Source organism: Acinetobacter sp. WCHAc060025 (genome assembly GCF_004209355.1).
GTDB lineage: Bacteria > Pseudomonadota > Gammaproteobacteria > Pseudomonadales > Moraxellaceae > Acinetobacter > Acinetobacter wuhouensis.
This window is the reverse complement of sequence record NZ_SGSX01000005.1, coordinates 1-202089: the sequence shown is the minus strand read 5'-3', so window position 1 is coordinate 202089 and position 202089 is coordinate 1. Positions and strand designations below refer to the sequence as shown.

At 37.7% G+C, this 202089-nt stretch carries 187 protein-coding genes, 3 tRNA genes and 2 pseudogenes; 105 read left to right on the top strand and 87 right to left on the bottom strand.

Annotated elements, in window-relative coordinates:
* Window positions 1-218 precede the first annotated feature (218 nt).
* The 6 genes from EXE09_RS06160 to tssH are packed head-to-tail and all read right to left on the bottom strand — an operon-like array spanning window position 219 to window position 7774.
* Entirely contained in the window at window positions 219-1202 is a 984-nt protein-coding gene (locus EXE09_RS06160; protein ID WP_130116679.1) for a M15 family metallopeptidase, read from the bottom strand.
* A complete protein-coding gene (locus tag EXE09_RS06155) occupies window positions 1199-1771 on the bottom strand; it encodes a hypothetical protein (protein WP_087553882.1) in 573 nt (190 codons plus the stop codon). The genes EXE09_RS06160 and EXE09_RS06155 overlap by 4 nt, the downstream gene beginning before the upstream one ends.
* 15 nt (window positions 1772-1786) lie before the next feature.
* The gene (locus tag EXE09_RS06150; protein ID WP_130112620.1) at window positions 1787-2587 is read right to left on the bottom strand and encodes a DotU family type IV/VI secretion system protein; all 801 of its coding nucleotides are present in this window, start codon (window positions 2585-2587) and stop codon (window positions 1787-1789) included.
* Between the two features lie 13 nt (window positions 2588-2600).
* Complete coding sequence (tssK, locus tag EXE09_RS06145; protein ID WP_068975199.1) at window positions 2601-3965, bottom strand: type VI secretion system baseplate subunit TssK; 1365 nt, start codon at window positions 3963-3965, stop codon at window positions 2601-2603.
* Between the two features lie 6 nt (window positions 3966-3971).
* Window positions 3972-5078: a type VI secretion system protein TssA gene (tssA, locus tag EXE09_RS06140; protein WP_130116678.1), complete on the bottom strand. Its 1107-nt coding sequence runs from the start codon at window positions 5076-5078 to the stop codon at window positions 3972-3974.
* Between the two features lie 17 nt (window positions 5079-5095).
* Window positions 5096-7774 carry a type VI secretion system ATPase TssH gene (tssH, locus tag EXE09_RS06135; RefSeq protein WP_130116677.1) on the bottom strand — a complete coding sequence of 893 codons (2679 nt, stop codon included), beginning with the start codon at window positions 7772-7774 and terminating at the stop codon, window positions 5096-5098.
* 421 nt (window positions 7775-8195) lie between these two features.
* Here tssH and EXE09_RS06130 point away from each other — a divergent pair, with 421 nt between their 5' ends.
* The 12 genes from EXE09_RS06130 to EXE09_RS06075 all read left to right on the top strand — a co-directional run bounded on the left by EXE09_RS06130 (window position 8196) and on the right by EXE09_RS06075 (window position 22094).
* Window positions 8196-8795 carry a hypothetical protein gene (locus tag EXE09_RS06130; RefSeq protein ID WP_228257170.1) on the top strand — a complete coding sequence of 200 codons (600 nt, stop codon included), beginning with the start codon at window positions 8196-8198 and terminating at the stop codon, window positions 8793-8795.
* Window positions 8796-8828: 33 nt separating this feature from the next.
* A complete protein-coding gene (gene tssB, locus EXE09_RS06125) occupies window positions 8829-9338 on the top strand; it encodes a type VI secretion system contractile sheath small subunit (RefSeq protein ID WP_068975195.1) in 510 nt (169 codons plus the stop codon).
* Window positions 9331-10815, top strand: coding sequence for a type VI secretion system contractile sheath large subunit (gene tssC, locus EXE09_RS06120; protein ID WP_068975194.1), 1485 nt, complete (start codon window positions 9331-9333; stop codon window positions 10813-10815). Before tssB ends, tssC begins: the two co-directional genes overlap by 8 nt.
* A gap of 47 nt (window positions 10816-10862) precedes the next feature.
* The gene (locus tag EXE09_RS06115; RefSeq protein WP_068975193.1) at window positions 10863-11366 is read left to right on the top strand and encodes an Hcp family type VI secretion system effector; all 504 of its coding nucleotides are present in this window, start codon (window positions 10863-10865) and stop codon (window positions 11364-11366) included.
* A gap of 62 nt (window positions 11367-11428) precedes the next feature.
* The gene (gene tssE, locus EXE09_RS06110; protein WP_068975192.1) at window positions 11429-11902 is read left to right on the top strand and encodes a type VI secretion system baseplate subunit TssE; all 474 of its coding nucleotides are present in this window, start codon (window positions 11429-11431) and stop codon (window positions 11900-11902) included.
* Between the two features lie 20 nt (window positions 11903-11922).
* A complete protein-coding gene (gene tssF, locus EXE09_RS06105) occupies window positions 11923-13731 on the top strand; it encodes a type VI secretion system baseplate subunit TssF (RefSeq protein ID WP_130116675.1) in 1809 nt (602 codons plus the stop codon).
* Window positions 13695-14687 carry a type VI secretion system baseplate subunit TssG gene (gene tssG, locus EXE09_RS06100; protein ID WP_130116674.1) on the top strand — a complete coding sequence of 331 codons (993 nt, stop codon included), beginning with the start codon at window positions 13695-13697 and terminating at the stop codon, window positions 14685-14687. The genes tssF and tssG overlap by 37 nt, the downstream gene beginning before the upstream one ends.
* The gene (locus EXE09_RS06095; protein ID WP_130116673.1) at window positions 14688-16079 is read left to right on the top strand and encodes a hypothetical protein; all 1392 of its coding nucleotides are present in this window, start codon (window positions 14688-14690) and stop codon (window positions 16077-16079) included.
* 36 nt (window positions 16080-16115) lie between these two features.
* A complete protein-coding gene (tssM, locus tag EXE09_RS06090) occupies window positions 16116-20027 on the top strand; it encodes a type VI secretion system membrane subunit TssM (protein WP_228257172.1) in 3912 nt (1303 codons plus the stop codon).
* 34 nt (window positions 20028-20061) lie between these two features.
* On the top strand, window positions 20062-21024 hold the full coding sequence (tagF, locus tag EXE09_RS06085) for a type VI secretion system-associated protein TagF (RefSeq protein WP_130116671.1): 963 nt from the start codon (window positions 20062-20064) through the stop codon (window positions 21022-21024).
* On the top strand, window positions 21014-21781 hold the full coding sequence (locus EXE09_RS06080) for an OmpA family protein (protein WP_130112629.1): 768 nt from the start codon (window positions 21014-21016) through the stop codon (window positions 21779-21781). Before tagF ends, EXE09_RS06080 begins: the two co-directional genes overlap by 11 nt.
* Window positions 21782-21827: 46 nt before the next feature.
* Window positions 21828-22094, top strand: coding sequence for a PAAR domain-containing protein (locus EXE09_RS06075; RefSeq protein ID WP_068975185.1), 267 nt, complete (start codon window positions 21828-21830; stop codon window positions 22092-22094).
* Window positions 22095-22355: 261 nt separating this feature from the next.
* Here the strand turns inward: EXE09_RS06075 and EXE09_RS06070 are convergent, their stop codons facing one another.
* A complete protein-coding gene (locus EXE09_RS06070) occupies window positions 22356-22898 on the bottom strand; it encodes an NADPH-dependent FMN reductase (protein ID WP_130116670.1) in 543 nt (180 codons plus the stop codon).
* Between the two features lie 163 nt (window positions 22899-23061).
* Here EXE09_RS06070 and EXE09_RS06065 point away from each other — a divergent pair, with 163 nt between their 5' ends.
* Window positions 23062-23625: a 5'-nucleosidase gene (locus EXE09_RS06065; protein ID WP_068975685.1), complete on the top strand. Its 564-nt coding sequence runs from the start codon at window positions 23062-23064 to the stop codon at window positions 23623-23625.
* A 70-nt stretch (window positions 23626-23695) separates the two neighbouring features.
* On the opposite strand, the gene EXE09_RS06060 is transcribed toward EXE09_RS06065, so the two are convergent.
* The 14 genes from EXE09_RS06060 to ubiG all read right to left on the bottom strand — a co-directional run bounded on the left by EXE09_RS06060 (window position 23696) and on the right by ubiG (window position 36186).
* Complete coding sequence (locus EXE09_RS06060) at window positions 23696-24313, bottom strand: TetR/AcrR family transcriptional regulator (protein WP_130116669.1); 618 nt, start codon at window positions 24311-24313, stop codon at window positions 23696-23698.
* Between the two features lie 369 nt (window positions 24314-24682).
* Window positions 24683-25480 carry an ATP-binding cassette domain-containing protein gene (locus EXE09_RS06055; RefSeq protein WP_130116668.1) on the bottom strand — a complete coding sequence of 266 codons (798 nt, stop codon included), beginning with the start codon at window positions 25478-25480 and terminating at the stop codon, window positions 24683-24685.
* Between the two features lie 9 nt (window positions 25481-25489).
* Window positions 25490-26311: an aliphatic sulfonate ABC transporter permease SsuC gene (ssuC, locus tag EXE09_RS06050; RefSeq protein ID WP_130116667.1), complete on the bottom strand. Its 822-nt coding sequence runs from the start codon at window positions 26309-26311 to the stop codon at window positions 25490-25492.
* On the bottom strand, window positions 26308-27477 hold the full coding sequence (ssuD, locus tag EXE09_RS06045) for an FMNH2-dependent alkanesulfonate monooxygenase (protein WP_068975689.1): 1170 nt from the start codon (window positions 27475-27477) through the stop codon (window positions 26308-26310). The genes ssuC and ssuD overlap by 4 nt, the downstream gene beginning before the upstream one ends.
* 46 nt (window positions 27478-27523) lie before the next feature.
* Complete coding sequence (locus EXE09_RS06040; protein WP_228257171.1) at window positions 27524-28456, bottom strand: sulfonate ABC transporter substrate-binding protein; 933 nt, start codon at window positions 28454-28456, stop codon at window positions 27524-27526.
* 91 nt (window positions 28457-28547) lie between these two features.
* On the bottom strand, window positions 28548-29510 hold the full coding sequence (locus EXE09_RS06035) for a sulfonate ABC transporter substrate-binding protein (protein WP_130116665.1): 963 nt from the start codon (window positions 29508-29510) through the stop codon (window positions 28548-28550).
* Between the two features lie 334 nt (window positions 29511-29844).
* Entirely contained in the window at window positions 29845-31197 is a 1353-nt protein-coding gene (gene argA / locus EXE09_RS06030) for an amino-acid N-acetyltransferase (RefSeq protein ID WP_130112633.1), read from the bottom strand.
* A 146-nt stretch (window positions 31198-31343) separates the two neighbouring features.
* On the bottom strand, window positions 31344-31721 hold the full coding sequence (locus tag EXE09_RS06025; RefSeq protein ID WP_130116664.1) for an RcnB family protein: 378 nt from the start codon (window positions 31719-31721) through the stop codon (window positions 31344-31346).
* A gap of 379 nt (window positions 31722-32100) precedes the next feature.
* Window positions 32101-32484: an RcnB family protein gene (locus EXE09_RS06020; protein ID WP_068975533.1), complete on the bottom strand. Its 384-nt coding sequence runs from the start codon at window positions 32482-32484 to the stop codon at window positions 32101-32103.
* 420 nt (window positions 32485-32904) lie between these two features.
* Window positions 32905-33303: an RcnB family protein gene (locus EXE09_RS06015; protein WP_130116663.1), complete on the bottom strand. Its 399-nt coding sequence runs from the start codon at window positions 33301-33303 to the stop codon at window positions 32905-32907.
* A gap of 287 nt (window positions 33304-33590) precedes the next feature.
* Entirely contained in the window at window positions 33591-33746 is a 156-nt protein-coding gene (locus tag EXE09_RS18730; protein ID WP_165382038.1) for a hypothetical protein, read from the bottom strand.
* A 182-nt stretch (window positions 33747-33928) separates the two neighbouring features.
* Window positions 33929-34675 carry a YciK family oxidoreductase gene (locus EXE09_RS06010; protein ID WP_068975535.1) on the bottom strand — a complete coding sequence of 249 codons (747 nt, stop codon included), beginning with the start codon at window positions 34673-34675 and terminating at the stop codon, window positions 33929-33931.
* 126 nt (window positions 34676-34801) lie between these two features.
* Window positions 34802-35473 carry an HAD family hydrolase gene (locus EXE09_RS06005; protein WP_130116662.1) on the bottom strand — a complete coding sequence of 224 codons (672 nt, stop codon included), beginning with the start codon at window positions 35471-35473 and terminating at the stop codon, window positions 34802-34804.
* The gene (ubiG, locus tag EXE09_RS06000; protein WP_130116661.1) at window positions 35470-36186 is read right to left on the bottom strand and encodes a bifunctional 2-polyprenyl-6-hydroxyphenol methylase/3-demethylubiquinol 3-O-methyltransferase UbiG; all 717 of its coding nucleotides are present in this window, start codon (window positions 36184-36186) and stop codon (window positions 35470-35472) included. Before ubiG ends, EXE09_RS06005 begins: the two co-directional genes overlap by 4 nt.
* A 184-nt stretch (window positions 36187-36370) precedes the next feature.
* Here ubiG and EXE09_RS05995 point away from each other — a divergent pair, with 184 nt between their 5' ends.
* Window positions 36371-36988: a thiol:disulfide interchange protein DsbA/DsbL gene (locus tag EXE09_RS05995; RefSeq protein WP_068975538.1), complete on the top strand. Its 618-nt coding sequence runs from the start codon at window positions 36371-36373 to the stop codon at window positions 36986-36988.
* Between the two features lie 140 nt (window positions 36989-37128).
* On the opposite strand, the gene EXE09_RS05990 is transcribed toward EXE09_RS05995, so the two are convergent.
* The 3 genes from EXE09_RS05990 to EXE09_RS05980 form a co-directional block, all read right to left on the bottom strand.
* Window positions 37129-38301, bottom strand: a complete 1173-nt coding sequence (locus tag EXE09_RS05990; RefSeq protein WP_130116660.1) for an MFS transporter — start codon at window positions 38299-38301, stop codon at window positions 37129-37131.
* Window positions 38302-38403: 102 nt separating this feature from the next.
* Window positions 38404-38985 (bottom strand): TetR/AcrR family transcriptional regulator, encoded by a 582-nt coding sequence (locus EXE09_RS05985; RefSeq protein WP_130116659.1) that lies wholly within the window; start codon window positions 38983-38985, stop codon window positions 38404-38406.
* Window positions 38986-39114: 129 nt separating this feature from the next.
* Window positions 39115-39771, bottom strand: coding sequence for a TetR family transcriptional regulator (locus tag EXE09_RS05980; protein ID WP_130116658.1), 657 nt, complete (start codon window positions 39769-39771; stop codon window positions 39115-39117).
* Between the two features lie 205 nt (window positions 39772-39976).
* Between EXE09_RS05980 and EXE09_RS05975 the strand changes: the two genes are divergently transcribed.
* Both EXE09_RS05975 and EXE09_RS05970 read left to right on the top strand, forming a co-directional pair.
* Window positions 39977-40996 carry a ferredoxin reductase gene (locus EXE09_RS05975; RefSeq protein WP_130116683.1) on the top strand — a complete coding sequence of 340 codons (1020 nt, stop codon included), beginning with the start codon at window positions 39977-39979 and terminating at the stop codon, window positions 40994-40996.
* 116 nt (window positions 40997-41112) lie between these two features.
* Window positions 41113-42252 carry a fatty acid desaturase family protein gene (locus tag EXE09_RS05970; RefSeq protein ID WP_130116657.1) on the top strand — a complete coding sequence of 380 codons (1140 nt, stop codon included), beginning with the start codon at window positions 41113-41115 and terminating at the stop codon, window positions 42250-42252.
* 80 nt (window positions 42253-42332) lie between these two features.
* Here EXE09_RS05970 and EXE09_RS05965 read toward each other — a convergent pair whose 3' ends face one another.
* From EXE09_RS05965 to dapA, 5 genes and pseudogenes are all read right to left on the bottom strand, one after another.
* A complete protein-coding gene (locus EXE09_RS05965; RefSeq protein ID WP_165382039.1) occupies window positions 42333-43139 on the bottom strand; it encodes a GIY-YIG nuclease family protein in 807 nt (268 codons plus the stop codon).
* A 27-nt stretch (window positions 43140-43166) separates the two neighbouring features.
* Window positions 43167-43355, bottom strand: a pseudogene (locus tag EXE09_RS19005) (DUF6508 domain-containing protein); the annotation flags it as partial.
* 615 nt (window positions 43356-43970) lie between these two features.
* Window positions 43971-44690 (bottom strand): phosphoribosylaminoimidazolesuccinocarboxamide synthase, encoded by a 720-nt coding sequence (gene purC / locus EXE09_RS05960; protein WP_068975543.1) that lies wholly within the window; start codon window positions 44688-44690, stop codon window positions 43971-43973.
* A gap of 37 nt (window positions 44691-44727) precedes the next feature.
* On the bottom strand, window positions 44728-45336 hold the full coding sequence (locus EXE09_RS05955; RefSeq protein WP_130116655.1) for a lipoprotein-34 precursor (NlpB): 609 nt from the start codon (window positions 45334-45336) through the stop codon (window positions 44728-44730).
* Between the two features lie 16 nt (window positions 45337-45352).
* Window positions 45353-46249: a 4-hydroxy-tetrahydrodipicolinate synthase gene (dapA, locus tag EXE09_RS05950; protein ID WP_130112642.1), complete on the bottom strand. Its 897-nt coding sequence runs from the start codon at window positions 46247-46249 to the stop codon at window positions 45353-45355.
* 634 nt (window positions 46250-46883) lie between these two features.
* Here dapA and mhpT point away from each other — a divergent pair.
* The 3 genes from mhpT (at window position 46884) to EXE09_RS05935 (ending at window position 49978) form a co-directional block, all read left to right on the top strand.
* Window positions 46884-48107 carry a 3-(3-hydroxy-phenyl)propionate transporter MhpT gene (gene mhpT / locus EXE09_RS05945; protein ID WP_130116682.1) on the top strand — a complete coding sequence of 408 codons (1224 nt, stop codon included), beginning with the start codon at window positions 46884-46886 and terminating at the stop codon, window positions 48105-48107.
* A 191-nt stretch (window positions 48108-48298) separates the two neighbouring features.
* On the top strand, window positions 48299-48943 hold the full coding sequence (gene pncA / locus EXE09_RS05940; protein ID WP_087552133.1) for a bifunctional nicotinamidase/pyrazinamidase: 645 nt from the start codon (window positions 48299-48301) through the stop codon (window positions 48941-48943).
* Between the two features lie 81 nt (window positions 48944-49024).
* A complete protein-coding gene (locus EXE09_RS05935) occupies window positions 49025-49978 on the top strand; it encodes a bile acid:sodium symporter family protein (protein WP_087552132.1) in 954 nt (317 codons plus the stop codon).
* Window positions 49979-50027: 49 nt separating this feature from the next.
* On the opposite strand, the gene EXE09_RS05930 is transcribed toward EXE09_RS05935, so the two are convergent.
* The gene (locus EXE09_RS05930) at window positions 50028-50498 is read right to left on the bottom strand and encodes a DUF523 domain-containing protein (RefSeq protein WP_087552131.1); all 471 of its coding nucleotides are present in this window, start codon (window positions 50496-50498) and stop codon (window positions 50028-50030) included.
* A gap of 100 nt (window positions 50499-50598) precedes the next feature.
* On the opposite strand from EXE09_RS05930, the gene EXE09_RS05925 reads away from it, so the two are divergent.
* From EXE09_RS05925 to EXE09_RS05905, 5 genes are all read left to right on the top strand, one after another.
* Window positions 50599-50862: a DUF4031 domain-containing protein gene (locus EXE09_RS05925; RefSeq protein ID WP_068975549.1), complete on the top strand. Its 264-nt coding sequence runs from the start codon at window positions 50599-50601 to the stop codon at window positions 50860-50862.
* 200 nt (window positions 50863-51062) lie between these two features.
* Window positions 51063-51779, top strand: a complete 717-nt coding sequence (rph, locus tag EXE09_RS05920) for a ribonuclease PH (RefSeq protein ID WP_068975550.1) — start codon at window positions 51063-51065, stop codon at window positions 51777-51779.
* Window positions 51780-52127: 348 nt separating this feature from the next.
* The gene (locus tag EXE09_RS05915) at window positions 52128-52643 is read left to right on the top strand and encodes a Panacea domain-containing protein (protein ID WP_087552129.1); all 516 of its coding nucleotides are present in this window, start codon (window positions 52128-52130) and stop codon (window positions 52641-52643) included.
* Between the two features lie 30 nt (window positions 52644-52673).
* A complete protein-coding gene (locus tag EXE09_RS05910) occupies window positions 52674-53492 on the top strand; it encodes a hypothetical protein (RefSeq protein ID WP_087552128.1) in 819 nt (272 codons plus the stop codon).
* A gap of 282 nt (window positions 53493-53774) precedes the next feature.
* Window positions 53775-55970: a phosphocholine-specific phospholipase C gene (locus EXE09_RS05905; RefSeq protein ID WP_130116654.1), complete on the top strand. Its 2196-nt coding sequence runs from the start codon at window positions 53775-53777 to the stop codon at window positions 55968-55970.
* Window positions 55971-56377: 407 nt separating this feature from the next.
* Here EXE09_RS05905 and EXE09_RS05900 read toward each other — a convergent pair whose 3' ends face one another.
* From EXE09_RS05900 to nadC, 3 genes are all read right to left on the bottom strand, one after another.
* Window positions 56378-58246, bottom strand: a complete 1869-nt coding sequence (locus EXE09_RS05900) for an LTA synthase family protein (protein WP_130116653.1) — start codon at window positions 58244-58246, stop codon at window positions 56378-56380.
* Window positions 58247-58397: 151 nt separating this feature from the next.
* Complete coding sequence (locus EXE09_RS05895) at window positions 58398-59561, bottom strand: YfaP family protein (RefSeq protein WP_130116652.1); 1164 nt, start codon at window positions 59559-59561, stop codon at window positions 58398-58400.
* A 180-nt stretch (window positions 59562-59741) separates the two neighbouring features.
* The gene (gene nadC / locus EXE09_RS05890) at window positions 59742-60587 is read right to left on the bottom strand and encodes a carboxylating nicotinate-nucleotide diphosphorylase (RefSeq protein WP_130116651.1); all 846 of its coding nucleotides are present in this window, start codon (window positions 60585-60587) and stop codon (window positions 59742-59744) included.
* Between the two features lie 137 nt (window positions 60588-60724).
* Between nadC and ampD the strand changes: the two genes are divergently transcribed.
* Together ampD and murJ are read left to right on the top strand one after the other, a co-directional pair.
* A complete protein-coding gene (ampD, locus tag EXE09_RS05885; protein WP_130116650.1) occupies window positions 60725-61303 on the top strand; it encodes a 1,6-anhydro-N-acetylmuramyl-L-alanine amidase AmpD in 579 nt (192 codons plus the stop codon).
* A gap of 455 nt (window positions 61304-61758) precedes the next feature.
* Window positions 61759-63309 carry a murein biosynthesis integral membrane protein MurJ gene (gene murJ / locus EXE09_RS05880; RefSeq protein ID WP_171478614.1) on the top strand — a complete coding sequence of 517 codons (1551 nt, stop codon included), beginning with the start codon at window positions 61759-61761 and terminating at the stop codon, window positions 63307-63309.
* Window positions 63310-63406: 97 nt separating this feature from the next.
* Here murJ and EXE09_RS05875 read toward each other — a convergent pair whose 3' ends face one another.
* The 5 genes from EXE09_RS05875 to EXE09_RS05855 form a co-directional block, all read right to left on the bottom strand.
* Window positions 63407-64096: an FKBP-type peptidyl-prolyl cis-trans isomerase gene (locus EXE09_RS05875; protein WP_130116648.1), complete on the bottom strand. Its 690-nt coding sequence runs from the start codon at window positions 64094-64096 to the stop codon at window positions 63407-63409.
* Between the two features lie 43 nt (window positions 64097-64139).
* Window positions 64140-64847 (bottom strand): FKBP-type peptidyl-prolyl cis-trans isomerase, encoded by a 708-nt coding sequence (locus EXE09_RS05870; RefSeq protein ID WP_130116647.1) that lies wholly within the window; start codon window positions 64845-64847, stop codon window positions 64140-64142.
* 189 nt (window positions 64848-65036) lie between these two features.
* A complete protein-coding gene (locus EXE09_RS05865) occupies window positions 65037-67232 on the bottom strand; it encodes a polysaccharide biosynthesis tyrosine autokinase (protein ID WP_130116646.1) in 2196 nt (731 codons plus the stop codon).
* Window positions 67233-67253: 21 nt separating this feature from the next.
* Window positions 67254-67682: a low molecular weight protein-tyrosine-phosphatase gene (locus tag EXE09_RS05860; RefSeq protein WP_130112652.1), complete on the bottom strand. Its 429-nt coding sequence runs from the start codon at window positions 67680-67682 to the stop codon at window positions 67254-67256.
* Window positions 67683-67684: 2 nt separating this feature from the next.
* Window positions 67685-68755, bottom strand: coding sequence for a polysaccharide biosynthesis/export family protein (locus tag EXE09_RS05855; RefSeq protein WP_227542636.1), 1071 nt, complete (start codon window positions 68753-68755; stop codon window positions 67685-67687).
* Window positions 68756-69153: 398 nt separating this feature from the next.
* On the opposite strand from EXE09_RS05855, the gene rfbB reads away from it, so the two are divergent.
* Genes rfbB through galE form a run of 22 tightly spaced genes read left to right on the top strand, consistent with a single transcriptional unit; the run spans window position 69154 to window position 91627 of the window.
* A complete protein-coding gene (gene rfbB / locus EXE09_RS05850) occupies window positions 69154-70212 on the top strand; it encodes a dTDP-glucose 4,6-dehydratase (protein ID WP_130116645.1) in 1059 nt (352 codons plus the stop codon).
* The gene (gene rfbA / locus EXE09_RS05845; protein ID WP_130116644.1) at window positions 70212-71090 is read left to right on the top strand and encodes a glucose-1-phosphate thymidylyltransferase RfbA; all 879 of its coding nucleotides are present in this window, start codon (window positions 70212-70214) and stop codon (window positions 71088-71090) included. Before rfbB ends, rfbA begins: the two co-directional genes overlap by 1 nt.
* 1 nt (window position 71091) lies before the next feature.
* Window positions 71092-71502 carry a sugar 3,4-ketoisomerase gene (locus EXE09_RS05840; RefSeq protein ID WP_130116643.1) on the top strand — a complete coding sequence of 137 codons (411 nt, stop codon included), beginning with the start codon at window positions 71092-71094 and terminating at the stop codon, window positions 71500-71502.
* The gene (locus tag EXE09_RS05835) at window positions 71495-72556 is read left to right on the top strand and encodes a carboxylate--amine ligase (protein WP_130116642.1); all 1062 of its coding nucleotides are present in this window, start codon (window positions 71495-71497) and stop codon (window positions 72554-72556) included. The genes EXE09_RS05840 and EXE09_RS05835 overlap by 8 nt, the downstream gene beginning before the upstream one ends.
* On the top strand, window positions 72556-73461 hold the full coding sequence (locus EXE09_RS05830) for an NAD-dependent epimerase/dehydratase family protein (protein WP_130116641.1): 906 nt from the start codon (window positions 72556-72558) through the stop codon (window positions 73459-73461). The genes EXE09_RS05835 and EXE09_RS05830 overlap by 1 nt, the downstream gene beginning before the upstream one ends.
* A complete protein-coding gene (locus EXE09_RS05825) occupies window positions 73445-74053 on the top strand; it encodes an HAD family hydrolase (protein WP_130116640.1) in 609 nt (202 codons plus the stop codon). The genes EXE09_RS05830 and EXE09_RS05825 overlap by 17 nt, the downstream gene beginning before the upstream one ends.
* Window positions 74054-74056: 3 nt before the next feature.
* The gene (locus EXE09_RS05820) at window positions 74057-74647 is read left to right on the top strand and encodes an acyltransferase (protein ID WP_130116639.1); all 591 of its coding nucleotides are present in this window, start codon (window positions 74057-74059) and stop codon (window positions 74645-74647) included.
* Window positions 74648-74668: 21 nt separating this feature from the next.
* Window positions 74669-75787 (top strand): DegT/DnrJ/EryC1/StrS family aminotransferase, encoded by a 1119-nt coding sequence (locus EXE09_RS05815; protein WP_130116638.1) that lies wholly within the window; start codon window positions 74669-74671, stop codon window positions 75785-75787.
* Window positions 75787-77043, top strand: coding sequence for an O-antigen translocase (locus EXE09_RS05810; protein WP_130116637.1), 1257 nt, complete (start codon window positions 75787-75789; stop codon window positions 77041-77043). The genes EXE09_RS05815 and EXE09_RS05810 overlap by 1 nt, the downstream gene beginning before the upstream one ends.
* On the top strand, window positions 77044-77955 hold the full coding sequence (locus EXE09_RS05805) for a glycosyltransferase family 2 protein (RefSeq protein WP_130116636.1): 912 nt from the start codon (window positions 77044-77046) through the stop codon (window positions 77953-77955).
* A 4-nt stretch (window positions 77956-77959) separates the two neighbouring features.
* Window positions 77960-79207, top strand: coding sequence for a hypothetical protein (locus tag EXE09_RS05800; RefSeq protein WP_130116635.1), 1248 nt, complete (start codon window positions 77960-77962; stop codon window positions 79205-79207).
* A 43-nt stretch (window positions 79208-79250) separates the two neighbouring features.
* Complete coding sequence (locus EXE09_RS05795; RefSeq protein WP_130116634.1) at window positions 79251-80486, top strand: glycosyltransferase; 1236 nt, start codon at window positions 79251-79253, stop codon at window positions 80484-80486.
* 2 nt (window positions 80487-80488) lie between these two features.
* On the top strand, window positions 80489-81625 hold the full coding sequence (locus EXE09_RS05790; RefSeq protein ID WP_130116633.1) for a glycosyltransferase: 1137 nt from the start codon (window positions 80489-80491) through the stop codon (window positions 81623-81625).
* Window positions 81626-82660, top strand: a complete 1035-nt coding sequence (locus EXE09_RS05785) for a nucleoside-diphosphate sugar epimerase/dehydratase (RefSeq protein WP_130116632.1) — start codon at window positions 81626-81628, stop codon at window positions 82658-82660. It abuts the gene before it with no gap.
* A 1-nt stretch (window position 82661) separates the two neighbouring features.
* Window positions 82662-83774, top strand: coding sequence for a UDP-2-acetamido-2,6-beta-L-arabino-hexul-4-ose reductase (gene wbjC, locus EXE09_RS05780; protein WP_130116631.1), 1113 nt, complete (start codon window positions 82662-82664; stop codon window positions 83772-83774).
* A gap of 12 nt (window positions 83775-83786) precedes the next feature.
* On the top strand, window positions 83787-84917 hold the full coding sequence (gene wecB / locus EXE09_RS05775; protein ID WP_130116630.1) for a non-hydrolyzing UDP-N-acetylglucosamine 2-epimerase: 1131 nt from the start codon (window positions 83787-83789) through the stop codon (window positions 84915-84917).
* 12 nt (window positions 84918-84929) lie between these two features.
* On the top strand, window positions 84930-86120 hold the full coding sequence (locus EXE09_RS05770) for a glycosyltransferase family 4 protein (protein ID WP_228257169.1): 1191 nt from the start codon (window positions 84930-84932) through the stop codon (window positions 86118-86120).
* Between the two features lie 20 nt (window positions 86121-86140).
* Complete coding sequence (locus tag EXE09_RS05765) at window positions 86141-86761, top strand: sugar transferase (protein ID WP_130116629.1); 621 nt, start codon at window positions 86141-86143, stop codon at window positions 86759-86761.
* A gap of 21 nt (window positions 86762-86782) precedes the next feature.
* Window positions 86783-87658, top strand: coding sequence for a UTP--glucose-1-phosphate uridylyltransferase GalU (galU, locus tag EXE09_RS05760; RefSeq protein ID WP_130116628.1), 876 nt, complete (start codon window positions 86783-86785; stop codon window positions 87656-87658).
* 15 nt (window positions 87659-87673) lie between these two features.
* Window positions 87674-88933 carry a UDP binding domain-containing protein gene (locus tag EXE09_RS05755; protein ID WP_130116627.1) on the top strand — a complete coding sequence of 420 codons (1260 nt, stop codon included), beginning with the start codon at window positions 87674-87676 and terminating at the stop codon, window positions 88931-88933.
* On the top strand, window positions 88930-90591 hold the full coding sequence (pgi, locus tag EXE09_RS05750; protein ID WP_130116626.1) for a glucose-6-phosphate isomerase: 1662 nt from the start codon (window positions 88930-88932) through the stop codon (window positions 90589-90591). The genes EXE09_RS05755 and pgi overlap by 4 nt, the downstream gene beginning before the upstream one ends.
* A 16-nt stretch (window positions 90592-90607) precedes the next feature.
* Complete coding sequence (gene galE / locus EXE09_RS05745; protein WP_130116625.1) at window positions 90608-91627, top strand: UDP-glucose 4-epimerase GalE; 1020 nt, start codon at window positions 90608-90610, stop codon at window positions 91625-91627.
* Between the two features lie 62 nt (window positions 91628-91689).
* On the opposite strand, the gene EXE09_RS05740 is transcribed toward galE, so the two are convergent.
* Window positions 91690-93060, bottom strand: coding sequence for a phosphomannomutase CpsG (locus EXE09_RS05740; RefSeq protein ID WP_130116624.1), 1371 nt, complete (start codon window positions 93058-93060; stop codon window positions 91690-91692).
* A 344-nt stretch (window positions 93061-93404) separates the two neighbouring features.
* Between EXE09_RS05740 and EXE09_RS05735 the strand changes: the two genes are divergently transcribed.
* The 5 genes and pseudogenes from EXE09_RS05735 to EXE09_RS05715 all read left to right on the top strand — a co-directional run bounded on the left by EXE09_RS05735 (window position 93405) and on the right by EXE09_RS05715 (window position 102463).
* Window positions 93405-95690, top strand: a complete 2286-nt coding sequence (locus EXE09_RS05735) for an Ig-like domain-containing protein (protein WP_165382037.1) — start codon at window positions 93405-93407, stop codon at window positions 95688-95690.
* 2 nt (window positions 95691-95692) lie between these two features.
* The gene (locus EXE09_RS05730) at window positions 95693-97249 is read left to right on the top strand and encodes a BapA/Bap/LapF family large adhesin (protein WP_130116622.1); all 1557 of its coding nucleotides are present in this window, start codon (window positions 95693-95695) and stop codon (window positions 97247-97249) included.
* Window positions 97250-97527: 278 nt separating this feature from the next.
* Window positions 97528-99081 (top strand): annotated as a pseudogene (locus tag EXE09_RS19165) (TolC family protein).
* A complete protein-coding gene (locus tag EXE09_RS05720; protein ID WP_068975581.1) occupies window positions 99078-101210 on the top strand; it encodes a type I secretion system permease/ATPase in 2133 nt (710 codons plus the stop codon). The pseudogene EXE09_RS19165 and the gene EXE09_RS05720 overlap by 4 nt, the downstream one beginning before the upstream one ends.
* Complete coding sequence (locus EXE09_RS05715; protein ID WP_228255429.1) at window positions 101207-102463, top strand: HlyD family type I secretion periplasmic adaptor subunit; 1257 nt, start codon at window positions 101207-101209, stop codon at window positions 102461-102463. Before EXE09_RS05720 ends, EXE09_RS05715 begins: the two co-directional genes overlap by 4 nt.
* Window positions 102464-102546: 83 nt before the next feature.
* Here EXE09_RS05715 and EXE09_RS05710 read toward each other — a convergent pair whose 3' ends face one another.
* The gene (locus EXE09_RS05710) at window positions 102547-102987 is read right to left on the bottom strand and encodes a MarR family winged helix-turn-helix transcriptional regulator (RefSeq protein WP_068975582.1); all 441 of its coding nucleotides are present in this window, start codon (window positions 102985-102987) and stop codon (window positions 102547-102549) included.
* A 107-nt stretch (window positions 102988-103094) separates the two neighbouring features.
* Window positions 103095-104132 (bottom strand): 2,5-dihydroxypyridine 5,6-dioxygenase, encoded by a 1038-nt coding sequence (locus tag EXE09_RS05705; protein ID WP_130116621.1) that lies wholly within the window; start codon window positions 104130-104132, stop codon window positions 103095-103097.
* A gap of 231 nt (window positions 104133-104363) precedes the next feature.
* Between EXE09_RS05705 and EXE09_RS05700 the strand changes: the two genes are divergently transcribed.
* From EXE09_RS05700 to EXE09_RS05675, 6 genes are all read left to right on the top strand, one after another.
* Window positions 104364-105506, top strand: a complete 1143-nt coding sequence (locus tag EXE09_RS05700) for an FAD-dependent oxidoreductase (RefSeq protein WP_130116620.1) — start codon at window positions 104364-104366, stop codon at window positions 105504-105506.
* Window positions 105503-106309, top strand: a complete 807-nt coding sequence (locus EXE09_RS05695; protein ID WP_130116619.1) for an alpha/beta fold hydrolase — start codon at window positions 105503-105505, stop codon at window positions 106307-106309. Before EXE09_RS05700 ends, EXE09_RS05695 begins: the two co-directional genes overlap by 4 nt.
* 14 nt (window positions 106310-106323) lie before the next feature.
* Window positions 106324-107079 (top strand): Asp/Glu racemase, encoded by a 756-nt coding sequence (locus EXE09_RS05690; RefSeq protein WP_068975586.1) that lies wholly within the window; start codon window positions 106324-106326, stop codon window positions 107077-107079.
* A gap of 12 nt (window positions 107080-107091) precedes the next feature.
* Entirely contained in the window at window positions 107092-107745 is a 654-nt protein-coding gene (locus tag EXE09_RS05685) for an isochorismatase family protein (protein ID WP_130116618.1), read from the top strand.
* Window positions 107746-107921: 176 nt separating this feature from the next.
* Complete coding sequence (locus EXE09_RS05680) at window positions 107922-109250, top strand: MFS transporter (protein WP_130116617.1); 1329 nt, start codon at window positions 107922-107924, stop codon at window positions 109248-109250.
* 55 nt (window positions 109251-109305) lie between these two features.
* Complete coding sequence (locus EXE09_RS05675) at window positions 109306-110496, top strand: hypothetical protein (protein ID WP_130116616.1); 1191 nt, start codon at window positions 109306-109308, stop codon at window positions 110494-110496.
* Between the two features lie 396 nt (window positions 110497-110892).
* Here EXE09_RS05675 and nhaA read toward each other — a convergent pair whose 3' ends face one another.
* Genes nhaA through madL form a run of 10 tightly spaced genes read right to left on the bottom strand, consistent with a single transcriptional unit; the run spans window position 110893 to window position 119536 of the window.
* On the bottom strand, window positions 110893-112227 hold the full coding sequence (nhaA, locus tag EXE09_RS05670; protein WP_130116615.1) for a Na+/H+ antiporter NhaA: 1335 nt from the start codon (window positions 112225-112227) through the stop codon (window positions 110893-110895).
* 31 nt (window positions 112228-112258) lie between these two features.
* Window positions 112259-113185, bottom strand: a complete 927-nt coding sequence (gene mdcH, locus EXE09_RS05665; RefSeq protein ID WP_130116614.1) for a malonate decarboxylase subunit epsilon — start codon at window positions 113183-113185, stop codon at window positions 112259-112261.
* Window positions 113163-114050: a triphosphoribosyl-dephospho-CoA synthase MdcB gene (gene mdcB / locus EXE09_RS05660; protein ID WP_130116613.1), complete on the bottom strand. Its 888-nt coding sequence runs from the start codon at window positions 114048-114050 to the stop codon at window positions 113163-113165. The genes mdcH and mdcB overlap by 23 nt, the downstream gene beginning before the upstream one ends.
* Window positions 114016-114693, bottom strand: a complete 678-nt coding sequence (mdcG, locus tag EXE09_RS05655; RefSeq protein ID WP_130116612.1) for a malonate decarboxylase holo-[acyl-carrier-protein] synthase — start codon at window positions 114691-114693, stop codon at window positions 114016-114018. The genes mdcB and mdcG overlap by 35 nt, the downstream gene beginning before the upstream one ends.
* 12 nt (window positions 114694-114705) lie before the next feature.
* Window positions 114706-115422, bottom strand: a complete 717-nt coding sequence (gene mdcE / locus EXE09_RS05650) for a biotin-independent malonate decarboxylase subunit gamma (RefSeq protein WP_130112682.1) — start codon at window positions 115420-115422, stop codon at window positions 114706-114708.
* A gap of 1 nt (window position 115423) precedes the next feature.
* Window positions 115424-116326, bottom strand: coding sequence for a biotin-independent malonate decarboxylase subunit beta (locus tag EXE09_RS05645; protein ID WP_130116611.1), 903 nt, complete (start codon window positions 116324-116326; stop codon window positions 115424-115426).
* Window positions 116319-116636: a malonate decarboxylase acyl carrier protein gene (mdcC, locus tag EXE09_RS05640; protein WP_068975596.1), complete on the bottom strand. Its 318-nt coding sequence runs from the start codon at window positions 116634-116636 to the stop codon at window positions 116319-116321. The genes EXE09_RS05645 and mdcC overlap by 8 nt, the downstream gene beginning before the upstream one ends.
* 16 nt (window positions 116637-116652) lie before the next feature.
* Entirely contained in the window at window positions 116653-118308 is a 1656-nt protein-coding gene (gene mdcA, locus EXE09_RS05635; protein WP_130116610.1) for a malonate decarboxylase subunit alpha, read from the bottom strand.
* Between the two features lie 15 nt (window positions 118309-118323).
* Entirely contained in the window at window positions 118324-119085 is a 762-nt protein-coding gene (madM, locus tag EXE09_RS05630; RefSeq protein WP_130116609.1) for a malonate transporter subunit MadM, read from the bottom strand.
* Window positions 119086-119128: 43 nt separating this feature from the next.
* Complete coding sequence (gene madL / locus EXE09_RS05625; protein ID WP_068975599.1) at window positions 119129-119536, bottom strand: malonate transporter subunit MadL; 408 nt, start codon at window positions 119534-119536, stop codon at window positions 119129-119131.
* A gap of 133 nt (window positions 119537-119669) precedes the next feature.
* Between madL and EXE09_RS05620 the strand changes: the two genes are divergently transcribed.
* Window positions 119670-120338: a GntR family transcriptional regulator gene (locus EXE09_RS05620; RefSeq protein ID WP_130112685.1), complete on the top strand. Its 669-nt coding sequence runs from the start codon at window positions 119670-119672 to the stop codon at window positions 120336-120338.
* A 320-nt stretch (window positions 120339-120658) separates the two neighbouring features.
* On the opposite strand, the gene EXE09_RS05615 is transcribed toward EXE09_RS05620, so the two are convergent.
* The 3 genes from EXE09_RS05615 to EXE09_RS05605 form a co-directional block, all read right to left on the bottom strand.
* Window positions 120659-120734 (bottom strand) — tRNA-Gly (locus EXE09_RS05615).
* 45 nt (window positions 120735-120779) lie between these two features.
* Window positions 120780-120855, bottom strand: a tRNA-Gly gene (locus EXE09_RS05610).
* Between the two features lie 47 nt (window positions 120856-120902).
* Window positions 120903-120975: transfer RNA gene (locus tag EXE09_RS05605), tRNA-Gly, on the bottom strand.
* 233 nt (window positions 120976-121208) lie between these two features.
* On the opposite strand from EXE09_RS05605, the gene EXE09_RS05600 reads away from it, so the two are divergent.
* The 4 genes from EXE09_RS05600 to EXE09_RS05585 all read left to right on the top strand — a co-directional run bounded on the left by EXE09_RS05600 (window position 121209) and on the right by EXE09_RS05585 (window position 123275).
* Window positions 121209-121517, top strand: a complete 309-nt coding sequence (locus EXE09_RS05600) for a BolA family protein (protein ID WP_068975601.1) — start codon at window positions 121209-121211, stop codon at window positions 121515-121517.
* 17 nt (window positions 121518-121534) lie between these two features.
* Window positions 121535-121927, top strand: coding sequence for a SirB2 family protein (locus EXE09_RS05595; RefSeq protein ID WP_130116608.1), 393 nt, complete (start codon window positions 121535-121537; stop codon window positions 121925-121927).
* 84 nt (window positions 121928-122011) lie between these two features.
* A complete protein-coding gene (locus EXE09_RS05590) occupies window positions 122012-122848 on the top strand; it encodes a ParA family protein (protein ID WP_130116607.1) in 837 nt (278 codons plus the stop codon).
* A gap of 13 nt (window positions 122849-122861) precedes the next feature.
* Window positions 122862-123275: a hypothetical protein gene (locus EXE09_RS05585; protein WP_086322704.1), complete on the top strand. Its 414-nt coding sequence runs from the start codon at window positions 122862-122864 to the stop codon at window positions 123273-123275.
* Window positions 123276-123367: 92 nt separating this feature from the next.
* Here EXE09_RS05585 and EXE09_RS05580 read toward each other — a convergent pair whose 3' ends face one another.
* Window positions 123368-124030 (bottom strand): DedA family protein, encoded by a 663-nt coding sequence (locus EXE09_RS05580; protein WP_068975603.1) that lies wholly within the window; start codon window positions 124028-124030, stop codon window positions 123368-123370.
* 198 nt (window positions 124031-124228) lie between these two features.
* On the opposite strand from EXE09_RS05580, the gene EXE09_RS05575 reads away from it, so the two are divergent.
* From EXE09_RS05575 to guaA, 3 genes are all read left to right on the top strand, one after another.
* The gene (locus tag EXE09_RS05575) at window positions 124229-124645 is read left to right on the top strand and encodes a DoxX family protein (protein ID WP_068975675.1); all 417 of its coding nucleotides are present in this window, start codon (window positions 124229-124231) and stop codon (window positions 124643-124645) included.
* A gap of 139 nt (window positions 124646-124784) precedes the next feature.
* Entirely contained in the window at window positions 124785-125423 is a 639-nt protein-coding gene (locus tag EXE09_RS05570) for a hypothetical protein (RefSeq protein WP_130116606.1), read from the top strand.
* A gap of 110 nt (window positions 125424-125533) precedes the next feature.
* Window positions 125534-127102, top strand: a complete 1569-nt coding sequence (guaA, locus tag EXE09_RS05565) for a glutamine-hydrolyzing GMP synthase (RefSeq protein ID WP_068975605.1) — start codon at window positions 125534-125536, stop codon at window positions 127100-127102.
* 293 nt (window positions 127103-127395) lie between these two features.
* Here the strand turns inward: guaA and EXE09_RS05560 are convergent, their stop codons facing one another.
* The 3 genes from EXE09_RS05560 to EXE09_RS05550 form a co-directional block, all read right to left on the bottom strand.
* Complete coding sequence (locus EXE09_RS05560) at window positions 127396-129681, bottom strand: AAA family ATPase (protein ID WP_228257165.1); 2286 nt, start codon at window positions 129679-129681, stop codon at window positions 127396-127398.
* A gap of 133 nt (window positions 129682-129814) precedes the next feature.
* Window positions 129815-130582 carry a putative porin gene (locus EXE09_RS05555; protein ID WP_068975607.1) on the bottom strand — a complete coding sequence of 256 codons (768 nt, stop codon included), beginning with the start codon at window positions 130580-130582 and terminating at the stop codon, window positions 129815-129817.
* Between the two features lie 300 nt (window positions 130583-130882).
* Window positions 130883-131740 (bottom strand): putative porin, encoded by an 858-nt coding sequence (locus tag EXE09_RS05550; protein WP_130116605.1) that lies wholly within the window; start codon window positions 131738-131740, stop codon window positions 130883-130885.
* A 189-nt stretch (window positions 131741-131929) separates the two neighbouring features.
* Between EXE09_RS05550 and prfB the strand changes: the two genes are divergently transcribed.
* The 5 genes from prfB to EXE09_RS05525 all read left to right on the top strand — a co-directional run bounded on the left by prfB (window position 131930) and on the right by EXE09_RS05525 (window position 136833).
* A protein-coding gene (gene prfB / locus EXE09_RS05545) for a peptide chain release factor 2 (protein ID WP_100249700.1) occupies window positions 131930-133025 on the top strand; the annotation gives its coding sequence in 2 pieces (ribosomal slippage) (window positions 131930-132001 and window positions 132003-133025; 1095 coding nt in all).
* Between the two features lie 182 nt (window positions 133026-133207).
* Window positions 133208-133507 (top strand): ArsR/SmtB family transcription factor, encoded by a 300-nt coding sequence (locus EXE09_RS05540; protein ID WP_087512036.1) that lies wholly within the window; start codon window positions 133208-133210, stop codon window positions 133505-133507.
* 38 nt (window positions 133508-133545) lie between these two features.
* Window positions 133546-134604: an alkene reductase gene (locus EXE09_RS05535; RefSeq protein ID WP_130116604.1), complete on the top strand. Its 1059-nt coding sequence runs from the start codon at window positions 133546-133548 to the stop codon at window positions 134602-134604.
* A gap of 238 nt (window positions 134605-134842) precedes the next feature.
* Complete coding sequence (locus EXE09_RS05530) at window positions 134843-136123, top strand: 3-deoxy-D-manno-octulosonic acid transferase (protein ID WP_130116603.1); 1281 nt, start codon at window positions 134843-134845, stop codon at window positions 136121-136123.
* On the top strand, window positions 136120-136833 hold the full coding sequence (locus EXE09_RS05525; RefSeq protein ID WP_130116602.1) for a 16S rRNA (uracil(1498)-N(3))-methyltransferase: 714 nt from the start codon (window positions 136120-136122) through the stop codon (window positions 136831-136833). The genes EXE09_RS05530 and EXE09_RS05525 overlap by 4 nt, the downstream gene beginning before the upstream one ends.
* Here EXE09_RS05525 and EXE09_RS05520 read toward each other — a convergent pair.
* Entirely contained in the window at window positions 136816-137793 is a 978-nt protein-coding gene (locus EXE09_RS05520; protein WP_068975614.1) for a mechanosensitive ion channel family protein, read from the bottom strand. The two genes, EXE09_RS05525 and EXE09_RS05520, sit on opposite strands and share 18 nt — an antisense overlap.
* Before the next feature lie 159 nt (window positions 137794-137952).
* Window positions 137953-138534: a DUF805 domain-containing protein gene (locus EXE09_RS05515; protein WP_130116601.1), complete on the bottom strand. Its 582-nt coding sequence runs from the start codon at window positions 138532-138534 to the stop codon at window positions 137953-137955.
* A gap of 292 nt (window positions 138535-138826) precedes the next feature.
* Between EXE09_RS05515 and acs the strand changes: the two genes are divergently transcribed.
* Window positions 138827-140770: an acetate--CoA ligase gene (gene acs, locus EXE09_RS05510; protein ID WP_130116600.1), complete on the top strand. Its 1944-nt coding sequence runs from the start codon at window positions 138827-138829 to the stop codon at window positions 140768-140770.
* 616 nt (window positions 140771-141386) lie between these two features.
* The gene (locus EXE09_RS05505; RefSeq protein ID WP_130116599.1) at window positions 141387-142565 is read left to right on the top strand and encodes an acyl-CoA dehydrogenase family protein; all 1179 of its coding nucleotides are present in this window, start codon (window positions 141387-141389) and stop codon (window positions 142563-142565) included.
* A gap of 104 nt (window positions 142566-142669) precedes the next feature.
* Here the strand turns inward: EXE09_RS05505 and ampC are convergent, their stop codons facing one another.
* The 3 genes from ampC to msuE all read right to left on the bottom strand — a co-directional run bounded on the left by ampC (window position 142670) and on the right by msuE (window position 145883).
* A complete protein-coding gene (gene ampC, locus EXE09_RS05500) occupies window positions 142670-143833 on the bottom strand; it encodes a class C beta-lactamase (RefSeq protein ID WP_130116598.1) in 1164 nt (387 codons plus the stop codon).
* 145 nt (window positions 143834-143978) lie between these two features.
* A complete protein-coding gene (sfnG, locus tag EXE09_RS05495; protein WP_130113241.1) occupies window positions 143979-145103 on the bottom strand; it encodes a dimethylsulfone monooxygenase SfnG in 1125 nt (374 codons plus the stop codon).
* 42 nt (window positions 145104-145145) lie between these two features.
* A complete protein-coding gene (gene msuE / locus EXE09_RS05490; protein WP_130116597.1) occupies window positions 145146-145883 on the bottom strand; it encodes an FMN reductase in 738 nt (245 codons plus the stop codon).
* A 377-nt stretch (window positions 145884-146260) separates the two neighbouring features.
* Here msuE and EXE09_RS05485 point away from each other — a divergent pair, with 377 nt between their 5' ends.
* A complete protein-coding gene (locus tag EXE09_RS05485; protein WP_068975621.1) occupies window positions 146261-146914 on the top strand; it encodes a response regulator in 654 nt (217 codons plus the stop codon).
* Between the two features lie 175 nt (window positions 146915-147089).
* The gene (locus tag EXE09_RS05480; protein WP_130116596.1) at window positions 147090-148301 is read left to right on the top strand and encodes an MFS transporter; all 1212 of its coding nucleotides are present in this window, start codon (window positions 147090-147092) and stop codon (window positions 148299-148301) included.
* Between the two features lie 392 nt (window positions 148302-148693).
* Here the strand turns inward: EXE09_RS05480 and EXE09_RS05475 are convergent, their stop codons facing one another.
* Window positions 148694-149710, bottom strand: coding sequence for an alpha/beta hydrolase (locus EXE09_RS05475; protein WP_130116595.1), 1017 nt, complete (start codon window positions 149708-149710; stop codon window positions 148694-148696).
* Between the two features lie 290 nt (window positions 149711-150000).
* On the opposite strand from EXE09_RS05475, the gene EXE09_RS05470 reads away from it, so the two are divergent.
* Together EXE09_RS05470 and EXE09_RS05465 are read left to right on the top strand one after the other, a co-directional pair.
* Entirely contained in the window at window positions 150001-152415 is a 2415-nt protein-coding gene (locus tag EXE09_RS05470; protein WP_130116594.1) for a YgiQ family radical SAM protein, read from the top strand.
* A gap of 483 nt (window positions 152416-152898) precedes the next feature.
* Window positions 152899-153432 carry a DUF2726 domain-containing protein gene (locus EXE09_RS05465; RefSeq protein ID WP_068975624.1) on the top strand — a complete coding sequence of 178 codons (534 nt, stop codon included), beginning with the start codon at window positions 152899-152901 and terminating at the stop codon, window positions 153430-153432.
* Window positions 153433-153527: 95 nt separating this feature from the next.
* On the opposite strand, the gene EXE09_RS05460 is transcribed toward EXE09_RS05465, so the two are convergent.
* The 7 genes from EXE09_RS05460 to argS form a co-directional block, all read right to left on the bottom strand.
* Window positions 153528-153881, bottom strand: coding sequence for a RidA family protein (locus EXE09_RS05460; protein WP_068975625.1), 354 nt, complete (start codon window positions 153879-153881; stop codon window positions 153528-153530).
* A 79-nt stretch (window positions 153882-153960) separates the two neighbouring features.
* On the bottom strand, window positions 153961-154176 hold the full coding sequence (locus tag EXE09_RS18985; protein WP_087552068.1) for a hypothetical protein: 216 nt from the start codon (window positions 154174-154176) through the stop codon (window positions 153961-153963).
* Window positions 154177-154276: 100 nt separating this feature from the next.
* Complete coding sequence (gene creD / locus EXE09_RS05450) at window positions 154277-155686, bottom strand: cell envelope integrity protein CreD (RefSeq protein WP_130116593.1); 1410 nt, start codon at window positions 155684-155686, stop codon at window positions 154277-154279.
* A 141-nt stretch (window positions 155687-155827) separates the two neighbouring features.
* Entirely contained in the window at window positions 155828-157318 is a 1491-nt protein-coding gene (gene creC / locus EXE09_RS05445) for a two-component system sensor histidine kinase CreC (protein ID WP_130116592.1), read from the bottom strand.
* A 3-nt stretch (window positions 157319-157321) separates the two neighbouring features.
* On the bottom strand, window positions 157322-158059 hold the full coding sequence (gene creB / locus EXE09_RS05440; RefSeq protein ID WP_130116591.1) for a two-component system response regulator CreB: 738 nt from the start codon (window positions 158057-158059) through the stop codon (window positions 157322-157324).
* Between the two features lie 489 nt (window positions 158060-158548).
* Window positions 158549-159142 carry an SPOR domain-containing protein gene (locus tag EXE09_RS05435; protein ID WP_068975630.1) on the bottom strand — a complete coding sequence of 198 codons (594 nt, stop codon included), beginning with the start codon at window positions 159140-159142 and terminating at the stop codon, window positions 158549-158551.
* A gap of 242 nt (window positions 159143-159384) precedes the next feature.
* A complete protein-coding gene (gene argS, locus EXE09_RS05430; protein ID WP_130116590.1) occupies window positions 159385-161175 on the bottom strand; it encodes an arginine--tRNA ligase in 1791 nt (596 codons plus the stop codon).
* A gap of 282 nt (window positions 161176-161457) precedes the next feature.
* On the opposite strand from argS, the gene EXE09_RS05425 reads away from it, so the two are divergent.
* Window positions 161458-161730, top strand: a complete 273-nt coding sequence (locus tag EXE09_RS05425; protein ID WP_130116589.1) for a DUF2798 domain-containing protein — start codon at window positions 161458-161460, stop codon at window positions 161728-161730.
* Window positions 161731-161765: 35 nt separating this feature from the next.
* On the opposite strand, the gene EXE09_RS05420 is transcribed toward EXE09_RS05425, so the two are convergent.
* Entirely contained in the window at window positions 161766-162359 is a 594-nt protein-coding gene (locus EXE09_RS05420) for a hypothetical protein (RefSeq protein ID WP_068975633.1), read from the bottom strand.
* Window positions 162360-162673: 314 nt separating this feature from the next.
* On the opposite strand from EXE09_RS05420, the gene EXE09_RS05415 reads away from it, so the two are divergent.
* From EXE09_RS05415 to EXE09_RS05395, 5 genes are all read left to right on the top strand, one after another.
* Entirely contained in the window at window positions 162674-164371 is a 1698-nt protein-coding gene (locus EXE09_RS05415) for an NAD-dependent malic enzyme (protein ID WP_130116588.1), read from the top strand.
* Between the two features lie 158 nt (window positions 164372-164529).
* Window positions 164530-167808: a type VI secretion system Vgr family protein gene (locus tag EXE09_RS05410; protein ID WP_130116587.1), complete on the top strand. Its 3279-nt coding sequence runs from the start codon at window positions 164530-164532 to the stop codon at window positions 167806-167808.
* A 20-nt stretch (window positions 167809-167828) separates the two neighbouring features.
* Window positions 167829-169883, top strand: a complete 2055-nt coding sequence (locus EXE09_RS05405) for a LysM peptidoglycan-binding domain-containing protein (RefSeq protein ID WP_130116586.1) — start codon at window positions 167829-167831, stop codon at window positions 169881-169883.
* Window positions 169884-169887: 4 nt separating this feature from the next.
* Complete coding sequence (locus EXE09_RS05400; protein WP_227542633.1) at window positions 169888-170307, top strand: hypothetical protein; 420 nt, start codon at window positions 169888-169890, stop codon at window positions 170305-170307.
* Window positions 170304-170789: a hypothetical protein gene (locus EXE09_RS05395; protein ID WP_130113257.1), complete on the top strand. Its 486-nt coding sequence runs from the start codon at window positions 170304-170306 to the stop codon at window positions 170787-170789. The genes EXE09_RS05400 and EXE09_RS05395 overlap by 4 nt, the downstream gene beginning before the upstream one ends.
* 38 nt (window positions 170790-170827) lie before the next feature.
* Here EXE09_RS05395 and EXE09_RS05390 read toward each other — a convergent pair whose 3' ends face one another.
* Window positions 170828-171748: a Dyp-type peroxidase gene (locus tag EXE09_RS05390; RefSeq protein ID WP_130116585.1), complete on the bottom strand. Its 921-nt coding sequence runs from the start codon at window positions 171746-171748 to the stop codon at window positions 170828-170830.
* A gap of 161 nt (window positions 171749-171909) precedes the next feature.
* On the opposite strand from EXE09_RS05390, the gene EXE09_RS05385 reads away from it, so the two are divergent.
* Both EXE09_RS05385 and EXE09_RS05380 read left to right on the top strand, forming a co-directional pair.
* Complete coding sequence (locus EXE09_RS05385) at window positions 171910-172530, top strand: LysE family transporter (RefSeq protein ID WP_130116584.1); 621 nt, start codon at window positions 171910-171912, stop codon at window positions 172528-172530.
* Between the two features lie 27 nt (window positions 172531-172557).
* Window positions 172558-173178, top strand: a complete 621-nt coding sequence (locus tag EXE09_RS05380) for a LysE family translocator (RefSeq protein WP_130113259.1) — start codon at window positions 172558-172560, stop codon at window positions 173176-173178.
* 10 nt (window positions 173179-173188) lie between these two features.
* On the opposite strand, the gene znuB is transcribed toward EXE09_RS05380, so the two are convergent.
* From znuB to EXE09_RS05365, 3 genes are read right to left on the bottom strand one after another with little or no spacing between them, the layout of a single operon-like run.
* Window positions 173189-173989 (bottom strand): zinc ABC transporter permease subunit ZnuB, encoded by an 801-nt coding sequence (gene znuB / locus EXE09_RS05375; RefSeq protein WP_130116583.1) that lies wholly within the window; start codon window positions 173987-173989, stop codon window positions 173189-173191.
* 3 nt (window positions 173990-173992) lie between these two features.
* The gene (gene znuC, locus EXE09_RS05370) at window positions 173993-174781 is read right to left on the bottom strand and encodes a zinc ABC transporter ATP-binding protein ZnuC (protein WP_130116582.1); all 789 of its coding nucleotides are present in this window, start codon (window positions 174779-174781) and stop codon (window positions 173993-173995) included.
* Complete coding sequence (locus EXE09_RS05365) at window positions 174754-175251, bottom strand: transcriptional repressor (RefSeq protein WP_068975680.1); 498 nt, start codon at window positions 175249-175251, stop codon at window positions 174754-174756. The genes znuC and EXE09_RS05365 overlap by 28 nt, the downstream gene beginning before the upstream one ends.
* A 138-nt stretch (window positions 175252-175389) precedes the next feature.
* On the opposite strand from EXE09_RS05365, the gene EXE09_RS05360 reads away from it, so the two are divergent.
* The 10 genes from EXE09_RS05360 (at window position 175390) to EXE09_RS05315 (ending at window position 183600) form a co-directional block, all read left to right on the top strand.
* Entirely contained in the window at window positions 175390-176232 is an 843-nt protein-coding gene (locus EXE09_RS05360) for a metal ABC transporter solute-binding protein, Zn/Mn family (RefSeq protein ID WP_068975641.1), read from the top strand.
* Window positions 176233-176403: 171 nt separating this feature from the next.
* The gene (locus EXE09_RS05355; RefSeq protein ID WP_068975642.1) at window positions 176404-176796 is read left to right on the top strand and encodes an ATP synthase subunit I; all 393 of its coding nucleotides are present in this window, start codon (window positions 176404-176406) and stop codon (window positions 176794-176796) included.
* 110 nt (window positions 176797-176906) lie between these two features.
* A complete protein-coding gene (gene atpB / locus EXE09_RS05350) occupies window positions 176907-177782 on the top strand; it encodes a F0F1 ATP synthase subunit A (protein ID WP_068975643.1) in 876 nt (291 codons plus the stop codon).
* A gap of 84 nt (window positions 177783-177866) precedes the next feature.
* Window positions 177867-178112: a F0F1 ATP synthase subunit C gene (atpE, locus tag EXE09_RS05345; RefSeq protein WP_000424060.1), complete on the top strand. Its 246-nt coding sequence runs from the start codon at window positions 177867-177869 to the stop codon at window positions 178110-178112.
* A 39-nt stretch (window positions 178113-178151) separates the two neighbouring features.
* On the top strand, window positions 178152-178622 hold the full coding sequence (locus EXE09_RS05340; protein ID WP_068975644.1) for a F0F1 ATP synthase subunit B: 471 nt from the start codon (window positions 178152-178154) through the stop codon (window positions 178620-178622).
* Between the two features lie 11 nt (window positions 178623-178633).
* Window positions 178634-179170, top strand: coding sequence for a F0F1 ATP synthase subunit delta (locus tag EXE09_RS05335; RefSeq protein ID WP_068975645.1), 537 nt, complete (start codon window positions 178634-178636; stop codon window positions 179168-179170).
* Between the two features lie 59 nt (window positions 179171-179229).
* A complete protein-coding gene (atpA, locus tag EXE09_RS05330; protein ID WP_068975646.1) occupies window positions 179230-180774 on the top strand; it encodes a F0F1 ATP synthase subunit alpha in 1545 nt (514 codons plus the stop codon).
* An 88-nt stretch (window positions 180775-180862) separates the two neighbouring features.
* Window positions 180863-181732, top strand: a complete 870-nt coding sequence (gene atpG, locus EXE09_RS05325) for a F0F1 ATP synthase subunit gamma (RefSeq protein ID WP_068975647.1) — start codon at window positions 180863-180865, stop codon at window positions 181730-181732.
* Window positions 181733-181758: 26 nt separating this feature from the next.
* Window positions 181759-183153 carry a F0F1 ATP synthase subunit beta gene (atpD, locus tag EXE09_RS05320; protein ID WP_004831984.1) on the top strand — a complete coding sequence of 465 codons (1395 nt, stop codon included), beginning with the start codon at window positions 181759-181761 and terminating at the stop codon, window positions 183151-183153.
* 27 nt (window positions 183154-183180) lie between these two features.
* Window positions 183181-183600, top strand: a complete 420-nt coding sequence (locus EXE09_RS05315) for a F0F1 ATP synthase subunit epsilon (RefSeq protein ID WP_068975648.1) — start codon at window positions 183181-183183, stop codon at window positions 183598-183600.
* Between the two features lie 308 nt (window positions 183601-183908).
* Here the strand turns inward: EXE09_RS05315 and EXE09_RS05310 are convergent, their stop codons facing one another.
* Window positions 183909-185006, bottom strand: a complete 1098-nt coding sequence (locus EXE09_RS05310; protein WP_130116581.1) for a DNA cytosine methyltransferase — start codon at window positions 185004-185006, stop codon at window positions 183909-183911.
* 221 nt (window positions 185007-185227) lie between these two features.
* On the opposite strand from EXE09_RS05310, the gene EXE09_RS05305 reads away from it, so the two are divergent.
* The gene (locus EXE09_RS05305; RefSeq protein ID WP_130116580.1) at window positions 185228-185530 is read left to right on the top strand and encodes a hypothetical protein; all 303 of its coding nucleotides are present in this window, start codon (window positions 185228-185230) and stop codon (window positions 185528-185530) included.
* 3 nt (window positions 185531-185533) lie between these two features.
* Here EXE09_RS05305 and EXE09_RS05300 read toward each other — a convergent pair whose 3' ends face one another.
* Window positions 185534-185977 (bottom strand): ATP-binding protein, encoded by a 444-nt coding sequence (locus EXE09_RS05300; RefSeq protein WP_130116579.1) that lies wholly within the window; start codon window positions 185975-185977, stop codon window positions 185534-185536.
* Window positions 185978-186075: 98 nt separating this feature from the next.
* Between EXE09_RS05300 and EXE09_RS05295 the strand changes: the two genes are divergently transcribed.
* Window positions 186076-186540 carry a hypothetical protein gene (locus EXE09_RS05295; RefSeq protein ID WP_068975652.1) on the top strand — a complete coding sequence of 155 codons (465 nt, stop codon included), beginning with the start codon at window positions 186076-186078 and terminating at the stop codon, window positions 186538-186540.
* Window positions 186541-186569: 29 nt separating this feature from the next.
* Here the strand turns inward: EXE09_RS05295 and EXE09_RS05290 are convergent, their stop codons facing one another.
* From EXE09_RS05290 to EXE09_RS05270, 5 genes are all read right to left on the bottom strand, one after another.
* Window positions 186570-187223, bottom strand: a complete 654-nt coding sequence (locus EXE09_RS05290; protein ID WP_130116578.1) for a hypothetical protein — start codon at window positions 187221-187223, stop codon at window positions 186570-186572.
* A gap of 182 nt (window positions 187224-187405) precedes the next feature.
* Window positions 187406-187951 carry a glutathione peroxidase gene (locus EXE09_RS05285; RefSeq protein ID WP_087554109.1) on the bottom strand — a complete coding sequence of 182 codons (546 nt, stop codon included), beginning with the start codon at window positions 187949-187951 and terminating at the stop codon, window positions 187406-187408.
* 168 nt (window positions 187952-188119) lie between these two features.
* Window positions 188120-188647 carry a hypothetical protein gene (locus EXE09_RS05280; protein WP_130116577.1) on the bottom strand — a complete coding sequence of 176 codons (528 nt, stop codon included), beginning with the start codon at window positions 188645-188647 and terminating at the stop codon, window positions 188120-188122.
* 256 nt (window positions 188648-188903) lie between these two features.
* Window positions 188904-189650, bottom strand: coding sequence for an AraC family transcriptional regulator (locus tag EXE09_RS05275; RefSeq protein WP_068975682.1), 747 nt, complete (start codon window positions 189648-189650; stop codon window positions 188904-188906).
* 56 nt (window positions 189651-189706) lie between these two features.
* Window positions 189707-190951, bottom strand: coding sequence for an MFS transporter (locus tag EXE09_RS05270; RefSeq protein ID WP_130116576.1), 1245 nt, complete (start codon window positions 190949-190951; stop codon window positions 189707-189709).
* 139 nt (window positions 190952-191090) lie between these two features.
* On the opposite strand from EXE09_RS05270, the gene EXE09_RS05265 reads away from it, so the two are divergent.
* Together EXE09_RS05265 and EXE09_RS05260 are read left to right on the top strand one after the other, a co-directional pair.
* The gene (locus tag EXE09_RS05265) at window positions 191091-191747 is read left to right on the top strand and encodes a TetR/AcrR family transcriptional regulator (RefSeq protein WP_087554106.1); all 657 of its coding nucleotides are present in this window, start codon (window positions 191091-191093) and stop codon (window positions 191745-191747) included.
* Window positions 191748-191881: 134 nt separating this feature from the next.
* Entirely contained in the window at window positions 191882-192766 is an 885-nt protein-coding gene (locus tag EXE09_RS05260) for a DMT family transporter (RefSeq protein WP_130116680.1), read from the top strand.
* Window positions 192767-193189: 423 nt separating this feature from the next.
* On the opposite strand, the gene EXE09_RS05255 is transcribed toward EXE09_RS05260, so the two are convergent.
* Genes EXE09_RS05255 through EXE09_RS05245 form a run of 3 tightly spaced genes read right to left on the bottom strand, consistent with a single transcriptional unit; the run spans window position 193190 to window position 196142 of the window.
* Complete coding sequence (locus EXE09_RS05255) at window positions 193190-193759, bottom strand: L-threonylcarbamoyladenylate synthase (RefSeq protein WP_130116575.1); 570 nt, start codon at window positions 193757-193759, stop codon at window positions 193190-193192.
* Window positions 193760-193805: 46 nt separating this feature from the next.
* On the bottom strand, window positions 193806-194951 hold the full coding sequence (gene dprA / locus EXE09_RS05250) for a DNA-processing protein DprA (RefSeq protein ID WP_130116574.1): 1146 nt from the start codon (window positions 194949-194951) through the stop codon (window positions 193806-193808).
* Between the two features lie 39 nt (window positions 194952-194990).
* Window positions 194991-196142: a LysM peptidoglycan-binding domain-containing protein gene (locus tag EXE09_RS05245; RefSeq protein ID WP_130116573.1), complete on the bottom strand. Its 1152-nt coding sequence runs from the start codon at window positions 196140-196142 to the stop codon at window positions 194991-194993.
* Window positions 196143-196265: 123 nt separating this feature from the next.
* On the opposite strand from EXE09_RS05245, the gene def reads away from it, so the two are divergent.
* From def to EXE09_RS05225, 4 genes are all read left to right on the top strand, one after another.
* Window positions 196266-196796, top strand: coding sequence for a peptide deformylase (def, locus tag EXE09_RS05240; protein WP_068975662.1), 531 nt, complete (start codon window positions 196266-196268; stop codon window positions 196794-196796).
* 111 nt (window positions 196797-196907) lie between these two features.
* Window positions 196908-197420: a DUF2946 family protein gene (locus tag EXE09_RS05235; RefSeq protein ID WP_130116572.1), complete on the top strand. Its 513-nt coding sequence runs from the start codon at window positions 196908-196910 to the stop codon at window positions 197418-197420.
* 68 nt (window positions 197421-197488) lie between these two features.
* On the top strand, window positions 197489-199543 hold the full coding sequence (locus tag EXE09_RS05230) for a TonB-dependent copper receptor (protein WP_130116571.1): 2055 nt from the start codon (window positions 197489-197491) through the stop codon (window positions 199541-199543).
* Window positions 199544-199576: 33 nt separating this feature from the next.
* On the top strand, window positions 199577-199891 hold the full coding sequence (locus EXE09_RS05225) for a DUF4199 domain-containing protein (RefSeq protein WP_130116570.1): 315 nt from the start codon (window positions 199577-199579) through the stop codon (window positions 199889-199891).
* 70 nt (window positions 199892-199961) lie between these two features.
* Here EXE09_RS05225 and EXE09_RS05220 read toward each other — a convergent pair whose 3' ends face one another.
* Window positions 199962-201170: an oxygenase MpaB family protein gene (locus EXE09_RS05220; RefSeq protein WP_130116569.1), complete on the bottom strand. Its 1209-nt coding sequence runs from the start codon at window positions 201168-201170 to the stop codon at window positions 199962-199964.
* Between the two features lie 85 nt (window positions 201171-201255).
* Here EXE09_RS05220 and EXE09_RS05215 point away from each other — a divergent pair, with 85 nt between their 5' ends.
* Complete coding sequence (locus tag EXE09_RS05215) at window positions 201256-201861, top strand: TetR/AcrR family transcriptional regulator (protein ID WP_130113277.1); 606 nt, start codon at window positions 201256-201258, stop codon at window positions 201859-201861.
* Window positions 201862-202089 lie beyond the last annotated feature (228 nt).

The following is a 202089-nucleotide window of genomic DNA, read 5'->3' as shown; positions in this document are numbered from 1 at the left end:
GTAGAAATAGTTGGGGGTGTTTTTTTATTGGACGGAAAATATATGTACGAAGTGGCAGTATTTTTAGGTTTACATTTCCATCACTCAAAGCGCTGAAATATATAATTAAGAAAGCCTCGACATCCTGTCGAGGCTTTCTTATATTCATTATTGTAGTGAGTGGATTTCGTCGCATTGCGTAAGTTATAGCGTATATTAAAGCGCAATTAAATAGATAATCAATTCGAACTAATATTGTTCGCCATTAAACCTTGTCCTTGAGCTTCTGCTATCAATCTTTCCGCTGATTCACGGTTTTTACGAAGTCCTGGCATGCGGAATTCTGTATGACCATAGTCATGAATACGTGTCCAACGTCCTCCCCATGTTAAGCCAACAGATTCAGCAACAACACCATAAAGTTGATAGCCTTTCCATGCCCAAGGATCACGTTCAGAAATAACAACTTTTCCATCACGTTTAAATGCAACGTCAGCCGCTAAACCAAATTGATGATAACTTTGATAGGCTTTTGCTAATGTTGTTGCTGCATTTCCAGATAAACGTGTTTGGCGCTCAGGACTACGATAACCTTCGAGGAGAACCATTTCATAACCGTGTCGTTCTTTCATAATTTTAAAGACCATGAGTAATCGCTGTTTATAGCTTGGGTGCATTTTGTCCCATTTACGGTCAATCATTGTTGTATCAAAGCTACTACGTTGGTCCCCAAACTCTTCGTTGTCAATAACAGTTGGATTGCCAGCTGGGATTTGCAGACTTGGTATGGGATTTTGTCCCTCTAATATTTGAGCTTGTATAATTGCGGCATCAATTAAACCTTCATCTACTTCTGGCGGTGGACTCAAAATTTCACCGTTGAGTAAGGCGTAAATTTGTGGGTCAGTTTTTCTTAAATATTCAGCTTCCACTTTAGTTGGATCAATGGGGCGAGTAAATGCAAAAACTAGGATGCTTGATAATAAGAAAAAGCCAGCAATCAAGATCCACCACTGCTGTAGATGCCAATGTGTTTGCGTTTGATTTGCTGATGCAGCCTGATTCATTTGCTCAGCAAAACTTTTTGCTGAGTCAAACTTACTTTTTCCATGTGGTATTAAAGATTTAAAAAAGTCTATTGTTTTATGCCGTAGCTCATAAGACATTAAAAAGCTAAGGCAGAGTACAAGGAGAATAAAACAACAAACAACAAACAAAATCATGGTTTGTCTTCAACAACCTTTTTTTCAATCGACATTTTCACGGAACCTTCTGGTGAAATTTCTTCTGGTTCTGGCTTAATCTCTTTTGCAGCAACTTTGATATTAGCCTCAGGTTTTGGTTTTACCTGATTTGTAGTCGGCTTTATGGTTGTACTTTGTGGTTTATGAATTGTAGGGGGAAGTTGTTTAACTTCAGGTTTAATAATTTGTTCAAATGGAGAACCGCTCGGATTTTTTTGTTCTGTAGATTTATTTTCATGCTTAAACATTTTATTAAAATCTTTATCATCCATATGCTGTTTATAAGCGACAGAACTTTCATCATGATGTGATGCTGAATTCTCTTCATCACGAGATTCATTGGATTGTTGTATTTCTGATGAGGGATCCGTTATTGCTGTTGTATTTAAGTTTTTTGTCGAATTGATCTGCATAAAAGCTAAGAAAAAAATACTGGCGATGATAACACCAGTCAGTAATCCTAATAAAAAAATCGTCGATTGACCTAAAGTCTTCTTTGTAGGTTTACTTTGTAATATTCTAATCGATGTTTGTTTTTCTTGTGTCATGATATTACCCGATCATTAAGGCAAGTGAATCGTAATATTGGCTTGTTCCGCAGGTGCTGAAATCACATTATTAAATTTAGCGAGAGAGGCATTTTCATTTTTATTTAACATGAATCTTAATCCTGTAAATGCAAGTAAGGCAAAGATGAGTAAGAATATTAAGATCCAGGCAAAGGGCAATTCACGATGAATAATATTTTTGATCTGATCTGGCAATGCAGCAAATGGTGAGAAAGCAGTCTTTTTACCTTTAAGGTAATCAATTTCATCACCCACGCGTGCAACCAAATGATTCAAACTTTCAATGGATTCAATTCGATATTTACCTTGAAAACCAAGTAGTAAGCAATAATGAAATACTTCCATTGAAGCCAATCGTTCTTTACCTCGTCCTCGAATCAGTTCTAAAAACTCAAAAAAACGATAACCTGCAAGCTGTGAACCAAACAAAGTCAATTGTAGTGGGCTAATCAACCAATGGTTTTGCAGATTAAAAAATGCAGGATCTTGTTGTGTCACGATAGTTTCATCAAGTAGTGCACAATAGGCATACTTCGCATCATGAATATCTTCAGGTGAAAACTGTAGTTTTTTCGCTTGATGTTCAAAACGATTGAGTAAATCTAAAATCTTCTCTTTAAAACGATCTGCATTTTCAGGGACATACTGATTTTTAATCAGGAATACGATATAAAAACCATCATGAAGCAAGTCGACCAAATTTGTTGCTTGCGTATTTTTAGATTGTTGCGGTAAAGAACCGATACCAATTTGTCCATCATCGAATAGTGAAGGAGCTGCATTATTTTGATTCATTTAATTATTCTCCTTACCCATTCATCACAGCGATTAATTCAATACTAATGTCTTGGAATCCCGCAGGGACATAGATACAGATTGTTTCTGAATCAAGCATGCGTTGATACATTTCATGATGTGGTTCTATTTCAAAATAACTCACACCTGAACGTACTGGGATTGCGGTTGGAATCTGAACCAAATGATGAATTGGAATTGCTGGAAGAGCCGCGACCACACGTTGTTCAACATCGACGGTATTACCGACTTTAAAGCGCAATGGAACGATCTGAATCAGTTCATGGGTTTGCATCATACTGCTAGATACAGCAATATACAGCCTAGTTTCTTTGGTGATTTTATCTGTTTCAAGACTTCCAACCCAATAAGATGGACGAATTTCTTTTAGTGCAATGCTGATATAACGGCTCGAGATAATCGTATCTAAAAGTTCACGTAAAATTTTATCGAGCTGGGTAAAACTATCTTGTAAATTATGGTGTTGGTATTGAGGTAAATGTTCAACTTCATATGCCGTTGAAAATGTTAACAAAGAGCCTGTTAAACGTAATAATTCAAAGAATAATTTTTCTGGGTGAATTTGCGGATTCTGTAATAGATGGTTTAATGTTGCATGTGCTGTATTTAATGCATTGACCAACCAGAAAGAAACAATATCACCAGAACGAAATTCAATCAGCTTTTGTTCATTTTCACGATTATTGGTTTGAATCATTTTAATTTTTGCACGAACGACATTCAACGTACGTTTTAGATTCGACAGCAATGTTTCGTTAGATTGGATATGTAAAATCGGTGGAATATATTTCGTATCTAATTCAAAACTGCCAGAACTATGTCTTTTTATTTTACCAATCGCTAAATATAAAAAACCATCCAAGTCTTGATTCGGATCAGCTTGGACATCAAAAAGTTTGAATTCAGTACGACGTCTGAGGAATGTAATCTCAGCTGGTGTCGCATCAGTAAATAAATCATGCGTTTCATTGAGATAGGAATGATAACGTGCAGGTTGTTTATCTAGATCATCTGAAAGATTTTTCTTATTTGGCTGTAACAACGGTAAAGCCAAATAGATGACCATTTCACCACGTAAATTTAGCTCATCCAATAAGATTGGCTGTGGTAATAAATCTTTAGCAGGTGCTTGATAAATCTCACCATCTTGCCAAATCATGTCGATCTGTTCTAAAGCAAGGATATGTGTACCGAGCTGAGTTTCATCAAAGCGTAAATTTTTTATTCCGTAAGGATATGGAATTGTTGAGCGAATCGTATGATTTAAACGTTGTTCTTGATAGCTATCTTGTAATTGGAAATGCTGTGGTCTTAAAAATAAACCTTCACCCCAAAGTATTTTTTCTGCTTTAAACATAAATTATTACCACTCTGAAGATTCATTATTTTGGTTTACACCCAACAATTCTTGAATAGAATCAAGAGGGTTTTCATTTTTAATGACTTGAGTTAACCATTCATGCAAAGGCATTTGGCTCCACTTAATGGTTTTTTGTAGCATATAACTGACTGGGCTATGTGGTTCATTGGTTTGAAAATAATCTGCAATATCTTGTAAAACACGCATCGCTTGTTCACGATTTTGTAAATGGCTTTGCGGTTGAGGCTGAAAGCCTTGAGCTTGCTGAACAATAGGATGCGCAAGGTTTTCATTTGTTGCTACAGGATTAGCTTGTACGGGATTATCTTCAGTAGCCGCGACGTGAGTCGTACTTCCAAATGATTCTGCTTTATAGATTTTTTTCAGATTCATTTGAATATTTTCAAGTTGTGAATCAATACTCGCGAAACTAGGCGCTTCTAACTCCATTAAAGCGTCAAGGACTTGTTTAATAATATTCCAGTGCTGCAAAATTTCTTGAAATTGCTGATAACTTTGGTATTGAAAGGTACGAGAAGTATTAAAAAGTGCTTGATTGAATTGGTCCAATTCTACAGAAGCTTCTACACTATCTGAATCTTCAGCTTGTTTGCGTCGAGTATTTTGTAAGTGTAAAAAACTTTCATACTGCGCAAGAGAGTAGAATGGCTGAATATTAATCAGTGGAACATTCTTAATTAAGTTCGGAAGTTGGGTTGTAAACCCTTGTAATAAGCCAAGTCGTTGATCCAAATCGTCATCTTCAATTTCAGGATGAAGCTTGAGCCAATACTGTTCCAATACACGGTGACTAAGTTCAAGCCCTTTGATTAGACCTTCAAAACCATATAAATTTGCCCAAGCTTCCGTCAACCACGTAAGTAGGCGGATATCTTTGGTTTTTTCTGACAATAATTGAACGGTTTTGTCTGCTACAAATGACCAATCTGCTTGTTTCGGTTCGGCAACCCAATCACCTTGGTCAAGCAAAGGATCATCATGCGTGCGTGCTTTTTTAATGTCATGAAAATCATTGGAAAATGATAAATCATCACCACATGGATGTTCTTCTGATAGGGGTTCTAATAATGCGTCTAAATTAATATCCATTTTCTATACTCGTATATTTAAGCTTCCACACTCTTTGTCTTTTTACTGGTTTTTTTCTTAGCGACTTTGTCTTGTGGATCTAAAAGGTAAATGATTTCATCATCTTTCACATCGATATGAATTGTCTTTGGAAGTTTTTGCTCAGCCAATGCAACCAAGATTTCAGTGGCTAAAGCTGGTAGTACTGTAGAGTTTAAAATATTGTCTACATTGCGTGCACCACTATCGACTTCAGTGCAACGACTTAAAATCAATTCAATTAAATCATCACTATGCGTAACTTTTGTTTCATATTGTTTTTCTAAACGCGCAGTAATTTTGCCTAATTTATGCACGATAATACGGACTAAAAGATCATCATGAAGTGGGAAGTACGGCACAATTCGCATACGACCAAGGAAAGCAGGTTTGAATTGTTTGTATAAACTTGGTTTAAGCTGTTCGATCAGTTCGTCTGCATTTGGCCACTCTTCAACAGGCTGGTTAAGGCAAGCTTGCATAATGGCATTTGAGCCAGTATTTGAGGTGAGTAAAATCGTGGTATTTTTAAAATCAATCACACGACCTTCGCCATCTTCAAGTGTGCCTTTATCAAATACTTGATAGAAAAGCTCTTGCACGTCACTGTGAGATTTTTCGATTTCGTCCAATAGCACAACACTATACGGATTACGACGCACAGCTTCTGTCAGTACACCACCTTGACCATAACCGACATAGCCTGGAGGCGCACCTTTTAAGGATGAAACTGTATGTGCTTCTTGGTACTCAGACATATTGATGGTGATGAGGTGTGACTCACCACCATAGAGTTCATTTGCAAGTGCTAAAGCAGTCTCTGTTTTACCCACACCACTCGGACCGACAAGCATGAATACACCTTGTGGCTTATTCGGGTCTTCTAAACGCGCTTTTGAGGTCTTAATACCTTGAACCAGTTGATGAAGTGCATAGTCTTGTCCCATCACACGCTGTTCAAGCTTTTCTTCTAAACTTAAAATCTGTTTGATCTCATCATTGACCATTTTTCCGACAGGAATACCTGTCCAATCAGAAATAATTTCATTGATGATCTGTGCATTAACACGTTCAAAAACAAGAGGTTCTTGACCTTGGGATTCGTGTAGCTGCGAACGAATTTTTAGAATTTCATCCTTTGTCGTTTGTTGGTCAGCAGTTTCGCCTTGTTCTAAGCCTTGAATTTGTTGAATAAAATGAAGTTCGGTTTGCCACTGCTTTTCAGTATTTTCAATATCTTGATTGAGAACATCCAAAGATGCTTTGAGTTGAGTTAAGCGCTCGTCATGAATAGGATTATGCAAGTGCTCATTTTCAATAATGTTTAATTCAAGATTCAAATTATGCTGTTGTGCTTTAAGCTGATCTAGTTTCACCGGTTGAGCATTTTGAGTCAGTGCAACACGTGCAGCAGCTGTGTCAAGTACACTAATCGCTTTATCTGGTAGTTGGCGACCACTGATATAACGATGTGATGAATGAACTGCTGTTACGATCGCTTCATCATCAATACGTAAATTAAAATGATTTGCCATGACTGGGATCATGGCACGTAGCATATCAATTGCCACTTCTTCAGTAGGTTCTTCAACTTTAACCACTTGGAAGCGACGACTTAAAGCTGCATCTTTCTCAAAATACTGTTTATATTCAGCCCAAGTTGTTGCCGCGATTGTTCTTAACTCACCACGTGCAAGCGCAGGCTTTAATAAATTCGCTGCATCATTTTGCCCAGCTTGCCCACCAGCACCAATCATAGTGTGTGCTTCATCTATAAATAAGATAATCGGATGTGCTGATTGTTGGACTTCTTGAATGACTTGTTTTAAGCGATTTTCGAACTCACCCTTAACACTTGCACCTGCTTGTAACAGTCCCATATCCAAGGAATGTACTTGCACATTTTTTAATGCATCAGGGACTTGGTTTTGGGAAATTTTTAAAGCTAAGCCTTCAACAACAGCAGTCTTACCAACACCAGGTTCACCTGTCAAAATCGGGTTGTTTTGACGTCGACGCATTAAAATATCGAGCATTAAGCGAATTTCATATTCACGGCCAATGACAGGGTCAATGCCCCCTTTTTTGGCTTTTTCAGTTAAATTAATCGTGAATTGATCCAATGCTGGTGTTTTTTTAGTTACATTATCTGATTTAGTATTAACTGCTACTTCTTGAGCATCATTCTCCTGATTATTCACTTGAATATTTTCAGAACTGTTCAAGCAAATTTCTAGAAACTTATGCTTCATTGTATCGATCGGGAACAGATCAAATAAACTAGACGCCCGAATCGCAATTTGATAAAGATCAGATGCTGTAAGAAGGGCAATCAACAAATGACCACTTCGGATGACAGGATCTTGTTCAGCTGAAGCTAATAACCATGCTTGTTCTAACAGCCGAACTATAGATTTTGAAAAGATAGGAGTACGCGTATTTCCTTTTGGGAGTTGCGAAATACATTCAAGTAAATCGGCAACTAAACCATCTTTAGAGATTTTGTATTTGTTTAGTAATATTTCAATATCATTTTGTGGTTGTTCTAATAATTTGACAAAAAAATGCTCAATTTCGATTTCAAAATTTTGATGATTTACACATAAATTTGCAGATTGTTCTAATGAAGTACGAGATGAAGTTGATAGTTTTTTAATTAAAACTTTTAAATCTGTCATTTTTTTCTCTCATGAATACACTGTTTTCTAGTGACTAAATTATAAATTTTCTAACTGGCAATACTTTAAATTTATATTAGTATATAAAAATCAAAGACTTAATAATTTTCAAAATTCGTCTAAAAAATATTTTACATAAAAAATAATTTTTGTGAAGGTGTCATATTGTGTATATTATTTATTTTTCATAAAAAGTATTAAAAATTAATAATTTATATTTTTGATACGAAAATTAACTTGACGGGTTAGGTTTTTTTTAGTTTTATTTTGAAGAAATTTTAAAATAAACATAGCAGTTTTAAATATACAAACCTATAAAACATCTATAGTAAATCATTGAAAAACTGAAATTATGAGAATATTGAGGTTAGTTTTGAATAAGAATTTTATTTCATGCTTTTTAGTTCTTGGAGCATCACTTGTGACTAGTTTCACTTACGCAGATGATGAAATCAAACTAAAAAAATCGTGTATTAAAGATTATCCAGTCGTGGCAGGTGAAACGAGCCCAGAGCTCTTGTCGATCTATGCTCAAGTTTGTGATAAGAAAAATAAAGATAATAAGGACATGCTTTTGGTATCAGCTGCTGAAAAATTTCAGCAACTTGGGAAAAATGATAAAGCATTGCAACTCGTGAATTTTTTGGAAGGTCAAAATATACAAAGCACAACACTGACTGATGTTAAATTTCTTGCAGGCATTAGCCTTGCAAAGGATGCTTTGAATAAAATGATCAATACCGAAGTTAGATATTTGTCTGAAGAAAAAACCTATCCAGTTGCCAAGAGTTTCGTTGATGCTGTTAAAAGTGCAGCACCAGCAGCTGTTTTGGTTGAAAAACAGGAAAGTCAAGCATCTTCAGTAACCAAGACAACAAAACCAGCAAAAGTTAAGCCAGCTAAAACCTTGCGTCCAACTACACCAACGCGAGCTGTGACAACAGTTGCGCCGTCAGTTAAGCCACCCAAAGCACAGCCTGCTACATCTGCACCAAAAAACCCTTTTGGTGATTTGAAATAATATTAAAGTTTGGATTAGATAAGGATAATACACATGGCAAAACGTGAAAGTGTACAGAAGAAATTGCAAAGAATTAGACCACCTCGAGTTCAACTTACCTATGATGTAGAAGTTGGTGACGGCAAAGAAGTAAAAGAACTTCCTTTTGTTGTTGGTGTTTTAGGTGACTTTTCTGCAGCTTCAGAATTAGAGAAAACGAAATTAAAAGATAAAAAATTCGTCAATGTTGATTTAGAAAATATTGATGAAGTTATGGAATCATTGTCTCCACGAGCAGCTTATCAAGTCGAAAACACTTTGACTGAAGAAGGTGGCCGTATGTCAGTTGATTTGACATTTAAATCAATGGCAGATTTTAGACCTGAGAATGTTGTACAGCAGGTAGATCCTCTGAAAAAATTGGTTGAGGCACGTGAGCGTTTAACTGACTTGAGAAATAAAATTTCGAATAGTGAACGTTTAGAAGATTTGCTTGATGAAGTTTTACAAAACACTGATCAGATTCGTAAATTAAGTGCAGAGGCGGGTCCTGATCATGAGTAATTTACAAGCAAATAATGCACAACAAGATACAGCTGTAGAAGAGATTGGTTTACTTGATTCAATTGTAGAACGTAGTCGAATTGCACGTAATGATGAAGAGCATGATCGTGCCAAAAGCTTGATTGGTGAATTAGCCAAAGAGGTGATGGCGGGAACAATTACTGTTTCTGAGAATATGTCTTTGTCGATTGATAAACGTATCGCTGAAATTGATGCATTAATCTCAAAGCAACTCAGCCAAATCATGCATCACGAACAATTTCAGAAAATTGAATCGACTTGGCGCGGTTTATATTATTTCTGTCAAGAATCACCTTCGAATCCTTTAATTAAAATTCGTATGTTGAATACAACGAAAAAAGAGTTGGTGAAAGATTTCCAAGGTGCGACAGATTTCGATCAAAGTACGTTATTCAAAAAAGTCTATGAAGAAGAATATGGCTCATTTGGTGGAGCACCATATGCAACATTAATTGGTGATTTTGAATTTGACCGTACGCCTTCAGATATGTACCTATTGGAACAGATGTCACATGTTGCGGCGGCAGCTCATGCACCGTTTATCTCGGCTGCAAGTAGTAATATGTTGGGATTAGAGTCATTTACCGATATTGATCGTCCACGTGATGTTTCAAAAGTTTTTGAAACAGCAGAATACGTACAATGGCGTTCTTTCCGTGAAAGTGATGACTCTCGCTATGTTGCTTTGACAATGCCGAGAGTTTTAGGACGTTTGCCTTATGATCCTAAAGAAGGTTGGGCAACGGAAGGCTTTAATTTTGTAGAAGATGTTTCAGGTCAAAACCATGATGAATATCTATGGATGAATGCTGCATATGCTTTTGGTACACGCTTAACTAATGCATTTGATCAACATGGTTGGTGTGCTGCGATTCGTGGTGTTGAAGGTGGTGGCATGGTTGAAGGCTTACCAGTACATACGTTCAAAACTAATGATGGTGAAGTTGCATTTAAATGCCCAACTGAGATAGCGATTACTGATCGACGTGAAAAAGAATTAAGCGATCTAGGTTTTATTCCGTTAGTTCACTGTAAAAATACGGACTACGCTGCATTTTTTGGTGCGCAATCGACTCAAAAGCCGAAGAAATATGATAGTGATACAGCCAATGCGAATTCTTCGTTGTCGAGTCAGATTCAATACATTATGGCTGTTTCTCGTATTGCACATTATTTGAAAGCAATGATGCGCGATAAAGTCGGTAGTTTTGCATCTGCGGGAAATATTGAGGCTTTCCTGAATGAGTGGTTGTCACAATATGTACTCCTAGATGATGGAGCTTCACAGGAAGCTAAAGCGCAATATCCGCTTCGTGAGGCTTCTGTAAAAGTTGTAGAAAATCCTGCTGAGCCAGGCCACTACAAGTCTGTGGTTTTTTTAAGACCACATTTCCAGCTGGATGAGTTGTCGGTTTCATTGCGACTTGTTACTGAGTTACCTCAGTCCTCGAATTAAATTAGAGTGTAGCTAAATAATAACTTTAAAAAATAAGGGTAATTCCAATGAAAGATATATACGTTCGTTTTCAAGGTAAATACAAAGTAGATGGCGAGTCGCGTGATTCTGAGCACAAAAATTGGCTAGAAGTTAATTCTTGGTCTCATAATATTCGTCAACCAAAATCTGCTACTTCATCAAGCGTTGGTGGTCATACTGCTGAACGTGTAGAGCATTCAGATATGGTTTTCGTTAAAGATTTGGATGCAACAAGTCCAAAACTTTGGGAAGCTTCTTCTGCTGGTTATACATTTGATGAAGTACAAGTTGATTTTTATCGTGCAAATGGTGAAAAGCGTATCAAATATCTTCAAATCAAATTGAAACATGTACTGATTTCAAGTGTAACTCCTTCTGTAAATGAAGAAGGTGTACCAACTGAATCATTTGGTTTGAAATATGCAGCAGTAGAATGGACTTATTTACAACAAGATATTAGCGGAAATGCTAAAGGTACTGTTGTTTCTAAATGGTCTCTATCTACAAATACAGCAGCATTCAATGCGTAATTAGATGTAAGACAGAAGGGGCATCAATGTCCCTTCTGTTACTCTACATAAGAATTTAATCTATGAATTTAGATCAACTTTACCCCTATGGATTTCGATCTACATTATTTGATCGTTTAATCGTTGAAGATGAGTATAGCAAAGGGCTTTCATTAAAAGAGCTGAGAGATTCCGTTGCTCAAGATTTAGAAGACTTACTGAATACACGTATAGCCAAACTTGATACAGATTTTGATGATTATCCTCAGGCAAAAAAGTCAATTGTTCAATTTGGAATTATTGATTTTGTAGGACTTTCTACTGCAAATCCAACAGACCGAGATACGATTTGCCAATCAATAGAACAATCCATTGCCGCACATGAGCCTCGATTAAAGCAAATTAAAGTAGAAATGCAATTAGATGACCAAAATGTAGGGTCTTTATGTTTAAGTATTCAAGCTTACTTAAATATCCACCCACTGTATGAACCCGTAATTTTTGATGCCTTACTTAAACCAACAACACAACAATATGAAATTTCAGCAAAATCTTAAAAATATAAAGTGGGTATGTCGTGATCGAAGAACTTTTACCGTATTATGAAAAGCAACTACAAGAATTTGGACAGCAGTCCCGTTTATTTGCAGATAAATATCCTAAAATTGCACAGCGATTATCATTAAACCAAGAACAAATTGATGATCCTCATATCGAACGTTTGATTCAAGCCTTTTCCTTAATTGCTGCGCGTATCGATAAAAAATTAGCCGATAGTTATGATATTTTTACTCGTTCTTTATTTGAGGTGATGTTCCCTCAATATTTACGCCATTTTCCAGCTTGTTCTGTTGTCAGCTTTGAAGATATTAATAAACAAAAACAACTTACAGAAGCACATGTAATTGCTAAAGGAACGTCGTTAAAGTCTAGAAGTTTTAAAGGTGTGCAATGCGAGTTTACGACGAGTGCTGAAGTCCGCCTTTTACCGATCCAATTAGAAAGTTTAAGTTTTCAAACCAATCCGAGTGCGCATATTCACCTCAATCAAAATGCGACTTTAAATTTAAAATTTGATTTGTTAAATCCTGCTAAGAATTGGTTAAAGCTTGAGAAGCTCCCCATTTATTTAGATGCAATTTCAAATTTTCCGCTACAAGTTCTAGATCATATCTTTCATAAGGATACCAGTTTTAGTCTGCGGATAAATCAAAAAGTCATTTCAATTAAAAATCCATTTGAAGTCATGGGTTTTGATGAAAATGAAAGTATATTGCCTATCGATCAGCATACACATCATGCTTATCGTTTGTTGATTGAATATTTTTGCTTTCCTGAAAAATTCAGTTATTTAAATTTGAATTTAGATGTTCTTAAGCACTTAAAATCAGAACAGCAGAGTTTTGAAATTCAAATTCATTTAAAACTCAATTTAAATGATCAAGCAATTATTCGTAATTATTCAGAATTGAATGTGGCGAATTTTAAATTGTTTACGAGCCCAGTTGTCAATCTATTTGAAAAGCAAGCTGAACCACAAAAAATCAATCATAAAAATTTAGAATATCCTTTAATTACAGATGCACATCATCCTGAATTTTATCAAGTTTATTCGATTGTCGAGATGAATTTGATTCGTGAGAAAAGTAATCAAGATCAGGTGATTTATCCAATCTTGCCATTTTTTGCAATGAGTCATTATCATGGCGATGATGTTCAGTTTTTTTATGCACTGAATCCAACGATTTTACAAAATCAGTTCGTAGAAACGGGTTATTCAATTATCTCTAAAGATCTCGAGCCACAAAGCATTAAGTCTGATTTTGTGAGTTGTAAGCTATTGTGCTCAAATCGTGATCTGCCACATGAAGCATTGGGGCAGTCGAATAATGTCTTGAATTTGAATGACAGTACCATTGCTCGCCGCGCATTGGTTCTGAAAAGACCGACAGAACCATTTCAATTTGAAAAAAATAAAAATGAACAATGGCGCATTATTTCGCATCTTTCTTTAAATACTTTGGCGCTGATGAAAGGCGATGCAGTGAGTCATATTAAAGAATTATTAGAACTTTATAACTTACCAAAATCTAAAGAAAATCATTTAATTATTGATGCGATTAAAACCATTGAATTTGAGATTACCCATAAGTTAGTCGAAGCAAAACCGTTCCCGATGTTTGTTCGAGGCGTCAAAGTTCTAATCGATATTGATGCTCAAGTTTTCCGTGGGCATAGTTTGTATATTTTCAGCCAGTTGATCAGTCATATTTTCAATTTAAAAGTACAAATGAACAGTTTTGTGGATGTTTTTGTCCGAGATCATAATACTAAACAGGAGTTATACCAATGCGCACAGAACGTTGGTGGCAAGAAGCTTCTGTAGTAGATGAGCTTTTTAAAACACCTACAGCCTATGAATTTGTTCAAACCACGCGTTTGTTACGACATGCTCCTCAAGTTTCGACACTGAAAAATTGGTCTGATGACTTTCAATTTGAATGTTCACTGAACCTCAATTTTCCAAAGCATGAAGTTGAGTCTTTGCTACAAGATGATGAAAAGATCCAGATCACCAATCTGATTGTAGGTTTAACAGGTATGCAGGGTGCGATGCCTTATACCTATACCAATAAAGTTAAACAGGCACCACGTAAGCAGCGTGTTGAGATACAGAAATTTCTAGGTTTATTCAATCATAAGCTTACCGCTCAGTTTGTCGATGCTAGTCTGAGTTATAACTTGCCTGTGCGATATGAAGTAGAAAAAGAAAATCACTATTTAGATATTTTGCATGCGCTGAATGGCTATATTCGTAATCAGCATCAGCAAGATGATTTAGATGATTATTTCGCTGAATTTGCAGGCTTGATGCAAGGGCAAAATAATACAGCACATGCATTGAAAACGATGCTTGCCTGTGTTTTTAATGAGTCGGTAGAAGTCAAAGAATATATTCCTGAAAAATTTAAGTTAGGCGATGAGCAAAGAACAAAATTGGGTGGTCAGCAGCCTTTTTTACTGGGGGTAAATACTTTTTGTGGTGAAACTATTCGTCAAATTGACGGCAAGATTGAAATTCAAATCGGTCCTTTGAGTTATGCCCAGTATTTAGACTTTTTACCAAAGAAAAAACACAGTAAAAAATTAAAGAAAATTTTGCAAAGTTGGTGTAGCCCAACTTTATTGGTTGATCTTCGATTGATTCTGGCTAAAGAAGAAGTTCAGCCTTTGCAGTTGAGTTCTAAGACTCAAGTGGGTTTGGCGCAAGGTGCTTTTGTGATGCCTAAACTACAAAGTGATAATGATGAAACGTGCTATTCGCTCATTGGGGTGTCATAGATGATTAAATTAATTCTTGGAACCTTCATCAGCATGCTTGTGTTGGTTTCATTGGTTGTGGTGTTTTATTGGCGTGATACCAAATATGATCCAAGTGGGTCAGATTTTCTTATTTTTTTTGGTTTAATCCCGCTTGGTATCACGATGTTGGTTATGGCACCTGTCATCATCAAAAAATGGTATAGCGGTCGTCAAGAAAAGAAAGAGCAACAACAATTAGAAGAGCAAAAACGTTCAGAGCAACAACAAGAAGCTGAAGAGATCACTGAGGAAGAAATAGAATCGGTGAGTTTAAAAGTATATGCCGCTTCGAGTCTGAGTGCTTTGGGTGAAAATGAAATGCATTTGAACCAGTTAAAAGAGGGTATAAGTGCAGAGCTGGACCAAAAACTAGTAAACGGATATGGGCTACCTATTCTGTCTTATCGAATTCAAGAAATTGAAGATGATTTGGAAGATGTTGAATCCAGTATATCGAATCGCCAAAAGCGGATGACCACACTGATTCAGCAACAGTTAGAACAAAATACTGAAACCTTGTATCAAATCGCAGAACAACTCAAAAATTCAGCGATGTTTTATGATGCTAAATTGGCACTTGAATATCGTATGCATCCGGCTTGGATAAACCCAAATCAAGAATATGATGACGAAACTACAGAACAAGCTACAGTTGAAGCAGTTCCACGATTGAATCGTTTAAATGTCCATCTAATTTTGCCTGAAAATTTATTTCATGCGTGGAATGAAACAGAAGGATCAGAGCTGATCCATCATTACTTAACTGAACTGGGCATTATCGATCAACAGTTTGATACGGAATATCACTATTGGGGAGAGACAACAGCTTATCAAGATTGGATTAAATTATTGAAAAGAATTGAATTGCAGGATTCAGAAGTATCATTGTTGATTGCTGTAGATTCAGAAATTGACCAAGAAACGGTCGATGATCGTACTTGGATGAGTGAAAAATATATTCCGTCAGAATATATTAGTACCTGTTGTATTGGTAATTCAAAGGTTGAATTACAAAATATACAGGTCAGTAAATCGATTCGTATTACTTTAAATTCAAATCAAGCAGTAAAAACATTAAAACATTTAAATTTAGACCTGAGTGAACAGTTTGCTCAAGAGCAGCCATTTGTTTTGGTTTTGGATGATCAGACCGATTTTAAACAATTAAAGAAATTGGAACAAAACTTCGCGGATACAGCGATCGAAGCACATCATTATATTTATAGTAAAGAGAGTTTAGGGCATACCCAAGCATTATCTAAAATCTTCAGCTTTATGTTGAGTTTACAGTTAGATGAGGCTTTATTTGCTTATGTATATAGTGCAGATCATCAACAGACTCAAGTTGTGGTTGGGACTGAGTTTGCATAGACATTACAGATAATTTAGAAAGAAATAGAGAAAATGATATATACAATATTAGGTTTTGTTTGGCAGTACGTAACAAATCCGAAAGCGATTATTGCGCTGTCGATATTTGTTGCAATCGTATCTTCGTACAGTGCCGTACCACGTAAATATTTTGTGATGATGATGGCTGCCTATGTACTTGGGTTGATCATTTATGGGATCTATTGGTTATTTCAACGCCGTAAACATGCTGAACAAGGTGAAGCACTAGCTGAAGCGATTGAACAAGACAATACGGCTGAATACGGTAAGCAAAAAGATAAAGAAGAATTAACGCTGATTAATCAGCAAATGAAAGATTCCATCCAATTGATTCGTAAATCAAAATTGGGTGATAAAAGTGGTAATGCTGCGCTTTATGAGTTGCCATGGTATATGGTGATTGGTAACCCTGCGGCAGGGAAGAGTTCTGCGATTTACCATTCGGGCTTAAAGTTTCCATTCGAAGAAACACATCAAAAAGTGGTGTCTTCTGGTTTAAGTGGTACACGTAATTGTGATTGGTTCTTTTCAACAGAAGGGGTCTTGTTGGATACAGCTGGTCGTTATTCAGTCTATTCGGAAGATCATTCTGAATGGTTGGGTTTCCTCAGTATTCTCAAAAAGAATCGTTCTAAAGCTCCAATCAACGGCTTAATTGTGATTGTGAGTGTGGCTGAATTGGTCAGCCAAAGCCCTGAAAAATCAATTAAATTGGCAAAAAGCTTAAGAGCACGTATTCAAGATTTAACTGAACGTTTAGAAATTTTTGCACCTGTTTATTTAGTTTTTTCAAAAATGGATTTGATTGCTGGATTCACAGAATTTTTTGAATGTTATGAAGCTGCTGAGTTCGACCAAGTTTGGGGTGCAACACTGCCTTATGACCCTGAGTCATTGAATAATGCCGTGGAACATTTCGAGAAGCACTACAATATTTTATATGATGGTTTAAAAGGGGTGAGTACGACGCATTTAAGCCGTCGTCATGCGCAGAATATCTCTCCAAGTGTGATGACATTCCCACTGGAATTTAAGACTTTAAAGCCTGTTTTAAAAACTTTTATTGGGACATTATTTGAAGAAAATCCGTATCAATTTAAACCTGTATTCCGTGGTTTCTATTTCACCAGTGCCTTACAAGAAGGTGTGATTGAAAGCCCAATGACGGAACAGATTGTGGACGATTTTCAACTGTCTAAAATCCCAAATAGTGAACACGGTATTCCGCAAAATTCTATTTCTCAAAACCATGGTTATTTCTTAAAAGGTTTATTCTCAGAAGTGATTCTGAAAGATAAAAACTTGGTGAAACAACATATTAACCCTACGACGAAACGTAAGCGTTATTTAGGTTTTATTGCGGCGTTGTTAGGGGTGTCGATTATCCTTGGTTTATGGGTTTGGTCATATCGTAACAACCAACAGTTGATTGCAGATGTTCAAGCAGATTTAAACAAAGTTGTGCAAATGGAGCAAAGTTCAGGTCAAGAGCTGTCTACTCAAATAGATTCTTTATTGATCTTGCAACAACGTTTAGAGCAATTGGATGATTTCGATGCACATCGCCCATTGAAGTTTTCATTTGGTCTGTATCAGGGTAATGAGTTAAGAGAAAAGTTAAAAGCTGAATATCTAAAAGGTGTTAAACAAATTGTACTTACACCAAGTCAGCAGAATATAGCTCAGTTTTTACAGCGTGTTAAAAACAATGAACAAGTGCTCAAACAAAATCATGTCAATGTAGAAATTAAGCAAACTTCATCGAGTCAAATTGCTTCTGAACCTTTAGATACCAATCCACAAGATGCATACAATGCACTGAAAGCTTATTTGATGATGAGTAATCCACAATATATGGATGCAAGTCATTTAAGTGATCAAGTCACTCGCTTCTGGCGTTCATGGTTAGATGCCAACCGTGGTCAAATGCCACGTGGTGAAATGATGCAGAAAGCGGAAAAGATTTTAAGTTATTCAATGACTTTGGCGAATGATAAAAAATTCCCAGTATTGGAATCAGATGCTCAATTGGTAGATCAATCTCGCCAAGTGTTGCTTTCTGTTGTTCGTGGTATGCCTGCGCGTGATCGTGTCTATAACGAAATTAAAATGCGTGCTGCGGTACGTTATCCAGCGATCACTGTGGCGCAGATCGTGGGCGAAGCAAATCGTAATGTCATGTTAGGAGGATATGCCTTACCTGGTGTGTTCTCACAAAAAGCATGGGATGAATATGTTGATAAAGCGATCGAAGAAGCTGCAAACAAACCTACGGATACCAGAGATTGGGTATTAAATAGTACACAGTCTGATGACTTAACATTTAGTGGCAGTCCAGATCAAATCCGTAAACAACTGACAAAACTATATAAGCAAGAATATATTGCTGAATGGAAAAAATTTATCAATGCAACGCACTATGCCAAAGGCCCTGATTTTGCTCAGCAAACCAAGATCATGGATGTATTAGGTGAGCCACAAAACTCTCCAATTCGTACTTATATAGACCGTGTAGCTAAAGAAACCAGTTGGGACAATCCAGTGGTTCAAGCTGAATTGGCAGCACCACAAACAGGTTTTATTGCTTGGTTTAAACGTAAAGTTTTAGGGCAAGGTAAAACTGAGGATGTTCAACGTGCATCAAATCAACAACAAGGAGAAATTTCTCAACAGTTCCAAGTGTTTTATCAACTGATCCGTAAACGTGATGACTTACAAGACAAATCTTTGCTTGATGACTATTTACAAAATATGGCTCAGGTGAGAAGTAAGTTAAATGATTTACGCAGTGCAGGCGATTTTGGACCAAGTGCTTTGGCATTGGCGAAAGCAACCATTAATGATCAAAGTTCTGTATTTAATGCAACGCAAAAAGTGGTTGATGAAAAATTAACTGTTGGTTTGGGAGAATTAGATCAGCAGATGGTACAAAAGTTATTGGTAAGCCCATTGACTCAATCCTTTGATAGTTTGTTGGTTCCTGCACAGGATGAAATTAATAAACTATGGTCACTTCAAGCGTATCAACCATTTAATCAAACGCTTGCACAAAAAGTACCATTCAACTCATCAGGTACAATTCAAGCCACCAGTAATGAAATTGGTCAGATTTTTGGGGATAACGGAAGTATTTCTAGATTCGTCAAAGAAACGCTCGAACCATTTGTGATTCGCCGTGGTTATACCTTGTCTTCTAAAACATGGAAGAACATGGGAATCGGTTTAAATCCTGAGTTTGTTACTGCTTTTGAACAATATACGACACCTGTGAATGGTACTGCTACAGCAGGAGGTGGAGGTACTTCTGCACCGACCAATCAGTCAAACTTCCAGTTCTATCCTTTACCAAACAATAAATTATTGTCTTATACCATTGATATTGATGGACAACGTTTGGTTTATGAAAATGGTGTTCAACAATGGGTGAACTTTATTTGGCCAAATCCAAACTCTATTCCAGGCGCTCGAATTACTGCGATTGATTTGGACGGACAGACACACACTATTTTCGAAGAACCGGGTGAATATGGTATTAACAAGCTGATTGATAGTGCACAACGTAAGCCATTGAATGGCAGTTTTGAAATGACATGGGCAAGCAGACAAAATGCGGACTTATTTGTCAAACTTCAATTCCGTTTGATTAGTGGTAATGCATCAAATCCGATTGGTTCAAATCGTGGCTATGTCGGATTGAAGTTGGTTGATCGTGTCACCAGTCCAAAAGCACAACTTGTTGTTGCCGCACAACAAGCACCAGCAAGTGCAGTACCGAATCCAAAAGCAGCTTCACCATTTGGTGGTACAGCAACATCACCATCTGCACCTACACAACCGAGTACAGCAAAACCTCAAGCGACACCTGCATCACCATCCACAGCACCTGCTGCAAACACTACAGCAAATCATGGTGGGGTAACTCAATGATAAAAGGAAATTATTCAGAAAGAGGGATTCAAGTATGCAAATGATAAAGTCGACACCATTGTATTATGGAAAATGCCCTGCTCGCGGAGATTTCCTTAAAACCAAAGGGCAATATTCATTGATTCAGGTTTTGGATCAATGGATTACTGAGGCATTAGAAATTGCAATGCGTGAACCTAATTTTGATGAGGCTTATCAAACACTCGCACCATTAGATTTCTTTATTGCCAATCCTCGGGAAAGAATGTTTTTGGTTGCCAATATGGTGACCAGTGAAGACAGTTCAGGTCGTCAGTTTCCTATGGTGTTGAGTCATCTTTTAGAAGTTGACCAACCATTTCAAAACTTGTTATACGCTCCCTATAAATATAAGCCTGTGCTGATTGATTTATTTCAGAAAAACCGTGTATTTAGAACGATTAATGATCCTGAAATTTTACTCACAAAATTGGGTAATATTGATCATGAGATTCAAGTGCTTCCTGAAATAAAGACGCAGGATTTTTTCGAACATCATACGATGCATTCGTTTGCTCAAATGATGAAAGTGACGCCATACGAATTGGCTCAAAGTATGATGGGCTTAGGCTTATTACTTCAACCTGTACTCAAGCATGGTACTAGTAAGTTATCTAAGGTACTGATTTTACCGATTAATAATCCAAGTTATAGTTATGAGATAGCAGCGTTTTGGGTCAATCTGATTGGGCGATTCTTAGAAAAAAGTAATACTGAAATTTTAATGGGTATTTTGCATCAAGATTCTCCAGTTTTGTTGTTTGGTTTTCAGGGTGCGGATATCACGGCATTGAGCAATATTTTTAATCAAAATATGCAAAATGATCACTGGGTATCTCTACTTCAACCACACTGGATCGATGCCTATTTAGAGCAAAATGCTGGCTTGGCGGCACTTGAACAATCGTTGTGTGAGCGTCAGTTGAGTTTGACTCAGGGCATGAAAATCTTTAGGCAAACTTTTATAGATGAAAAATGATATGAAAATAAAACGATTAAAAAGCATCACGGTTATTTCAAGCTTATTTTTTTCTTTGCACGCATTTGCTGCCCCGATCATTGTTGAGGGTGCTGTGCCCAATGATATGACCAAACAAGCCATTCTTGCCAAATTAAGATCAGTGTATGGCAATGATCAAGTGGTCGATAAAATCCAAATCCGCCCTGTATCCGCACCAAATGGGTGGAGTGATTCAGTTACTCGAGTGATTACCCCTGATCTTAAAAAAATCAGTCAGGGTAAGTTGTCTGTTCGTGGTACACAGGTTGATTTGACAGGGAAAATGGGTGTTCAAGCGGATATTCAACCTACAACTACATTATTTCAATCCTTAGTCCAACCGCCATATCGTTTTAATCCTCAGATTTCAGTCAATGCAGCAGAGCAGTCAGTGATTGATAATGCACTGAAGAATCGTATTATTGAGTTTGAATCAGGTAAAGCAGTTTTGACGCCTGTCGGTACACAAATCTTAGACGAGATGGTGGTTGCTTTAAACAAGGTTCAAGGTAAAAATGTAAAAATTATCGGGCATACTGATAGCCAAGGTAATCCTGAAAAAAATCAGCCTTTGAGTTTGCAACGTGCGGAAGCAGTAAAGCAATATTTAGTTGCGAAAGGGATTGCACCCACGCGTTTAACAGCTGAAGGTTTAGGGTCAACCAAGCCTGTTGCAGACAATGCGACAGAAGAAGGTCGTAAGAAAAACCGCCGTATTGAATTTGATGTTTTATAACAGATTTTAACGGTCATTAATTGAATAAAAATAAGAGGAACGGCGCATGGCACTCCCATATATTACTTTGGGTTCCCCAACAACAGGTGGGGGTACTGTGATTTCAGCACAGTCGACTTTTACGATTGAAGGGAAGCCTGTGGCATGTGTGGGTGATAAGGCGACTTGTCCAAAGCATAAATGCGTTTCAACCATAGTGTCTGGTGATAATCATATGACTGTTATGGGCAAGCCTGCGGCGCAGCATAATTCGCCTTTATCATGTGGTTGTAAATGCATTGCAAATCAGTCTTTAAATGTTGGACAGAATTAGCTTTTGTCTAATTCAAAATCATGTATAAAAAAAGCCCCATCATCCTGACGGGGCTTTTTCGTATTGGTTAGCTAGGTAAACTCCTGTTCTACCTCACTTCCTGATGCTCAGACCGATTATTGTTGTTTTATGTCTGGGAAACTTCCTGTTCCCTATGACTAAAGAATAGAGAATTTTCTAAGGGTCACCAAGTCGCAAATTGAAGCATGTAATGTAAGCTAAAACGTACAAATTTACGTATTGAAAATTGAAGATTTAGATTTAAACATTGGCATATTGAATCAGTTTATTTACAACAGATTTAACGGCTTTATTGTCAAATTCATTGCCTTCAAAGGTTTCAGTTTTGCTGCGGCTAAAAATATCGCGTAATTCAATCACAGCATTGGAGTCGATCATGCCAATAAACGAGCAAACTTGTTTAATTTGGTCGATTGAACGAGAACCATTGGTTCCGCCATAGCTGACGAAAGCAGCAGGCTTGGCTTGCCATTCTTTGTATACAAAGTCGATCGCATTCTTCAAAACAGGGCTATAGCCATGATTATACTCAGGAGTAATGAAAATAAACGCATCGCCTGAATCTACTTTTTCTGCCCATTGCTGTTGTTTGGGTTGGTCATAGATTCCAGTCGCAGGTGAGTTTTTCCCCGCAAAGAATGGTAGATCCCACTCCTTCAAATCGACGATTTCAATATTTAAAGTACTAAATTCTAGCTTTTTAATTTCTCTAAATAGCCATTCTGCAACTTTGATCGCTACACGCCCTTCACGGATACTACCGACAATAATATGAATATTCATTTGTTGTTGCTCTCTTTTTTAATCGTTTAATACTGCATAAATCATAATGTAAAATGTTTATATCATGTGTATAGGATTTTAAATTTTTGATTCGACCTTGAGTTAAAGATGGATCTAAAATATAAATCCTATGTTTCCCCATAGATATTATCTTTGAGCTTATATGAAAAATGATATTGCCTTAATTATGGCTCTACCGAGTGAATCTAAAGATTTATTTGAACAAGCTGGTATTACAGTTCACTACAGTGGGATTGGTAAAATCAATGCGGCATTTACAGCATTTGATGTGATTCAAAAAACAGGCTGTAAAACCATTCTTAACCTCGGTAGTGCAGGGAGTTCATATTTCAATGCACATGAATTGGTTGAAGTTAAAACTTTTGTGCAGCGTGATATGGATGTGTCACCACTCGGCTTTGAAGTGGGTGTCACTCCGATGGATGAACATTATCCTGAAGCGATTGATTTAGACTCTTATTTCACACATCTTTCACAAGGGATTTGTGGAACAGGGGATAGTTTTGAAACGGGTCAACCTAAAGTATCGTGTAATTTGGTTGATATGGAAGGCTATGCTTTAGCCAAAGTATGTAAAAAACTCGATGTGCGCTTAATTTCGGTGAAATATATCAGTGATGGTGCAAATGACACTGCACATTTAGATTGGGAAGAAAATTTATTATTAGGTGCAAAAAAATTACTAAAACTGTATCAATCTATTTAATTTGATAAACGTTTTGGCGACCATAGACTTCTATGGTCGTTTGCCAAAATAATTCAATGCCATGATTGGATTATTCACTACGAGGTAATACACCATATAAAATCATATGAATGGTATGTTCAATGGCACGTTGGCACATACTTTTATTGCGTAAAGTTTTTCCAGTGACCATTTCGATTTGAGTACTAAAATCAGCGTAATTCTGGGTTAATCCCCAAATATTAATAATCAATAACTCTGGATCAATTTGATCTGAGATTTTACCTTGTTCTTGCCACAGAGAAATGACTTTGGCTTTGCGCTTAAATAGTTTCTTCAATGGACCTTTTAAAATCGCCAAAATATGCGGTGCACCTTGGATAATTTCTAAGGCAAAAAGTTTGGATGCTTTCGGCTGTGTTCTTGAAATTTCAATTTTTGTCATGATGTAATGTGACAAAGCTTCAGTGGGTTCAAGCTCTGATTCTAATGATTGCAAAGGCGCTAACCATTTCTGCATCACTGTGGTGAGTACTTCGACATAGAGCGCTTCTTTATTTTCATAATAATAGAAAATATTCGATTTATGCATATCTGCTAACTGCGCAATTTCATCAAGACTCGCACCATTGAATCCATAGAGAGAAAATACATCAAGTGCAGCATTGAGTAGCTGCTGCCGCTTCTGGGCACTCTTTTTTTGTTCCATCGCATCTTTAAATCAAAAAACTGATCATTAAATTGTACGGTAAAATGTTTGATTTGTGCACAGAAAGCAGCATTATTTTGGAATATTTCTGATAAATAATTATGAAGTTATATTATTAAATCAAATTGCGAACTTTATTATCTAATCATGCACTAAACTAGCGCAATTTTTATTTAAAAATCATGTCATTTATTACATTTGATTTAAACTTTGTGACATTTCTATTACATTATGATTTTAAATCTGAAGTTAAAAATAATGTTTTATTGATAATAAATCAAAATATATAGACTTCATTTAAAAAATTAATAGATATTGTGAATATATAAATTAACTCGCTAAAAGAAGTCACATTTTATTTGCTCTATTTTAGGTTGCCAATACTGCTTCAAGAACTTGTTGTTCAAGTTCTGCAAATTTAACCCCTTTTTGCCGAGGGCGTGCTAAGTCAATATTGAACTGTTGTGCAATATGTCCTTTATCTAAAAGGATAATGCGATCAGCCAGTTGTACTGCTTCACTGACATCATGTGTGACTAAAATCGTAGTGAAACCTTGTTCCAACCAAAGCTTTTCAATCAGGTTCTGCATATCCAGACGTGTGAGGGCATCTAAAGCGCCTAGAGGTTCATCCAATAAAAGCACGCGTGGTGTATGTGACAATGCGCGTGCTAGGGCAGTACGTTGACGCTGTCCACCTGAAAGTTGAGATGGCCAGAGTCCCGACTTTTCTTTGAGCCCTACTTTTTCCAGTAATTGTTCAGCTTTAGCATGTTGATCTTTTGCCAAACCTAATTGCACATTTTTTAAAATGCTTTTCCACGGCAATAAGCGCGGATCTTGGAACATGACTCGAATATCGTCAGCAATGACGCCTTCACGGAAGTTCAATAGAGATTTAAATTTAATCTCTCCATAGCTAGGCTGTTCGAGATCCGCAATTAAACGCAGTAGGGTACTTTTTCCGCAACCACTGCGACCTACAATGGCAATGAATTCACCCGCTGCAATATTTAAATCTAAATCTTCTAAAACCTTCACATCACCATAGTATTTGTGAAGTTGTTCAATAGAGATCTCTGCACCAATTTTTGCTTGCTCTTCTTCAACATTTTCAGTTGTTGGGAGAAGATCATTGGCATATTGGCTAATACTTAAATCGGTCATTTTAGGCTCCTATTTTTGATAACCTGCGTGCCAACGCAAAAGATATTTTTCTAAAAATTGTGCAAATACATCGGCAAGTTTACCTAAAAGGGCATAAAGTAAGATGCCGACTAAAACGATGTCTGTTTGTAAAAATTCTCGGGCATTCATGGTCATATAACCGATACCTGATTGTGCAGAAATGGTTTCAGCCACAATGAGCAATACCCATACTAAACCGAGTGAAAAGCGTAATCCGACAAGGATTGATGGCATTGCTCCAGGTAAAATGATGTCTTTATATAATTGCCATTGATTTAAGCCGTAGCTTTTACCCATTTCAATTAATTGGGGATCAACAGAACGAATGCCGTGATAGGTATTGATATAAATTGGAAAAAATACTCCAACCGCAACTAAGAAAAGTTTTGCAGACTCATCAATACCGAACCATAGAATCACCAGTGGAATTAAAGCCAAAGCTGGAATATTTCGAATCATTTGCAGCGTCGTGTCGAGTAGGTTAGATGCGACTTTTGATGAACCATTCAGTAATCCTAAAAGTAGACCGAGTCCACCTCCCACTAAAAGTCCAAGTAAGGCACGTCCAGCACTGACTTTAACATGTTGCCAAAGCTCACCACTAATGAGCAAAGTCCAAAATGCTGAAACCACGGCTGTTGGCGCTGGTAATACACGACTTTCCAATAAGCCAGTTTTTGATGCAATTTGCCAAATCACAATCAGTAACAGTGGAACAATCCAAGGCAGCAAACGCTGCCCAAGTTGTTGAGTTCCACGTGAAACAGCATTATTTTTTATAGCGGGAACGCTTTTAACTGTGGCATTCATGCAGACTCCTTCAAAGGATCTTTATGCTCCTCTGGGGTGTAGTTGTTTGCCACAATCTCACCAAATGGACCTGTTAAGTTTGGTTGAGTCAGCTTTTTACGAGTTTCTAAAGGCAATAATGGGAAGACCAGTTCGGCAAAACGAATAGACTCTTCTAAGTGAGGGTAGCCTGAGAAAATGAAGGTTCCAATTCCCAAATCTGCATATTCTTGGATACGATCTGCAACGGTTTGTGGATCACCGACCAATGCTGTACCTGCACCACCACGAACTAAGCCAACACCTGCCCAAAGGTTTGGGGAAACTTCGAGTTTGCTACGATCGCCGTTATGCAGTTCAGCCATGCGACGTTGACCAACTGAATCCATTTGTTTGAATTTTTTCTGTGCTGCTGCAATGGTGGCATCATCGACATATTGGATGAGCTCTTCGGCAGCTTGCCATGCTTGTTCATTGGTTTCTCGAACAATCACATGTAAACGGATACCATAATTTAACTGACGACCTTTGGCTTCCGCACGTGCTTTGACAACCGCAATTTTTTCTTTCACGGCAGCAGGTGGTTCACCCCAAGTGAGATAGGTATCGACTTGATCCGCAGCTAGTTCGATCGCATCTTCTGAAGAGCCACCGAACCAAAGTGGTGGATACGGTTCTTGTACAGGTGGATAAAGTAATTTGGCATTGTCCACGCTTAAACGCTCACCGTGAAATGTAAATGATTCCCCTGTATGTGAGCGCTTTAAAATTTCACGCCAAATGGTGGTGTATTCAGCCGCAGTTTTATAACGCGTTGCATGGTCTTCATATAAGCCATCACCTTTAAGCTCTTCTTCATCACCGCCTGTTACAAGATTAAGCAGTACACGACCATTAGAAAGACGGTCAAATGTTGCTGCCATACGCGCAGCCAAAGCAGGCGTGGTCACACCTGGGCGTAAAGCGACGAGGAATTTTAGATTTTTAGTTGCATCAATCAAACTTGCTGCCGTAATCCATGGATCTTCACAAGAACGACCAGTGGGGATGAGTACACCTTCATAGCCCAAATTGTCGACAGCAACAGCGATCTGTTTCATATAAGCATGATCTACTTGGCGTGCACCTTTGCTCGTGCCTAAATAGCGACTGTCACCATGAGTGGGAATAAACCAGAAGATTTTCATTTCATTCATCCTGTATAAAATTTTAAAACATCAAATATGTTCAAGGTTATTTCGCAGTCCAAACGGCTTGTTTAATGTCGATGCGGTTTGGAATAATTTTCAATTCAGTAAAACGGTTTGCCAGTTGTTGCTGATCGGAAATGACTTTTGCGGACAGTGGCGCGGCACCAGATGGCTTTGGACGTCGTTCAATGAAGACTTGGCTGACTTGGGGTTTTAAACCCGTACTTTGCCCAATGGCTTGTGCTGTTGCAGTGCGATTGGCTTGAACCCATTTATCGGCAACATTGATTTGTTGGATAATGCCTTTTACAGCATTTGGGTTTTTCTTCACGAAATCAGGTGAAGCCAAATAGAAGGTGTAGTTCGGGCTTAAACTTTGTCCAGACGCTAAAACACGGGCGTGATCTTCAACTTGTGCGGAAGCAAAGAACGGATCCCAAATTGCCCATGCATCTACAGCGCCTTTTTGAAATGCTGCACGAGCATCAGCAGGGGTGAGCCAAATGGGTTGAATATCTGTCCATTGCAAGCCTGCTTTGCGCACTGCTTGTACCAGTAAATAATGCGCACTAGAGCCCTTTTGTAAGGCAATACGTTTGCCTTTCAATTCACTGAGTTTGGTAATTTTGGAGTCTTTAGAAACTAAAATTGCCGATGCCAAAGGTTTTGCTGCTTCATAAGCAATGTAATACAGCGGTTTATTGGCAGCTTGTGCATAGACAGGTGGAGTATCTCCTGTGACACCAACATCGATTGAACCGACTGCTAAAGCTTCTAAAATTTGTGGACCTGCCGGAAATTCATTCCAAGAAATAGTGGCGTTTGGATATTCTTTCTCATAGAGCTTTTGTTGTTTGGCAATGGCGAAGTTAATTGAACTTTTTTGAAAGCCAATTCTGAGTTCTTTGACATTCGGATCAACTGCCCAAACAGAAGTTGCGCCCAACATTGCACTACAGATCAACATGGTGGTCATCGCATGATGAGGGAGTTTGAACCATGATGTTGCTTTTATTTTCGTGTGGTGTTGGGTCATTTTGATGTCCTCTGTATTGAGTGTTCTAGGCTTATGGATTGGCTAGAATTGCCGCTTGAATGTTGATTTTATTTGGAATGAGTTTTTGTTGATAAAAGGCATCTGCCACATATTGTTGTTGCTTGGCAACCTCACTTGAAATAGGGGTTACACCAAAGCCCATACGTGAAATAGAGGTATTCAATACATCTAAAGGCAAGCCTGTTGGTTTTTCTAAAAGTTTTGCTGCATCAGTCTGATGTTGAGATACCCATTGTGTGGTGGTGTTCAATTCATTCACCACTGCCTTTAGAACATCAGGATGCTGTTCTGCAAACTTGCGATCTGCCAAATAGAATTGGTGGTTATTCACCAAGTTCTGCCCAGTGGCTAGAACTTTTGCACCGAGTTGTTTTTCAGCAGAAGCAAAGAATGGATCCCAAATCACCCATGCATCCACAGCGCCTTTTTCAAAAGCGGCACGTGCATCGGCAGGGGGTAAGTACACCACTTGAATGTCATCAAGTTTGAGATGATTGGCTTCCAAAACTTTTAATAATAAGTAGTGAACGTTTGACCCTTTATTTAGGACGACACGTTTGCCTTTTAAATCTTGAATTGATTTGATTGTTGAATCTTTCGGTACAATCAATGCTTCAGCCAAAGGTGCAGCGGGTTGGTTGGCGATATAGACCAGATTTGAATTGGCTGCCTGTGCAAAAATTGGTGGTGCTTCACCTGCTTCACCAAAGGACACGCTGCCGACATTCAAACCTTCTAGGAGTTGAGGGCCCGCAGGGAATTCAACCCATTTCACCGTCACGCCCTTTTCTTTCAGTGCTTTATCTAAGTCACCACGTGCCTTAACGATTGGTAAGACACCGTATTTTTGAAAGCCAATGTTTAAGGTGGTGTTCTCTTGTTGTTTTGAACATCCAGAAAGCATCATGATCGTTGCAAGGCTTGCACTAAGAATTGTGATTTTTTTCCAAGACGGTTGAAATAAATGCGCCATGACGAACGATGCCCTAAAAGAGTTAAAAATGAATGAGCATCAGCTTAAAAGGCTTTTTATTTTCAAAAAAATAAGATTTATATGATTGCTAATGAAAAAAAAAGATAAAACATAAAGTGCTAAATTTATCTAAAAAATAGAAATAAGTAATTTATATTCTATAAAATTATAATTTTATAATTATATGAAAAACATGACTTTATTTTATATATCTGTCATGGAGATATAGATTGCAACACGGAGAATATAGAAAGTTCTCCATGTTATAACCTATGGCGATAAGTTTAGTGATAATTGTGATAATTCAAGCTTAATCAAGCAAAACCAAAGTCGATTAAATGAGTTTTTTAAAGACCATTGAGTTTCGTTGGTAATTATATAAAGCCTGACGTGCTTCAGGAAGAGCATCGACATTGGCAGTTTCGAAGCCATGTTCTAAGAACCAATGTGCAGTACGTGTGGTCAAAACAAACAATTGTTGAATACCCATTTGACGTGCTTTTTCTTCAAGGAAATGCAAAATTTGGCTACCGCGATTGGACTTACGATAACTTGGATGTACTGCAACGCAAGCAATTTCTGCAGATTGAATTTCTGTACCTGTGACAGGAATTGGGTACAACGCCGCGCAGGCGAGAATGGTGCCATCTCGTTCAATTACTGCAAATTGACCAATTTCATTTTCCAGAAGCTCACGTGAACGGTAGACCAAAATCCCTTCTTCTTCGAGTGGTCGTAAGAGATTGATCAAGCCACCGACATCGCCGATACTTGCCATACGCACTTCTTCATAATGCGCATCGGTAATCATCGTCCCATGACCATCACGTGTGAATAATTCTTCAATCAATGCGCCGTCATAGGCATAGGACAATAGATGTACACGATGTACGCCTTTGAGCGAAGCTTCTTTGGCATTGTGCAAATGCAGTGCGATTTCAAAATTTGAATCTTGGTATTTTTCGATATGTGTATCAAGTTGATGTGGGGTAATTTCACGGAGTAATTGCCCAAATTCATCCATCAAACCTTGCTGATTGCCTAAGAAAATCAGTTTATCAGCTTTGATATGAATCGCTGTTTTGGTGGCAACTTCTTCTGCCAACAAATTAAAAACTTCACCTGTAGTCGAATAACCTGTTGGACCCAATAGGACAATATTTTGATTGTCTAAATGACGTTGAATGGCTTCAGTATCAATGGTGCGTACTTCACCCGTCAGTTGAAAATCGACACCATCACGAATACCAAAAGGTTTCGCCGTGACAAAATTTCCTGAAACGACATCGATGCGTGCGCCAAACATTGGAGAATTGGCGAGACCCATTGATAATAAGGCTTCGATTTGCAAACGAATCGAACCTACAGCATTCATTACACAAGGTAGTGATTCACGTGTCGTGACACGACGATTGATATGAATTGGACTTTGAATCTTTTTTTCTTTTAAATTTTCAGTGATTTGCGGGCGAGCACCATGCACCAAAATTAAACGAATCCCCAGAGAATGTAGCAGCGCAATATCATGAATAATATGTTGAAAATTTTCATGTTCTACCGCTTCACCACCAAACATCAAAACAAAGGTTTTACCACGATGGGCATTGATATAAGGCGCAGAATGACGAAACCAATGCACATATTGTTGCGCTGTGCTTTGAGTTGTTTCTGGATAGTCATTTTGCATGCCGATCTCGGTATAGATGATTGCGATTACTGAGATTCTAAACAAAAAAACACAAGGGGAATAGTTTAAATAAAAAAAGCACTCGAACGTGGGAGGACGAGTGCGAAGAGGGTATTTCGAATTAACGGTTGAGTGACAGGCTTAAATTATAGACCTAGCACCTTGATGATTGCATAAGTGGCTGTATTGACAAGAATATAGTGACCATCTGCTTTGTACCATTGTTGATTTTTAGCAGGTTTACTCAAGTTTTTGTGGTGTTTGTAGTCTACTTTGTAACCTGCACCGCGGTATTGAGTTGGGTATTTATGCCCAGCTTTCCACTGATTTTGCGCAGCTTTATTGGGTGCTTTGTTATTAGTTGCAACATGTTTTACAGCATTGCCATGATTGTTGGGATGTTGTTGTACGTGTTGCTGTTGTGCAGGCTGGTGACCTTGAGCATGTTCTGGCGCTGCAAAAGCACTTGAAGCTGCCATGATTGCACTGACTGAGATTGCAATTGCTGAAAGTAATTTTTTCATGTTGAGCGCCTATGAATAAGGTATCTATATCTGATGTTTTTAATTTAATTGGAAAATGTAGAGAAATAATGAAGCTAACATGAAAATATGTGATTTATTTTGTTTAATAATTCATTTTAATTTTAATAAATTATCATAAAATGAAAAAAGCCCAATATATGTAATGCCAGTCAGTTCAGAGATTCTTGAATCCTCCCCTTGCGGAACATGTTCCTCACCTTTTTCAAAGGAGGGAGCTTTTCATTGCTGAAATCATTTTAGTTACAAGAAGTTCCCCTCTTTTTCAAAGAGGGGTTAGGGGAGATTTTAGGAGTTTATGCAATAATTTTGCTTAACTGATCAGCATTACCAATATATGGGCTTTTTATAATTAGATTGATTAACCAATCACACGGATCACACGGTTATTACGCTCATTCACCAATACATAGTCACCATTCACTTTATACCATTGCTGATATTTGCCTGGTTTTGGCAGTTGGCGATAATTTTTATAGTTCACATGATAGCGTGATGAGCTGAATTGGCTTGGTAAATACTGCCCTGAACGCCAGTCACGGCTTGGGTTTACACGATAGTTATGGTCATAGCGTTTATTGTCATAACGATCATAGCGGTCATTTTTGTTCCAACGATGGTCATTTTTATGATCCCAATGGCTTTGCTGATAACGATGATTGTTGTCATAACGTGAGTCAGCCATTGCTGAAGTTGCAACCAGTGCGCTCATCGCTAATGTAATTGCGGTTAATACTTTTTTCATCTGATTCACCTAAATTGTATTTTATCCTTCGATGAAATCAATTTACGCAACAATTGGAGATAAATGGTGAGGAGGATTTAGTTGAATTGTGAAATGTATGAAGACTTGATGGAGGACTGTAAATTTTGAATCTCTGAGATGTTTTGAGTAAAACCTTAAAATGATGTCTACTTTTGATACATAGACTAACCAAGTTAATGATTTTTTATAATTTACTCTATTGAATGAGTTCTGGAACAGGATGAAGTGGTGCTTTGTTTGAAGATTCATGCTCATAAGCTTCTATGAATTTCATGATTACATTTAAAAAACGGAAATTCTGAAATTTGAGCAAAAAAAAAAGCTCAAACTAAATAGGTGTTTGAGCTTATGAAACTTGAGTATAGCGATTTTAATTCAAAATAGCGATGTGGTCTTATATTACATACCACGAATGCTGAGAATACTGTTACTGTCTGAATCAACTAAGATGTAATCGTTATTGATTTTGTACCATTGTTGGTTACGCGATGGTTTAGGCAGGTTTCCATCTTTATAATCCACTTTGTAACTATTGCCACGGTAGTGTTGTGGCATCACATAACCTGTTTGCCATTTATGTTGCTGTAAACGTTTTACACCACGTTGTTCACGCTCTCGACGTTGTTCTTGAATGCCATCGCCATCATCATTGTCACGGAACTGACCACGATTACCGCGTTCGCCTCTATCTCCGCGATCATAACCTCGATCGTTGTCAAAATGAGGTCCTGCACTGGTGATCTGCATGGTCATCAGTGTTGATAAAGAGATCGCGATGATCGCTAAAATCTTTTTCATAGGAGCCCTCGCTTGCTAAGTGTTGTTTTTTACACCACTAATGTACCGTTAAAATGCAGAGAAACTGTGAAGAAAGTTCAGTTTTTCATTTAAAAATACAGACATAATGAGAACATATTTTTGATCAGGATGAAAGACTGTATCCAAAGTCTTATGCAAACAGATATAACAAACATCTATGTTCGACTCATTCACAGGTCACTCAAAGTGTAAGACATTAAAATACTCAGTCTATTCTTTGATGCGGAATGTAAAGCTATGGTACAAAAAATCGTTTGAACGGTCTGTCAATGCCATTGTTCAGTGAAATGCTTTAAGCAGTTGACTGCTGTTACGACCGTTTCAGCTTGTTGGGCATCATCTAAAGCATGAATGAGTTGATGCGAAAGTTGTAATTGTTCAATCGAACGAATCATTTCTACTTTCAGTTTTTGATCTGCCATGAGTGATGCCTTTTAGTAATGTCTAGCTGGTAGAACACACTATAAAGTTGATTCGATGATTTGAAAAACTGAATAAAATCATTATTTTTATTGAATAATACGATTTTATTTCCTGACTCTCTTGGATCTTATCTTGAAATTGTACTTCAATACTCGATCAAGAGAGGGGAAATGGGGAATGATTAGTCTTGGGCATCAATACTGGCACCATTCAGCGCCAAACTGTCTTCACCCATCAAGTACAGATATGCAGGCATGATCTGTTCAGGTGTTGGTAATGTTTTTGGATCTTCCGCAGGGTAGGCTTTGGCGCGCATCGCTGTACGAGTACCGCCTGGGTTGATACAGTTGTAACGAATATTTGGATAGGTATTTTCTTTGGCAAAAATTGTGCTGACTGCTTCAATCGCAATTTTTGAAACAGAATAAGCACCCCATTCAGCACGCGCTTCACGCCCTACACCAGAACTGGCAAAGACCACAGAAGCATGTTCAGATTTTTGTAGTAGGGGAAGAAGTTCTTGAGTGAGGACGAAAGGTGCTCGTAAATTCACAGCCATGACATCATCCCAAACTTCTTCTGGATAATGTGCCAATTCAACACGTTCACCTAAGATGCCTGCATTGTGCAAAATCCCATCGAGACGTCCAAACTGTTGTTCGAGTGTATTGACCAAAAGTTCATAGTCATGCGACGTTGCTGTAGACAGTTGTAAAGGTAGAATTGCAGGCTGTGGTGCGCCTAAAGCTTCGATTTCATCATAAATTACTTCAAGTTTATTGAGTGTACGACCATGTAAAACCACGGTTGCGCCGTGTAAGGCATAACTTAAAGCTGCCGCACGTCCAATACCGTCTCCCGCACCTGTGATCAGGATAATTTTATCCTTCAATAAATCTGGACGAGGTTGATATTCTGAATATTTCATGGGAGACCTCCTATCGTTGTTATGATGTTGTATAAGCTTCTATATAAAAACAGTGAAACACCTTATGCAAGATGTTTCATCATTTGTATCATACGATTCACACAGAATGAATGATTTTTTTGTGCTTTAAATATTGACCAACTTTCTAACAAGCTGATGTAATTCTGCAACATTATGGACAATACAATCTGCTTGCCAAGCCTTGAGATCATCTTTGTATTGCAAAGGTAAATAGCCATACGCTGCCAAAATGGTATACATCTGCGCATTGCGACCCGCATCAATATCACGTGGATGATCACCCACATAGATACATTGTTCAGCTGCAATATCAATTTGCTTGGCAGCCAAATACATTGGCTCAGGATCAGGCTTGGTATGTTTCACATCTTCAGGGCAGACCAAAACTGCACAACGCTCAGTGAGATTAAGTGCTTTGAGTAAAGACTCACTCAGCCAACGTGGTTTATTGGTCACAATACCCCAAGGAATATGGTGACTTTCTAAATCCTCTAAAAGTGGGTACATGCCGTCAAATAGATCTGTATCGATTGCAATATCATCACCATAAAGATCTAAAAAGCGTTGGCGATGGGCTAAAAAAATTGGATCATCGACTTCGAGTTCAGGATAAACCAGCTTCACCATCGCACGTGCACCCTCAGACACTTGAGTGCGAATCAAATCTGCATCCACAATCGCACGACCTTCTTCACGGCACATGTCTTGAATAATGCGAATAAAATCAGCTGCGGTATCGATTAAAGTTCCATCGAGGTCAAACAGTACAGCTTTCATTGTGCAGACTCATTGATGGTATAGACCATATAGTTCACATCCACATTGGGCGCTAACCAATAATGTTTAGTGAGCGGGTTGTAATGTAAACCTGTCATGTCTTTGAGTTTTAAACCTGAATTGCGAATGTCATGGGCAAGTTCAGACGGTTTAATAAATTTATGATAATCGTGTGTGCCTTTTTTCAATAAACGCAACACATATTCCGCACCAATAATCGCGAATAAATATGCTTTTGGATTACGGTTAATGGTTGAGAAAAACACATGACCATTCGGCTTCACCAGTTTTTGGCAAGCTTGGATAATCGAAGCAGGATCTGGCACATGTTCGAGCATTTCCATACAAGTGACGATATCGTATTGACCTGCTTGTTCTTCTGCCAGTTGTTCTGCAGGGATTTGTTTATATTCAATATTTTGAACATTTTCTTGCTCTGCATGTAAACGTGCAACATTGAGTGGTGCTGCACCCATGTCAATCCCAAGAACATTTGCACCACGACGTGCCATACTCTCTGCTAGGATTCCGCCACCACAGCCGACATCGAGAATTTTCTTACCCGTTAAGCCACCTGAATGTTCATCAATCCAGTTTAAACGCAGTGGGTTAATTTGATGTAATGGTCGGAACTCAGAGTGTTGATCCCACCATAAAGCGGCAAGCGCTTCAAATTTAGCAATTTCTTGTGGATCAACATTAAGTTGCGACATAACAGCCACCTCTAAATTAAATTGTTTTAATCAAAAATTAAGTTCATCTATGCTAGTGTAACCATAATTATGAAAAAAGCGATGAATCGTGTAAAAATCTTCACAGAAGGAAAACGATTTTCCCATATTTGTTTTATAGTTAGTGCATAAGCTATACAAAATGACTTCGAGGACAAAACAGTCAATGAAAAAATTTATTATTGGTGGCATGACCGCAATGGTCATGGCATTTTCTGCAAATACGATGGCTGCTGATTTTGTTGCAGGTAAAGACTATACCGTGGTGCAAAATCCTGGAAAAGTTGCAGTTCCTGGCAAAATTGAAGTACGTGAATTCTTTTGGTACGGCTGCCCACACTGTTTTGTACTTGAACCTCATATGCAAGCATGGTTGAAGAAAATTCCAAAGGATGTGAATTTCTTGCGTACACCTGCTGCGATGAATCCGCTTTGGGAACAAGGTGCGCGTGCTTATTATGTGTCTGAAGCGCTAGGTGTGCGTAAACGTGCGCATTTACCATTATTCCATGCCAATGGTAATGGTCAGCAAATTCTACAAAAAGACCAATTTGCAAAATTCTATACACGTTATGGTGTACCAGAAGCGAAATTTAACAGTATGTATAGTTCTTTTGCGATCACTGCAAAAGTCGCTGAATCAAACCAATTGGCTGCACAATACCAACTTTCAGGTGTTCCAGCGGTGGTTGTAAATGGTAAATATGTGGTGCAAGGTGAAGATGGTAAAGTGACTCAAGTGGTTGATTACCTGATCAATAAAGAGCGTAAAGGCGGAAAATAAGCCTTTAAGTTGTAGAAAACCCGCTAAATGCGGGTTTTTTTTATGCTTTGATGATTTTGCATTTTCGAATGGATCAAGGCATTTGATTTACACACCCAGAGCATCTCAGAATGATTTGAGTCAATGCTAAAAACGTTGACTCAACGTGCTCCAGCCTTGAAGCCAGAATGACTGAACCAAACTAAACACAGGGCGATTACAATAAAAGGCAACGTGCTAAAACTGAGCAGAGATGCTCCAAATGAATCTAGAATGATGCCACCCGTAAAACCACCACAAGCGATGGCAAAATTAAAGACAGTGACTAGAATAGATTGTGCAACATCGGCATCTTGACCTGCTGCATCAGCAAGCGCTGTTTGTAGTAAGGTTGGCGCACCACCGAATGTGATGCCCCAAATCGCAAGACTCAGAAAAATTAAAACAGGTGTTTGCACGCACAGTAGCAGAATCAGCATTGCCACGGCAAAAAAGAGCAAACTGATCAGGGTAAGTTTCCTGAGCCAACGATCAGTGAGTACACCTGTGATCCAAATCCCAACAATGGAAGCTACGCCGAAGATCATAAATGCTGTTCCGATCCATGTCGTCATCTCTGCATTCATCAGTACGGGTGCTAAATAGGTGTAGACAATATTATGCGCAAGAATCCACAAGAAAAGCGTCGCAAGAATGTAGGCGATACCAGGTAAATGTAGAACCTCGAAAAGAGATTTTTGTTGTTCAGCAGTTTGCCCTTTAAAATCAGGTACTAATAGCTGAATCCAACAGATTAACAAGAGTGCAAAGCCCGCCAAAATCAGGAAAATGTCTTGCCATGCCAACAGTTTGCCTAACCAGTTGCCTAAGGGAATTCCTAATGATAAAGCGAGGGGCTGTCCTACACATGCAATCGCAAGCGCCCGACCTTGTAAATGATCTGCAACCAAACGACGGGCATAGCCTGCAAATAGCCCCCAGATTAAGGCTGTAGATACCCCAGCAAGGAAGCGAAACAGTAGAATCCAGTAATAATTAGTCGAAAAAGCGGTACATAGATTAAAGATCAGCAGTCCAGCAATACCGCTAATAAAGACTGGACGACGATTTAGATTACGCGTCCACGTAATCAATGGAATAGCACTGACGACCGCTCCAAATGCAAAAATACTGATCATCTGTCCTGTTTGTGCTTCACTGATATGCAGTCCCTGACTGATTTGCGGTAACAAACCAGCAGGGATGGTTTCAGTCACAATGGCGAGAAAGCTTGCCATAGCAAAAGCAATCAGCTGTAGATAAGGCAGTGATTCTTTCTGAACGGTATGGGTCATATCGGGATGTCCTGTTACAGAAAATTATATTGGAATGATTGTTCCAGAAATAAGTAAAAAAATGCATCCATAATCTCAGTTTTTATGATTTGGATGATGTCCTTACAATAGATTGAGAGCCATCTGAATGACGCTTTGTAAGTGATGCTGACGCTCAGCTAATGCAGTCCCCTTGGCTAGAACTCGCATCCCTTGCATGGTGTTGACAAAAAATAGAGCCAAAGCCTCAGGATCTTGTTGGTTTGATATTTCACCTGTATCTTGTGCCCGAGAAATTAATTGAGCAAAGGCTTGGCAGAGTGACTGAAAGTTTTGCTGCAATACACTCGCAATTTGAGGATCTTGTGCGGATATTTCTAGACTTGCCTTGGCTGCAAAACATCCCCGGGAAGGGTTTGGGTTTAATTCATCATGCAGAATATTCATCAAAATCTGTTCAATCAGATCACGCGCCTGACCTTGTCCTGACAAAATGGCAATATTGGCTGCTGTCACTGAGGAATAGCATTTTAAAGCATCGAGGTACAAATGATGCTTACTTTCAAAGGTGTTGTATAAACTGCTTCGGGATAATCCAGTGCCTTCTACGAGATCTTGGATAGAGGTTGCTTCATAACCACGTTCCCAAAATACCTGCATGGCAGCTTGTACGATTTCATCAGGTTGAAATTCTTTTTTACGCATTTTAGTCGATATCTTTTTGAAAGATTATTTGAGGATGGTTGTTTTGGAATGAATGTTCCAGAAATAATAAACCAAGTTTATAGAGAGGTCAAATTGTATTGGAATGTATTGTAAAAAGAGTTGTTATATTTAATTTGTAGAAAGATCAGGCGAACTTTCCCAATGATTTATACCTTTAAAAATAAGTTGGATTTGCGTTACAGCTTGCTTTTTTAACACCATTTTTTGCAATTCAAGCTCGATACCTGAATATTGACGTGACAAGCTCATCCAAGACATTGCCCAAGTAAAACAGAGATTAATCAAAATATTGGTAATGGCTTTTAGGTCATTTTGATTCTGAAAATTTTTAATGACTTCAAACTTTTTAAGATCATTGGCGAGGTCATCATTTAAAAAGTCTATTTCAAGCGCAATCGCTCGACGAACCACCTCTGAACCGCCCCAACGTTCTGCAATCATAAAAATCCATTGTTGAGGGCTAGTATCTACAGCTTCAAAGAACAATTCCATACTGGTTTTGGTCTTGGCTTCAGGATGCGCCAAACCTTTACCGAGTTGATGTAAGACATTTTTTAAATACAGCGCAACTTGGTCAACCAGCTCTTTACCTAGCTCATCCATATCTTGGAAATGGCGATAAAAGGCAGTCGGTACTAAACCGACTTCACGGGCAACTTCACGCAAGCTAATACTCGAAAATGAACGACCTGATGTGCTTAAGCTTAAAGCAGCATCAAGTAAAGCCTGACGACTTTGTTGTTTACGTTCATCGCGTATCGACATATTGCTGTCCGAAAAAATTGTTGTGATGAGTCTATCAAAAATAGCGCAACAAAATCACATTAAATTAAGCGACGAATGTCAGTGTACAGGTGTTGACTGAGTTTATAAAAATAATTATAGTGCACGAGTGTTCACTAAAAGAACATTTGTTCACTCAATAAATAGCAAGCACAAAGAGGAACGTCACATGAGTCAAATTGCTGCCATGAGTAATATGCAATATCAGCCACAATGGGTACGTGAGGATTTTGTCGATTTTATCGCTGAAAAAATCAATCCTGTTTGGGCTTGGAAAAAAGTTAAAGCGGTTGTGATTAAAACACGCGCTTTAAGCGATGATTTTTATCAAATTCAACTTCGTCCAAATCGCAACTTTAAACATCAACAGTTTAAAGCAGGGCAAAGTATTCTGGTTACTGTAGAAATTGCAGGGGTATGCCAACAGCGTAGTTATTCTGTGGTGAAGTTTTTGGACAATGGTGACATCATCATTGCCGTGAAACAGCAGGGTAAAGTATCCAATGCTTTAACCCAGTTAAGCTTTGGTCATGTTGTCGAATTGTCTCAAGCTCAAGGCGAGTTTGTGTTAGAGCAAAGTACAGCACCATTATTATTGATTGCTTCAGGCAGTGGGATTACTGCGATTTATGCCTTGTTGCTAGAAGCATTGACCGATTCGAATCGTCCAGTAAATTTGATTTATTTCAGTCGTGATCATGCTTTTCACGCAGATTTGGAACAATTGCATCAACAAAATGCTCAGTTCCATTATCACTACATCAATACAGTTGAACAGAAACAGCATTTGACTTTGGAATTGATACAAAACTTAGTGCCTGATTTTGCACAAGCTCAAAGCTATGCTTGTGGTTCGTCTACGATGATGCAAAGTGCTCAGCAAATCTTTCAAGATTTGGGCATTGCAGATCGTTTAAAACAGGAATATTTCCAAATTGCTGTCGATGAAAATTTAGCAACACAACCCGTAGTGTTCTTACGTTCACAGCAAGAATTTGAAGCTAAATCCAGCTTGCTTGAAAGTGCTGAACAGGCGGGTTTAAAGCCAACACATGGTTGCCGTATGGGCATGTGCAATACCTGTACCTGTACCAAAGTCAGTGGTTCGACCAAAAACATGCTGACAGGTGAGATCAATCACGATAGCAATACTCAAATTAAATTGTGTATCAGTCAGGCAGTCAGCCCAGTCACCATTAATTTATAAACTAAAGTCTTTTTAACTACATTCAAACAACTTCTTGATCTATTGAGTCAAGAGAGGGAAGTTGTACCCAAAATTCAGCAAAGGCTTCTAAAAATGAAGTGCTGAGGAGTAAAACAATGAATATGTCAGTGAATTTTCCAAACAGTAAATCAAAACATTTAAATGCTGAACAAACAGCAGAATTTGGTCGCCGTGTCGATGAAATCCGTCGTGAAGTGATGGAAAGCATCGGCGAACAAGATGCTAAATACATTTATAAAATCCGTAATTTTGTGCGTTATAGCGAAATTGCCTCACGTGGTATGTTGATGTTTGGTGGTTGGATTCCACCTGTTTGGGTGGTTGGTACGAGTTTATTAGGTATTTCCAAAATCGTGGAAAATATGGAGCTTGGTCATAATGTGATGCACGGACAATTCGATTGGCTGAATGATCCAAGTTTGAATGGTGCGAATTATGACTGGGACACGATGTCGACTGGTGATGATTGGAAATATACCCATAATTATGTGCATCATACTTATACCAATATTGTCGGTATGGATCATGATGTGGGCTATGGTTTATTGCGTGTCAGTGAATCGCAAAAATGGGAACCTCGCTTCTTGTTCAATATTCCTTTGGCGATTCAGTTGATGGTGTTTTTTGAATGGTATGTCGGGGTGCAAAATCTACATTTGGAAGATGCGTTGGTATATAAAACCAAAACTTGGAAACAAGTCTGGGCGGATGCAAGCAAATTCCGCAAGAAAGCACGTCGTCAGATTGTAAAAGATTATGTATTTTTCCCATTGATTGCAGGACCGAATGCTTTACCCGTTTTGGCAGGCAATGCGATAGCCAATGTGATTCGTAGTTTATGGTCTTCAGCGGTGATTTTTAATGGTCATTTCACTGAAGACGCTGAAACTTTTGAAGTGGATAATGTTGAAAATGAAACCCGTGCTGAGTGGTTTCTACGTCAAATTCGTGGTTCGAGTAATTTTACAGGCACAGAGTGGCTACATATTTTAAGTGGTAATTTGAGTCATCAAATTGAGCATCATTTATTTCCTGATATGCCTGCCAATCGTTATGCGGAAGTTGCACCTAAAATCAAAGCTTTATGTGCAGAATATGGTATCAACTATAATGAAGCCAATTTCTTTCAGCAGTTTGGTAGTGTCTGGGTGCGTTTAGCGAAGTGTTCTTTGCCGAATAATATGACCGCTAAAATTATGCAGTCGGTACAGAAGGTGAAGGGGATTTTTGCTTAGCCATTCTTGGTGAAATTTGACTTTTGACGAGAGAAAGCCCAATTTGAATATTGGGCTTTTTGATTAACAATGGAAATTTTTTAGTTAGAGTTATAGCCAAATTTCCGTGTAAGTAATGTTTCTTTCCACCAACTTTCTCTACTTAATATTACTTTATCGTCTGTTGTTGATTTAAAAATGTCGAGTATTGAATATCTAAAATTATTTTCAATATGCTCCTGAGAGAGTTGTTTTAGTTGGACATTGCCACCATGCCTACTTTTAACATAATTTTGCCATCTGTTAAGCAACATATTTTCAGCATATGCTGAACCAACATACATCTTCCCATTGGAAATATCTGTGATTAAATATACGGCTTTTTGATTTTGTAATGCTGTTTTCCATGATTCTTTATCAATAACTCTTGAGAGTTCATTCCATGAAATATTGACATTTTCATAGCCTGGAAAAATATCATTATCAAAGACATCAGGGAGTATTTGATAGACTTCACACTGGTTAATCAAAGAGTTAGCATTTCGGACAACTGATTGTGATGTGTTTTTATATTTTACAATTACACGACCTACGAATTTGTTATATTCAGTTAGAGTTTCAAACTCATATCCCATTGCTTCTAGTAGATTTAAATCTTTAGTGACTTTCCCAATATGAAATAACAACCATAGATCTTCTTTAGGTTTAATTCTAAGTAGCCCAATTGTTGTCTGATCTTGTTTGTAGGACTTTTTCCCTTTGTAATTCCAATAATGCCCATTAAGAAGACCAGCCATATCCCCATTTTTAAAAGCTTCTATAACATTCCAATTTGCTGGACCATAATCGAAATTAAGTCTGATCTTCACATTTTCTAGTTCTTTAATTTGTAATATGTCATTTAGCATGACTTTATTTTCAGTGTCCAAAATTTCACTTATTTTTTCTAAAGCAAATAAAACCAGACCTGAACGCAAAGTATTAGAAAGCACTCCTTCCATAAACCGATCAGTGCGTATGGCAGAGGTTAGAAATGCTAAAATCGTATTTCGATTAAAGTTAGTAATTACTTCTTCATCTATTTCATTATATATAGATAAAACTTCTTGATAGTTTGAAATCATTTTATCGCGCATTGCTTCAATAAAACGAATTTCAATATCTTCAGTAGAAGTATCCTGATTCTTGTTTAACTTTTTTAAATCAGTTTTAAGTTCTAATAAAGATGCAAAATTATTCATCATTAATTTTCTTAAGTAGCTATGTTCTTAGGTAATTTATAATAAAAACAATGTTTTATCAGGGTGAAAAGTAGTCAAACATAATTAAAGCGACATGTTTTGTCGCTAACATGAATAGCTTTCATTAATATTTGGGTGAGAAAATTTTGATTTTAAGAGATCTCATTTTTAAAACAATCTGCCGCTCAAAGTTTGTAAGCCAAAACGTACAAAGATTTGCGGATTTAGCCAATATACGCATTAGCTAAAAATTCGTATTATGAACACATAGAGAGCAGGAAGCTCCAGACAAAAATAAGAAAAGGAAGAACAAGGAATGTGAGGTACGACAGGAGTTATACCGCAAGCATCAAATACGTAAAAAAGCCCAACAGGATGTTGGGCTTTTTTATTTCAACTGAATTAAGTTATCGCATCAATTTAAATTTAAAAAATTTTATTGAGAATAAAAAACCGAGTTATTTCTAACTCGGTTTTTAGAAGCATCAAATTCTAAAATTAGATGTCTGAAAGATCTACACCAATACGTGCAGCAACTTCTTCATAAGCTTCAACAACACCGCCTAAACCTTGACGGAAACGGTCTTTGTCGAGTTTCTTCTTAGTATCTTTATCCCATAAACGGCAACCGTCTGGAGAGAACTCATCACCCAATACGATACGGTCATGGAACACACCAAACTCAAGTTTAAAGTCAACAAGAAGCATGTTGCCTTGAGCAAACAAGTCTTTAAGTACGACATTTACTTTTTGAGTAAGTTCTTTCATTTGAGCCAATTGTTCAGCATTTGCCCAACCCAATGCAATCGCTTGAGATTCGTTCACCATAGGATCGCCTAAAGCGTCATCTTTGAAGAACAATTCAAAAGTAGGTGGAGTAAGTTCTAAACCTTCTTCAACACCTAATCGACGGCACAATGAACCTGCTGCATAGTTACGCATTACGCACTCTACAGGGATCATTTGTAATTTTTTCACTAAAACTTCAGTTGGAGAAAGAAGTTTTTCAAAGTGAGTTTCGATACCAGCCGCAGCCAATTTTTCCATGATAAAGGCATTAAAACGGTTGTTCACCTTACCTTTACGATCTAGTTGCTCTATTTTTTCGCCATTGAATGCAGAAGCATCGTCACGGAAAACTAGAATTAGATGATCAGCGCTATCTGTTTCATAAACGGATTTCGCTTTACCAGTATAGAGCAAGGTTTGTTTTAACATGGGGGAACCTTTTGCAAAAAAAAATTGCCTAGAACGACTAGGCTGGCCAGTTTTGGTAAATCTGGGTTAATAACTGTGCAGATTTTTCTTTATCTGCAAAGCTATTATCGGCGTTAAACACGGCGATCGTGTTACTTGAACCAACGGAGCTAAGTTTCAACACATAGGTGCTATTGTCGATTTTCACAGTCGCCTCATTGGCGTTTTTGCTTTTACCGATTAGCTTGTGATTGAGACTACTGAGGGTTGCAAGTGTGTACTGCCAAATTGTAGCAGAATTTCCATCGATTTTGATCAATGGATTGCCATTTCCATCGGTTAAAAGTTGCGGACGACCGACGCTTTCAGAGGATGTTGTTGTCTCATTGGCAGTTGCACTTGATTTTTCAACTTCAGGACGCGGAACTTCATACCGATTTCCACGTTTATTTTCGAACACTGGTGCATGTTTCAATGCAAGTGGATCAACAATCGGAGCAGGATACATTGGCGTTGCAGGTCTAACTGTTGACCCTTCAGGGTATTTAAGCGGCTCTACAGAGGTTGTATTTTTATAGTCTAAAGAACCATTGTTGATTCCAAGTGAACTACAACCCGCCAAACTTAAAGCTGAAAGGGCACAAGCTAAACCTAAACGTAATTGCATAATTATAAGCTCTTAATTAAATGAGACCCGCTGCTTTGAGTTCTTCACGCAGTGGAGCACGGTATTGTTCTGCGAGTGGAGTTAATGGTAAACGAACGCCTGTACCAATTAATTCCATTTCATGAAGTGCCCATTTCACTGGAATTGGGTTCGATTCACAAAATAAAATATTGTTTAATTTTGCAACTTGGTCATTTTTCTCTTTTGCAGTAGCAACATCACCCTGTAGTGCAGCAGCGCATAATTCGCTCATGATTTTAGGTGCAATATTGGCAGTCACAGAAATATTGCCTTGCGCGCCAAGTTGAATCAGTTCAGCAGCAGTGGCATCGTCACCTGAATAGACGACCATGTTTTTGCCTTTTAAACCTTCAAGCAATTCTTGACCACGAGGAATATCGCCCGTTGCATCTTTAATACCGACAATCTGAGGAATATCCGCTAAACGAATCGCAGTGTCGTTGTGCATATCTACACCTGTACGACCTGGGACATTGTAAAGAATGATTGGAAGATCAACTGCTTCAGCGATCGCCTTATAGTGTTGGAATAAACCTTCTTGCGTAGGCTTGTTATAATAAGGGGTCACGAGAAGAGCGGCATCTGCGCCGAGTTGTTTTGCTTCTTTGGTGAGTTCAATCGCTTCGTGTGTTGAGTTCGCACCAGTACCGGCAATAATTGGAATACGTTTATTGGCAACACGAATAATTTCTTTAATTACTTCAGCGTGTTCTGCCATGCTAAGAGTAGATGCTTCACCGGTTGTACCGACAGCAACAATACTGTTAGTGCCTTGTTCTATGTGCCACTCAACGAGCTTCTCAAGACTCTTCCAATCTACGCTGCCATCTTCAAACATGGGGGTGACGATTGCGACAATTGAGCCTTGAATGGTCTGTGCTTGCTGAGTCATTTTGAAAAAACATCCTATTTGACCATCCACCATGCGTTTGAGTAAACAAGGATTGGGGATGGTTGCAGTATTTTGATTTGAGCAAAAAACAATCGTATTGAGGATTGCATAATGCTTATGCAAATTATGACTGATTCAGCGTGACAGAACAATATACTTTCGCCAAAGCTAGGAAATTCTTTAACAAAAGCAACAAATCATCCACAGAATCAGCGTCATATTTTTCTGTTATTGGCTTTTTTTGAGTGTTCTATGCCGATGTTTTATTGGACAGTAAGGATTTAGTGTTTTTTAGAATGATAAAAGACGCAAATGTTCTTAAAAAATAGGATCTACAAATTTCTTTTCATAAATAAATTTTCATTTTCTAATCGTTTTTTTATATATAGAAGTCGGAAATCAGTTCTTATTGTATGAGAATAGTCATCTCTATTTTCAATATTCCTGACCAAAAACGTAGAAACTTATACCGAATAATTGGTTCTAACACTTATTTATTCATTCAATAAAGTGAGGATTTTCCAATATAGCTTTTAAGCATCGTCAATTTTCTACCACCTTTTGATAGTTATCTATCTATTCTGACTGTTGGAAGATTCGCCTTTGTTCATATCGCGTAAAAGGATGTTCCATGATGGATAGATCAGTTTCTTTAGATAAAAAGCATGCCACAGTGACTGTGCTGATTTGCTTTTTGATCGCCGTGATCGAGGGTATTGATATTCAAGCCGCTGGGGTAGCGGCAGCAGGGATTAAAGAATACTTTGCTTTGGATGCGACGCAACTGGGTCTATTTTTCAGTGCAGGGATTTTAGGCTTATTGCCTGGCGCATTGGTGGGTGGGCGTTATGCAGATCGTATTGGTCGTAAAAAAGTGTTGATTGCATCCGTTTCAATTTTTGCAATTTTTACTTTAGGTACAGTATGGGTCAATAGTTTTTATTCTTTATTGTTGGTGCGTTTTTTGGCAGGTGCAGGTTTAGGGGCTGCAATGCCAAATCTAATTGCTTTGGCATCCGAATCAACCTCACCTGAAAATCGTGGTCGTGCGGTAGGTTTGATGTATTGTGGTATGCCGATTGGGGCGATTATTGTCTCTTTATTGGCAGCGCAGTTGGCTTCGACAGATTTGGCGAGCAGCTGGAAAATGATTTTCTATGTGGGTGGTCTGCTTCCTTTGATCGTTGTGCCATTGATGATCAAGTTTTTACCTGAGTCACGTGAGTTTTTAAAAGCACAACAAGCTGTGCAAAGTACAGATCAAAAACCATTATCTTATCAGGATTTGTTCAGCCGTGAATATGCACTACGCACGCTGTTGTTGTGGGTGAGTTATTTCTTCACCTTAATGGTGGTGTACATCATGTTGAGTTGGTTGCCTTCTCTATTCACTGAGTTAGGTTTCAGTCGTAAAGATGGCAGTATGGCGATGGTATATTTCCAAATTGGTGCTGCGATTGGTACCGTGGTTTTAGGGATGTTGATTGACCGTTGCAATAAAGCCTATGTCATTATTCTGATGTATGTGGGTATTTTGATTGGTTTATTCAGTTTAAATTCAGCAACCACTTTAAATTTGATGTTTGTTGCGGCTGCGATCATGGGAACTTTCACAATCGGTGGTCAGGGTGTGTTGTATGCCTTTGGTAGTTTTGTTTATCCGACTCATTTGCGTGGTCAGGGTGTCGGTGCGGCTTCGGCTGTTGGGCGTATTGGTGCAATGATGGGACCTGCTATCGCAGGGCAACTTTTGGCAATGGGCAGTGGCGCAACAGGGGTGATCAGTGCCGCGATTCCATGTATTGTGATTTCAGCGATTATCATGGTGTTATTAACGCGCCGTTTAGAGTCTGCATAGTATTGATTCATTTGATTTTATCTTTGGTTTTTGAAAACCTGATTTTAAAAGTGGATTTCAAGGCTTAGTTATTGATTTCTATCACAAGCTCGCATTTGCGGGCTTTTTTATTGTATGTTGAGTCATTGGTATTTTTATTTTCAAAATTAAAATAGCCTATATGAAGTAGGCTTATGAATCAGGGTAGGGAAATGTCACAGTCAGAACGCAGTGCTTTAATCGTGGTCGATGTCCAAAATGGTTTTACCTCAGGTGGAAATTTAGCAGTTGCCCATGCAGAGCAAATTATTCCGACCATTAATCAATTGGCACAACATTTTGACAATATTATCCTGACGCAAGATTGGCATCCTGAAAATCATATTTCCTTTGTTGAAAATCATCCTGATTACCAAGCTTATGACATGATTCAGTTGGATTATGGCATGCAAGTGTTGTGGCCATCGCATTGTGTACAAGGGACACAGGATGCGGAATTTCATCCCGATCTTGATATTCCAACTGCGCAAATGATTATTCGTAAAGGCTTCCATTCACACATCGACAGCTATTCGGCATTTATGGAAGCGGATCATAAGACCACGACGGGTTTAGCAGGTTATTTAAAAGAACGTGGCATTGATACTGTCTATATCGTCGGTATTGCGACGGATTTTTGTGTGGCATGGACAGCAATGGATGCTGCCAAGTTAGGATTTAAAACTTTTGTGATTTCAGATGCAACCAAAGCGATTGATTTACAAGGTTCTTTACAACATGCATGGCAGGAAATGCTCGCGGTTGGGGTCAAACGTGTGGTGGCAAATCAAATTTTAAATGCAGAAAAACAGCAGTAACATCAGAAAAATACAATCCGCTTGTCTAAGTTCGATTAAAATTAGCCTGATCAGGGGTAAAAATGTATTCAGGTAGGGACGATGTCGGCAATCTTAGCGTTTAGCAAATTCGTACAAAAGACGTTTGCACTTTGGGTCGTGGTCTTTGCCTTTATTGCATTGTGTTTCCCAAATGCTTTTGTATGGATGAAAGCTTATATTCCGTGGGTTTTGGGGATTATCATGCTCGGTATGGGCATGACCATGACGGTGGATGATTTTAAAGGTGTTTTGCAAAGCCCCAAAGCGGTGTTGATTGGTGTGGTGGCGCAGTTTGTGATCATGCCAGGGCTTGCCTATTTACTCTGTCAATTGTTCCGACTTCCATCTGAAATTGCTGTCGGTGTCATTCTTGTTGGCTGTTGTCCTGGTGGAACAGCATCCAATGTGATTGCGTATATGGCAAAGGCAAATACCGCTTTATCTGTCGCATGTACGACGGTTTCAACTTTTTTAGCCCCGATTCTGACCCCCGCAATTTTCTATGTTTTGGCCAGTCAATGGATTCCGATTGATGCAGGCTCGATGTTTATTGATATTTTAAAAGTGGTGATTTTCCCAATCATTCTTGGGGTGATTCTACGCAGTGCATTTAAACAAAAGACAGAACAATATATTCAAATCATGCCGTTGATTTCAGTAATTGCGATTGTGGTGATCGTTGCAGCGATTATTGCAGCAAGTAAGGCATCGATTTTACAGTCAGGTTTACTGATTCTCGGTGTGGTCATGCTACATAATGGTTTGGGTTTCTTGTTGGGGTATTGGGCAAGTCGTTTATTTAAGCTGTCTTATCCTGACTCGAAAGCAGTATCGATTGAAGTGGGTATGCAGAATTCAGGTTTAGGCGTAACGCTCGCTGCGATTCATTTTGCAGCTTCACCTGTAACAGCGGTTCCGAGTGCAATTTTTAGTCTTTGGCACAATATTTCAGGGCCTGCATTGGCAACCTATTGGGCGGCAAAGGCGGATAAAATGGCTGAAAATAAAGAATAATATTTTCAAATTTTCTTGAGAGTGCTTAAGCACTCTTTTTTATTTGCATTTACTTATTCTCAAGTTGTTTTAAAAACGCATCCTCAGTCATGACTTGAAAACCATGTTGTTCAAGCAATGCTGTGGTGACGCCTACGCCTTGAATTTTTTGTCCTGTAAATGTTCCATCATAAATCATGTTTGAACCGCAAGATGGGCTATTGGCTTTGAGAATGACATGGGTGACTTGATATTTTTGTGCAAGTTTTAAAGTTTTTTCTGCACCTAAAATAAAGGCTTGCGTGACATCATTGCCTTGCGCATCCATTACTTTCGCGCGATGATTTAAAACATCACAACCATCACCACCGACAATTTCAGCAGGTGGGCGAGGTGTACCCAATCCACCTGAAACTTCAGGACAGATCGTCGCAGCTTGACCTGTTTCAATCAGTTGTTTGAGTTGCTGTTGTAAGCAGTTTTTGCCATCGTAGCGGACATTTTCACCAATGAGGCAGGCGCTGATGAGGTATTTTTTCATATGAATGGATCACACAGAAGTTTGTCGTTTACGATTGAATATTTGAAATAACAACCAATCATTCATATATTCAATATAGCAGGGATTAAGGGGTGAGGATGTGGCTGTTTATGTAGATCGAGCAAAGGTTCAATTTAGAGGTCGAGAATGGTGTCATCTCATGGCAGATACGCTGGAAGAGTTGCATGCTTTTGCTCAGAGCTTAGAGATTGATGCACGTTTGTTTCATCGTACAGCATCTTATCCACATTATGATATTACTTTGGAAATGCGGATTTTGGTCATCGAGCATGGTGCAATAGATGCCGATCGCAGAACGATTATCGCCTGTGGGAAACGTTTGAAATTACAGCTTGGCTATTAACAAAATAGATTATTCCACAGTTTAAAACATCATTCGATGTTTGTTTCAGATATTAAGTTTATGAATTATTTTGTTTTATGAATAAGATGATGATTTGGGTTTTTCATTCAAAATAAAAACAGCATGATGTAATAAAACCATCCCTCTATGATCTGTTATAATTACGCACAATATTTATTTAAATCCAAATAGGACAAACTATGCGTATCGACCAACGTGCATTAGATCAATTACGTGATGTGAAAATTACCCGTAACTACACACGTTATGCGGAAGGTTCTGTATTGGTTGAATTTGGTCATACAAAAGTGCTGTGTACTGCGAGTATTGATAATTCAGTTCCACGTTTTCTAAAAGGAAAAGGTCAAGGCTGGGTGACTGCTGAATATGGTATGTTGCCACGTTCAACACATACACGTAGTGACCGTGAAGCAGCACGCGGTAAACAGTCAGGTCGTACCCAAGAAATTCAACGTTTGATTGGTCGTAGTCTACGTTCAATGGTTGATTTGAAAAAATTAGGCGAAAACACCATTACTATCGACTGTGATGTGATCCAAGCGGATGGTGGTACACGTACTGCTTCAATTACAGGTGCTGCAGTGGCATTGATCGATGCGATGAATGTGCTTCTAGAAAAGAAAAAAATTAAACAAGATCCATTGAAAGGCTTAGTTGCTGCGATTTCTGTGGGTATTTTTGAAGATGAAGTTCTACTTGATCTTTGCTATGAAGAAGATTCTAACTGTCAAACTGACTTGAATGTAGTGATGACACAAGCTGGTGAATTTATTGAAATTCAAGGCACTGCGGAAGAAAAACCATTTACACGTGCGCAATCAAATGCGATGTTAGAAATGGCTGAAAAAGGGATTCAAGAATTGGTGAAAAAACAACAAGAAGCACTGGGTTGGTAATTTTTCAGATTCATTGATATTTAAACGCATCTTCGGATGCGTTTTTTATGAATTAAAATAAGACTTGAAAATTATAGTGTAATATTTTTCGAGAACTAGGCGACATAATTTGTCACTATGTGAAACAAAATTGTTCCACGTTATATTGTATTTCTTAGATTAATAGGATTTAATGTAAAGTATAAGAATGACTATTATTAAATTAGTTAATTCTTTATCTTCACGTTTTGAAATATGAATCCGAGAATTGAAATGAATACTTTCACCAAGCATCGACAATGTTAAGTGTCTTTATGTTCCTAAATTTAATAGGTGAAAGAAAGTTAAATAAAATTTGTGAGATAAATTATGAATAATAAAAGATTAAGCTCAATAGATGTGGCGAATTATATTGTTGATTATGTAAATTCGACTCTGAAAAAGAAAAACTTAACTCCTATCAAGCTACAAAAAATTTTGTATTATGTCTATGTTAATTGTTTAGTTAAATATGAAGTAAGCATTTTTGATGAGAAAATTGAGAAATGGAAGTTTGGTCCAGTAGTAAGCAGTGTTTATCATAGCTTCAAAATACATGGAACTTCTCACATAGAATCGACAGCTGATTCTTACAAGTTTTCTGATAATGCTGATGGTGGATTTAGTTTTGAAATAATTCCATTTGACAGAACTAATGTAGAATTAAGTCCTTTTATTAATGAAATTAATTCTACAATTGTAAAGTATATTGATAAAGGTCCTTTCGAGTTGGTTGAATTAACTCATCAAGAAGAGCCTTGGAAAAAATATGAAAATCAAATTCTTTCAGGTGCAAAGGGGCTTGTATATACAGACCGAGAAATTTTAAATTACTTTAAAAAATAATTTTGTTATGTGGTTATTGTAGGATTAGTAATGGCTGAACAAATAGATATTCTTGATGAATTTCTGAAAAGATTAATTACTAGTCCTGCACAAGAAATTGTTTTAACGAATTTGGTTAATTTGTTTGAACGAGTTATTGATGATAAACACTGTTTACCTAACATTGATATACCATATGATGATATAACTACCTTTATATATGATTTCAAAGAAGATATTAATTTAATTGATCTTGATTCAATGCTAGAAGAACTAGAAAATAGAATTTTACTTATTTATCCATCAAATATTCGAACTGGTAAAAAACATTCGAAGCACCTATGCATTTCAAAATTTAGAACTCATATATTCTTAGCAGCGACACAAAAAATTTATATTACTAAAGTAGCTAGAGAGCTTGCGATGAATGCAGATCAAGTTGCTAAAGAGGCTGGAAAAACAGCTACAGAGGCAAAAGATCAGGCAGATAAAGCTAAAAAAACTTATGATGATATGATGGTAAATTATATTACTATTCTTGGAATTTTTGCTTCAATAATTATTACCATTTTCGGTGGTATGCAAATTATTAGTGCAACAACAGGATTGTTACAAGCTAATTTAAATTTGGCAACATTGATTTTAGTCCTATCTTTTTTATCGGTATTGATTATTTTAATTTTGTCTACACTATTTAACTTTATTTCAAATTTAAAAGAATCCATTAGAAGTAATAAATTTATTTATATTGCTTTAACTTTTTCCACAATAGCTATGCTTGTATCAGGTGCGTATATGTATAACTATAAAAAAAATGACACTCCTAAAGTTAATACAAAGGTATTAATCAAAAGTGAAGATAAAAAATAGGATTTGGATCAAAAAATATAAATTCCATTTATTAATTTTAAACGTCACTAAATTGCCATGAAAGCTTAATTCAATTGTCATTTGAGTTGTATTGACTATCCCTACCTTTAGTTTATGGATAGGACAATGCGAAATTTTCTCCTGATCTGCGTCACGAGTATGAGTATGTTACTCAGTGCATGTAATGACAATAATGATAGCAACGATAACAATACAACACAGCCACCTGCTTCAAACTGCAAAATCCATTGCGCACCATAATAAAAATATAAGGATAGATTCATGAACCGTCGTGATTTTTTAGTCAATTCAAGTAAAACGATTTTCGGTACAGCAGCATTAGCCAGCTTTCCAGCCAGCATTCAAAAAGCCTTAGCAATCGATGCCAAAGTAGAAACAGGAACAATTAAAGACGTTAAACATGTCATTATTTTGACCCAAGAAAATCGTTCATTTGATAATTATTTTGGGACTTTAAAAGGGGTTCGTGGTTTTGGTGATCGTTTCACAATTCCACTCTCAGACAATCGTAAAGTTTGGGAACAGTATGATAAAGATAAGAATAAAATTTATCCCTATCATTTAGATAGTACTCGTGGCAATGCACAGCGTGTGAGCGGTACACCGCATTCATGGACAGATGGGCAATACGCTTGGAATCATGGGCGTATGGGCAATTGGGTACAATATAAAAATCCACAATCGATGGGTTATTACAAACAACAAGAGGTTGAATTCCAATTTTCTCTGGCAAATGCTTTTACCCTTTGTGATGCTTATCATTGTGCGATGCATACAGGTACTAACTCAAACCGTATGTTTATTTGGACAGGTTCAAATGGTCCTAAAGCAGCAGGTGTCGCGAGTGTGGTGAATGATTTGGATGCGATTGGACCATCAACGACGGGCTATGATTGGACAACTTATCCAGAGCGTTTACAGCAAGCGGGGGTGACTTGGAAAGTTTATCAAAACATGCCAGATAACTTTACTGACAATCCTTTGGCAGGTTTTAAACAATATCGCCGTGCTAATGAACAGTCAGGTAAGCCTGTCAATAACAATACAATTTGTCCAGCTTATGATCCAGCAATTGATGCAACCCAGCCCTTATATAAAGGCATTGCCAATACCATGCCAGATGGTGGTTTTTTAGGCTCATTCAAGGAAGACATTGCCACAGGTCAATTGCCTCAAGTCAGTTGGATGATTGCACCTGCAACTTATAGTGAACACCCTGGACCATCTAGCCCAGTACAAGGGGCTTGGTATATTCAAGAAGTATTGAATGCATTAACAGCGAATCCTGAAGTTTGGAGTCAGACGGTTTTATTGGTGAATTTTGACGAAAATGATGGTTTCTTTGATCATGTTCCATCACCGAGTGCGCCATCTAAAGAATTAGATAAAGACACAAAAGTTGTGAAAGTTCATGGTAAATCCACATTAACAGATGAACAGATGTCTTATGAATATGCGGCACATCCTAAAGCATCAGCAGGGCAGCCTAATTTTACCGATCCAACTGTAAGTAATGGAGTTGGTGTCTATGGGCCTGGGATTCGTGTTCCGATGTATGTGATTTCACCGTGGAGTCGAGGTGGCTGGGTCAACTCACAAGTGTTTGATCATTCATCTGTGATTCGTTTCTTAGAACAACGTTTTGGTGTACAAGAACCGAATATCAGCCCTTATCGCCGTGCAGTGTGTGGTGATTTGACCACAGCATTCGATTTTAAAAATCCGAACACTGCCGTAATTCCTGATTTAGTGGGTAAAAAGACCAAGAGTGAGGCAGATGCGATCCGTACTGCTCAAGGATTGCTGCCACAAGTTTCCCGTCCTTTGAGCCAAGTTTATCCTGTTCAACAAACGGGGACGCGTTTCTCACGTGCTCTGCCTTATATTTTACATACCAGTGCCAAAGTAGATGTGGCAAACAAGTCAGTAAAGCTCATGTTCTCAAATACAGGAACGCATGCTGCGGTATTTCATGTTTACGATAAGTTGGATCTAAATGCGATACCACGACGTTATATGGTTGAAGCAGGCAAGCAGTTGGATGATGTGTGGAATACTTCGACAGGACAATATGATTTATGGGTTTTGGGACCTAACGGATTTCATCGCGGGTTTACGGGTGATCTAGCTAAAACTACACAAAATGATGCTTTGCCTGAAGTTCGTGTTTGTGTAGAAGACTGTAGTTCAAAAATCTATCTAAAAGTTCGGAATGACGCGGCAAAAACTGCAAAATTAACCGTAAAAGCCAATGCTTATTTACCAAATAAGACATGGAGCATCGAAACTGCATCGACTGAAAAAGAGTTGAATTGGGATATGGCAGATTTTGGTGGTTGGTATGATTTTACCGTGACCATAGATGGCGATAGTAGTTATAAACGCCGCTTTGCAGGTCGTATTGAAACAGGGAAAGATTCATTCTCTGACCCATATATGGGGTTTATCGAGTCTTAAATTTCAAAGTCTCATTATAAAAATAAGATGCGATATGCACCTTATTTTTTCTTTGTTTTATATGTTGTGAAACTATATATAGTAATAATTTTACATGTTTAAGATTCAGTTTATCTAAAGTACCCAGTAGATACAGAAAATCGCGGAAATAGCTGTGTTTGATATACACATTCTCCAACATTTTGCAGGGTGAAGTATTTAGGATAGTTAAAAATTTTAAAACAATGGTGTGATCATGAAAATTCTGATTTTTCTATTCGCAATGATTACGTTTATGTTAATGGCGAGCGACCCACGCAGAGATTATTTTGAACAAGATGATTCAACTGCGCAAGATAGTGATCAATTACAGCCAGAGCGAAAAAAAGAAGATTCGAAAGAATCTTCTTAGTATTTTTTAAACTGACTTAACTTTTTGTCTCAGGTTTTAAAATTTGATAAGTAAAGTTCTTACCATTCAACACATCCATATTCATGTCCTTGTATTCTTTCAATACTTGCTGTGAATCAAAATCACACGATTTTTGAGTTTGTGTGCCTGTGTTATGCACTGCTTTATAACAAGAACTGATTTTGTTCACAAAAGTATAATAAGGCGACAGCGGAACGTGTGCTGCTTCCAGTACTTTAGGCGCTAAGAAGTGTGCAGCCACAAATTGCCCCTCAAACTGTTTTTTGTCGATTGGAAAGTTTGCCCAAACTGAAAGAGGTGTTTCAAAGAAACGGGTATCTTTTTTCTCGGTTTTCTCTTGTTCGGATTTAAAGTAACCATATTCATCATAGACTTTTTGTAAATTCGGTAAATGGTCACCAAAGAAGATCACGACGGTTGGCCGATCTAAAGTCTTCACATTTTCAATGAGTGCTTTGAATTTATCATCCGCACGTTGCATACCTGTCAAATAAGTATTCAACGCACGTTTTGAATTGTCACTAATACCCTTTTTAGTGATTTTAAAATTATCTTTACCATAACGATCATCACCATACATTGGGTGGTTTTCGACACTGATTGCATAGATAAATTGAGGTTTATCGGTATTTTTAAGTTGATTTTCAATACTGTTATAAATCAAATCATCCGTCGCCCAACCAGCAGCATTAATATATTTAGCACGATCCGCCATGTTGATCATATTTTCAATCGAAGTAAAACGATTGAAGCCCATATTTTGATACACGGCACTACGGTTATAGAAATATTTACCGTTGTTGTGCATCGCTGTCGTTTCATAGCCCAATGTATTGAGATACATCGGCAATGAATAGGTCGGGCGTTTTAGTTTTGAGACATAAGCCAATTCATTATGATTTAAAAAAGTATTTAAACTGGTTAATACTTCAAACTCGACATTGGCTGTGCCGCCACCAAAACTTGGAGAAAGTAGGGTAGATACTTGATTTTTATTGATTGTTGGGGTGATATTGCGTGGAATACTTTTATCCAGTTGTGTTGCATCCCAGTGTGATTCGCTCATCACAAAAACAATATTCGGCAGTTGTTTTTCTGCTGAATTTTCATCAGAAACGGGTGCTGGAGTTTCATTAAACTCCTGAGGTGTTTGATAAAAAGTTTCCACTTCTTTTTCAGGAATCACCTGAGTTTGGAAAATTTTATTATTCAACCCATCGACAGTTTTAGAGAAAAAGAATGCCGAAAAGCCTAAGTGTTTTATGGTTAAATGATCACCGACCCAATCACCACGTGTATTAGGTAAATACAATGAATATTCACACAGTGTCCCCTTTTTAGGCGCGGGACAGTTTTCTCTAAAATTATCTTTAAAATTCGCCGTGATAAAGAATCCGAGTATCGCAAAAGATAAAATACTATTGGTCAGAAGTAAGGGCTTCGTACCTAATTTTTCTTTACGATAGAGGAAAACAAATAAGGCAACGAATACAGCGATTGCGCCAAATACCGCGATTTTTAAAAAAATAGGTGAAGCAATAAAGGTTTCTTTGAAAAGTAAAAAATCATTCGGTACGAGACTTGCCGAAAGGTATTGTTCTTTTTTGATATTGATAAAAGTCAGTAAGAAAATGACAAATTGGCTCAGCAAAATTGTTGCAAAAGTTTTTCTTAGAATTAAATAAAATAAGCTAATCAAGGCATAGTTCAATAAAATTGAAAAGCCGTATTTAAATAGACGTGATTTTATATAGGCTTCATTAAATTGTAAGAAACGAGTGATATCTTCTTGGTATAAGAAAAAAGCAAATACAGATAAAAACGCGACAAGTAAGAATAAAACTTGTTGTTTCAAAGTCTTCATTGGCTAAATTTCAAGGATAGATTGGAAAGCCCAATATTATAGGCTTTCTAACAGCCTTTTTCTATGTATAAATTGGTGATTTTGTAATCGAATTTGATGTATAAATAAAGTGTAAAAACCCAAAGCCAGTAGAGGCTTTGGGTTTTTTATATTAACGACTCACCCGTTGAATTGCTTCATCATAAGTTGGGCTAGGTTTGTACTGATTGGCAAGTTGGTAATGTTGTTTGGCCTGAGCAAAGTCTTGATTATTTTCATAGATTTTGCCCATGTTGTAATGTGAATAGGCACGGGTATTGTCATTGCTGGCAAGGGCGATTGCCTTTTGATTTGCCCAAAGTGCTTCCGATGAACGATTTAACTTTTGATAAGCCACAGCAAGATTACTATAGGTTTGTCCAACATTCGGATTGTAATCAATTGATTGTTGATAAAGCATAGAAGCTTGTTCAAACTGATTGTTTTTATAGGCTTTATCTGCATTTAAATTTAAAGTTTTGGCACGGGCTTGCGCAGCTGCCGAGACAGGAACAATATTTACCCGTGTGCTTTGGCTTTGATAATTGGAAACACTTGAACCCACTTGGCTGGCATTCACCGTTGTTCCTGACATGCGGTTAATGTCCTGAATTTCACCTTCAGGACTGATACGGAAAACCGTCCATAAATTACCGGTTTGACCCGTCGGTACATAATAAGAACGAATTAGCGATTCACCAGTGTACACCATGACTTTGGCTTGGCTATTGGATAAGTTTGTCGTATTCGGTTGTCCACGATCTGAGAAATCATGTACAGAATAAACATAATATTGACCCTCCAAACGTCGATCAATCGTCACGGTTTCAGGACCATATGAATCGACATCATCCACATCAAGATTGGCTTCTAAACCTTGCTTGCGATCCCAGTAAATGTGCTGATTTTTATAACTTAAATGTGAATCTAAATCAGATGGATTTTTACCCCAGTTAAGGACGATACGCATACTATTTAAATCTTTGAGCACAGGACTCAGCGCATAAGTCATACCATCACAAGGGCATTTGGCAACTAATGTTGAATAACCTGATTTTTTGATAATGAGTAAGTTATCAGCATTGTCTGTGGTATTGGCATTCACCGTTGCACGACCATGACTATTACTTGAGCTTGAAGCAGAACGTTCACCATTCTTTTGTAAAATCACTTCGGCATTGGCAATATTTTGATCTTTGATCGTGGCACTGAGCACATGCACATTGATCGCATCTGCATGGCTGAGGATTGGAATTGTAAGTGCTAAGATAGATGAATATAAAAGATGTTTCTTCATTGTTTATTACTCTTCTTTATATGGGGATATTTATATGCGGAAGTTGCATTTTTGAAGATGTTTTGAACAAAATTAACGGATTTTTAATTTTTGCATCGTTATATTTTGTAAGGATTATTTTGAATGATTGCTCAGTTTCAAGCAGCAGCAATGCACTACTTGAAACATGAGCGTATTCACTTAGGCATTAAAGCGCATAGATAAATCAATTGCTTTGACATCTTTGGTTAAAACACCCATCGAAATATAGTCCACGCCTGTTTGTGCAACTTCATTTAAATTATCAAGGGTAATATTACCCGATGCTTCGAGTTTACAGCGCCCCGCCACATGTTTTACCGCGTCAATCATTTGTTGTTGACTGAAATTGTCGAGCATCACAATATCTGCTTTGGCTTCAATGGCTTGATCAAGCTCCTCCCAAGTCTCAACTTCAACTTCAACTGGTTTCCCTGGTGCAATTTGATGTGCTTTGGCAATCGCTTGTGCGATACCACCTGCTGCCATGATATGGTTTTCTTTAATTAAGAAAGCATCAAATAAACCCAAACGATGGTTTTGACCACCACCAATGGCAACCGCATATTTTTGAGCAATACGTAGACCTGGCAATGTCTTACGTGTATCAAGAAGTTTGGTATGCGTTCCATCTAAATATTTTACATATTCAGCTGTTTTGGTCGCTACCGCAGACAGCGTTTGGATGAAATTCAAGGCGGGGCGCTCAACAGTCAATAAGCTACGTGCTGAACCCGCAAGTTTATAAATGGTTTCATTGGCTTTGACCCGATCGCCATCATTTTTAAGCCATGTGATTTCGACATTTGGATCATAGGTTTGGATCAAAGCATTGACCCACGGCTGTCCTGCCAAGATCATATCTTCACGGGTGATAATAGTTGCTGTGGCTTGTTCATCTTCAGGGCTCAAGAGTGCCGTAATATCCGCATCACCAATATCTTCTTGAAGGGCTTGTTGAATATTGATTTGAATAGATTGTTCAAGCAAAGATGCAGGTATGCTCATGGATGTCCCTATCGGTGTAAGCTTCAAAAACTGAGCGCTATATTATCACCGTCCTTTGTAATTTGAATAAGTTTTTATTTTAATCAGATCAGAGTAGACTAGAATTCCAATAGATTCTTGAAAATAGAAAAAACGCTATGCAATCTGCACCGCAGTTTCAGGTCGTAAATGGACAATTAATTGGCGCAAGACAAGTCCCATCCCCCAATTATAATCAACGCCCTGAACATACCGAAATTCAGTTGATCGTGATTCACAATATTAGTTTGCCACCATCACAATTTGGTGGCGGCTATATTGAACAATTTTTTCAAAATCAATTGGATTGGTCATTACATCCTTATTTTCAAACGATTGAAGGGATGCAAGTGTCTACGCATTTATTGATTTTACGGACTGGTGAAGTTCTACAATTTGTCAATTTCAATGATCGTGCATGGCATGCGGGACGTTCAACGTATTTAAGCAAAGTTGAATGTAATGATTATTCGATTGGCATTGAACTTGAAGGCAGTGATGATACTGATTTTGAAGCAATTCAATATCAAACATTGGTCGATGTTGTGGCAACATTACAAACCGCATATCCAAAAACTGATCATCATATAGCAGGGCATTCTGATATTGCACCGGGTCGTAAAACTGATCCAGGACCGCATTTTCAGTGGCAGGAATTTAGACAACAGTTGTCTTTAAGAAAAGCCAATGGGACTTAATCAGCAATTAAACTTAGAATCTGATGTTACGTACTTCAATAAAAGCATCGTTTTAAACTGTTTTGAAGCTTACTTGGCGGAGTCTTACATCAAAAGTTTTAATTTCAAGATTAGCCTTCGGCTCGACCGACTTTTGTTTCGGCAAAAGTCGGCAAAACCATCTTGCGGAGCATTGCTCCTCACCGCAGAACTCGTTCACTTCCGTCAAGTTACTGAAGGCTTCGCAGAAACATTCTCAATCAGAATGAGTCTTGCCTCAAACAATTGCGGATGACACTTCCGCATATCTACTTTTTTTCTAGACTTTTAAATATGATTTTGATGTTACTACGTAACATCAGTTAGAATGAAGTGGATTTGTTTTTAAAAAAAATAAGTAAAATGCCGTGTTGGTTATGATTTAACAACGCAAATTTAAGAATATTTAACTACAATAGCGACTTTATTTTAACTGGGTGAATGCGATGGCGCTGTGGCGATCCACCTTTATTGTCAGTGCAATGACCATGTTGTCTCGAGTTTTAGGACTTGTGCGAGATATGGTTTTGCTCAATGTGTTTGGTGCAGGTAAGGATTTCGACACCTTTGTTGTTGCCTTTCGTATTCCCAATTTTTTTAGGCGATTATTTGCCGAAGGGGCTTTTTCTCAAGCCTTTATTCCAGTCTTAACAGAATACAAGACCACAAAATTACATGCAGAAGTGCAAATTCTAATTAGTCGGGTCTTTGGCTGTTTGTTAACAGTCATGTCCTTACTGACCTTATTTTGTATGATCGCAGCACCTGTGATTTTGTATGTATATGCGCCTGGATTTCATAACGATCCTGCTAAATTTGATCTCGCCGTGGATATGTTTCGGTTAACGATTCCTTATTTGATGTTCATGTCGTTAACTGCATTTGCCAGCAGTATTCTGAATAGTTATGGTTCTTTTGCATCACCTGCATTTTCACCTGTGCTGCTAAATGTAGCGATGATTGCTGGTGCTTGGTGGTTAGCGCCACATATGGCTACACCGATCATGGCATTAGGTTGGGCTGTCGTTGCAGCAGGTGTATTACAACTCGCTATTCAAATTCCTGAATTGTGGAATAAAAAATTACTGATTCCACCCAAAATTGATTTTAAGCATGAAGGTGTAGATCGGATTCTTAAGTTGATGTTACCTGCATTGTTTGGTGTATCGGTGACGCAGATCAATTTGTTACTTAACACGATTTGGGCATCGTTTATGCAAGATGGTTCAGTGTCTTGGTTGTATAGTGCGGAACGTATGACAGAGCTGCCACTTGGATTGATTGGTGTTGCGATTGGTACAGTAATTCTTCCATCACTTTCAGTAAGTAAGGCTGAACAAGACCAAGCAAAATTCCGCAGAATGTTAGATTGGGCAGCACGTGTCATTTTTCTTGTGGGTATTCCTGCAAGTATTGCATTATTTATGCTTTCTACCCCGATTATCCAAGCTTTATTCCAACACGGTGCATTTGATGCACGTGATACGCAGATGACCGCGATGGCATTGCAATGTATGAGTGGCGGTGTATTGGCATTCATGTTGATTAAAGTTTTTGCGCCAGGTTTTTATGCGATTCAAGATACCAAAACACCTGTGCGAGTGGGTCTAATGGCTGTCGCAGCCAATGCGATTTTAAATGTCATCTTTATCGGGATTTTTAAACTGATTGACTGGCAAGCGGAACATATGGCTTTGGCGATTGCTTCTTCAGGTTCAGCATTGGTCAATGCAGGGATGTTATATTTCTATTTGCACAAGAAAGATATTTTTAGATTTGGTGCACATTGGAAAAAATTATTCATCCAATATGCGATTGCAAATGCTGTCATGATTGTTGCATTGTGGATCGGCTTGACTTGGTACAAAGGCGATGTTTCGCAATGGATTCGTATTCTTGAAGTGGTTGGTTTATGTGTACTTGGTGTGTTTGCTTATGCAGTAGCATTATTGGTAACAGGGTTTAGACCAAGACATTTGAAGCATTAATCCAATTCATTTGAAAGTCTAAAAAGTAAAAAACATCGCCTTTGTGCGATGTTTTTTTATTTGAGAATGGTTTAGATTACCAATTTAAATCATAAATTTATGGTAAAACTTTTAACAGTTCAACATCAAAAATTAAAGTACTGTTTGGACCAATGCTATCCCCAGCACCGATTTCACCATACGCCAATTTTGCAGGAATAAAGAAGCGGTATTTTGCACCTTCTTTCATGAGTTGTAGACCTTCTGTCCAACCTTGGATTACTTGACTGACTTGGAATTCAACAGCTTCATTACGTGCGAAAGAGCTATCAAATACAGTGCCATCGAGTAAACGCCCTTCATAATTGACAGAAACTTTTGATTTGGCTGTAGGCGATTTTCCTGTGCCTTGCTGGAGAATGCTGTATTGCAAGCCACTTGGGCGTGTTACTACACCAGTTTGTTTCGCATTATTAGCAAGGAAAGCTTCGCCTTGTTTGGCATTTTCACTGGCAATTTTTTTAAACTCAAGCATTTGTTTGGCTTCACTTTGTTGCTTGTATTGAGCTAAAGCTTTTGCCATTTCTTCATCAGTTAAAGTCGCTTTTTGACCAGAAGAACCTTCTTTAATCCCTTGAATAAATGCATTGAGATTAATTTGTTTTAATGTTTCAGCATTGCTACGCCCCATGACATAGCCATAACTATAACCCAACTGATCTTGTTGGGAACTTTTATTATTAATAGGTGCTGCAAAAGCAGTTGTACAAAGTATGCTTAAGCTGACAGTGATTAGAGTTTTTTTCATAATGAATATCCAAGAAAGGAGAGCGATGCTCTCCTTTCTTTAATTATTTAACTTGAAGTAATTCAACGTCGAAAATTAAAGTGCTATTTGGCGGAATCGTGCCTGGTACACCTTGTTCACCATAAGCTAATTTTGCAGGAATATAGAAGGTTGCTTTACTGCCTTCTTTCATCAGTTGCAGACCTTCCGTCCAACCAAGAATCACTTGATTGAGTGGAAATTCAACAGGCTGTCCACGATCATATGAGCTGTCAAATACTTTGCCATCTAAAAGTTGCCCTTTGTAATGCACAGTTACCATAGAAGATGCTGTAGGTTGTTTACCTGTACCTTCTTTAGTAACTTTGTATTGTAGACCCGAAGCTGTCGTGATCACGCCTGCTTTTTTGGCATTCTCTGTGAGGAATGAATCATTGGCTGAATTGGTTTGTTTGGTTTTTTCTAATTGTTTCGCTTGCATTTCTTTTTGGAATTCTACATAAGCGGCTTGAAGTTCTTCATCTGTGTATATACGTTCTTTCTTGGCATGACCATCGCGAATACCATGAATAAATGTGTTTACATCGACTTCAGGTGGTGTTTGGCTTGCAACTTCATAACCAAGTGCATAGCTAATTTTTTCAACAGGTTTTGCGTTTTTTGACATTGAACTACTGTTTACATCAGCAGGGTGTTGAGTTGCGTAATAAACAGGTACAAGTGCAGCACCACCTAAAATAACAGCAACTGCGATGGGTAAGGCTTTACTCATGAAAATATCCAAATATTAATCTTTTAAGAGGCTAATTTGATCATTAGCATAGACTGAATAAGCATATAACGTCTTCATCATAAACGATATAGTAATCTGATCATGACAACTAAAAATATACAGATTCTAATAACAATAAAAAGCCAGATCTAAATCTGGCTTCACTTAACTATAAATATTTATCCGAGTTTAATCTTCTTTAGAAGAACCATAAGCATATGCATAGTTATAACCATAATTTCCACCTAGTGAAGCTTGGACATCATTGAGAATAATACCGTTAACTTTAGTGCCTGCCTGTTCAAAGCGATTGATGGTTAATTCAAGCTCTTTCATCTGGGTTTTCGCATATCGTGCAACTACAAGATTTACCCCAACAAACTGAGAAATAATGATGCCATCAGTTACTGCAAGTACAGGTGGTGTATCAATAATGATATGGTCATATTGCTGTGATAATAGCACTAGAAGTTCGCTAAAACGGCTTGAACTTAACATTTCAGAAGCATTGCCTTGATTCTTGCCTCGAGCTAAGAAGTCAAGGTTTTTGACTGTTTCAGACTGTACAATACATTGTTCAATTGAACTTTGATTGGTTAAATACTCGGTTAAGCCTGGTGAGGTTTCACGATCAAAATATTTATGTAAATAACCACGACGAATATCTGCATCAATTAAGAGTACTTTTTTATCACCTTGTGCAAAAATTGCCGCAAGGTTGGTTGAGATAAATGATTTACCAATTTCAGGTGCAGGACCAGAAACTGCAATAATATTATTTTTAGCTTTGTTTAAAGCAAAATGAATCGTGGTTCGGATGCTACGTAGGCTTTCAATTGCAACATCTTCACTATTTTTAACAGCCAAAATAGGAATCGATTTTTTCTTTTTCAGTAACTGAACACGGCTTTCTTGAATCGGAGAGCGCGGCACTGTTGCATATACAGGAAGATCCAATTCATTTTCAATACGAGATGAATCTTTGATTCCAGACGAAAGCATGTTGCGGAGTAGCGCAATAAGAACACCAATAAAGCCGCCGACAAAAATTGAAAGAATTAAAACGATCAATTTACGTGGCTTAATTGGTTTAACAGGCTCTATGGCAGTATCAATAACGCGAACATTCCCGATTTCACCTGCTTTGACAATCTTTAATTGTTGGTAACTATTGAGTAACTCAGTATAAAGCTCAGTATTGACTTTAACATCGCGGTAGAGTTGTAGGTATAAACGTTGAGTTTCAGGTAAACGTTTAATCGCTTGTCCAAGTTCAGTAGATTTCTTGCTAATTGCTGCAAGCTGTGCATTGATTTCAGTCATCAAAGGGTGATCTGGAGTATATTTTGCAGAATATTCAGCTTGTTTTTGCTTCAATTCAATTCGCATTTTTTCCAATTCAACATTTTGCTTTAACATCAACTCAGATTCTTGAGTGACATCGACAGTATTATATTGTTCACGGAATTTATTAAATTTGATCTCTGATTCTTCAAGCTGTTTTTTGAGTTCAGGGAGTTGTTGATCTAAGAAACCAAGAGTTTGCTTTGATTCTAAGGTTTTACGTTCAATATTTTGTTCATGATAAGTACTTAAAATATGATTCAGTACTTGAGTAATATGTTCTTGATTATTTCCAGTAAGGCTTAAACCAATGACGCCAGTCATTTTGCCTTTTTCAGAAACAGAGTAGCTCTCTTGTAAATACTTAACCGCAGAAGGAAGAGAAAGTTTGGTTACAGCAATATCTTGTTTAAACGGATAACTGCTATTAATTTGAATATTCCAAATCCCTTTATTGTCTTGTGATTTATTGAATTGATTAAGAGTACCTTTAAAAATAGTTTGCTCTTTATAGCTGAGATTAAATTTATTTTGATCAATAAACTGAATGACTAATTTTTTATCTAAGTAATATTGAGGGACTTCAAATTTGAGGATAGATAAATTGGCTTGGTTATTTTGATAATGAACCGCTTTAGCACTATAGCTTAACTGTGTTTTATCCTTCGAAATTAATTTATGAAAAAAGGTATCTTTAGTATCTTTAATCTGAATATCTAGATTCAAGTCTCGAATGACTTTACCGAGGACAAGTCTAGAATTGAGGATTTCAATTTCTGCATCTGCGGGGGATTTTGCTCCCATGCCCCCAGCGACGTCTTTTAATTGCCCCATTAATGCAGCTGAAGCAGCACTTTTACCATCTTCTACTTGAACTAGAGCATCAGTAGAATAAACAGGCGTTGTTACTCGCAGATAGAGTAAAGCACAGATCAAACTTAAAATGACACAAAGAGCAATCACTTTCCATTGCGCAATTAAAGAGAAAAATAACTCTTTTAAATCAATTGTGTCATCATTCGTATTTGAATTTTGGTTCATAAGTTAACAACTAATTAAAATTTAGAGGTGTGATTGCCAATCTTTGGCATAAGCTTGGATATTTTTACATGTTTCATCAAAAAAAGCTTGATCATGTTTATAAGGGTCGGGCACATTTTGACCTTGCCAATGTCCTAGGCGGAAGACTTTACCTTTGGCGAATGGCCATTTTTGCTCAATATGTTGAGATTGATTTTTACTCATCACCAGAATGAGATCAGCCTTTTTGATGATTTCTGCATTAATTTGACGTGCAGTATGAGTACGCATATCTATGCTGAGGCGATCCATACAGGCAATGGCTTTATCATCGGCAGGATGATTAACCATTGCAGAAAGTCCTGCAGATTCAATATTTAGATTTGGATGATTATGTTTAAGAAAATACTCTGCCATTGGGCTACGACAAATATTCCCTACACATACCACCAGTATATTTTGAATCTGCATAATTACTTCCCTAATTGATCAAAGGAATATAGGGCACTAGAGAATGGAATGATCTGATTCATAATACGTTGCCAACGGCTTAAACCAGTTGCATCTATATAGACAATATCATTTTTTTGCATTGCAAATTGATTGGCTAAAGCTAGGTTTCCAATACTACTTAAATTTAAATGATAAATGGTAGATTGTTTAGTGTTTAAGTCAGTGCGCATCACATAGATACGCGCAGCACTTGCTGTATAGGGATTAATCCCTTCACTTTCACCAAGCACATCACTGAGCGTCATTCCTTGATCGCGTAAGGTTAATGCCTGACTACGACTAGATTCACCCATCACATATAGCTTTTGATCTTGCTTGGTGTTGACATAAATAGTGTCATTCGGTTGAATCAACAAGTTATGTAAAGATAACCCTTGCTGTTCGAGTTGTATAGTATTTAAGTTAAAGGTTTGACCATTTCGAATCAATTGAATATTAGTGTTGTCCCCAGTTTTAGTATCGATACCCCCAGCTTGCCCTAAAGCAGTATAGATACTAATAGGTTGATCATTGAGTGTATATTGTCCACTGCGCATGACTTGACCATTGACAAAATAACGGCGTCCTTCATAAGACAGTACACGAACAACAACATCAGGATGCTTTAAATATTTTGCAAATTGATTATGCAAAAAACGATTTGTTTCAGCTAGGGTTTTACCTGCGATTCGTACAGAACCAATAAGAGGTAGCTGGACATTGCCATTCGGATCAATTGGATAGCCAACAGCTTTAACATTGGTTGCATCTTGAATAGGAGGGGTAATTTCAGGGTAAGCCCAAAGTTGAATCGAGAGTACGTCACCAGCACTTAAACGATAAATATTCTGCTGGTTATGAAAAAGTGATGCAACTTGACCAAAATTTTTTTGATTGATTGTACTGATATTAGGGATATTGTTTTGATTCAATTGAACAACAGAAAGTTCAGCACCTTGGTCAGTTTTATATTGACCTTGATCTGGCAAATCATAAGTTTGAAGTCCAGATGTAATAGCGCAACCAGAGAATGAGACCGAAATTGCTAACATTGTAAAAAGTGATATGCGCGAATGCTTCACATTTAATACCCTTATTTTATATTGCGTTGTTGCTTTGAATCCAATTTTGAAAGTGAATTGTAAGCTAAAAAAGTGAAGAAGGGTATCTTCAAGGCTGATACTAATGTAGTAAAACATAAAACATCGTGTTTAGACTTGTAATATTTTATATGAGCAAAAAAGTTTGTTAAGCCAATATACAGAATGTTACCAAGATTAAGTATTTGTATTTTATTGACTTGGTTTATGATAGGAATTGCTTACTATACTGAGTATAATATTTATTAAATTCAGGTTTTGAAAGTTCAATTTCAAATGAGTCTTGTAAAAAAGATATTGTTGAATTAGAACAGCTTTAAAATTTTTAAAATGATTCATTAGGAAACAATATGAAAGTTTTGGTTACTGGTGGTGCCGGATTTATTGGATCAGCAGTTGTAAGACATATTATAAAAAATACTCAAGATGAAGTATTAAATATTGATAAGTTAACCTATGCGGGTAATTTAGAGTCTTTAATAGACGTTAAACAAAATGAAAAATATCAATTTAAGCAAATCGATATTTGTAATGCTAATGAATTGACTATAGCTTTTAATGAATTTAAGCCTGATTTAGTGATGCATTTAGCTGCTGAATCGCATGTAGACCGTTCTATCGATGGTCCAGCTGAATTTATTGCAACCAATATTGTAGGAACATATACACTTTTAGAAGTTGCGCGGAAATATTGGGTGCAACTCGATGAACAAGCTAAAACGAAGTTTAAATTTCATCATATTTCTACGGATGAAGTGTATGGGGATTTAGAGGGTACAACAGATTTGTTTACTGAAACGACTTCGTATGCACCAAGTTCACCTTATTCAGCAAGTAAAGCCAGTTCAGATCATTTAGTGCGTGCTTGGCAACGTACTTATGGATTGCCAACGATAGTGACCAATTGTTCAAATAATTATGGTCCATATCATTTCCCTGAAAAATTGATTCCATTAGTCATTTTAAATGCATTAGATGGTAAGCCTTTGCCGATCTATGGTAAAGGTGATCAAATTCGTGATTGGTTGTTTGTGGAAGATCATGCACGTGCACTTTATAAGGTTGTAACGGAAGGTGTGGTTGGTGAAACTTATAATATTGGTGGTCATAACGAAAAACAAAATATAGAAGTTGTAAAAACAATTTGTAGAATTTTGGATGAATTAAAACCGCAAGCAAATCAACAATCATATGAGTCATTAATTACATTTGTAACAGATCGTCCAGGGCATGATTTGCGTTATGCGATTGATGCAACAAAAATTAGCAATGATTTAGGTTGGAAGCCAGAAGAAACATTTGAAACAGGTATTCAAAAAACTGTGGAGTGGTATTTAAATAATTTAGAGTGGTGCCGTCGAGTTCAAGATGGTAGCTATCAACGTGAAAGATTGGGTGTAAGTGCATAATGTCAAAAACAACAAAGGGTATTATTTTAGCGGGTGGGTCTGGAACTCGTCTGTATCCAATTACTAAAGGTGTTTCTAAACAACTTTTACCAATTTATGATAAACCAATGGTGTATTATCCATTATCTGTTTTGATGTTGGCTGGAATTCGTGAAGTACTGATTATTAGTACGCCTGAAGATATAGATGGCTTTAAACGTTTGTTAGGTGATGGTTCTCAGTTTGGTGTGGAGTTGACTTATGCTATACAACCAAGTCCGGATGGTTTAGCACAAGCATTTATTATCGGTGAAGATTTTATTGGTGATAGTAATGTTTGTTTAGTGCTTGGTGATAATATTTTTTATGGTCAAGGATTTACACCAATGCTCCGTCAAGCGGTTGCACGTCAAAAAGGTGCAACAGTATTTGGCTATCAAGTCAAGGATCCTGAGCGTTTTGGTGTGGTTGAGTTTGATGAGCAGAAACGTGCAGTTTCATTAGAAGAAAAACCAAAACATCCAAAATCAAATTTTGCTGTGACAGGTTTGTATTTCTATGATAGTGATGTTGTGCAGATTGCAAAGCAAGTAAAACCATCGGATCGTGGTGAGTTAGAAATTACTACAATAAATCAAATGTATTTAGAGCGTGGTGATCTCAATGTAGAATTGCTTGGTCGTGGTTTTGCATGGTTGGATACAGGAACACATGCGAGCCTACTTGAAGCAGCGCAGTTTGTTGAAACCATAGAAAAACGCCAAGGGTATAAAGTGGCATGTCTAGAAGAAATTGCATTGCATAATGGTTGGTTATCTAAAGAGCAGGTTTTGGCGATTGGTCAAAGTATGAGTAAAAATGACTATGGTCAATATTTGATTTCTTTAGTGACAGAATAAAATGAGCCTCATTAAATTAATAAATTTACCAAGCTTTGGTGATGATCGTGGTGGTTTGGTTGCTATTGAGTCCAATCAATCTATTCCATTCGAAGTAAAGCGTTTGTATTATATTTTTGATACGACAGATAAACCACGTGGTTTTCATGCTCATATTGATTTGAAACAAGTTGCTATATGTTTGAAAGGCAGTTGCAGGTTTATTCTGGATAATGGCTCAACAAAAGAAGAGATTACTTTAGATGACCCGACTAGGGGGTTGGTTGTTGAAGGATTGATCTGGCGTGAAATGCATGATTTTTCATATGATTGTGTTTTATTGGTTTTAGCAAGTGAGCATTATTCTGAGCAAGATTACATACGTAATTATGATGAATTTCAAGGCATGGTAGAGAGAAGAAATAATGACTAAGATATTGGTAGCTGGAGCTGGTGGTGCACCATCAGAGGGTGTAATTTATTCACTTAAGCAAAATAAAGAAAATGAAGTGATAGGCATGGGATCTGAACCTACAGATTTAATTTTATCAGCAGCAGAAAAGAAATATTATATTCCATATGCAAATACTGAAGAATACAAAAATTCTTTATTAACAATTTTAGAAAAAGAAAAGCCTGATCTAATTCATTTTCAAAATGATTTGGAAATTTTTCATGCATCATTAATACGTGAAGATATTCAAGAAGCAGGTACAAAAATTTTCATGCCTGATCATAATGTAATTGATACTTGTGTGCATAAATATAAATCATATTCAGCTTTTAAAAAAGCTGGAGTAACTGTTCCTGAAAATATTGAAATTAACAATGAAGAAGATTTAAAAAAAGCATTTAAAGAATTAGGGGATTTTGAGGGGAGAATTTGGTTACGTGATAGTGGAATAGGCGGTGGGGGTAAAGGGGCATTACCGACAAATGACTACACTTTAGCAAAGTCATGGATAGATCATTATAAGGGATGGGGAGATTTTATAGCGGCAGAAATGCTTACAGCTAAAACTGTAACTTGGCTCTCGATTTGGTATGAAGGTGAGTTGGTGGTAGCTCAAACACGTGCTAGACAAGGATGGACTCATGGAAATCGTGCTATTTCTGGTGTAACTGGTGTTACTAAGGTTGGTGTAACTATTTCAGATCCTCAAGTTAATGATATTGCAATTAATACAATTAAGGCTGTCAGTGGAAAGCCTCATGGTATATTCGGTGTTGATATGGCATACGATAAAAATGGTATACCAAACCCAACTGAAATTAACATATCTAGATTTTTTACAACAGTAAGATTTTTTACAGAAGCTGGTGTAAATTTCCCTGAAATTTTTAAGCAATTAGCTTTAGGTGAAAAACTAGATATATCAAAAGGAATCGTTAATCCATTAGAAAATGGTTTAATGTGGTTAAGAGGGATGGATACAGAGCCTAAGTTAATCAAACAGGGGGATATTGAGCAAAGGATTATTTTTTGATGAAGATATTATTGACAGGCGCTTCTGGTTTTATTGGAAGTCATATATTAATCAATTTAATAAATACATTTGGAAAAGATTCAATAATTGCTCTTACTTCTAAAGAAATTCCAAATGTGAATTGTATGATATATAAAAGTAGGAAAGATTTTGATTTAAATTTTCATGATTTTGATGATGTTTCGCATATTATACATGCAGGCTCATTTATCCCAAAAGATTCTGTTAGTGCTAATGATTTGGAATTATGTGTTGGTAATATTCAATATTTAAAAGAATTATTGGCATTTAATTTAAAAAGTTTAAAAAAAATTATTAATTTAAGTACAGTTGATGTTTATGCGTTATCTACAGAGATAATTTCTGAAGAATCAAAGATAAAACCTGTTAGTCTGTATGGTTCTTCAAAACTTTATTGTGAGGAAATGATAAAAGCCTTTTCGTTTAAAAAAAATATTGATTATGTTAATTTAAGGTTAGGGCATGTATATGGGCCAGGTGAAGAAAAGTATAAAAAAGTTTTACCTATTTCAATTCAAAAAATATTAGAGGGGAAGCCTGTTGATATTTTTGGTAATGGTGACGACTTAAGAAGTTTTATTTTTATAAATGATGTTGTTGAATCTGTTGTTAATGCGCTTAGTAAGGATGTTTCATTTAAAAATATAGATATAAATGTTGTTTCGGGAATAGCAATTTCTATTAAAGATGTACTAAAGAAGTTAATAGAGATTAGTGGTGAAATGGTTGAAATAGTACAAAAAGAAACTGTGCATAGTAAAAGAGATCTTGTTTTTAACAATGAGTTGTTACTAAATACTCTTTTAAGTAAAGAGACCGATTTAATGAGTGGTCTAAAAATTGAATATGGGTATATGAAATCGAAATATGAAAATAATATTTGATTTAGATGGTACATTAATTTGTTCAAAGAAGAGATTGTATAAGCTTTTCTGTGATCTTGTAAAATCAAAAGAGCTAGGTTTTGATGAGTATTGGAATCTAAAGTTCATGGGAAATACAAATCAAGACATTCTCAAAAATAGGTTCAATTATTCATTAGTTGAAATTACGGAATTTATAGATCATTGGATGATAAATATAGAAAGTGATACATACTTAAAGATGGATTCATTAATTCCAGGTGTTGCAGATTTTTTAGATAAAATTAGTCAAAATAACGAACTTTATATATGTACTGCTAGACAATCGATTTCTCAAGTGACTGAGCAATTAGCAGATTTGGGTATTTTAGTTTTTTTTCGAAATGTATATGTGACAGAGCAAAAAAGGACAAAAATCCAATTGTTAATTGATAGTGGTCTAGACTTATCAGAAAATGATTTATTCATCGGGGATACAGGACATGATATTTTAACAGGGAAAGAATTTGGTATGACGACAATTGCTGTGTTAAGTGGATTTATGTCTGAGGCTAAGCTAGAACTTTATACACCTGATTATATTGTAAATGATATTACTGTTTTGGAAATATAAATTATGTTTAATCTTAACTCTATTAAGATGTTGCTTTTGAAAAAAAATAATAAAAATCATGTTTTTATAGAAGGTGAGCTGAAGGTGCTAGGGTACTTACCTTATTTTAAAACACCTAAAAATGGTAAAGTGTTTTTGGGAGAGAATGTCGTACTAAATTCAGACTTTAAAAGAACAAATACAGCATTAACTTATCGTTGTAAATTTGTAACAGGCTATGATGGGGTAATTAAAATAGGAAAGCATACTATGCTCAATGGTGTGTGTATCGTTTCATATGAAAATGTAGAAATTGGAGAAGAATGTCAAATAGCTTCTTCGACAATAATTTCGGATACTGACTTCCACCCTGTAGAACCTACCTTACGCTCAAAGCAAGTAAAAGGTGAAAATTTTCCTTTTTCAAGTGTTGGGAAAAAGGCAATAAAAATTGGAAATAATGTTTGGATTGGATGGAATTGTACAATTCTGAAAGGTGTTGTAATTGGCGATGACTGTATTGTTGCAGCTGGTAGTGTTGTTCTGGCTGGTAGTTACCCTAAAGGTTCTTTAATTGCTGGAAACCCTGCAAAAGTAATTAAAAGTTATATTTAAAACTAATCTAATGGAAAACAGATGATCCCTTTTCTTGATCTAAAGAATATTAATAGTCAATATCGTGATGACCTTGTTAATGCATGTGCACGAGTCATAGACTCTGGTTGGTATATTGGTGGTAAGGAATTAGAGCAATTTGAAAAGAATTTTGCTGAATATTGTGGAGTAAAATTTGCAATTGGCGTTGCGAATGGTTTAGATGCTCTTATTCTTACATTACGAGCATGGAAAGAATTTGGTAAATTAAAAGATGGTGATGAAGTAATTGTGCCATCAAATACTTATATTGCTAGTATCTTGGCGATTACAGCAAATAATTTAACACCAGTATTAGTTGAGCCAGATATATATACCTATAATATTGATTCCTCAAAAATTGAAGAAGCTATTACAGATAAAACTAAGGTAATTTTACCTGTGCATTTGTATGGTCAACTTGCTCAAATGCCTGAAATTTTGAAAATTGCTCAATCACATAATTTACTAGTGTTAGAAGACTCGGCACAATCACATGGTGCAGAGATTTTAGGGCGTAAAGCTGGTAATTGGGGAGATGCTTCAGGTTTTAGTTTTTACCCAGGTAAAAACTTAGGTGCACTCGGTGATGCGGGTGTTATAACAACCAATGATGATGAATTGGCAAATATGCTAAAAGCACTTCGTAATTATGGCTCACATGAGAAGTACAAAAACTTAGTCTCAGGTGTGAATAGCCGTCTTGATGAAATTCAGGCTGCAATGCTAGATGTGAAGTTGAACTTTTTGGATGGTGAAACAGAACATAGACGTAAAATTGCAAGTTTATATTTGACTAAGATTAACAATCCACTCATCCAACTTCCTTTGAATGAAACAAATGTTAATAATAAAAAGCAACATGTTTGGCATTTATTTGTGATCCGTACAAAGTATCGAGAAGCCTTGCAAAAGTATTTGGCTGAAAATGGTATTCAAACATTGATTCACTACCCAATCCCTCCTCATAAGCAACAAGCTTATAAAGAGTGGAATAACTTAAACTTCCCAATTTCAGAACAAATTCATGAAGAGGTCATAAGCTTACCTATAGGACCAACTTTAAGTTTAGAGGATGCTACAAAAGTGGCCCAACTTTGTAATGAGTTTAAAGCTCAGTAATGAATTTACTTAAAACCAGTGTTTTAAATGGAGTAGCTGTTTTGATAAAAACAGCTACTATGTTTGTATTGAATAAAATATTAGCAGTATATGTTGGCCCTGCAGGTTATGCTGCTATAGGTCAGTTTCAAAATTTTATTCAGATGATTACTACCTTTGCTGGTAGTGCAATTAATACAGCTGTGATCAAATATACTGCTGAATATCATGAAGATGAAATAAAACAAAGGGCTATTTGGAAAACAGCGGGTAGCATCGTATTATTTTTTAGTATTATTTTTTCAGTTTTAATATTAATTTTTCAAAAACAATTATCTATTTATATTTTTCACACTATAGCTTATCAGTCAGTTTTTGTTTGGTTTGCTATTTTCTTAACTTTTTTTACATTTAATGCATTATTTTTAGCCATTCTTAATGGGAAAAAAGAAGTTTTAAAACTGGTTGTTGCTAATATATTGGGGAGCTTATTCTCTCTAATTATTACAAGTCTTCTAGCTATAAAATACAGCCTGTATGGTGCTTTAGTTGCGATTTCGATTTATCAATCCTTAGCTTTTTTCGTCACACTTTTTTTGTGTTATAAGTCTGATTGGTTTCAGTTTAGGTATTTATTTGGAAAAATAAATAAAGAAATAGTTACGAAATTTGCAGCTTTTGCATTGATGGCATTAGTAAGTGCAATTTGTGTTCCATTGTCGCAAATGTTTATTCGTGGTTATCTAAGTCATGAGTATGGTGTGACTTATGCGGGTTATTGGGAAGCAATGATTCGCTTGAGTACAGCTTATCTTATGCTTGTAACCACAACGCTCGGTGTGTATTATTTACCTCGACTTTCAGAGTTACAGAGCCTGAAAGAGATAAAAGCTGAGGTCTACTTGGGATATAAATATATTTTTCCATTGGCTGTTCTTGCTGGGCTAATAGTTTATATGTTAAGGGATTGGATTATAGCACTACTATTTACAAAAGCATTTTTACCAATGCGTGATTTGTTTTTATGGCAAATGATTGGAGATTCTTTAAAAATAGGAAGTTGGATATTGGCTTACTTAATGTTAAGTAAGGCTATGACGAAATTGTTTATTACAACTGAAATTATTTTCGCGTTTAGTTCGATCTTATTTACTTATATATGCACAAAATTATTTGGTTTTGAAGGTGTTACAATAGCTCATTTAATAAATTATGGAATATATTGGTTAGTTATGAGTTATTTTGTTTTCAAAGCTATAAATGTAAAGGTACGATAGATGAATATTCATGATCAACCATTAGTATCGGTGGTAATACCTTGTTACAATCATGTGGGTTTTGTTCAAAAAAGTATTCAAAGTGTTATAGATCAGTTATATGTAAATATTGAACTAATTATAATTGATGATGGTTCATCAGATGGTTCAATAGAAAAAATATTACAAATGAAAGCTTGTTGTGAGAAAAGATTTAAGAGATTTGAAGTTAGGAGTAGAACTAATAAGGGGGTAAGTTCAACATTAAATGAGGGCTTAGAATGGTGTGAAGGAACTTTTATATCATTATTGGCTTCAGATGATTACTATCAAGAAAAAAAAATTATTAATCAAGTGAATTTTTTAGCAAAAAATACAGATTTTCACTTTGTGGTATCTGATGCTTATGTTGTGAATGATTTAGATGAAATACTCGAATTGCAGACTAGTAAATATAATTTGGCTTTGAAAGAGGAAATTACTTTTGATGATATTTTTATTTTTAAAACACATTTACCTATAACAGGGCTATATACTACTGAGTTATTAAAAGAGAAATTAAATGGTTTTGATCCAAATGTTACTGCTGAGGATTATGAAATTTATTTAAAAATTGCGCGATTAACAAAAATAGGTATTATGCATGAAGAATTGTATTATTATAGATCACCAGAAGCAATAGGTGGGGATAGACAGCGAATGCCAATAAGGCTTGATGTATCAGAGTCACATTTAATGATAATAAAGAAATATGCTGACCATCCGCTATATTATAAAGCATTACAAGAATGGAATTTCAGGAGATTTATATTTTTTTCCTCATATAAAAGCACTAAGATCTATGCATTAAGTGGAATGTTCGGTTCATTAAATAAAGTTGTTAAGCCACAATTTTTGAAATCATTATTTAAATTATTTTTTATTTGGAAGTAAAATTGTGGCTAAAACTATTATTTTACAAAAAACTATTTTATATATATTCACTTTTTTATATATATTTAATCCTGGTAATTTTTTGAACTTTAACTTGGTATACGTTTTAGGTTTTTTATCGTTATTTTATCTTTTGTTGAATAAAAAATATGCAATAATGATGTTGTCAAATAAAAGTATATTTATTTTATTTTTTATTTGTTTACTCTTTTTTTTCTATTTAATATTTTTTTATTTCTTTGGAAATACAGATGCAATATTAAGAGGGTATTCCTTTTTAGTTGTATGGCTTAGTATTTTTAGTTCATTAGCGATAGTTGGGATGTTTAAAAGTTTATATGTTGCAACAATAGAAAAATTTTTAAATTTTATAATAAATGTTACTTGCATTCAGATTTTTTTTGTAATTTTATCTATAATCTTACCTAGTTTTCGAGATTGGGTTCTATCAACAGCTCGTCAAACTGATATCTTAATGATATCAAACGATGCGGGTAGTGGATTGAGATCATTTGGATTATCATCTGGTTTTACATCAACATTTCCTATGTTTATGGGGATTTGTGCTATATTTTCTCTTCATATGTTTATTTCAAAGAAAGATGTATATGAGAAAATAAAATATTTAATTATTTCACTTTTTCTTATTTTTTCAATCATTTTAAATGCAAGAACAGGTTTAATACCTGTTATATTGTTTTTATTGATACTTCCTATAAGTATTTTTATGAAAAAAGATTTTAAAAATATAATTTTATTATGTTCATTTGTTGTTATTCTATTTTTTTTACCAAATATAAATTTTTATAATAATGATTATCTTTTTAGATTAATGCAAGCATTGGAAGAATTTGATAGTTTATCAACTGGAAAAAAAACTGGTACTTTTGAGGCGTTATCAAATATGTGGTTTTTTCCTGATAATACTGTGAGTATTTTGTTTGGTGAAGGTGTTAAAATAGTTGGTGCTTTTCCTCGTGGCTCAGACATAGGATTTATACAAGATGTTTTTATGTTTGGTTTAATACCAACAGTCTTTTTATCTCTTTGTCTGGTTTATGTCTTTTCTCCATTATTTAGAAAAATAAAGTCTTACTATGGAGTTCTATTTTTTCAGGTATTTATAGTTTCATTGCTATTTTTTTATATGAAAGGAGTTACTTTTTATGCGAATGAAATTTCAAATTTAATTATACTAATGCTTTGTTTCGTTGTTTTTGAAAATTATTTAAGAGATAAGCATCAGAGCTGATATTTTTAAATGTTTTGAAAAAATTAAATTTGAGGAAAATATAATGTCTGAAATAGCAAAAGTTTATTTTTTAACAAGTTTATTTCCTAAAGAACTTGAAGCTGAGATAACACTGCAAAGTAAAGGAGCTATTGCTAATGCAAATAACACTTTGCAATGGAATTTATACTCTGGACTAAAGCTTTTTCATCCTAATATTTTTTTATTAAATTTTCCCAATATCGGCGCATATCCAACAAAGTATAAAAAAATTTTTGTTAGTGAGACTAATATATCACTATTAGATAAAACTATAGGAAAAAGTTATTCATTTTTCAATTTAGTTTTTTTTAAACATTATTTTAAATATCTTAAAATAAGGTCTATCGTTAAGAATATATTTGGGTCTTTAGATGAAAATGAGAAGTGTATTTTCTATGTTTATGATCTTTATCCTTCTTTTTTGAGGGCTTTGTATGAATTAAAAAATATATATTCATCGAAAAAAATTTATATTTGTTTGATCGTGCCAGACTTGTTGGGGAAAACCGGTTCTAGAGAAACTTTTTTATATAATTTTGTTTTAAATAAAGATAGAACTGTAGTTTCAAATTCATTAACTATTGTAGATTCATTTGTATTATTAAGTGAGCAAATGAAAGAACAACTACCTATAAATGGAAAAAAATATACTGTGGTTGAAGGAATTTATAATGATGATTTAGATCTATGTGAAAGGACAGAAGATTCAAATTTAAAAATTTTATTTTATTCTGGCGCTATGGATGAGCGAAATGGTGTTTTAAACTTACTAAAAGCGTTTTCCAATATTTTAGATCAGGATTATAGATTGGTTTTGTGTGGGGATGGTCCTTTAAAAAGTGATATTATGAAATTTTCAGAAAAAGATTCTAGAATTTTATATAAAGGTCAGCTTCCGAGGCAGCAAGTTTTAAATATACAAATTCAGAGTACTTTATTAATTAATCCACGTTTACCTGGACAAGATTTTACAAAATATTCATTTCCTTCAAAAACAATGGAGTATTTTGCTTCAGGAGTCCCTACACTGATGTACAAATTAGAAGGAGTTCCTGAGGAATATTTTGAATACAATTTTTATTTGACGGATCCCTCAATCGATACTCTAAAAAATAAAATTTTGGAAATATGTGAAAATGAACCATCAATTCTAAAGGATAAAGCTTTAAAAGCTAGAGATTTTATTTTGACTAAAAAAAATGCTCGTGCTCAATGTGAGAAAATATATAATATTTGTAATAACCACTTAGAGAGATAAAAATGAAAATTTTAATTGATACTTCTGTGTGTTCTATTGGTGGTGGCGTTCAAGTTGCTCTTTCTTGTATTAATAATATTATTAATGATTCTGCGTTTGATGTAATTTTAGTAGCTTCACCACAGATAGATTTACAGCTTTCTGATGTGTCAAAATCTAAAATTAAGTTTTATTATAAAGAGGTTAACGAGCCTATCTATAAAAAACATAGCCAAGGTAAGAGACTTTCCGAAATCGAATTACGACATCAGCCGGATTTGGTATTTATTGTGTTCGGACCCTCATATTGGAGACCTAAAGCTATAACTTTACAAGGATTTGCTTTACCACTAATGGTATATCCTAATATTAGAAACTTTATATATAAGAAGAACCCCATATTGTTTTTATATCAAAAACTCATGAATACATATAAAGCATATTTAATGAAAAAAAATTCAGATTTTATTTTAGTTGAAACATCTACATTTAAAGCAAGAGTTCACGATTTTTTAAAATTTGACTTAAATAAAATTTTTGTGATTGAAAATAGTTTTAATTCTAATTTTTATTCTATTGATAATTATAAAAAAACATCTAATTTATTGGAAATTTTTATTCCAACATCATACTATCCGCATAAAAATTTAGAGATTTTACCGCAAGTCGCTAAATTTTTAACTGCAATGAATTTTATTAATTTTAAATTCAACTTTTTAATTCCGGAACAATCTGAAAGTTGGAAAAAAATTTTTAATGAAGCCAAAAAGCTCGATGTAAGTAGGTATTTCCAAACGTTTGGTTTTGTTAACAATGATGAAATGAAACATTTATATGCTAGAAGTGATCTAGTTTTATTGCCAACATTAGCTGAAGCGTCTACGGCTGTTTACCCTGAAACTTTTTTTAGTAAAAAAGTACTGCTAACTTCAAAAGTTGATTTCGCTTTAGAGCTTTGTGGTGAAGCAGCAGTTTTTTTTGATCCTCATGATCCTTATGATATAGCAACAAAAATAGTTGATACTGTTGGAAATAAGGAACTTCAAAATTGCTTAATAGATAAAGGTATTTCTCAGCTAGAAATATCATATCTGTCTCCTGAATTGAAATGGAAAAAACAGAAAGATTTATTTTTTAATATTTTACAAGAGAGTAAATAAATGTTCGAAGGAAAAACGTTACTAATTACAGGTGGTACAGGATCATTTGGAAATGCTGTACTTAAACGCTTTTTAAATAGTGATTTTAAAGAAATTCGTATCTTTAGTCGCGATGAAAAAAAGCAAGATGATATGCGTAAAAAGTATCAATCATCAAAACTAAAGTTTTATATCGGTGATGTACGTGATTTTAATTCAGTCCTGAATGTAACACGTGGTGTCGATTATATATTTCACGCAGCAGCATTAAAACAAGTACCTTCATGTGAGTTTTATCCTTTAGAAGCTGTAAAAACGAATGTTTTAGGTACAGAAAATTTACTGGAAGCTGCGATTCAAAATAAAGTCACCCGTGTTGTATGCCTAAGTACAGATAAAGCAGTTTATCCAATCAATGCTATGGGTATTTCCAAAGCTATGATGGAAAAAGTGATGGTTGCAAAATCACGTAACTTAGAAGGTACAGGGACTGTAATATGTGGTACTCGATACGGTAATGTAATGGCTTCACGTGGTTCAGTGATTCCATTATTCGTTGATCAAATTCGTGCAGGTAATCCAATTACGATCACTGATCCACACATGACTCGTTTTATGATGACATTAGAGGATGCAGTAGATTTAGTTCTTTACGCATTTAACCATGGTCAAAATGGCGATATTTTTGTACAAAAAGCACCTGCCGCAACAATTGATACGCTTGCTCGAGCAGTTACACAGTTGCTAGATAAGCAAGATCATGCAATCAATGTGATTGGTACGCGTCATGGGGAAAAAGCTTTTGAAGCTTTATTAAGCCGCGAAGAAAAAGCATGTGCAGAAGATTTAGGAGACTATTTCCGTGTTCCTGCAGATCAACGTGATTTAAACTATGAAAAATATATTGAAGATGGCAATACCAAAGTTGTGGAATATGAAGATTATAATTCACACAATACGATACGTTTAGATGTTGAAGGTATGAAGAAATTATTGCTCAAACTCGAATTCATCCGTGATTTAACAAACGGTGTATACAAATCACCAGAGGTTTAAGATGAAAATTTTAGTCACTGGGGCAAATGGTTTTGTTGCAAAAAATTTAATTCAATTTTTATCTGAAAAAGATGACGTTGAAATTTTAAAATTATATCGTAATTCAACTGAGCAAGAGCTAGAACAATATGTTTTGGAAGCTGATTGGATTGTACATTTAGCTGGTGTAAACCGTCCTAAAAATGATGCAGAATTTATTGAAGGGAATGTTTCACTCACTGAAAAAATTTGCGATATTTTACGTTCTCATCAGAAGAAAACACCAATTATTTTATCTTCGTCTATTCAGGCAGAAAAAGATAATGTTTATGGTCAAAGTAAATTAGGTGGTGAGCAAGCGCTGATTAAATTAAATCAAGAGAATGCAAATCCAGTTTACATCTCTCGAATGGTAAATATCTTTGGTAAATGGTCAAAACCAAATTACAACTCAGCAGTTGCAACTTTCTGTTATAACATTGCCAATGATTTACCGATTCAAATCAATGATCCAGATGCGGTGATTCGCTTAGTTTATGTCGATGATGTTGTTGAAACAATCTGGGATATTTTAAACCAAAAATATCCTGCGAATGTACCATTTGAAATTCAACCGGAATATCAAATCACTGTTGGTCAGTTGGCTGAAACAATTCGTGGATTTAAAGCGTCAAGGGATACGCTGATCACCGATCGTGTAGGTACCGGATTAACTCGTGCGTTATATTCAACATATTTGAGTTTTTTTAGTCCGCAACAATTTGATTATATCGTAACAAAATATGGTGATAATCGTGGTGTATTTGTAGAAATGTTGAAAACACCAGATGCTGGTCAATTTTCATATTTCACAGCTCATCCAGGTATTACAAGAGGCGGACATTATCATCATACGAAGACTGAAAAATTTTTAGTCATCAAAGGTAAAGCTTTATTTAAATTCAAGCATGTGATTACAGGTGAGTTCTATCAACTGGAAACCTCAGGCGAGGAACCAAGAATAGTTGAGACAGTGCCTGGTTGGACACATGATATTACCAATATTGGCGATGATGAAATGGTTGTGATGCTATGGGCAAATGAAATATTTGACCGTTCAAAACCAGATACATATGCAATGCCTCTATCTAATTAAAGAGTTATTTTTGTGAAAAAATTAAAATTAATGACGGTCGTTGGGACTCGTCCAGAAATTATTCGTTTATCACGTGTGATGGCGATTTGCGATAAATATTTTGATCATATTATTGTACATACTGGTCAAAATTATGATTATGAATTGAATGAAATTTTCTTTACAGATCTTGGTATTCGCAAACCAGACCACTTTTTAAATGCAGCTGGGACAAATGGCGCTGAAACTATTGGTAATGTGATTATTGCGGTTGATAAAGTTTTAGAAGAAACTCAACCCGATGCACTATTGGTTTTAGGCGATACCAATAGCTGTACAGCTGTTATCCCTGCAAAACGTCGTAAAATCCCAACATTTCATATGGAAGCTGGTAATCGTTGTTTTGATATGCGAGTGCCTGAAGAGATTAATCGCCGAATTGTTGACCATACTGCTGATATCAATTTGACCTATAGTACGATAGCACGTGATTATTTGCTTGCGGAAGGTTTGCCTGCTGATTTAGTCATCAAAACAGGTAGCCCGATGTATGAGGTCTTAACACATTACAAGAGCAAAATTTTATCTTCGAATGTTTTAGAACAATTGAATTTAAAAGAGCATGAGTACTTTATTGTGAGTGCACATCGCGAAGAAAATATCAACTCAGATCAAAACTTTTTAGATTTGGTTGAGATGCTAAACGCTGTTGCTGAGAAATATAATTATCCTGTAATTGTTTCTACTCACCCAAGAACACGTAAACGCATAGAACAAATGGGTGTTTCCTTTCATCCATTAGTTCAATTACTGAAACCGCTAGGTTTTAGCGATTATAATAAATTGCAATTATCTGCTAAAGCAACTTTATCGGATAGTGGAACAATCAACGAAGAATCTTCAATTCTGAATTTCCCAGCATTAAATTTACGTCAAGCACATGAACGTCCAGAAGGAATGGAAGAAGCTGCTGTTATGATGGTTGGTTTAACTGCTGAACGTGTTTTACAGGGGCTTGAAATTGTGAGTTTCCAAACACGAGGCGAAGATAGAATGTTTAGATTGGTTGACGATTACAGCATGCCGAATGTTTCGGAAAAAGTAGCACGTATCATCCTAAGTTATACGGATTATGTGAATCGTGTTATTTGGAAAAAATATTAAGGCAATTTGATAATGAAAAAAACATACTTAGTTACAGAATATTACCACCCTAATCAAAATACCACTGGATATCTATTTCATAAATTATTTGTCCATTTGAAAAAAGAGTATGGTTCTGAACTAAGTTTGATTATCAAAGAAGATAAAAATAATGATGCTGTTGATCCTGATAGCATCATTATTAAAGATTCAAATTTGAATAAGAAGAATTTATTTCAAAGACTTTTATTTGAATTATTGATTTCTTTTCGTTTTTTTATGCAAATTGTGAAGAATGTAAAAAAGCAAGATCTTGTTTTTACAGGGACGACACCTATTTTTTTGTTAATTGTCATGTATTTAGCAAAAAAAATAATTGGCTTTAAATGGGTGCTATTAGTTCATGATGTTTTTCCTGAAAATTTAGTTGCTGCTAAAGTTTTAAAAAAAGAGAACTTTTTTTATAAATTTTTAAAGAAAGTTTTTGATGTGTTTTATGCGACACCTGAAAAACTAATTGTTATTGGGCAAGATATGAAAGATCTTGTTGATGAAAAAACCAAGAAAAAAAATAGTATCGTGATTCAAAACTGGATTGATGAAAATGATATACAGGTTGAATTAAAACAAGATAATGAAATCATACAAAAATTAAATTGGCAAAATGACGGCCCAATATTCCAATTTTTTGGTAATATTGGTCGGGTACAAGGTGTTGATAATATTGTTGAAGCGATCAAAATGATTGAACCTACTAAAAGACCCAGATTTTTATTTATGGGTGATGGGGCTTATGTTAATCAACTTAATCACGCAATTGAAACACTCAATGATTCAAATATACAATATATTGGTTCTGTACAGCAAAATGAAAAATCAAAAGGATTGAACGCTGGAGATATTGCAATTGTGACTTTGGCGGAGGGTATGTTGGGATTAGGTGTGCCAAGTAAGGCATATTTTTCCATGGCAGCAGATAAGCCACTTTTGGCAATTATGGATGAAAATTCAGAAGTTGCATGTATGATAAAAGAATATGGACTAGGTTGGGTTGTTCCACCAGAGAGTCCTGAACTCCTTTCTAAACAAATACTTGAAATTGTAGATATGTATCATTCTATTGAATTAGTATCAGCTAGACAGATCCTTATAGATAATTTTTCTGAGCCTGTCGCAATGAAAAAAATAGTAGAGGTTCTCGAAGATGTCTCTAATATTAAATAAGAAATTGAGGTTCTAAAGTAATGAAACGACTTGTTGATATTTTTATTGCTTCATTAGCACTTTTATTGCTATCCCCAATTTTTTTATTAGTAGCATATAAAGTCCGTAAAAACTTAGGCTCCCCAATTTTCTTTTATCAAGAGCGCCCAGGTAAGCATGGTAAATTATTTAAAATGATGAAATTTCGTTCTATGCGTAATGCTTTAGATGAAAATGGAGTGCCCTTGCCTGATGAAAAACGTATTACTCCATTTGGGCAGAAATTACGTGCAACTAGTTTAGACGAAATGCCACAGCTTATTAATGTTTTAAAAGGGGATATGAGTGTTGTTGGTCCTAGACCTCAACTCCCTGAATTTGTTGAACATTATACAACTCAACAAATGCGCCGTCATGAGGTCAAACCAGGAATGACAGGATTAGCTCAAGTCAGTGGTCGAAATAATCTTTCTTGGGAGGAAAAGTTTGATTTAGATGTGCAATATGTAGAAAAGCAAACTATCATTTTTGACTTCAAAATTATGTTCAAGACGGTTGAAGTCATGTTTAAGAAAGAAGGTATTGATTCACCTGATCAAGCTGTTGGGGCGAGCCGTTTTTCTGGTTCAGAAACTACAGACCGTAAATCAACACACCATTAATTTATTGAAAGAAATTTTGTAATGATCAAAAAAGCTATTCTCCCTGTCGCTGGTCTTGGTACACGTTTTTTACCAGCAAGCAAATCTATTCCAAAAGAAATGGTCACTGTGGTAGATCGCCCAGCAATAGAATATGTGGTGAAAGAAGCAGTTGCTGCAGGAATTGAACAAATTATTTTGGTCACACACTCTTCAAAAGCTTCAATCGAAGATTATTTTGATCGTAATTTTGAGTTAGAAACAACTTTAGAAAATAAGAAAAAAATTGATTTGCTTAAAGAAATTACAGAAATTTTACCAAGTCATGTGAGTGTGATTAGTGTACGTCAACCTCAGCCTTTAGGTTTAGGGCATGCTGTACTCTGCGCAAAGGCTGTTGTAGGTGATGATGATTTTGCCGTGCTATTGCCTGATGTATTAGTTAAAGAAAATCGTACCGAAAATGATTTAGCGCGAATGATTCGTCGTTTTGATGAGTCAAAGGCCTCTCAAATTATGGTCGAAGCTGTGCCAGACCATCTGGTTGATCAGTATGGTATTGTTGATGTTGCTCATTCACCAGATGAAGGTGAAAGTATTGTAATGCAAGGTATTGTAGAGAAGCCTGCTGTGGGTACTGCGCCATCAAATCTGTCTGTTGTTGGTCGTTATGTTTTGCCTGCGAAAATTATGCAACTCCTAGAGCAAACACCAAAAGGTGCGGGTAATGAAATTCAATTGACAGATGCAATTGCTGCCTTACAAAAAATTGAAAATGTTGAAGCTTACCGTATGAAAGGGCAAACTTTCGATTGTGGTAGTAAAATTGGTTACCTAAAAGCAGTATTGCACTATGGTGTAGAACATCCTAAGTTAGGTAATGAATTCAAAGAACTGATTAAAGAATTAAATTTATAAAATATTGGACTCTATATGAAAATTTGTGTTTTTGGCACAACCTTACAAGCTGGCGTGATTGCCGGCTTGTTTGCCGAATATGGGCATCAAGTTTCATGGTGTCCTCAAGTGGGACAAGAAAAGCAAATCTCGATTCATTATCAAGATTCTAATCTGAATCAATTGATTCATAAGCAATTTTCTAATAATGCTTTGCAATTAGTCGGTTTGAGTAATATTGATTTTCAAAGTGAAGTTTTTGTATTTAGCTTTAATCCGACGGAATTTGATCAAGCAATTGCATTGGCTGAACAATTAAAAGTGCAACCCGTGATTCATCCGAAATTGATGATTAATGGTTCTACTTTTGGTTTGGAAGGTACTGAAAAATTAAAACAAATTTTAGCTTCAGATCATTGGGCGTATCTACCAGATACGATACAAGAAGGTAATGCTGTTGAGAGCTTTATTGATTTAAAGCAAATTATTGTCGGTGTGGATGGTATTGAAACCCAAACGCTCATTAAAGAATTACTTCGACCTTTCTTTCAATTAAAGCATCAATACTTATTTATGCCATTCTTGGATGCCGAATTTACCAAGTTGAGTATTTCAGGCATGTTGGCAACACGTATCAGCTACATGAATGATATGGCACAAGTTGCAGAAAAGTTAAATATTGATATTCAAAATGTCAAACAAGGCTTAGCGGCTGATAGCCGTATTGGTTCCACATATTTATCACCTGGCGTAGGATTTGGTGGTGAAAACTTTTCGCATGATATTTTGACACTCACTGGCACAGTGGCAGGTTCTGGTATTAAAAGTCAGTTATTAGACCAAGTTTGGGCGATTAACGAACAGCAAAAAGAGATTTTATTCCGTAAGTTATGGAATTATTATCAAGGTCAATTGTCAGGGAAAATTGTTGCAGTTTGGGGTGCATCATTTAAAGAAAATACATCCAGTATTGATTATTCTCCGATTCACGCGATGTTGACAGCATTATGGGCGCAGGGTGCAATTGTGCAATTACATGATCCAGAAGCATTGGATCGAGTGCAACAGTTATATGGTGATCGTACTGATTTAATTTTGTGTGAAGATCAGTACCAAGCTTCTCAACAAGCGCATGCATTATGTATATTAACGGCTTGGAAGCAATATTGGAGTCCTGATTATCATCAGTTAATGCTAAAAATGGCACATCCGTTGATTTTGGATGGTCGTAATATTTTGAATCCTGACTTTGTCAAAGCACAAGGGTTTGCTTATCAAGGTGTGGGGCGAGTATGACAGATTCTATTCATAAAAATGAGCAAGCTGAACTCAGTTTCACACAATTACAGGATAATGCACTTGCACAACAATCTGTTAAATTGACGGATTTATTTCAACAAGACGCGCAGCGATTTGATCATTTTTCAGTCCACTTTAATCCACTGAGTTTTGATTATAGTAAGCATCGAATAACCCAAGAAACGCGTGATTATTTATTTGATTTTGCTCATTCAAAGCAACTGGGTGAATGGGTAAAACATTTATTTACTGATGAAGCAATTAACTATACTGAAAACCGTGCAGCGATGCATTGGGCATTACGCTTACCTAAAGGGGATCAAGATTATCCTGAGCTTTCCAGTCTAGTGCATCAGCAGTTAGATCGTATGTATCAGTTGGTTGATAAAGTGCATGCAGGACAATGTCGTGGTTCTACTGGTGAAGTCATTCAAGATGTGGTTAATATTGGTGTGGGGGGATCAGACCTCGGACCCTTGATGGTCAGTCATGCTTTATCGGATTATAAAGTGAGTACTGCGAAGCCTTTAAAAGTCCATTTTGTTTCAACCATGGATGGAAGCCAACTTTCTGAATTACTGCATCAGCTTCGTCCAGAAACGACTTTATTTATTATCTCATCGAAATCTTTTGGCACGATTGATACATTGTCCAATGCGCAAACTGTCCGCCAATGGTTAGAAAAAGCATTAGGTTCACATCAAAGTGTGGTGCAACACCATTTTATTGGGGTTTCGACCAAGCCTGAAAAAATGTCTGAGTGGGGAATTGCCAAAGACAATCAATTCTTGTTATGGGATTGGGTGGGTGGACGTTATTCACTCTGGTCTTGTATTGGTTTACCCATTGCGCTTCAAATTGGAGTTGAAGGCTTTAAACAGTTATTAGCCGGTGCGTATGCGATTGATCAGCATTTTCAAAAAGCACCGTTTGAACACAATATTCCTGTATTAATGGGCTTGCTCGGCGTTTGGAATAATAATTTTCTGAATATTCAAACGCATGCAGTGCTTCCTTATGATGGTCGTCTTAAGTACTTTGCTTCCTATTTACAACAATTGGAAATGGAGTCTAATGGTAAGTCAATTCAACGTAATGATGAGAAAGTTGAACTAAATACCTGTCCAATTGTTTGGGGCGAGGTTGGACCAAATGCACAACATGCATTCTATCAACTGTTGCATCAAGGCACACATGCAGTCAGTTGTGACTTTATTGCACCCGTACAGCGTTACAATGCCAATCAATTTACCTATGCAGAAAGTGCAGAAGCGTTGATTGAACAGCATCACTTGGCTTTATCAAATTGTTTGGCGCAATCGCGTTTATTGGCATTTGGTAATCAGGCATTAAATGCCGATGAATTAGCTCAATTGCCGTTATATAAGCAGTATGAGGGGAATCAGCCAAGTTCTACAATTTTGTTACAAGAACTTAGTCCATATAGTCTTGGTATGCTGATAGCTTTATATGAACATAAAGTGTTTGTGCAATCTGTGATTTGGAATATCAACCCATTTGACCAATGGGGCGTTGAAAAGGGCAAAGAAATTGCCAATCAATTGCTGCCAATTTTGAGTGGTAAAGAAAAAGATATTTCACAATTGGATGCATCTACCCAAGGATTAATTAAAATCTTATTAGGTAAAGAATAGAAAGATAGGAAAAAGTATGGCAAAAATTTTAGTGACTGGTGGTGCAGGTTATATTGGCTCACATACCTGTGTTGAGTTATTAGAAGCTGGGCATGACGTTGTTGTTCTAGATAACCTTTCAAATAGCTCAGAAGAATCATTAAAGCGTGTTCAAGCGTTGACTGGAAAATCGCTAAAATTTATTCAGGGTGATATTCGTCAACAGCAAGATTTAGATCAGGCTTTTGCTTCACATCAGATTGATGCGGTGATTCATTTTGCAGGGTTAAAAGCGGTTGGAGAGAGCCAACAGATTCCATTGACTTATTTTGATAATAACATTGCGGGTTCGATCCAATTGGTTCAAGCGATGGAACGTGCCAATGTCTTTAATTTAGTTTTTAGCTCATCTGCAACAGTTTATGGCGAAAAAAACCCATCACCTTATCAAGAAGATATGACTTTAGGTATGCCAAATAATAACTATGGTTATACCAAATTAGTGATTGAGCAAATGTTAGAAAAAACTTCGATTGCTGATGATCGTTGGTCGATTGCATTACTACGTTATTTCAATCCTGTTGGTGCGCATAAGAGTGGGTGCATTGGTGAAGATCCATTAGGAATACCGAATAATCTAATGCCATATTTGACTCAAGTTGCAGTAGGGCAACGTGAAAAATTGTCGATTTTTGGCAATGATTATCCAACACAAGATGGAACATGTGAGAGAGATTTCATTCATGTCGTTGATTTAGCAGAGGCACATGTTTTAGCCGTTGAAAATCGACTAACAAATATAGGTTGTAGAGCGTGGAATATTGGTACAGGTCAGCCAATTTCAGTCTTGCAAATCAAGAATACGTTTGAAAAAGTGAATGATATTGTTGTAAGGGCAGAATTTTCGGATCGTAGAGCGGGGGATCTACCGAGTTTCTATGCCAATAATGCGCGTGCAGTCGCTGAGTTAGGCTGGACACCAAAACATAATTTAGAAGACATGTTGGCTGACAGTTGGAATTGGCAAAAGCAGAATCCAACAGGTTATAAAGCATAGTTTTAAAGAGATGAGAAAAAATAGGCGCAATCCGCGCCTATTTTTATGACCAAGTGAAAATATTAGCTTTGAATCAACTGCGTTAACTCATCCACATAAGCTTGCATCGGTTTAGGATTTTTATCTTTACGGCTTTCGATATTTAAACGTAACAAAGGCTCAGTATTTGAAGCACGTACATTTAAACGCCAAGCACCAAAATCTAAACTTACCCCATCAGTTTTGTCGATCTCAGGTTTTTGATCTGCAAAATGATCAAAGATTTTTTGAATCGTTACTTGAGTATCTGCAACTTTAAAGTTGATTTCACCACTACATGGGAAGCGATCAATCATATCTTCCACAAGACTAGAAAGCGATTGCTTGGTTTCAGAAAGCACAGAAACAGCCAATAACCATGGAATCATGCCACTATCACAATAAGCAAAATCACGGAAATAGTGATGCGCACTCATTTCACCGCCATATACAGCATTATGTTCACGCATGACATCTTTGATAAAGGCATGCCCAGATTTAGATTGAACAGCAACACCATCATATTGGTCAATAATGTCTAAAGTGTTCCAAACTAGACGAGGGTCATGCACAATTTTCTCGCCCGCTTGTTTGAGTAAGAACGCTTGTGCAAGCAGACCGACAATATAATAACCTTCAATGAATTGACCTTTTTCATCAAAAAGGAAGCAACGGTCAAAGTCACCATCCCAGGCAATTCCCATATCTGCTTGATGTTCTAAAACAGCATTCGATGTGCTATCACGATTTTCTACAAGGATTGGGTTAGGGATCCCATTTGGGAAAGTCCCGTCAGGATTGTTGTGAATTTTAATAAATTCAATTGGAATATTCAGTTGTTTGAATTTTTCTTCAATGGCATCAACGGCATGACCTGCAGCACCATTTCCTGCATTCATAACGAGTTTGAGTGGGCGAATTTTTTTTGGGTCAATGTAGGTGAGTAGATGTTCAACAAATTCTGGCAAAATATTATATTTTTCTGCTGTGCCTTTCTTTGAAACATTAACAAATGCTTCAGATTCCGCTAATGCTTGAATATCTTTCAAGCCTGTATCTGCACTGATTGGGCGAGCATTTTCACGAACCAATTTCATGCCATTATAATCCATCGGATTATGGCTTGCTGTGATTTCAATACCACCCTGAACATCAAGATGGAAAGCACCGAAATAAACCTCTTCAGTTCCAGTCATACCAAGATCTAAGACATTGACACCTGCATCATTTAAACCGCGAATCGTCGCTTGTTTTAAACCCTCACTCGTTAAACGAACATCACAACCCACTACAACAGTTTTAGGTTGATAAATTTGCCCATAAGCACGACCAATTTTATAGGCAATTTCTTCATTTAATTCTGTGCCAAGTTTGCCACGAATATCATAGGCTTTAAAACAGGTCAGTTTATTCATAATCATCTTTCTATTGTCTAAAATTGGATCATAACGAAGCATTCATTTTAACGCTAAAGTATATAAGTGATACTACAAAAAGACACATATTTGATTCTAAGTTTTTTAAAATGTTCTTCCCAATACCTTGATTCTGCCGATGTACGGTTTTATTTTCAAAAATTAGCAATAAAAATGAGACGTAGTTTTCAATAAATAGCGATTAAAGTCATGATTTTACATTTAATCTAAATAAATAGTTTAATTTTTGTGCGCAATTCCGATAAAGTGATAACTAGTTCTCACAATTTATGGTTTATAATTACAAAAAATTGACATTAAAATTTCAAAATGAGGAAAAGCAAATGGCTAATTTACTAGATTCTGTACTCACGCCTGTTGGGGGGGTTGTTGGTGGAGTGGTTGGCGGTGTTGGTGGCATCGTTGGAGGTGTCCTAGACCTTGTAAGCAACATTATTAAAGTAGCAGGGTTCAAACCGAATAGCGACGTTACAATTAGCTTTTATGATGCAATTACTAATGCTCTGATTAAAGCTATTGTGGTTCAATCTGATGCAAGAGGTCGTATAGAATATACAACTTCAGAATTTATTAATGGCGAGACAGCTATTATTACAGGTATCAACCCACAAGGGTTTGATATTAAAAGTACGCAAGTTCTAAAAGATTTCGCTCCACCAGTTGCTCCTACTGTATCAATTAATGCAGCAGGTAGCCTAGTTTCTGGTATTACTGAACCAGGCGCACTAATTAAAATTAAAAATCAAGCAAATGAAGTTATTGCAACTACTGTTGCAGACCAATTTGGTAAATTTGCTGTTGCATTAGTTCCACCAAGAATTGCATCTGAGCAATTCAGTGCTACAGCTTCAGATAATTCAGCAAGCCATAATGAATCAGTTGCAACTCAATTTACTGCTCCAGATTTAATACCACCAGTAGCACCTGCAAACTTAGCAGTTGTGCAAGATGGTAGTGTGGTTACAGGTAAGGCAGAACCAAATTCAAAAATTGAAATCAAAGATTCAAAAGGTCAGGTCATCGGAACTGGCACGACAGATCAAAATGGTGCTTTTTCGGTAACTTTGACGGTTCCACAAAAAGATAGTCAACAATTAATTGTAAATGCAATTGATACTGCTGGGAATAAGTCGCCTGATGCAATAGTAAATGCTTCAGACCTAACACCACCAGCAGCACCTACAAACTTAGCAGTTGTACAAGAAGGTAGTGTGGTGACGGGCAAAGCTGAACCAAACTCTAAAATTGAAATTAAAGATCCGTCAGGAAAGATAATAGGAACGGGTTTGACAGATGCTACGGGTTCATTTGCAGTAACATTGACTACGCCTCAAAAGGACAGCCAAAAGCTGACTGTGAATGCCTCTGATGCGTCAGGAAACAAATCACCAGATGCAACAGTAATTGCACTTGACTTGACACCGCCACCAGTACCGACCAACTTGGCAGTTGTCAATGACGGCACGGTTGTAACAGGTAAAGCAGAAGCAAATTCTAAAATTGAAATTAAAGATCCGTCTGGAAAGTTGATTGGAACAGGTTTGACCGATGCGACGGGTTCATTTGCAGTAATTTTGACCACACCTCAAAAAGATAGTCAAAAACTGGCAGTAAACGCATTTGATGCAGCTGGAAATAAATCACCAGATGCGACAGTAAATGCACTTGATTTAACACCACCACCAGTACCGACCAACTTGGCAGTTGTCAATGACGGCACGGTTGTAACAGGTAAAGCAGAAGTAAACTCTAAAATTGTAATCAGAGATCCAGCTGGAAATATCATTGGTACAGGTACAACTGATGCAAATGGCTTATTTTCAGTAGGATTAACTATTGCACAAAAAGATAGTCAAAAACTGACAGTGAACGCATTTGATGTAGCTGGTAATAAGTCACCAGACGGTAATGTACAAGCACTTGACCTTACTCCTCCAGATTTAGGTACCCCATTGTTCAATGCGACTGGTAACCAAGTGTCTGGAACGGCTGAAGCGAATAGTAATATTGCAGTTAAAAATGCTTTAGGAACGGTTATTGGGACTACTGTAACTGGTGCTGATGGAAAATTTGTTGTTAATTTAGATAAAGCATACGGTGCTGGTGAAAAAATATCTGTTACCGCGACAGATGCTGCTGGTAACTCAAGCCTACCTAAAGCAGCGATTGCACCAGTTTTATTACATGCAAATGATGATGTTGTACGTGCGGATCTTGACTTAGGTTATACATCTACCAGTTCGACTTATTCTGAAACAAAAGGTTTTGGATCTATTTTTAAATTCTTTGGTATTTCTTTTCTTGGAAAACCAGCAGCAGAAATTAACTTCACTGTGGGTGAAACTCAGGCAACTTCAGTTGATATTTCTTCGACAAATGCTGGTTTTGGATCATTTTTAGATTCAACTCGAATTACTCTGTATAAACAAAATTCGGATGGTTCATGGGCTAAAGTTGTTTCAAGTACAGATACGGGCCTGTTTAATGCTTTCTTCTTTTTCTTCCCACAACAAGCACGTCTTAAAACTGTAGATTCTTTGGCGCAAGGTAATTATAAAATTATTGCTGAAGATACAACTGCATTTAGCTTTTTTCCGCGAACAGCTTAAGTGTGACATATACAACTACAACTAAATCTACAACACTAGATGCTCAAAAAGCGAATGTGGTTTCGGGTAATGTATTGGCAGATGATGTTACAACTGCAGGTACACAAGTCTCTAAACTTGTGAATTCCGATGGTAAAGGTGCGGATGTTGCTTCTACTGGAACTACGACATTGGTGGGTAAATACGGAACAATGCTGATTAAAGCAGATGGTTCATATTCTTATACGCCAAATAAAGATTCTAGTAATATCGGGAAAGTTGATACATTTACGTATACCATTAAAAATGCAAATGGCAATACATCGGAAGCGAAAGTATTTGTACAAATTGGTTCAGATGAAGTTAAAGTGAAATGGGATCCAACAGATCCATCAAAATTTGGTACGACACTACAGCTGTTCAATGACTTTGATACAGTTAAATCAAATGTGTATCACACGACTTCTCAGTCTTCTGTAAGTTCAGGGTCTATTACAACCAGTTCGAGCAGATTGATATCGACAACATCAAATACATTTAATATTGATAATAACGCTGAATCTACGATTAAAGTTGCATTTAAGGCTGCTTATGGTAAGAGTTTCTTTGGTAGTACAGTTTCTACAACTCAAGATCCAGATAACACAACTTTCAAATGGCAGTTGCAGAAATTCAATAAGGCAACGAATCAGTGGGAAAATGTAGTAGGTGCAAGTGGTTCTAAGTTTATTGGCTCTTCACTGAGTAACAGTATTACGAGTGGTAATGAAGTGCTAAATGCAGAATTTAAAATCAATTCAGCTGGACAATATCGCGTTGATTTTAGTGCTTCAACAAGTAGTTGGTTTACTTCAAGTTATGACACTTCTGTTCAAGTGACCACAACGAACTTAAATGACTGGTATTTAGATAGCTTTGGTACTGCAACAGGTAATATTTTCAATGGTGTAGGTGTTGAAACGACATCTCAAGATACTTTGGGTATCGGAAGTAAATTGTCAATTTCAAAAGATGGTGGCGTAACGTTTGAAACCGTATCTGCAAGTGGTAACACGATTCAAGGAGTGAATGGTGTTCTAACAATCAAAGCTGATGGGTCATATAACTACAGTCAAACAGGATATAAATATGCAACTGAAGACTTTGTGTATAAAGTCACAAATAGTAATGGTGAGACTGCAACAGCGCACCTAAATATCGGTTATGAACACACAATTCAAGGTTCTGCTGCAAGTGAAGTTTATTCTACTGGAAGCATCATCCATGTTCTTCAAATGGGTGCAGGTGCAGACACTGTGAAATTCACCGCATTGAATACAGATGAACATGGTGATATCTGGTCAGACTTCTCTAAGGCTGAAGGTGACAAGATTGATGTATCTAGCTTATTAAGTGGTAAAGGTGTGACTGCAAGTAACATTAGCCAATATGTAACAGTTGAGCAAAGTGGAAAAGATGCAGTTGTAAAAATTGACCTAGATGGTAAAGGTACTCAATACACCCCTAAAGAGCTCGTGATTCTAGAAAATAATACATTAGCATTAGATGATTTACTAAAAGGTAATCATATCATTTATTAATTTAATTAATTTTTAGTAAAAAAGAGAGTTTTATACTCTCTTTTTTACTCACGATTAAAGTTAAAATTAAGTTTTATGGTTTAAATTGTCTAAAATTTAGATTGAAAACTTATGCTTTGAACATTAGATTTAAATGTTTTGTGATTGATTTAACGAAAATTAACTTTAAATAAGTATTTGTTTGCTTTTTATAATGTGTAAAATAGGTATTAGTTACGAGAATAATCTAAAATAATTTAATGCCGATAATTAAAAGCTTGTCTAGGTGTCATTCACGAATGTTAATAGCGAAAAAGCCATCCATTTTTTTTAAAAGTTTGAGTGCAGTGAGCTTATTTGTTCTGTCACAGAGCAATGGATATGCACAAGATACAAACTATATTGAAAATATTAAACAAGGTGTGGCAGGTTTAATTAAACCTAAAGATGATCAATCATTTAGAACTGCTCAGCTGAAAGCACTATCTGATTTTACATATCAACCAGATGTGAGTTCAAATGATTCATTACCAGTTGTGAAGCCTTATACTGGGCAAAAAGCATCATTAAATAATTTATATTTAGAAAATGCTGAAGCAACTAGTTTGAATACTCGTCAGACGCGAACGATGAATTTAGAAGATGCTATTCAAATCGCAGTAAAGAGGAATCCGAGTATTGCACAGACAATTTCAACATTGGCATCGCAAAATGCCAATATTGATGTTGCTAAAGCGCAATATTATCCACAATTAAAAGCAGGAATGAATACAGGTGATTTCACTTCAAGTGATAAAGGAAGACAGTTATATTCCGTTGAAGCCAACCAAATGCTTTATGATTTTGGCAAAGTAAAATCGAGTGTAACTACACAGCAAAATAAATTAGCGCTTGAGCAAGCGAATGTTTTAATGAGTATTGATGATATATCTACACAAACTGCACGTACGATTTTGTCATTAATGAGATATAGAAATATTATAAAAATAGCACAAGAATAATATAATGGTGTCAGTCGCTTACATGAAATTGCACGTTTAAGAGCGGAGGCAGGTATCAGTAGTAATGCTGATCCAGTACAAGCACAAAGCTATGTGGAATATGCGCGTTCTTATTTGATTACTCAACAAAACTTGTTAAAGCAACAAGAGCAAAAATTGCGAACTTTCTTAGGATTTGATGTGGGGCGGATTGATTTTGTCATTCCAGATGAATACGTCAAAATGTCTGGACTTTATGATTCACCTGAAATGAATTTAATTCCGAGTATGATTGCAGCTAAAGCGGAAATTGATGTTGCACAAAGCCAGAAAAAACAGACACAATTGAGTGCTTATCCAACAATTTCTTTAGTGGGTTCAGTCAGTAAAGCTTTAAATGGTAAAAATCCAAATACAGGTATTGAGGATAACACGAATAGCTCGATTGCCGTACAAATGTCGAGTAATTTTTATCAGGGCGGTGCTGTCGGTTCTCAAGTAAAGGCAGCCAACTATGCGGAGCAAGCAGCACGAGCGAAGCTCAATGCAACTTATTTGAATATTGTTGATCAAGCGCAGATTGCCCGTGAAAGTATTGAAAATACAGATAAGCAAATTTGGGTACTAATGGATCGTGAACGATCTACAGCAAAAACACGTGAGCTTTATGAAGAGCAATACAAACTAGGCAAACGTTCTATCTTGGATTTGCTCAGTTCTGAACAGTCATATCAAAGTTCAAGAATTGAAAGAGAAGGCGCGCGTTTTGATATATACGATACAATTGCTGTATTTATCAATGTGACTGGTAAAAGTAGAAATGCTTACCACTTAAATAATATTCAAATTCAGGGGTTTGAAGTACAACCATGAATCAAAAAATAAATTATCAACCATGGTTACAAGCCATTATTACGGTTGCACAGCATTATCGAGTTCAACCCTCTGAAGAGCAAATTCGACTTCAACTGGATTGGAATAAATATTCAGACCTCGATGATATGTTGGCGATTATTACGCGCCAAGTTGGCTTAAACGTTCGCAAGGCAGATTTTACCACAGATGTGTTAAATCCATGGCGATTGCCAGTGGTGGTAGAGTTTAATGATGGTCAGGTTGCAGTCATTGAGAAGGTAGATAGTGCTGGAAATGCAAGCTTGCAATTGAGTGGCGATCAAGGCCTATCTCAAACTTTTAATTTACATGAATTACAAAGTAATGCGAAACGAGTTTACATTTTTAGACCAGAAACATCTGTACCAGATGCACGTATTGACGAATATATTAAGCCTTATGAGAAAAGCTGGTTCTGGGATATCGTTCTAAAGGATTGGAAGCGTTATACAGATATTATGGTTGCATCGATGATGGCCAATATTTTGGCATTAGCAACAGTTATTTTTTCGATGCAAGTATATGACCGTGTAATCCCTTCGCAGTCGATACCAACGCTTTGGGTTCTGGCAGGTGGTGTTCTCATTGCTGCTATTTTTGAATTTGTATTAAGAATTGCCAGAATCTATTTATCAGACATTATTGGTAAACGCGCAGATTTGAAAGTTTCAGATCAGGTCTTTGGGCATGCTTTACGGATTCGTAATAAAGATCGTTCTCGCTCAACAGGATCTTTTATTTCCCAAATTCGTGAGTTAGAAGGTGTTCGTGAATTGGTCACCTCGACCACGATTAGTGCGATTGCTGACTTACCTTTCTTTTTCCTATTTCTTATTATTTTCTGGATTATTGGTGGCAACATTTTCTGGGTGATGTTGATCGTCGTCCCACTGATGATACTCCCTGGATTTCTTGTACAGAAAAAATTAGCACAATTGGCAACAGAAGGGATGCGTGAATCTGCAATTCGTAATGCGATTTTAGTGGAAGCCGTGCAAGGGATTGAAGATATTAAATTATTGCGTGCTGAAGCAAGATTTCAAAATCAGTGGAATCATATGAATGAAGTTTCTGCTGAAATTAGTATGCGTCAACGGAAGATCGTTGGTTGGCTTAATTCTTGGACGCAGAAGGTTCAAGGTTTGACTTTTGCAATTGTGGTCTTAGTAGGATGCTTTGCGGTCATGAAAGGGGATATGACTACGGGTGCATTGGTTGCATGTTCAATTTTATCCTCTCGTATGCTTGCACCAATTTCGCAAATTACAGGCGTATTAGGTCGTTGGCAACAAGCGAAAGTAGCGAAAACAGGTCTCGATGAGTTGATGCAAAAACCTGTTGATCGCCCTGATCGCGCGCAATTAATTCAGCGAAAAGTATTAAATGGTGATTATGAATTTAAAGGTGTGGTATTTAAATATACTGAAGATGATCCACGTCCAACCTTAGTGATTCCGCAATTAAAAATTAAACCAGGTGAGAAGATTGCAATTCTGGGCCGTAATGGTGCAGGAAAATCGACCTTGTTGCAGCTTCTTTCAGGTATGCAAAGCCCAATACAAGGCAAAATTAGTTTAGATGGTGTGGATCAATCTTTACTTGACCCAGATGATATCCGTCGTGATATGTCTTTATTAAATCAAAATGCACACTTATTCTTTGGTACGATTCGTGAGAATTTAACGTTGGGCGCGCCTTTGGCAACCAATGATGAAATTATTCGTGCATTGAAAATTACCAATGCGATGGAAATCGTAGAACAGAAAAAAGAAGGTTTAGACCACATTATTCTTGAGGGTGGTGTAGGCTTCTCTGGTGGACAAAAACAAGCATTGTTGCTCACACGATTATTATTAAGAAACTCAAATATTGTATTGCTCGATGAGCCAACAGCATCGATTGATGATGTTTCTGAAAAATTATTGATTCAGCATCTAAAACAGTGGTTGGGACATCGAACTTTGGTTGTTGCCACACACCGACCTGCGGTTTTACAACTCGTTGACCGTATTATTGTTGTACATGAAGGTAAGATTATTAAAGATGGACCTCGTGATGCCATCCTGAATCCTGGGAATCAACCAAATGCAGGAGGGGCTTCAGCATGAGCCAAGAGCAAAATAATCAAAATGAAGTTGTTCCAGAAACAAAGGCTGTATCTGAAAATAGTGCATCCAATGTTTTGCAGCGCCCAACCAATCCTTCAGCTTTGAAGTTCTCTGAGCCTCCTTTGCCTAAGTCAACATTCATTATTTGGATAGTGGCTATAGGGTTGTTGGCTTTCTTAATCTGGGCATGCCTATTCAAGCTGGAAGAAGTGTCAACAGGAACGGGTAAAGTCATTCCTTCATCTAAAGAGCAAATTATTCAGTCTTTGGATGGTGGTATCTTGACTAGCTTAGATGTGAAAGAAGGTGATATTGTTCAAAAAGGGCAAACACTTGCACAAATCGATCCAACACGGTTTGAGTCTCAAGTGGGTGAAAGTCAAACTAAATTATTGGCAACTCAGGCAACAGCAGCACGTTTAGAAGCAGAAGTGAATGGTACTGCCATTAATTTTCCAAAAGCTGTTTTGGCGGTACCAAGTTTAGTTCGAGAAGAAACAGCATTGTATACTTCGCGCCGTGCCAATCTTGATGAATCAATCACTGGTCTTAAGCATGCATTGGCTTTGGTTCAAAATGAATTGCAAATGACACAACCATTGGTTGCAAAAGGTGCGGCCTCTGAAGTTGAAGTATTACGATTAAAACGTGATATTAACAATTTTGAAAATCAAATCAATGACAAACGTAATGATTATTATGTGAAATCACGTGAAGAGCTTGCGAAGGCAAATGCTGATATTCAATCTTTACAACAGGTGGTTGCTGGTCGTACTGATTCGGTTAAACGTTCTACTTTTAAAGCACCTGTGCGTGGTGTGGTTAAAGAAATTGCAGTGACTACGATTGGTGGTGTAGTTCCTCAAAATGGTAAATTGATGACAATAGTACCAATTGATGAACAATTACTAATTGAAGCGCGTATTTCTCCACGAGATATTGCATTTATCCATCCAAATCAGCCAGCGATGGTAAAAATTACAGCCTACGATTATTCAATCTATGGAGGATTGGAAGGTAAGGTAACAGTAATTTCACCTGATACAATTCGCGATGAAGTAAAGCAAGATCAGTTCTACTATCGTGTTTATATTCGTACTGATAAAGACAAGTTAGTGAACAAAGCTGGAAAATCTTTCTCGATCACACCAGGTATGGTGGCAACAGTGGATATTCGTACGGGTCAAAAAACCATTATCGAGTACTTGTTGAAACCATTTAATAAAGCGAAAGAAGCATTAAGAGAACGATAATTTAAAATGTTTTCAAAATTAAACCGCCGAAAGGCGGTTTTTTTGAGATTGTATGAATGAGTACATCGCGCTATATAAAAAGCTTAATTTTTATCATCTACAATTTTTTTGAGCAAAAACTGTAAGGCAATTTTTTCTGCGGGATTCAGTGCCTTGAGTGTTAAGTCTGTGATTGTTTCAGCGATAGGGATGGCCTGTTTTAATTGGTCTTTGCCTTGAGGGGTAATATGAATTAAAACTTTGCGCTTATCTATACTGTCTGGGTCTTGGGAAATCAGTCCTTTATCTTTTAAACGTTGAATAATGCCACGAATCGTTGCCTGATCTATACCTGTATCATTGACCAGTTCCTTTTGAGAGCATTCTTGTAATTTGTGAATCGAATAAAGTGTTGCAAATTGCACGGATGTGAGCTGAGTTTCATCTAGGCTTTGCTGGAAAATGGATAAATGATGGTAGTACGCACGACGTAGTAAATAACCAACTTGGTCTTCAATAATATATTCATTATTTTCTTGATTCATTTATTGTTAACCCTAAAGAGAAATAAAAACGAAGAATTACTGGATTATAGACTTTAAAAAAAATAACGACTATAGCGCTATAGCCGTTATATGTTTTGATCAAAAGATTAATCTAGATCGGTCGGAACACCTTGGTCAACAACGATAAGATCATCTAATTTAACGGTACAATTTCTTAGTGGAATATCCATATGACAAGGTGTTTTACGACTGCCTCCAACTTCTGTATTCGGGCCTGTTGAAAATAAGAAATTACCATTAAAAGCACGAGCATCCATACACATACCATCATTCTTGTCATGCAAGCCCATTGCTGTCCATTGCGCGCGAGGTTGTAAGCCCCATCCAATATGAGAGATGCCATAAACTTCAGGATCATTAAAATATTTCATATAGTCACGTAAATATTCAGCTTCAAAGCCACCATGAATTTTAGTAATAAAGCCTTTTTCAACTTCTAAGGTAACTTTTTCGCGAACATAGTTTTTGAAAGGAAGAAGAATATCTCCCACATCTAAAACCAATGTTCCTTCAGCGGTATTTTCATTGGGCCATGTAAATAAGAAGCCACTCGGCCAATGGTCCCATCGACCGGGTTCATCCGCAAAGCCGTATTCAGTGACCGCTGGATATTGCCCGAGTGGTGCATAGAAATCCGTTCCAGCTTTAGATGTCACATGCATACTTTGCGCTTTTTTGAGGTATTTCTCAGCAGTTTGTACACGTATTTTATCTTCTAGAGTTGGTAGGATTCGAGCAAGCACTTCGGGTGGCTCAACGGCGAGTAAAATCCGAGTGCCTGTTTTTAAAATTTGTTCTTGTTCAGGTGAATGTAACAGCATCATGGTGTCTATAACTAAATCTACAGACTCCAACGCACGTTGCGCAGCTAAATTCCCAGTGAGTGCCGTATCTCCGCAATATGCAGTCATATCATTGCCCATTGCTTTGGGATGATTAAATGACGGAAGTTCCAAGATAAATACTTTTGCTTTTAATCGACAAGCTGCATCCATTGCAGCTTGAACTGTTTGTGGATGTGAATAATGGCTTTTTAAGATCGCAACAGTTTGAGTCTCATCTACTTTAGATAGTTGCAATACATGTTCAAACATTTGCGTAAGTTCGGATGAATTAACTGGCATGAATAGCGCTCCTTTGCTGATTGTTTTTTGTATTAATAAAGAGTATACGCTTTATATTTGTGTAGTAAAGAAATTATTATTTTAAAATAATTTTATTTAAAATATATATAAAACAATATAATAAGTCGAAATTTCTAAAATTTTTATAAAAAATAATTAAAGTGTATAGACTTTAAATTTCTCTTAATGTATATCTATTTAGTAGGAAATATTTGTTTGAAGGAGTAAGCAATGAATACGTCTAAAAAAATCGCGGTAATCGGTGCTGGTTTAGGTGGAGCATCCATGGGAATCCTGCTGCAGAAAGCAGGTTTTGATGTTGAAGTTTATGAGCAAGCGGCTGAGTTTTCACGTTTAGGTGCAGGAATTCATATTGGTCCAAATATCATGAAAATTTTTCGTGAAATGGGCTTGGAACAAGATTTAGAAGACATGGGTTGTCATCCAGATTATTGGATTAGTCGTGATGGAAATACGGGTGAAGTAATTGCTAAAGCACCTTTAACGGGTTATGACGCTGCATATTTGACGATTCATCGTGGTGATATGCACGCACGACAAATTGAAGCATTACAACAAGATAAATTACATTTTGGTAAGCGTTTAAGCAATGTTGAGCAAGATGCTGAGGGTGTAACACTGAGTTTTGAAGATGGCACTGTAACAAAAGCAGATATTGTGATTGGGGCGGATGGAATTAACTCGAAAATTCGCGAAACTATTCTGGGTGTTGAAGCACCGCTCTATAGTGGTTGGGTCGCACATCGTGCAATTATTTCAGGTGAAAAATTAGCAAAACTAAAACAGCAGTTTGATTTAGATGATTGCGTGAAATGGTGGTATGAAGATCGTCACATCATGGCATATTGCACCACGAAAGAACGTGATGAATATTATTTCGTCACAGGTGTTCCACATCCTGCTTGGGATTTCCAAGGTAAGAGTTTTGTACCATGTGACAAAGCAGAATTATTTGAAACATTTAAAGATTTCCATCCTTCGATTACAGCCATGATTGAAGCCAGTGATGATGTGACAAAGTGGCCTTTAAATAATCGTAATCCTTTACCTGTGTGGAGTAATGGGCGTTTAGTGTTATTGGGTGATGCATGCCATCCGATGAAACCACACATGGCGCAAGGTGCTGGCATGGCGATTGAAGACGCTGCAATGCTGACACGCTGTTTGCTTGAAGAAGGTTTAGATAACTACGAGCAAGCATTTAATCTTTATGAAGAAAATCGTAAAGAACGCGCAAGTAAAGTTCAAAAAGTATCCAATGCAAATACCTTCCTGAAAACGCAAGAAGATCCAGCTTGGGTATATGGTTATGAGGTTTATGCACAACCTCTACATGCGGAGGAAAATGCATGAGTCACTTACTATATGGCGGTAATGTAGCTGCGAACGATGTTCGTCTACATTACCTCCGATATGGTGGGCAAGGTCATCCTTTGGTTTTAATACCAGGGATTACCAGTCCTGCAATCACTTGGGGTTTTGTTGCTGAGAAACTCGCAGAATATTTTGATGTGTATGTTTTAGATGTTCGTGGTCGAGGTTTGTCATCTTCAGGTGATCATCTTCAGTATGATACTGAAACATGCGTGAACGATATTTTGGCTTTCGTCGCAGCATTGGAACTTACTGAATATCATTTGGTCGGGCATTCGATGGGGGCGCGTTTTGCAATTCGTTGTGCTTCGCAACATCCACAAGGTTTAAAGAAAATCGTACTGATTGACCCACCTGTTTCTGGTCCAAATCGCCGTGCTTATCCAAGTCAGTTGCCGTGGTATGTCGATTCTATTCAGCAATCTATCGAAGGTATGGATGCTGAAGAGATGAAAAAATTCTGCCCGACATGGACTTTGGAACAACGTCAATTACGTGCTGAATGGCTACATACGTGTTATTTACCCGCAATTGTCAAAGCGTTTAATGATTTTCATGATGTTGATATTCATCAATATATTCCACAAATTTCAGTGCCTGCTTTGCTTATGGTTGCAGGTAAGGGTGGCGTGATTCAGGCAGATGATATTGATGAAATTCAGAAGCTTAATCCAAATATATCGCTCAGTCATGTAGAGAATGCAGGTCATATGATCCCTTGGGATGATGAACAAGGTTTTTATCAAGCATTTGGTGATTTTCTAGATCAGTCAATTATTTAAGGAAGAAATAAGTCATGGAAAAGATATATAAAATTGGTCAAATCGTACCAAGTTCGAATACGACAATGGAAACTGAAATTCCAGCGATGTTAAAAGCTCGTCAACTCATTCGCCCTGAAAAGTTTACTTTTCACTCAAGTCGTATGCGTATGAAGCATGTGAAAAAAGAAGAATTGGCTGCGATGGATGCTCAATCTGACCGTTGTGCATTAGAGCTTTCAGATGCACGTGTAGATGTATTGGGATATGCATGTCTTGTTGCGATTATGTCGATGGGGATTGGTTACCATCGCGAGTCTGAAAAGCGTTTGCATCAAGTGACGATCGACAATGATGCAGCAGCGCCGATTGTGACGAGTGCAGGTGCTTTGGTTGAAGGCTTAAAAGTCATGAATGCCAAGAAAATCGTTGTGGTGACACCCTATATGAAACCATTAACTGAGTTGGTGGTGGACTATATTAAAGCTGAAGGTTTTGAAGTGTTGGATTATGTCGCTTTAGAAATTGCAGACAATATTGCTGTGGCACAACACGACCCAAATAATTTGCCTGAGATTGTTCAAAAATTGAATTATCAAGATGCGGATGTCATTGTGCTGTCCGCATGTGTACAGATGCAATCTCTTCCAGCGGTGGCAAAAGTAGAAGCATTGACTGGTAAACCAGTAATTTCTGCTGCAATTGCAACCACTTACCAAATGCTAAAAGCATTGAATCTTGAGCCAGTTGCGCCAGGTGCAGGTGCGTTATTGTCTGGTGCTTATGCATAGTTGGAGGTCGATATGTCTCAGCAAAATGTACAAGAAAATTTACAGAGCAACTATCAAGGTGTTTGGGGAAATAGAATTGGTTTTGGCAAAAAACCAGTACTTCTCCTTGTAGATTTTATGCAGTCTTATACCACCGAAACAGAGCCTCTTTTTGCACCAGACGTGATCAAAGCGGTGCAAGAAACCAAAGACATTTTAGAGCTCGCTCGTGAACAAGATATATTGGTGATTCACACCAATATTTTGTATCACCCGAATCAACTCGACGGGGGAATGTGGGTCAAAAAGTCACCCGTAATGGCAGCCATGGTTGCAACAAATCCTGCGACGCAATTTTGCCCTGAGGTTAAGCCACTGGATGGCGAATTAGTGATCACAAAAAACTATGCAAGTGCTTTTTTTGGCACAAGTTTAGCATCTATTTTAAGCACTCAAGCTATTGATACTATTATAATTGTTGGTTGTTCTACAAGCGGTTGTGTACGTGCTACAGCAGTGGATTCTGTACAACATGGTTTTAGAACAATTGTGGTTCGTGAATGTGTGGGTGATCGTCATCAAGCACCGCATGAGGCCAATTTATTTGATATCGATAGCAAGTATGGAGATGTTGTGTCTAAGCAAGAAACTATTGATTATTTTCAAAAAATCAAAGTGATTAAATAGATACATAGTGATGAAAAATATTATGCTTATGATCACAAGCCGAGGGGAATAGTGCAATGCGGGATTAAATCTGATCATCAGTCAAATGAGGAGAGGAGTACCTAATTGGCTGAAAAATATGATCAATTGCATTGTATCAATTTTAAACTTGGTTTGTTATCTAAAAGGAGTTAGATATGTCTGCCAATGTTATCGTTTCTGAATCTATTGGAAAGGTAAGTTATACCGAACAGGAAGTTAAAGTTTATAAAAAAGTGATTTGGAAACTTATTCCTTTTTTATGCTTTTGTTATATTGCGGCCTATTTGGATCGTATTAATGTCGGCTTAGCAAAGTTACATATGCTGAGCGACATTCACCTCAGCGAAGCAGCTTTTGGTTTAGGCGCAGGGCTGTTTTTCGTTGGTTATATTCTTTTTGAAGTACCAAGTAATCTGGTGATGGAAAAAGTTGGGGCAAAAATTTGGATTGCTCGAATCATGATTACTTGGGGAATTCTTTCTGGCTTGACGATGTTTGTCACCACACCCATGCAATTTTATGTTTTACGTTTTTTGCTAGGGGCCGCTGAAGCAGGCTTTTTACCGGGTGTTTTGTATTATTTAACCACTTGGTTTCCAACCTATTATCGTGGAAAAATTATTGCTTTGTTCATGATTGGCTTACCTCTCGCTGTGATTATTGGTAGCCCACTCTCTGGATGGATTATGGGAGCATTTGATCAGGTTCATGGATTTACAGGTTGGCAGTGGTTGTTCTTTTTAGAGGCTATTCCAAGTGTATTATTAGGAATCTTAACTTTTATAATGTTACCGAACCATTTCTCAAAAGCAAAATGGTTAAATGAAGAAGAAAAGCACATTATTGACAGTAATTTAAAGAAAGATCTTGAGGGAAATTCATCTGCTAAAGAAAAGCATAGCTTTAAAGATGGTTTTTTTAATCTCAATATTTTGAAATTAGGTGCAATTAATTTCTCTATGTTGCTGTGTACTTACTCGATGGGATTCTGGTTGCCGACATTCATTAAGAACACAGGCATGACGGATGTTTTCCACATTGGATTGCTCGTTGCGATTCCAAGCATTATCGGTTTGGTTGCAATGTTATTGATTGGTCGCAGTTCAGATAAATTTAGAGAACGTCGTTGGCATCTCGTTATTCCATTTGTACTGGGTTCAATCGCATTATTTTTCACACATATGTTTAGTGCCAATATTGTGATGACCTTGGTTCTATTCTCAATTGCAGCAATTGCAACAACAGGGACTATTCCCGTGTTTTTCAGCCTTCCAGCAACTTTCTTATCAGGTACAGCAGCAGCAACTGGTTTTGCACTGGCTTGTTCAATCGCCAATTTAGCAGGCTTAGTGAGTAATACACTTGTGGGTTATGCCATCCAAATTACGGGTCGGCCTGAAGGTGCTTTGATGGTATTTGCTGTGTGTCTGCTACTGAGTTGTCTGATCGTTTTATCCTTACCGAAAGCTTTAGTGAATAAATAATTGAACAATTTGATTGGGCAAATAATTCAAAAAATTATTTGCTAAGGGGAAATTCATGTCTAAAAAAAGTTATTTGAGCATATTTATCGGTTGTTTGATGTCAATGAATGCCTTTGCAGAAACGCAAGGGACACCATTTAAATGGCAAACTGAAGATGGTTCTAAATCTTTAGAGGTCGGTGGTTTTATCCGAGCTAACTATCGTGATGAGCGTTGGGACAGTGACAATAATGGTAAGGTTTTATTTGATAATGCGCGTTTAAATGTTAAAGGTAAATATGATCAATTCTATTTAGATACCAGTTATGCATTTCAAGATGATCACAAGCGATCGATTGAGCATGCATTTGTAGGGTATAAGCCGAATGAAAATAACGATATTCAAGCAGGTATTATTTACAAACCTTTTGCCATCTACCCATTTCCTGAACATGCGTGGACATTCCAAATTCCATTCTTTTTAGGATTCGCAGACAGTGTTGCACCTGGTGTGAGTTGGAAAAATTCCAGTGATGATTATGATCTGACATTGGCCTATATGCCGATTATGAGTAATGGCAGTGTTCGTTATGCACCTGAAGCAGGTTCAGCCGATGATCTCGATTATGTTTTACCTAGCCAGAAGCAATATCTGAATGAAAAACGCAATCAGGTGAATGTTCGAGTCGCCAAAAAACTCAATTATGACTTTGGTAAGCAAGAGTTTGGATTGAGTGGTGCTTATTCTCAGTTGCACAATAAAGCGACCGATGATGATGGCAGTTATTATGCACTTGGTTTACATGCTTTAAATAATTATGGCAAATGGGATTTTCAAACATCAGCGATTCACTATAAATATGATGCAAAAAATCCAGCAGGTGTCGATGACGATAAAATATTGATGCAGTCCAATGGATTAACACCTGCATATTTTGTTGCTTCTGAGGGGACAATTGGTATTTTTAATATTGGTTATACCCAACCTGTAACAAGCAAATATTTTCCGAATTTAAAATCTGTAAAATTTTACAATGATTACAGTATTTTAATGAAGGATCGTTCTGATTGGGCAGATTCACAAATGGACACTTTTGGTGTGCAATTTAATGCGATGCCTTTCTTGATCTGGGTTGATGGCAGTGTAGGAAAAAATGTGAATGTGTTGGGTGGTGCGAAAAACTCTACCGGTTATACCTCGGCAAACTCTGATTATAGTAATGATTGGAAGTTTAGATGGAATATTAACATTGGTTATAACTTCTAAAGTTTGAGATTGTAAATTTAAGTGTGAAATTTATGGAACTGCAACTATAGATTAAAAGTTAGGTTGTAGCTTCCGTAATTTCCATTGATTCAGCAGAGGTGAGTGAGGTTCAATTTTTCCCATCATATTTATATTATTCAATGTAATAGTTTTCCTTTTATTTGTGTCTTTAGCTTATTTAAATATAGACAGTGTTAATCAGCTCAAGACATCGAATGAGATGACTGAGGAATTTGTTCGATGTTTGGATTGAATGGTTAAGTCATTAGTTTGATCTGTCTTAAGCATTATTTTTTTGGGTCAATTCTTTTTAGTTGATGATCCTATAGTTCAAAGAATCAACACTAAAATGTCAAATGAATAAAGCACTACGGTGAGTGCTTTATTTTAAAATCCTCAAATTTTACGCGGTTCAGTTTTTAAAAAATAAATACCTATAGCAAGTCCAAGCAATGCAGAGATGATGGAACCAATCAGAACCCCGATTTTTGAAGCATCCATTAAAATAGGGTCTAGTTGAAATGCTAGTGTTGCAGTGAAAATAGACATGGTAAAACCAATACCTGCGAGGCAGCTGACCAACAGTAACCATCTATAATTAAACGTCGCTGGAAACTGCGCAATACCGATACGGACACAAAGCCAAGTGATCAGAAAAATTCCGAGTGGTTTGCCTAAAATTAGGGCTATGGAAATCCCCGTAATGACGGAGTAAACACCTGTATAATCAAAATTGATTTGGGTCAAGTTAACACCAGCATTGGCTAGAGCAAATAACGGCATAATTAGAAATGCAACCCAAGGTGAAAAAGCATAGCTGACACGGTTGACGGGGCTGTGTAATTCACGGTTTGCCAGTTGTAATTTTTTAGAAGATTCTACGCAGTCCTGTTGTTTTTTGATTTGCTCATAAGCCGCTTTTATTCCGTTAAATCCATGTTGGCTAGACGGACGAACAGCAACAGGGGTTAACAGTCCGAGGATTACACCAGCAAGTGATGGATGTACACCTGTGATGTATAATCCATACCAGATTAGGCAAGCAGGAACAACATAGGGTAGCATGGAAAAAATGCCCATACGTTGCATGATAAAGACCAGTAATAATCCCATGACAACAAAAATTGCACCAGTAGCATTCAGACCTGAAGAATAGAATAGCGCAATAATAAGTACTGCGATAATGTCATCAATAATGGCGAGAGTGAGCAGGAAAATTCGAGCAGAAGCAGGAATTCTTTTACCCAATAAAGCGAGGATGCCTACTGCAAAGGCAATGTCGGTGGCGGTTGGAATCGCCCAACCTTGATGTGCCTGACCAGCAGATAAACTAATACTCAGATAAATCAGCGCAGGAACAATAACACCACCGCAGGCTGCGATGACAGGTAGACAGGCAGATTTTAGATCAGCCAAAGTACCATCATGAATTTCTTTGCGTACCTCAACCCCTACAGCTAGGAAAAACAGAGTCATCAGCACATCATTAATAATAAAATGTAGGTCTGTTTTTATTTCAATAGAACCTAAGCTAAAAGCGATTTGGGTGTGTAAGAAAGCTGCATAACTGTCAGCATATTGTGAATTTGCCCATACTAGGGCAATTGCAGCAAATAACAGTAAAATCGCACCTCCAATGGCTTCGATGCCACGAATCAGTTGATAATACTGCATTCCTCTTTCAGTGATTTTTTGCAGAGGATGTATTCTGTATGGTGAATTCTGAATCATTTCGGATTCCTTCCCTGAATTGCGCGCGAATTTAAATAAACCGTGAAATCCACTGTCTGACGCCATCAAAACTGCTGAAATCGTCAATACTCCGAACTTGTACTTCTGGCATTACGGTACCAATCATTTTACTCAAGGCATTGCTTGGACCAATTTCGAGAACGATGTCTGGCTGATATTCCTTAAGTGTTTCCAAGCAACGGTACCAATCTAGTGGGTGATCAATTTGCTGAGACAAAATAGGCAAAGCTTGAGTATAAGAAAAATATTTTTGTCCCTCACTGGCACTAATCACAGGAAGTTCCATGCGACCTATGGGCAATTGATGACAATAATTGGAGAACTGTTCAGCGGCATTTTTTAAAAATGAAGTATGAGAAGGTACAGAAACTTTCAGTCTATTGACCTGCTGTGCCCCTTGTTCACTGGCTGCTTGAATCAATTGATCTATGCGTTGGACAGGGCCTGCGACAATATAGTGTGTTTCATTTAATCGGATGGAAATTTCTGTCTTTGTTCTTTCCAACAGGGGTAATAATTGATTTCGGTTTAGCCCTTGTATGGCAGCCATGCCACAGCGGGTATTCATTTGTTGGCTCATCAGCTTAGCTCTGATAGAGATCAACTCAAAAGCCTGAGCAAATGGCAGAGATGAGCTACAACAGAACGCGCTAGCTTCACCCAATGAATAACCTGCAAGAAATTCAGGTTGTGGTAAATACTCACGAATTTGTTGCCATCTTAAATATTGCAATGCAAAAATAAGGGGTTGTGCAATCGTGTTTTCAAAAATAGCTTCCTGCTCAGTTTTTGTTTGCTCAAGTTGTGTAGACTCAAGCTGATTCGTGAGCGACTTTAGCTGTGTAGTTAAGCCGTATTGTGAAGCTTGATCTTGAATTTCATGAAGGTGCTGGACAGATTGCAGACCCTGTCCACTAAAAATCACGGCAAAGTTCATGTTCCACCTTATGAAAAAATAGGGTAATCCCGAGTAGGTCTGCACTGCCACCAGGACTCAGGCGATGCTCAGTAAAATAATAATTGATTTGTTTGAGTTTATTTTCCCAATCGGCTTGAAGAACGCCACCATCTTTGAGAAATTGTTGAGTCATTTCTTGAACAATAAACAAAGCACTCATGCCTCCCCGCCAAACAATATTGGTATCGGGCAATTGGCTGATGAGAGTCAGTAAGGTTTGAACAGATGCCTTGTTGTGACAACCTGTTGTTGCGAGAGTAGATTGAAAGCAGGGTAGAGCAAGCTGCTGAATAATTTGGAAGCCATGTGCCACCTGTTCAATCGCACCTGAAATGCCATATTTTTTACGCATTTGTTGGCCATGACTGTTAGGATTTCTGCTCAGATTTTGTAGCAGATCTTCTTGCCAGTTGAGCATAATCTGCTGGCAGATATTTTCAGCATTCAAAGGGAGATTTTGTCTGAAACACTGCCCTAGACCAGCACTTGCGAAGCCTAGATTAAAAATTGCACCTTTATGTGTGTTAATTTGATCGGTTGCTCGCATCATGCGTTGTTCACACTGGATGCCTGCTTGTTGTAAGGATTGAAAAGGTTGTTGATGAAAACCATATTCAAACAGCGTTGCATAATATCCCTGCATAGCATGGATGCTGGTCTCGAATAGGGCATAGTCCATATCATCATGACTACCTTGGCTCGATGGGCAGACTAGACCAGGTTTAAGCTCAAGACTCACTTCTTCATGTAGTGCCGATAGTGCAAGTTGGTCGATATGTGCCGCTAGGCTGTGAACAAGTTGCTGACGTTCAGGCAGGGCAAGTGCGATATTGCTGTAATTCATATAGGTTCCCTCCTAGTATTTCAGCAATGTTTTGCAAACGAATTTCGTATAATTCTTTAACAATCAAAGTATCTTGTTGGTGATTCAAGGCGAAAGTCAGTTCATTGAATGAAAAATTTTGCGCAGTAGGTAGTGCAATTTCTCCATCAATGGTGATAGAAATCTGTATTTTCAGTTGTTCGATTGCCTGAATAATTTGCGGAAGTTTATTCATCTCATTCACTTCAATTAGTAGATCTAGATCAGACTGAGCATGAACAAAATTTTCTTTATACAAATATTGGTTGGCATAAGAACCGTAAACCTGTACAGAACAGGACAGTTGTTCCATCTTTTGTATAAATGCCTGTAACAATGCCTGCGTTTGCGTGTCTAGGTTTTCAGCAATCACAGAAAGCAAAGGTGGTTTATGACTCTGTACTGGCACAGTATCCAGTGCCAAAGCAACACGATATTTTCGCCCATCTATGAAACAACTGACCGCCACTTTGAAATAGTCTACAGATTCCTGACGGCATACGGTAAATGGTATATTTTGCTCAATCATCTGGTGTATTTTCTGTTGTATAGACACAGCAAGAGATGTATCGAGAAACCTAAATGTCTCATTTGCTTGTAGATAAATCAGATGGTGGCGGTTCATATCACGACCTCTCTAAGCTGAAAGTACAGCCTGTACGATATCGTTGCACAAATGGCGACCTTGCCTTTGCTGGGCAAGAGTGCCTCGGTCATCATTTAGATATTGATCAATCTGAGTCTGTTGCTGCTGGATTGCATCGGGTACTAAATTTTCATCTAATGTATGCCAAATGGCAGAAATAGCGCCCATTTTGTAGAAGTTTTCTACACCTGGTGCAAAAATAGCAGAGCTTTGAGACAGTTCTTTCAAGCGTTCAACTGGAATTTTAGTTACGCGCGACATCGCATTTAAATCCATGACCTTGACCTGACTTTGTTCTAGGGCAAAGACTTGGTTGGACATCAGACCATAAGACAAGAAGCCTCCACTGACAGCTTCTCCCAAAATTATGGCAAGGTTAGGATGCTGTTTTCTGCGCAGTAAATCCACGCAACTTGCCAGATGAGCAAAGGTTCTGTTCAGACACAATAGTTCATCAGAGCGAGATAAAGCCTGCCCTTGTGTATCTACAATAAAAACCACAGGTGTCTGCGCATCTTCAGCAATAATATTAAGTACTTCAGATGCAATTTGCATCGCGATTTGTTGATTGATCGGTGCAGAATTTACAGTACCTACAATGCGAACTTTACCTACAGCAGTTTGCGCTGAACCACAGATAAAATGTCCCTGAATGTCATAGTTCAGATCATGTGGAAACAGCTGTTTCAGAATCATTTCAGTTTCCATATTAAACTCCTTGTTTAATCTGAGTCACTTCGGCTGCACTGAGCATTGGAATCTGTTCAGCATGTTCAATATTCATGCCTTTCCAAATTTCTAGACCATCTTTTTGACCGAACCAGCGTGTGTATTGTTCCTCAAGAGATTGTTGCTTTTGCAACAGTGTTTCGAGGCTCAGTGTGTCTGAATCCTTTTTTTGACTTGTTTCTGAGAGTGCATGGATAATGCCATCTCTGATGTCATTGGTATCATCTTCAGTTAGCTGTTGTACATGATTGAGTAGATAACGATGTTTGCCACCCGTCACTCGCCATACCAATGCACGGTCTTTGGAGTCAAACTCTTCTACACCTTTGACGGTTTCAATGACTTCAGGCCCAGAAAGTGCAAGACGACCCTCTTCAGACATGATGATATGACTGCTTAGACAAGCGCTGATACCCATGCCGCCAAATGCGCCACAAGTGCCACCAATGACGGTGATGATAGGAATGCCCGCATTTCTGACTTTGAGCATCGCCCGCATAATTTCAGAAATGGCAATCAACCCCGCATTGGCTTCGTGTAGGCGTACACCACCAGAATCAACAAGGAAGATAACCGCAGATGACTGGTCTTGAATGGCTTTTAGCAATAAGCCAACCACTTTAGCGCCGTGAATCTCACCCACAGCACCACCCATAAACTGACCTTCTTGGGCAATAATACGTACAGGTGAGCTTTGGATACGAGCTGTACCAATAATCACGCCATCATCAAAACTGCCAGGAATATCAAGTGCTTTTAAATTAGGGCTGAGTTCAACAGTTCCAGGTTTAAGGAACTCGGTGAAACTGCCTTGATCCACGATACTGTTGATTCGGTTGCGTGCTGTTTTTTCATAAAAACTTTTTTTAATCATCTTATGCATGTTCGCCATCCTTCAGCATTGCAACAGCCTGACTTAAACGTAAACTGACCACAGCAGGTGTTGCACCCATATCATTCAGCTGAAATTTCAGACCACCCACTGCATGTCGATTACAAAACTCTGTCAGAACTGCATGCCATACTGTTTGAAATCCAGTCGCAGACGTATTGACTGAAATTTCACAGGTCTGATGGTCTTGCAATGGGCTGACCAATACTTCCAAATTACCTGAACCAACTACACCACAAATCATATTGTGTTCAGCCTGCGCTGCGTGTGTGGAGGAAAGTTTAAAATTTAATAGTTCCATATTATTTGCTCCATCATCACCAATTTCTAAAACGACTTGGTGGGGAATACATACCTTCAGACCATTTCACTAAATCTTTAATAGACTGAGCTGCAAGTAGGTCACGTGTTGCTTTAGATGGGTCAATGCCAAGATCTTCAGGACGTTGAATGATTCCTCTTTCACGGAGTTCTTCCACTTTTTGATGATCACGCTTCATCCCTACAGGGGTGTAACCTGCTACACCTCGAATGGCTTGTTCACGTTCTTCTGCTGTACGACAAAGCAGTAAATTGGCAATGCCTTCTTCAGTTACAATGTGTGTGACATCTTCGCCGTAAATCATAATCGGTGGAAAATCGCTACCCATTTTATCTTGGAGTTGCCATGCATCTAGATCTTCAACAAAGACAGGGTGCATATGTTCACGATAAGTTTCTACCAGCTGTACGACAAGTTTTCGACCTTTAATCGCTTTACCATCTACAGCCTCTTTACCTGCTTTGCTATAGGCATAACTAGAATGACGACGTCCATGTGGATCAGACCCCATATTGGGTGCGCCACCAAAACCAGCTATACGATCAACGGTGGCCGTTGAGCTATTACCTTGCAAATCAATTTGTAGCGTAGAGCCAATAAATAAGTCACAGGCGTATAATCCAGCAGCTTGAGAAAAAGCTCGGTTGGAACGCATACTTCCATCTGCACCGGTAAAGAAAACATCTGAACGGTTACGGATATATTCCTCCATGCCGACTTCAGAGCCAAAACTGTGAATGGATTCTACAAAACCACTTTCGATAGCAGGAATCAGGGTTGGATGTGGATTCAGTGCCCAATTTGTACAAATTTTTCCTTTTAAATCTAAATCATCAGCAAAAGTTGGCAATAATAGCTCAATGGCTGCTGTATCAAAGCCGATACCGTGATTCAGACGCTGAATTTGATAGGGTGCATAGATACCTTTAATGACCATCATTGCCATTAAAATTTGCACTTCGGTAATTTGTGCAGGGTCACGGGTAAATAATGGTTCAATATAGTTTTGTTTAGGACTAACAATAAAGAAGTCAACCCAGTCGGAAGGAATATCTACGCGAGGTACGTGATCAACTAGTTCATTGACCTGCGCAATAACAATGCCACTCTTAAATGCGGTTGCTTCCACAATGGCTGGGGTATCTTCGGTGTTGGCACCTGTATATAGATTGCCTTGAGCATCTGCCGAATGTGCGGTAATCAGGCAGACATTCGGTGTTAGATCAATAAAGTAACGACCATATAATTCCAGATAGGTATGGATCGAACCAATCGAAATTTTCTGTTGCTGTACCAGTTGAGCTAAGCGCAGACTTTGTGGTCCTGCAAAAGAAAAATCAACTTTAGAAGCAATCCCTTTTTCAAATACATCGAGATGACTAGGTAGTGCCAATACAGATTGCAAAATATGTAGATTATTCAATATTTCAGGGTTGCACTGACTTAGAGTTTTGGATAAGAAATCAGCTTGTTTCTGGTTGTTGCCTTCTTGACAAACCTTGTCACCACAGGAGATAACCGTTTCAAGCAATTCAGCTGCACGTGAATGAGCAACTTGCTTTTCAAATCCCTTTTGGCTTGCTTGTTCAAGTTTCTGTAAACGTTTGGATTTTTGACTGTTCCATATCCGCTTGTTGATCATATTATTCATTTCATCACCTGATGTTTAACCAAAAATTGCATTGACTGTCAGGAAAAATATAGACGGGCCGAGTAAGCAACCTAAGCCTGTATAGAATGTCGCAACTAATGCGCCATAAGGGACAAGGCGAACATCTGTACCTGCAAGACCAGCAGCTGTACCACTGGTTGTACCAGCCATACCACCAAAAATCATGGCTGAACGAGGGCTTTTTAGGTACATGAATTTAGCGAGGAGGGGAGTACCTACCATGAAGAAAACGGATTTGATTAGTCCAATCGCAATAGAGAGCGCAATGACTTCTGAACTTGCTCCAATTGCTGTGCCTGTAATTGGGCCAACAATATAAGTCATGGCACCAGCACCAATTGTAGTCATCGAAATTGGATCTTTGTAACCCATCATCCATGCAACGCCAGCACCCGCAACAAACGGGATGATACAACCCAATGCAAGAGCGATCATGCCTACCTTGCCTGCTTTTTTTACTTCTTTTACATCGACTTCAAATGCTGTGGAAGCAATAGCTAAGTCACGTAACATCGCGCCACCTAACAGGGCGAATCCTGAAAAAATGGCAATATCTGAAACACCTTTAGAACCTTCTGTATATACACCTGCAAAATAGGCAATCACCAGACCGAGGGTAATGGCTATCGCAGAGCTTTGAAGTTTCCCACCAGTCAAATATTTTGACAGCAGATGGGAAATAAACATCATTAGCCCTGTTACTGCGAGTGCTGTGACCAGTGCATTTTTGGTCAGAACCTGAATTAGTATGTCCATACAATAACTCCCTGAATTCCTTTATATGTGAGGAGTGCGAGGCTTAAGCTTCAGCCGGTTGATTTGTTTGTTCAGAAGGCCACTCATAACTGTGATAGTCATTGCTTAGTTTATTTAGCCAGCGAATCACCAATACTGTTGCAACTAGAGAAATAACGGCAACGACCACGCCAACCATGCCACCAGACATTGCTGCGACAACATTTTGTCCAGCGGACATTGCAACTACGATTGGGATATACATGCCTGACCAATACAACACACCAAATTGAGTGACCTGAGGCAGATACCCTTTTTTTGCCAACAGTTCCTTACTGGCGATCAATAGAATCATGGCGATAGCAACCCCACCAACATTGGCTTTTACACCGAGTAAGATTCCAAGCGTATTTCCTAGATAGTCACCTAGCAGATGACAGATTGCGAGTAATGCTGTTCCGTAAATAATCATCTTGATCCTCCATGGACTGAGATTTAGTAGTAATAAACATCCTTATATTTTGTTATAGTTATATCTGGAATGTATTCAAATAACAATACGTTTGTACTCAAAAAGCAAAATATTGTATACAAAATGGTGTGAAATGAATTTAATCAAAGACTTACCTTTATCCATGCAAGTGAGTAAAAAAATAGAGGATGATATTATCTTTGGACACTTTTTACCGGGAACTAAACTCGATGAAGCTGAGCTATGTGAACGCTATGGAGCATCAAGAACTCCTATTCGTGAGGCTTTAAAGCTGTTAGCTGCTGAGGGGCTTGTGGAAATTCGACCACGACGGGGCGCTATCGTACCTGCAGTGAACCCGATGACATTGTGTGAAATGTTTGAAGTGATGGCTGAGTTAGAAGGGATGTGTGGACGACTTGCAGCTAGACGGATACAAGAAAATGAAAAAAGTAAGCTTTTGGAGTTACACAAACGTTGTGCCGAATATCTAGAGTCGGGTGATTCTGAAAACTATTATGAAATGAATCGGCAGTTCCATTTCCAAATCTATGCTGCAAGTCATAATAGCTTTTTGATTGAGCAGGCGGGAAGTTTGCATAAAAGGCTACATCCATATCGTCGCTTACAGCTTCGAGTCAGCAACCGTATGAGCAATTCTTTTACTGAACATGAAGGTATTGTCGAAGCAATTATCAATGGTAATGAAGTTGAGGCTGAACGTCTATTGCGTGAACATGTTGTGATACAAGGGCAAAAATTTACTGATTTAATTGCGACGATTAATACTTATGGAAAATGAGTTGAGTGTGTCGAGTGATTGCAAAAGTAACGCGACACATTGCTTTTCGATAATTTAGGTGAATGATGGCAAAGGCATTTAAATTTTGGCAAGCTTGCGCAAGATCGATGATGCTAAATTATATTCAATTTGACTGATTGGCTGAAATTCGTGGTTATTTAGCATAGTTTATTGTGATTAGGCATATTTTGGTCACTAAAAATACAGCACATTAAAATTTGATCATGAATTTTTGTGAAGGTTTTTTTAACTTATCAGAGAAATATCTATTAAATCAACAATAAAAAAGCCCCAATCTTTCGATCAGGGCTTTTTGAATTTGGAGCGGGAAAGGAGACTCGAACTCCCGACCCCAACCTTGGCAAGGTTATGCTCTACCAACTGAGCTATTCCCGCGGAGTCTGTCCAATTTTTTAAATAAAAAACTGAATGAAAAAATTTTGGAGCGGGAAAGGAGACTCGAACTCCCGACCCCAACCTTGGCAAGGTTATGCTCTACCAACTGAGCTATTCCCGCGGAGTCTATCCAATTTTTTAAATAAAAAACCGAATGAAAAAATTTTGAGCGGGAAAGGAGACTCGAACTCCCGACCCCAACCTTGGCAAGGTTATGCTCTACCAACTGAGCTATTCCCGCATGCGGTGTATAATACATCAACAAATAACAGGGTCAAGATTTTTTTGCTCAGGAGAATGTTAATTGCATAAAATAAAGTCATTTTTATGAAAATAATCCAAGAAAGTTCTCATAAAATACAGAATTGTCTTTTTAACAAAGGATATTCTGCATAATTTGGAGCTTTCAATAAGCCATTTAAGGATAATCGGCTATACTAATAAAAACCATTGATGTATCTCAAAGGAAGTAGCATGACCTTAGAACAGCAACTTATTGATAGCCTAAATCAACTTGAACCTACTCATTTAGAAGTAATCAACGAATCTTCAGGTCATGGTGGCTATTTCCCTGGCAAAGAATCACACTTTAAAGTGATTATTGTCAGTGAAGCTTTTACTGGCTTACGTTTAGTTCAGCGTCATCAAAAAGTTTATGCGGTCGCTAAAGAACTACTTTCCCCAGGAAAAATTCATGCCTTGGCAATCCATGCATATTTACCAAGCGAATGGCAAGGTCAAGCCCCTGCAAGTCCTGAATGTGCACATGCACCTAAAGCCTAAGCATTTGGGGTGATCAAATGGATATACACTTACTGATTAAAATTATTCATATGACCAGTGTTGCTGTGCTCATACTGGTTTTTGTTTTACGTGCAAGCACTTTATTTATAGGTACTCAAAATCAGCAGCCAAACCCAAAAGGTCGGGTGGCTTTTGTTGCATTACAACATTTATCGCTTACTTTGATTGTATTGACTGGTATTACCTTATTAGTCATGAATGAATTTAAAGTTCAGCCATGGTTCTATGCGAAAATCGTTTTATTTATCGTGTTCTTATCATCGCAAATTAAAGCTTACAAAAAAGATGACAGCATACTATTGGCACAACGCCATGCAGGTCTCTTGATCGGGGCAGTTGCGTTAATTTCAACTTTGGCTTTGGTGATGATCAAACCAGTTTTTAGTTGATTGTTAGACATAGATTTCACACTTGTTAAGAGTCTAGGTTAAACTATATACAAGTTAAAAATAATGATATTTCGGGAAGTTGCTATGTTGACGCGTGTGGTGTTTAACCAAAAAGGCGGTGTAGGGAAATCAAGTATTACTGTGAACCTTGCTGCGATTAGTGCGCACCAAGGTTTTAGAACATTAGTGATCGATTTGGATCCGCAAGCCAACTCAAGTCAGTATCTTTTAGGTGATGACGCTACATATTCAGCAGAAAAAACAGCACTAGAACCGAACATTGAAAATTTCTTTAGCGATGTTTTAGGAAGCAATCAGCAAAAGGGTTTGATTGGCAATGCTATTGGTTCATTGTTAAAAGGTAAAAATAAAGGTTTTGACCAATATATTCACCGTTCGCCATTCAAAGACCTCGATGTATTGCCTGCAAGTCCAAGTTTGGGTGAGTTGGAGCATGCTTTAGAGTCAAAGCATAAGATTTATAAATTACGTGATGCAATTCAGTCTTTAAGCAGTCAATATGATCGTATTTATATTGATACACCACCTGCATTTAACTTCTTTACCTTGTCTGCGCTTATTTCGGCAGATCGCGTACTGATTCCTTTCGATTGTGATGTATTTTCAAAGCGTGCCTTACAAACCTTGATTCAAAATGTTATTGAAACCCAAGATGATCATAATGATCGTCTTGAAATTGAAGGGATTGTGGTCAATCAATACCAAGCTCAGGCAAAATTACCACGTGAAGTGGTACAGCAGTTAAAAGATGAAGGTTTGCCTGTACTTGAAAATATGCTTCCTCCATCAGTATTGATGAAAGAATCTCATCATAAAAACCTACCGTTAATCCATTTGGCTACAGATCATAAATTGACTCAAGCCTATCAATCATTGTTCAATGAGATTGATAAAAAATAATTTCGAGATTGTGATGAGTTCATTAAAAATGAATGCTGTAAAATTAGCGACAGCAACGATTGCAACATTAGTATTGTCGGCATGTGCGACGACGGTAAAACCGACCTATGTTTCACCTACGCAATATCAGGCAATGAACTGTGCGCAAATTTCAGCTGAATTTAACCGTATTCAGCAATATATCAACAATGGCGTCACACCTGCGAAACGTACAGGTGTTGGTGTTGGCTTAGGTCTTGGCGGTGGTTGGGGCAGTGGCGGTTTTGGTTGGGGAATTGGTCCGAGTATTTCTGTCAATATGGGACAATCTTCAAATACCAAAAATACCGAGCTGTCTCGTCTATATGGCGAGCAAGATGCACTTTCGCAAGCTGCACAATTTAAAAACTGTCCTTATGTACCAAAGCGTCAGGAAGTGAAAAAGTAATTATTTCATCTTTTGAACTGAATATCAGACGCAATTAAAAAACCGATTCTTTTTGAGAATCGGTTTTTTATATTCAATTTGATCTAGTGATCTTATTTGCTCTCAGTTTTACCTTCAATGGCTTTGTTTTTATCAAAAAACTTATGACGAATATAGCCGATTACACCAGGTAAAACGCTCAAAATAATAATACCAAAAATAAGGTGGGTGAAATTGTCTTTGACTACAGGTAGATTGCCAAATAAATAACCGAGTGTAATAAAAGAACCAACCCAGCAAATTGCACCAACAGCATTATAAGTGAGGAAATACTTATAATTCATGCTACCAGCACCTGCAACAAAGGGAGCAAAAGTACGTGCAAAAGGAATAAAACGTGCAAAAATAATAGTTTTGCCACCGTGTTTTTCAAAGAATTGTGAAGTTTTAATCAGATGTTGTTTATTAATAAATCGGGATTCAATTTCAAAGACGCGAGGACCGATATATTTACCAATATGATAATTTAGTGTGTCACCTAAAACCGCTGCGATAAACAGTATGATCACTAAGACTACAGGATCCATCGCACCTGTAGATGCAGCTAAAGCACCTGCGGCAAAAAGTAAGCTATCCCCAGGTAGGAATGGCATCACTACCAAACCCGTTTCTACAAAAATAATCAGGAATAAAATTCCGTAAACCCAAACACCATAATTGGTTATAAATTCAAATAAATGTTGGTCAACGTGCAAAATAAAATCAATAAGATTCATAAGGCAAAAACTATGCGAACTCGTAGGCAAATCCTAACAGTGTCGATATTGAAAGTCAGTATTAAAACGTAACTTTATTACATTAAGATGATTGTTCTTAAAATGAAACAATAGGTCTTTTTTTTAGTATTTATGTTGAAATTGGCGATGATTAATATGGCTATATCTTCAGAACGAAATACAAATTTAGGAAAGATCATGTTAAACCCAAATGTCGTTGTTAAAAATATCGTTAATCAACCAAACACAGAAGCAACAATTGCACTCATTGCTCGCATCCTCTTGGCTTACATTTTCCTTGTAGCAGGCTGGGGCAAATTAACGGCTTATAGTGCAACCGTCGGTTATATGGAGTCGATGGGTGTTCCTGGTGCAATGCTCCCTTTAACGATTCTTGTTGAGTTTGGTGGTGGTTTAGCATTGTTATTTGGCTTCCAAGCACGCTTCGCAGCACTTGGTTTAGGTGTATTTAGCTTAATTACAGCATTCTTATTCCATGGTGGTGCAGAAGATGGCATTAACTTTATGAAAAACTTTGCGATGGCAGGTGGTTTATTTTTCTTGATGCTACAGGGCGCAGGTAAATTCAGTCTTGATCATATCATTGAAAAATAATGAATTGAGATTTCAATTATTAAAAGTAGCCAGATGATGATCTGGCTTTTTTGATTAAAAAAAAGCAAAAGATTGTCAGTGCGATCATTGGTTATTTTTATTAATATAGTGGTGTAGTTGATCTAATTAAATTTTATAAATGAAAAAGCAAATACTTGATAGAATAAAAGCACTTGGCGGCAATATTGATAATGTACAAGGTCATTCATTTGTGGATGATCTTCTTTCTATACAATTCAACACAGTATTATATGAACGTCCGCAAGACACACCATGGGCAGAGTCTGATGATCAGGAACCGATCTATGGTTTGGGTGAATATTTTGACCAGCACCAAGCTTTATTTGATCGTGATCCTGAGCAGTTTTTTCAGCAATTGATTCGAGATTATTATCAATTCAGTGAAGAACCTAGAGGGCAAACCTTTTGGCAGCCTTTTTTATTTACACCATATAAACAAGGTACAGATGATTTTGAAGAATGGAATTATGACTTTTTACAGGATGATATTGATTTAAAAGAAGTCATTCAATTCACACAAAATTCAAAGCCTGATTTTCTACAACTTGTTTATCGTTATAGTTTTCCTGATCAATATTATATTTGTCTGTCCGATCCAAATCTGGATAATCCAACTTTGTTTGGTACAGACCACACTGTTTTTTTTAGGGAAGTTAGCAATCAAGGAAGTTTAGAGCAATTTTTAAATCGTTGTATGACACCAGATGAATTGATTGAGATCATCAAAAAGCGCTTAGAAAGTGAAAATAATGGTTAATTTTCAAATGGATTATTCATTCTTCATCTAGGTGACTGAATAAAGTGCGTCCTGTTCAGAAAAATGTTAGAATGTGGCGCTTATATTCGTTGCCTACATAGTTGTATACCATGACGACCAATACCCAAATTACTGAAGATCGTATCCTCATCTTGGATTTCGGTTCTCAATATAGCCAGTTGATTGCACGTCGTGTACGTGAAGCTGGTGTTTATTCAGAAATGTACGCATTTGATATGTCTGAAGAAGACATTCGTGCATTTAACCCAAACGGGATCATCCTTTCAGGTGGTCCAGAAAGTGTTTATGAAGCGGGTAGTCCACGTGCCCCTGAAGTTGTATTCAACTTAGGTGTGCCTGTACTCGGTATTTGCTATGGTCTACAAACCATGTCGCAACAACTTGGTGGTAAAGTTGAGCCAGGTGATGTGCATGAATTTGGTTATGCAGAAGTAGATATTCAAGTTCGTGATAAATTAATCGGTGATCTTGAAGATACAGCAAACCAATTAAAAGTGTGGATGAGCCACGGTGACAAAGTGACTGCGATTCCTGAAGGTTTCCAAGTGACTGCAAGCACGCCAAGTTGCCCATTTGCAATGGTGTCCGATGAAGCTCGTCGTTTCTATGGTATTCAATTCCATCCAGAAGTGACGCACACTGCAAAAGGTGCGGAAATTCTGTCGAACTTCGTTCATGGCATCTGTGGTTGTCGTAACCTTTGGAATTCTGAAAACATCATCGATTTACGTGTTGAACAATTACGTGAGCAAATTGGCGATCAAAAAGTTCTTTTAGGTCTTTCAGGTGGTGTGGATTCATCTGTTGTTGCTGCACTTTTACATAAAGCGATTGGCGATCAATTGACCTGTGTATTTGTAGACAACGGTTTACTTCGTTTGAACGAAGGCGAGCAAGTGATGGACATGTTTGCGAAAAACATGGGTATTCGCGTAATTCGTGCTGATGCTGAAGATCGTTTCTTATCTGCGCTTGCAGGTGAGGTTGATCCTGAGAAAAAACGTAAAATCATTGGTCGTGAGTTCATCGAAGTTTTTGCTGAAGAAGCACGTAAGCTTGATGGCGTAAACTTCCTTGCGCAAGGTACGATTTATCCTGACGTGATCGAATCTGCTGCGACTAAAAATGGTAAAGCGCATGTGATTAAATCACACCACAATGTGGGTGGTTTACCGGAAGATTTAGCATTTGAATTGGTTGAGCCAATCCGTGATTTGTTTAAAGACGAAGTTCGTCGTTTAGGTACAACTTTAGGTTTGCCATTTGAGATGCTGTACCGTCACCCATTCCCAGGTCCAGGTTTAGGTGTTCGTATTCTGGGCGAAGTGAAAAAAGAGTATGCAGATATTCTCCGTCTTGCTGATGACATCTTTATGCAAGAGCTTCGTGCAAGCGGTTGGTATGATAAAACTGCGCAAGCATTTGCTGTATTCCAACCAGTAAAATCAGTTGGTGTTGTTGGTGATGGTCGTCGTTATGCATGGGTAATTGCACTTCGTGCGGTTGAAACTGTTGACTTTATGACAGCGCGTTTTGCACATCTTCCTTATGATCTTGTTGATAAAATCTCGACTCGTATCATGAATGAAATCGCTGATGTTTCTCGTGTTGTTTATGATGTATCATCTAAACCACCAGCTACGATTGAATGGGAGTAAAACTGGGCTTTCATGAAGCGAAGCTTCTTGCCTAAATTACGCCAAGAGCTATGCTCGCGGCAGTGCAGGATTTTAAATGCGATGAATTACTTTGAATTTTGTACAAGATGCTCGCAGTAGCTAAGAGAATTATTTATAAAAAGAGCGCTTAGGCGCTCTTTTTTATGTAAAGAGGGTCAGTTTGGATTTGATATACTTTCCAGTAAAGCATTATATTGAGCAGGGTCTTCTTGTTGCACTTTGCTTATAATGGCTTTTGCTGATTTTTGCATTTCAGGTTGTTCCGAAATAATTTATCCTCTTTCAAGTACACCAGTCATGTGTGAATATTCATTATGAATTCTATCTGTCAGAGTTTTGTAAATTTGTTCACCCCAAAAAGCTTTTAGTTGCGTATCTAGCTGATATTTAGAAGACGGAAATTTATAAAAAGTATAAATTTCTAAGAATTTTCGTGCATTATTTCCAAAATTATAAAAAATATGAAAGTTTGAATCATCAATCTGATTTACAGTCGCACATTTATAAATTTGATCAAATAAAAAGTTAAATTCTGTTAAAAACTTACTTAAATAAAGAGGCATTTCTTTAATCGTGGAAAAATTATCATGCCTTTGAATTAAATAGTAACTAGCCTTTCTATTTTCCTCTTTAACAAAGCCAATAGAGCGATCTTGTTCAGCACCAGTTATTCTTCTTAAATACTTTAAAAATTCTAGATTATGAGTTGATATAAAAAGTTGAGAATATTTTTTATCCTTACAAATTTTTTCTTCAATTAGAGAAAAGATAAAGAAAATATGATTGCTATCTAAACTACTAATAGGATCATCTATCCAAATAATTGGCTTATTGCCTTTATCTAAATCATCTTGAATTTTTGCTAAGAAATAGCAAAAAGATATGAGACTTTGTTCGCCTTCACTTAAGTTATGTGCTTTACAGCCATTACGTTGAATTTCAAAATAAATATTTTGTGCATGTGGATTTTCAATAGCTTGTAGACTTAATGCTTGATGACCAAAGTCATGATTAAGAATATCGTTGATACGGGTACAGGCTTCACCTTCAGATTTTAATTTATCCTCTTCATTTTTAATTTCTACTGTTATTTCAGTCTTGCGAGTTTGAAGTGTTGAAAGTGCTATTTTTAATGGCTCGATAGCTTGCAAAGCTGAGTTTATGTCTAAATTTTGTTGAGTGTAATTAATATCTTGTAAGAAATGATAAACATGATTTAAACGTAAATCTTTTTTTGCTTCCTTTTGTTGGTTTGTTAGTAGATCAGTCTGCTGAATACATTGTGTACGTATTTTTTCAATTTTCTCAATTACTTTCTTGATTTCATCTGTGTGATCAGGCGGATATGAGGTTTCTAAACTTGTAAATAGATGCCCATTTTTGTTTGCTAATAAGGTTTTAAGTTGTTCAAGTACTTCTTTTTGTTTTTCAAGAATAGTGGTTAGTTCTACTTTTAGTGGTAAAAGCTCAGTATGATACTGTTGATAATAATGGTCTATATTAAAATTGATTTTGAAGTGTTCACCATTAATTAAGTTTGTTAAGTGTTCAATGCCTTTTGTAATACGGGTCTGAAGGTTTTGAGTTTCTAGGTCAAAATGCTGAGCTAGTTCTTGGTGTCTTTTAGCAGAAATTTCATTTGTACAAAATGCGCAATGAGTGCGATCTTTATGCAATGTATGACCTGTTTGTACCCATGAGTTTAGAGAAGGATTATTTTGTAATTCTCCTATCTTATTTGAACCACCAACAACAGTTTTTAGAATCTTAGTTGTTACTTCTACAAGTTGTGAAAAATTTAGATTGTAAGTAGAAAGTTCAGGAGGATTGGGTAATTCATTTTGGCTTATTAGAGCTTTTTTTGTGATTAGTTGATCATCAGTCAATATTTGAAAGTTAGAACTTTGAACTTCAGCAATCTCATTTTTGAGTTTCGTTACATTGTAATTAATATCACCAAATAAAGAATGCTGATTCTTAACTGAATCAGAATTCCGTGTGGCTTTATCTGTGAGTAATTTTTCTAAATCACGTTCCTTAGACTTATGATCTTCTGTAGCGTTTTTTACTTCATTCTCTTTATTCTGAATATCAAGGAAGACACCAGATTTAATATTTTCTTCATTTAAGCCTAATTCAGCATTTAACTCATGAATTCGATCTAAAATCTGCTGATTATCACCGCCTAATGTCACTGAAAAAGATTCAATGTTTGCATTTTCATCATGGATGAATTTTAAATTTTCTTTGACAAAATCTGAATTATAGACATGAATTGGATGAGTGAATGTCGATAGACTATTGTGTGAAATGATTGAGTTATCAGACAGTTCAATTTTAAAATTAGGATTGTCGTATTTAGGAGGAGTATCTTGCTTTTCTAAAGATCGGATGATTTTCGATAAGCTAGTTTTACCAGAGTAATTTCGACCATAAAAAATGTTGATATCTTTAAAGTCATAAGTTTTGTTATTTCCAATATCGAGATTTTGATCCCAATGAAAGTTTTTGAAAATTGAAAAGTTCCCAATTTCTTTTATTTTGATGATTTTTGTCACAATAACCCCAGTAATTTTAAAGTTAATATTTTTATATTTAAACTACTGAAATATTTAAATTTTTCAAGCTCTATTTCTTGAAACAAAAAACCAGCCTTTCGACTGGTTTTCTTTTACATTTAAATCGGATGGATTAGAAACGATAACCTGCACGAACACCATAAGTGTTGTAATCATCACCGAAACCAACACGACCTTCTAAGCTTACGTTTTGGTTAAAGAATTTCTTCGCAGAAATACCAAACTCGTCACGATTAGTTAAGTCATTGTTGTAGTAATCAGCACCAACGCTTAAAGTTTTATCTAAGTACAAGTCACCACGTACTTTATACTCATCTAGGTCACCGAACGCACCAAATGCTTCAAAGTTAGCGTCATATTGACCGACTTTCGTTACATACTTCGCACGAACAGTTGGGTCAGCACCATCATCACCATGCTTTTCGTCATAACCTGTTACACCAAGCGCAAGCAATAAGCCAGCAGTTGGTAAATAACCCACTTCTGCACCATAAGTTGTTACCTTACGATCAATCGGTGTGTTATCAACTTCATATTCATCACGACCTACACGACCACTAACATAGAAGTCAGAACCAGGTACATAATACTCAAGACCTGCGCCGTATTGAGTGTCTTTCACGCCGTCATTGTTGGCATAATTTACATTGGCTTTTACATTACTTGCGCGATCTAAAAATGCAGCTTCATTCAATGGTGAATTGCGTGTTTGAACTGGTTTAAAGTAATAAGTTCCATCAACACCAAACTGATGAGTAGCATCAAAATCATCTGGGTCATTATATGTATATGAACCACCCACTTCTGCTTGATATGCATGTGCAGTGCCAGTCATAACGAGTGCCGAGAAAACTGCTGAAGCGATTGTTAATTTTTTCATGGTTGATCCCCTCTGAAAATGATTCGTTTCGATATACATTTTTTGTTACAACTTTAAGTCTAGGTGAAATAAATAAATCGTCAACCCAAGTAAGTAATCAAACTGTAATATAGGTAACTTTGTGTAATTTTTAAATACTAAGTGATTGAAATTAATAAATTAATTTTCATGTTTTGTTTTATTAAAACTGTGTGGGAAATGTGGATATTGGTGGGTTTTGCGTAAATTTCAGACATGTTTTGAAATAAAAAAGGCACTCTGTTTAAAGAATGCCTTTTTAAAAACGACAGTTTTTACAACTTAGAAACGGAATGTCGCGTTGATATTGTATGCTTGTACATCATCACCAAAGCCAATTGCAGCACCAACCGCAGCAACGTCATTGATGAAGTATTTTGTACGAAGTGTAAAATAATCGACTGCGTCAGTATCTTTTTCATCTTGACGTTCGTATGCAGTACCAATGCTAAATGCTTTATTTAAGTAGTAATCTGCACCGATTTCATAATGGTCAGTATCACCAAATGTACCATTCGCTTCTAAGTTTACATACTGACCAGATGGGCCTACAGGAGCAACATATTTTGCTGTTACAGCGAATGCTGCATCATCATCGCCATCATTTTCACCATAATAACCATCTACACCCGCAGCAAGAAGTAAGTTGCTGATCGGGGTAAAACCGACTAATGCGCGGTAAGTTGTTACATCATAATCATCTTTGACTGTTGTTTTTGCGTTGGCAAAACGATATTCAGATTCATCTTTGAGGCGACCAAAACCAACTTCAGCATTTGCATAGAACTGTTCATAAAAATATTCTAAGCCACCCACAACATGGTGAATTTCACGCTCGTCTTTAGCAAGCGCATAACTATTGCCGAAATCGTCGATATAATCTTTGCTTTCCATATAGTTATATGTGTATTTTGCATAAACATTGCTGTTATGACCTAAGAAAGCAGCTTCATTTAAAGGGCCAGTTTTGCTTTGTACTGGGTTAAAATAATAGGTGCCTTTGATATCAAATTGATCATCTGTATCGATGAAGTCATTGTCATGATCAAGATAAGTAAAGCCACCATCTAATTGAACATTGTAGGCGAAGCTTGAAGAAGCAAGCGTTGTGATCGCAATTGCGAGTAGTGAGCGTTTCATTGTTGTGACCCTAATTTAAGTTGTTGTTGTCAAAAAAATGTAATATTGGTTATAAAGCGTGCGTATTTTTCATAAATATTAAACTGTGGTCAATTGCTTTGTTAGACAAGAAAAGCAATATCTCAACTTTTTTCACTCTGTGGTAGAATGCGTCCGAATTAAAAAACAGCCAATGTGAGATTAAAACTCGTGGAAATTAATCCTTATCTATTACAGCTAAAAGACTTAAATGACCGTGGTCTAACACTACGGGGGTATCTTTGACTACGATCTGAAGAAAGAGCGTTTAGAAGAGGTTCTCCGCGAGTTAGAAGATCCTGCGATCTGGAATGATCAAAGCCGTGCGCAAGCCATGGCAAAAGAAAAAGGCGAACTGGAAAACGTACTCAACGTTTTAGAAGGTTTAGCTACACAAATTGAAGATGCACAAGCACTTTTAGATTTAGCTGTTGAAGCAGATGATGAAAGTCTATTGGCAGATGTACAGGCTGAGTTAGATACAGCAGAAGCAGAATTGGCGAAGCTTGAATTCCGTCGTATGTTCAGCAACCCTATGGACCCGAACCCATGTTATGTGGAAATTCAAGCAGGTTCAGGTGGTACAGAAGCACAAGATTGGGCGTCCATGTTGTTGCGTATGTATATGCGTTGGATCGAACGTCATGGCTTCAAAGCTGAATTGATGGAAGAATCTGATGGTGATGTAGCAGGGATTAAATCTGCAACCATCCGTGTTGAAGGTGAGTATGCATACGGTTGGTTACGTACCGAATCTGGCGTACACCGTTTAGTCCGTAAGTCACCATTTGACTCAGGTAACCGTCGTCATACCTCATTCTCAGCAGTGTTTGTATCGCCTGAAGTCGATGATAATATTGAAATTGATATTAACCCTGCCGATGTCCGTACTGATACTTATCGTGCGTCTGGTGCGGGTGGTCAGCACATTAACAAAACTGACTCTGCGGTACGTTTAACTCACGCACCAACTGGTATTGTGGTGGCATGTCAGAACCAGCGTTCACAACATGCCAACCGTGACCATGCTTGGAAGCAGTTACGTGCAAAATTGTATGAACTGGAAATGAGTAAGCGTAACGAAGCTGCGCAGGCACTTGAAGATTCTAAGTCTGATATTGGTTGGGGCAGTCAGATTCGTTCATACGTTTTAGATGACTCACGGATTAAAGACTTGCGTACTGGTGTGGAAAATTCCAACACAGGTGCGGTGCTGGATGGTGATCTGGATAAATTTATTGAAGCGAGTTTAAAGCAAGGGCTTTAATTCGGCGCGTTTTTCATCAAATTTTTCTATTTAAATTGTGATAAATAGCAAAGCTTTATCGGTATCTTTACAATATATCTAAAATATTCGATATTAAAATCGAAAAAATACGATATATTATCTACAAAGATGCTGAATAGAGCTTTGCTCAAAATTGGATGTATCTGATACGGGTTGTGGCTATGGATATTGATTTAATTTCTAAAGCATTGGCAAATCCGACTCGACGCCAGATTTTGGAGTGGTTGAAAAATCCACAACAGTATCTGTGTGAAGAGCAGTGCGGTGGCTTTAGTCGTGGCATATGTGCAGGGAATATCGAAAAACTCGGTAATGTCTCTCAGTCTACGATGTCTAATCATTTGTCAGTTTTGCAACAGTCAGGATTAATTCAAGCAGAAAAGTATGGTCAATGGTCGTACTTTTCACGTAATGAAGTTCTTATTCAGCAATATATTGAATACTTAAAAAACTCGCTTTAACTCCTGATTCGGGTTGGAAAGCGAGTGATGAGGCAAATATGGCTGAACTTAATTCTCCCCTTGTTCTAGGCGATTTACATCTCAAAAATCGTGTCATCATGGCGCCACTCACACGCAGTCGTGCAACAGCTGATCGTGTTCCAACTGCAATGATGGCGGAATACTATGCGCAACGTGCCAGTGCAGGTTTAATCATTTCCGAAGCGACAGTGATTTCTGAAGAAGCCAATGGTTATTTAAATACCCCAGGGCTTTTCACAGATGCACAAGTAGAAGGTTGGAAATTGACCACTCAAGCCGTGCATGACAAAGGTGGTTTAATCCTCGCACAATTGTGGCATGTGGGTCGTGTTTCGCATCCTGATCTTCTCAATGGTGAAACGCCTGTATCTGCAAGTGCCGTACAACAAGCGGGTCAGGTGAGTTTACTGCGTCCAAAACGTGATTATGTTGTACCACGTCCTTTGGAAATCTCTGAAATTAAAAGCATTGTTGAGCAATATAAACAGGCTGCAATCCGTGCCAAAGATGCGGGTTTTGATGGCGTTGAACTGCATGCTGCCAATGGTTATCTGATCGATCAATTCTTACAAAGTTCAACCAATCAGCGTGAAGATGAGTATGGTGGTTCAGTTGAAAATCGTGTCCGATTATTGCTGGAAGTGACTGATGTATTGATTGAGGTTTGGGGAGCAAGTCGTGTTGGCGTGCATCTTGCGCCACGTGGCGATGAGCATGATATGGGTGATGCTGATCCACGTGAAACCTTTGGTTATGCTTTGGAGCAGTTAGGAAAGCGTAAGATTGCGTTCTTCTTTACCCGTGAATATCTGGCTGATGACAGTATCAGTGAAGTTATGAAGCAGCGTTCAGGTGGTGTGCCTTATATTGCCAATATGAAGTTAAGCCGTGATGATGCAATTGCGTTACTGGCTTCAGGCAAAGCGGATGCGGTGTCTTTTGGTAAGGCTTATATTGCCAATCCTGATCTGTTTGAGCGTTTGGTTCAGAATGCACCTTTGAATGAACTGGTGTTTGAAAATATGATCGGTTCGCAAACGGCGGAAGGGTATATTGATTATCCTGCTTTGGTTTAATTCAGTGATTTAGTTTTATAAAAAACAGCCCTTCATCCTCTTGCGGAGTTTTACTCCTCATCCCAAAGGGAGAAGGGACTTTCATTATTTTATTGAGAATAGCGCTAAATAATATTGTTCTTACTGTCCAAAAAAAAGATATTGTGATTTTTCACAACAATTCGTTAAATATTATTCATTAACAACTGAATATAGCTCTGTTATATTTGCCCATTAAATTGATTCTGGGGCATTCTGTTTGGCTACTCCTTTCTGGTATAACGCAGCACTGACGATCGTCAAACCTTTGTATCGTTCACGAATAAAAAAACGTGCGCAAAATACAACGGAATATCAACAGGAATGTCTTGAACGTTTTGGCCCATTTCAGCCTGCTAAAAACTTGCAAACGATATGGTTTCATTGTGTTTCTGTGGGTGAAACCAATGCTGCACAGCCATTGATCGAGCATTATTTAAAATTGGGTCATACAGTTCTTGTGACCAATACTACCAAGACAGGGCAGGCACGTTCTAAATCGTTATTCTTAAAAGCGCCCTATGAAGCGTTATTTCAGGCAGTGTATTTACCTGCGGATCAAAAATATTTAATCGCTGATTTTTATCAGAAATATAAGCCTAAATTGTTGATTCTTGTGGAAACAGAACTGTGGCCAAACCTGATTGATCAAGCCAAAGAATTCAAAGTTCCCTGTATTTTGGTCAATGCACGTCTTTCGGAAAAATCAGCCAAAGGTTATGGCAAAGTGCCGAGTTTGACCCATCCGATGCTGCAAAAACTGGATCGTTTATTGGCGCAGGACTTGGCAACGCAGCAGCGTTTTATTGCTTTAGGCAGTCAGCCAGATCACACTGAAGTAGTGGGAAGTATCAAATTTGATATTTCAGCACCTGAGAAATTTGTACAGAAAGCTCAACAATTACAGCAGGATTGGAATTTAAGTTCCCGTAAAATCATTACGATTGCGAGTACCCATTCTCCTGAAGAAGAAAAACTGCTTACCGCTTTTAAACCGTTTTTGGAACAGTATTCGGATTGGCTTCTCATTGTCGTACCACGTCATCCTGAGCGTTTTGATGAAGTGTTTAATATTGCTCAAAGTCTGAATTTAAATACCCAACGTCGTAGTTTAAACCAATCTATTCAATCGGATACTCAGGTGTATTTAGCCGACAGTATGGGTGAAATGTGGCTGTGGTATGCCTTAAGTCAGGCTTGTTTCGTCGGTGGGTCGCTGAATGAACCTGGTGGTGGACATAATATTTTAGAACCGATGGTTTTAGATGTACCGACAGTAATTGGTCCAAATTATTTTAATTTCCAAGCCATTGTCGATGAGTTTATTCAGGCAGATGCAGTTGCGGTCGGGCAGTCTGTGGATGAAGTGACACAGTTACTGGTTCGTTGTCTGCAAAATCAGGTATTTGCACAGCAACTCAGTCAGCATGCGATTGAAGTATTGAATAAAAATAAAGGGTCTTTGCAAAAGCATATTGCAGTGATTGATGCCTATCTATGAACATCGTTCTGTTAGACCCGCGTCAGACTGAATCTGAAATTTGGACTATTAGCTCCAAACGACAGCTTGAACATTTACTTACCCATGTCGGTGTCAAAGTCGGTGATACGCTGAAAGTTGGGATTCGTGAAGGTAAGCGCTATTCAACTGAAATTATTGATATTTCAGAAAATTCGATTCAGCTCAAACCGCTAAAAGAAGAATCTGTCCCTGAAAAATTACCTGTCACGCTGATTGTGGCTTTACCACGTCCCAAAGTTTTACGTCGTTTAATTATGGATGCGATTACACTGGGTGTGGATAAGTTGATTATTATCCACAGTTATCGCGTGGATAAAAGTTACTGGCAAACTCCATTCCTACAACAGCTTGATCATTTTGTGACATTAGGCTTAGAACAAGCTGGTGACACGATTGCACCGAAAATTGAGTTATATAAACGTTTTAAACCTTTTGTTGAAGATGTATTACCCACCATGATCAGTGAACAAAACCCTGCTTATGTCGCACATCCTTATACAGATTTAAAAATGCCCTATGCGGTTGATCATTCATGTACGGTGATCATTGGACCTGAGGGTGGTTTTATTCCTTATGAAATTGATTTACTCATAAAAAACGGCTGCCAAGCGGTGAGTTTAGGCAACCGAATTTTAAGAACTGAAACCGCAATTCCCTATGTACTAGGACGTTTATTTAGCGCGACCTGAGTCGTTTTCATCTACAGATGGATCACCACGATAGACTTTGACTTCTTGAACTGGATAAGGAATTGAGATGTTATTTTCAGCAAAGGCATCCAATACCAATTCTTGAATTTCACTGATAGATGAAGCCGTGAGCACTTGACTGGTATCTACCCACCAACGCACGGTTAAATTCACAGAAAAATCAGCAAGTGCTGTTACGTTTACCGAGAAACCCGGTTGGCTTAAAATGCGTTGATCTTTATCCAATAACTTTAAAATAATATCTTTGGCTTTTTGCACATCATCTTCATAACCAATACCCACCACAAACTCACAACGACGACGTGGATATGCTGTATTTACAGTTACTGCACTGGTATAGACTGTCGCATTGGGAATTACGATACGACGACCATCTGGTGAACGGAGGAATGTCGCACGGATTTGAATATCTTCAACGGTTCCTTCCATGCCTGTGACGATAATGTCATCACCGATTTTAAATGGCTCAGAAATTAGAATCAGAATCCCTGAAAGTAAATTTTGGAAAATATCTTTAAATGCAAAACCGATTGCAACAGAACCAATCCCAAGAGCACTCATCAATTGACCTGGTGTAAAACCAGGGATAGCAATCACCATGGCGATCAAGAAACCAAAGAACATAATCGCAGTACTACCCACACGGTTCAAAACTAGAACCAAGTTTTGACGAGTATAGTTACGATTGGATAAGGTTTTACGGACAAAGAATTTAAACAGCTTAGACAATAACCAGAAAATGGTAATGACGACTAAAGCAATAGTTAAATAAGGCAGACGTTCCCAAAAACCATCTACAAATTTGTCGATCGTTGAGTAGGCATCGTTATATTTTGCAGTATGTTGAATCACGGATTGCGCCGTTTTTTCACCTGCAGATTGGATGAGTTGGGTGGTGTCTTGCGCGACCTCACTTAATTTATTTGCTTCTTCAGCCACTATCGTGTCCAGTAAAATGATTGTGATATTTTGCCTGAAATTTCAAAGATGTTCAGCATTGATTACAGTTTTTCGTATAACTTGTAAACAAAGTTTAAACTTGTCATTTAATCATTCACATTGATCAATCATCTTCTTACTTAAAAGGCTTTCAGAAATTTAAAAATATTGTGTGCCTTTTTGAATAATTTCATGGGGTTGTTCAATTTCACCTGAACCCATCATAAACGAAATCACACTCGCAGAAGCAAATAGCCCAAGTACAAAGAAAATAATCATTAACCACGCAACAATTTTTTCAATAAAAGCAGATGAACGTGGGTATCCAAAACGATTGGGATGTTGTTCACCGCGTGCTAAAAGCAGATAAAGCAATGTAAAAAATTGAATAATCGGAATAAAAAGTAAGAGAATAAGCCAGCCAGACTTATTACGATCATGGAAACGACGAATAATAATGACAGCCAATCCATAAAGATAAAAACAGCTGAGAAATAAATAAGCAATTTCACCCATTCCAGAAATTGAGGTCATCGCATGTTGGCTGAGATGTAAGTTATTTAAATTAAGCACGCCAAAAAAGACGCTCAGGGCAACTGCTATAACGGACACTAAAATGTGGAGTAATCCAAACCAAGCAATATAACTGAGGCGATTGAAACGCCCATGTATTGAAAGAGGATGGTCTGCTTTGGGAGAGGTTTTTTTTGAAAAAAAAGTTGAGGCGTGTTGCGTTGACATATAGAAGTTGTCCAGATCAAGAAATTCGGTAAGGAAATGTTTTTTTCTGAAAAAAGACATATGCATGTACCACAACAAATTATAAGATCAAAAATAGTACATAGATATTGAAAATTCGAATGTTTTGGCAAATGACTGAGCATTTTTCGATGGTTAAAGTGACGCCCGTGTCTACGACCAAAGCACAATTGTTAACCAAAATGAGCTATCGTAATACTGAAAAGATGCAACAAATAAAATCAATAACGTAGGCATACATTCCGAGATGGAATGCAAAATCAAGGAAGTGATTATGAAAGAAATCTATCCAGTTCCAGAACAATTTGTAAAAACAGCAAGAACCAATGAACAACAGTATTTTGAACGTTACCAACAGTCTGTAGAACATCCAGATGAATTCTGGGCAGAAGCAGCCAAAAAACTTGACTGGATTAAACCCTTTACACAAGTGAAGAATACCAGTTATGACCCCGATCATTTCAAAATCGAGTGGTTTGCAGATGGACAGTTAAACGTTAGTGAAAACTGCCTAGATCGTCATTTAAAAGAACACCCATTGAAACCTGCGATTATTTGGGAGGGGGATCATCCGTCACGTCATAAAATAATCTCTTTTGAAGAGTTGCATGATGAAGTCTGTCGTTTCGCCAATGTCTTGAAGAAAAATGGTGTCAGCAAAGGTGATCGTGTGGTGCTGTATATGCCAATGATTCCAGAGGCGGCGATTGCAATGTTGGCCTGTACCCGAATTGGCGCTGTGCATTGCGTGGTCTTTGGTGGTTTCTCACCAGATTCTTTGGCGAGTCGTATTGATGACAGTCAGGCAAAATTGGTGGTTACTGCTGACCAGGGGATGCGTGGTGGTAAAACCATTCCACTCAAAGAAAATGTCGATGCAGCCCTGCAACTGGAAGGTACATCATCAGTACAAAATATGATTGTGGTGCACCGCACAGGGCATCCGATTACGATGAAAGAAGGTCGTGATCTGTGGTATCACATGGAAATCATGACCGTCACGGATATTTGTCCACCTGAACAAATGAATGCGGAAGATCCACTCTTCATTCTGTATACCTCGGGTTCTACCGGAAAACCGAAAGGGGTGTTGCATACCACAGGTGGCTATCTGACCTATGTAAATTCAACTTTCCGTGAAGTTTTTGATATTAAACAGAATGATGTGTTCTGGTGTACAGCAGATGTTGGCTGGATTACGGGGCATTCTTATGTTGTATATGGCCCATTATCCAATGGTACGACCACAGTGATGTCCGAAGGTATTCCGCAATATCCAAGCTGGGCACGTACAGGGCATATTGTCGATAAACACAACATCACCATTTTATATACAGCGCCAACTGCGATTCGCGCGATGATGCGTGAGGGTGATGCCTATGTCCGTGAAAGTGACCGTAGCAGTTTACGTCTATTAGGCACTGTGGGTGAGCCGATTAATCCTGAAGCATGGAATTGGTATTACACGGTTGTTGGTGAAAGCCGTTGTCCAGTTGTAGATACATGGTGGCAAACTGAAACAGGCGGTATTTTGATTTCCCCACTTCCTGGTGCTACAGCGGTTAAACCAGGCTCTGCAACACGCCCTCTATTTGGCGTACAGCCAGCTTTGGTCGATGCAGATGGCAATGAACTTGAGGGTGAGGCTGAAGGGAATTTGATTATCAAAGATTCTTGGCCTGGGCAAATGCGGACCATTTGGGGCGACCCTGAGCGTTTTATTGAAGCGTATTTCTCAACTTACCCTGGATCGTATTTCACTGGTGATGGGGCACGACGTGATAAAGATGGGTATTATTGGATCACAGGACGCGTTGATGATGTTCTGAATGTTTCGGGGCATCGTTTAGGCACCGCTGAAATTGAAAGCGCTTTGGTGGCGCATGAAAAAGTCGCTGAGTCTGCCGTCGTTGGTATGCCACATGATATTAAAGGTCAGGGCGTTGCTGCTTATGTCACTTTGCAGGCAGGTGAAGTTGAAACGGAAGAATTGCGTCAGGAACTGGTGGCATGGGTACGTAAGGTTTTAGGTCCTGTTGCAACTCCTGATGCAATTTATTGGGCGCCATCATTGCCAAAAACCCGTTCAGGAAAAATCATGCGCCGTATTTTGCGTAAGATCGTTGCCAATGAGCTGGATAGTCTGGGAGATACTTCAACACTGGCAGACCCGAGTGTGGTGGATCAGTTGATTAAAGAAGTTCAGGCGAACAGTTGATTTGATCTTTAGATTCACATGCATTGGAAGTTCCTTCCCTTGCGCCATATATGGCTCAGGGAGAAGGCTAGGATGAGGGGGCTTTGAAGATGAGGGCTCACTTGTGAAGTTTTACTCCTTATCCCACAGGGAGAGAGGACTTTTCTTGATTAACTGATGTTACGCACTTCAAAAGAAATGCATTTTTTAAAACAGCTTTAAACTTACTAGACGGAGTCTTACATCAAAAGTTTTGATTTAGGGATTAGCCTTCGGCTCGACCTACTTTTCTTTCGGGAAAAGTAGGCAAAACCATTGTCATCCGCAAAACTCGACAAATACCATCTTTTGATTGATATATCGCAGAAACATTAATTTACAGATGTAGTCCTGCCTCAAACACGTTGCGGATGACGTTATCGCGTATCCACTTTTTATTGAGATGCGATCTACAATTTGATATTACTGTGTAACATCAGCGATTAATATAAAAGTTAAATACCGTTCGCTTCAGGCTAGCGGTATTTTTGTATATCGCTCAGTATTTTCAAAATAGTGCATAAGCACAGCAAGCATTCAGATAAAGCCGTTCAGGATGATCTGCTAAGCTAAAAATATTGAAAATAAGGACAGTCACATGAATGCGCCACAGGTTTTAAACAGATCTCCCCTCGAAATTGCCCAAAAACTTGCAGTGCAATTTGCACAAACTGCTGCAGAACGGGATAAAACAGGAGGAAATCCGAAGTATGAGCGTGATCTGATTCGTCAAAGTGATTTGCTTGGGCTGTCTATTCCTACGCAATATGGTGGACAAGGTGCAGATTGGAAAACCATTTTCCAGACCATTCGTACCATTGCCCAAGTGGATAGTTCATTGGCGCATGTCTATGGCTTTCACCACTTATTGATTGCGACAGTGCAATTATTTTCCCAGCCTGAGCAATATGCAAAATGGTTTGAAGGTACGGCTAAGAATAATCTGTTTTGGGGCAATACTTTAAATCCATTGGATCAACGAACGACAGCAACTCAAATCTCAGAGAATGAATATATTTTTCAGGGGGATAAAAGTTTTTGTTCAGGTTCGATCGATTCAGATATTTTGCTGTGTTCAGGTTTTAATGAAGCAGGGAAATTATTGATTGGGGTGATTCCTACTGCGCGTCAGGGCGTAAGTTTTTTAGGTGATTGGAACAATATGGGACAACGCCAAACCGATAGTGGTACAAGCCATTTTGAGCAGGTCAAAATTTCCAAACATGAATTGTTACTCAACCCAGGCCCTTTAAGTACACCGTATTCGAGTGTACGTCCGCTGATTGCACAACTGATTTTTGTGCATTTATTTTTAGGTGTGGCTGAGGGGGCTTTTGAAATCGCCAAAGAGACCGTACAAAGTCAAAAAGCATGGTCAAAATCGTTGGCTGAAAATGCAGTGAATGACCCATTTACCCAAAAGCATTTTGCTGAATTTTATGTGCAGCTTGAAAGTGTACGTTTACTTGCAAATAAAGCCGTGGAAAGCTTGCAGGATGCGTGGAATGTAGGTGAGAATTTAACAGCAGAACAGCGTGGGCAGGTATCTGTTGCGATTGCGACTGCGAAAATTGCAGCGACGAATACGTCGTTATATGTGACGCAGAATATTTTCCAGGTTATGGGGGCGAGAGCGACCACTGCAAAACTGAATTTAGATCGTTTTTGGCGTAATGTACGTACGCAGACTTTGCATGATCCGATTGATTATAAATATCAGGAAGTCGGTGAGTGGGTGCTGACAGGAAAAGTACCTGATCCGAGTTTTTATTCTTAAGAAAAATAACATCTTTCAGTTTTATGATGACCTCTTAACGGGAAATGTTAAGAGGATTCATTTTATGTGGTTATTCAACTGGCATTTTTAGAGTCATGTCGATTTTACTGCAATGAATGAAATACCTCATACGCAGCTTTGATGCGTTCAGGATTCGGTATTTTTTTGTTCATCAACATCACTAAGCCAAACTTTTCTTCAGGAATATAAATAATATAAGAACCAAAACCGTTGGTAGAACCAGTTTTGTGGAAGACCTTTGAGCCAGTCTCAACTATTATCTTTTCAACAGGGTTTGATTGCATGACAATACGTTCAGAGTTACTTTCCAGTAAGGTCTGTAATGTCGCTGGATAAGTAAACTTTTCCCATCCGAGTGCTTGAGTCATGTCTCCAATTTTATAATAACCTGTATGTGTAGCCTTAATCGCAGGTTTGATCGTTGCTCTGGCAAGCTCAGGGTCTATGTTTAAATTGATAAAATGTAACAGATCACTCAGGTTCGATTTCACGCCATAGGCTTGAGTATCAAAAGCCCCTGCAGTCACACGTATTGGCTGATTCTTTTGATTATAACCAAAAGCATAATTTTTCAGTTGTTGTCTAGGTACTTGAATATAGGTGTGTTTGAGATCGAGTTGCGGGTAGATGACTTGCTCTGATAAGGTTTTAAAAGGCATTTTCATCGCTTTAGCCGTCAACTCACCGAACAGCCCTATACTTGGGTTGGAATATTGACGGTATTTTCCAATCGGATTTTTGATGTGCCAGTTTTGAAAATATTGAATAATTTCGGCATCCGTCTGTATTTGATCAGGAAACTGTAAAGGAAGATTGCCACTGGTGTAAGTTGCCAATTCCAGCAGCGTAACTTGATTGATTTCTGAGTTTTTGAGTGCTGGCAGATATTGTGCAGGGTAATCCTGAAGGGACATTTTTCCAAGATTTTGCGCATACGTTCCCGCAATAGCAGTAAATATTTTACTGACTGAACCTAATTCAAAAAGGGTATTTTTATTTACCTTTTTATGGTCAGCAATAGACTGTAAACCTGAATATTGTTCGTAACTTTTTCCCTTATAGTTCACGCCGATTGCCATACCTGCGACATCATATTTTTTCATCAGGGGCTGAAATGACTGGTTTATCGCTTTTTCAACCTTGAGTTGATCTGAAGGTATTCCTGTCTGACTGGTATTTGCAGTGGTGATGCTTGTACAACTGATAAAAAAGCAGAAAATAGCGGTGCTTTTATTGAAAAACAACATACAGGAACATCTTCCATTCGAGACAAACTGTCTGAATAACATGTTGATTAACGATTTAAAAGAAAAAAATCCCTCAAGCCGAGTCATGAGGGAAAACTAAAAACCTTATTTTTGATTATTTATTGTTATTTTCTAAGCACATCCTTTAAGCGGATTTTGCTGTAATTTGATTCTTTTGAGCCTCCTCTAATTCACGAACCAATGGCAACACCTTTTCCCCAAAATATTCGACTTCTTCAATGAAATGTAAGAAACCTGAAAGGACTAAATCCACACCGACACTTTTTAACTCGACAATACGTTCAGCAATCTGTTGTGGTGTGCCAATTAAGTTGGTTTTGAAACCATCGTTATATTGCACTAAGTCTTCAAAAGTAGATTTTGCCCAGTTGCCTTCGCCTTCTTTTGAGGCTGCACCTGCTTCACGGGTGGCATCACCAAAGGCATTGACGGCTTCAACATTGGCTTTGGCAATAATTTCCTGCAGTACCGCTTGTGCTTCTTCTTCAGTGTCACGGGCGATAATAAAAGCATTTACGCCAATTTTAACTTGATGATTATTGGCTTTGGCTTTTTCACGAATATCATCAATCTGCTTTTTCAACTCAGCAGGGGTGTTGCCATTGGTAAAGTACCAGTCAGAAACACGAGAAGCCATGTCACGTGCAGCACGTGAACTGCCACCTTGGAATACTTCAATATGCGGTTTTTGCACAGGTTTTGGCTTTAATGTGTAATCTTTAAACTGATAATATTTACCATCAAAGCTATAGTTGTCCGTTGTCCAGATGCCCTTTAAGGTACGGATAAATTCTTCAGAACGGACATAACGTTCATCATGTTCAGGCCAAGGCTCACCAATCGCATCAAACTCGCCACGGAACCAGCCACTCACGACATTAATTGCAACACGTCCATTGGTTAAGTAATCAATGGTTGCCAATTGTTTGGCAGCGAGCGCAGGCTTCCAAGGACCAGGTAGAATTGCCGCAATGACTTTTAACTTTTCAGTCTTTGCTAAAAGTGCATGACTAAAACTTACCGATTCATGTTGATTCTCAGCACCATAACCTGCGGTAAAACGAATTTGCGTCAGCGCATATTCAAAACCACTTTTTTCAGCAGCTTGCGCCAAACGCACATTGTAGTCATAGCTCCAATCGGTACGTTGCTCAATATTACTCACAACTAAGCCACCACTGACGTTGGGAACCCAGTAGGCAAATTTAATTGAATTTTGGTCTGTGGAAGTAAATTGTTTTTGTGACATGTGATGACCCTCTATTTTTATTATCTATATACGAGGTTGCGCTTAGGCAACCTGTGTTTTCGGTGTTTTAGATTTGGCATGCAAACGAGATTCAGCAGCATCTAAGTTTGGAATTGCTGCGGATGGAAGCACTTCTTCTTGCTCAATTTGTTTGTTAATGCCTAGGTTTTGATTGGCTTGTTCGGTTTTCGATTTCACTACTTCAGCACGCTGACCTTTGGCAGGCGCCCACTCTAAAATAGGTAATGCACGAGCAACGGCAAGCGTGATACGGTCACGTAAAAACTCGCTGTGAATGGTGTATTCAGGCGTGAAGTCACGATCTGTGGCATAGACACCAATTGGTAAAGTCTGCGCCTGGAAGAAGCTGAACAATGGGCGTAACTGATGCTCAAGTACTAAAGCATGACGGTCTGAACCACCTGATGCAGCCAATAATACTGGTACATCAACAAGTGCAGTTTGTTCAACAAAGTCAAAGAAATGTTTAAAAAGACCGGTGAATGAGGCACGATATACAGGTGTACCGACAATTAAAGCATCTGCTGCTTCTACGGCAGCTAAATCATCCTGCACACGTTGAGGCAATTGATTACGATAAATTGCACCACCGAGTAAATGTCCAATTTCACTGAATTTAATGAAATGTACATTGATTGGTGTTGCTTCACCCAGCTCATCCAAAATCGCCTGAACAAGTGCTTCGGTTTTTGAAGGGTTATTTAAGCCACCAGATACAGCGACGATGTTGAGTGGTTTTTGTTGGGTATAAAAAGACATTTTGGCAACCTAATAAATTAAATCTCGGAATGCCTTTTATTTATCTATATCTGCCTATTGCTGTAAAATAACGAAAAAAAAATTGGTTATCATTTTTTGAGATAAATGAGAAATTGCTGAAATAAGTAACGAATGATCAAATTAAGTGTTTGAAGCTAAATATTATTCGTAATTAGAATAACTAATTCTTTTTAAAATATTTATTTTATATGTAAATGTGATATTTAAATCTCAAATTTGAGTAATAACATAAAAAGTGTAGGGAATTTTCATTAAAGCCAACAAATCATTTAAAAATTCGTTAATATTTCCGTATCCTAAATACTAATAGTACGGTTAGAATGGAATAACTGTGCTAGAGATCTCTCGCTTCGCTTATGAATATTTTAATCGTTGATGATCATCCACTGTTTCGCCATGCGCTCATTCAGGCGGTTCGCTATAGTTTGCCACAAGCTCAAATCAGTGAAACTGCAGCTGTAAATGAATTTTATGAACGTTTGGAAAATGGTCCAGAACCAGATTTAGTCTTATTGGATTTGAACTTACCCGGTGCATCAGGTTTCTCTGCATTAGTACACGTTCGTGCGCAGTATCCATCGATTCCGATTATTGTGGTTTCTGCACATGAAGAAGCATCTATTATCCAGCGTGCGATCGCACATGGCGCGATGGGCTATATTCCAAAATCAGCACATCCAAGTCATATCGGTGAAGCGATTCGTCAGGTTTTAGAAGGTGATATTTGGTTACCGCCAAATTTACCTGCTGCCAATATGAATTTTGACCCGCGTGCGGCAGATGAAACCGCTTTGGCTGAACGTATTCAATCTTTAACACCTCAACAGTTCCGTGTGTTGATGATGGTGGCGGAAGGTTTACTAAATAAGCAAATCGCCTATGAACTTGATGTGTCAGAAGCAACGATCAAAGCACATGTTACGGCAATCTTCCGTAAGCTCGGCGTACAAAATCGTACTCAAGCCGTATTAGCCATCAATGCTTTAAACATTGAAGAGAAGAAAGTTTAATTGCTTATCATTTTGAGTGGTTTATTTTGACTTAGTTTGAATGCTGAAAACAAATAAATGACGACAACTGCAAAATGATTGAAGATTTAAAAAGCGTGTATGGAGCTATACACGCTTTTTTGCTTTTATGAACACTTAAAAATAGGCGTATACTGATTCTATCTCATGAACAATGATGGCTGAAATGTCTGAGTCTACGCCTTATATTGAGTATGGTACAAAACCTTTTATTGCGATTCTCCTGTCGCTGTTCTTAGCAGGATTTGCTGTGTTTTCATCATTGTACTGTGTGCAACCGATGATGCCATTCTTAGCAAAATTCTTCCACGTCACACCGACCCACAGTAGTTTTCCGCTGTCATTCTCAACCATCGCTTTGGCACTGGGTTTACTATTTGCAGGACTGATTTCAGATCGTTTTGGTCGAAAGCAGATCATGGCAATCTCGCTATTCTCTACGGCAATATTATTATTGATCAGTTCATTTTTGCCTTATTGGGAAGTTTTCCTTGCGACTCGAATGATGGTCGGACTGGCTGTAAGTGGTGTCGCATCTGTTGCGATGACTTATATTGGGGAGGAAATTGCCCAGAAAGATGTCGGCTTTGCCATGGGACTATATATTTCAGGTACTGCGATTGGTGGAATGGGCGGGCGTTTAATTGCAGGGGTATTGCTCGACTATATTTCATGGCAAACAGCAACCATGATCATTGGAATTTTAAATTTATTGATCGCCATTACTTTTTATCTCGCACTACCAGCTTCAAAACATTTCACATCTTATCCAATTCAATTCTCTCGTTTTATTGAGTCTTTTAAGAAAAATTTGTCTGACCCTAAACTTAGATTACTGTTCATCGAAGGTTTTATTCTTATGGGCTGTTTTGTGACAGTCTTTAATTACATGAGTTATCACCTACTGGAAAAACCATTTGAACTTTCACAAACATGGATTGGTTTGATTTCGATTGCTTATTTATCTGGAATTTATAGTTCACCACGTGCCGCTAGTTGGAGTCGTAAGTTTGGTCGGGATAAAGTTTTGATTGCCATGTTTCTAACGATGATTCTTGGTTTATGGATCATGTTAATCCCATCATTAACAATGATTTTGATTGGTTTATTGATCTTTACTTTCTCTTTCTTTGCAGCACATTCCACTTCAAGCAGTTGGGTGTCGGTACAATCTTTACAATATCGAGCTGTCGGTTCTTCCCTATATTTATTCTGCTATTACTTGGGTTCAAGTTTCTTAGGTAGTAGTAGCGGTTTGGTTTGGGAAAATTACGGATGGTTTGGTTTAACCGTGACCATTACATGTATTTTGTGTGTTGGGTTATTGGTGGCTTTTAAACTGAATCAGATGCAAAAAATATCTAAATAACTGATGTTAAGCACATTTAAAATAAAATGTCTTTTTAAAGCAATTTTAAAGCTTGCTTGACGGAGTCTTACATCAAGCATTTGAATTTAGGGATTAGCCTTCGGCTCGACCTACTTTTTTTTCGGAAAAATGAGAAGCGAAGCTTCGCAAGAAAACCACCTTGCGGAGCGTTGCTCCTCGCCGCAGAACTCGTCAGATTCTGTCAAAATATTGAATACACCACAGAAACATTTATAGTCAGAAGTAGTCTTGCCTCGGACAAATGCGGATGACGTTATCGCGTATCCACTTTTTTTCAGGATTCTAAATATGCATTTGATGTTACTGCGTAACATCAGTAAATAAAAAAACGGTGAATTGAATATCCTACAATTCACTATTCCCTCGATTTGCTAATTTTTAAGATTCTGTTGAATAAATTCAATGCTGCTTTTTTTCAGTTGTTCCAAGGCTTCTGCTTCAACAGGATAATGTCCACCTTTTGGTAACATGACGACTTGATGTGGAACAGACAATTGTTTTAATACAGGTTGGCTCAGTTCTAAGGGTGTCCAATGGTCTTCAGCGGGTTGAGTCAATAAAACAGGGCATTGCGTAAAATTTGAGATTTCATATTTTGGTCGATAATTCATATAACTATTTAAAAACTTAATCGACATGGTATTTCCTGCCGAAGTTTTGTCATTGAGCATGATTTTTAATGCATCTTTATCATTGCTTAAAGCGTACATTTTAGAAACCAATGACATCGGTAAAGCAATATTGCCGATAGGCGTCTTTGCACTCAGTTTCATACTCGGCAAAGTCATTGAACTAAGTGAGCTAAAACGCATCGTGCCTTTTTTTACCGCTAAATTTCTTTGATCGAGAAAGGTCATGCCGATAATACCTTTGACATTTTTATTCTGCATCGCTACATGTAAGGTCAGCATTCCTCCAGCAGATAAGCCGTATAAGAATATTGGACGTGAATCTTTTTTCGCTTCTGTATCAACAAAGTCACTGACGAGTTGCACCCAATCTTCATAGCGTATTTTACTTTTTTTAGGATATTGACTGAGTCCATAACCGATTAGATCAAGAGACATGGTTTCATAACCTGCCTGAGCCAGTGGATGACCGAGGACTAAGCTCATTTGACGACCATTGGTTCCCACACCATGTAATAAAATCACTTTAGCAGATGAATTGGGGCGCGGGTAGTAATCGACATGGACTTGATTCTCTTTCCATGACCAAAAGTATTCTTGTGGTAACTGATCTTGGGTTAAACGATAATTTTCTGGCATGCGATCTTGTAATTCTTTCCATGCTTTTTGTTCAGCATAAGACTGTTCTTTTGCTGCATGTGTGGAAATAAAGCTTTGTAAGAACACCAGTATGGAGACGATAAATCTTTTTATTGGCATCAGTCATCACCTATTTATTTTGTCTATACAATAAATAAAATGGCGCAAAATGGATTGACAATTGGGACAAACATCACATTTTAATGGTCAATATTTAGACTATGAAATTGATTTTTAATTTGATTTAAAACCACCATTTGTCGGTTTTTTGAATTTCTTAGGAGTCATCTTCTACATTTTAAAAATTAGGTTGTTTTTTAATCAATGAAAATGAATTCAATTCATGGTAAAATGATCAGCTTTCATCTTAGATCTCTCCCGATCGCCAACCGCCAATCGAGAAATTCAACATGTCGACCGCTTATACTGCTCAGACTGCGCCTACTGCGTTGTTTGATTATGACAAATATTGGGCATCGTGCTTTGAACCAGCACCTTTTTTACCCATGTCACGCGAGGAGATGGATCAGCTCGGTTGGGACAGTTGTGACTTTATTTTAGTCTGTGGTGATGCCTATATTGATCATCCATCGTTTTGTTCAGGCATCATTGGTCGTACTTTGGAAGCGCAAGGTTTCCGTGTCGGTATTATTGCGCAACCTGACTGGACATCGGCTGAAGCATTCAAAGTTTTAGGCAAGCCAAATATTGCCTGGGGTGTGACCGCGGGGAATATGGATTCGATGATCAACCGTTATACGGCTGACCGTAAAATCCGTTCTGATGATGCTTATTCTCCAGACAATCAACCGAATAAACGCCCAGATCGTGCTGCGACGGTGTATTGTCAGCGTTGCCGTGAAGCCTTTCCTGATGTGCCTGTATTACTCGGCGGGATTGAAGCATCTTTGCGTCGTATTGCGCATTATGATTACTGGTCAGACAAAGTCCGTCGCTCAGTATTGATGGATTCTAAAGCCGATCTGTTAATGTACGGAAATGGCGAGCGCTCTATCGTAGAAGTAATGCATCGCCTTGCCAAAGGGCAAAAAATCCATGAAATCACCGATGTTCGTGGTACAGCATTTATTGTCAATAAAAATAACCGTGCTTCAAAAGCACACTTCGTTGAAATTGCATCGAATGATGTTGATTCGATTGGTCGTGTAGATCCAATTATCAACCCCTATGTGATGACTGAAGATCTGGATGGTTGTGAAATTGAACAGGGCAAAGGCAATTCTTTAACGCAGTATCAAAACTTCCAGAAAGAACTGGTTGCCAATCCGATTGTCCGTGAAGGCGACAATCTGGATGAAAATACCCAGATTGTTCAGCTTCAACCTGCATCGAAAGCGATTAAACACAAATTACCGCCACGTGAGTTAGCGGTCATTCGTTTGCCTGCTTTTGAAGAGGTATCACAGGATCCTGTTTTATATGCACATGCCAACCGTATTCTTCATCTTGAAACCAATCCTGGTAATGCACGTGCAATGGTTCAGAACCATGCGGGGCGTGATGTTTGGCTGAATGCACCACCGATTCCATTGACCACTGAAGAAATGGATTATGTGTTTGACTTGCCTTATGCACGTCTGCCACATCCTGCTTATGGTGAAGCACGCTTCCCTGCATTTGACATGATTAAATTCTCTGTGAATATCATGCGTGGTTGTTTTGGTGGTTGTACGTTCTGTTCGATTACAGAGCATGAAGGTCGTATTATTCAGAACCGTTCGGAAGAATCTATTCTGCGTGAAGTGGAAAAAATCCGTGATACCGCACCAGGTTTTACAGGCATCATTTCGGACTTGGGTGGTCCAACGGCAAATATGTACCGTCTGGCGTGTAAAGATCCTGAGATTGAAAAGAACTGTCGTAAACCATCGTGTGTATTCCCAGGTGTGTGTCAAAACTTACATACCGATCATGCACCATTAACTCAGTTATATCGTAAGGCACGTGCATTAAAAGGTATTAAAAAGATTCTGATCGGTTCAGGTCTACGTTATGACCTTGCTGTATTGAATCCTGAATATGTCAAAGAATTGGTACAGCACCATGTCGGTGGTTATTTAAAAATTGCCCCTGAACATACCGAAAAAGGTCCATTGTCGAAGATGATGAAACCAGGTATCGGGACTTATGATCGCTTCAAACAGATGTTTGATCGTTACAGTAAGGAAGCAGGTAAAGAACAGTATTTAATTCCGTACTTTATCGCAGCGCATCCTGGTACGACCGAATATGACATGATGAACCTTGCGATCTGGCTGAAAAAGAATGGTTTCCGTGCCGATCAGGTACAGACCTTCTATCCATCGCCAATGGCAACGGCAACGACCATGTATTACACAGGTAAAAATCCGCTGGCAAAAGTGGCGCGTTATACTGAAAATGTTGACATCGTGAAAGGTGATAAGCGTCGTCGTATTCATAAAGCCTTCCTGCGTTATCATGATCCGAACAACTGGCCTTTGTTACGTGAAACCCTGAAAGAAATGGGTCGTGCCGATCTTATTGGGAACTCGAAACAGCATTTGATTCCGACTTATCAGCCTGCCGGCAGTGCAGATGGTCAATATCAGTCTGCGCGTAAGAAAAATTCAACGGTGGATGGCGATTCACAAAAGCGTAATGGTGAACAGGGGAATCGAACCAAAGCTGCTCAAGGTCAGTCACGTCCATCGAATACCAAAAAGCGTCCTGAACGTGGTCAGATTCTGACGCAACATACAGGGTTACCACCCCGTGAAACAGGTGATAAAAAACCGTTTAGTGGTAACAGCAAAGGAAAGTCTAAGCCGAAGCATAGAGCTTAGGTTTTGAGATAATAGTTGATTGAAAAGGATGCGGAAGCATCCTTTTTATTTTTATAGAATAATCAAATGGATAGTTTGATTAGAAGTAAAATCTCAGTACAAACCTAGATCGATTAATGAATAATCTAATCTGTGGATAAGTCATTGCAAAACTGTTGAAAACTTTAGTACAGAAAAAACACAATAATTTTATGTAAATTGTCGAACAATCATACTAAAGTTACGACAGAGCGTGTTGTATTCCGTATAGAGAAACGGTATAAAAGTACTGAACACATTCATTTTTTTTCAATAATTAGTGAATAAAATGAATGTTGGTTCAAATTATAAATTAAAACCGTGGTTTAGTCGAATATTTAGAATAATGAATATCGATTTTTAGTGAACGATTAAAACATTAAACTGAATGGGAAAGTATCTATAGATACATAAAATTGGTTTTTTAAGAACCATACTATAAAAAAGAAATAAGGAACATCAACAATGGACATGATCATTGTCGCAAGTTTGGTATTACTTGCTATTGTGACTGGCGTTGCTTATAAAGGACTAAAAAATAAGCAACAGACAGATAGTGCTTTACGCAGAAGAGCTGTATTTAACTCGCATGAACAAATGACTTTTACTCGTCTAAAAGAAATATTACCAGAAGCGAATATTCTGGCGCATGTTTCATTTGATGCATTACTCACAACCAAATATTTGCATACACGTCGCAAATATCAGCAAATGTTCGCTGATTTTGTGGTGTTAGATAAAGATTGTAAAGTTTTGGCGGTGATCGCCCTAGACGATGTTAACTCGGTGAAGCGTTCTACAAGCAGTCGGTATGAAGATGCCCTGTTACAATCGGCAGGCTATCGTGTAGTACGTTATATGGGGATTCCAGAATATCAATATTTACGTGAAGATTTTCTTTCAGAGTTTTCCGAGATGAGTCGCCCTCAATTGATGGAAGAGCAGACTATGGGGAAGTTTGATCTTTACGCGAATCGTGATTCACGTGTTTTTGGATAAGTGTTGAGTTCCTATAAATACGCAATAAAAAATGCATGTTTTTACATGCATTTTTTTGCTTTAAAACAAATGAATTGATTCAAATGATTGAACAATTAAGGCTTTACAGCAACGACAGTCAGTTCAACCAACACATTGGGATCATACAGTTTAGCTTCTACACAAGTCCGTGGTAAGGCTTCAATATCAGACACCCAAGCATCCCAAACCTCATTAAACGCAGCATAATCTTTTTCAATGTCTTTTAAATAAATCGTCACTGACATGATATGACTTTTATCTGTGCCTGCATCTGCCAAAAACTGGTCAATAATGTCGAAAGTCTGTTGGGTTTGACCTTTAATGTCTAAGCTAAAATCACTTGCCAATTGACCAGCCAAGTGAACTAAATTTCCTGAAATTGCAATTTCAGAAAAGCGTTTTGCAACATGCAGACGTTGTACAGTCATAATCATTCCCAAATTTTATCTTATGTTCAAGTTTACGTGATCATGCATGATCTGCAAATCTGGTTTTTCAGACTTTGTGTTATGTGTTGGTGAATGTATCAATACGGATCAATATTTTAGATTGAAAAAAAATCAAGCAGTTCTGTTTGGGGCAGATGATCAAATTGCCCAAATTTAAAAATTGAATCTTTGCGCTACGTAATTGATTTAAACAGTACGCAATTGAACATTTTAAAGGGCAAAGTTGTTGGATATTTTCTATGTATTGCTGTTTTTGAATGATGGACATATTCATTTTAAAACCTCTAGATTCAGAGTGATGATTAAAGATTTGATTAGAAAAATGATTGATGCAAAAAGTGGATGGTATGTACCATCCACAGGGGGCGATATGCCTATTGATGAGGTGTGTAAGATTTAAGTTCACGCTCTGGTCGATTGCTGATTTGATACCAGTCGATATGGCGAGTAATGAACATCACGACTGCAAGCACGACAAATGAAATGATTGAGCCGATCAAGAATGTTTTGCCTGAAGACTGCAATAACATGTACATGATGGCATAGAGCGTACTAAGGATGATGCCGAACAGCATTGCAGGTTTAGCACCTTTCATCACAAAGAACAGATACCACGTCATTAACCCCACGCAGGCGATACATGCCACTACATAGGCCCATGCAAAGGCATAATATTCACTGATCGAGAGTAATAGGACAAAGAAGATTCCTTGCGCCATTGCCACCAAAGAATATTGAATCGGGTGGATGCGTAAGCTTTTCAACACTTCAAATAAGAAGAAGCAACCAAAAGTAATGATGATAATGACGATACCGTATTTAATTGCACGGTCTGTTTGAGTGTAGACATTTACTGAATCTAAAAACTCGGTGCTTAAGCCAATTTTTTGATTATTTTCAGATTCATATTCTGCGTTTTTGATGTAATTACCATCACTGAGTTGACGGATACATTCATTGTTTTCACAGTTGATGAGTTTGTTTAAATTCTGATGACCTAGCGCAATATTTTTCCATTGGGCAGTGAATTGTTGATGAGCACTGGTTTTTTCAAGCGGTAGATTTTGCCCTGAATATTTAGCATCGGCCCAATTGCCTTTGGCTTGATAAGTTACACTGCGACTGGTTGGAATGAGAGTAAATTTCCCTAAACCTGCTATTTTTGCATCTAAATCAAAGGCAAAACCATTTTGGATCGCAGAGATTAATTCTGGATGTTTCTGAGCCGAAATGCGCATAAAATCAAAACCAGTGCTGTCATTGCCTTGAGGGCTCATTTCAAAGGCGTAGTTTTTATTGAGCATTTTCAATGTCGGTTGAGTTGCTAAACCACGTGGATCATGGATTGGGAAGAGGATTTCTGCTTTTTCCCATTGGTAGTTTTTATTTTCCAAGGTTGGTTTTTGGAAGATGCCTTTTGCCGTTAAATTGGCTTGGTAACTGATGGCACGGTAAATCGTGCGTTTATACTGATCATTTTTGACATCAAAATTGGATTGCCATTGAGTGCTATCCGCACTGACATACATCCAGTGTTCTTGCGTACATGCATGTGCAACTTTTTGCTCGTCTAGGCAAGTCGTTTGTTCTAAGTAAGGGACACGGACATAAGGTGAGATAATGGTTTGTGGGCTGATATTGTTTTGGGTGATTTCTTGTAGAAATGCTTTTTGGTAGCCTTGTCGTTCGGAAACAAGACTACTGATAAAGAATAAACCCACCCAAAAGAGGGCGACCAAAATCACGATGGCGATGATTTTGAGTGTAAGGAAGCTAGAGCGCATCACTGTTGTCCTGAATGGTTGTTTTTGTCAGGATTGAGTGTGCGAAATTGAAATGTGTTTTGTTTGTGCTAGGTTTGTATTTTCTGTGAAGTTTAGGTGAAGTGTAATATTCTTCACGACAATGGATTTAGAGCAATGGATTTAGGGCAACTGAATATTGACCCTTACGCCTTGCTGATGTGGCTGAATGATTGAAATACTATTTTCCTGAATATTTTCAATCTGAATGTGTCCATGATGTTGTTCAATCACTTGTTTGACGATGCTTAAACCAATGCCTGAACTGCGTTGTTGGCTAATCGGGCGAGGTAGTGAAAAATAAGTATCAAATACTTGAGACAGGGCGTAGTCAGGGATCCATTCTCCCTCATTAAAAATAGTGAGCTCAATATTTTGATCATTTTGAAGATGATGTGAGCGGTGTAGCTGAATCAAAAGTTTGGCTGAGTTTGCAGAGAAATCCAAAGCGTTGTCGATAAGATTGATGATGACTTGCTGAATCCAAAAACGATCTGCATTCATCATACAATCAGGTTCAATATCCAATAAGCATTGAATTTTTTTTGTCTGAATTTGACTGGTGTATTGGTCTAAAACTTGTTGAATCAGTTCAGATAAGTTGAAATTTTGAATCTCGATTTGGTGTTTTGATTTTTCCAAGCGCGTTAATAAAAGCATGTGATCAATCAAACTACGTAGGCGATGACTTTGCTCATGAATATGCGTGGCGAATTGTTGCTGATCATCTAGGGGCAAATCTTCTTTGAGCAGTTCAGCACTGGCTTGAATCGCCGTGAGTGGGCTTTTTAACTCATGCGTGAGCGTATTCACATAATGTTCAACATAGGCGCGATCTTCTAGTCTTTCACGCATATTTTCAACTGCTTGAGCCACAAGATTGAGTTCTTGGGCAGAACGGAAATGTGGGGTTTGATTGACTGGAGCCAGTGCTTGCGCATATTTACGTACACGGTCGATACTATGTTTGAGCCAATAGGCGACCAAACTAGCAAGAAATAAGCTGATTAAAGTAATCCATGCTGCTTGACGGATCAGCTGATTTTCAGCACGTTGAATATAGGGTTGCACGGAAATATTTGGCTTACCAATACTGACCACACCGATGAGTTTATTGTGTTGGTTCACTTGATAATAAATCGGTGCAGCAATAAACATGATGCTGTTACTACTGCCTAAATCATTGCCTTTGACATCATAACTACGCGTGGAACGCACGCCGTATTTTCCTCTCAATGTAAGGTAGACATCATTCCACTGTGAGTAATCTTGTCCTGTTGCAATCCCTTGTGAATCATAGATCACAATGCCTTTTTCATCGGTAATATAAATTTGCTGATTGATCTGATCTTTGTTGTGTTGCCAAATATTGGCATTGAGTTTTCGTTTTAGTGCTTTCTGAATTTTCTCATCAAATTGGGGCGTGCGGACCTTATTTTCATAGACATCTTCAGCCACCAACATAGCGATGATATTGGCATTTTCAGCTAAGGTATCTTCAACCACCTGGCGTACATTGGGTTTAACTTGCTGGTTAAATGTATAAGACATAAACCATAGACCGAGCAGGATAATCAGCCCGAAGAAAAACCAGATACGGATGAAGATAGACATGTTTTAACCCAGCTTTTTCAAGCTATAACCAAAACCACGATGGGTTTCAATCGGGTCTTGTTCAGGTGCAATCTGTTTGAGTTTATTGCGAATACTTTTGATATGCGTATCGACGGTTCGTTCTAAACTGTGCTCAGGATGTTCCCACACATGATCCATCAGTTGTTGTCGGCTAAACACTTGCTCAGGGTGTTGAATCAACAATTTGAGTAAGCGATATTCATAACGGGTCAGTTGAAGTGCAGTATTTAAATATTGGATTTGTAAGGACTCATCATGACATTGCCATGTTTTTGAATCTTGATTTTTATTATTGGAGGATTCAGTGTTGCCAATAAATTGTAAGTTGCTTTGTTGGACTTGATTCTGAATGTCCATTCTACGCCAAATGGCTTTGATACGAGAGACAATTTCTCGTGAACTAAAGGGCTTGGTACAATAGTCATCTGCACCAATTTCCAAACCGACAATACGGTCAATTTCATCATCCCGCGCAGTTAGAAAAAGAAGAGGGGTATGATTGAATTGACGAATTTTTTTACACACTTCAAAGCCATTTAAGTCAGGCAAACCGACATCTAAAATAATAAAATCAAAAGCTTGTTGTTGAATATAATCAATCGCTTGAAGCCCTGTATTTGCCCAAGTCACTTGCCACTCTTCACGTTCAAGTGCATAGCGCAAAGGCATCAGGATTGCAGCATCATCTTCGACACATAAGATCTGTTTTTTATTATTCATCGTGATTTAAACTTTGATTTAAATAAGAGCAACTGCGTTTGAGTGTACTGAAATTGACGTATTTAGGCGAATGATTTAAGTGAAGTTTAGGTGAACTTTTATTGTTTGGGTTTATTGAACAGAATATGAATTTGACAATTTTGCGACAAGTATTGAAAGGGCAGTATACCCATGTGAATTTCTGAGCGCCCTGTAATATTCGGATTTGATCGTCACGCCAATCACAGGACAGCAAATCAAAAGTATTGGTGACTTTTGAGATCTCGGCAAAACATGGGTAATGTAGTGCGTGGAATAGATTACTCTAATTTTGAGCAAATAGGGTTAAGTATTTAGTCGAACAAGGTTTCTTTGGTTGTAAAGTGATCAATGCTCAAGAAGGTTATTGATATTACTTAGCTTATTGTTATTTTAAATTGTGTGTTTAGGTAAATGAGAAATAAAAAAAGATGCCGAAGCATCTTTTATTTTATTCATAGATTCAAAGTATTAGCGTTTCACTACAATTGAATCAATACCGCTGTGTTGCAAGGTTTGTTGCGCGATCACGGCTGCATTTTGCGAGTCATACGGTCCTGAAATCACGCGGTACCACGTTTTCCCACCTTCTGAACTTTGTACCACGTCGGCAGATAGACCATTCAAAATGATTTCAGCACGACGAGCATCAGCCGCATCAGGATCATCATAACTACGAACTTGTAGAATATATTCAGGTTGTACGGGCGCAGTAGGTTCAGCATTGACACCTACATCGACATCATTTGTCTGAGATGGTGCTTCAACAATCACAGGCTGTTGCTGAGTTTGAGTTTCAGGTACAGCTTGTTGTGGGATTGGCGTCACTTGTTGTTGAGGTAGAAGGTCATAGAAACGATAGTCTTTGTTAGTATCTTCTTGATAATGCTCAGAAGTGACTTCATTTCTAGGTTGAACAGGTGCCCAAGGTTTCCAGAGTAGCAAGGCTACGCCAAAACTTAACACGATTAATACGACCACAAGTAAGCCTAACCATTTAGGAATTAATGGTTGTTTCGGCTTTGTCGGTCTTTCAGATACACCGCGTTGCGTTTTTCCAAACACTTGGAACCCTCTTATTCTTTATTTTTAACATCAAGCTAAAGCATAAGTTTGCTTTAGCTTGATGTAAAGTAATGATTTATTACTTTGTTAGACACTTCTGATATTGAGACTTTTAGTCATGCACACATTGCATGCTGACATTGAGCCAAGCTCTCGTCTTGCGAGCATGCAAAACGATGTTTTGCTTACATGCTTTTTACTTCGAGCTCAGCTCTAGTCTTGCGAGTATGTAAAGCGATGCTTTACATACTCTCAGGTGCAGACACACCCAATAACTCAAGACCATTGCGTAAAACTTGCTGTACATTCACAGAAAGCAATAAACGTGCTTGAGTTAAATCAGCATCATCACCTAAAACTTTATTTTCGTTGTACCAACCGTGGAATAACGCAGCCAATTCTTTCAAGTAGTTACCCACTTGATGCGGTTCAAAGTTATTGGCAGCACGAACAACAATTTCAGGATAAGCCGCAAGCTTCGCCAAAATCTCAGTTTCAGCAACAAGGTCTAATTTCGCTGCAAATTGACGAGCATTTGCTGCATCAAATTGAAGACCAGTCGTTGTCGCTTTTTCTAACATACGGCAAATACGCGCATGCGCATATTGGATGTAATACACAGCATTATCTTTGCTTTGTGAAACAGCTAAATCTAAGTCAAAATCAATGTGTTGTTCAGACTTACGCATCACATAGTAGAAACGTGCAGCATCATTACCCACTTCTTTACGAAGATCGCGTAAAGTTACGAATTGACCTGAACGAGATGACATTTGCACCATCTCACCGCCACGCCATAAACTCACGAATTGAACTAATAGTACAGTGAGTTTTTTAGAGTCATAGCCCATTGCATCAATCGCAGCTTTAACACGTGCGATATAACCGTGGTGATCTGAACCCCAAATATCCACAAGGTCAGTATAACCACGTTGTAATTTATTCAAATGGTACGCAATATCAGACGCAAAATAAGTGGTTTGACCATTACGACGTTTTACAACACGGTCTTTTTCATCGCCAAATTCAGTTGATTTGAACCAAATATTGCCGTCTTTTTCGTATAAGAAACCACGTTGGTCAAGCGTTTGTAATGCTTCATCAATTTTGTCAGTCAGTGATTCTTCACTGAACCATTGATTGAAGGTTACACCAAACTCACCAAGGTCATCTTTAATATCATCAAGAATGGCTTTTAAAGCAGCTTGTAGGAATACACGATAACCTGCGCCAATCAAAGTTTGAGAATTAAAAATCAAACCATCAATATGCTTTTCTTTATCGCCTGACAGAACCACTTTGTTACCATCGGCATTCAATTCTTCAGCGTATTGAACATCTTCAGGCACGTCTTTATAGACATCAGCAACAGGGCGTACATAAGCGTCGCCATCTTTGTCGATAATGCTTTGTGCGATTTCTTTAACATAATCGCCTTGATAGGCATTTTTAGGGAAAACTAAAGTTTGACCTGTCAATTCTAAATAACGTAAGTAAGTTGAAGTCGCGAGGATGTCCATTTGGCGACCTGCGTCATTGACATAATATTCACGGTCAACTTTAGCACCTGTTGCTTCTAGTAAGTTTGCAACAGTCATACCATACGCTGCACCACGACCATGACCCACATGCAGGCTTGAAGTCGGGTTTGCAGAAACAAATTCAACTTGAATTTTCTTCGCAGCATTGGCTTGGGTTTTACCAAACTGGTCTTTTTGTGCTTGGATTTGATCAAGTACAGTAAAGCGTTGATCTGCATTTAAAAAGAAGTTGATAAATCCAGGACCCGCAATTTCAGCTTTAGCAATATCAACCACTTCTGGCAGATTTGCTAAAATTTTCTCAGCAAGATCACGTGGCTTCATACCCGCAACTTTTGCACCCATCATGGCAATGTTAGAAGCGAAATCGCCGTGGCTTCGGTCTTTAGTTCGCGTTAAAACACTTGTGTTTTTCCAGTCAGATGGAAGAGTCCCTTCAGCTTGTAGGGATTGCACTGCATGATCGAGAGCTGCTTGTATGGCCGTATTCATAATCTATAGAGAAATAAATGTCGCAGAAAAACGGTAAATATAGCAAATTTTGAGCCTTTTAGGTGAATGCATTTGTATAGAATAAAACTTATTCGATTAGAAAAATGTACTTACTCGACATTTTGCTAGATCGTGTAGTGATTTATAGAGAAGTGAATCACTTCTAGAATGATTAATTGATGAAAATAGACGAGATAAATCGTGTGGGATGGGGCAAGAAATTTGTTTGTCAGCCCGAATTGTTAAGGCTAAAATTGACGAAAATTTTTTCATGAAAGCATGATGTCAAATACACCTCCCACGATTATCGGCAATATCCCAAAACTTCCTGCGAAATTCGCCACATGGATCATGCCATTCTTCTTGTCCTGTGTAATGAGTGGCATGGTGTCACTGATTAATATGCTGATCAATGTCGGTTTGATTGATGGCTTTTTTATCAAATGGTTTTCTGCATGGATGGTGTCGTGGGCTGTGGCATATCCCGTAGTGCTATTCGTTTTACCTTTGGTTCGACGTTTAACTGCTGTATTTGTAGATATGCCGAAAAATTGATTTCTATCCATCTATTTTTGGCTATTCGCCCATTTTTAATTACAGGTCACAGGTTTTTCTAATAACTCTGCTTTACCATTGGCAAAAGTATAAAGTTTTGCATTATTAAATACTTTAATGCTTTTGGCTTTACTTAATGCGGTTTTAAAAGTCGGCATTTTTTTCGCATTGACCAAGTCAAAAGGATTGCCATAGTTTTTATTGTCGATCAAAAACTGGACTTGACCTGCTTCTGGATCATGCGCTTTTAAAAGTTCTTTGCCATCTTTGTCTTCAATACTAAAACTGGTTTTCTGTGTTGTAATTTTACAATTCAGACGTAAATATAAAATATTTCCATCTGTTGATTTATTCTGAAGTGTATAAATGCCTTGGAGATCATTTTCAATATAGACCCATTGACCTGTCGGCATATTGATTTTCATTTGTTCCAATTTTTCTAATGTCGCTTTACTGACATCAACTACGCCTTTTTTATCAATTTCAGGAATTTTTGCTTCACCTAAACCGACAAGACTTTTTACTTTTTCTGTGGTTTTAGAGACACCAGAAGATACTTTTTTAGCAGTTTGGCAACCAGTACATGCGATGACAGTGCTTAAAAGAAGAATAGGTAGTTTTACATTCATTGTTATAAGTTATGAGATTATTATCTTGCAGACAAAATAAATCTAAAGTTAAAAAAAAGCAATCATTGGTAAATATTGCTAACAAATCTATATAAGATTCAATAGATTTTAAATGAGAGGTGAGCTACAAACTGAAATTAAAAGCAACAATAAAATTAAACTGAGCAGAATTTATCATTTTGTAAAATACTTGGAATATCATTATCACGTATCTAAATACCAATTCATCCTAAAATAGGCTTAAGCTAGTACCCGACCAAAGTCTTAGTTTAGTAAAAGAGAGAAGCACAGCGATTGCTTCGATGAGAATGGAAATGCCAACGGAAACCTCGAAAAAATATCCTTTATATATTCATTATGCTGGCAATGCCTTGCTAGAACTACCATTACTCAATAAAGGTTCAGCCTTCACAGAAGAAGAGCGTACCCAATTTAACTTACACGGTTTAATCCCTCATGTGATCGAAAACATCGAAGAACAGAGTCAACGCTCATATCAACAGTACTGTTCTTTTAGTGAAGCGATCAATAAACATATTTATTTACGAAATATCCAAGACACCAATGAAACATTGTTTTATCACCTGATTGAAAATCATTTGAGTGAAATGATGCCGATTATTTATACACCAACTGTGGGTGAAGCATGTCAGCGTTTTTCAGACATCTATCGTCGTCATCGTGGGGTATTCTTATCTTATCCAGATCGTAAATATATCGATGAAATCATTCACAATGTAAACCGCAAAAACGTCAAAGTCGTGGTGATTACCGATGGCGAACGTATCCTTGGTTTGGGTGACCAAGGGATTGGTGGGATGGGTATTCCAATCGGTAAATTATCGCTGTATACCGCGTGCGGTGGGATTAGCCCAGCTTATACGCTACCGATTACCATTGATGTCGGAACCAATAATCAGCAATTACTTAACGATCCGATTTACCTCGGATGGTCTGAGCCGCGCATCAGTGGTGATGAATATTATGAATTTGTTGATGAAGTGATTGCTGCGGTGAAGCGTCGCTGGCCGAAAGCTTTGATTCAATTTGAAGATTTTGCACAAAAAAATGCGATGCCTTTACTTGAAAAATATCGAGATCAGATTTGTTGTTTCAATGATGATATTCAGGGTACAGCAGCGGTATGTGTTGGGACTTTGATTGCAGCAAGTCGTGCAGCGGGTAAACAGCTTAAAGATCAAAAAGTTGCCTTTTTAGGTGCAGGCTCGGCAGGTTGTGGTATTGCAGAACAAATCATTGCGCAAATGGTTTCAGAAGGTTTAACTGATGCTGAAGCACGTGCGCAAGTCTTTATGGTCGATCGTTTTGGTTTAATTACTGAAAATCAGCCGAATCTGTTAGATTTTCAACGTAAATTGGCACAAAAGTCTGAAGATGTCGCGCATTGGGGCAATGCCGAAGAAATTATTTCCCTGCTAGATGTTGTGAAAAATGCCAAACCAACAGTATTGATCGGTGTATCAGGTCAACCAGGTTTATTCACTGAAGAAATCATCAAAACTATGGCGCAGAATTGTGAATATCCAATAGTGTTGCCTTTGTCGAATCCAACTTCTCGTGTAGAAGCTGTCCCTGCGGATATTATCCAATGGACTGAAGGTAAGGCTTTGATTGCGACAGGTAGTCCATTTACCCCAGTGAATTATCATGGTCAAACCTTTAATATTTCACAGTGCAATAACTCGTATATTTTCCCAGGAATTGGTTTGGGTGTTGTGGCATCGAATGCAACTCGCATCACGGATAATATGCTCATGGCATCAAGTTCTGCGTTGGCAGATTGTTCACCGAAGTTAAAAGACATCCAAGCAGATTTATTGCCTGATTTAAATGAACTGCAAAAAGTGTCTAAAATCATTGCTTTCAAAGTTGCTAAAGCTGCAATTGAAGATGGTGTTGCACCATTAATTACAGATGAACAGTTGCATGAAAGCATTGAAAAGAACTTCTGGAAACCAGAATATCGTGATTATAAGCGAGTTCCTTTTTAATCATGCATTTAATTTGAAATGAAGAAAATGAGATCTTAAATAGATCTCATTTTTTATGTTTGATTTTTCTAAAAATAAAAAATTTAACAATTTTAAGCTTTCCTTTGATTCTTCATTGTTTAAAATAACTTCATAAAAATTAACTATTCATCATTAAAATGTTAAAAAATATTAATAACTTACTTGAAAGCTTCGGCTTAAGTATGCAGAAACGTGTCATTCATGTGCAGTTTTCCAATCAGAATTTAAATAGCAATGTATTTTTACAATGCATTCAAGGTCAGCACATTATCAATCAAGGCTTAAAAGCTGAGTTATTGTGTTTATCGACCAATGCGCATATTCCGTTAAAGCAATTCATTGGTTGCCAAGTTGCAGTCGATCAGGTCACTGATTTTGGTGAGTTATATCGTACGACAGGAATTATCACAGGGGCGAGTCAAGGGCAGAGCGATGGTGCATTGACGGTGTATAAGCTGACACTTGAGGATGCTTCTACACTTTGGCATAAGCGTCGCAATAGCCGTGTGTTTATGAATAAGAGCGTGCTTGAAATTAGCGAGATATTATTCAAAGAATGGCAAGCTAAAAGTGTTTTATTTGCTTCGAGTTTAAGTCTAAATACCAGTGGTTTAAAGAAAGATTACGATGTGCGTCCCTTTGTCATGCAGGCCAATGAAACGGATTATGATTTTTTAACACGACTTTGGCGTAGTGAAGGGATAAATTGGTTGGTCGATGAAGTGGCTAGAGTTGTTCCAATTTCAGCGACTCAAATTCAAGCGCAGAAATTACGCTTGATTGATGATAATTCACAATATGAAGCGATGCCAAGACGCAGTATTCGTTTTCATCGTAGTCATGCGACGGAACGCTTTGATACCATTACCAATTTGATCGCTCAACGTTCAATTCAGTCGACTGCTATTCAAGTGCAACGCTGGCAAGCGGATAGTTTATCGCAAGATCAAGGTGAAAGTTCGCTGAGTAATCACACTCATAGTGATCAACAAGATAATGAAACCTTAAGTTTGGAACAAGCATGGACTATTAGCCCAGCTTGGACCAGTGATTTAAAGGGCGAAGACCAAACGACTGCATCAAGTTCGGCACAGATTGAAAAGCTCAACAATCAACTTACGCAATACCAGGAATTGCAGTCTAAATATTTCACTGCGACCAGTTCAGTGCGTGATGCACAAGTCGGTTATTGGTTTGAACTCAAAGAGCATCCTGAAATTGATCAACACGAAGGTTCAGATCGCGAATTTTTGATTTTAGGCAAAACTTTTTATAATCAAAATAATTTACCTAAAGAATTACAAGATCAGCTCTCTAAAATTTTAAATTTAAGCTATTGGAATCATTTAATTAAAGATCAACGTCAAGCCAATGAATTGTCTTTAGTTCGTCGAGGGATTTCGATTGTTCCTGAATATAATCCTTTAGACCATCGCCCATCGGCTTTCCCACAACGTGCCAAAGTCGTTGGACCTCAAGGCGAAACGATCTATGTGGATCAATGGGGGCGCATCAAAGTTCGTTTCCTCTTTACCCGTACCGATGATAACGCCCATGATGGTGGCGCAGGCTCTAATGACAATGATACGGATTCAGCTTGGGTAGATGTATTGACCTCATGGGCAGGCGAGGGCTATGGAACACGCTTCCACCCACGTATTGGTGAAATTGTCGTCATCGACTTTTTTGATGGCAATGTAGACCGTCCATTTGTGATGGGACGTTTGCATGAAGCTGAACGTCATCAAACCATGTTCGATGTCAAAGGGCAACTTCCTGATACCAAAAAACTCAGTGGTATTCGTTCTTCTGAGGTTGGCGGTTCAGGTTTTAACCAACTTCGTTTCGATGATACGACAGGGCAAATCAGTGCTCAGTTGCAAAGTAGCCATGCAGCGACACAGTTAAACTTGGGCAATTTAAGTCACCCCAAAGATAAAGAAACCAGTAATGGTCGTGGTGAAGGTTTTGAACTGAGAACAGATGCTTATGGTGCAATGCGTGCAGGTAAAGGGATGCTGATTACCACCTATGCACAGGAAAATGCAATCGCAGATCATCTTGAAGCGGCACAGGCACAGTCCTTGCTCAATCAAGGTGCTGAAAGCATGAAAGCGTTAAGTACAATTGCTGTTAAGCAACAAACAGATTCTTTAAATGTCATCAATCGTCTACCAAAACTGATCAATTCTTTAGAACTAAAAGGTGCAAATGAAGCATTACAAGCAACCGTAGGTTTGTTTAAAAATGCGATTAGCTCTGACCCTATTTCTGCGCTGAAAAGTAGTGGTGATTTCATTGATGATATTAAAAGCTTTGGTAAAGACACTCAAAATATTGTCAGTGAATTTAAAGACTTTTTTGATGATGCAAAAGAATCTGTCGAAAATTTAAAAGACTTTATTGAAAATATTGAAGAGCACGGTTCGGATATTTTAAAAGGAAAATTATCTAGCTTTAAAGACATAAAAGACAAGTTTGATTCTAATCCACTCGAAGCTTTAAAGGATGTTGGTAAAGTCTTGGGTAATGTTGAAATTAAAGATTTTGATTTAACCAGTGTGTGCGGATCGTTTGGTAAGGGTAGTAAGTTGGATGTCAATCCAATGCAAGCTTTAAGCTCTTTACAAGGTTTTATGGAAGGTTATACCCAAGGTCTTGAAACCAGTAGTGATGATAAAAAACAAGAACAAGGTAAAATTTTCCGTCAAGCATTGATGCTATTGGCTTCTCCAAACGGTATTGCTTTAACCACACCTGAAGACATTATTTTACAAGCTTCGCAAGACATTGCTGAGAGTTCTGGTGCTTCGATTAATTTAAGTGCGCAGAAGAATATTGTGGCACATGCACAAGATAAATTGAGTTTGTTTGCTGCACAAAAAGGGTTAAGTGCTTATGCAGCAAAAGGTCCGTTAAAAGTTCAGGCTCAGGATGATTTGGTGGAAATCATTGCCAAGAAAGTGATTAAGCTGATTTCGACGGAAGATAAGATTGAGTTGACCAGCACCAAAGAGATTGATTTAAAAGCAGGTGGTACTCAGCTTGTTGTTAATGGTAGCGGTGTCTTTATTAAAACGGGTGGTTTGTTTGAAGTGAAGAGTGGGCAACAGGTGTTTACGAGTGGGGTTAAAGTGCCTTATGAAGTTCCTCAGCTACCAAATAATGTGATGTATAGTAATAAGTTGGATGTTTATGATTTGTTCTGGGATTTTGATTTACCAAATTTATCTTATGTAGCTAAGTTTAAAGATGGAAGAATCTCAAGTGGTTCATTAGATGAAAATGGTCGAACTGCACGAATTGGTTCTGACTCTTCTGAGCCAGCAGAAGTATTTGTAGATACTAATACTGACTGGGCAGTAGAAATTGAAGAAGATGATTCAGAGGTTGAATCTGAAAATCAAAACATTTAATAAAAATAAGGCAAAAGAAAATGAATACAGCATTAAAAGATAAATTATACAATATTACTTTTACTTTACATGATTTAACACATAAGCCAATTCCAAATTTATATTATGAAATTAAAAATGGTAAAGAGTTAGTAAAAAAGGGTAATACGAATGGACAAGGGGAAATTTCTCTTAAATATGTTGGAGGAAATACGTTAACTGTTTTTGTTCGTAAAGATATTGATAAAACTATGAAGAAAATTGGTGAAATACATACACCAAGTAAAAATATAAAAGTAAAGCTTATTAGTCCAAAAATGAAGTTTGATGTGACTTTATTGCCACATCAAGAGCAAGGTAAATATTGGAGAGGGACATATAAAGTTAAGAGTGGTGATACACTTTCTAAAATTGCAGAAGAACATCATACAACGGTTTCTGCTCTATTGGCTTTAAACCCAAATATTAAGTCTCCTAATAAAATTTATCAAAAACAAGAAATAGACATTGTAGAGGGAAATGCTGATGCAATAATAAAATTAGACGAAAACTCAACTGTGAAAGTTCCACCAGTGAAGAAAACGGGTACAGTTGCTCTAGATCGTAAAAATAAGTCTTCAGGTTCGAAGTCCTCAGCTTCAACAGATACAAAAAGTAAAACTACCGAGCAGAAAACTGCAAATACTCAACCTCAACCTCAACCTCAACCTCAACCTCAACCTCAACCTCAACCTCAACCTCAGGCAATAGAACCTAAAAAAGAACAAACACCACCTGCTTCACCTCAGCAAAAAACTGTACCGCCTCCACCTCAAAAAATTGAAGTGCAACAGGAACATAATGAAGATAAAAAACCAGTTGCTGTAGCAAGCTTAAGTGGGTGTGTATGTAAGGATTATGGAATAGCATGGGGAAAAAGTGGAAAGTTTGTAAATTGTGAATTTAGAAAAAAGGTTATTCAAATTTGTAAGGACATGTGGCCAAATGATATTAAAAATATGGCGAATAATTTGATGGCATGTATGCACTTGGAAACTGGAGGATCATTTAGTCCAGCTCAACCTAATGGTTTGGGCTATTATGGTTTAATTCAATTTGGTCCAGATGTTCGTACAGACCTAAAAATTTCAGTAAAAACGCTTACAAATATGTCTGCTGTTCAGCAATTAGACCTTGTAAAAAAACATTTTATGAAAGCAAATCGTCATAAGTTGATGAAATCATTAACAGATATGTATTTGTATATAAATTATCCAAGACCATTGCTGGCAGGTAAAAACAAGCCTGATGATATTGTATATGAGGGTGGAGGGAAAACTAGTCCTTATCATGCAAACCCTTCTTTCATGAAAGAGAAAGGAGAATATCAAAATGTTTTTGCATACAGAACTAAGAAAGATGGTAGTTTTAAAACAGATAAAAATGGGAATAAAATTCCAATAAGAGGGTTTGATGATGGTAAAACTTATGTATGGGAAGTAACTGAGGAAATTAATAAGCATCTTACACAAGGGTTAGATGCTAAAAATTTAGAAACAAACTTTGCATGTTCTATAAAGAAAACAGAAACAGCAAAAGGCTTATGCCCTGATTGTCATAAGAATCATGTTGATTTAAGTGGATCTGTTGATTGGATTTCTCAATTTACACAACCAAGACCGAATGTTGCTTGTGCAAGAACTTGCGTACTGATTTTAAAAAAGAGTGGTTTAAGTTCAACTGCTGGTTCCTCTACAAAGTTATTCCAGGTTGCATTAGAAAATTCGGTTCATAATGCTATTAATCCAACAAATGATTTTCAAAATGGATTGAATTATTTAGATAAAGAGCTTGATGCAGGTCATCCTGTTATGGTGGGCGTGGATCATAAGCTAAACTATGGTTACAATGAAAACACAACTGATCATTTTATAGTAGTTATTGGTAGAGGTTGTGAGAATGGAAAAAATTATTATCGTTTTTATGATGTAGGAACTAGACATAAAGATAAAGGGGCAAGTGAAACTAATAAACTTTACATAACTAATGGTTTTTTACGTGGTAAAACTGCTTACAATGGCAGTACTTATACAATGACACAAGTTAGAAGAAATTAATGACATGAAAGATAAGATTTTGGTTAGTTTATTAGGTTTAATATTATCTTTTTTTGTAACCTCAGCATTTGCATTAGTTCCTCCTGGTGATTATGTGATGGTTGAAAAGAAAAAAGATAAATTTGTTAGATTATGTCAAGCTGAAACAACGAACGAGATTGAAAATATAGTTTTGACAAAGAATCATTTATATTTAGGCTTGCCAGAGAAAACTGATTATTTAATTTTAAAAAAAACAAATAATTCTTTATTTGTCCGTAATGAATTTAATGTAAATTATATTTATAAAATAAAAAAACTGAATAATGGTAATGTTTATCAATGGGATGCTTACGAAGGTCGTAGAAGGATGGATGATTTATCTTTTTATGCGGTGGATAAGAATGATATAGGTAAATTTAAAACAGAAGGGAAATGTCAGTGAAAAAAAATTATTTAATTTTATTGTTACTTTTCCCAACTTTATCATTTGGTAATATTGTTGATACTTTTTTTGATCAATTTAAAGCTAAATCTAATTATTACATTTATAAAGATAAACAGTCTAAATGGAACTATGACTGTTTAGTTTATGCAAATATGACAAAGAAAGGATTAAATATTAATACTGTTAATTTTGATAAAAAAAAGAAATCTATCCAATTTACTTTTGATTCGCCAGATCATCCATTTTATAAAGTCAGCAAGATTAAAAAAATTGATAATAATCATTATAAAGTTGTCTTTTATGATGAAGATGGTGGTATTAATTTTAATTTTGACGTAGCTTTAAAAAATAATGGTATTTCTGAATGGGATTATCATGATGCAACTGAAGAATCTGATAACTTTATAGATCGTGGTTTTACATTGATAAGTTTTGATAGTACACCAAAATTTCAAATTATTAATAAATGTAAGCTATAAAGTAAAAGGCTTTAGAAAATACTAAAGCCCTTTTATGATTACCCTTCCAAAACCTCTTCCAACAAATGCTCACTTGGCGCAAAGAAATAAGCCCCATCAACAGCAGTGACAAAATGAAGAAGACGGTCATGAATCCCATCACCGCTAGTACCAAACATACGCACTAACATTTGATCAATACGCGTTAAATCTTTGGTATATGCAAGAAAGAACAAACCTTGCTCACCTTGACCATCACCATAAGGAAGAGAATGACGTAAGATTTCAAGCTCTTCACCTTCATCATCTTCGATCACAGCACGGGCAACATGCGCATTATCAGGTTTCACATCATCATCAAGCTCAATACTTTCTAACTTAGTACGACCAATCACATGCTCTTGCGCATCAACTTTTAAATGTTTCCATTTATCTAAATCATGTACATAACGTTGAGCAAAGACAAACGAACCTTTTGCAAAAATTCCAGCATCGTCACCTAACAAAGCCACATCATCACGATCATCAGGGAATTGAGGGTTTTCAGTCCCATCAATAAAACCCGTTAAATCACGACCATCCAAATAACGGAAACAAACACGTTCATCCAAAACTTCAACTTGATTTTGGATGCCATTAAAAAAAGATTGGCTCATAGCAAAACACAGATCAGCACGTGCCGAGGCAATGTGAATAAATACATCCGCTGGAACGACTGGCATTTCAAAAGAACCCTGAATCGGTTCAAGTTGTTTAAAACCAGCAGGGGATTGATCATACAGCTTCGCCCAAAGTTCAGGACCAAAAGCGACAGAAGTCTTAATTTCAGCATCAGGATGTTGTGTGATTAAACGATCGCGAGTGCTAAATAAAGCATTGAGTTGTTCTTTTAAGCCATCAATAGACAGATCTTTTAAATTAATAACAATAAAACGCGCATGGTTTGAAGGTAATGGCAGAATTACAGATTGGGCTGTCATATGCTGATGGCTCCTCAATTATTTTTTATCCAAAGCTTATTGTGCATGATCAAGTGAGAACAGCATAGACAAGACTTATACTTTTTAACAATTAAATTAATCGAAAAATATCGATTTAAAAAAGCTATAATTAAACTTTGAAAATCTCCTCTTCTGTTGTTATGTCATATCAAGTTTGGTTTGCCTATATGTTGGCGTGTTGGGTGATTAGTATTTCACCTGGCGCAGGTGCAATCGCGTCAATGTCGAGTGGTTTAAACTATGGTTTCCGCCGTGGCTATTGGAATGCGATTGGGCTTCAATTGGCACTTTTGGTGCAAATCATGGTGGTTGCGGCTGGGGTGGGGGTATTATTTGCGACCACGCCAATTGCATTTCTATTCGTGAAATGGTTTGGTGTCTTATATCTCTTATATTTGGCGTATTTACAATGGACAGCGAAAACACAATCGATTGATATCCAAGCTGAACAACCCACTAAATCTATCCCAAAACTGATTTTAAATGGTTTTATTGTCAATATCAGTAACCCCAAAGCAATTGTATTTTTACTGGCAGTTTTGCCGCAATTTTTAGATTTATCAAAACCGCAATGGATTCAATATGTGATTATGGCGACCACCATGGTGACGATTGATTTGATCGTGATGGCTGGTTATACGGGCTTGGCAGCGAAAGTATTAAGACTGCTCAAATCACCAAAGCAGCAGAAATATATGAACCGTACCTTTGCTGTGTTATTTAGCTGTGCAGCTGGTTTGTTGAGTTTGGTACATCAGTAGTTTGATTGAAAAATCTGAGGGCAATGTTTGAATTATCTTGAACTGTATCTTTACGTCATCACCGTCATTATCATGATTGCGACACCTGGACCTGTGATGATCTTGGTGGCGAGCGCGGGTTTAAAAGGTGGTTATCGCAAAGCTTTGCAAACCATTATTGGTACAAACTTAGCTTCATTGGTGTTGATCGCTGCGTCAATTTTGATTTTAAAAGGTATGTTTAGTGTTAATGAAACATTATTCCTGATCATTAAAATTCTTGGCTGTTTTTATATTGCCTATTTGGGTTATGACATACTCAAAGATGTTTCTTCTCAGAAGAATGATCAAGCTGAAACTGTATTATCACCAGTTGATGGCGGTGTGGTTAAAGGTTTCTTAGTTGGCATTTCAAATCCCAAAGATATTATTTTCTTCTCGTCTTTCTTCCCTCAATTTATCGGGATTCATGCAAATATCAATATTAGTTTGGCGATTTTGGTAATTGCATGGATTATTTTGGATTTTCTAACATTGTCTTTGGTTTATTTGTCTTTTAACAAGTTAGCCAAAAGTAAACTTTATGCAAAAGTATTGGGCTTGTGTGGCGTGATTCTTATTGTGATTGCAGTGTATGGTTTGTATGTTTCATTGAAAAGTCTGATTTAGTGGCTTCAGATCAAGCCACTTTTTTAATTTTTTGAGAAATAAAGACAATGGCAAATAAAATCGACATGGTTAAAACAATACTTAAACCTGTTGAGATATTCAAAGCTGCGCTAGACCATAAGCCGACAGTCACACCGACTTGGGCAATGATAAAGGCACCTATCACCATTTGTTTAGGTGAATGAGCGATTAAACGTGCTGCGAGGGCAGGAATCACTAATAAAGCACCCATTAACAATGAACCCACTGCACGTAAGGCTAATACAGTAAATAACGCCAATAACAACATAAAAATTAAGCGTTGCCATTTGGCATTGACACCTTCACTGACAGCAATATCAGGATCAATGGCAATTTGAACCTGTGCTTGCCAGTAGTGATAGAGCACAGCTAATGCACCGACAATGACTGCTGCAAATATTGGTAAATCAGACCATTCAATAGTCAATAGATCACCAAATAAATAACTCAATAATTCAGGGCGTAATGCGGGTAAATGTTGGATTAGTAACAAACCTGAACAGAGCAGGGTCGCAGCACAAAGTGCCAGTAAGGCATCATTCGGCAAACGAGGATCATGCAATACCCACAGTACAGCCACCAAAAGTACAGCAGTGAAAGTCACACCAACCCACAGTGGTAGGCTCAAAACAGCAGCTAAAGCCACGCCAAGCAAAGTCCCATGTGCCATGGTATCGGCAAAGAAAGACATTCTGCGCCAAAGCATTAAACAACCCAGTGGTGCAGTGAGAAACACCAACAGTGTTCCCATGATCCATGCAGGTAGGAGGAGTTCTAACCATTCCATCATGGCTTAAGCTTCCGGTTCTGGGTGAATGTGGGGATGCGAACCATGTTCACAGGTTTTTGCTGAGTCGCCATGCGCACAATGATCATGATGATGCTGATATGGAACACGACTGGTGCCAAACAAAGCTTGATATTCAGGATGTTGCTGAATGCTATCGGGCAAACCGCTACAACAAATATGCTTATTTAAGCATACAACGCGTTGTGTACCTTGCATGACCCATTGTAAATCATGTGACACAATTAAAATCGAGCAACCATAACGTTCAGGCAAACTGCGAACATATTCATATAGCTCTGCTTCAGATTGAATATCTAAGCCTTGCATTGGTTCATCTAAGACCAGAACATTGGGTTGGCGTAATAAAGCACGAGCTAACAATACCCGTTGTCGTTCACCACCTGAAAGTTGTTGAACTTTAGAATGTTCTAATTTGGCAATGCCAGTATCACGAATGATTTCAGCCTTAATCGCTTTATCACATTTTTCTAAATCAAGCAGGTCTTTGACACGAAGTGGTAGGCTGTGTGATGGATTAAATTTTTGTGGGACATAGGCAAGCTTTAAATTTTTTGCACCCACAATTTTTCCTGAATTGGGTTTTAAAATGCCCAATAATACTTTAATCAGTGTTGATTTACCCGCACCATTCGGCCCAATCAACGTGACAATTTCTTTTTCTTGCAGTGAAAAATCAACATTTTTCAAAATGTCGCGTTCATCGATTCGAACATTGATCTGTTGCAGTTGAACGAGAGGGGAGTTCACGCTTTGTTCGAGCACTGCTGACATATTCCTGAAATCTCAATAATACTATGATGTGGCTTGAAGTGATCTGAAGCGGCTAAATCATCCAACTCTTGGATTAAGCCTTTTGCAGAAGCTTCTTTAACTGTATGACATTCAGTACAAATTAAAAAAGCCGCTTGATGTCCCTCACGTGGGTGACAACAAGGAATATAAGCATTGATTGACGTTAAACGGTGAATAAAACCTTTTTCCAATAAAAAGTCTAAGGTGCGATAAACCGTTGGTGGGGCAGCAGGGCGCTCTGCAGAACCTTTCATTTTTGCCAAAAGATCATAGGCACCCATCGGGCCTGTCGCATTTAAAATCAACTCAAGCACTTCTTTACGTAAGGGCGTAAGTCGTGCGCCTGAGGTTGCACAAAGGTTCTCTGCTTCTGATAGGCGAGTTTCAACATTGAGATGATCGTGTACGCCATGCAAAGTATCATGGTGCTCGTGTGAACATAAGCTCATATCAGACCTCAAGACTTCTTGTTTGAATGAAAGGGGATTGCGAATCTTAACATGAAGCACGATCAAGTTACGAATGGCATAGGCATTTTTTAGCATTTGTTATATTATAACATGAATCTTATTTGGTAATACATTTCAATGAAACGCATCATTGCCTTTTGCTTAACTGCATTATTGGCGAATCTTGCTTGGGCTCAAGCACCTTTAGTCGTCTCTACACATCCGATTTACCTCATCGCAAAGTCGATTACCCAAGGTGTGGAAGAACCTGTTTTACTTTTAGGAAATCAGTCGGGGCATGACGTACAGCTCACTCCTGATAATCGTAAAACCATCATGGATGCTTCCTTGGTCATTTGGCTTGGTAAAGAGCATGAAGCGCCTTTAGAAAGAGTCTTGGCAAATAATGCAAAAGCGATTTCTATTCTCAACTCAGGCATTATCCAAGCTTTGCCATTGCGTAGCACACGTGGCATTGCTTTAAAAGACACCATGGATACTCATGTTTGGCTAGATCCAAATAATGCGGTGCGCATTGGCTTCTTTATTGCCGCTTTGCGTTCACAACAGCATCCAGAAAATAAAACAGCGTATTGGAATAATGCCAAAAAATTTGCCAATGAGATGTTGCTTGTTTCGCAAAAATACATAGGCGTAGGTACAGTACGACCTTATTGGGCATATCATGATGCATATCAATATTTAGAGCGTTCTTTGAACTTGAAATTTGCGGGGGCAATGACCGATGATCCTCATGTGGCACCAACGGTAACACAAATTAAATATATGAATGACACGCGCCCTTACAAAAAAATGTGCTTATTGGCAGAAGCCAGTACCAGTCCAAGTCAGTACCGTAAATTGGGTGAAATTACCTTTCAATCGGTAGATGAGTCATTGGCAAAACAACAAGATTTTGTGGTTGCTTGGCGGACTTTGGCACAAGAAACACAAGCTTGTGTACTTAATGCACGAAAATGATGCAAAAAATAATCAACAATCGTACATATGAAAAGCACCATGAATATCGAAAAAAACACGACTAAGGTCGGGAAAAGATTGCATGTTCAGGGGTGTAACTCTATAATGCCTGCGATTAAAAACGATCATCAGCTAAACTTGTCAAGCATATATGCTGTGAGTGGATAAAAAATGAGCCCAACTAGTCGCATGATTGACCGACGATTAGCAAAAGCTTTGGTCTATTTGCAAGCAATAATGATTCCTGTTTCAGCCTTGATAGCGTGGGTCTTGAAAGACTCGACTGCGGCTTTGAGTGCAGCATTAGGTGCGTTCATTTGTTGGCTTGCCAGTTGTTATTTTTCATGGCAGTCGTTTCGAGCAGCAGGCGCACGTGCTTCAAAACAGGTTCTTTCGAACATGTACCGAGGCATGATGGGCAAATTTGCAATTGTGATCGTTGGATTCATTTTAATTTTAAGCAATGTCCAGCCGTTATCCCCGGTGGCTTTGTTTTGTGGTTTTATACTTGTACAAGCCATGACGTGGATCGCTCCTTTTTGGGCAACCCGTTTACAAAAATGAGTATAAACACAGCAAAAATTGAAAAGTTTTTCAGGAATAGGCGAGATATCAAGCAGCACGCGATATTCGTTTTATTCTATTAGTTTTTTTACATTGACCAGGTGTGATTTATGGCTGCTGAAGAACATGCCCTTACTTCGACCGAGTATATCAAGCATCACTTGACCAATATGACCTATGGCAAAATGCCAGACGGTACATGGAAATTGGCAGAAAGTGGTGCTGAAGCTCAACAGATGGGGTTCACTGCTATTCACTTGGATTCAATGGGTTGGTCTATCGGACTTGGTTTGATTTTCTGTTTGTTGTTCTGGTGTGTAGCGAAAGCTGCAAACTCTGGTGTTCCAACCAAGTTCCAGTCTGCAATCGAAATGATTATTGAGTTTGTAGATTCAAGTGTTCGTGATACTTTCCACGGGAAGTCTCGTTTGATTGCACCGTTGGCACTAACCATTTTTGTGTGGATTTTCCTCATGAACTTAATGGATTTAGTACCTGTAGATTTCATCCCACATTTAGCTACGCTTATTGGTAGCAACGTGTTTGGTATGGATCCACATAGCGTGTATTTCAAAATTGTACCTACTACAGATCCTAACATTACCCTTGGTATGTCTTTATCTGTATTTGCTCTTATCATTTTCTACAGTATTCGTGAAAAAGGTGTGAGCGGTTTCGTAGGTGAATTGGCGCTGAATCCGTTCAATCCTAAGAATCCAATCGCTAAAGCGCTTTTAATTCCATTTAACTTGCTTTTGGAATTGGTAACTTTCCTTGCGCGTCCAATCTCTTTGGCTCTTCGACTTTTCGGTAACATGTATGCAGGTGAGTTAATCTTCATCTTAATCGCGTTACTACCGTTCTGGATCCAATGGGCATTGTCTGTGCCATGGGCGATTTTCCATATTTTGATTATCACCCTGCAAGCATTTATTTTTATGATGCTAACCATCGTTTATCTAAGCATGGCAAGCGAAAAGCATTAATGGTATTACCTAACTATCAACCGGTGGTTAGGTACAGTTTTTTTAACTTAATTTGGTATAAAACCTAACCTCTGAGGAATTATCATGGAACTCACTTTAGGTCTAGTTGCAATTGCATCTGCTATCTTGATCGCTTTTGGTGCTTTAGGTACTGCGATTGGTTTCGGTCTTTTAGGCGGTCGCTTCCTTGAAGCTGTTGCTCGTCAACCAGAATTGGCTCCACAACTTCAAACTCGTATGTTCTTAATCGCGGGTCTTCTTGATGCTGTGCCTATGATCGGCGTTGGTATTGGTTTGTTCTTCATCTTCGCAAATCCATTTGTAGGTTAATCAGCTTAATTCCTAAATTAAACCATTGAGGAATTTGCAATGAATATCAACCTCACATTGATTGGCCAAGCGATTGCATTTGCGATTTTTGTCGCATTCTGCATGAAGTTTGTATGGCCACCACTAATCAATGCGATTAGTGAGCGTCAGCGTAAAATCGCTGATGGCTTAAATGCTGCTGAAAAAGCAAAAGCTGATCTTGCTGATGCGCAAGCACAAGTGAAGACAGAAATTGACGCAGCAAAAGCACAAGCGGCTCAATTGATCGAACAAGCGAACCGCCGTGCGGCACAATTGGTCGAAGAAGCGCGTACTCAAGCATCTGCTGAAGGTGAGCGTATTCGTCAACAAGCGAAAGAAGCTGTTGACCAAGACATCAATTCTGCTCGCGAAGAATTACGTCAACAAGTTGCTGCTCTTGCAGTTGCTGGTGCAGAAAAAATTCTGAACCAACAAGTTGACGCAGAAGCTCATAATGCCATGCTGAATCAGCTGGCTGCTAAACTTTAAGAGAGGCGAATATGGCTGAACTCTTGACGTTGGCACGCCCATACGCTAAAGCAGCATTTGCTTATGCATCTGAGCAAAATGCAACTGACTCTTGGTCACAAGCATTACAAGTGCTCAGTGCTGCGGTGCAAGATGAAGCATTCTCCGCTTATTTAAATCGCCCTGAGTTGACACCTGTTGAGCAGGTTGCACTTTTTGCGAAAGTTTTAGGTGAACAGCAAACTGAAGCAGTGTCAAACTTTTTGACACTTCTTGCTGACAATGGTCGTTTGACTTTGTTACCTGAAATTGAAGCAGAATTTGAACAACTCAAATCGCAAAATAACAACACTGTTGACGTTGTGATTGAATCAGCTTTTCCGCTTGATTCAGTACAAGAACAGAAGTTGGCTCATGCGTTAGAAAAACGTTTGAACAGCGCTGTGAAAGTTACAGTAGAAGTAAATCCAGCATTGATTGCTGGTGTTGTTATTCGTGCAGGCGACCAAGTGATAGATGATTCTGCGCTTAGCAAGCTTGAAAAAATGCGTACTCGTCTTTTAGCGTAATTGTTAACAATCACTGCAAAGACGAAGACTGAACTAATAAAAGATTGAGGTATAGCGCAATGCAACAACTGAATCCATCCGAGATCAGTGCGCTCATTAAACAGCGTATCGGCGATCTGGACACCAGCGCGACCGCTAAGAACGAAGGAACCATTGTTATGGTTTCCGACGGTATTGTGCGTATTCACGGCTTAGCTGATGCTATGTACGGTGAAATGATCGAATTCGACGGCGGCTTATACGGTATGGCACTGAACCTAGAACAGGATTCAGTGGGCGTCGTTGTTTTAGGTAACTACTTAAGCCTTCAAGAAGGCCAAAAAGCGCGTTGCACAGGTCGTGTATTAGAAGTTCCGGTTGGTCCAGAACTTTTAGGCCGTGTAGTAGATGCTCTTGGTAACCCGATTGATGGTAAAGGCCCAATTGACGCAAAATTGACTGATAAAGTTGAAAAAGTTGCACCTGGTGTAATTTGGCGTCAATCAGTGGATGAACCTGTACAAACTGGTTATAAATCAGTAGATACAATGATTCCAGTAGGCCGTGGTCAGCGTGAGTTGATCATCGGTGACCGTCAAACTGGTAAAACAGCGATGGCGATCGATGCGATCATTGCTCAGAAAAATTCTGGCATTAAATGTGTTTACGTTGCAGTTGGTCAAAAACAATCAACGATTGCAAACGTTGTACGTAAGCTAGAAGAAACTGGTGCTATGGCGTATACAACTGTTGTAGCAGCAGCGGCAGCGGATCCAGCAGCAATGCTTTTCCTTGCTCCGTATTCTGGCTGTACAATGGGTGAATACTTCCGTGACCGCGGTGAAGACGCTTTGATTATTTATGATGATTTGTCTAAGCAAGCTGTTGCTTACCGTCAAATTTCATTGCTTCTTCGTCGTCCACCAGGTCGTGAAGCGTATCCTGGTGACGTATTCTATCTTCACTCTCGTCTTCTTGAGCGTGCTTCGCGCGTTTCTGCTGACTACGTTGAGCAATTCACGAAAGGTGAAGTTAAAGGCCAAACTGGTTCTTTGACTGCATTACCGATCATTGAAACTCAAGCGGGTGACGTATCTGCATTCGTACCAACAAACGTAATTTCGATTACAGATGGTCAGATCTTCCTTGAAACATCATTATTCAACTCAGGTATTCGTCCTGCAGTGAACGCGGGTATCTCTGTATCTCGTGTTGGTGGTTCAGCGCAAACTAAGGTCATCAAAAAATTGTCTGGTGGTATCCGTACTGCTTTGGCTCAATATCGTGAATTGGCAGCGTTTGCTCAGTTCGCTTCTGACCTTGATGAAGCAACTCGTAAGCAACTTGAACATGGTCAACGTGTAACTGAATTAATGAAGCAAAAACAATATGCTCCATATTCAATTGCTGACCAAGCTGTTTCAATTTATGCATCTAACGAAGGTTATATGGCTGACGTAGAAGTGAAGAAAATCGTTGCATTTGATGCTGCGTTAGTTTCTTACTTCCGTGCAGAACATGCTGCGTTAATGCAAAAAATTGATGAGACTGGTGCTTGGGATAAAGATATCGAAGCAGCATTCAAAGCTGGTATTGAAAGCTTTAAAGCGACTCAAACTTACTAATATTCAACTTAGTTGGATTTAGTGTTGGTTTGGTTCACGGATCAACCTTCGAAAGCTCGAAAGGGCTTTCGAATACTAGGTTAAGCGTATGGCAAATTTAAAAGAAATTCGCGCCAAAGTAGCTAGTATCAAGAGCACGCAGAAGATTACTCGAGCGATGCAAATGGTAGCAGCTTCTAAGATGCGTCGTGCGCAAGAGCGCATGGCTCAGGGCCGTCCGTATGCCGAAAATATGCACCGTGTAATTGCTCATTTGGTACAAGCGAATCCTGAATACAAACATCGTTATATGGTTGAACGCCCTGTAAAACGCGTTGGCTATATCATTGTTTCTTCAGATCGTGGCCTTGCTGGTGGTTTGAACATTAACTTGTTCAAAAAAGTGGTTAAACACGTACAACAGCAACAAGAGCAGTCAATTGAAGTTCAATTTGCTTTGATTGGTCAAAAAGCGGTTTCGTTTTTTAAAAACTACGGCGGTAAAGTGCTGGGTGCAACAACCAACTTAGGTGATGCTCCAGGTCTTGAACAGTTAACTGGTTCTGTACAGGTGATGTTAGACGCATTTGATAAAGGCGAATTAGATCGTATTTATCTTGTGTCAAACGGCTTTGTCAATGCCATGACTCAAAACCAAAAAATCGAACAACTTGTTCCTTTAGCTGCTGCTGAAGAGAGCGAGGGTCTAAACCGTCAATACGGTTGGGACTACCTATATGAACCAGAAGCTGAAGAGCTTTTAAATGGTTTATTGGTTCGTTACATTGAGTCTATGGTGTATCAAGGCGTGATTGAAAACATCGCGTGTGAGCAGTCTGCTCGTATGGTTGCAATGAAAGCTGCAACTGACAACGCAGGTGACCTCATCAAGAGCCTACAACTCATTTATAACAAGCTGCGTCAAGCCGCGATTACTCAGGAAATTTCTGAGATCGTTGGTGGTGCCGCTGCCGTTTAACATTATTTTGAATTGAGGAGACAGCAATGAGTAGCGGTCGTATCATTCAGATCATCGGCGCGGTTATCGACGTCGAGTTTGAACGCAACAGCGTTCCTAAGATCTATGACGCTCTCCAAGTTGACGGTACTGAAACTACTTTAGAAGTTCAGCAACAACTTGGTGATGGTGTAGTTCGTACCATCGCAATGGGATCTACTGAAGGTCTTAAACGTGGTCTAAACGTATCTAACACTGGTGCGCCTATTTCTGTACCTGTAGGTACTGCATGTTTAGGTCGTATCATGGACGTTCTTGGTCGCCCAATCGACGAAGCTGGTCCTGTAGCGACTGAAGAGCGTTTACCGATTCACCGTCAAGCACCTTCTTATGCTGAACAAGCTGCTTCTACTGACCTTTTAGAAACTGGTATTAAAGTCATCGACTTGCTTTGCCCGTTCGCTAAAGGTGGTAAAGTTGGTTTATTCGGTGGTGCCGGTGTTGGTAAAACTGTAAACATGATGGAATTGATCAACAACATCGCGAAAGCTCACTCAGGTTTATCTGTGTTTGCTGGTGTTGGTGAGCGTACTCGTGAAGGTAATGACTTCTATCACGAGATGAAAGATTCTAACGTTCTTGACAAAGTAGCAATGGTCTACGGTCAGATGAATGAGCCACCAGGTAACCGTTTACGCGTAGCGTTAACTGGTTTGACGATGGCTGAATATTTCCGTGACGAGAAAGACGAAAACGGTAAAGGCCGTGACGTTTTATTGTTCGTAGATAACATCTACCGTTATACACTTGCGGGTACTGAAGTATCAGCATTGTTAGGTCGTATGCCATCTGCAGTAGGTTACCAACCTACACTTGCAGAAGAGATGGGTGTTCTTCAAGAACGTATTACATCGACTAAGTCTGGTTCTATTACGTCTATCCAAGCAGTATATGTACCTGCCGATGACTTAACAGATCCATCGCCTGCAACTACGTTCGCTCACTTGGACGCGACTGTTGTATTGAGCCGTGACATCGCATCTTCTGGTATTTACCCAGCGATCGATCCACTTGACTCTACTTCACGTCAGTTAGATCCACTTGTAGTCGGTGCTGAGCATTACGAAATCGCTCGTTCAGTTCAAAACGTTCTTCAACGTTATAAAGAATTGAAAGACATTATCGCAATTCTTGGTATGGACGAATTGGCTGAAGAAGACAAACTTACTGTATACCGTGCACGTAAGATCCAACGTTTCTTCTCTCAACCGTTCCACGTAGCTGAAGTGTTTACTGGTGCGCCTGGTAAACTTGTACCGCTTAAAGAAACAATTCGTGGCTTTAAAGGTCTTCTAGCTGGTGAATACGACCACATCCCAGAACAAGCGTTCTATATGGTTGGTGGTATTGACGAAGTGATCGCTAAAGCCGAGAAGCTTTAATTAGCAACTCTAATTTAGGAGATTCACATGTCGACTATGCAATGTGACGTTGTAAGTGTTAAAGAGTCTTTGTACTCAGGCACTGTAACAATGCTTATCGCAAAAGGTGCTGGCGGTGAATTGGGTATTATGCCTGGTCACGCTCCGTTAGTAACTTTACTTAAGCCGGGCGCGATTCGCGTTCTGCTTGAGAACGGTACAGAAGAGTTAATCTATGTATCTGGTGGTGTACTTGAAGTTCAACCGCATGTTGTAACTGTTCTTGCAGATACAGCTGTACGCGCGGAAAGCCTTGATGAAGCTGCAATTATCGAAGCACGTAAAAATGCTGAACAATTGTTAGCAAATCAAAAGAGCGACTTGGACTCTGCTGCTGCTTTGGCTGCTCTTGCAGAAACTGCTGCTCAGTTGGAAACCATCCGCAAAATCAAAAACCGCGCTCAATAAGACGCAGTTTGAGATTGAAGAACCGTCCGAAAGGGCGGTTTTTTTATGTTCTAAATATTGGTCAATTAGACGGAAATTTGTTTAAGTTGAAAAATGAACCATGGATTTGATTTTAAAGAAGAGATAGATTGGGCTTATTTACGAATAGTAGGGAGGATGAATCCGCCCTATTATAAAATCATGCGGGATGTATTCAAATTCAACATGATTCAGCTTTGGCTGACTATAAGTTAAACCTGAAAACGGCATTTAAATACAATACCGTTTAAGATGGTAGAATTATTTAAAAATACAAGTAGCTAATATCGCTACTTTTCCAAAGCTTTTACCATATTCTGAGCAATTGCACGGATGACACTCACCGCGACAGAATTCCCGAATTGTTTATACAATTGGGCATCCGAAACACCGGCTTCTCTGGCTTTAATCACCAATTCATCTGGGAAACCTTGTAGTCGTGCTGCCTCAATAGGGGTTAATTTTCTCGGGTTCTTATTTTCACCTTGTGAAATCAGAATTTCAGAACCATCTTTATTGTAACGCGCAGAAATAGTATTGGTGTAAGCTGAGTTTTCATCGACCATTGAATAGCCAAAACCATTGCCTTTTCTGGCATGCTCTAGTTTACGACGCTGATGTCCTTCCCATAAACGATCGGAAATCGTATATTTTTCAGCAACATTCTTTTCTAAAATATCACCGACTTTGGTTGCGATATTTAAAGGTTCAGGAAAGTGAAATTTGTTATAAGCATCCTCTTCAAGAAAGCCAACAATATAAATTCGTTCTCTATTTTGTGGTAAGCCAAAATCTTTGGCAGCCAAGATTTGATGATGAATTTGATAGCCTAAGTCATTTAAATGCTTACAAATGACTTTAAATGTATTGCCTTTATCGTGACCTTTTAGACCTTTGACATTTTCCAGTAGAAAAGCGCGTGGTTTTTTTATTCTAATAATTTCTTCGATATAAAAGAACATCGTTCCACGCGTATCATCGAAGCCTTTACGTTGACCTGCTTGGCTAAAGGGTTGGCAGGGAAAACCAGCGAGTAACACATCAAAGTTTGGAATTTCACTCGGTACAATTTGGGTAATGTCACCCGCGGGTAAGTCATCGTAATATGCTTGATAAGTTTGTTTGGCAAATTTATCAATTTCTGAACTAAATACGCACTCTCCACCAAGTTCCTGAAAAGGTAAGCGAATACCGCCAATGCCTGAAAATAGATCAATGAATTTAAAGTGATTTTCCAATGGAGAAAGCAGGTCTGTCGTATTCGAATTTTTTAGATTTTTAAATAATAATTCAGCGACATAGTCTTGAATGCAAATATTCCGTTTCGCACATTCAATACGAAGATCATGATGAAGTTGTTCGTTTAATTTAATGTGGATTTGCTTCATTTTAAGCACGGTGGAAGTTTATAGCTTGGGTATAGAATCTTACCAGGGCATCTGATTTTTGTAAATGTTGCATTATTCATAATGTATTGGTTTTCATGATTGCTCAATCAATGTGCTGAATAATTTAGACTTAATCAAAAATGAAATGATGCCTTTTATCGCAATTTTTTGTATAAATGGAGATTAAGTAATTCCCTCTATGTTTAATGGCTGATTCGACGATGTTAAAACTGATTGATCAACAACCCCACTTTTGGGAACTTTACCAAAACCAAGACCAATATTATTTGAGCATCGCTGTGGATATGAGTTCTGTAGTATCGTGTTGGGATATTCAACTCACAGACTCAGAAGCGGAAGAGTTCAGACAACAGGGTAGAGTGGCGATTGAAGATTTGACCAATGCAATTGTTGCAGAAACCTATCGTGGTGATTTTTCCAATTTAGAAGCGCGTGCTGTTTCTGAACAGATTCAACAAGAGATTCAAACTGCATTTAAAGCTTGGCGAATGGCAACACGTTAATTTTTATTCAGATATGACATGAATTGCAAAGCCATCATTTTCAACCAAATTGACTTTAAATAACTCGTCAAAGCCTTCCGATTGTTGTGGAATTTCTAAGCGTTGCAAAGTTGCTCTCACGCCTTTTTCAGGGATATTGGCTTTGCCTTCACGTTGTGCATTACGTTGTAAAGTGCTGTGCAGATTTGTTTCAAAATAATATGAAATGATTTCAAATTCGGCATCTTTGGCACGTTGAATATAACGCGCACGATCAATACGTGTCATGTTGGTATTATCAATGACCATCTTGGTTTTAGAGGTGAGAGCAGCCTCAAATAAGATATTTTCACGATGTCGTGTTTTCAGCATATCTAGGTTTAAACGCAGATGTGTGTGATAGAAATATTGCTGATAAAAAGTTGATTTACCAGAAGCTTGAACACCTGTAAAAATAATCAGTTGCATGTAATGACTACAAAAATACGTTCATTTCGACATTAAAGCATGCAAATGTATTTGCTACAATTTCTCCAATATAACAATCAATTTAAACGTAAAAGAGAATGAAAAACTATTTTAAGTTCAAAATCTTATTATCAGTCGTCATGTTGAGTAGCTTTACTGCTTGCCAGCAACAGTTTGTGACGACTCCGAATTTACCCACGGAGGCAAGTTTGGTTGCTGATTCAGTTGGCAATGGTTTAGAAACAGAGCTTAATATTGATTATGTAACGGCATTTAAAAATTTAAAGTCAGCTTATAGCCGTTGTGTGGCATTTACTGGCGAAAAAGATTTTGTATTTACAGACAATAAATTAGAAGAAGATTTAGAAATGGGGACATTATTTGCTCGTACAGAGGGTGGTGCATATTTATCCAAGGCTTTAATTGAATCGATTGGACAAAATAAAACACGTATGACGCTATTTTTGCCATCAAGCTATAAGTTTGCCCAAAGCCGCTTAAAGTTAGATGCTCAACGTGCTTTGGGTAAAGATCCAATGTGTAATGTCGCCAAACCTATCTAATTTAAATGATGAATGTGTGGATTTAAATTTTAGCTTTTATCTTCTGATTGATTTGAAGATTGTTCTGAACCCGCTGAAAGCAACACCATTCCAGCAAGTTTCATCATATCTGTTTGGATCAAATCCATTTGCTTTTCGATTTTATTAAAATCAACTTTGGAAATATCCAAGTCACCATTTAACAGTGATGAGTTTAAAACTTGTTTATTGGCACTCAATACCTGTTGGCGAATATTGTCAATTTCTTGTGTTTTTAAATCTAATGAAATCAAGGCAGTATTAAAACCTTGTAATTGACGAGTGAGGTCTTTCACTGTTTGTTGTAGCTGTAGGTGATCCTTAGATTCAATCGCTTGTTGTAACTCTGTCTGAGCCTGTTGCAACTTTTCAACATAATTGCCTGTTTTCAATTGCACATCGGCAACATCACGTGCGATATAAAACATATTGCCTTGCTTTAAATCAGCCGTGTTTTTATGAGCGGCTTGATCATGATCGGTGGATGCTAAATCTTGATGATCATCATGGATTTGTTCATTTTGAGGGTGATTATTTTGTGCTGATTCAATTTGGGAATCGTCATCTTGACGTGATTGTTCGATGGGTTGATTACACCCTAAAAGGAGTACACCTGAAGTAAAAATAATAAAAGGTAATACTGCACCTTGTAAGAGCTTTTTCATCATTATCCAAAATTAAAATTGATTGGCTATTTGAATACTATAAGTTGGAAAAGTGTAGGGAATGAGGATTGTTGCAAAGGGCATACAGTTTGTAACGATATCAATCTATTATGCGTAAATAAAAAAATAAGAGCGTGATCAATCACACTCTTATTGATAAGAATTTCTATTTAAATGTGAAATTATTTTGCTAATTCAGCTTCAATTGCTTGAACAATACGTGGGTCATCAGCTGTAATATCTGGCGCAAAACGCGCTACGATTTCCCCATTTTTATTGACTAAGAATTTTTCAAAGTTCCATAACACTTCAGGTTTTGGATTTGGTGTTAATCCATAATCAACCAAGTCTTTCCACCAAGGGCCTTCACCAATACGTTCAGGAATCGCATGAATCAATGTGTCGTATAGCGGATGTTTATCATCACCTGCAACTGAAATTTTAGCGAATAGCGGAAAGTCTACATTGTAGGTCAATGAACAAAATTGTTGAATTTCATCATTAGTACCTGGTTCTTGAGCAAGGAAGTTGTTGGCAGGGAAGCCTAAAATTTCTAAACCTTGCGCTTTCTTTTCTGTATAGAGTTTTTCTAGACCTTCATATTGAGGTGTTAAACCACATTTAGATGCAACATTGACAATGAGTAATACTTTTCCTTGATACTGGTTTAAGGTTGTTGCTTCACCTTTGATGGTATTCACGGAAATATCATAAACAGAATTGCTCATCTTTTTATCCTTTGAAAGTGAGAGAAATTTATGTGTAGGTTGTTTAATGTTTTAGCGATATTCTAAGATTTCAGCAAGTTACATTTGTATCTATGTGGTAATAAAAAAAGCAGATCATGTGATCTGCTTTTGAATATGAACAGTTGAAACGGAATTATTTACAACCAATTACGGTGCTGCATTGATTTTAGCTTGTAATGCTTGCATGTCTGTCATCAAGCTTTGCTGTAGTTCAGTACCTTTCTTTTGAAGATCCATAATTTTTTGCGGATCAGGAGAACTCGCTAAACCAGCTTCAGACATTTCTACACCAAGTTTGTTCGATTCTTTCATTTTGTCACGGATAGAAGCGACTTCAGAACTCTTAAGTGTTAAGCCATCTAGGTCTTTGTTAAAACCGTCTACATAGGTTTTCATTTTATCAACAACGCCTTTCAGCGCATCTTTATCACCTTTTTGTGCAGCTTGCATCACTTCAGTTTGAAACGTCAGTGCTTCTTTAGATTTCTCTACAGAAATTGCTTGGATTGCAGTGAAGTCACTTTTAATGTCTGCAATGTTGTTGCTACTGAGTGAAACTGCTGCTGCAGCAGGTTTTGCATCCGAGCCAGACGTTGTAGCATCAGCAGGTTTTTTGTCACATGCTACTAAAGCAAATGTAGATGCAATGAATGTTGCAAGGAGTAATTTTTTCATTATTGAAACCCTTCATTATTTAAAATTGTTAAGAACTTGAAATTAATTTGTATGTAAAATAAACAAATTCAAGATGCAGATTTATTCGCATAAGAGCGAAAATGCCCACTTTTAAAGCATTTTTCTATAGATTTTTTGTATATATACTTATTAATAGGGTGAAAAATGCTGATAGAAGCCTTTATTCTAAAGCCTAGCTGTTAAATTCTGATATTTGAAATATATGATGTTGCTCTTATGATTTGTATCATGATTTTTAAAGATTTCGCATTTGTGCAGGTGTTTGACCTGTATAACGTTTAAAAAACTCAATGAAGCTTGAGCTATGTTGATAACCCAAATCTAAACCAATTTTTTTAATAGATTGACCTTGTTGAATGCATGAGATGGCATAAATAATTTTGGCACGATTACGCCATTCAGAAAGGCTAAGTTGAAGTTGTTCCTGACTGAGTCGAAGCGCATGCCGTTCGGTGATTTGAAAGGGATCTAACAGTTCTTGCATGCTTTTATGAAAGCGTGAAGTGTCTGCGAGACAATCTAAAATAGGATTTAGAATGGGGTGATTACTCTTGGGTAAATAGTGCTCGTAGCAGGAACTGTGTTGGATCTGATCGACAACCAATTGCAACAAATGTTCATAATATTGTGGAATTGGGATGCCTTGTTTTTGTTGATCTAAAATTTCTTCAATGGTTTGCTTAAGATAGGGACGGACATTTAAGGTTCTGGTTTTATCGGCGAGTTGACTGCACAATCGAGGATGAATCCGAATACATATATAATGGGTCTGTTGATCATTGACTCCTGCACAGTAATGATGCGTTTGTGGAGGAATCCACAGACCATAACTCGGTGGTGACAGATAAATTTCATCTGCAATCGTCAGTTCTAAAGTGCCATTTAAACTTAAATTAAAATCACCCCATAGATTAGAATGGGGTGTGATGACATCATGTTTTTGGTAGAAGAATTCTTCTACTGAAATCAAATCTGCATACATGGGCGGGTCTATATCGATGTCAATTTTTTTTTGCATTTGGTTATTTAAAAAAATAACTAATTCTTACATGGCACAGGGTTTAGCTCTGCTTTTGGATTATTCAGCCCACGACTCAGGGTGAATATAGAAATAAAAGCTAAAATGATAAAACTCAGTACACTATACAACAAAATATTGGCATTAAAATGGTCTACTACATAACCACCAATCAATGCACCAGTTGCAATCATGACTTGGAAAAAGCCAACAAATAACGGCATTCCTTTTTCAACAGCATGTGGTGCGTGTAGAAACATCCAGATATTCGCTGTTGTTGGGAATGCACCAAAGGCAAAACCCCATAACGCGGTCAGAATAAATGCACCTGAAATATGTATAGCAAATAATGGGAAACCAAAGAATACAATCGCAAAACAGATCGCCACAAAGGCAAAAGTATATCGGACGTTTAAGTTACCACTATAACCTGCGAAAGCATTGCCAAAAATCCCTGCTATACCAAATAATAAGAGTAATGAACTGATAGTGGTGTTGTCAAAACCAGCAGAGTTTTTAAAGAATGGGGTTAAATAACTATAAGATGAAAAATGAGCCAAACCAATCAGCAAGATAATAATTAAACCCTGTCTTGCTTTGTTAATGCGTAATAAAGCAGGCAAATCTCTAAAATGAATCGCTGATTCTGGTTTTAAGTTTGGAATAAACTTAACCCCCAATGCGACGACGAAAAAGCCAATGATAGAGGTGATTGCAAACGATGTACGCCATCCATAAGCATTGCTCAACCATGTTCCGATCGGTACACCTAAGACTGTGGCAAGGGTTACACCCGCCATGACTGTTGCTGTGGCTTTAGCAATCGGTAAATGTGTTGGTGCTAAACGACCACTCAAAGCAATTGCGGTTGCCCAAAATCCACCAATGGCAAAACCGAGAATAAAACGACTGAGCAATAAAATTTCAAAATTGGGTGCAATGGCGGTGACTGCATTGGCTACCACCATGGTCGCAGCGAGTGCCAATAACAAATAACGTCGGTCTAAATTTTTAACCAAAACAGGTAGGAGTGGTGCAGCTAAGGCAGCCATGATTCCAGGTAGGGTGATGACCAGACCTGCTGTGCCGACAGAAACATTTAAATCCGCAGAAATATTATTGATCACTCCGATGGGGAGAAATTCACTGGTGACAAGAGCAAAAGCAGTAATGGCAACTGTCAATAAAGCAACCCAGCTGCCTTGGCTACTGGGGGGCGTTTCTAAGTCTTGTGGTTGCGTATCTTGTGGTTGCATCATATTCATGAGGCGATTTCCTGTCTGGCGATAGTTTGCTTGGCTTGTTTTTAATTCATTAACGATCGTTATAAAAATAAAATATTTGATTGTTTTTTGATTGTCAATTAATTTAATAATGTTCGTTATAAAAATATATGTGAAGTTTATGGCAAATTCAGAAGAGCATATTCAAGTCTCAGAAAAGCAAGATATTCATCCAGAATTGAAGCGACGCCGTGGTCGCCCAAAATGCTTTGATGAGCAGGAAGCTTTACAAAAAGCCATGATGCTCTTTTGGAAATATGGTTATGAAGCGACTGCGATGAGTGATTTAACCAAAGCCCTAAACCTCACAGCACCGAGTATTTACAGTACCTTTGGAGATAAATCACAGCTGTTCCATGCATGTTTAGATTATTATTTAAAACATGAAGCCTGTTCACTGGACTTGATTTTTCAACAAGCTGAGACTGCGAAAGTTGCGATTGAACTCTATCTCTATGAAAATCTAAAAAAATTGTTGCAACAGGATAAACCGACAGGTTGTATGTTAGTGACTGCAACGATGAATTGTTCAGAGCAACATCAGCCTCTTCAGCATGATTTATTGTTAAAAAGACAACAGGTTAAAGAAAAAATTTATCAACGCTTACAGCAGGGTGTTGAAGATGGTGATTTAAGCTCAGATGCTGATATTCAAGCCATGACGGATTACTATGTGACAGTGATTCAAGGCTTGACTATGCAAGCACGTGATGGTGTTGCGATAGAGCAATTGGAGAATGTTGTGACTTTGGCACTTAAAACATGGACATTGTTTTAAGCTTGGAAAGAATAACATGTGTCTGAAATCCGCTATTGATGTCTGAAATACGATATTTAAATTAATTCCGACTTCTTTGATAATGTTTAAAACAACCTTGAATTGCTAAAATTATGTACACCAATAGTAAATCGATGTGGTGGGCAGTCAGCTTACCGATCTTTGCCGTTTTAATCTGGTCAATGAATATTGCTGTAACACGCTATGTTTCGGATTATATTTCGCCTGTCAGCATTAGTTTTTATCGTTGGTTGGTGGCATTCGTTATTTTAACACCGTTTATGTTGCCAAAAGCGTGGCAGCAACGCCAACTCATTCAACAGCATTTTATGCAATTTGCTGTATTGAGTGCTTTTGGTATGGTGTTGTACCAAGGTTTAGCTTATAGCGCGGCGCACTATACGACAGCAACCAATATGGGGATTATCAACGCTTTTATACCTGTATTTACGATTTTTGTTTCAATCCTCATTCTTAGAGAAATTCCGAATCGTTTCGCTGTCGTCGGAAGTCTTTTGTCTTTCTTTGGGCTACTTTACGTCATTAGTCGAGGAAGTTTCGCCAACCTTGCCCAATTGGGAGGGCATTGGGGCGATGTACTGATGGTGATGGCAGTGTTCTTTTATGCTTTTTATGGGGTATTCCTAAAAAAATGGCAGTTAAAAGTTCCCTTACTGATTAGCTTATATGTGCAAATTGCATTTAGCTTGGTCTATCACTTACCGTTTATTCTGTATTTCGGCTTGGATTCAATTAATCATGACAATGTTGCCAGTGTGCTTTATGCAGGTATTTTCCCATCGTTGATGGCACCTTTATTGTGGATGCTCGCTGTGCAATATCTTGGTCCTAACCGTACCAGTATTTTTATGAATTTGATGCCCGTGTTTACCGCTATTATTGCTTTTTTTTGGTTACACGAAGATTGGACGGTTTCACATACAATCGGTGGGGTAATTATTTTACTCGGAATTGCATTGGCGCAAAAAAAGTCACTTAGTGCCAAAAATAGTACATAAGTCGAATAATTTTAGGTTGTTTTTGGTGGAAAAGTATGCAATTAAACTCAAATTTAAAATATTTTTAGTACTCAATTTATTCGAAAATAATCATCCAATTTATTTAAAAAGTTAAATACTAAAATAAATTGAATTACTTAATTTTATTGGTTGATCGAATTTTCTTTGTATCGCAGGTTTGAGGCTAAGTATGTGAAGATTAATACATTTGTATTAAAAAAGTATTTGTAGCATAATCTTTCTATCGAGATTGATTAAGTTTTACTTAAACTAAAATCTCAATCAATTTGTCATACCCTCTGGATGTGGTTAAACGCATCCTTTTTTATGCTCAGCCAACCCTATATATGGCTGAGTTTTTTTTTGCTTTTTTATTGAAAATATTAAAATTTGTCATGTAATTTATATTGTAAAAGTAAAGTATTAAGCACGAATAATTGCACCTGTAGATGCATCAATAATTTTACTTGGCTCACGACTTAAACCTAAATCACCATTTAAATAATTGAGATCAGAACCAAAGTATTGGTTTGCCTCTTGTAATGATCGAGCAGGCTCTAAACCTGCGGGATTAGCACTGGTTGAAACAATGAATCCATTAAATGCATTACAAAGCGCGGTGCATAAAGGATGGTTGGTGACACGGACAGCCACTTGAGGGTGGTCGCCTTTAATCCATCTAGGAATTTGGTCATCGGCAGGGAGTAACCATGTGGTGGCACGTTCTGTTTTTGAACGTTGAGTCCATGAGTGAATGATTTGTTCACGAATGGTAGGATCGATATCAGTGAGCAAATGTTCAACTTGGGAAAGTTGTCCAGCCAATAAAATGACGCCTTTTTCGATTGGACGTTGTTTTAGTTTTAAAATCTCTAAGAATGCTGTTTCATTATAAGGGTCACAGCCCAGACCCCATACTGCCTCTGTTGGATAAGCCAATACTTTACCTTGTTGAAGAACTTGAGCAGCTTCAGCAACTGAGGTTGTAATCATTGAGATTCACCTTGTCCATTATTTGAGTAAAGGACTATTGTGAACCTTAATGACTCGCTCGGCAACGTAAGTAACGTCCAGACTGTTGAATACACAGTCCTAAAAGTTCGAGTTCCATCAGGTAACTGGTTAATTCAGCAGTATTTAATTGTGATTTTTCAACCAGTGAATCTAAATCTTGCCCAATCCAATCAAGCGACTGATAAAGACTAAATAAATGTGCTGGAATTTCAGGTGATAGTCTGACTTCTGCACGTTTTTCAGTATTTTCAACATGTTGTTCGCAATGCCACTGTGTAGGTAAAGCGAGGTCTTCAACAATTTGTTCAGGGTGGTCGACCAGAATTGCGCCTTCACGGATCAGTTGATGACAGCCTTGATGATGCTCACCATAAATATGTCCAGGGATCGCGAAAATGATTTTACCTTGTTCTGCCGCAGTTTGCGCCGTGATCAACGAGCCACTGCCCAATTGTGCTTCTGCAACCAGTACCCCTAAACTCAGCCCGCTGACGATACGATTGCGATAAGGGAAGTTTCGTTGAATAGGTTGGGTTTCAGGCAGATATTCAGTAATGACTGTGCCTGAGTTTTGCAAAATTTGTTCTTGTACATGCTTATTTTGACTTGGGTAAATCAGATCTAAGCCTGTTCCAATCACAGCAATGGTTCGATGATTTTTTAAGCCACCCATATGGGCTGCTTCATCTATGCCTTGTGCTAAACCACTGGTGATAAAAAAGCCTTTTTCACTAAGATAATAGGCAAAATCATAAGCCACTTGTTTACCATGTGGGCTAGGTTTGCGACTGCCTACAATCGCGATTTGCGGTTGGCTTAAGTTTTGGAAAGAACCTTTGCCAAATAATATCGGCGGATGATTGTCAAAAGCTAAGAGTTGCTGGGGGTAATGAGGATCTGTGTCTAATAGAATAAAATCAGTATGTTGTTTTATTTTATCAATACAAATTTGAAATTTAGCTTCGCCGTTTGAGCTTAAATACTCATTGGCTCGTTCAATATGACTTTTATGAATTTTTAGTTCAGACCATCGCGCTAAATTTTCAGCTTGAATTGCCTGTTGAATAGATCCGAAATAAGTTTCTAATTTTCGAAATGCGCTGAGTGAATGTTGAACCAAATACCACAGTTTGATGGTATTGAATTGATCATCGGGTATTTGATTCAACATATTCAAATCACACTATATAGAGATCGTTTTTGACAAAACTCAGTTGTCAGAAATTGCAGGCGGTCGGATGTCCGCACCAATTTTGATTGGCAAGCTGCTATCTAAGATATAGGCATAGCTGAGATGGTCAAAACTTTTGAAAATCATTAATGTACCAATATGTTGACCTGGTAATTTAATTGTTTCTTTGGTTTTTGGATCGCGCACAGTTTCACCTTGTTGGTAAATACTAAATACCTGACCTGACTGAGCCCCTTGTAAACTACCACGGTCAATGGTGACGACACTGTATTGTGCTGCCGTGCCAATCGAACCTTGAACACGAACGACTTTGCCACCAGAAGCCACTTGATTGGTTGTTGTTGGGTAAAATAGGCTCGGTAATTCAGCATCATAACGTGGTAGGACATAATCACCTTTACGGACTTCAGCATTGTAGCTATCCGTCAGTTCAAGTGTGGTGACATCATTTTCAGATGCAGAAGCAACCGCTGAAGCAACTTCAGTTAATTCAAGCCCTGCATTGAATTTTTTACCTTCCGCATTTACAAATGTATAAGGTTTACCTTCACGGTAAACACCATAGCGCTGTCCGACAACTAGACCATTACCACGTGCATAAACAGTTTGACCTGCACCTGTAATGACGCGATTATCTGCCGCACCCACGGTATAAGGAATGTTTTGTAAAGATTCTGGATTGACCACAATACTGTGTTCTAACCAAGGTTTAATATCTGATAATGGAATGACTGAAATCGCATTATTGATTGATTCAACGCGTACTTGAGGTCGTAAAGATGCACCACCTTGATGACGACGGATAATTCCTTCACAACCATCACCTTCATCAACCCCAATCAAAGGACGACCATCCAGCGTACAAAGCAATAATTTATCGCCAGGATAAATCCAATGTGGATTTTTTACATGCTTATTGCTTGCCCAAATTTCAGGCCAACGCCACGGTTTACTCAAAAATTTTCCTGAAATATCCCACAGTGTGTCGCCACGCTTCACCACATAGACATTTGGCGCATTGGCTTTGAGCGCAGGTGGGTTAGTATTCGGGCTTGCATGTGTTGCTTCCATGTAAGTGAATCCTGCACTTAAACATAGTGTTACAGCAAGGAAGTGCTTCTTGAACCCCTTGGCATGAAAGTTCGTTATGCCAGATAAAACCTTTTTCATTATCATAATTCCTAAAATTATGTATCTATATGCGTTATAATACGCATATTACAGACATTTTTTTAATGAAGCACACTCTTCATTTAGTTTTAAGATCAATGGCATAGCAACAGAGGATTCAGTATGGCCTTATTACCTATTTTAAGTTTTCCTGATCCCCGTTTACGCACCATTGCAAAACCTGTCGATACAGTGACTGACGAAATTCGCCAATTAGCTGCCGACATGTTTGAAACCATGTATGAAGCACCAGGTATAGGTCTGGCTGCGACACAGGTCGATCATCATATCCAACTCATCGTCATGGATTTGTCTGAAAATAAAGATCAACCAATGGTGTTCATTAACCCCAAAGTAACGCCCCTTACAGAAGAAACATTACCTTATGAAGAAGGTTGCCTCTCTGTCCCACAAATATACGATAAAGTTGAGCGTCCGTCACGCGTAAAAATTGAAGCAATTAACCTTGAAGGCAAAGCTTTTGAGCTAGAAGCGGATGAACTTCTTGCTGTTTGTATCCAACATGAAATGGATCACTTAAATGGTAAGTTATTTGTCGATTATTTATCTCCTTTAAAACGCCAACGTGCGCGTGAAAAAGTCGAAAAAATTGTGCGTCAGCGTGAAAAGCAAAAAGTGCCCGCGAAGCGTTAATGATTAGATTCTGAATTAAGTTTTTGAAATTTTAGTATTTAACATTTTCTGTTGTTTACAAAGCCCAATTTTGATTGGGCTTTGTTATACTTGTCGCCGTAAAATGTTGAGATGAACGTTTTGTTGAGATTAGGCTTACTGTTGGGTTTTGCCGCAGTATTTTTACAGATTGCTGTATTTCTACAGCCTTTGCTACCGAAGCAATATCAAATTGCTCCGGTCTGTGAAACTATTTCTCAAGCTTTAACCGAAAGTCATTTCTATGAAAAGCATCAACAAAGTTCGCACCATCAACATCATTTAGCATCGCATGATTTTGTATTAGATAATTCTGTACCAGGTAGTTCTGTAATACACGGTTCTGCGATGAATCAGCTTTCAGCTCATGCCGATCATCACGTTGAAACTTCTACAAGTTCTCATCACCATGACGCGGGTCATCAGTGCCAATACTGTACAGTGTATGGTAATTTGGTTTTACCGCCTGAACTTGAAGTCAAAGAAGTTTTAGATCGTATTCAAGTTCGTTTATTTGCATTTCAAAAAGCATTTCGCCATGTTTATTTTGTTCTGCAACGCCTATTTCTGCTCCCTCAAGGGCGAGCCCCACCCGTTTTCGCTTAAATCACAACATGTTTTCTAGGGTCTTGACTGACTCCAGCCTTGTTTTAACCAGATTTAAGAGAAAGAAAATGTCTCAGCCTCAATTTTTTTTACAGCCTTTAGCGGCTGCGATTTGTATTGCTTGTTATTCATCAATTGCCTTTGCTCATGAGCAAGAGAACACAACGCAACTTGCCCCGATTGTAGTAACTGCACAACTGAATAATGATGCCAATGGTCTGATTATCCATGCAGATCCAAAACAGCCAATTCAACCTGTGCCTGCAACTGATGGCGCAGACTATTTACAAAGTATTGCTGGGTTTAACTCGATTAAAAGTGGTGGAACCAATGGTGATGTCACATTCCGAGGTATGTTCGGTTCACGCATTAAAATTTTAACCGATGGTAGTGAAAATCTCGGTGCTTGCCCTGCACGTATGGATGCGCCAACTTCGTATATTCAACCTGAAAGTTTTGATCGAATTTCAGTGATTAAAGGACCTCAAACTGTTCAATATGCCAATACAGGCTCTGCTGCCACGGTTATTTTTGAACGAGAGAAGCCTCAATTAGAAGATAAACCTTATCAAGGTCAAGCCAGTGTTTTAGTGGGTTCATTTGGACGTTTGGATCACAACATTGAAGCTACGGTCGGGGATAGCAAAAAATATATTCGTTTAAATGCCAATCGTTCAGAATCGAATAGTTATAAGGATGGTGATGGTAACTCTGTTCCATCTTCGTGGGAGCGTTGGAATACAGATTTAGCACTGGGTTGGACACCGAATGACGATACTTGGATTGAGTTGACGGGTGGTAAAGCCGATGGTGAAGCTGAATATGCAGGTCGTGAAATGGATGGCTCACAGTTTGCACGTGAAAGCTTAGGGCTACGTTTTGAAAAGAAAAATATCACCAATGTGATTAGAAAAATCGAAGGGCAGGTGAACTATAGTTATAACGATCATGTGATGGATAACTTTAGTTTACGTACACCTGAAATGAAACATGATCATATGACTCATGAAATGTATTTAGATAAATCTTCTATGCAAGTGACACGTCGTACTTTAAACACACGTCTTGCGATGACTTCAGAGTGGGATAAACTCAGCCTGATTACAGGTGTGGATACCCAGCAGAATCACCATGCAGGTGCTATGACATCTCGTATGATGGATATGCCTTTGGCGACCAATATGAAGTTTCATTCATATGGTGCATTTGGAGAACTTGCTTACCAATTTAATGATGCCTATAAATTGGTGACAGGCGGGCGTATTGATCAAGTCAAAATTGATGCACTCAAACTCAATGATGAACGTAAAGAAACACTTCCGAGTGGATTTATTCGTTTGGAGAATCAACATCCTGAACATAATGCCAAATCTTATATTGGTTTGGGTTATGTAGAGCGTGTACCTGATTATTGGGAGTTATTCAGTACAGCTCATGGTAATACGGGAATGCCTACGCCAGCTTTTAATGATTTAAAAAATGAAAAGACTTTGCAGTTGGATCTAGGTTATCAGCATCAACATGGTGCATTCAGCTCGTGGGTATCGGCATACGCAGGATTGATTAACGACTATATTTTAATGAGTTATCATAATCATCCAACTTCAGGTGGACATGATCATGGTTCATCATTTAGTGCTGGTGCTAAAAATGTCGACGCAACCATTGCAGGTGCTGAAGCAGGTGTGGGCTATCAATTTGCTGATACGATTCAAGCAGATCTAAGTGCTATGTATGCTTGGGGTGAAAATACAGATACGAATAAGCCATTACCGCAAATTGCACCCTTAGAGGCTCGTTTGAATGTACGTTATGTACAAGATAAATATTCATTGGGAATGTTGGTTCGTACTGTGGCAAAGCAGGATCGTATTAGCCTAAATCAAGGTAATATCGTGGGCTATGACATGGGTGAGAGTGCGGGTTTTACCACTTTGGCGCTGAATGCTTCATATAATATTCAGAAAGATTTAAATCTTGCGATCGGTGTGGATAATGTTTTGGATAAAACCTATACCGAACATTTGAATAAGGCAGGCAGTTCAGGCTTCGGCTTTGCTTCGAATGAGCAATTTAACAATACAGGACGTAATTATTGGGCGCGTCTGAGCATGAAATTTTAATTCATTGAAATATTTTAAATTTGAGGACTTTATATGAGTAATGACAGCAATAAACTCTCCCCTGAAAAATCATTTTGGGGATGGCCACTCTTGGTTGTTGCGATTATTTTAAGCTGTATTTTTATGGGAATTTTCTATTTGGCAATAGAGAATGAACCAGATTACATGCCGAGTAAGCAACAGAAATCAGTTCAGCCACATGATATGTCGCAAATGAATCAAGACATGAAGCATGACAATATAGCGCATGAAGGTATGAATCACGCTTCGATGAGCCAAGAGGATATGACAAAGATGGATCATATGAATGCTTCAGCTTCTGAGCCAATGCATGGTCATCATCAATAAATTTTAAATAGTTAGATCAGTGAAGAATAAGGAAGCGAACATGCTTCCTTATTTTTTAATTTTGAAAAGGCTACTGATGCATACTTGCCAATTGCTTTCCTGCATTTTGATAAAGTTCTAGGCTGTATTCCTGTTCTGCACGACCATGTTTTTGTAAATAACGATCCAAAACACCAATATGCTTTGCACCATTATAGAGAACGGTGTTCTTCGCCATGAGATAGAATGGATACCAAGCGAGGGTGCGTGGTTTTAACCCCAATTTTTTCATCTTTTTGGGGCCAATAAAGAGTTGAGTGACATCTAAGTGATTTTGGTAAGCTTTTTTCTGTAAAAAGGTATTGAAATGTTTGTATTGACGTTCGAAGGGTTCTTTGGATAGTCCTTTTGCCAAAACTCGACTACTTTCATCAACCTTTGGATGGGCAAAATCCAACCACTGCATCCATTTCCATGCTTCTGATTCTTTATCAACGAGCCATTTATCATCGATGCCCATAAGCCAACCAGCATATTTCCAAAAATGCATAATGGCTTCGGATTCCGCTTTGCTTGGGAATATCCCAATCGCACGAACTCCAATCAATAATACAGCACTAAATGCAATATTGGTCATGGCTTGATCGTATTGATTGATTGGCTCACCCCAAACTTCTCGATCCCAATCTTTAGATTTATTCAGTTGATAACGGACTAAAGAATGAATGAAACGGACATAAACTGTTGATGTAAAACCCTCATTAAAACGAGAGAAACTATTGGGTTTATTGACATCTAGCCACCATTTATGTGTTTCAGCCAGACGCTTCCCTGCATATTTGCTCAATGCGCCCGTCGCAATCAAAGGCTGATTGAAGCCTGGATATTGATAACCAGTCATTAATGCCAAATCACGAAGAATATAAGTTCCGTTAGCACCTAGTCGATGGGTAAATTGAATGGCAGTTTCAATTTTAACAGGGTCAAACCACATTGGTTTTTTTTCAACTAGATTAAAAAACTCAGTGAGGACAGGCTCTTCTTGAGGAAGTTTGTCAATACCTTGATAAAGCGCAGTTTCAAATAACTTACGATTTTGGCGAGGATTGGTCATGACCCATTGTATGACTTTATCCATCGGAACATCGCCCGTTTGTAAGGCTGTATTTAAGGAAATGTATTCTTCATAACTGGGTTGAGCTTGCTGATTTGTCAAATAATTAAAAATTTTAAATTTAATATTATTTCGTGACATTTTTTCAAAAGGTGCTAAACGCGTCGGTTTAATTAAAGTTTGCATTTCTCGTTTGACCTGTTTATTGTTTAATCAAACTCTAATATGAATAATTATTCGCATTCAATTCGCATTTGAATGAGGGCGCATGATGAGAAAAAAACCACAACAACAACGCGCAAAAATGATTGTTGAAAGCATTCTTGAAGCGACTCAAATATGTATTGCTGAACATGGATTGCTCAATGTGACTACACCTAAAATTGCTGAAAAATCAGGTGTCAGTGTTGGTTCGATTTATCAATATTTTGGTAATAAAGAAGAAATCATTCAGGAGCTTTTGCGCCGTAAGAGTGAGCAACTGGGTTTGGCGCTCAAGCAGATTGCGATTAGCCAAGAAGATTTAACGATCAGAGAAATTATTCCACTTAGTATTCAATTCGGTTTTGACATGATGAAAGCCGATGACGGCTTCTTTATAGAAGTGTTGAAACATTGGCATGGTTATAACAATTCAGATGCTTCCAAAATTTTAGAAAAACATTTTTATGAAGTCGGTTTATACGTATTTAGTCGGTTTTTTAAAGATTGGAGTTTTGAGACACTCAAGAACAAATCTTTTGTCATCATCAATAGCACTTTATTTACCATGATGCGTTATGTCAGTAACAATAATTTTTTGATTTCAGAACAACAATTGAAAAAAGAACTGACCACGATGATTTTGGCTTATTTAGAGATTGATTCAAAACTGTAAAAGTCTTAGATGAGCTATAACCTAAATCGACCGATGAATTTAAAATAGGCAGTAAAGAACTCTTATATAGACATTCCTTTAAAAAATAGCGTTTACAGCGTGATTGTTCCTTGTAGAGCGTAAATAACAGGAAAAAATATAGTCATGTTCTATTGATTTGAAACTTGTCGCGGTGAATACGCTGCATAACACGGTTGTATTTTTAAGCAAAAAAGTAGAATTTTGAAT

Coding starts and splice junctions, on each gene's coding strand:
- EXE09_RS06160 (WP_130116679.1), bottom strand. CDS start 1,202: ATGATTTTGTTTGTTGTTTGTTGTTTTATTCTCCTTGTACTCTGCCTT.
- EXE09_RS06155 (WP_087553882.1), bottom strand. CDS start 1,771: ATGACACAAGAAAAACAAACATCGATTAGAATATTACAAAGTAAACCT.
- EXE09_RS06150 (WP_130112620.1), bottom strand. CDS start 2,587: ATGAATCAAAATAATGCAGCTCCTTCACTATTCGATGATGGACAAATT.
- tssK (WP_068975199.1), bottom strand. CDS start 3,965: ATGTTTAAAGCAGAAAAAATACTTTGGGGTGAAGGTTTATTTTTAAGA.
- tssA (WP_130116678.1), bottom strand. CDS start 5,078: ATGGATATTAATTTAGACGCATTATTAGAACCCCTATCAGAAGAACAT.
- tssH (WP_130116677.1), bottom strand. CDS start 7,774: ATGACAGATTTAAAAGTTTTAATTAAAAAACTATCAACTTCATCTCGT.
- tssB (WP_068975195.1), top strand. CDS start 8,829: ATGGCAAAACGTGAAAGTGTACAGAAGAAATTGCAAAGAATTAGACCA.
- tssC (WP_068975194.1), top strand. CDS start 9,331: ATGAGTAATTTACAAGCAAATAATGCACAACAAGATACAGCTGTAGAA.
- EXE09_RS06115 (WP_068975193.1), top strand. CDS start 10,863: ATGAAAGATATATACGTTCGTTTTCAAGGTAAATACAAAGTAGATGGC.
- tssE (WP_068975192.1), top strand. CDS start 11,429: ATGAATTTAGATCAACTTTACCCCTATGGATTTCGATCTACATTATTT.
- tssG (WP_130116674.1), top strand. CDS start 13,695: ATGCGCACAGAACGTTGGTGGCAAGAAGCTTCTGTAGTAGATGAGCTT.
- EXE09_RS06095 (WP_130116673.1), top strand. CDS start 14,688: ATGATTAAATTAATTCTTGGAACCTTCATCAGCATGCTTGTGTTGGTT.
- tagF (WP_130116671.1), top strand. CDS start 20,062: ATGCAAATGATAAAGTCGACACCATTGTATTATGGAAAATGCCCTGCT.
- EXE09_RS06080 (WP_130112629.1), top strand. CDS start 21,014: ATGAAAAATGATATGAAAATAAAACGATTAAAAAGCATCACGGTTATT.
- EXE09_RS06075 (WP_068975185.1), top strand. CDS start 21,828: ATGGCACTCCCATATATTACTTTGGGTTCCCCAACAACAGGTGGGGGT.
- EXE09_RS06070 (WP_130116670.1), bottom strand. CDS start 22,898: ATGAATATTCATATTATTGTCGGTAGTATCCGTGAAGGGCGTGTAGCG.
- EXE09_RS06065 (WP_068975685.1), top strand. CDS start 23,062: ATGAAAAATGATATTGCCTTAATTATGGCTCTACCGAGTGAATCTAAA.
- EXE09_RS06060 (WP_130116669.1), bottom strand. CDS start 24,313: ATGGAACAAAAAAAGAGTGCCCAGAAGCGGCAGCAGCTACTCAATGCT.
- EXE09_RS06055 (WP_130116668.1), bottom strand. CDS start 25,480: ATGACCGATTTAAGTATTAGCCAATATGCCAATGATCTTCTCCCAACA.
- ssuC (WP_130116667.1), bottom strand. CDS start 26,311: ATGAATGCCACAGTTAAAAGCGTTCCCGCTATAAAAAATAATGCTGTT.
- ssuD (WP_068975689.1), bottom strand. CDS start 27,477: ATGAAAATCTTCTGGTTTATTCCCACTCATGGTGACAGTCGCTATTTA.
- EXE09_RS06040 (WP_228257171.1), bottom strand. CDS start 28,456: ATGACCACCATGTTGATCTGTAGTGCAATGTTGGGCGCAACTTCTGTT.
- EXE09_RS06035 (WP_130116665.1), bottom strand. CDS start 29,510: ATGGCGCATTTATTTCAACCGTCTTGGAAAAAAATCACAATTCTTAGT.
- argA (WP_130112633.1), bottom strand. CDS start 31,197: ATGCAAAATGACTATCCAGAAACAACTCAAAGCACAGCGCAACAATAT.
- EXE09_RS06025 (WP_130116664.1), bottom strand. CDS start 31,721: ATGAAAAAATTACTTTCAGCAATTGCAATCTCAGTCAGTGCAATCATG.
- EXE09_RS06020 (WP_068975533.1), bottom strand. CDS start 32,484: ATGAAAAAAGTATTAACCGCAATTACATTAGCGATGAGCGCACTGGTT.
- EXE09_RS06015 (WP_130116663.1), bottom strand. CDS start 33,303: ATGAAAAAGATTTTAGCGATCATCGCGATCTCTTTATCAACACTGATG.
- EXE09_RS18730 (WP_165382038.1), bottom strand. CDS start 33,746: ATGGCAGATCAAAAACTGAAAGTAGAAATGATTCGTTCGATTGAACAA.
- EXE09_RS06010 (WP_068975535.1), bottom strand. CDS start 34,675: ATGAAATATTCAGAATATCAACCTCGTCCAGATTTATTGAAGGATAAA.
- EXE09_RS06005 (WP_130116662.1), bottom strand. CDS start 35,473: ATGAAAGCTGTACTGTTTGACCTCGATGGAACTTTAATCGATACCGCA.
- ubiG (WP_130116661.1), bottom strand. CDS start 36,186: ATGTCGCAACTTAATGTTGATCCACAAGAAATTGCTAAATTTGAAGCG.
- EXE09_RS05995 (WP_068975538.1), top strand. CDS start 36,371: ATGAAAAAATTTATTATTGGTGGCATGACCGCAATGGTCATGGCATTT.
- EXE09_RS05990 (WP_130116660.1), bottom strand. CDS start 38,301: ATGACCCATACCGTTCAGAAAGAATCACTGCCTTATCTACAGCTGATT.
- EXE09_RS05985 (WP_130116659.1), bottom strand. CDS start 38,985: ATGCGTAAAAAAGAATTTCAACCTGATGAAATCGTACAAGCTGCCATG.
- EXE09_RS05980 (WP_130116658.1), bottom strand. CDS start 39,771: ATGTCGATACGCGATGAACGTAAACAACAAAGTCGTCAGGCTTTACTT.
- EXE09_RS05975 (WP_130116683.1), top strand. CDS start 39,977: ATGAGTAATATGCAATATCAGCCACAATGGGTACGTGAGGATTTTGTC.
- EXE09_RS05970 (WP_130116657.1), top strand. CDS start 41,113: ATGAATATGTCAGTGAATTTTCCAAACAGTAAATCAAAACATTTAAAT.
- EXE09_RS05965 (WP_165382039.1), bottom strand. CDS start 43,139: ATGCTAAATGACATATTACAAATTAAAGAACTAGAAAATGTGAAGATC.
- purC (WP_068975543.1), bottom strand. CDS start 44,690: ATGTTAAAACAAACCTTGCTCTATACTGGTAAAGCGAAATCCGTTTAT.
- EXE09_RS05955 (WP_130116655.1), bottom strand. CDS start 45,336: ATGCAATTACGTTTAGGTTTAGCTTGTGCCCTTTCAGCTTTAAGTTTG.
- dapA (WP_130112642.1), bottom strand. CDS start 46,249: ATGACTCAGCAAGCACAGACCATTCAAGGCTCAATTGTCGCAATCGTC.
- mhpT (WP_130116682.1), top strand. CDS start 46,884: ATGGATAGATCAGTTTCTTTAGATAAAAAGCATGCCACAGTGACTGTG.
- pncA (WP_087552133.1), top strand. CDS start 48,299: ATGTCACAGTCAGAACGCAGTGCTTTAATCGTGGTCGATGTCCAAAAT.
- EXE09_RS05935 (WP_087552132.1), top strand. CDS start 49,025: ATGTCGGCAATCTTAGCGTTTAGCAAATTCGTACAAAAGACGTTTGCA.
- EXE09_RS05930 (WP_087552131.1), bottom strand. CDS start 50,498: ATGAAAAAATACCTCATCAGCGCCTGCCTCATTGGTGAAAATGTCCGC.
- rph (WP_068975550.1), top strand. CDS start 51,063: ATGCGTATCGACCAACGTGCATTAGATCAATTACGTGATGTGAAAATT.
- EXE09_RS05915 (WP_087552129.1), top strand. CDS start 52,128: ATGAATAATAAAAGATTAAGCTCAATAGATGTGGCGAATTATATTGTT.
- EXE09_RS05910 (WP_087552128.1), top strand. CDS start 52,674: ATGGCTGAACAAATAGATATTCTTGATGAATTTCTGAAAAGATTAATT.
- EXE09_RS05905 (WP_130116654.1), top strand. CDS start 53,775: ATGAACCGTCGTGATTTTTTAGTCAATTCAAGTAAAACGATTTTCGGT.
- EXE09_RS05900 (WP_130116653.1), bottom strand. CDS start 58,246: ATGAAGACTTTGAAACAACAAGTTTTATTCTTACTTGTCGCGTTTTTA.
- EXE09_RS05895 (WP_130116652.1), bottom strand. CDS start 59,561: ATGAAGAAACATCTTTTATATTCATCTATCTTAGCACTTACAATTCCA.
- nadC (WP_130116651.1), bottom strand. CDS start 60,587: ATGAGCATACCTGCATCTTTGCTTGAACAATCTATTCAAATCAATATT.
- ampD (WP_130116650.1), top strand. CDS start 60,725: ATGCAATCTGCACCGCAGTTTCAGGTCGTAAATGGACAATTAATTGGC.
- EXE09_RS05875 (WP_130116648.1), bottom strand. CDS start 64,096: ATGAAAAAAACTCTAATCACTGTCAGCTTAAGCATACTTTGTACAACT.
- EXE09_RS05870 (WP_130116647.1), bottom strand. CDS start 64,847: ATGAGTAAAGCCTTACCCATCGCAGTTGCTGTTATTTTAGGTGGTGCT.
- EXE09_RS05865 (WP_130116646.1), bottom strand. CDS start 67,232: ATGAACCAAAATTCAAATACGAATGATGACACAATTGATTTAAAAGAG.
- EXE09_RS05860 (WP_130112652.1), bottom strand. CDS start 67,682: ATGCAGATTCAAAATATACTGGTGGTATGTGTAGGGAATATTTGTCGT.
- EXE09_RS05855 (WP_227542636.1), bottom strand. CDS start 68,755: ATGTTAGCAATTTCGGTCTCATTCTCTGGTTGCGCTATTACATCTGGA.
- rfbB (WP_130116645.1), top strand. CDS start 69,154: ATGAAAGTTTTGGTTACTGGTGGTGCCGGATTTATTGGATCAGCAGTT.
- rfbA (WP_130116644.1), top strand. CDS start 70,212: ATGTCAAAAACAACAAAGGGTATTATTTTAGCGGGTGGGTCTGGAACT.
- EXE09_RS05840 (WP_130116643.1), top strand. CDS start 71,092: ATGAGCCTCATTAAATTAATAAATTTACCAAGCTTTGGTGATGATCGT.
- EXE09_RS05835 (WP_130116642.1), top strand. CDS start 71,495: ATGACTAAGATATTGGTAGCTGGAGCTGGTGGTGCACCATCAGAGGGT.
- EXE09_RS05830 (WP_130116641.1), top strand. CDS start 72,556: ATGAAGATATTATTGACAGGCGCTTCTGGTTTTATTGGAAGTCATATA.
- EXE09_RS05825 (WP_130116640.1), top strand. CDS start 73,445: ATGAAAATAATATTTGATTTAGATGGTACATTAATTTGTTCAAAGAAG.
- EXE09_RS05820 (WP_130116639.1), top strand. CDS start 74,057: ATGTTTAATCTTAACTCTATTAAGATGTTGCTTTTGAAAAAAAATAAT.
- EXE09_RS05815 (WP_130116638.1), top strand. CDS start 74,669: ATGATCCCTTTTCTTGATCTAAAGAATATTAATAGTCAATATCGTGAT.
- EXE09_RS05810 (WP_130116637.1), top strand. CDS start 75,787: ATGAATTTACTTAAAACCAGTGTTTTAAATGGAGTAGCTGTTTTGATA.
- EXE09_RS05805 (WP_130116636.1), top strand. CDS start 77,044: ATGAATATTCATGATCAACCATTAGTATCGGTGGTAATACCTTGTTAC.
- EXE09_RS05795 (WP_130116634.1), top strand. CDS start 79,251: ATGTCTGAAATAGCAAAAGTTTATTTTTTAACAAGTTTATTTCCTAAA.
- EXE09_RS05790 (WP_130116633.1), top strand. CDS start 80,489: ATGAAAATTTTAATTGATACTTCTGTGTGTTCTATTGGTGGTGGCGTT.
- EXE09_RS05785 (WP_130116632.1), top strand. CDS start 81,626: ATGTTCGAAGGAAAAACGTTACTAATTACAGGTGGTACAGGATCATTT.
- wbjC (WP_130116631.1), top strand. CDS start 82,662: ATGAAAATTTTAGTCACTGGGGCAAATGGTTTTGTTGCAAAAAATTTA.
- EXE09_RS05770 (WP_228257169.1), top strand. CDS start 84,930: ATGAAAAAAACATACTTAGTTACAGAATATTACCACCCTAATCAAAAT.
- EXE09_RS05765 (WP_130116629.1), top strand. CDS start 86,141: ATGAAACGACTTGTTGATATTTTTATTGCTTCATTAGCACTTTTATTG.
- galU (WP_130116628.1), top strand. CDS start 86,783: ATGATCAAAAAAGCTATTCTCCCTGTCGCTGGTCTTGGTACACGTTTT.
- EXE09_RS05755 (WP_130116627.1), top strand. CDS start 87,674: ATGAAAATTTGTGTTTTTGGCACAACCTTACAAGCTGGCGTGATTGCC.
- pgi (WP_130116626.1), top strand. CDS start 88,930: ATGACAGATTCTATTCATAAAAATGAGCAAGCTGAACTCAGTTTCACA.
- galE (WP_130116625.1), top strand. CDS start 90,608: ATGGCAAAAATTTTAGTGACTGGTGGTGCAGGTTATATTGGCTCACAT.
- EXE09_RS05740 (WP_130116624.1), bottom strand. CDS start 93,060: ATGAATAAACTGACCTGTTTTAAAGCCTATGATATTCGTGGCAAACTT.
- EXE09_RS05735 (WP_165382037.1), top strand. CDS start 93,405: ATGGCTAATTTACTAGATTCTGTACTCACGCCTGTTGGGGGGGTTGTT.
- EXE09_RS05720 (WP_068975581.1), top strand. CDS start 99,078: ATGAATCAAAAAATAAATTATCAACCATGGTTACAAGCCATTATTACG.
- EXE09_RS05715 (WP_228255429.1), top strand. CDS start 101,207: ATGAGCCAAGAGCAAAATAATCAAAATGAAGTTGTTCCAGAAACAAAG.
- EXE09_RS05710 (WP_068975582.1), bottom strand. CDS start 102,987: ATGAATCAAGAAAATAATGAATATATTATTGAAGACCAAGTTGGTTAT.
- EXE09_RS05705 (WP_130116621.1), bottom strand. CDS start 104,132: ATGCCAGTTAATTCATCCGAACTTACGCAAATGTTTGAACATGTATTG.
- EXE09_RS05700 (WP_130116620.1), top strand. CDS start 104,364: ATGAATACGTCTAAAAAAATCGCGGTAATCGGTGCTGGTTTAGGTGGA.
- EXE09_RS05695 (WP_130116619.1), top strand. CDS start 105,503: ATGAGTCACTTACTATATGGCGGTAATGTAGCTGCGAACGATGTTCGT.
- EXE09_RS05690 (WP_068975586.1), top strand. CDS start 106,324: ATGGAAAAGATATATAAAATTGGTCAAATCGTACCAAGTTCGAATACG.
- EXE09_RS05685 (WP_130116618.1), top strand. CDS start 107,092: ATGTCTCAGCAAAATGTACAAGAAAATTTACAGAGCAACTATCAAGGT.
- EXE09_RS05680 (WP_130116617.1), top strand. CDS start 107,922: ATGTCTGCCAATGTTATCGTTTCTGAATCTATTGGAAAGGTAAGTTAT.
- EXE09_RS05675 (WP_130116616.1), top strand. CDS start 109,306: ATGTCTAAAAAAAGTTATTTGAGCATATTTATCGGTTGTTTGATGTCA.
- nhaA (WP_130116615.1), bottom strand. CDS start 112,227: ATGATTCAGAATTCACCATACAGAATACATCCTCTGCAAAAAATCACT.
- mdcH (WP_130116614.1), bottom strand. CDS start 113,185: ATGAACTTTGCCGTGATTTTTAGTGGACAGGGTCTGCAATCTGTCCAG.
- mdcB (WP_130116613.1), bottom strand. CDS start 114,050: ATGAATTACAGCAATATCGCACTTGCCCTGCCTGAACGTCAGCAACTT.
- mdcG (WP_130116612.1), bottom strand. CDS start 114,693: ATGAACCGCCACCATCTGATTTATCTACAAGCAAATGAGACATTTAGG.
- mdcE (WP_130112682.1), bottom strand. CDS start 115,422: ATGGAAACTGAAATGATTCTGAAACAGCTGTTTCCACATGATCTGAAC.
- EXE09_RS05645 (WP_130116611.1), bottom strand. CDS start 116,326: ATGCATAAGATGATTAAAAAAAGTTTTTATGAAAAAACAGCACGCAAC.
- mdcC (WP_068975596.1), bottom strand. CDS start 116,636: ATGGAACTATTAAATTTTAAACTTTCCTCCACACACGCAGCGCAGGCT.
- mdcA (WP_130116610.1), bottom strand. CDS start 118,308: ATGAATAATATGATCAACAAGCGGATATGGAACAGTCAAAAATCCAAA.
- madM (WP_130116609.1), bottom strand. CDS start 119,085: ATGGACATACTAATTCAGGTTCTGACCAAAAATGCACTGGTCACAGCA.
- madL (WP_068975599.1), bottom strand. CDS start 119,536: ATGATTATTTACGGAACAGCATTACTCGCAATCTGTCATCTGCTAGGT.
- EXE09_RS05620 (WP_130112685.1), top strand. CDS start 119,670: ATGAATTTAATCAAAGACTTACCTTTATCCATGCAAGTGAGTAAAAAA.
- EXE09_RS05600 (WP_068975601.1), top strand. CDS start 121,209: ATGACCTTAGAACAGCAACTTATTGATAGCCTAAATCAACTTGAACCT.
- EXE09_RS05595 (WP_130116608.1), top strand. CDS start 121,535: ATGGATATACACTTACTGATTAAAATTATTCATATGACCAGTGTTGCT.
- EXE09_RS05590 (WP_130116607.1), top strand. CDS start 122,012: ATGTTGACGCGTGTGGTGTTTAACCAAAAAGGCGGTGTAGGGAAATCA.
- EXE09_RS05585 (WP_086322704.1), top strand. CDS start 122,862: ATGAGTTCATTAAAAATGAATGCTGTAAAATTAGCGACAGCAACGATT.
- EXE09_RS05580 (WP_068975603.1), bottom strand. CDS start 124,030: ATGAATCTTATTGATTTTATTTTGCACGTTGACCAACATTTATTTGAA.
- EXE09_RS05575 (WP_068975675.1), top strand. CDS start 124,229: ATGTTAAACCCAAATGTCGTTGTTAAAAATATCGTTAATCAACCAAAC.
- EXE09_RS05570 (WP_130116606.1), top strand. CDS start 124,785: ATGAAAAAGCAAATACTTGATAGAATAAAAGCACTTGGCGGCAATATT.
- guaA (WP_068975605.1), top strand. CDS start 125,534: ATGACGACCAATACCCAAATTACTGAAGATCGTATCCTCATCTTGGAT.
- EXE09_RS05555 (WP_068975607.1), bottom strand. CDS start 130,582: ATGAAAAAATTAACAATCGCTTCAGCAGTTTTCTCGGCACTCGTTATG.
- EXE09_RS05550 (WP_130116605.1), bottom strand. CDS start 131,740: ATGAAACGCTCACTACTCGCAATTGCGATCACAACGCTTGCTTCTTCA.
- EXE09_RS05540 (WP_087512036.1), top strand. CDS start 133,208: ATGGATATTGATTTAATTTCTAAAGCATTGGCAAATCCGACTCGACGC.
- EXE09_RS05535 (WP_130116604.1), top strand. CDS start 133,546: ATGGCTGAACTTAATTCTCCCCTTGTTCTAGGCGATTTACATCTCAAA.
- EXE09_RS05525 (WP_130116602.1), top strand. CDS start 136,120: ATGAACATCGTTCTGTTAGACCCGCGTCAGACTGAATCTGAAATTTGG.
- EXE09_RS05515 (WP_130116601.1), bottom strand. CDS start 138,534: ATGTCAACGCAACACGCCTCAACTTTTTTTTCAAAAAAAACCTCTCCC.
- acs (WP_130116600.1), top strand. CDS start 138,827: ATGAAAGAAATCTATCCAGTTCCAGAACAATTTGTAAAAACAGCAAGA.
- EXE09_RS05505 (WP_130116599.1), top strand. CDS start 141,387: ATGAATGCGCCACAGGTTTTAAACAGATCTCCCCTCGAAATTGCCCAA.
- ampC (WP_130116598.1), bottom strand. CDS start 143,833: ATGTTGTTTTTCAATAAAAGCACCGCTATTTTCTGCTTTTTTATCAGT.
- sfnG (WP_130113241.1), bottom strand. CDS start 145,103: ATGTCACAAAAACAATTTACTTCCACAGACCAAAATTCAATTAAATTT.
- msuE (WP_130116597.1), bottom strand. CDS start 145,883: ATGTCTTTTTATACCCAACAAAAACCACTCAACATCGTCGCTGTATCT.
- EXE09_RS05485 (WP_068975621.1), top strand. CDS start 146,261: ATGAATATTTTAATCGTTGATGATCATCCACTGTTTCGCCATGCGCTC.
- EXE09_RS05480 (WP_130116596.1), top strand. CDS start 147,090: ATGGCTGAAATGTCTGAGTCTACGCCTTATATTGAGTATGGTACAAAA.
- EXE09_RS05475 (WP_130116595.1), bottom strand. CDS start 149,710: ATGCCAATAAAAAGATTTATCGTCTCCATACTGGTGTTCTTACAAAGC.
- EXE09_RS05470 (WP_130116594.1), top strand. CDS start 150,001: ATGTCGACCGCTTATACTGCTCAGACTGCGCCTACTGCGTTGTTTGAT.
- EXE09_RS05465 (WP_068975624.1), top strand. CDS start 152,899: ATGGACATGATCATTGTCGCAAGTTTGGTATTACTTGCTATTGTGACT.
- EXE09_RS05460 (WP_068975625.1), bottom strand. CDS start 153,881: ATGACTGTACAACGTCTGCATGTTGCAAAACGCTTTTCTGAAATTGCA.
- EXE09_RS18985 (WP_087552068.1), bottom strand. CDS start 154,176: ATGAATATGTCCATCATTCAAAAACAGCAATACATAGAAAATATCCAA.
- creD (WP_130116593.1), bottom strand. CDS start 155,686: ATGCGCTCTAGCTTCCTTACACTCAAAATCATCGCCATCGTGATTTTG.
- creC (WP_130116592.1), bottom strand. CDS start 157,318: ATGTCTATCTTCATCCGTATCTGGTTTTTCTTCGGGCTGATTATCCTG.
- creB (WP_130116591.1), bottom strand. CDS start 158,059: ATGAATAATAAAAAACAGATCTTATGTGTCGAAGATGATGCTGCAATC.
- argS (WP_130116590.1), bottom strand. CDS start 161,175: ATGAATACGGCCATACAAGCAGCTCTCGATCATGCAGTGCAATCCCTA.
- EXE09_RS05425 (WP_130116589.1), top strand. CDS start 161,458: ATGTCAAATACACCTCCCACGATTATCGGCAATATCCCAAAACTTCCT.
- EXE09_RS05420 (WP_068975633.1), bottom strand. CDS start 162,359: ATGAATGTAAAACTACCTATTCTTCTTTTAAGCACTGTCATCGCATGT.
- EXE09_RS05415 (WP_130116588.1), top strand. CDS start 162,674: ATGCCAACGGAAACCTCGAAAAAATATCCTTTATATATTCATTATGCT.
- EXE09_RS05410 (WP_130116587.1), top strand. CDS start 164,530: ATGTTAAAAAATATTAATAACTTACTTGAAAGCTTCGGCTTAAGTATG.
- EXE09_RS05405 (WP_130116586.1), top strand. CDS start 167,829: ATGAATACAGCATTAAAAGATAAATTATACAATATTACTTTTACTTTA.
- EXE09_RS05400 (WP_227542633.1), top strand. CDS start 169,888: ATGAAAGATAAGATTTTGGTTAGTTTATTAGGTTTAATATTATCTTTT.
- EXE09_RS05390 (WP_130116585.1), bottom strand. CDS start 171,748: ATGACAGCCCAATCTGTAATTCTGCCATTACCTTCAAACCATGCGCGT.
- EXE09_RS05385 (WP_130116584.1), top strand. CDS start 171,910: ATGTCATATCAAGTTTGGTTTGCCTATATGTTGGCGTGTTGGGTGATT.
- znuB (WP_130116583.1), bottom strand. CDS start 173,989: ATGATGGAATGGTTAGAACTCCTCCTACCTGCATGGATCATGGGAACA.
- znuC (WP_130116582.1), bottom strand. CDS start 174,781: ATGTCAGCAGTGCTCGAACAAAGCGTGAACTCCCCTCTCGTTCAACTG.
- EXE09_RS05365 (WP_068975680.1), bottom strand. CDS start 175,251: ATGAGCTTATGTTCACACGAGCACCATGATACTTTGCATGGCGTACAC.
- EXE09_RS05360 (WP_068975641.1), top strand. CDS start 175,390: ATGAAACGCATCATTGCCTTTTGCTTAACTGCATTATTGGCGAATCTT.
- EXE09_RS05355 (WP_068975642.1), top strand. CDS start 176,404: ATGAGCCCAACTAGTCGCATGATTGACCGACGATTAGCAAAAGCTTTG.
- atpB (WP_068975643.1), top strand. CDS start 176,907: ATGGCTGCTGAAGAACATGCCCTTACTTCGACCGAGTATATCAAGCAT.
- atpE (WP_000424060.1), top strand. CDS start 177,867: ATGGAACTCACTTTAGGTCTAGTTGCAATTGCATCTGCTATCTTGATC.
- EXE09_RS05340 (WP_068975644.1), top strand. CDS start 178,152: ATGAATATCAACCTCACATTGATTGGCCAAGCGATTGCATTTGCGATT.
- EXE09_RS05335 (WP_068975645.1), top strand. CDS start 178,634: ATGGCTGAACTCTTGACGTTGGCACGCCCATACGCTAAAGCAGCATTT.
- atpA (WP_068975646.1), top strand. CDS start 179,230: ATGCAACAACTGAATCCATCCGAGATCAGTGCGCTCATTAAACAGCGT.
- atpG (WP_068975647.1), top strand. CDS start 180,863: ATGGCAAATTTAAAAGAAATTCGCGCCAAAGTAGCTAGTATCAAGAGC.
- atpD (WP_004831984.1), top strand. CDS start 181,759: ATGAGTAGCGGTCGTATCATTCAGATCATCGGCGCGGTTATCGACGTC.
- EXE09_RS05315 (WP_068975648.1), top strand. CDS start 183,181: ATGTCGACTATGCAATGTGACGTTGTAAGTGTTAAAGAGTCTTTGTAC.
- EXE09_RS05310 (WP_130116581.1), bottom strand. CDS start 185,006: ATGAAGCAAATCCACATTAAATTAAACGAACAACTTCATCATGATCTT.
- EXE09_RS05305 (WP_130116580.1), top strand. CDS start 185,228: ATGTTAAAACTGATTGATCAACAACCCCACTTTTGGGAACTTTACCAA.
- EXE09_RS05300 (WP_130116579.1), bottom strand. CDS start 185,977: ATGCAACTGATTATTTTTACAGGTGTTCAAGCTTCTGGTAAATCAACT.
- EXE09_RS05295 (WP_068975652.1), top strand. CDS start 186,076: ATGAAAAACTATTTTAAGTTCAAAATCTTATTATCAGTCGTCATGTTG.
- EXE09_RS05290 (WP_130116578.1), bottom strand. CDS start 187,223: ATGAAAAAGCTCTTACAAGGTGCAGTATTACCTTTTATTATTTTTACT.
- EXE09_RS05285 (WP_087554109.1), bottom strand. CDS start 187,951: ATGAGCAATTCTGTTTATGATATTTCCGTGAATACCATCAAAGGTGAA.
- EXE09_RS05280 (WP_130116577.1), bottom strand. CDS start 188,647: ATGAAAAAATTACTCCTTGCAACATTCATTGCATCTACATTTGCTTTA.
- EXE09_RS05275 (WP_068975682.1), bottom strand. CDS start 189,650: ATGTATGCAGATTTGATTTCAGTAGAAGAATTCTTCTACCAAAAACAT.
- EXE09_RS05270 (WP_130116576.1), bottom strand. CDS start 190,951: ATGAATATGATGCAACCACAAGATACGCAACCACAAGACTTAGAAACG.
- EXE09_RS05265 (WP_087554106.1), top strand. CDS start 191,091: ATGGCAAATTCAGAAGAGCATATTCAAGTCTCAGAAAAGCAAGATATT.
- EXE09_RS05260 (WP_130116680.1), top strand. CDS start 191,882: ATGTGGTGGGCAGTCAGCTTACCGATCTTTGCCGTTTTAATCTGGTCA.
- EXE09_RS05255 (WP_130116575.1), bottom strand. CDS start 193,759: ATGATTACAACCTCAGTTGCTGAAGCTGCTCAAGTTCTTCAACAAGGT.
- dprA (WP_130116574.1), bottom strand. CDS start 194,951: ATGTTGAATCAAATACCCGATGATCAATTCAATACCATCAAACTGTGG.
- EXE09_RS05245 (WP_130116573.1), bottom strand. CDS start 196,142: ATGAAAAAGGTTTTATCTGGCATAACGAACTTTCATGCCAAGGGGTTC.
- def (WP_068975662.1), top strand. CDS start 196,266: ATGGCCTTATTACCTATTTTAAGTTTTCCTGATCCCCGTTTACGCACC.
- EXE09_RS05235 (WP_130116572.1), top strand. CDS start 196,908: ATGAACGTTTTGTTGAGATTAGGCTTACTGTTGGGTTTTGCCGCAGTA.
- EXE09_RS05230 (WP_130116571.1), top strand. CDS start 197,489: ATGTCTCAGCCTCAATTTTTTTTACAGCCTTTAGCGGCTGCGATTTGT.
- EXE09_RS05225 (WP_130116570.1), top strand. CDS start 199,577: ATGAGTAATGACAGCAATAAACTCTCCCCTGAAAAATCATTTTGGGGA.
- EXE09_RS05220 (WP_130116569.1), bottom strand. CDS start 201,170: ATGCAAACTTTAATTAAACCGACGCGTTTAGCACCTTTTGAAAAAATG.
- EXE09_RS05215 (WP_130113277.1), top strand. CDS start 201,256: ATGAGAAAAAAACCACAACAACAACGCGCAAAAATGATTGTTGAAAGC.